Genomic DNA, 230,686 nt, shown 5'->3' with positions numbered 1-230,686 from the left:
TCGTCAAGCTCCGCTATACTGTAGACGAAGATATCGAGGTTTCGTTTCGCTGCAATTTTCGGATCAAGCTGTCTAAGTGATCCTGCCGCGGCATTTCGCGGATTAGCGAACGGTTCTTCTTCATTTTTAATTCGTTCCTCATTGAGTGCTTCAAACGAACGCTTCGGCATATACGCCTCGCCGCGCACTTCGATCGACAGCTCACGGTTCATTTTGAGGGGGATATTGCGAATCGTCTTCAGATTCTCCGTAATGTCCTCTCCCGTCGTTCCGTCACCTCGGGTGGCTCCTCTGACAAAATAGCCGTCTTCATAACGGAGAGAAACAGCAAGACCGTCTATTTTCAGCTCCACATTATACGCCACATCGTCACCGACGGCTTGGCGCACACGGCGGTCGAAATCACGGAGATCATCGGCATTAAAGGCGTTGCCCAGACTGAGCATTGGTGTGCCGTGGGTGACCTTTTGAAACGCTTCAAGCACGGCTCCGCCGACGCGCTGCGTAGGAGAGTCAGGCGTTCTGAGGTCTGGATGCTCCTCCTCGATCGCAATCAGCTCCTGCATCAATCTGTCGTATTCGGCATCAGGGACGCTCGGTTCATCTAGGGTGTAATATTCATAGCTATACTTGTTGATGGTGCGGCGCAGTTCGTCTGCCCGCTGCTTGGCTGTTTCTTTGTCCATCTGCTTCTTCCTTTCCTCTTCAATTACTGCTTTTCAATAGGAGCAAATGCTGCTAACAGGCGTTTCACGCCGACAGGACTCGGGAAGGCAATATCGAGCTCCGTCCCTTCTCCTTCGCCTTTCACACTGACGACAGTTCCTGTTCCCCATTTTTTATGGCCCGCCTTATCTCCGACTGCCCAGTTCAAGGTGTCGCCGCCTGTTTTGCTGGCGTAGGATACCGGACGTGAAACAGGGCCGCGTCTCGGCTGCATTTTTCTTGCAGACGGCGCTCTCGTTTCTTTTTTCTCATTTAGGTTTTCCAATAAATCATCCGGTATTTCAGCAATAAAGCGAGATTCCGGGTTCATATTCGTTCGGCCAAACAAGGTGCGCATTTTGGCGTTGGTCAGATAGAGCTCCTGCTCCGCCCTTGTTATCCCAACGTAAGCAAGGCGGCGTTCTTCTTCCATTTCCGCTTCCTCCATTAATGAACGGCTGTGCGGGAAGACGCCTTCTTCAAGCCCCATCAAGAAAACAACCGGGAACTCCAGCCCTTTTGCGGCGTGCAGTGTCATCAAGGTGATTGCATCCTTGCCGCCTGACTCTTCCTCCTTCTGGTCGAGCTGATCGATATCTGCAATCAGCGCCAAGTCTGTCAGGAACGCAACGAGTGTCTTGTCCTCACTTTTCTGTTCAAAGTTTTTCGTAACAGACAGGAACTCGTCGATGTTTTCTAAACGGCTTTGGGCTTCGATCGATTTCTCAGCCTTCAGCATTTCTCTGTATTCGGTCTTATCAAGAATTTCTTCTGTCAGCTCCGTAATGGATAAGTAATCCTGCATATTGGTCAGGTTCTCAATCATCTGTCTGAAGCTGTCAAGCGCGTTGGCTGCTTTGGCACTGACGCCGATAAAATCAACCTGCTGAATCGCTTGGAAAAATGACAAACCGTTTATGGCCGCATACGAAGCGATTTTCTCAAGTGATGTCGCGCCAACTCCGCGCTTTGGCACATTGACAATGCGCGTGAAACTGATATCGTCATCCGGATTGGATACGAGGCGCAGGTACGCAAGAATGTCTTTAATTTCTTTTCTGTCATAGAACTTTGTGCCGCCGACAATGTTATAGTTCAAGCCCGCTTTGAGAAGCGTTTCCTCAATCACACGGGACTGCGCGTTTGTCCGGTATAAAATGGCAATATCCGACAGCTTCCGCTTGCCTGAACTGTGAAGCTGATGAATTTTGCCGGCCACAAACTGTCCTTCACCGAACTCATTATCACCGCGATAATAAGAAATCTTGATGCCTTCATCGTTTTCCGTCCACAAATTTTTCGGTTTGCGGTTAGAGTTATTTTTGATGACCTCGTTAGCCGCGCGCAAAATCCGTTTCGTTGAACGATAGTTTTGTTCTAGCAAAATCACGCTTGCATTCGGATAATCTTTTTCAAATGAAAGAATGTTGGTGATATCCGCGCCGCGCCATCTGTAGATCGACTGATCAGAGTCCCCGACAACGCAAAGGTTCTGGAAACGCTCGGCAAGCTGCTTAACGAGCATGTATTGCGCCCTGTTCGTATCCTGATACTCATCAACGTGGATGTACTGGAATTTGCGCTGATAAAATTCAAGCACTTCAGGCACTCTGTCAAACAGTTTAATCGTCGTCATAATTAAATCGTCGAAATCGAGCGACTGGTTTTTCAAAAGCTTCTTCTGATAATCAGCATATACGTCGCTGACCACCTGATCGTAGTAGCCGCCGGCAACCTTAGAGAATTCCTCCGGTTCGGTTAATTCGTTTTTCGCACTGCTGATCGTGCCAAGGATGCTTCTCGGGTCAAATTTCTTCGGATCAAGATTGCGCTCCTTCAAAATCCCCTTGATCACTGAAAGCTGGTCCGCCGTATCAAGGATGGAGAAATTTCGGTTAATCCCAATCCGGTCGATATCTCTGCGCAAGATCCGCACGCACATGCTGTGGAATGTGGAAATCCAGATATCGTCCGCGCCGGGCCCGAGGATGCTTTCCACACGTTCTTTCATTTCGCGTGCCGCTTTATTGGTAAATGTGATCGCCAGAATGTTCCACGGCGCCACATGTTTTTCTGCCATTAAATAAGCAATTCTGTGTGTCAGGACACGCGTCTTTCCGCTTCCCGCTCCCGCCATCAGCAAAAGAGGCCCGTCCGTTGTTTTGACTGCTTCCTGCTGAACGGGATTTAAACCGCTTAGTAATTGATTGCTAATATAATTCAAAATTTGTTCACCCGCCTATACAAAACATATGTTCTATCATAAACCAAATCCGTACAATTTACTACTCGCCTTTCACAGCCGCTACTGTTTTCAAAGCCCTGTCGAAATCTTCATACACCGCATTACCTACAACGATCACGTCCGCATGCTCTGCATACTGTTTGGCCGTTTCTGCATCCTTGATGCCGCCGCCATAAAACAAGGTGGACGTTTCCAATACAGCCTTCGTTTTCTTGACAGCTTCTATGTCTCCAAGCATGCCGCTGTATTCTAAATAAAAAATCGGCAGCTGCAGCAGCTCTGACACACGCGCATAAGCGACAATATCGTCAGTACTCATTTCGGCATCCGCTTCAGTCAGTGCCGCCGCTTTGCAATCTGGATTTGCGATGCAGTAGCCTTCCGCCACGATTTCTTCCATAGACATCAGTTCTCCATATTCCTTCATGGCTTTCTGGTGCATTCCGACAATCCAATCCGTGTTTTTGCTGTTTAATACACTCGGAATAAAATATAAGTCAAAGCCGGGAACGATCGCTTCAATCGCTGACACCTCAAGCACACACGGCACTAAAAACCGTCTGACCTTAGACATCATCCGCAGGACATTATCCTCTGTCACACCATCGCTTCCTCCGATAATGACCGCATCCGTTCCTGATTCGCAAAGGATCTCCAGCTGTTCGTCAGGCAAATCTTTATTTGGATCGAGTTTAAAGACATGCTTCCACTCTGTTACATCGTACACGTCATACGTTCCTCCATTCGTTTGTTACCATTTAAACATTATAACAAATTCACATAGCGCGGAAAAACGGAAAAAGCCGTTAATCTCGTTATTCACTGAAAAAGGTGTTTTGATTCTTTTTTCATAAAAAAAGAGAGCAGGCGGACGTACCTGCGCAGTGAGTCTTGTTTCTGCAAAAACGCACATTTTTCACCAGATTCCCTCTGCTATTGTTTGGAAAGTGTTCAACTGTGGAAATGGTTACATAAAAAAGGGAGGCTGAGAGATGGAAACCATTATTATTGCACTCATCGCATTTATCATCGGGATCATCGCTATCCCGATCGTCTTATTTGCCTGGATCTACATAAAGGATGAAAAACAGCAGGAGCACTCAATTCTTCGCAACTACCCCGTCATCGGAAGGTTTCGGTATATCCTTGAAAAAATCGGGCCGGAGCTCAGACAGTATTTATATAGCAATGACAATGAAGAGCAGCCTTTTTCACGAAAGGAATATGAGCAAACGGTTATCTCTGGCAAATACAAAAGCAGAATGATGGGCTTTGGATCTGTAAGAGATTTTGATAAACCCGGCTATTATATCCGTAACGCTATGTTTCCAAAACAAAGGGAAGAAATGCACGTAAATCAAACGCCAAAAATTGAAACCCAAATCTATAAAATGGATGCTAACAATCTCTTCAAACGCAAGGAACACGCCGAACGCATCAAGGCAGATCCGTATTTTCTTCATCCTGATGATGTGCAGGTGATTGGCGAGCATACATGCGAGAAGCCATTTCACGTCAAGGGATTAGTCGGCCAGTCTGCAATGAGCTACGGCTCCCTCGGAGAACGGGCAATTACGGCGCTCTCAAAAGGGCTCCATCAGGCAGGCGGCACTTGGATGAATACAGGTGAGGGAGGATTGTCTGAGTATCACTTAAAGGGCGGCGCCGATATCATTTGCCAAATCGGACCGGGCCTATTCGGCGTGCGCAAAAGAAATGGGGAATTTTCGTGGGAGGAATTTAAAAGAAAAAGCAGAATTGACCAGATTAAAGCGTTTGAGCTAAAGCTGGCACAAGGAGCAAAAACCCGGGGCGGCCACGTGGACGGCGCCAAAGTATCAGAGGAAGTGGCAGACATTCGGAATGTCGAGCCAGGAAAGTCGATTGACAGCCCCAACCGCTTTTATGAATTCTCAAACCCTCCTGAAATGCTCGACTTTATTGAAAAACTTAGGGATGTCGGGCAAAAGCCAGTCGGCATCAAACTGGTCGCAGGGCATCCTGAAGAATTGCATGAGCTTTTCTCTTATATGCAGAAAAGCGGAAAGCATCCGGATTTTATCACGATCGACGGAAGTGAAGGCGGTACCGGAGCTTCCTTTTACGAGCTCGCGGATACAGTCGGCCTTCCGATTATGACAGCGCTCCCTATTGTTGACACGCTTCTTAGACAGTACGGGTTGCGCAGACAGCTGAAAATCTTTGCTTCCGGAAAGCTCCTGACTCCTGATAAAATCGCGGTCGCCTTAGCTCTCGGCGCTGACTTTGTCAACATCGCACGCGGCATGATGTTTTCGGTTGGCTGCATCCGTGCTCTCGTCTGCCACAACAACACCTGTCCAGCAGGCGTGGCGACAACAGATCCAAAATTGCAAAAAGCATTGAGCATTGAGGAAAAACAGCACCGTGTCTGCAACTATGTTATTTCACTGCGCGAGGGGCTGTTTAACCTTGCAGCCGCAGCAGGAATCAATTCGCCGATTCACTTTTCCAAGGAGCATGTTGTCTATCGAAAAGAGGATGGCAGCATTGTCGATATCGACAACCTGATCCATCAATTTGTTTCATAAAGAAACCGCCCTTGCCAAACGGCAGGGCGGTTTTTTGTTATTTAGAAGAAGACTCAGTTTCCGTCTCCTTCACACGGTCAAGCGCCATTTCATAAGCGTCATTTCCGTAATTTAAGCAGCGTTTCACACGGGAAATCGTAGCTGTGGAAGCGCCTGTTTCTGTTTCAATCTTATGATACGTGTTTCCTTCGCGAAGCATGCGCGCCACTTCAAGGCGCTGAGCCAGCGATTGAATTTCGTTAATTGTGCATAGATCATCGAAGAACCGGTAACATTCCTCCAGGTCTTTCAGCGATAAGATCGAGTTAAATAACTGGTCCAGCTCTTTGCCGCGTAATTTATCGATTTGCATCGTTACACACCTTCTCCTTTACTAATGGAAGCCGCATCAAGATCAGGTACGATATTGATCCAAGTCTTTCCTGGCACAAACGGAAGCCATTTGCCGTCTTTTATCGGCACAATTCTGCCATTCACTTGTTTCCAGTCTGTTTCAATGACGTTTCCGTGCTGAAACAACAGACCTTTCCCCCCTGATTCCAAGTCGATGTCCCGCCTTCCATCTTGATCAATAATATGATGGCTGGCTTCAACAATGAAAATATTTTGCATTGCAACCGGCTTTCCGGTTTCCCGGTCTGTCGTTATGACACCATCAGAGCTTCTTGTATAAGATTCAGCTTTTTTATCATAGTTGTATTCGACAAGATTTGTAACGTTTTTTGTTCCATAATCTACCCGAACATTGTAAGATTCATTTGCAGGTTTTGCTTCTGATGTTTGAAACAGCAGCGGATTTGTTTCCCGCTTAAGCTCATATCCCTTTTGTTCCGCCGCCTTTTTTATGTAATCATAAGACGTGTAGGAATTATGGGGCGGTTTGCTGAAATCAGCTCTCCAAAATAAGCTTCCGTCAAAATCCAATCCGTTTATATAATCGGCAGCTCCGGATTCTAGCTGCTCTTTGGCGCCGGGACTCCAGCCGTGATGGACAAATATGCTGTCAAAGCCATTGCTGAGAGTGACGAAATATTCCCGCGCGCTCCGCACAGGTCCGACAGTTTCAGGCATCTGGCTTTGGAAAATAGCCAGAAATCGTGTGATCTGCCCTTCTGCAAGCGCTTCTATGACAATGTCGGCTTTAGACAGTCCAGACTGCGGCCTCGCCTTCGGATGATTGTTCACCACAACAGCAACAGGCCGGCGTTCAGTCACCTTCTGTTCAATCTCCAGTCCAGTCAAAGGAGCTTTCGGCTTCTTTGCGGAATCCGGGACAGCGTCCTTCTGCTGGCAGGATACAAGCAGAAAAAACACGAAACACAGCACGCAAACTGTCATCCATTTTTTCATATGTCGGCTCCCCGCTCTTTTATATTTTAACGCATTATCGATGGAAAGAGTACAGTTTTTTTCATGACGTCGAAGATTCCTCTCGGCGTAATGCGTATATACGGAAGGTGCGTACTTTGCAAAAAGAGCAGCGTATAGACGGGATCACTAAATTTGTAGCCTCTTTCTGTCAAAAGATCTCTCAGCTTCTGTTCCTTCTCAAGCACGACTTCATATGCTTCTGAAGAGGCGCAGCCGCACAGCGAAAGCGGAATTTCATACAGAATGTTCCCGTTTTCCGCCAGAACGATTCCTCCCCCGATCTCTTTCATGCGGGCGAAAGCGAGCAGCATATCCGCTTTATTTTTACCAATCGCGACAATATCGCCAGTCGTCGTAAAGGAGCTAACAAATCCCTGCACGTTTGAGGCAAAGCCTTTTATCATTGTGTTGACGCGCCATTTTCCATGTTTATCAAGCATTGTCAAATAACTTTCATCATGGTCAAATGAGAGCTGTTCCACCGAATTGTCGATCTCAATCATATACGGCTCCATAATGACCGCATTCCGCATTTTCACGCCCATCGGCATGGAAAACTGCAAATCATCCATCGTCATATCATATGAAAGCTCAAGCGGGACAAGACCGCCTTTGTTCCAGTCCATATTTGTAAACGCCTTCAAATCACAGCCGTCTTCTCTCAGGATGGTCCCTTTTGACAGAACAGTCACGGGATTTGGATTTAGCGGGTCTTCCAGTATGTTCAGCGAAGCCAGTCTGCCAGGCCCGACAACTCCTAAATAATCATCCATTTGGTAATACTTCGCAATATTAAATGATGCCATATTGTAGGCGTCAATTGCAGGTACGCCTTCTTCTAACGCAATGCGGATCAGCTCGTTTGTCATGCCGCCTTTATAGAAATTCGGCGTCGCGCCGTCTGTCGTGTAAAAGAAGTGGTCATAATAGCAGAAGCCCTTTCCATGCAGCTCCTGCAAGATTTTTCTTACATCAGGGCGAATGGAAGAGTTCCGAAGGGAAACATAATAGCCCAGTTCCAGCCTTCTCATCACTTCATCACCTGTCATCGCTTCATGATCGCAATCCGCTCCGAACAGCTTCATTTTTGTAAGCGTTTTATCAGAAGCGCCGGGAAAATGCCCTTCAATGCGTTTTCTTTGTTTCTTTGTAGCTTGCATGCAGTGGAGCATTAAATCATCACCATCTACAAGGCGAGGCCATCCGGTCATTTCTCCGCCTTGAATCACATCCGGATGTTCAATCCACTGTTTTCTGACATCAAACGGAAGAACGTGGTCCTCGTTCAAAACCTCTGTCTGGAGGTCATAGCGTGACCACCAGAAATACTGGACAGGCTGCTTTTTGAGTTCATTCAAAATCGTAAGCGCTTTCTTTTTTCCGCTTTGCAAAAGCAAAAATAAATTATCATTCACAAATGTAGTGGTTCCGTATTGAGACACATATTCCGCCAGTGTTTGGGGATTATATATTTGAAAAGGATGTGCGTGCGGTTCAATATAACCTGGCACAATGTATTTTCCTTCACAATCAATCGTATGAATTTTTTCGGCTCTATTCGGAAGTTCATGACCCACATAAACAATGCGGTCCTGATAAATCCAAATGTTTTTTTTCAGCCATTGTTTTACATATGGATTTAAGACGAGAGCATTCCGTAAAAGGAGCGTTGGAAGCAGCTTTGAGTCTACAACATCAACCTGTGCCCTGATGTCTTTGTTTTTCCAGTTAAAGGTGCGTTCGGACATTCACATACTCTCCTTTATATGTATTAGACTCATGGTATCACATCCTTCCTCATCACGCACGATAAAAACGTTACAAATTTTTGAAGGTTCAATTAAAAAACTTTTTCAAGTAAAAAGGAGCGGATTTCCATGAAGCCAAACATCAGTCTCATCAATGCCGTCTTCAGAATCGCCTGCGGATTGACGATTATGTCAGCCGCGAGCGCAAAGTTTACGAAAAAACCTTGGTGCAGAATGCATCTCTTTTACATCTTTATGGGGGCCATGAAAGCGGGTTCGGGAATCCTGCGATTCTGTCCTGTGACCTACATGTTTCAAAACAGCGATTCTGGAAATAACGGCCAGCAAAACGGATAAAGAAAAAGCTTGATCACGAAACGTGATCGAGCTTTTTTTTATGCCCACCCTTTGTTTTCATATAGAAATATCCGGCAGCTGCCAGCACTGCCGGATAAAGAAGCGCCCAGCCGCTGAATGAGTAAATCACTGCGCACGCCACAAACGCCCCGAGCGCCATCCACCAGCCCGAATCTCTCCAGCTCAGGAGTTTCAGTGCTGCCGCCAATGTACATATGTAAGATGCGATGAAAGCCGCGCTCGGCCCTTTCAACAGAGTCGTCAAATCGATTTGAAACAGGCCATGGGTTGCAAGCACTAAGCCAAACACCGCGGCCATCGCGGTCAAAACACGGATAGGCGTACGTTTTGTCGCACTTAGTTTTCCAAAAAATACGGGTATGTGCCCCTCTCTCGCCAATGCGTACACCATTCTTGAAAAACCAGCAATATTGGCGTGTATGGTGGCGAATGTAATAAAGAGCGCTAAACATACCGTGACATATACACCGCTTTCTCCTGCTCCTTTTGAGATGAGCATGGCAAGCGATGCAATTTCTCCATTCTGTCCATATGAATGAGTCCCCACCGTCACAAATGACAGCATGATATACAGCCCTGCCACACAAGACGCTGCCAAAAACAAGCTAAGCGGGACATCTTTTTCAGGGCGATGAAATTCCTCAGCCAACGGGGTAATCATTTCCCAGCCTACAAAAGAGAAAAAAATCATAACTGAAACAGATCCCGCGGCAGACCAGCCATGCGGAAGAAACGGCTTGAATTCTGCTATCGTGACGTGTGGCAATGACACAGCAATAGAAGTGACAAGCAGAAATACGATGACACATATAACGAGTGTACTGATGTTTGCGGATAGTTGAATCCCTCTCATATGAAGCAAAATAGATATAGCCAGCATACAACCAGCAATCGATGTAACCTGCCAATCCGCCGCCTCTGTGACGTAACTGACGTAATGCGCTCCAGTCAAAGCGATGATGGGAACGCCGATCGGAACGGACCCTAACATGATCCAGCCCAAAATAGCCCCGGCTTTTTTCTGAAAGGCCAGCTGCACATAAGCCGTGATTCCTCCCGCGCTGGGCGCTATTTTCACAAGCCGGGCCAGCGTGCCGACAAGAAGAAAAGATAAGAAGGACATTAACACCCAAACAAATAAAGAAGCGGGACCGGCTGCGTCAGCTGTTACAGACGGCAGAATTAATATCCCGCAGCCTAAAACGGCTCCAATCGTTAACGCTGTCCCTTGTATCCAAGTAATAGAACGCTGTAATTCTGGCAACATGATGCCTCCTCTCTGATTGATGGCTTTATTATAGAAAAAATAAGACGGCATCCATATGCTACAATGAAGCTAAATCAACAGCATTACCTTATGATCAAAGGAATTTTCATTCATTCGCCTAAATATGTAAAGGAGCCAGACAAATGGACGATACAGACCTTCAGATTCTCTCGCATTTGCAGCGAAATGGCAGATTAACGATGGTTGAGCTGGGAAAGCTTGTCGGACTCAGCTCGCCAAGCGCGGCGGAGCGTGTCAGGAAGCTTGAAGACAAAGGAGTGATTACCGGCTACAGCGCGAATATCTGTTACGAAAAACTAAACAAGCATGTCACCGCTTTTATTCTCATGGAGCCGAAAAGCTGCAAGCACTACGCCGCCTTTGCAACATCGCATCCTGATGTAGCAGAAAACCACCGTATCACGGGTATGTACAGCTATGTGACAAAGGTCGTGACAGAATCGGTACATACGCTTGAGGATTTTATTGACGCCTCGATGGCCCATGGAAAACCAACCACGCTTGTTGTGCTTTCTTCTTCCAGCTGCCATCCCGCTTTTCTATAACAAAAAACCCGCAGCTTAATCTGCGGGTTTTCCTCACTTATTTTTGGGCAGCCTTTAAAGCGCGTGCCCCAATATCTTTTCTGAAAAAGAGTCCCGGTTTGAATATTTCATCAACCGCTTTGTACACTCGTTCTCTAGCCGCTTCAAACGTTTCATCAAAAGCCGTCACATTGGCGACGCGGCCCCCGTTTGTAACGAACTCTCCGCCCTCTGCTTTCGTTCCGGCATGGAAGACCACGACCTGCTCGGTTTCCGCTGCAAGGCTGCCGATCGGCGTGCCTTTTGCGTAGCTTTCCGGATACCCTTCTGATGCAAGCACAACACTTACAGCCGCGGTATCCTTCCATCTTAAATCAACTTCCTTATCATCTAAAAGATCAAGAAGCACCTGTACCAGATCAGATTCCATGCGCGGAAGCACGACCTGTGTTTCCGGATCGCCGAAGCGGGCATTAAATTCGATAACCTTCGAGCCGTTTTCAGTAAGCATCAATCCAGCGTACAAAACGCCAGTAAAGGAACGGCCTTCTTGTACCATTGCTTTGGCGGCCGGCTTGACGATAGTTTCTACAGCATGGCGGACCGTTTCCTCCGAAATTTGCGGAACTGGAGAGTAAGCACCCATTCCGCCCGTATTCGGGCCTTTGTCTCCGTCAAACGCACGCTTGTGATCCTGGGCAATCACCATCGGATACACATTTTCCCCTTTGACAAAGGCCATCAGAGAAAATTCTTCACCAGAAAGATATTCTTCAATGACAACAGACGCGCTCGCATCACCGAACTTTTCATCCTCAAGAAAATCATGCAGGCATGCGATTGCTTCTTCCTCTGTCATAGCAACAGTAACGCCTTTTCCAGCTGCAAGCCCATCTGCTTTTATCACAATCGGAGCGCCTTTTTCCTGCACATATGCCTTCGCCTCTTCAAAGGATGTAAATGTGTCGTATTCTGCGGTCGGAATGTCGTATTTCTTCATTAAATCCTTAGCGAACTGTTTGCTTCCTTCGATGATCGCCGCGGCTTTTGACGGGCCGAACACACGTAAGCCCGCTTTTTCGAATTCATCCACCAGACCTTCAATTAAAGGAACCTCAGGGCCTACAATGGTCAGGGCGACCTGATTTTCTTTTGCAAATGAGACAAGCCCTGCGTGGTCGCTTTCCTCAATGTTTACAAGCTGTGCGGAAGCTGCCATGCCGTCATTTCCGGGAGCGGCAAATACATTCTCGACGAGGCTGCTTTGCGCTGCCTTCCATGCCAGCGTATGCTCTCTTCCGCCTTTACCGATAATTAATACATTCACGTCGTTTTCATCCCCTTAATGTTTGAAGTGTCTGATGCCGGTGAAGACCATGGCAATGCCGTATTCATCCGCTTTTTTGATGGAATCCTCATCACGGATCGATCCGCCTGGCTGAATGATGGCTGTAATGCCCGCTTTTGCCGCTTCTTCGACAGTATCCGGCATTGGGAAATATGCATCAGAGCCGAGCGCGCTGCCCTTCGCTTTTTCTCCTGCTTGCTCGATGGCGATTTTCGCTGATCCAACACGGTTCATTTGGCCTGCTCCCACGCCGACTGTCATGTTGTCCTTCGCGAGAACGATCGCATTTGATTTCACATGCTTCACGACTTTCCAAGCAAGCTTCAAGTCCTCCCACTCTTGCTCGTTCGGCTCTCTTTTTGTCGGAATGCTGATCTCCGCATCATCGAAGCCGTGCATATCTAAATCTTGAATCAGCAGCCCGCCTTGAACGGATGTCAGCTGTTTTTCCTTTTGAACAGCAGCAGATACGTCAAGCGTCAGCAGACGAAGATTTTTCTTCGCAGTCAGGACGTCAAGCGCTTCTTGGCTGAATGAAGGCGCAATGATGATTTCTAAGAAAATGTTGTGAAGCGCTTCTGCAGTTACCTTGTCTACTTCACGGTTCAGCGCGATAATGCCGCCGAAGATAGATGTTTTATCCGCTTCAAACGCTCTGTCAAACGCTTCGGCGATCGTTTTTCCCGTTCCTACGCCGCACGGATTCATATGCTTCACAGCAACCGCAGCCGGCTCAGTGAATTCACGAACGATTTGAACTGCCGCGTCCGCGTCTTTAATATTATTGTAAGAAAGCTCTTTTCCGTGAAGCTGTTCTGCTTGCGCAATAGAACCTTTAACAGGAAGAGCTGTTTGATAGAATGTCGCTTCCTGATGCGGGTTTTCTCCGTAGCGAAGCGATTGTTTTTTCTCAAATGTTACAGTGAATTGCTCTGGTTCTTTTTCACCGACAACGTCTGTCAGATAGTCAGCGATCAGTGCATCATATGCCGCAGTATGACGGAATACTTTTGCCGCCAGTTCGCGTTTTTTCTGAAGAGATACGCTGCCTTCTTCTTTGATTTGCTTCAGCACTGGGCTGTAATCGGCCGGATCGACGATAACCGTCACATCCTGATGGTTTTTTGATGCCGCACGCAGCATGCCAGGTCCGCCGATGTCAATATTTTCAATCGCTTCTTCATACGTGACGTCTTCTTTAGAAATCGTTTCTTTAAATGGATAGAGGTTGACGACAACGAGGTCAATCGGCTGTATCCCGTGTTCATTGATCTGCGCCATATGCTCTTCATTGCCGCGAACCGCCAGAAGACCGCCGTGAATATTCGGGTGAAGGGTTTTTAACCGACCGTCCATAATTTCAGGAAAGCCTGTCACTTCAGAAATTCCGATCACATCCACGCCGTTTTCTTGAAGAAGCTTTTTCGTTCCGCCTGTGGAGATGACTTCAACGCCAAGCTCTGTCAGTTCTTTTACGAAAGGAACGAGATTTGTTTTATCTGAAACACTGATTAATGCACGTTTAATGGTCATGCCTTTTCACCTCTGTTATTTAATCCTAATAGCTGTTTAATCACACTCGGATACCATTTATGCTCAAGCTTGTGAATTCGCTGTTCGATTGTTTCCAATGTATCATGTTCATCAATTTCGATTGCCTTTTGAGCGATGATCGGACCTGTATCCATTCCTTCATCGACATAATGCACGGTGATTCCGGCCACCTTCACACCCGCTCGGAACGCCTGTCCGACTGCGTCGATTCCAGGAAACGCGGGAAGAAGCGACGGGTGAATATTAATGATTTTTCCTCCATATGCTTGAAGGAGCGTATCACCGATCAGCCTCATATAGCCGGCAAGAACAATCAATTCAACCTCGTGAAGACGAAGCTGTTCAATAATGGCTTGTTCAAATGCAGCCTTGTTTTCATAAGACTTCGGCTCAAATGCAAAGGATGGAATGTGGAATGCTTCCGCCCGTTCGATGACTTTCGCCTGCGGTTTGTCGCAAACGAGGAGCGCTACTGACGCATCCCAGTTCTCCTCCTTCAAACGCGTGACGATGGCTTCGAAGTTTGAACCGTTTCCTGATGCAAATACCGCTATCTTTTTCATGAAAGTGCCGCACCGCCAAATGTGACGCCTTGGCCTTTTTTCACACGCCCGATCAAATAGGCTTTTTCGCCATGGCTTTCAAGCGTTCCGATCACATCTGTCAGATACTCTTCTTTGACAGCCAAAACAAAACCGATACCCATATTAAAGACGTTGAACATGTCTTCTTCCTTCAGCTTGCCGTACTCTTGCAGGAAAGAGAAAATCGGCGGGATCGGCCATGAACCGTGATCGATTTCCGCACTTAAGCCTTCTGGAAGCATGCGCGGGATATTTTCGATAAATCCTCCGCCTGTGACGTGCGCCATGCCGTCAATTTTTCCGCTTTTGACTGCGGCAAGCACAGGCTTCACGTAAATTCTTGTCGGTTCAAGCAACTCCTCGCCAAGCGGGCGTTCAAACGGTTCATATGTTGTATCAAGATCCAGCTCCGCATCATCCAGAAGCACTTTTCTGACAAGGGAAAATCCGTTGCTGTGAAGGCCGCTGGAGCTGAGGCCGATCAAGAGATGGCCCTCTTGGATGTTTTCTCCAGTCACGATTTCGTCCTTTTCTGCCACTCCGACTGAGAAACCGGCAATATCGTATTCATCAGCTGTATAGAGCCCCGGCATTTCAGCCGTCTCGCCGCCGACTAAGGCTGAACCTGACTGCTCACAGCCGTCCGCCACACCTTGTACAATCTGTTCAATTTTCACAGGGTCCGCTTTGCCAACCGCTAAATAATCAAGGAAAAACAGCGGCTCTGCACCTTGTGCCAGCACGTCATTGACACACATCGCAACAGCGTCCACGCCAATCGTGTCATGCTTATCCATGGAAAAAGCGAGCTTTAATTTTGTGCCGACACCGTCCGTTCCCGAAATGAGAACTGGCTTTTGATAAGAAAGCTCAGACAGGTCAAACATGCCGCCAAAACCGCCAAGGCTGCCCATAACGCCAAGCCGTTTCGTGCGCTCCACGTGTTTTTTCATTCGTTTTACAGCTTCATATCCGGCTTCGATGTCAACCCCTGCGTTTTTATATGCTTCAGACATCCTATTCACTCCTTTAAGGCGCTTTTCAAAATATCTCCCCTAAAGAGGGCAGAAAGAGAAAGGCAGCCGAACTGCGCTGCCTTTATGTCATTTTCAAGTTTTATTTGGTTAATACTGCTTCTTTCACATGAGGAAGCACTGTATCCTGGTAAATTTCAGTCGGATATTTTCCTGTAAAGCAAGCGAGACACTGTCCGCAATTCGAGTCATCGTATTTTCTGCCGATGCCTTTCAGCAGCCCTTCCACACTCAAAAATGAGAGGGTATCGGCTCCGATTTCCTGACGGATTTCTTCAACAGAATGCGAAGACGCGATCAGTTCTTCATGTGTGGAAGTGTCAATGCCATAAAAGCACGGATGAGCGATCGGCGGTGAACTGATTTTCACATGCACCTCTGTCGCACCCGCTTCTCTCAGCATCGTGACAATCCGGCGGCTAGTTGTTCCGCGTACGATCGAATCATCCACCATCACGACGCGTTTGCCTTCTACAACCCCGCGCACCGCAGACAGCTTCATTCTGACGCCTTGCTCACGCAGAGCCTGGGACGGCTGAATAAACGTTCTGCCAACATACCGGTTTTTGATTAAGCCGAGCTCATACGGAATGCCTGTTGCCTCTGCATAGCCGATTGCCGCTGAAATACTGGAATCTGGAACCCCGGTTACGACGTCAGCTTCAACTGCGGATTCCTGAGCCAGCATTTTCCCAAGGTTTTTACGGGCACTGTGCACATTAATACCGTCAATATTGCTGTCTGGTCTGGAGAAATAAATGTACTCCATGCTGCAAATAGAACGGTTGATATTCATGGAAAAACGCTCTGATTTCATGCCTTCATCATTGATGATCAGCATCTCACCCGGTTCTACCTCACGAAGGTACGTTGCGCCGACAACATCAAATGCGCATGTTTCCGATGCGACCACATAAGCGTCGCCCATCATGCCGATCGACAGCGGTCTAAGCCCGTTCGGGTCAAGCGCGACAATCATTTCGGTCTCTGTCATGATCAGAAACGCGTAGGCGCCTTTCAGCATGGAAAGCGAGTTTTTAATTTGATCCTTCAGTGTGAAGTGGCCGCTTCTTTTGATCAGATGGGCCAAAACCTCTGTATCCGAAGAGGTTTGAAAAATGCTCCCTTGATTTTCGAGCTGCTGCTTCAGCTGAGTGGCGTTGACAAGGTTTCCGTTATGAGCAAGCGCCAGGCTGCCGTTGTTTTGGGAACGGAAGAGGAGCGGCTGTACATTTTCGTATCCGCCGCCTCCAGCCGTTGCGTACCGAACGTGCCCGATAGCGCCTTTTCCCTTTACTTTGCTGAGTTCGCCATTTTGAAATACTTCAGTGATCAGCCCTTGGCCTTTGTGCGCCGTCAGTTTTTCACCATCAGTCGCTACGATGCCCGCACCTTCCTGTCCTCGGTGCTGAAGGCTATGGAGACCGTAATATGTGATCTGCGGGGCTTCTTCATGCCCCCAAATCCCAAATACGCCGCATTCTTCATTTAAGCCTTTGATTTCAGCAAGCATGGGATAGCTCCTTTCCATGCGCGTTCAAGCTCTTTCGTTTGCGCATGAATCATTTGTTGTCCGTCTTGGTTTTGAATCGCCAGAATTCCGTCAGCCGTTACCTCACCAATATGAACCGCATCTTTTACAGCTGCTTCAAACGCTGCTTGGTGTTCTTTTTTCACTGAAACAACGAAACGGGATTGAGATTCAGAGAATAATAACGCTGCTTCCCCTTCTACAGTTACGTTAGCGCCAAGGTTTTCCGTCGTCATGACACTTTCCGCAATCGCTACGCCTAGGCCGCCTTCAGACACATCATGCGCAGATTGAACGAAGCCTTTTTTAATCGCTTCAAGCAGTGCTCTTTGGCGTGACAGTTCGACATCAAGATTGATTTGCGGCGCTTTGCCGTAAATGCGGCCTTCTGTCATTTTTTGCAGCTCGCTTCCGGCAAACTCTGGTTTTGTTTCGCCAATCACGTACACAAGATCGCCCGCTTGTTTGAAATGCTGTGTAGTAATGTGTGCTGTATCTTCAATTAAGCCGACCATGCCAATAACAGGTGTCGGGTAGATCGCTGTACCGTTTGATTCGTTATAAAGTGATACGTTTCCGCCAATAACCGGTGTGCTGAGAACATTGCACGCCTCGCTGATGCCGTCAGCCGCTTTTTCGATCTGCCAGAAGATTTCCGGCTTCTCCGGATTTCCGAAGTTAAGGTTATCCGTGACTGCAAGCGGTTCTGCGCCTGAGCAAATGATATTGCGTGCCGCTTCAGCAACAGCAATTTTCCCGCCGACTTCAGGATCAAGATAGAGATAACGCGCGTTACAGTCTGTCGTCATCGCCAGCGCTTTTTTCGTTCCGCGGATTCTGAGAACACCAGCATCAGACCCGGGAGCGACAACTGTATTCGTGCGCACCATGTAGTCATACTGGTCGTAAACCCACTCTTTGCTCGCAATCGTCGGCTGCTGAAGAAGCGCCTTCAGCGTTTCATTCGCATCTTCAATTTGCGGGGCAGGAACGTCCGTTTCCAAAAACTCGCGATAGTAAGCAGGCTCTTGAGAAGGTTTATGGTAAACCGGTGCTTCTTCTGCCAAGGCATCAACAGGCAGCTCGCACACAACCTCTCCTTTGTGTGTCAGGCGAAGCATTTTATCATCTGTCACACGTCCGACAGAAACCGCTTCAAGATCGTACTTATCAAAAATATCGATGATTTCTTGCTCACGTCCGCGCTCGATGACCAAAAGCATCCGTTCCTGTGATTCAGAAAGCATCATTTCATACGCGCTCATGCCTGTTTCGCGCTGAGGAATCAGGTCAAGGTTCATTTCAATACCAGAGCCGGCTTTACTTGCCATTTCTGCACTTGAGCTTGTTAAACCGGCAGCTCCCATATCCTGAATGCCGACTAAGGCGTCGCATTGGATGACTTCCAGACATGCTTCAAGCAAAAGCTTCTCCATAAACGGATCGCCGACTTGGACAGCAGAACGCTTTTCTTCAGATGAGTCTGACATCTCTTCAGAAGCAAACGTAGCGCCGTGGATTCCGTCACGCCCTGTTTTCGCTCCTACGTACATTACGGTATTGCCGACACCCTTCGCCTGGCCTTTTTTGATGTCTTCATGATTGATTAAACCGACGCACATAGCATTGACAAGCGGATTTCCTTCATAGCTGCTGTCAAACTGCACCTCTCCGCCGACTGTCGGGATGCCGATACAGTTGCCGTATCCGGCGATACCCGCTACTACTTCTTCAAACAAGTACTTCACTCGCGGTGAAGTCAGTTCACCAAATCGAAGAGAGTTCAATACAGCGATTGGACGGGCACCCATCGAGAATACGTCACGGATAATTCCGCCTACGCCAGTCGCAGCGCCTTGGTAAGGCTCTAGAGCTGATGGGTGGTTATGTGATTCAATTTTGAAGACAACCGCTTGGTTATCACCGATATCAACGATTCCGGCGCCTTCCCCCGGCCCCTGCAGCACACGCTCGCCGCTTGTCGGGAATTTACGCAAAATCGGCTTTGAGTTTTTGTAGCTGCAATGCTCAGACCACATGACAGAAAAAATTCCGATTTCAGTGTAGTTCGGCAATCTTCCAAGAATGGATTCTATCAATGCAAACTCATCATCACTGACACCCATTTGCTGATATAGTTTCTCTTCTTTTATTTGTTCTTTACTTGGTTCAAGCAGTAGTGACATGAGTTTCCCTCCAATTTTTCACGATAGACTGGAACAATTTAAGACCGTCGGCGCTTCCAAGCAGTTCATCGACCGCGCGTTCAGGGTGAGGCATCATGCCTAATACATTGCCTTTCTCATTCACGACACCGGCAATGTCGCTGACACTTCCATTAATATTAGAGCCGTATGTGAAAGCAATTTGATTGTTTTCCTTTAATGAAGCAAGCGTCTCGTCATCACAGTAGAAATTCCCTTCACCATGGGCAACCGGGATTGTAATCGATTGTCCCTTTTCGTAGGAAGCTGTGAATAATGTTTCGTCGTTCTGCACAATCAATTCAACCGGACGGCAAATGAACTTCAAATCTTTGTTGCGTCTCATTGCGCCTGGCAGAAGCCCAAGCTCCTGTAAAATCTGGAATCCGTTGCAGACGCCAAGAACGGGTTTTCCTTCAGCCGCCGCCTGTTTGACAGCTGGCATAATATTCGCAAATCGGGCGATGGCGCCGCATCTTAAGTAATCGCCGTAAGAAAATCCTCCCGGAATTAACACGCCGTCGAAGCCGTCAAGACTTGTTTCCTCATGCCAGACGTATTCCACTTCATGGCCGAGCTCATCCTTTACAGCATGATACATATCGATATCACAGTTGGAGCCAGGTAACACAATCACCGCAAATTTCACTGTGCGACTACCTCCTCAACTTCATATCTGTAATCTTCAATCACTGTATTTGCAAGAAGTTTTTCGCACATTTCTTTCACCAGCACGTCAAGATCACGGTCAGATTTTTCAATGGTAAGCTCCATGTATTTCCCGATGCGCACATCTTGAACTTCGTTGTAAGTCATACTGTGCAAAGCATGCTGGACAGCGCTCCCTTGTGGATCTAGTACACTTTCTTTTAAGCTGACATAAACTTTTACTTTATACATGATGAATGCCTCCCAGTCTTTTGAAAATCTCTTCGTATGCGTCGGTTAAGCTTCCCAGATTGCGTCTGAATAAATCTTTGTCCAGCTTTTCGTTCGTTTCTTTATCCCACAAGCGGCATGTGTCAGGAGAAATTTCATCCGCCAAAAGCACTTGCCCTTCTGCATCTAAACCGAATTCAAGCTTGAAATCTATTAATCTGACATGACAATCGTCGAAAATGCTTTGAAGCTCTTCATTTACTGTTTTTGTAATGGACTTAATGGTCTCTACCTGCTCAGGAGTCGCCGCCTTCAAAAGCCAAATATGATCTTCTGTGATGAGCGGATCACCCAGCGCGTCATCCTTGTAGTAAAACTCGATAATCGGCTGTTCAAGTTCCGTGCCTTCTGGAATGCCGAGACGTTTGGACATGCTTCCTGCCACAACATTTCTGACGACGACTTCAAGCGGCACGATCGTTACCTTTTGAATGAGCTGCTCCGTTTCCGAAATGCGCTCGATAAAGTGATTGTTAATGCCCTTTGTATGAAGATGTTTGAAAATCAAGCTTGAAATCTCGTTATTTAAGCGTCCTTTTCCGCTGATTTCTGCTTTTTTCTCGCCGTTAAAGGCAGTGGCGGAGTCTTTATACACAACATACAGCGTGTTTTCGTCATCGGTTTTGTAGATCTTTTTTGCTTTTCCTTCATATAAAAGTTCATTCTTCACAATATTCACGGAAGGCCTCCTAACCCGAATGTTGGGAATTTTCAAACAGCGGCGGCTTAGAAGAAGCCGCTAAAAGCTTCTTCTATGCTAAACCTAAACGTTCAAAGATCAGATCAACATTTTTCAGATGGTAGTTGTAATCAAAGCAGTCAGCAATTTTTTCCGGAGAAAGACGTGACGTGATTTTCTCTTCCGCTTCCACAAGCTCACGGAACGGCACTTGTTTTTCCCACGCTTCCATTGCTTTCGGCTGAACAGTATCATAGGCTTCTTCACGTGTCAGGCCTGTGTCGATCAAAGCAAGCAGCACACGCTGAGAATAGATAAGGCCTAGAGTGCGGTCCATGTTGCGCTTCATGTTTTCCGGGAAGACCGTTAAGTTTTTCACGATGTTGGAGAAGCGGTTCAGCATATAGTTCAGCGCAATTGTCGCATCCGGAAGAATAATCCGTTCTGCTGAAGAATGAGAAATATCGCGCTCATGCCATAATGGAACATTTTCGTAAGCTGTCATCATGTAGCCGCGGATCACGCGCGCCATGCCTGTCATGTTTTCAGAGCCGATCGGATTTCGTTTATGCGGCATTGCAGATGAACCCTTTTGCCCTTTCGCGAAAAATTCCTCAACTTCACGTGTTTCACTCTTTTGCAATCCGCGGATTTCCACAGCGAATTTCTCGATGCTTGTCGCGATTAAAGCAAGTGTTGCCATATAGTCAGCATGACGGTCACGCTGAAGGGTTTGAGTTGAAATTGGTGCTGCTTTCAATCCGAGCTTCTCACAGACATATTGCTCAACAAATGGATCAATGTTCGCATATGTGCCGACAGCGCCGGAAATCTTTCCAACCTCGATGCCTGCTTTGGCTTGTTTAAAACGCTCAAGATTACGTTTCATTTCTTCATGCCAAAGCGCAAGTTTTAAGCCGAATGTTGTAGGCTCAGCGTGTACGCCGTGTGTGCGCCCCATCATGACTGTGTATTTATGTTCTTTTGCTTTTTCTTTAATAATGTCAACAAATCTCTCAAGATCCTTGAGCAGAATATCGTTTGCCTGTTTTAATAAGTAGGAAAGAGCCGTATCAACAACATCAGTTGACGTTAAGCCGTAGTGCACCCATTTTCTTTCTTCGCCCAGTGATTCGGAAACGGCGCGTGTAAAAGCGACAACGTCATGACGCGTGTCCTTTTCGATTTCTAAAATACGGTTGATGTCAAATGACGCGTTCTCACGCATAACTTTTACATCTTCTTTCGGAATGACGCCAAGCTCCGCCCACGCTTCACAGGCAAGAATCTCTACCTCCAGCCATGCTTGAAATCTGTTTTCGTCCGTCCAAATCGCAGACATTTCAGGTCTTGAATAACGTTCGATCATTCTGCTTGTCCTCCGTCTCTATTCATCCATTTATTTGTGATCTCCTGAATCCATTCGTCTTCAGGCTGCTTCATAAATGTAATATGCCCCATTTTGCGGCCTTTTTTGATTTCATGTTTTCCATATATATATAGCTTTGCCTCTTTTAAAAGATCCGGGTCTTCCTCAACAAGCTTTACTTCATTGCCGAGAAGATTCACCATCATGCCCGGCTTCAGCAAATCTGTCTTGCCAAGCGGGAGCCCGCATACCGCTCTGATATGCTGTTCAAACTGGCTCGTCTCGCAAAGGTCCAGCGTATAATGCCCAGAATTGTGCGGTCTTGGCGCCAGTTCATTAACCAAAAGCTCTCCGTCCTCTGTCAGGAACATCTCAACAGCAAGCGGCCCGACAAGATTGAGCTCATCAGCAAGCTTAACGGCCAGCTCAGCAGCCTTCTGCTGAATCCCTTCCCCGGCCCGTGCAGGCACAATGCTTTGGAAAAGAATATTGTTGTGGTGAATGTTTTCAGCCGCCGGAAATGTTGAAACTTCTCCGTTTACCGATCTGACGACAATCACTGACAATTCCATTTTAAAAGAAACCCAGCTTTCAAGAATACAGGTTCCGTGTTCTAAAAGAGCGGCTGCCTGCTCCATTTGCGCCTCTTCTTTTATCACAAATTGGCCTTTGCCGTCGTACCCGCCGCGGCATGTTTTCAGCACTGCGGGTAACCCGAGCTCCTGTACCGCCTGTTTCAATTCATTCTGTGTTTTGACGATGCTGTACGGTGCGACTTCACAGCCCGCGGCTTGGATTGCTTTTTTCTCTGTTTCTCGGTTTTGGGTAATGAGCAGCAGCTCACTTCCTTGCGGGAGATACGCATGGTCTTTCAGCCAATGCAGCGCATCATAGTCAATGTTTTCAAACTCATATGTGATGATATCGCTGATTTCAGCCAATTGTCGAATCGCTTCACGGTCATTATAATGCGCGGTAATTTCGACATCCGCAACCTGCCCGCACGGCGAATCTTTCACAGGATCAACGACCGCGACTTTATACCCCATTTGTTTGGCGGATACAGCCATCATTTTCCCAAGCTGGCCGCCGCCGATTATGCCGATTACAGCTCCCGGATAGATGATTTGTTTAGACAAGCTGATCACTGCTTTCTAACACCGTCTGTTTTGTATTTTCTCTTCTCTCATCCAGCTTACGGGCAAGATCTTCGTCAAAAGCTGACAAAATTTGCGCCGCTAACAGGCCTGCGTTCACTGCGCCGGCTTTGCCTATGGCTGTCGTCGCAACAGGTACTCCTCCAGGCATTTGGACGATGGATAGAAGTGAATCCATGCCGTTCAGCGCCTTGGACTGGACCGGCACTCCAATGACCGGAAGCGTTGTTTTCGCCGCCGTCATCCCCGGCAGATGCGCCGCTCCTCCGGCACCGGCGATAATCACCTTGATGCCTCTTTCTCTGGCGGTTTCAGCGTATTCAAACATGAAATCAGGCGTCCGGTGAGCGGAAACGACCTTTTTTTCGTATGGAACATTAAGTTCGTCAAGTATGTCGCATGCGTGTTTCATTGTCTCCCAATCGGAAGTGCTTCCCATGATGATTCCTACTAGCGGCTGCATTCTGTTCCCACCTTCTAATGCTTTAGTTTTCAGAAAATAAAAAATACCCGAATTTGCATTGCACTTATGAGGAAGCAATACAAACCGGGCATGGTACATGTATCGTCAGTCGTTCGCTTCTGCGATATATCCATGTCAGTTTTATCGATCACTTTCCTGCATAGTCCGGCAATTTACGGTTGCCGGGTAGAAACTTATGGGCCATATTCCCAAGATTATATGAGGTCGTGTTTTGATTTCATGTTTATCTTAACAACGGACATGGATAATGTCAACGATATTATCGAACGATACAAAAATTCATTCTACTAATGTTCGTGTTTTAGATCAATTTCCCTTCAAATACGATTTTTTTCCCGCACGGAACGATCTGAATTGACCCATTTTCCTTTTTTTCCATAAAAATAGGCTCTTCCATTCGCCTTACAGGCAGATAACCTTCTTCTTTCATTTGCTGAAGCACCGCATCAATCGTTTGCTGCTCTGTCACTTCAAACTTTTTCTTCTTCGGCTTTGCCATTATTCTTTAATTCTCCTCTTCTTCACCGCTTTGACCCAGAAGCCCCCGTGGATTGTTTTTGGTTCGTACGCAATAATAAAGGCCTTTGAATCAAGTGTTTTAATCGTATCATATAGCTGGAGTTCATATCTTCTAGGCGTCAGAATCTGAAGGGCTGTACGGTCACCTTCGAGTCCGCCGGCCACCCAGTTTGTCACGCCGTAGCCTTTTTCACGGAGCTGCTTCGGAAGATCAAGATCGAGCTCCTTCGTAATGACGTTGACCATAATATAGCCAAGCGCCAATTTTTCTTCTATTTTCATGCCGACAATCACGCCAAGACCGTAACCGAGCGCGTACGCGATCACGTTTTGAATCTGGTCTAGGTTGTCAAGCACAAGACTCAGCCCTGTCACATAAACCAGTATTTCAATCGTGCTGATGCCGGCCGCTAAATAACGCTGTCCTTTCAGCGTTAATATCATTCTTATCGTAAAAAATGACACATAGACAATATTAATAATGAGAATTATGAGAACCATGGCTATCCCATTTGATAAGATGGTTTGCATCATTTTATTTCATCCCCCTACTCTTCAGCTTGCATAAAGCATTCATATTCTACTAGAGAAATGAGTCGTTTACAATGAGCCGAGGCCCAAAGCCTAAGGAAAATATTTCGACACGCTTTATGAGGTTAAACAGTAGTAGTTTACCCGCTTTCTCACCTTTTCAAAATCAAAAAAAGCCCGCTTTTCAGCAGACTCACCTCTTCTCATCTATTGTCAGATCTCTTTTTTCATTTTCAGAAGGGACTTGTATTCTTTCTCAAGCTCACTAAGCGTGTAGTGAGCCAGCTGTTCCCCTCTTCCCTGATAAAATTCCGAGAGCAGTAATTTGGTTTTTAAAAATTGCTTCTTTTGATTAATTGCGCGGCGAAGTACTTCAGCCATGTCCATCATCCTCCTTCAATATAAAGGTTTTTGCGCTGGACGTTTACAGCATTTTCCCCATCATACACGGGTTAATCCTACAAATCAACTATGTTTTTTAGATATATTTGTAAAAAGTGTGACATGAAAAAACCGGCTGCTTTGAGCCGGTTTTTTCATTAAAGCGGAATAAGCGATGCTGTGAAATATTCAGAAATAAACGGCCAAGTCACTGCCGTAAACAGTAGCGCTATCCCCACCACCGCCAATACACAATAGATATAATCAATCGGCGCATCTTCTGCCGCCTGGTACACCCGCTGTACATACAGCGCGATGATAAAAAAGATGGAAAACAGGATCAGCACCGTAAACAGAACTGTCAGCATCGGGATATTCACGATCGCAAAGATCAGCCATATAATTGAAACAGCTATCACCGGTACAAGCAATGAACCCAATACGGCAGCCGCTTCTCTGAACGTCACCTTCTGCTTCATCATGTAGCGGGAGACAGCCCATATAGCAAAGACCATTACCGCGAAAAAGATCAGCAAATACACTAGAACAACTAAAAACCCGTCATAGAAAGCATGATGGCGTTCTCCGAAACCGAGCGGCCGGTTCCAGCTCGCCTTTAACTGAAACCAGTTCCCAATTGAAAAGATCACACTGAATATAAGCATTGAAATCAGACCGTACTTATAATGAGAAAAACCATCCGCTATGACGGTTTTCGCCGGTGATTTTAAAATCGAGAATGCAAAACCGCAGTATCTGTTGATGGCTGCCCATACAGACGCAAGCTTGTCTTTAACAGCCGATTCACCGCGTCCCTGGCGCGGTTTCTGCTTTTGTTTTTGCTTCTGCTTGCTTTGGCGGCTCGCCTTTCTGGACATTCTCGATAGCGGTTCTTCATCTGCATCTATTCTTTCACTCTGGTTAATTTCTTCTTCAAACGTTTCTTTTCTTTCTTCCGTCATGTCAGCAACTCCTATCAAAAAAATACGGCGGAATACCATTCAGCAAGAAAATAAAACACTTATATAAGGTACCGAAGCCTTCCTGAACAGTCAAGTCATTTCCATTTAAGTAAAGCATGGCTTCACATCTACATGACGGTATATCGTATGAAATGGTTTTATCTTTTGCAACAAAAAAACCAGCTGCACCGGCAGCTGGTTTTTCATTCCTTATTTTAAGAAGATAAAGTACAGGACAAATACAACAAACAGCCCGTACATGATTGGATGAACCTCTTTGGCTTTTCCTTTGCACACCATCGTAATCGGATAGAAAATAAATCCGATGGCAATACCAGTTGCAATGCTGTACGTTAACGGCATCATGATCATGGTAAGGAAAGCAGGAACGGCCACCTCGAACTTATCCCAAGCGATTTTGCCAAGCGGCGCCACCATCAATGCACCAACAATAATAAGCGCCGGCGCTGTTACATTTGACGTGACGACCGATAGGAGCGGCGAGAAAAACGTAGCCAGTAAAAAGAGAATCCCTGTTACAATTGCGGCAAATCCTGAACGGGCACCCGCAGCGACACCTGAGCTTGATTCCACGTAAGAAGTTGTTGTAGACGTACCAAGCACGGCACCGATCACAATAGAAGATGAATCAGCTAAAAGCGCACGCCCCGCACGCGGCAATTTGTTTTCCTTCATTAAACCAGCTTGTGTTGCCACAGCAACAAGTGTACCAGCTGTATCAAAAAATCCGACAAACAAGAATGTTAAAATAACGATCAGCATTTGTACGGAGAAAATATCAGGAAGGTGAATCCACGCTTGTCCGAAAGTCGGCGCAAGGCTCGGCACACTTCCGATGATTTGAGTCGGAACCGGGACCAAACCGAAAATCATGCCGGCAACCGCTGTTAACAGCATCCCGATAAACACGCCTGCGTTCACGCGAAGCACCATTAAAATAACTGTTACAATCACACCGAAAATGGTTAACAGCACAGGACCGCTGTGAATGTTTCCGATCGTGACGAGCGTAGAAGGGTTTGCAGTAATGATTCCTGATCCTTGTAGGCCAACAAATGTAATAAACAGGCCGATCCCCGCACCGACTGCCAATTTCAGCTCAGGCGGAATGGCGTTGATGATTTTTTCACGAAAACCTGTTAAAGAAAGAGCAACGAAAATAAGACCTGAAATAAAAACACCAGACAAAGCTGCCTGCCATGAAATGCCCATACCAAGGACAACAGAAAACGCAAAAAACGCGTTCAGCCCCATACCGGGCGCGATGGCGATCGGATATCTCGCTATTAATCCCATTAAGATACAGCCTGCTGCAGACGCCAGCGCTGTCGCCGTAAAGACCGCACCCTGGTCAATTCTCAGCGCCTCCGGAAAATCTTTCACGCTCTCCAAAGCAAGCGTAATCGGATTGACGAACAAAATATATGCCATAGACAAAAAAGTCGTTAATCCGCCAATGATTTCATTGCGATAGCTGGTGCCCAGCTCATCAAACTGAAAATACTTTTTCAAGCTATTTGACTCCCTTCACTCTTTGCTATTTATCCTGCCCTGAAATCGCCAAATAAAAAACGCCCCAATAATTTTGGGACGCTTGACTACAGACGGATTTCAGTTCGAATAAATAAACGTGTTTTATTTATATCAAACGAAAGAAATGTTTACGTAGTCAAGCCATTTACGGTAGCTTGGTAGAAACTTGCGAGCCATATCCCCGCGATTATACGAATTCATCTTATTTGATTTCTGTGTCTATTGTACCAAGTTCAATTTGAAATGACAATATGAAAAGCGAACAATAGTCACGCAAAATCCGATTTTGTTCGTAATAAACAAATAAAACCATCTTTCTGGCAAAACTGCCAAAAAGATGGTTTCCATTCATTGTTACTTATTCCCACTCAATCGTCGCAGGCGGCTTGCTTGTAATATCGTACACCACGCGGTTAATGTGCTTCACTTCGTTTACGATACGTGTCGAAATGACTTCAAGCACATCCCACGGGATACGCGCCCAGTCAGATGTCATGCCGTCGATTGATGTAACGGCGCGGATTCCGATTGTGTAATCATATGTTCTTGCGTCACCCATAACACCAACGCTGCGGATGTCAGGAAGAACCGTGAAGTATTGCCAGATATCACGCTCTAAGCCGTGATTTGCAATTTCTTCACGCAAGATTGCATCTGATTCACGAACGATTTCTAGTTTTTCTTCTGTTACTTCGCCAAGAACGCGGATTCCGAGTCCCGGTCCTGGGAACGGCTGGCGCCACACGATTTCATCCGGAATGCCGAGCTCTGTGCCAAGCGCGCGCACTTCGTCTTTGAAGAGCGTGTTTAACGGCTCGATCAGCTCAAACTGCATGTCTTCAGGAAGCCCGCCGACATTGTGGTGAGATTTGATCGTTTGCGCCGTTGCGGTACCGCTCTCGATGATATCTGTGTAAAGCGTACCTTGTGCAAGGTAGTCGATGCCTTTGAGCTTGTCCGCTTCATCATCGAATACGTAAATGAATTCATTACCGATGATTTTGCGTTTTTGCTCAGGATCAGAAACGCCTTTTAGTTTATCTAAGAATCGATCTTGTGCGTCTACTTTAATCACGTTCATGTTAAAGCCTTCGCTGAATGTTTTCATAACACCCTCAGCTTCGCCTTTACGGAGAAGACCATGATCTACAAAGATACAAGTCAGCTGGTCGCCGATCGCTTTATGAATCAAAACAGCAACAACAGAGGAATCAACGCCGCCGCTTAGCGCGCAAAGAACCTGTTTGTCTCCGACTGTTTCACGGATTTTTTGCATTTCGATTTCGATAAAGTTCTCCATTGACCATTCGCCTTCGCATTCGCAAACACCGAATACAAAGTTTTTCAGAAGATCATTGCCGTATTCAGAGTGGCGCACTTCCGGGTGGAACTGAACGCCGTACCATTTTTTGTCTGCTTTGCTCATTGCTGAGTTCGGGCAGTGATGGCTTGTCGCGTCAACAGTGAAGCCTTCAGGAACTTCTACAACCAAATCGCCGTGGCTCATCCAAACCACTTGTTCATTCGGAAGATCTCTGAACAAATCAGGTGTGCCTTCGATGTGGATGTTTGCTTTTCCGTATTCACGCTGGCTTGCCGCTTCAACTTTACCGCCAAGGTAATGAGTCATCAGCTGCATGCCGTAGCAAATTCCCAATACAGGAATATCAAGCTCGAAGATTTTCTCGTCACAGCGGAAAGAGTTTTCATCATACACACTGTTTGGACCGCCGGATAAAATAATTCCTTTTGGATTCATTTTTTTAATTTCTTCAGCCGTCAATGTATGTGGATGCAGCTCGCTGTATACACCGAATTCACGGATACGGCGTGTAATCAGCTGGTTATACTGACTGCCGAAATCAAGGACAAGAATCATTTCATTCACTAACTTTGTCATGGTTGTCACCTAATCTCCTCTAAGTTTTTTGACACAGAAAAAAACGAGGACAGATATGAAGCTCGCTCCGCCCTCTTTGGCAAGGCCGTTTGCCGGAGTCAGGCCAACTCGCTCCCAGACTCCGATAATATTCACTAATTCTAACAACACGTCGATAAGTGGTCAAGACCATCTTCTTTTAATTAAATTTTCCCATAACTCTCTCGAATCATTCCATAGCGCCGAAGAATCTTCATTTCTGTAAAGCGCCCTTTCATAGCTTAATATCAGCTTTGACATGTCTTCTATGTCGTATTTTTCATCGATTCGTTTCGCATAATCACGCAGCGTTTCACTGTCTCGTTTCGGCAGTCCTTTTCTCTTCAGTTGTTTCAGCAGTGCGCCATATGCCTCAAAAAACGCGTGCTGATCGCTGCGCCGCTTCAATTTCCTCACAGCGAAAACAGGAATCCATAACGAACGGAAAGCATACAGCAATACCGCTGCCACCAGGAGGACTGCAAGAACCACAAGCGCAGCATACCAGCCTGCACCGGCATTTGTATGCGAAGCGGACGGCTTTTTAGAAACAGCTGGCTCCCGTTTTTCCTTTGGCTTTACCTCTTTTTGCGGCTGTTTTTTCTCTTCTTTCTGTTTCTCTTTTGTTTTCTTCGGCGAGCTGCTGTTATCGCTGCCGGAGTCCTTTGTTTCAGAAGAAGTAAATTGAGCCGGATTTGTAAACCCTTTAGTCGGCTCAAATGTAACCCAGCCCTGTTCCGGGAAATACACCTCTACCCAGGAATGGGCATTGTTATTTGTCACTTCGTAGATGCTGCCATTTTTGTTTCCTGCTTCTTTGTATTCGCCGGACGTATAACCCTTTACCCAGCGGGCCGGAATACCGGCCGAGCGCAAGAGCACCACCATGGCGGAAGAAAAGTTATCACAATAACCCATTTTCGTTTCAAACAGAAATTGATCGACATAATCCTCATCATTCTTAGGAATGGTCACTTTTTCTGTTTCATATGTGAACGCATTTGACCCTAAATAGTCCTCAACCGCTTTCACCTTATCAAACATATTGTCGTGATCCTGAGTCAGTTTGATCGCAAGGGTTCTCACCCGCTCTGGCAGTGAATCTGGAAGCTGCATGTAGCGATCGCTGAATGTGTACTCCTCACTGTTTTTTCTCACTTTTACCTTTCTCAGTTCATCCAGCTTATAGACCGGGGAATTGTACGCTACTTTATAATTCCCCATATTTCTGATTTCACCGGCTTGTTCACTGATCGGAGAAATTTGCTCCGTGTTGCCGTTCATTTCAAGTGAGACAGCCTGCTTTGGCTGAATGGTGACCGCACCAATCGGATACATCAAATGGTTGTACCCATAGTGCTTATCAACCTTTACACGGACTGTGCGGCGCTCTGTTGCCACTTTATGGTCAAACCACAGATTTTCCACTTTTCCTCCGCTAAGCTGATATGACATGCCTGTGTCTGTTTCAACCCAGCCTTTCCCGGTATACGTATCCTTTGTTTCCACACGGAAATACGTCCGCTCTTTTCCCTGCCATGTAAAAACAGGTGTAGCATCCTGCTGGAACGGGCCGCCGAGTGATTCATCATGATTCCCGTATCCGATTTTGCTTTCCCCTGCAGACACGCGGTCTTGATGAGTGATTTTTTTAAGAAAAGGCACCGGATCAGGCCAGGCCGGATCTGATTTTGGAGCGGCGAGTCCGAATCCCACTGCAGCCAAAACCAATAAAGATAAAGGAAGAAACCATTTCAGGACAGATGTTTTTGGCAGTGTGATTCTTTCCATCAGCTTAATGCGTTCTAAGTATAAAAGGCCCAGCATAAAGAAGCCGATCAGCACGATACGGATGACGGCAAAAGTGGCATCATATGGCGTAAAGGTATCAAGAATCGTAATATACGCTACTGTCATCATAAAGAAAAACAAAATTCTTCTCTGGTAAATCACCCAATAATGCAGAAGATAGACCAGCAGCCACAGCAGCACAAAAAACAGCAGGGTCCGAAAAGAAGGAATCATGTCATTCCATTGCCCTGATTGAATCAGCGTGATATTCAGATAGACATCCTGCAAAAAAGAGCTGACCCAGCTCAAGTCGAATATAGATCCTTGATAAAACAGGATGTGTATCGAGAGCAATGTAAATAAGATACAAAAAGGAACGGTGACAAACCACCTCATCCGGAAAAAAGTCAGCAGAAACGTCAAGCCGATAAAGACAATAAAAAAGCCCGTATGTTTCGTTTCAGTAAAACTGTTGAGCGGCCTGAGCCACTCCCACAGCAATAAAAAAGCCAGAAAATAAAATAACAGCAAGCTCAAACGGCTTCCCTTCTGATCATCGTGCGGCATGTGAACCCGTCACCTCTCTTTCTAAACAACACGCGAAACTCGTCCGCCCATCATGACCTGAACTCTGATTTGGCGTTTCATCATGCGTTCAATCACGATATTTTCAGCTTGAGAAAGCTCAGCATCTTTCTCTTTTGCCAGTATCACCGTAACCCGGCCGCCTCCGATTTCTGCGAGGTGCAGCAGATCTTCCGTTACCTGTCCCGTGACGACCACTTGATCGGCTTGGCGAACAGATGGCTTTCCCAGCTCCTCCCGTACATATCGGCTTATCGGGTCAGCCGCATCACAATGAACCACTGCTAAATGCCGAAGCATGTGCTTAAAATGCTGATCCCCTTCCTGAATGGGGAAAATGTTTTTTTCCTTTCCGACGGAAGCCAATCCTGCGCCCGCTCCGTTTTTTAAAACAGAATAAAGGATCGAAGCAGTCGCTGAAACGACCTCTTCGAATGCTTCAGAGGGAAAACGGTCCATCAGAAGAAACAGATTTTTACTTCGGGAAGGTTCAAATTCCTTCGTCATCAGCTGGCTCCGCCGTGCAGAAGTCTTCCAATCTAATGCAGCAAACCGGTCTCCCGGCTGATAATTCCGCACACTTGCTGCGACTGAGGAATGGTGCTGATGAATAGGAGAAGAACCGCTTACACCGTCTTCCTGATGCCTCTCATTCACCTGATAGGAAAAACGCTGAAAGGATGGATAAACAAACAGGATATCCCCCAGCTCAAAAAATGCTGTTTTTTCAATCAATCCAAGAACATCTCCGGTTCGCACCCTGACAGCATGAAAGTGATGCTCTCCGCGCGGTACCCGAGCTAATTCATACGACAGCGTCATACTCCGTTTAAACCAAGGAAAAACGAGCCGTTTGGCCGCGGCTTCGTCTCGCTTCAAGGACTCAATTCCTTCTGGCAGGCAATCTTCAATCACCATATACATCAGGGGAAACGGCAGCTTCCGTCTCAGCGTAATCGTCACGCCCAGCCTGTCCCCCGCATGCAATTGTGTTTTATCCATCTGCCGTGAAGCCTGAAATGAGCGGAGCGGATACAATGCCAGCAGCCCGGCATACAAGACAAAAGGGAAAAACGCGTAAAACAAAAACCAGCTGACAAAGCCGCCCTGAAACATCGCATAAGAAAAAACAGCAGCCGTCAATAAAGTTAATATTATCAGCTTCCAACCATATACAAGCCATTGCCAATTCTTATTCATCAGCGGACCGACGACCTTTGAACCGGCACCTTCACAGCTGACATGATCTCCCCTACGATCGCTTCTGCCTGAATCCCTTCAAATTTCGCCTCAGGATGAAGCATCATCCGGTGCGGCAGCGTGAAAGGAGCTAAATATTGAATATCATCCGGGATGACATAGTCGCGATGATGCAGCAGCGCGTAGGCCTGTGCCGCTTTCATGAGAGCGATTGAGCCGCGCGGACTGACACCTAATTGAACAGAGGGATTCTGTCTCGTTTTCTGCACGATTTCAACGATATATTCTTTAATACTGTCATCGGCACGGACATTTTGCACTTCCCGCTGCAAACGGATGAAATCTTCTCTAGTAATAACCGGCTCAAGCGTCTCAATCGGATGGCTTTTTTCCTGAAGAGATAAGACATCAAGCTCTTCATTAAAGGACGGATAACCCATCCGAAGTTTGAATAAAAAACGGTCAAGCTGGGCTTCCGGCAAAGGATAGGTCCCTTCATATTCGACCGGGTTTTGCGTTGCCATCACAAAAAACGGAGCGGCAAGCGGCATCGTATGGCCATCTACCGTTACGCTTCCCTCTTCCATCGCTTCAAGCAAAGCCGACTGTGTCTTCGGAGAAGTACGGTTGATTTCATCGGCCAGCACGATATTTCCCATAATCGGACCGGGACGATATTCAAATTCCATCGTTTTTGCATTATAGATAGATACCCCTGTTACATCAGATGGCAGCAAATCCGGAGTGAATTGGATTCTTTTGAAATCGGCACTAATTGACTTCGCCAGCGCGCGGACCATCATCGTTTTTCCGACTCCGGGTACATCCTCAAGCAGCACATGCCCTTTGGCAAGAAGGGCTGCCAAGCTGAGTATGGCGATGTCTCGTTTTCCAACCATTACTCTATTAATATGTTCAACTGCTTTCCCCAGCAAAGGATGCAGGTCTTCTTGATATGCCATTCTTTTCCTCCTATTTATCTACAAAATTCATCATATCGTAACCTAACTTTACCACAAAAAGAGATTTGTATAAAAAAACGATTCTAGCAAATTGTTTCCAACCCAAGCAGAAGAAATCACGCAAAAAAGCTTCCTGTGACAGGAAGCTCCATTATTTTTGTTCCAAAGGCTCCATATGAACATGTGAATAGTCAATCGCATGCTCCTCCTTCATCCTCCGCTCAATTTCATTGGCTATATCGTGGCTTTCCGTAATATTTAAATCTGCTGATACCTCAACCACTACATCAACATGAACCGTACTGCCCAAGTATCTTGCTTTTATGTCTTTTAAACGGCTCACACCGGAGATTTTTTCAATCGTCTGTTTATAAGCTGAAATGTCCTTTGTATCGAATCCATCTGTCAAAGAGTGAGATGACTCTTTAAAAATATCCCATGCGGTCTTGCAAATGAGAAGACCGATCACAAACGCAGTGACCGTATCAATCCAAGCCAGATGGAATTGAGCAGACACAATGCCGATAAACGTGCCGATACTGACGAACGCATCTGATTTATTATCAGCAGCCGCAGCAAGGAGCGCCTGGCTCTTTACCTTCTTGGCCAGCCTTTTATTGTACTGGTAAACGATCAGCATCAGTACTGCCCCGCCTGCTGCCGTCCAAGCCGCGATCATATCCGGCGTCTCTTGCTTAGCAGAAAAAATAGATTCTCCGGCATTGAACAGCACTTGCAAACCGACAACCATCATAATAAAGGATGCGATAAGCGATGCAATCGTTTCCGCCCGAAAGTGGCCGTATGGATGATCTTCGTCAGGAGGTTTTTGAGAGATGCGCAGGCCGATCAGAACAGCAACAGAAGCAATAATGTCAGTTGTGTTATTTAACCCGTCTGCCGTAAGTGCTTCCGAGTGAAAAAAATAACCGATGATCAGTTTAATCGCAGAAAGGACAAGATACGCGGCAATACTGACCAGCGCCCCGGATTCGCCTTTTTTCAATTCATCATACCTCTCCATACAAAAACCTCCTCTCCACTCACGTTTTCCTATGATTATCATACAAAGCTGAACCGCAGTGGGTCTACAGAAACATGATTCACCTGCCACAGAAAAATAGTGATGATGGAACACTTTTTCTCTAATCCAATTTATTGTGACTCTAAAAAGCCCTTTAAACCTAATGAAAATCTACACATTAGCGATCCTTAGAATTGGAAATATCAAACAAACTTGCAAAAGTGAATTATAAACGAAATATTCATTCCAATATTTTATGAAAGCGCAAACAAATAACTACAAATTTGAAATAAAACGTTATATTTTCTCACATGAATTTTCGACAAACTGTATATTTATGATAGAGTTTCAATTATCATAATATTCAGTAATGATTTCATTCTTAAAGGAGGTAACTTATGAACCAGTCTCAACCAGGATTAAAAAAAGAATTAAAGACGCGCCATATGACAATGATTTCGATCGCCGGCGTCATCGGTGCCGGGCTATTTGTAGGCAGCGGTTCAGTGATTCACTCGACCGGTCCCGGTGCGATTGTTTCTTACGCGTTGGCCGGATTATTGGTGATTTTTATTATGAGAATGCTCGGTGAGATGTCTGCCGTAAACCCGACGAGCGGATCGTTTTCTCAATACGCTCACGACGCCATCGGACCATGGGCAGGATTTACAATCGGCTGGCTGTACTGGTTTTTCTGGGTGATCGTTATCGCGATCGAAGCCATTGCCGGCGCTGGCATTATTCAATACTGGTTCCATGATATTCCGCTCTGGCTGACAAGTTTGATTTTGACGATTGTGCTCACCCTGACAAACGTCTACTCCGTTAAGTCTTTCGGTGAGTTTGAGTATTGGTTCTCCCTCATTAAAGTTGTGACCATCATTGCTTTTCTAATCGTTGGTTTTGCCTTTATTTTTGGCTTTGCACCGGGCAGTGAGCCAGTCGGCTTTTCGAATATTACAGGCAAAGGCGGGTTTTTCCCGGAAGGCATCAGCACTGTACTGCTCGGCATTGTCGTTGTCATCTTCTCTTTTATGGGAACTGAAATCGTTGCCATTGCAGCAGGAGAAACATCCAACCCGATCGAATCTGTGACAAAAGCAACCAGATCCGTTGTATGGCGCATCATCGTCTTTTACGTGGGCTCAATCGCCGTTGTTGTGGCGCTCTTGCCATGGAATTCAGCAAATATTTTAGAAAGCCCTTTCGTCGCTGTACTTGAGCATATAGGAGTGCCGGCAGCCGCACAGATCATGAACTTTATCGTTCTCACAGCCGTACTCTCTTGCCTGAATTCAGGTTTGTACACCACATCCAGAATGCTATATTCACTTGCAGAAAGAAACGAGGCGCCGCGCCGTTTTATGAAATTGAGCAAAAAAGGCGTTCCCGTACAAGCTATTGTAGCCGGAACATTTTTCTCTTATATCGCGGTCGTAATGAACTATTTCTCACCGGATACTGTCTTTCTATTTTTAGTCAACTCATCAGGCGCAATCGCTTTGCTCGTCTACCTTGTCATCGCTGTTTCCCAGCTGAGAATGCGGAAAAAACTCGAAAAAACAAACCCGGAAGCTTTGAAAATCAAAATGTGGCTTTTCCCTTTCCTCACTTACTTGACCATCATCGCCATCTGCGGGATTTTAGTGTCTATGGCATTTATTGATTCCATGCGAGATGAGCTTCTGCTGACAGGTGTCATCACGGGAATCGTTCTGATTTCTTACCTTGTGTTCAGAAAACGCAAGGTGGGCGAGAAAGTAGCTGCAAAGCCAGTCACACAGCAGCAGCCCGATATCCTGCCTTAACGCTGATCAAATCCTAAACGGCCTGCCGTTTAGGATTTTGTTATTTTCTTCATTAGGCAGTCTTCAGCACGAAGATTTTTTGTAACCATCACGTTCTTATTGTCATTAACTATAATACCAATTTGGAAAATTTAGATAAGGACAGATGAAAATGACACTTGAAAAATTTGTGGATGCTCTCCCAATCCCAGATACACTAAAGCCAGTGCAGCAATCAAAAGAAAAAACATACTACGAAGTCACCATGGAGGAATGCACTCATCAGCTTCACCGCGATCTCCTTCCGACCCGCCTGTGGGGCTACAACGGCTTATTTCCGGGCCCTACCATTGAGGTTAAAAGAAATGAAAATGTATATGTGAAATGGATGAATAATCTTCCTTCCACGCATTTCCTTCCGGTTGATCACACCATTCATCACAGTGACAGCCAGCATGAAGAACCCGAAGTAAAGACTGTTGTTCATTTACATGGCGGCGTCACGCCAGATGACAGCGACGGGTATCCGGAGGCTTGGTTTTCCAAAGACTTTGAACAAACAGGACCTTATTTCAAAAGAGAGGTTTATCATTATCCTAATCAGCAGCGCGGGGCTATATTGTGGTATCACGATCACGCCATGGCGCTCACCAGGCTAAATGTCTATGCCGGACTTGTCGGCGCTTATATCATTCATGATCCAAAGGAAAAACGCTTAAAACTGCCTTCAGGCGAATACGATGTGCCGCTTCTTATCACAGACCGCACGATCAATGAGGACGGTTCTTTGTTTTATCCGAGCGCACCGGAAAACCCTTCTCCGTCACTGCCTAATCCTTCAATCGTTCCGGCTTTTTGCGGAGAAACCATACTCGTCAACGGGAAGGTATGGCCATACTTGGAAGTCGAGCCGAGGAAATACCGATTCCGTGTCATCAACGCCTCCAACACAAGAACCTATAATCTGTCACTCGATAATGGCGGAGAGTTTATTCAGGTCGGTTCAGATGGAGGGCTCCTGCCGCGATCTGTTAAATTGAATTCTTTCAGTCTTGCGCCTGCTGAACGTTACGATATCATCATTGACTTCACAGCGTATGAAGGAGAATCGATCATTTTGGCAAACAGCGCGGGCTGCGGCGGTGACGTCAATCCTGAAACAGATGCGAATATCATGCAATTCAGAGTCACAAAACCATTAGCGCAACAAGACGAAAGCAGAAAGCCGAAGTACCTCGCCTCATACCCTTCCGTACAGCATGAAAGAATACAAAACATCAGAACACTAAAACTGGCAGGAACCCAGGACGAATACGGCAGACCTGTCCTTCTGCTTAATAACAAACGCTGGCACGATCCTGTCACAGAAGCACCAAAAGCCGGCACAACTGAAATATGGTCCATTATCAACCCGACACGCGGAACACATCCGATTCACCTGCATCTGGTCTCCTTCCGTGTATTAGACCGGCGTCCGTTTGATATCGCCCGTTATCAAGAAAGCGGGGAATTGTCCTATACGGGTCCGGCTATCCCGCCGCCGCCAAGTGAAAAGGGATGGAAAGACACCATTCAAGCGCATGCGGGTGAAGTCCTGAGAATCGCGGCGACATTCGGGCCGTACAGCGGACGATACGTATGGCACTGCCATATTCTTGAGCATGAGGACTACGACATGATGAGACCGATGGATATAACTGATCCCAACAAATAACCCGACAAACTTGCCTCTAGCAGGCAAGTTTTTTCTTTATGAAACCTTTTCCTCAATTTATCGTATTACGTAAAAACTGCAAAAGGAGCTACTTTTTTTCTGAACACCATCTACACAAAACATTTCCATTTATGCTGAATGAAAATGAAAAGTTTCACACGATCAGATATTAATACTCATTTCCTCTGCATATATTGTGAATAAAAGAGAGTTTGATTTTCAGCGCTTTTATGATTTGAGCAGCGATATTAAATCAAACATCGGCAGCTTCACAACACTCAATACAAACACCGTTTTACTGTTGTTTCTATTCTGGACAATTCATTTTCAGCATCAGGCAAAACAAACATGTCATACTTTCATTGATGTATACAATGAAATGGTGCAGCCAGTCATACTCATGACGGAAACTAAGGGAGGAGAAATATGCCATACATCACATTAGAAGATCAGACACGCCTTTACTATGAAACACATGGGAGCGGGACACCGATCCTGTTTATACATGGGGTGCTGATGAGCGGACAATTTTTCCACAAACAATTTTCGGCGCTTTCTGCCAATTATCAATGTATTCGTCTTGATCTTAGAGGACACGGCGAATCTGACAAAGTGCTTCATGGACACACCATTTCCCAATACGCCCGTGACGTAAGGGAATTTCTAAACGCAATGGAGCTTGATCATGTCGTTCTTGCCGGCTGGTCAATGGGGGCCTTTGTCGTATGGGATTATCTCCATCAATTTGGGAATGATAACATACAAGCTGCTGTCATCATTGATCAATCTGCTTCCGACTATCAATGGGAGGGCTGGGAACACGGCCCGTTTGATTTTGACGGTTTAAAAACAGCGATGTACGCCATTCAGGCTGACCCGCTGCCATTCTACGAAAGCTTCATCCAGAATATGTTCGCAGAGCCGCCTGCCGAAACAGAAACAGAATGGATGCTGGCAGAAATCCTCAAACAGCCTGCCGCCATTTCAAGCACGATTTTATTTAACCAAACGGCTGCTGATTACCGCGGCACTCTTCAAAACATTAGTGTGCCGACATTGCTGTGCTTCGGGGAAGACCGGAAATTTTTCTCTACCGCAGCTGGGGAACACTTGCACAGCCACATTCCAAACTCGACACTCGTCACCTTTTCTAAAAGCAGCCATTGCCCGTTTTTAGAAGAGCCCGGCGCTTTTAACAGCACACTCCTCTCCTTTTTAGATGGGCTGACTGGAAAGTCATAAAGAAAAAGGAATTAGGAGATTAGGGAAAAGTATGAGACAATAAGAAATGTGCAGTAAAATACATGAGGGAAGAAGTGACTTTATGTCTTACTATAACAAACGTAATCAAGAACCGCTGCCAAAAGAAGATGTGAGTACTTGGGAATGCACAAAAGAAGACTGTAACGGCTGGACCAGAAAGAACTTCGCCAGCAGTGATACGCCATTGTGCCCTTTGTGCGGAAGTAAAATGGTCGACGGCATCCGTTCATTAGTGAATCTCCAAAACAACAGCCAAACAAAAACAAGCTAGTTCTTCCCTATAACAAACGCAGTCTCCTGCAAGCAAACAAACCTCGAACGGAGACAAAATTCTATATTTCAGAATAAAGCCTCTCATGGCAAGAGGCCAAAAGGAAAGAAGCCCAAAACTGTAAACGTTTAGGGCTTTTTTGTTTACCTTGATGGTATAATATGGATACAAAAGGAGTGATAACGTGATCTCAAACCAGCAGCAAAAAGACCTGCAAAAAAGAGCTGCCTTCAAAAAGCTGAACCTTGCAATGAACTCTTATGTTGAACTTCTGTTTTTGTCGATACCTCTAATCCATTTTTTAAAATGGCTCGGATCATTAGCCCTGCACCTCGTCCATTAAAAAACCACTCAGCCTAAGCCGAGTGGTTTTCATTAGTTGATCACAGAAAAGCTGTTAATGATGCCGTTCGGATTTTCCCATACTTTTTTGAAGGTCTTATTTTCAAGGTTATAGGAATAAATCGTCCGCACCTTAGCTTCACGCCCTGTTTCGTCCTTCAGCTTTTTAGCCCCCTTGGCTTCGGCAAGAAAATAAATATTCTTTCCATCCTTAGAGAACTGAGGCTGTGCGTCAATTAACAGCTTAAATGATTTTTGATTTGTGATGATGCTTTCATACTTTTTCGTATCCGCATTGAGCATCTGAATAGCAGCGGTTTGCTCCGTCCCTTTCTGCGTATATGATGTAAATAAAATACGTTTATCATCATCAGAAACAGCAATATCGCTGATAAATTGGTTTAAGCTTTTAAGCTCATTAAATTTATTTTGACGGCCTTCCGCAAAATGAATCGTTGTTGGTTCAGGGTCCATGCCCTTTTCATTTGCTTCATCTGTTTTCTTGTAGTCTTCTTCTACAGAATAATGAAGCAATGCAAATGAATCGTTTTTTGGGTTATAAAAGAAGCTGCTGACGGTGTCATCCTGATCATTAGCGTCAGGATAAATGTTTTTGTACTTCTTCGCTTTCAGATCAAAAGCGGCGATCCGGAAATTGCTTTCGTCCGCTTTTCCTAAACGGAAATAGATGGTTGAACGGTCCTTTGATAAAAACAAACTGTCCGCACTCTCCGCGCCTTTATAAAGCATCGTCTTTTTATTAGACTTTAGATCCAGCCTAAAAAGCCTCATTTCATTCTGATCATTATTGCCCGTATAATAGAGCACCTGCTGTTTTTGATCCAAGGCAAATGCCGGATAGCTGGTCAGCTTCTCCTCATGGATCACCTTGTCATTTTCATAATACTTTGTCAGCAGATCCGTATCTGTAATGGAAACCAGCAGCTCATCACCGCTTTCGGTATTGACTGTCACATCAGCAGCCTTCTGATGGCCTTTATCCTTTGCAACATAAAACGCAACCCCCGCGGCAGCTGCCGCTATTATCACTGCTAACAATAATATGATACTTTTTTTCATCTTTTATCTCCACCAATAGAAAAAGCAAGAATGTGACTTCTTGCTTTACAGATTATATATGTAAATTAATAGCTGTAATGCCCCGCTACCTTACCTTTGCTTAATGGATATCCAAGCGCTTTAAACGCTTTAGGGCTTACATCAAGCACCGCATTAGGCATTCTGCCAACATCATTTTTATAAACCGTAATCACCTTTTTAGGCTTCGCTTTTGCATAAGCTCTGATTTTTGTCCCGTTTCTAGGAACATCAAATCCGATTTTGGTCGCACAATCCCAATGTCCAAGTTTCTTACCTGAAGAGCCTTTTTTCCCGACTCCATTATACCAAGTAATATTTCCGTTCACATGTTTCGCACTGGCATCTGATGAAAAACTAAAAGCTCCCAAAGTACTTCCTACTAAGATAAAAGCGGCTAAAATGACTTTCTTCAACATTTCGTCCCCCTGTTTGTTAACATCTAGGAAGATTATACACGATCAACCAGCTATTTTTTATTTCAATATCCTTACAGTAATGTTACAAAGTCAAAAAAGTTACCTCTGCTAAAATAAACCATGGAAGATTATCCTATTATAATAGCGGTATTAGCGTTATAATTATTAATAGAGTAGTTGTCGCATTCAATATGAACGAACCATTACCGTATTGTTCAAACCAAATTCATAGCTATGTAAACGATTGATGCTCTCATATAAAGAAAAAAGAGTGTGCGAGACTCTTTTTTCTTCAAAGTTTCTTTTTTCAAAAAACGTAGATTATATTATATAAAAATTTCATTTCTTTTTTGGTTTTAAAAATGGCGATTTTGTGAACAGTTCATATTGACCGGTGCGGAATTACTCACATCAAAAGTTATAGGAGTGGTAATCCATGAAGGCAGCAAGATGGCATAACCAAAAGGATATCCGTATTGAAAATATTGAAGAGCCAAAAACGGAGCCGGGAAAAGTAAAGATCAAAGTCAAATGGTGCGGCATCTGCGGGAGTGATTTACACGAATATCTCGGCGGACCGATCTTTATTCCGGTTGACAAACCGCACCCATTAACAAATGAAACAGCACCTGTCACAATGGGGCATGAATTCTCCGGTGAAGTTGTCGAAGTCGGAGAAGGCGTTGAAAATTATAAAGTTGGAGACCGCGTCGTAGTTGAACCGATTTTTGCTACACACGGCCACCAGGGCGCTTACAACCTTGATGAACAAATGGGATTCCTCGGCTTAGCCGGCGGAGGCGGCGGTTTCTCTGAATACGTCTCTGTAGATGAAGAGCTTTTGTTCAAACTTCCTGAGGAATTATCATACGAACAAGGTGCGCTTGTTGAACCTTCAGCAGTCGCTCTATATGCTGTCCGCTCAAGCAAACTCAAAGCCGGCGACAAAGCGGCTGTATTCGGCTGCGGCCCGATCGGACTTCTGGTGATTGAAGCGCTGAAGGCTGCCGGTGCTACTGATATTTATGCTGTTGAGCTTTCACCTGAACGCCAGCAAAAAGCTGAGGAGCTTGGCGCGATCATCGTTGATCCATCTAAAACAGACGATGTAGTCGCTGAGATTGCAGAACGTACAGGAGGCGGAGTTGACGTAGCATTTGAAGTCACTGGTGTTCCGGTGGTGTTGCGACAAGCCATCCAGTCCACTACAATTGCCGGTGAAACAGTCATCGTCAGCATTTGGGAAAAAGGTGCTGAAATCCATCCGAACGATATCGTCATCAAGGAACGTACAGTAAAAGGAATTATCGGATACCGCGACATCTTCCCGGCTGTATTGTCATTAATGAAAGAAGGCTATTTCTCAGCCGACAAACTCGTAACGAAAAAAATCGTGTTAGATGATTTGATCGAGGAAGGCTTCGGGGCTCTTATTAAAGAGAAAAGCCAAGTCAAAATCCTTGTCAGACCTAACTAATCAGCATAAAAAAGAATCCGCGCTCGTATGCGGATTCTTTTTTATTTTATCCAATCACTTCAGCGCCAGAATCTTTATTGGCCCCGCCGTGATCATAAGCGCGGAAGTTTTCTTCCAGCTGCTCAAGCGAAAGTCCTTTCGTTTCCGGTAAAAACTTCTTCACAAACAGAACAGAGCAAATGCCTAATCCAACGAAGATAAAGAACGTTGTGGACAGCCCAATGGCGGCCAGCAATATCGGGAAAGTGAAACTGACTGCAAAATTCACCATCCACAGACAGAATACCGTGACACCCATTCCCAGTCCGCGAAGGCGAAGCGGGAAAATCTCAGAAAGCATCAGCCACGTCACTGGTGAAATGGCCCCCTGCTGAAAAGCAAGGAATGTAACTGTTAGTGACAGAACCACATACGGAAGTGCCGGTGATCCTTGAAGTACAAGTGAAAATATCCCGATCAGCAATAATGCTGTTGTCGTACCGATCAAGCCCGTCATCAGCATCGGCCGGCGCCCCACTCTTCCCAACAGCCAGATTCCGACGAATGTTGCCAATACTGAAATCACGCCATTCGCAATGTTTCCGATTAAAGCGGCTTCCGTTTGGAAACCAGAGTTTCTTAGAATTTCAGTCCCATAATACATAATCGAATTAACACCTGTAATTTGCTGTACAATCGCAATCCCTAATCCAATAAACACAATACGGCGCACCCATGGGACTGAAAGATCTTTAAACGTTGCTTTTTCAAGCTGATCTTCTTTTTTGAAAGCGAATTCAATTTCTTGCAGCTCAGCTGCTGCCCGCTTTTCATCCCTGATTTTTTTCAATACACGCAAAGCATCTTCTTTTCTCCCTTTCGATACAAGCCAGCGGGGACTCTCGGGCATTCTGATCATCCCGAAAAACAGGAACACGGCTGGAAGCGACGCAATGACCAGCATGAACCTCCACACATGGGAGTTGTCTCCCATTGTTGTTCCAAGGATTGCATTAAAAACAAAGGCCAAAAGCTGTCCTGATACAATCATCAATTCGTTCTGCGTCACCATCCGTCCCCTGCTTTCCACAGGAGACATCTCTGCTAAATAGGCAGGCACTGTTACTGATGCACCCCCTACCGCAATACCAAGCACAAAACGGGAAATGATCATGACCGTAACATTCGGAGCAAACGTACACCCGATCGTCGAAATAAAAAATATAACAGCGAGGAATAAAATATTTTTGCGGCGGCCGTTAAAATCAGACATCCTGCCGCCAAACACAGCACCCAGCGCGGCTCCAAAAAGAAGTGAACTGGTGACAAGGCCCTCTGTGAAGGCATTGAGATTAAGCTGATCCGGCTCTCCCATATACGGCAAAGCTCCATTGAGCACACCGGTATCATAGCCAAAAAGAAGCCCGCCGAAAGTAGAGACTAAAATAATCGTGCGTAAAAATGACATTTGATTGCCTTGTTTATTCATACTGTTTCCCCCAGTCTTTTTCAAAATCGATCAATGCGTATTTCAAAAAACTTATTCCAGGGCTGCTGCCTTCCTCACATTTCGTCATCAGGCTTCAGAAAAAAGTTCTTTATGTTTTTATCCAATAACCTTATAACCTTCCCTTCTTATTAGCATTCCAGCCTCCTTGGAAGCGATTTCATTTCTAGCTAAAAAAACAATGAGTATTTCTTTGAGCATAACCTTGCTATTTTGTTATCTTATAGTCACTTCATAGTCCTATTGTAGTAATATGATAGTGACATTTTTGTTACATCTGATATTATCATAATTACAAAAACGTTTTCAGTCAATATAAATTTCTGAAAATTTTTTATTCAACAAAAGGAAAATCACTAATTCAAGGGGAAAACGAACGGAAAATGTGTGAATTAAGTCAAAATATCTGTGATTTTCTGTTCATATCGATAAATGAGTAAGTGTTGGTTAACTTCATCTAAAATCAAACATTCGGTCAATTGTTTCAGACTCAAGATAAAAGGAAATAGAAAAGAAAATAAAAGAAGGCTGGCTTAAGGGAGGCAACCAAAATGAATGAGGGTTATATCATTGCAGGCCTTTTATTATTGACAGCGGGGATGATTGATTTTTTATGGACCACGTTATGGTTAGAGAGCGGCGCAGGCCCGATCACAAGATGCCTGTCTGCTTGGCTGTGGAAAGGCTGCCGCAAAATCAGCGGAGACCACGCAAAGGTTCTGAGTACGGCAGGTCCACTGCTGTTATGCCTGACGTTAGTGATATGGATCAGTCTGTTTTGGAGCGGATGGGTGCTGATTTTCTCGAGCGACCCTCACTCACTTGTGGAAGTTCAATCGAAAGAACCGGCTTCCTGGTCAGACCGAATTTATTTTTCCGGCTATGTCATGTTTACTTTAGGAAATGGCGATCTCGCACCAAACGGAGGCCTATGGAAGCTTGTCACGGTTATTGAAACAGCTCAAGGACTGCTTACCATCACTTTTTCCGTCACGTATTTGATTTCCGTCTTGAGTGCGGTGAATCAAAAGCGTTCCTTTGCCCAAAGTGTATTAAGTCTAGGGCATGACGGAACAGAAATCGTCCATAATGCATGGAATGGCAAAGACTTTCACGACATTGATTTTCTTCTTGTCGCCGTCTCATCAGAGCTGGGAAAGCTGACCGCTCAGCATAACGCCTTCCCCATCCTTCATTTTTACCACAGCACGCAGCATCAGGAATCCTCCATTATAGCTGTTGCTGTATTGGATGAGGCTCTAACCATTTTCAAATACGGTATTCCTGAACAATATCAGCCGAATCAGCTTCATATTAAAGAAGCGCGCTCGAGTATCAAAAACTACCTGGACACCGTTCATACTGCCTATATCCATCCTGCAGAACAAGCGCCGCCGGAACCAGACATCTCAAAGCTTCACCAATCAGGCATACCGGCTTTATCTAAGCAAACATTTCAAATTGCCGTCAATTCAATAAAGGAACGTCGTCAATTGCTGCTGGGAATTGTCCAAGCGGGTGCTCGAAAATGGCCTGTTCAGGAGCAAGCAATAGATAACGCATATTCTCCTAAATAAAAAAGTCCCGAGTGCTGATCACTCGGGACTTTTCACTGTATGATTCTTATACAAGCTTCTGGCCGCAATTCGGACAAAAATTGGCTTCGCCCGTTTTTGTTCCGCAGTTTGGACAGAAATTCGGTTTGCTTCCACTGCCAGTTGACTGTGGGCCTGATGACTGTGCCTGCTGACTCTGATTCATTTGATTCATCATCTGATTGGCCATATTCATTCCCATCATCATTCCTGCCATATCCGAAGCCGCTCCGCCTCCGCTCATCTTTCCGGATGCCATTCCATCCGCCATCGATATTTGCTGGTATCTGTTCACATCCCCAACCATACCGTAGGAAGCGTTCTTTGTTATCATATCCTGAACCTCTTGAGGATAATTAAAGCTCATGATTTGAAAACCAGTGACCGTCATCCCGTCACTTATTAATTGCATATCTAAGTCCTCTTGAATTCCCTTAGCAATATCAAAAGCGTTTGCTTGAAGATTAAACATATCTTTCCCTTCTCTTGTGATCCACTTCATGAGAAGCTGGTCCAGAATAGAAGTGATACGGGTTTTAATATCCTCTACATAATATTGATCCTTCACGCCAGCGATTTTATCAATCAGGCTGATATAGTCCTGCACCTTGAAATTAAATGTGCCGTTTGCGCGAATGGGCATCCCGCCAGGCATTCCCGCTGCCGGAATATTTATCGCCTGTTTTGTTCCCCATCTTACGGTAAATTCCTTCGTATTGACAAACAGCACCTCGGCGCGCATGCCGCTGTTAAAACCAAACTTAAAGCCCTTTAACGTTGAAAGGAATGGAATAATTTCTGATTCAATATCATAATCGCCATCATCTTGAAAAACCCCTTCAACCCGCCCATTGTTCAAAAAGACAGCATCCTGTCCGGGACGAATGATTAAACGGCTCCCTTTTTTGATTTCACGATTGTTCCATTTATAAAAAATCATATCATCTCTAAATTCTTCCCACTCTATTACATTTGCTAATTGGTTTCTGAAAAACGACATGTTACCTCTTCCCTTCTCTATTTTCTACTACTAGAAACTGCCCCGGCTTCCACTGTATGACGTGCCGCCTTTCGTCACACCGCCATCGCTGCCGCTGTCTTTATCATTTGATGGTTTTCTTTCTCTTGTTACAGTCGTTCTGATATAAGTGTCATATTGATCAATCACATCAGACGTACGCTGATCCATATATGTATTCCCATTAACCGTTACTTTGCCGCCCGCCTGATAAAGCATAATTGAAACCGCAATTCCCCCGACTGCGATGGCAGCAATCAGCTGAAACCACCATGTGAAGAATATGTTGTCGGGATTGATTCCCGGTTTTATGCCCATATCTTTATAGGAAAGCTGAATATATGCCTCAAAAGCTTTGAAATAATTTTCATTGGATAAATCAGATGAAATCGTATTTCTGATGCTGTTTAGCCTGCTGTTGTCCAAATACTTTTCAGCTTTTTTGTAGCCCGAGATGAATACTTCTCTATCCGCCATATCAATCGTTAAAATAGCTGTACTGCCTTTTCCGTAACGATCATAAAAATCGCCGGCATAATCGGCAATATCTTCACCATTTGTGCTTTTAGTCGTAATAATAATGAAATCAGTGTCTCTCTTTGCACCTAGCTCTGCCGAGAGAGATTCAAGTTTTTCGATTTCTGTTTTTGATAATAGATGGGCATGGTCATATACATGCTGCTGTGATTCAGAAGCTCTTGCCGCTTCGATCCCCAGTAAAGGCATCATGATGAAAACCGCCAGCACAACAAAGATCGCTTTCCCGAAAAATCCCCGCATCAAAATCCGCCTCCCATCATCAATGAGACGAGCTTCAATGCAAGAAATGTCCCGCCTGCTATTCCGCTAAACCATGCCGCTACTTTTCCTGAACTGATCGGCGGCTTTCCGACGACCTTACCTGTTTGCCCGTTCATCGCAAAGATATGCTCCGCTCTTTCATAATCGTAACTGACCATCCAAACGGGAAGCAAAACGTAAAAGCTGTTCACATTTTTCGTGTGAATATGTTTGTCCCTCACATTGACTGACGTATATCCGGAAAAAGTAGAATGGATGTATGAATCTATATAACTGCTTATTTTCTCTTTTGCCCTTGGAAAAAGCTCCTCATCGGTATAATTGTACTTTTCCGCAATATAGCCGGCCAAATATGCCGTTTGAAAGTCCTTCAGCTGATCGTATGAATATGGCTCCAACTTATCCATTAACTCATCATTCATTTTTTCTGAGGCATCAACAGGAATTTTCAAATAATCGAGATTGATATCACGAAACGCTTCAAAATGCTCTGTTTCTGTGCATATATAATCCCCTTCTTCATACTGGTGGACTCTGGTACAGTTTGCTCTCACCTGTACTTCACTATTTAAATCAAACATCCAAAACGGAATATACATGCCGGTGATGCTTTTAATTCGATCAGCCGACATGAAACCTCTTGGTGTCAGAAGGCCTTTTTTGCACCACTTTCGAAATGCCTGTTCGGCTTCTTGCTTGCTGATTGTAAATGGGATGACTTTCGCCGGTGCCAAATGTCCTGATAAACGATCGGCAAGTATTGCAGCACCCCCGCAGAAGCTGCACGTCGTTGCTGTCGTTTCAGCTTCCGTGATCAAAACGGCGCCGCAGTTTTCACATTGATATTCTTTTGCCTCGTCTTCAGAAAACCGCGCCGCAATGTTTTCTTTCGGAAGGCTTTCAATATTGTCCTGTCTTCCGCAGCTGCCGCAGGATAATGAGCCGGTTTCACTGTCAAATGCCATATCACTGCCGCAGTTCGGACACTTATAAGATATTATCATTACCGTTCCCTCTCACATCTTATGATAAAATGGCGCCGCAGCCGAAAGCTGCGGCCTCCTATGTATTACTTATCGAGCATCATTTTCGCTTTTAACGCAGCAAGCTCATCATCAACCTGGCTTGAACCGCCAGTGTCATACTTTGCAGTCAGATCAGCCATATCATCCTGCGGAGCGCTGTTCAGTTCAGCCATTGCATTGGCCTGATCAAGCGCCTTATTTACTTTGTCCTCCATTCGGCCGAATGCAGACATTGATTGGCTTGTACTCGAAACAGAAGCGCCCAGTTTGTTTATTCTTTCTTGCGTTTTCGCTACTGCCCACTTCGCCTTGATCATATTTTTGCGTGCTTCCAGCTCTCCAATGTCAGATACCAGTTTGTCATGCATCTTTCTCATCTGCGCGGCATTGGTTGCAGCAATTTGATTCGCCGTCTGCAGCTCAGAAAGCTTTGATTCCAAAGATGTTTTTCTTTCAAGGAACTTTCTCGCATCGCCCTCATTCCCGGCTTGCAGTGCCTTCATTGCATAGCTTTCCATCTTTTCCATATCCGCCTGGCACTCGTGATATTCTCTTTTTGCTCTCTGCTCCTCAGCCATAACAGCTGCTGTTTCTGCCTTAACCTTAGCCAAATCGCTATTCATGTTTCTTAAATATTGATCTACCATTTTCTCCGGATTTTCAGCCTTGTCCAATAAAGCATTGATATTCGCAGACATAATATCTTTAAATCTTCCAATTATACTCATGATATCGCTCCTCCTAAAGCTATTCGGTAACCCTTGTTACATATACTATTTATTATCGTTAAAAGTTTCACTTTTTTAATAAAAAATGACATTTCAAACGGAAAATATACAACTTTTTACCTGAACAAAAATGTAAGCAATAAAAAAAGGTGCCCCCAAAAGTCCAAAGACTCTTAAGAAACACCTTCAATGATTTACAAAGAAACTTCAATCTCATCCATGCTTGGCAGTGCATCAATCGCTCCAATTTTAGTGCACACAAGAGCTCCGACCTTATTGGCAAACGCCACAATCTCACGCAGCTTCGCAAAATCTGCTTCTACAGATTGAATATGGCCCGTGTTTGCCAATTGATATAAAGCCGCACCGACAAAAGCATCTCCCGCTCCTGTTGAGTCGATTGATGTCACCGGAATGCTTGGAATGATTTCACGGTCTTTTCCATTGGAAAGAAGCGTACCGCTTTTCCCAAGGGTCACAGCGACAATCTTGGCTCCGATCTCATGAAGGATCGCAACTCCCTTTTCCTGATCCTTCACACCGCTGATAATCTCAAGCTCCTCGTCACTGACTTTCACAAAATCACTTACAGCGATCGCTTTTTTCGCGACACTTACAAACTCTGAGACTCTTCCCTTCCATAAATCTTCACGATAGTTAGGGTCAAACGAGATAAACTGTCCATTATCCTTCGCAATCGACATCAGCCGTAAATAAGCTGAGCAAAATGGATCTGATAACAGCGCCGTTGCAGAGCCGAAATGAAGGATTTTCGCTTCGTTTACTTTTTCCTGGTCAATATCCTCCAGCGTAAACAAAGCGTCCGCGCCTCTATTAAAAACAAAGTCACGTTCTCCATTTTGTTTTAATGAAACAAAAGCAAGCGTTGTAGGCGCTTTCTCATCCATCACCAGCATAGAGGTATCGACATGTACAGCGTCCAATGTGCGCTTCAGAAAATACCCAAATGGATCCTTGCCTACTTTTCCGCTGAAAGCGGCGTCTCCGCCCAGCTTGGCAATCGCTGCTGACACATTCGCCGGTGCACCGCCGGCACTTTTCAAGAATTGGCGCCCGTCCATTAAATCAACGTCAACATCGGTACAAAAGAAATCAATTAACAATTCTCCAATACAAACAACAGATTGACTACGCATATTATCACACTCATTTATAAAGTCTAGATTATAGTCTCAGTATATTACTTTCTGCTATAAATACAACATTGAATATTGAAAATTTTACATATATTTATTTCGCAGACCTTTGCTCCAGCTCAGAGATGATATGCTTATATCTTTTTTCCGTTAAAGGATAGAAGGCGATGAGAATAATAGAAAGAAAAATGAAAAATCCCGGAATCAAAGCATTCATGTTTTTAATCGCATTCAATGACGTAACTGTCTGGTCTGCATTCGCCACATACCCCGCGATTCCTAAATAAATGGCCGAAAATGAACCGGCTAACGCCACACCCAGCTTATTAATAAAGCTCATGCTCGAAATCACCACACCATCCGCGCGAATTCCGGTTTTCCATTCCGCATAATCGACACAATCCGCAACCATTCCCCAAGCAAGCGTATTTAAAGGCGTTGTGAAAAATCCCGATGCAAAAAGCCAAATGAAAATGAGTGTAATGGAAGAATACGGCGTAAAATGCAGGCCGGCATAAGAAATAAGCGATAGAGCCGCCGTGATGATCATGACTTGTTTTCTTCCCCACTTCTCAGAAAAGAAAGGAATAAACAAATTGCTGATCAGCGCTGCTCCGAAAAATAAAATGGTTCCCATAAACACAAATTCTTTATGGTTTACGTTATACGTAAAATAATACACCATCGTGCTGAGCTTAATATTAAACCCGATTGCAAAAGCTAAAAATGATGAAATTAGCATAAGCAAAGGTTTGTTTCGGAATAAAACGGATAATGTCTTTTTGATCCCTTGTTTGTTTCTCTTTTTAGGCTGAATCCGCTCCCGTACAGTAAAGAAACTGAATAGATTCAAAACAATGCTGACCGCCGCGTAGATGAGCGCAGTCATTTGAAATCCAAACGCCTGATCCTCTCCCCCGATAGCAGTTGCAAGCGGTGTCGCACAGGAAATGGATAAAAGAATTCCGATATACACCAAAATCATCCGGGTTGTGGTCAGAACCGTCCGTTCCTCCACAGAATTCGTCATCCGCCCCGTTAGGCTGTTCACCGGGATTGTTTGCATACTAAAGGACATCCCAAGCAGAATATAGGTGACGTACGCATATACCATATTCCCGGTCTCACCGAAATGAGGCGTCGTGAAACATAAGAATGTGAATAGCGCAAAAGGAAATGCCACCCACAGCAAATATGGCCTTGCTTTTCCCCACCTTGTATTCGTTTTATCTAAAATCAATCCCATGATCGGGTCAAAAATAGCATCCAGCACACGCACAACAAGAAACAAAGTTGCGATCACCGCAGGCTGAATGCCGCCGACGTCTGTATAATAAAATAATAAGTATGCGTTTACAAACTGAAAGATAATATTATACGACATATCGCCGAATCCATAGCCGATTCGTTCAAACCAGGACAGTCCGGTGCTGGATTTTGACTGGTGCTTCACTTTCATTGCCGTTACTTTTTCCGTTTCAATCATCATTTCCCACCCCAAGAATCCGTTTTCATTTCCAGTACACAAGAGGGAGAATACAAAGATCCTCCCTGTTCACTCAGCGATTTGGATACACCATCACTTTTAAACATTCATTCTTAAATTGAAGCGCCCGCTCCATCGCCTCTTGTGTCTGCTCCAGTGAATATTGGTCCGTTATAAGATGCTTCGTGTCCACAATGCCGGAAGCGAGAAATTCGATTCCCTTCGGATACGTATTGGCATAACGGAAGATCCCGTAAATATCAATCTCGTTATCCGCAATAAACGGCACATTGAGCGGAATCTCGTTTTGTGAAGGCAAACCGACAATCGCCAATTTTCCGCCCCGGCGCACAGAAGCCAGTGCAGTTTGCAGTGCCGCTGGATTCCCCGCTGTTTCCCAAGCAACATCAACGCCTTTTTCATTCGTGATCGTCTTAATCTCTTCAAGCGCATCCTGTTCACGGATATTAATGGCATGAGTCGCTCCCATTTTTTTCGCAGCCTCTAACCGCAGTGGCTCTAAGTCAGTGACGATAATTCTGCCTGCCCCAAATGCTTTAGCTGCGGCAACGGCCATTAACCCAACAGGTCCCATCCCCATAATCGCAATTGTTGATCCGGGCTGCAGCTTCGTTCTTGCCGCTGCATGAATGCCGACAGAAAACGGCTCAATCAACGCAGCATCTTCATAAGAAAGTGAGTCTGGGATAGAGAAAACAAAGTCCTGCCGCATTTTGATATATTGGACAAACGCGCCGTCTACCGGCGGTGTAGCCAAAAACTGTACATCCGGGCAAAGATTATAGCGTCCTTCTTTGCACGCCTCACAGCGTCCGCACGTAACACCCGGCTCTACAGCGACGCGGTCTCCCACCTTGAATTGATCGACGGATGATCCGACAGCGGCAATTTCACCTGCACATTCATGGCCTAGGATAAATGGTTTTTCCACTACATAGTTGCCGATTCGGCCATTTGTATAGTAATGCAGATCTGATCCGCAAATTCCGACAGCCATCACCTTAATCAACACTTCATCATGATTGATGTCAGGCACAGGCACTGTTTCGATTTTGATTTCTCTTGTGCTGTGCATAACAGCCGCTTTCATGTTCTGAGGTACTGTGTGAGTCATTTGGCAAATTCCTTTCTTTAGAAAATAAAATGTAAGTGCATACATTTTTGTTTTCTCTGTACTGCCCCCATTTTATCTGCTTTTCAAGACGTTCAACAGCCTTTTCTGCTGTATAAAAGGACAGCCGCACTGTACTTTTATTTTTTCATATACAAAAAACGCTGAATTGATAAAATAGTACTAATAGGAGGTGCAGGCTTATGGCTGAACTTGAAAACCGAAAACAATTTGCACAACTGCTGGCACCTGGCGTCAAAACGCTAAAACTTCATCCTGATTATAAAGTCAGAAGGAAAAAGAACGAAAAAACAGGACAGTCTTACATAGATAAAATCGCACTCCAACTGGGAGTCTCCTCAAACACGATCAAAAGCTGGATCGGACAGATGGGGGTAAACTATATTCCCGGGAGAATTGAGGACGGAAAACTGTTCGGGATGATCTGGATCATTCTCGAAAAGACCGACTTCGATATCGAGTGGTTGACCAACCTGTTGGAAACCACCACCATCCCAGTCATCAAACCCGCATTGCCTGTATGGGCAGCGTCTTGTTTGAAAAAAGCAAAAACGCTGCGAAAAGACGGGTCATTCGGAGCTCCCCATGATGACGATATAGAAAAAGCAGTAAAGCGGCTTTTTCATGACAGACCTAACCAAGAAACGAATGCGCTTACAGAGCAGCCTATCACGCATAACCTACCGTCACGCTGGTCCGGACACTTTATCGGACGCAGCTTTGATATGGAAGCAATACGGCAATGGATGCTTTCTCCGTCACCAGTTTGTTTAATTACCGGCTGGGCCGGTATGGGTAAAACCACAGTCGCTCTTGAAGCCGCCTATTCCTGTGTCGACGATACTTCAGATTGGCCCGCATTCAACAGCCTCATCTGGGTCAGCGCTGATTGGAAAGGATTGAGCTTTAGCGATTTTTTAAATACGATCGCCTATCAGCTCGGGCGCACAGAACAAATCGATAAGTCAATCAATGAAAAACGGTTTGTCGTCCGCAATGTGTTAGCCAATTACACTAGAGAAAAACCGATCCTGCTGATCGTTGACAGCATCGATACCGCAGAACGTGACATTCACGAATTTATCACAAGCCTTCCGCAAGGCGTAAAAGTTCTCCTCACTGCACGGGAAAACGTAAAACAAACCTATCGGGAAAGCTTCGGAGAAATGACAGCCATTCAGCTGAGCGGCCTTGAACAAACAGATGCCCACGAATTTTTCCAGCAAGAAGTGCACCGCTGCTTACAAACATGCAACATTCAAAATAAACGGGAAAAGCTGGAGCAGCTGTTACACCTATCGTCTGACCTAAAGAACGAATTCATTTCAGCAACTGCCGGCAACCCGAAAGCCATGGCACTCAGCATCGCCTATATGTCAGACGATGACATACCCGCTCAGCAGCTGATTCATGAGCTTGGAAAAGCGGGCTACTCACTGCTGGAATTGTTTGAGTTCCTCTTCGGGCGCACCTGGGATAGATGCAATGAAGATACGCGAAAGCTATGGCAGACGCTTTGCTTTTTCAGCAAGCCGCCTGATGAAAAAAGCCTGGCAGCAGCAGCCGGATTAGACGCCCGCCGTTTTCATTACGCGATTGAACAAATGCGGTCAAATGCGCTGATTCAGCCGGAACGAAGCCAAGGCAGGACACAATACTTAGCGCACCAAACCGTTGTCGCTTACGGAGAACAGCACTTGTCCGAACAGCACGAATATGAAAAAGAAGCCCGCAATCGCTGGGCGCACTATTATATTGATTATGCCGAAACCCATTTAAAGCGTGAACAGCCCAACTCTATCTATTGGAGCTACCTGCTGGGACGGAACTTAGATCAAATGAAACAAGAATTGCCAAACATCTTAAAGGTCATCAAATGGGCAAGCGAAACCGATCAAAAAGAAATCCTAATCGAACTCATCACCCGCTTCAGCCATTTTCTAAGCAGAATCAACCTGCCCTTGCGAATCGAATACGGACGCAAAGCCGCCGACGCCGCCCATCAAATAGGCCAACACACACGAGAAGCGTTCTTCCGAATCGACACAGCAGGCTGGGCCCTGATGGAAGTCAATGATTTAGACGGGGCCTTACAGCAAATAGAGGCCGGACTGAAGACTCTGGAACAATCAGACGCTCACGATGCCCATGATTTAAAGGTTTGGGGACACGCACTCAAAGCAAGGCTGTTTTTAAAAGCCGGGCAACAGAAAAAAGCAGAGACTATTTTAAACGAAATCGAAGATCAATCAATTTCCCCTACCATTCAACATAGGGTTCTGCTGGTTCGCGGAGACCTAAGCTTTTTGAGAGATCATCATGAAGAAGCCATTCAATTATACGAAGCCGCAAATGAAATCAGCTCCACGTACGGCGGTGAAAAAACGATAGAAGCCTATTTCAATCTGGGTGTCGCTTACGTGAAATGTGGTCAATTTGAAAAAGCGGAAGAAGCCTTTGAGCAAATGCTCTATGACAAACATAACGCCAATCAGGTTGAGTTGATCTATTATTTTTACGGGATGGCGCAGCTGTTGAACCGTAAAGGAGAGAAAACGAAAGCGATGGAATCTAATCAGAGAGCGATTCGTTTGATTGATTCTTGGGAGCCTGGGATTGGGATTCGGAGTGAGGTAGAGCAAATGGATATTCTCATTTAAAAGACAACTACATTGCGGCTAGCGGTACGAGCTTTGAAAAACACTCATGACCTTGTTGTTTTTAAAGATAAAAAGGTATCTTTATCAGTACAGTAAATTGATTAAGATACCTTTATTTAAAAATTAATATCTCACAGAATGACAAATTTCTAAAGTTAAACTTTTAACAACAAGAGGTTAATACTTATACAGCCGTATTAATGCTGTACTGTAATATAATGTTTTAGTTCACCTGACCAATATCTTCCTCCCCAATCCTGTCCAACTTGCACATCATACTTACCTGCAGGAAGATTTTTCGTTGAAAAACTCACACGAAAATTACGTGAACCAATACTATGCAAAATATCTTTTCTGGCAATTACTTTACCTTTGTTATTTAATAGAATTACTGAAAAGCCATTATCTAAATCCCTAGCCAAAGTACCCGTAACCACAATGGAAGTAGCTCTTTTCGTATATGTATTAGCATCTGTTTTAAATTTGATTGTACCTTTCGAATCCATAGCTAATGCTTCTGACCCGCCTGCGAAAATGGCAACTCCCAAAAGTACTGCTGTAAACATGGTCATTACTAACTTTTTCATCTTTAGAATTCCTCTTTTCTTTTTAATATTTTAAATCCTCAATTATAATAACATATTTGCCTAAAAAATAGGGATTTTTCCATATATTCCTTCTAAAAAATGAATAAGTATGATAGAAATTTAATAATATTAATGCAAATTAAGATTCTTTTGAAAAATTTCTTGTTTTAATCTATTTGAAATGAAGCTTAAAATTTGAAGTATCATCTATAAAACCTCTGCCAAGGTGTCTAATAAAACCATATACACGAATAAAAGATTACAAAGTGCTAGACAAATACAATTTTAAAAAAATTTTAATTTTCTCTCATTACTCCCCAAGTCTCTATTGAAAAAATTAAAATTTATAAGTTCTTATATTACATGAACCTAATATAGAGTGTTTTCTGAGTTGTAATAATATATTTATACCTGCTTTCAAAATAAAATTGCAAATACCTGTTAAAAAATAGTTGCGAAGAATTCCCGGAACGTATCAAAATATCATGCATAAATGTCTCTTAGCATTCGGAGGAAATCAACAGCCATACTTTCGATATATCTAGAGTCATTCAATTAAATGGAACTTAAAACAATAAAATCCCATCTTTAGTAAACCCAACTTGTATAGAACAATTTCTCCACAAGCCTTTTTGTTTTATTAAGATTCCTTTAATTATTATATTCAGCTTTTAGAAACAGAAAAGAGCTCCCATATACCTAGCTCTGCTTGTTTAGGGAATGTGAGTAATCTTCTTTACATTCTAGTAGGCGGATGTGAGGAGAATTTGTAAGTTGGTTGTATTTTCATAAAGCTAGTGCATTTCTTCCAGTTTATAGTGAGTGATGCAGAATATTTTATCGTTGATATTCAATCCAAGAAACCATCTGTTACGCCCTATTATAATAAATTTATCTTTAGAACTGTCTATCTAAACGGATACCATGAAGATATCCGTGAATATCATTTAATGAAATCAGCAGATTCCTTCATTTCACCATATTAGGGTTTAACTTATTTATGATGAAAAAGATTTATGTATTAATCAATTTTTTAAAACAGTGAACCTCTTTGTACGATTCGCTTAGGCAAATCAAATTCTGCTTATGCCGAAAAGAATTTCTTGTAAAAAAGAAACCGGCCTTTGAAGTCTACTATTTTCAAAATGGATATTCCATTGAGAAATAAAAGGGCTTTTGAGTTTTTGAAAGCTTAGTCTTACTTTTAGTAATCTTTTATAGCATACATCTTAAATAATTTTAGTTTTGACCAAATGTAGGATGGTTATACATAATCGTTACTTCCCGACTAAACCCGCCATCAAAAGGCCTGCTACGATCAATAATAAGAGTAAAAGAATACAGAGTGCTAGGATAAAAATAGAAAGATACTTAGCAATCCCTTTAGGTGCTTTAAATGCTATAATCCCCCCCAAAACTATCCCTAGAATTCCAAGCGCCCAATGGATATAGGGTAGAAAACACAATGTGAATAACAGCATGATAAGTGACACTATCCCTAAATATTTCCTCATGTCTTCCCCTTTCTTTCCTTCCATTAAATCAAAAAGAAAATTGAACTTATAATTTGTTGTATATTCTTAAGATCTTAAAATATAGAGTACCATATTTTTCGAAATGTATGGTACTCCACTCTAAATTATCTATTCACTTGCTACAAGGTCTAGTATTTTATCAGCAAAAGCATTTGCAATAATTTCTCCCTCTTCTTCCGTATAATAAGGGACTTCCATTTGCATTGAACCCCTTAGGGCTACCCTTGCCGCTGTAATATCAGGATTATCTCCAATCATAATATTACTCGCATTCAGTCTCAAATTATTTTCATTACTATTAAATTTATTTTTATAAAATAGCTTATATCTTGAGAAAACAAGACTATTATAATACTCTTGAACTGCATTTAAAATTGGCTTAGTTTTATTATTTAATAAGATCTGTGCGATGTTAATAGCATCGATATCTCCAAGGAAATCCGAATTATCAAAGTTGCCAGCCGATGTTTTTGTACCGATCAAGTCGTAAGCAGCTTTATATGTTCTTGTTTCATTGTCGCCACTATACTTATCTCTATTTTTATATACATCTGCAGCCACAGTAAATAAATCACCACCCCACCCTGCTAAATCTTGCTGTGTAGTTCCAACTAACGGAAGATTCGCATACAATAGAGCAGATAATGTAGCCATAAGATGAGGAAAATCAATAACTTCAGTTTTTGAAACGGGATCAGTTGCATAGACAAAACTATTTTCTCCTACAGCACTAATAACATATTCCTCAAACCCTTTATCAAATTGTCCAGAAGTTAATGTCCATATTAATGATTCATATCTTTTGCGACGATAATAGTTGGTTGTAAGCTTATTCGCTTCATTGATATCATTGTTTGTATATTGAAGGCCTAAAAGTTGAATTTCATATAATTGCTTGTATAGCTCTTGATTGAGATCAGTTGAGAAATCAAGACCTGAAGCCCCGTTATCAAGTCCCGACTTAATATTATTGTCTATTTCAATTTTACTGTCTCCTGAACCAACACTAATAGTTGAAATTTGATCGAATGCCCAATTTTTTGGCAATGGATAGCCTAAATTTGCACTAAATCCCGTGGACATATCACTTACAAAACTGGTTGTTGCCCAGCCTTTCTGCGATACTTGACTGCAAACATTCCGGGCACCATATATTCCAACTTTATAACGATTCCCCAGATATTTCATTTGTTCATTAATGCCCTTAAAGTGTGGAAGAATTTTGTTAGTTATATCATCTCCTAAAGCGTCAAAATCCACGGCAAAATATATTGTTGTTCCATTTTTAAATCCATAATTTTTGGCAGCTGTAAAAGCATCTTGAGCATCTCTTTTTCCTTGAGCCTCACTGAAATGTCTTGAATTATTCCCATAAGTTTGATATATAGGAAAAACAGTTAAACCAGCATTAAAAATAGTTTTTAATTCGCCAGGTTTTATTTTTTTCTCCAATCCTCCTGGAATATCTACAAGATAACGACCAATAGTTTCATAGCCTGCATTTTTTAAAGCTTTAGCTCTAGCAGACGTAACTTCTGTTATACAATCACAAGCTTTTCCTTTACGATTAGGATCTCCTTTACTCTGCAACAAAGAAAGCCAAGTTTGTTTTCCTGTAACTCCATCAGCTGGCAACTTAACAAATTTTTGGAATTCAGCAACTGCATTTTTTAATAGTGTACTGTACTGTCCATTGAATTCTCCTGGATTGAAATCATTTACATATAATGCATATTGAAGGAGCTTAACAAAGTTTGCATTAGTATTTCCTATGCTCAGAGTTGGTAAAAGGTTGGTCGTAGAAGGCCCTATTGATCCCGTTTGTAGAGAGGGAGCAATTCCCTCTTCTGTTTGAATACCGTAAATTAAAGCTTTATTAGTCCCTCTTTGGTAGTAACCATCACATGGTTGGACTCCAGATGTTTTGTAATATTTTGAATTAAGATCTCTTTGCATCTCTCTAATTCTAGAATTACCACCAGATGTGAGCACATAAGCATCCATAGTTAAAAATGCTTTAAATATATAGGAATAAACTTTCCCGTCACGAATAGGCAGTCCCGCATCAGTTTGCAATTTAATTACTGCAGCTTTAGTCCCTTCTCCAAAAGTTCCTGTAAATCCAGTTGGATTGTAACCTTTACAATACATTGCTCCTTGAAGAATTAGTACAATTCTTTTTCCTTTGTCATCAGTAGGAATACGCCCAATTTCCATTTCTCCCCATGATTTGTACGCTACTTCAGTTCCTGGTCCAAAATTATCAGCAGGTGTAGAGATTCCAAGTTCAATTTGCAAAGCCCTAGTTAAAGCATACATCGTGGACCAACCAGTTTTCCCATTTTCAGGGGCTGGAACGAAGCCAGGCTTTCCAGAGTAAGCAGCATTTACCCATAGTTGTACTTTCTGAATCATTTCATCCATTATAGTCACCTCTTTTATAGTATTCATGTCTAGGTGGCAAGCGTATGACAAGAAAACCCTTCTCAGTTGAGAAGGGTTTCATCATAATATGGCAAACTTCATCAATAGGTTTTTTATGCATTAAAATACTTATAAATGAAAAAGGATGCTTCTTCTAAAGTCCAGTAGACTTTTGGAAGCATCCTCAATGAATGTTATTTTTTTGTTATTTTTTCAGCTGCACGGGTGATGAAAAACGGTCAAACCCTTGGTATATCAAAGGTTTTCGCCGTTTGATTACATCATACCGCCCATACCGCCCATGCCGCCCATATCAGGCATTCCTGCGCCGCCAGCGTTTTCTTCTGGCTTGTCAGCAACAACGGCTTCAGTTGTTAACAACATAGCCGCTACAGACGCAGCGTTTTGCAGTGCAGAACGTGTCACTTTGGTTGGGTCAACGATACCTTTGTCGATCATGTTTACCCATTCGCCAGTTGCAGCGTTGAAGCCTACGCCGATTTCTTCGTTTTTGAGGCGTTCAACGATGACAGATCCTTCAAGACCAGCGTTGTGTGCGATTTGACGGATTGGCTCTTCAAGCGCGCGAAGCACGATGTTGATACCTGTTTGAGCATCGCCTTCAGCTTCAACTGCAGCGACTTTGTTATATACGTTTACAAGCGCTGTACCACCACCGGATACGATGCCTTCTTCAACAGCTGCGCGAGTTGAGTTCAGGGCGTCTTCGATGCGAAGTTTACGCTCTTTCAGCTCAGTTTCAGTCGCAGCGCCGACTTTGATGACAGCTACGCCGCCAGCAAGTTTAGCAAGACGCTCTTGTAATTTTTCTCTGTCGAATTCAGAAGTTGTTTCTTCCACTTGAGCGCGGATTTGAGTCACGCGGGCAGAAATTTTGTCTGTTTCGCCAGCGCCTTCAACGATTGTTGTGTTTTCTTTAGTAACGACAACTTTAGAAGCGCGTCCCAATTGAGCGATTTGAGTAGATTTCAGGTCAAGGCCAAGATCTTCTGTGATGACTTCTCCGCCAGTAAGGACAGCGATGTCTTCAAGCATTGCTTTACGGCGGTCACCGAAGCCAGGAGCTTTAACAGCCACTGCGTTGAATGTGCCGCGAAGTTTGTTCACAACAAGTGTTGCAAGTGCTTCGCCTTCAACGTCTTCTGCGATCAGAAGCAATGGTTTGCCTTGCTGAACAACCTGCTCAAGCACAGGAAGGATTTCTTGAATGTTTGTGATTTTTTTGTCTGTGATTAAGATGTAAGGATTGTCAAGAACCGCTTCCATCTTATCAGAGTCAGTTACCATGTAAGGAGACGCATATCCGCGGTCGAACTGCATACCTTCAACAACTTCAAGCTCAGTTGTGAAGCCTTTAGACTCTTCGATTGTGATAACGCCGTCGTTTCCTACGCGCTCCATTGCTTCAGCGATAAGGCTTCCGACTTCCTCATCAGCAGCAGAGATCGCAGCAACCTGAGCGATAGACTCTTTGCCTTCGATTGGCTTAGAAATTTCTTTTAAGTTTTCGATCGCAACCGCTACAGCTTGTTCCATACCTTTACGCACGCCTACAGGGTTAGCGCCTGCTGTTACGTTTTTAAGGCCTTCACGGATCATTGCTTGCGCAAGAACTGTCGCAGTTGTTGTACCGTCACCGGCAACGTCGTTTGTTTTGCTGGCTACTTCAGCAACAAGCTTCGCACCCATGTTTTCAAACGCGTCTTCGAGTTCGATTTCTTTAGCAATTGTTACACCGTCATTTGTGATTAACGGAGAACCGAATTTTTTCTCTAGAACCACGTTGCGTCCTTTTGGTCCTAAAGTTACTTTAACAGCATCAGCAAGTGCATCGACACCGCGAAGCATTGCGCGGCGGGCTTCTTCACTAAACTTAATATCTTTTGCCATGTTTACAGTACCTCCTCGAATTTTTAAATGTTTTTATTTAAGAATTAGCCAATAACAGCTAAAATGTCGCTTTCACGTAAGATTAAGTATTCAGTACCTTCGTATTTCACTTCAGTACCTGCGTATTTTGAGAAGATAATGCGGTCGCCCTCTTTTACTTCTAAAGCAACGCGCTCTCCGCTTTCTAACACGCGACCTGAACCAGCTGCCACGATTTTGCCTTCTTGCGGTTTTTCTTTTGCAGAATCCGGCAACACAATTCCGCTGGCAGTTTTTTCTTCAGATTCTACGAGTTCAATGACAACGCGATCACCTAATGGCTTTAACAATGTAATAACCTCCTCAATAGTATGAATATGTAATTTTAGCACTCAGCACTAAAGAGTGCTAACACAATTCTTATAATAAAGAATCTCCCTTCCAATTTCAAGTGATAAGATAAAAAATTTTTCACGCTTACATCATTCTTTTCAGCTCCCTTTTCCGTTAGCTTTTTTCACCCCCGTACCGATTATGTTACAATAGCTGTAGATGAACGAAACCCACTTAACAAAGGAGTACATACCATTTGAGAAAACAGTATTGGTTTATTATTTTGACATATATCATCATGCAGTTTTCCGCATTAATCGCGATTCCCTTGTTATTTAAATTCGGTTATGCCGGAGGACAGCCTACAGATGAAAATATGCTGCATGCACAAGGATTATGGTCCGTTATCAGCTTTATCGCCTGTCTCGTTGTTGTTCTGCTCATTCTGAGAACCGTTCCGAAAGAAACACTGCGAAACGGACAGAAGGACTCAATCGGACTTTCTATCCTTTGGGCGATAACCGGTTTTTTCATTGCCCTTTTCTCTCAAGGAATAGCAGGCTCTATTGAATACTATGTATTTGGCATCGGAAGAGAATCAGAAAATACACAAGCGATTCTGGATGTCATTCAGGCAGTCCCGCTCATGATTATCGTTTCTTCAATCATCGGGCCTATATTGGAAGAAATCATCTTCAGAAAAATCATTTTCGGGACGCTGTACGAAAAAACGAATTTCTTCTTCGCCGGACTGATTAGCTCGGTTATTTTCGGTATTGTTCACGCTGATTTGAAGCATCTTCTTCTATATACAGCAATGGGCTTCACCTTTGCCTTTTTATATGCGAGAACAAAACGGATATGGGTACCGATTTTCGCCCATTTAATGATGAATACATTCGTCGTCATCATGCAGCTTGAGCCTGTTCAGAAATACCTTGAACAGCAGAGTACACAAATGCAACTGATTATTGGAGGATTATTTTTATGAGAAACCCGGTAGTTTGGGGAATGATCTACTTTGCCGTAGGGTGCATCTTTACTTATCTTGCCGCAAGCTCGCCAGGCAGCATGTGGTCATTTTACTCCATCCTGCTGATGGTGTTCGCCGCTTACAACATCAGCATTTCTTTTAAGATGTTCGCCTTTTCATTTAAAATCAAAAAGAACCAGAAATAAAGAAAATCCATTTCTCGCATGAGAAATGGATTTTTTATTATTGCCCGGAAGACACGTCCTGATCGGCAGCACTGCTTTTCTGCGCTTTCCGATAAGCGGTCTTCGATATCAGAATACTGATTTCATATAAAATTAAAAGCGGGACCGTCACCATCATATGGGACAGTAGCTCAGGCGGTGTAATCAGGGCAGCGATCACCAAGAGCGTAAAATACGCATACTTTCTGATTTTCGCTAAAAACATCGGTGTCACAATTCCGAGCCTGGTCAAAAACATGAGAATGACCGGCATTTGGAACAGCAATCCAAACGGAATCGTCAGCTGCAGAAGAAAATGAAAATATTCATTAATTCCGATCACCTGATTGACATTCAAGTCCTGAGAGATCCGCTTCATAAAATCAACAACAAAAGGAAATAAAATATAATATGAAAAAGATAAGCCCGCTAAAAACAGCAATATAGAGATCGGAATGTAGCTGAGCGTTACTTTGCGCTCCTTCTCATAGAGGCCCGGGCTCACAAATGCCCAAAGCTGATAAAGAATAACCGGCGAGGTCAGGACGATGCCGATGATAAACGCAAACTGCATAAACACATAAAGCGGGTCTGTCAGGTTAAACGCGTTAAGCGTAAGCTGCTTCGCTTCATCTGTTTCTTGCAGATACACAATAATCGGCTTCGCTAAAAAAAATCCAGCAATAAAGAAAACGACAAACGCCAGCGCTACAATCAGCAACCGTTTTCGAAGCTCAGCAATATGCTCCAGCAGCGACATTTGATTCACTTTCATTCGTGTCATCCTAACTTACTGATCTTCTTTCTTTTTTTCCTCTTCATCACTCGTTAATCCTTTAGTAGCGTTTTTGAATTCACGAAGTGTGTCTCCGGCTGCTTTGCCCAATTCAGGCAGCTTTTTGGGACCGAAGATAATCAGAGCAACGATTGCGATAACAGCAAGGCTTCCAGGGCCGATCGGCATATTTGGGCTCCTCCTTTCCCTCTATTCGATTTCCTCTAAAACTGAATAATGCTTCAAGAAATAAACCAGTGACTGAAGCTCAACTGCTAAATCTATATGATGAATTCGAATGTGTTCCGGCACATTCAAACGGGCCGGCGTAAAATTAAGGATTCCCTTGATTCCTAACGCAACCAATCTGTCTGTAATGGATTGAGCGGCAACTGCTGGCACTGTAAGAATGGCAACTGATTCATCTTTTACGTGTTGTTCAAGGTCATCAAGGTTATAGACGGGCACGCCGCCTACCTCAGTTCCTATTTTACTCTCATTTATATCAAAAGCCATAGAAATTTTTGTGTTATTATTTTTTGTGAAATTATAGTGAAGAAATGCCGTTCCCAAGTTCCCGACACCAATCAAAATGACATCAGTCATCTCATCCTGATCAAGCGTTTTTCGAAAAAAAGACAGCAAATAATCCACATTATATCCGTATCCTTTTTTGCCAAGAGCTCCAAAATAGGAAAAATCCCTCCGAATCGTGGCAGAATCAACCTTTACGGCATCACTGAGTTCAGCGGATGATACACGCTGTTTTCCTGACGCATGCAGATTCTTTAAAAAGCGATAGTAAAGCGGCAGCCGTTTCGCCGTCGCCTGCGGAATTTTTGATTGATCCTTATTCATTTTTGGTCCTCCAAATTATACTCGGATAGTTCTCTTTTAAAGTCACCGTTTTTCCCGCCTGTCTTCTCAAGCAAGAAAGTAGGACCGATGACCATTCCCTTATCAAGGGCCTTGCACATATCGTAAACGGTAAGAGCGCACACCGATGCAGAAGTGAGCGCTTCCATTTCCACACCTGTACTCCCTTTCGTTTTGACCTGTGCTTTTATATGAAGTATAACTTCTGCTTCTTTTATTTTCCAGTCAAACGATATATCTACCCCGCTCAATGAAAGCGGATGGCACATTGGAATGATATTCGACGTTTGCTTTGCGGCCATAATGCCTGCCACCTGTGCGACAGCCAGTACATCTCCTTTGCCGATATCGTGACTCTGTATTTTCTCGTACACCTCATTCTTCATGTGTACGCTTGAAACAGCCGCCGCAGTACGGACAGTCGAAGATTTTTCGCTGATATCCACCATCTGGGCTCTGCCTTGTTCATTAAAATGAGAAAATCCATTCATATTAAAACGCTCCTTAAACAGATCATACACTATTTTCTTCTCTATGTCTTATATGGCCAATGTATTGTTTGCTGACTTCTGGTTCATAAGCTACACTTAACTTATTATAACAGAGGTGAAATAATATGATGATCTTACAAGTTAATCAGCTGTCCAAATCGTTTGGTGCTGATACTATTTTAAACAATATAAAGCTGGAAGTCAGAAATCGTGATCGTATCGCCATTGTAGGAAGAAATGGCGCCGGAAAATCCACGCTCCTTAAAATTATCGCAGGCCAGCTTTCGTATGAAAAGGGCGAAATTATTAAACCGAAAGATACTACAATGGGATATCTCGCCCAGCATACTGGCTTGGATTCTAAGCTTACCATAAAAGAAGAGCTGCTGACTGTTTTTGACCACTTAAAAGCAATGGAAAAGGAAATGCGGGCTATAGAAGAAAAAATGGCGGCAGCTGACCCGGGTAAATTAGAAAGCATCATGAAAACCTACGACCGCCTTCAGCAGGAATTCAAAGATAAAGGCGGCTATCAATATGAAGCGGATGTCAGATCTGTGCTGCATGGCCTCGGCTTCAGCCATTTTGACGATTCTACACAGGTTCAAAGCCTCAGCGGAGGCCAAAAAACAAGACTGGCTTTAGGTAAGCTTCTGTTAACACAGCCTGATTTACTCATTCTCGATGAGCCGACAAACCATCTGGATATTGATACGCTTACGTGGCTTGAGCATTATTTACAAGGCTATTCAGGCGCCATTCTCATCGTTTCGCATGACCGCTACTTTTTGGACAAAGTGGTAAACCAGGTATACGAGGTATCAAGAGCCGAAAGCAAAAAGTATCACGGCAACTACAGCGCTTATCTCGACCAAAAAGCCGTGCAGTATGAAAAGGATCTTAAACTGTATGAAAAGCAGCAGGACGAAATCGCAAAGCTGCAAGACTTCGTAGACCGAAATCTGGCGAGAGCCTCTACCACCAAAAGGGCGCAAAGCCGCAGAAAGCAGCTTGATCGAATGGAAGTCATGTCAAAACCGCTTGGCGATGAAAAATCCGCAAACTTTCATTTTGATATTACAAAACAGAGCGGAAATGAAGTCCTCCGTGTTCAGGATCTCACAATCAGCTATGAAAACCAGCCGCCGCTTTTAACAGAAGTGTCATTCATGCTGACAAGAGGAGAAAGCGCCGCGCTTGTCGGCCCTAACGGAATTGGTAAATCGACATTGTTGAAAACATTAATAGACACCCTAAAACCAGATCAAGGAACGATCTCATTCGGCTCAAATGTCAGTGTCGGCTATTATGATCAGGAACAGGCTGAACTGACTTCCTCTAAACGTGTCCTTGATGAGCTGTGGGACGAGTACCCCGGGCTCCCAGAAAAAGAAATCAGAACGTGTCTCGGGAATTTCTTATTCTCCGGAGATGACGTGCTGAAACCCGTCCATTCACTGAGCGGGGGCGAAAAAGCAAGATTGGCTCTAGCTAAGCTGATGCTTCAAAAAGCTAACTTTCTCATCCTTGATGAACCGACAAACCATCTGGACTTAGACAGCAAAGAAGTTCTCGAAAACGCGCTGATTGATTATCCAGGCACACTGTTATTTGTCTCACATGACAGATATTTTATTAACAGAATCGCCACAAGAGTGCTGGAGCTTTCTTCAAGCCATATAGAGGAGTATCTGGGAGATTACGATTATTATACAGAGAAGAAAACAGAGCAGCTTGAATTGGAGAAAATGAATCAGCAAGAGGAAACTGAAACAACGCCAGCTGCAGTGAAGTCTGACTCCAAACGTTCCTACGAGGAAGAAAAAGAATGGAAAAAGAAAGAGCGCCAACGACTTCGTCGAATTGAAGAAATTGAAGCCACTGTTCAGAGCATTGAAGAAAACATCAGCCGCAATGATGAATTGCTATGTGATCCTGAAGTCTATCAGGATCATGAAAAAGTACAAGCTATCCATGCAGACAATGAGAAACTCAATCAGGAGCTGGAATCCCTTTTGTCCGAATGGGAAGAACTATCCACAGAAGAAGATTAAAAAAGTCAAGCACCTCTTTTCAGGGGTGCTTTTTATCCACAGAAAATAACCTTATAAACAGATGAAGTAAGCGCTTTATACACATTATCCACAAAATATTCTGAATTTATCCACTTGATTAACAGTAACTTCAGCCCTTTATCCATCTATATCTCTATAATTGCTCACAGATATGTGGATAAATTGTGAATTATCTGTTAATAACAAATAAAAAGTCTCACGCTATTATCTCGTGAGACTTTGATAAGAAGTCAATTCAAGGCCAGGCTGCCCATTCATATCGTATGCACCGCGAATACCCTTTTCAAAAGCAATTGTGCCAGCGGCAGCAATCATCGCCGCATTATCTGTGCATAACGCTAACGGAGGAATGACAAGCGAAACCCCTTCGTGCTGGGCAAATTCCTTTTCTAATGCAGCTCTGAGACCTCTATTTGCAGCTACTCCACCAGCTAAAAGAACCTGTTTGACACCATATTCCTTTGCTGCGCGTGCCGTTTTGGTCACCAAGACATCGATCACACTATTTTGGAAGCTGGCAGACAAATCTTCCGGAGCAATCTCTTGCCCTTTTTGGGACGCATTATGAAGCGTATTGATCACTGCAGACTTCAATCCGCTAAAGCTGAAGTTGTAAGAGCCTTCTTCAAGCCATGCGCGAGGAAGCGGAATATTGTCATTCCCTTTTTCAGCTAGCTTGTCAATTTGCGGTCCACCTGGATATGGCAGACCCATCGTCCGCGCCACTTTATCGTAAGCTTCTCCTGCCGCATCATCAAGGGTTTCCCCAATGACTTCAAATGATCCATGTTCCTTCATATAAACCAGTTCTGTATGGCCTCCAGAAACGACCAATGCCAGTGCCGGGAACACGATGTCTTCTACAAGACGGTTCGCGTATATATGACCAGCTATATGATGAACGCCTACTAACGGAATGTTATGTGCAAAGCTCAATGCTTTAGCGGCATTCACTCCAATAAGAAGCGCTCCCACCAGTCCCGGACCTTCCGTGACTGCAATCGCATCAATATCCCTATACGTCATGCCAGCTTTGCGAAATGCCTCTTCTATAACCAAAGTGATTTGTTCAACATGATGTCTTGAAGCTATTTCCGGAACGACGCCTCCAAAACGCTTATGACTTTCAATTTGAGAGGCTACTACGTTTGAAATGATCTCTTTTCCATTTTTCACAATAGCTGCCGCAGTCTCGTCACAGCTTGTTTCAATTCCTAATACGTACATGTCTTTTTGCTCACTCATTTATCGTCACCCACATAATTAACGCATCTTCCCCGTTATCAGTATAATAGTTCTTTCTTATTCCGCCGGGCTGCATCCCGAATTTCTTATATAAGCCTTGAGCAGGATGATTCGAAACCCTCACTTCAAGCGAAAGCCGTCTTGCGTCTTTTTCTTTGCACAGTTCAACAGCTGAGCGAAAAAGCGTTTTTCCTAAAGACTGGCCGCGATACTCTGGTTTTATCGCTATATTTGTAATTTGGGCATCGTCCATCACAATCCAAATCCCGCAATACCCAGCTAGATGGCCGTCCTTTTCAATCACGAGATAATGAGCATACGGGTTTTCCAGCAGCTCATGATAAAACGAATCCTTCGTCCAAGGAGACGTAAAGGAGGATGCTTCGATTTCGTATACGTGATCTATATCCTCAAGCCGCATATTTCTGACCGCTGCTTTTGTTTTCATCCTATCACCCTACTTTTGACTTTCAATCCATTTCGCTTCAGCTTCTGCCAGCCGCAAGTAATCAGGGACAAGCCTATGAACATCAGCTGCTTCCTTTTCCTTCCCGAGAAATGCCAATTCTGAAGGACGCGGGTTATGCTGGGCGGCAGTTCCAATGAACCCTTTTGTTCCAAGCACATCCTCGATCATCTGCTTGTGAATAGAAGTATCATGACCTAAAAACAGCACTGGGCGGTCCTTTTCTTTTAGCATCTCCAGCCAATCTGCCAGCAGCACATTTTGATCCGGAGCAACTTGCTCTAAAAGCCCATTTTTGTACTCATACAGACCTGTGTACACCTGTCCCCGTCTAGCATCAAAGATTGGGCAGATCAGACCCTCAAAATGCCGGCCATTTGCCGCAAGTGTCTCAAGACTTGATACAGCAGCAATTGGAATGTCTAAAGACCAGGCAAGTGTTTTGGCCAGCGTCACACCTATTCTTACTCCTGTGTATGAACCAGGGCCTTTTGCAACGACAATTTTAGAAAGGTCCTGCGGTGCCGTATCACAATCACTCAGCAATGAATGAACAGCAGGCATCGCTCTTACAGAATGATTCTTTTTCAAGTATGTAATGTATTCTGCTATAACGGTGTCTCCTCGAAGCAGCGCAATGCCCAATGTATAATTTGATGTATCAATTGCTAATATTGTCATGTCTACTTATCTCCTCACAAAGCATTTCATACCGATTCCCGACAGCAGTAAAGGTGATTTCCCGCTCACTATCACCAGCTCTTTTGATGACAATTTGCAGACGCTCCTGCGGCAGCTGTTCTTCAATTAAATGGGCCCATTCAATGAGACAGACACCTTGTCCGTGAAAATATTCATCGAGTCCCAAATCTTCACTTTCATCTTCCATTCTATATACATCCATATGATAAAGAGGAAGCGAGCCATCGTTATATTCTTTTATAATTGTAAAAGTCGGACTGTTTACAACACGTGTAATTCCCAGCCCTTCCGCAAAACCTTTCGTAAAAGTCGTTTTACCTGCACCTAAATCGCCCTCTAATGTCAGGACGTCTCCCGGTTTAGCAAACGATGCAGCCAGCTTGGCAATTGCTTTTGTTTCTTCAGGATTTACGGTTCTCCACTTTAATTGCTTCACACGAGTCACCTGTCTTATTTAAAATGATTATATCCTTTTTTCTCTAAGATCCTTAATCCGTTATCAGTTTTTAGGATCACGTTGGATTCTGTTTTTTCTCTGACATGGCCAATCTTTGTAATGGGCAGTTGATGCGTTTCACACTTTTGCTTCAACACTTCCCATTCGTCATTTGAAACCGTCCCTGTCAGCTCAAAATCCTCACCGCCAAACAAAGCCCATTCTTTCCAATTACGATGAAGCTTAGGCAAATCAGGATGAATTGGAAGCATGCTTTCATCAATTTCAATTGAAACACAGCTGGCTTCTGCAATCTCGTTCAGTTCACTAGCCAATCCGTCACTAATATCATTTAAAGCCGCCCGATTCATACTTGAGCACAATCTGCCGACACTTACTCTTGGCTGAGGCCGTTTATGCCTGTGGATAAAGTAATCAGTTTCCACAGATGAGTTTTGAAGATTAATCTCTTCCAGCAATAAAGAAAGTCCTGCTGCAGAAGAACCGATTTCACCCGTTACAAACACTATATCATTCGGTCTAGCCAAGCTGCGTAAACAGGCCCTTCCCTTTTCTACTTCACCGATCACAGTGACAGTTACGACTAATTTGTCAGAGATAGAGACTGTATCACCGCCAATCAGATCCATATGATATAGTTTCCCCAGTTCATTCATTCCTTCATACATCGCCTTGATTTCAGCTTTAGTCCATTTTGAAGGTACCGCAATTGATACCAAATAATATTTAGGAATGCCGCCCATCGCGGCAATATCACTTATATTAACGGCTAACGCCTTATACCCGATATCTTCAGGTGAGGAATAGTGTAATTTGAAGTGCACGTCTTCTACCATAGTATCAACACAAACAATTTCCTGAACGCCGTGTTTCGCAGTGTAGAGCGCTGCATCATCACCAATTCCTACATCAACGGAAGAATGGTGAATGGTCCGTGGAGTAATGCTATGTATCAAATCAAATTCATCCATGAAGCAAAACCTCCTTTCAACCCTAGTTATGCCTATATGTGCTCCCCCTAGTTTATCGAATTTTGCTAGAATATCCAAGAAGTTGCCGATATAAAGAAAGCTTGGCTAAGACACCAAGCAGAAGATACAGTAAAAGAAAACACAAAAAAAACGAAAACATGATCGTTTCGTTTACATTAATGGCGGTCCGGACGGGACTCGAACCCGCGACCTCCTGCGTGACAGGCAGGCATTCTAACCAACTGAACTACCGGACCATATTTATATAGTGTATTATTTCGGTTGCACCCTTTGGGCACTCCTTTTTCATTCAAAATAATTTGGTTGCGGGGGCAGGATTTGAACCTGCGACCTTCGGGTTATGAGCCCGACGAGCTACCGAACTGCTCCACCCCGCGATGATGTAATTTAAGATAAAAGCTTGGCGGCGTCCTACTCTCACAGGGGGAAACCCCCGACTACCATCGGCGCTGAAGAGCTTAACTTCCGTGTTCGGTATGGGAACGGGTGTGACCTCTTCGCTATCGCCACCAAACAAATGCCTTCAGGATGAAGGTACTGGGCGTTTCTCACAGGATGTGAGAGCCCTTAGCGGAGTTTCCTTACCTTTCCGCCTTTAGAGAGATGTTCTCTCAAAACTAGATAACAGGTATGACATCATTCAAAATGTGGTTAAGTCCTCGATCGATTAGTATCTGTCAGCTCCATGTGTCGCCACACTTCCACCTCAGACCTATCAACCTGATCATCTTTCAGGGATCTTACTTCCTTGCGGAATGGGAAATCTCATCTTGAGGGGGGCTTCATGCTTAGATGCTTTCAGCACTTATCCCGTCCGCACATAGCTACCCAGCGATGCCCTTGGCAGAACAACTGGTACACCAGCGGTGCGTCCATCCCGGTCCTCTCGTACTAAGGACAGCTCCTCTCAAATTTCCTGCGCCCGCGACGGATAGGGACCGAACTGTCTCACGACGTTCTGAACCCAGCTCGCGTACCGCTTTAATGGGCGAACAGCCCAACCCTTGGGACCGACTACAGCCCCAGGATGCGATGAGCCGACATCGAGGTGCCAAACCTCCCCGTCGATGTGGACTCTTGGGGGAGATAAGCCTGTTATCCCCGGGGTAGCTTTTATCCGTTGAGCGATGGCCCTTCCATGCGGAACCACCGGATCACTAAGCCCGACTTTCGTCCCTGCTCGACTTGTAGGTCTCGCAGTCAAGCTCCCTTGTGCCTTTACACTCTGCGAATGATTTCCAACCATTCTGAGGGAACCTTTGGGCGCCTCCGTTACCTTTTAGGAGGCGACCGCCCCAGTCAAACTGCCCACCTGACACTGTCTCCCCGCCCGATAAGGGCGGCGGGTTAGAAGGTCAATACAGCCAGGGTAGTATCCCACCGATGCCTCCACCGAAGCTGGCGCTCCGGTTTCCAAGGCTCCTACCTATCCTGTACAAGCTGTACCAACATTCAATATCAGGCTGCAGTAAAGCTCCACGGGGTCTTTCCGTCCTGTCGCGGGTAACCTGCATCTTCACAGGTACTATAATTTCACCGAGTCTCTCGTTGAGACAGTGCCCAGATCGTTGCGCCTTTCGTGCGGGTCGGAACTTACCCGACAAGGAATTTCGCTACCTTAGGACCGTTATAGTTACGGCCGCCGTTTACTGGGGCTTCAATTCGCACCTTCGCTTACGCTAAGCGCTCCTCTTAACCTTCCAGCACCGGGCAGGCGTCAGCCCCTATACTTCGCCTTACGGCTTCGCAGAGACCTGTGTTTTTGCTAAACAGTCGCCTGGGCCTATTCACTGCGGCTCTCTCGGGCTTGCACCCTAACAGAGCACCCCTTCTCCCGAAGTTACGGGGTCATTTTGCCGAGTTCCTTAACGAGAGTTCTCTCGATCACCTTAGGATTCTCTCCTCGCCTACCTGTGTCGGTTTGCGGTACGGGCACCTCTCACCTCGCTAGAGGCTTTTCTTGGCAGTGTGGAATCAGGAACTTCGCTACTATATTTCGCTCGCCATCACAGCTCAGCCTTATGGGAAACGGATTTGCCTATTTCCCAGCCTAACTGCTTGGACGCGGATATCCAATACCGCGCTTACCCTATCCTCCTGCGTCCCCCCATTGCTCAAATGGTGAGGAGGTGGTACAGGAATATCAACCTGTTGTCCATCGCCTACGCCTTTCGGCCTCGGCTTAGGTCCCGACTAACCCTGAGCGGACGAGCCTTCCTCAGGAAACCTTAGGCATTCGGTGGAGGGGATTCTCACCCCTCTTTCGCTACTCATACCGGCATTCTCACTTCTAAGCGCTCCACCAGTCCTTCCGGTCTGGCTTCACAGCCCTTAGAACGCTCTCCTACCACTGTTCGAAGAACAGTCCGCAGCTTCGGTGATACGTTTAGCCCCGGTACATTTTCGGCGCAGAGTCACTCGACCAGTGAGCTATTACGCACTCTTTAAATGGTGGCTGCTTCTAAGCCAACATCCTGGTTGTCTAAGCAACTCCACATCCTTTTCCACTTAACGTATACTTTGGGACCTTAGCTGGCGGTCTGGGCTGTTTCCCTTTCGACTACGGATCTTATCACTCGCAGTCTGACTCCCAAGGATAAGTCATTGGCATTCGGAGTTTGACTGAATTCGGTAACCCGGTAGGGGCCCCTAGTCCAATCAGTGCTCTACCTCCAAGACTCTTACCTTGAGGCTAGCCCTAAAGCTATTTCGGAGAGAACCAGCTATCTCCAGGTTCGATTGGCATTTCACCCCTACCCACACCTCATCCCCGCACTTTTCAACGTGCGTGGGTTCGGGCCTCCATTCAGTGTTACCTGAACTTCACCCTGGACATGGGTAGATCACCTGGTTTCGGGTCTACGACCACGTACTCATGCGCCCTATTCAGACTCGCTTTCGCTGCGGCTCCGCATCTTCTGCTTAACCTTGCACGGGATCGTAACTCGCCGGTTCATTCTACAAAAGGCACGCCATCACCCGTTAACGGGCTCTGACTACTTGTAGGCACACGGTTTCAGGATCTCTTTCACTCCCCTTCCGGGGTGCTTTTCACCTTTCCCTCACGGTACTGGTTCACTATCGGTCACTAGGGAGTATTTAGCCTTGGGAGATGGTCCTCCCGGATTCCGACGGAATTTCACGTGTTCCGCCGTACTCAGGATCCACTCAGGAGAGAACGAAGTTTTGACTACAGGGCTGTTACCTTCTATGGCGGGCCTTTCCAGACCTCTTCATCTACCTCGTTCCTTTGTAACTCCGTACAGAGTGTCCTACAACCCCAAGAGGCAAGCCTCTTGGTTTGGGCTAATCCCGTTTCGCTCGCCGCTACTCAGGGAATCGCATTTGCTTTCTCTTCCTCCGGGTACTTAGATGTTTCAGTTCCCCGGGTCTGCCTTCTCATATCCTATGAATTCAGATATGGATACCACTCCATTACGAGTGGTGGGTTTCCCCATTCGGAAATCTCCGGATCAAAGCTTGCTTACAGCTCCCCGAAGCATATCGGTGTTCGTCCCGTCCTTCATCGGCTCCTAGTGCCAAGGCATCCACCGTGCGCCCTTTCTAACTTAACCGTTAAAAAGAATCACTATGTGATATCTTGCATTACTAATTGAATGTGATGTCTACTGTTATCTAGTTTTCAAAGAACACGTTTCGAAGGAATGATCCTTCAAAACTAAACAAGACAGGGAACGTTCTGTTTATAAGACCCAAGGTCTTATATTCCGTATAATATCCTTAGAAAGGAGGTGATCCAGCCGCACCTTCCGATACGGCTACCTTGTTACGACTTCACCCCAATCATCTGTCCCACCTTCGGCGGCTGGCTCCTAAAAGGTTACCTCACCGACTTCGGGTGTTACAAACTCTCGTGGTGTGACGGGCGGTGTGTACAAGGCCCGGGAACGTATTCACCGCGGCATGCTGATCCGCGATTACTAGCGATTCCAGCTTCACGCAGTCGAGTTGCAGACTGCGATCCGAACTGAGAACAGATTTGTGGGATTGGCTTAACCTCGCGGTTTCGCTGCCCTTTGTTCTGTCCATTGTAGCACGTGTGTAGCCCAGGTCATAAGGGGCATGATGATTTGACGTCATCCCCACCTTCCTCCGGTTTGTCACCGGCAGTCACCTTAGAGTGCCCAACTGAATGCTGGCAACTAAGATCAAGGGTTGCGCTCGTTGCGGGACTTAACCCAACATCTCACGACACGAGCTGACGACAACCATGCACCACCTGTCACTCTGCCCCCGAAGGGGACGTCCTATCTCTAGGATTGTCAGAGGATGTCAAGACCTGGTAAGGTTCTTCGCGTTGCTTCGAATTAAACCACATGCTCCACCGCTTGTGCGGGCCCCCGTCAATTCCTTTGAGTTTCAGTCTTGCGACCGTACTCCCCAGGCGGAGTGCTTAATGCGTTAGCTGCAGCACTAAGGGGCGGAAACCCCTAACACTTAGCACTCATCGTTTACGGCGTGGACTACCAGGGTATCTAATCCTGTTCGCTCCCCACGCTTTCGCTCCTCAGCGTCAGTTACAGACCAGAGAGTCGCCTTCGCCACTGGTGTTCCTCCACATCTCTACGCATTTCACCGCTACACGTGGAATTCCACTCTCCTCTTCTGCACTCAAGTTCCCCAGTTTCCAATGACCCTCCCCGGTTGAGCCGGGGGCTTTCACATCAGACTTAAGAAACCGCCTGCGAGCCCTTTACGCCCAATAATTCCGGACAACGCTTGCCACCTACGTATTACCGCGGCTGCTGGCACGTAGTTAGCCGTGGCTTTCTGGTTAGGTACCGTCAAGGTACCGCCCTATTCGAACGATACTTGTTCTTCCCTAACAACAGAGCTTTACGATCCGAAAACCTTCATCACTCACGCGGCGTTGCTCCGTCAGACTTTCGTCCATTGCGGAAGATTCCCTACTGCTGCCTCCCGTAGGAGTCTGGGCCGTGTCTCAGTCCCAGTGTGGCCGATCACCCTCTCAGGTCGGCTACGCATCGTTGCCTTGGTGAGCCATTACCTCACCAACTAGCTAATGCGCCGCAGGTCCATCTGTAAGTGGTAGCCGAAGCCACCTTTTATGTTTGAACCATGCGGTTCAAACAAGCATCCGGTATTAGCCCCGGTTTCCCGGAGTTATCCCAGTCTTACAGGCAGGTTACCCACGTGTTACTCACCCGTCCGCCGCTAACATCAGGGAGCAAGCTCCCATCTGTCCGCTCGACTTGCATGTATTAGGCACGCCGCCAGCGTTCGTCCTGAGCCAGGATCAAACTCTCCGATAAAGTAGTTTGACTGACTACGCACATTGCTGTGCGATTTATAAAAATGAATTAACAGGTACGTTTTGTCTTGTTTAGTTTTCAAAGATCATTCAATAATGGAGCGGGTGATGAGAATCGAACTCACGACATCAGCTTGGAAGGCTGAGGTTTTACCACTAAACTACACCCGCGTGATATCTTATATTGGCGCGCCCGAGAGGAGTCGAACCCCTAACCTTTTGATCCGTAGTCAAACGCTCTATCCAATTGAGCTACGGGCGCTTATCAAGCGACTTAACTATCATACTATCATTCGTTGTTGAAGTCAAGAAGTTTTTTTAAAAATGTTTTTCGAATCTTTTTCAATTCGACTTTTCTTATTATACACATTTTAAAATTCTTGTAAACACCTTAGAAAAACTTTTTTGTTTTTCGTTTTGTTTCACGCTGTTCATCAGCGACGTTTAATAATATACCATGCCTGTTTTATTTGGTCAATACTTTTCCTGTATTTTTTATTTTCTTCTTTCACGCCTTTGTTTTGTATATATTTTATCTCATCTTACAAACAATATTAGATGGGTGTATAACAACGGAAACTTAATTACTGACCTGTTGGATAACTTGCTTCTTGAGTCGACAGGCGTACTGCCAAAAACAAGGATTTATGAAATGAGCTCTAATCAGACGTTTCGGGAAACACTTGCTTTTTTGATTGTACGCAGAATGCATTTGCGAAATCGCTCGAGACATTGGGCGTTGAGTTGGCAAAGCTCTCCCCTGTTCCAAATTATGATATTAACAGTGCAGAGAGTATGTTGAATTACCATGATGCACAGTTTACCTTCAGGTTGGATGAAACGAGAATCGGGGAAATCTATCAAGGGAGATCTCCAGCCGAAATGGCGGATAGTTACAAGTCATAGACCCTCCGGCAGGGTAGTCCGGGGTTAGGCGATATGAATGCCTAATCAAGGCGGAAAGGTGCTCAATGAAACTTCTTGAGCACCTTCTAATTTGTGAAAATCATTCATTCAACGATTGGCGTTAAAGAATCACCATTCCATATTTCTCCCTTATTGAGCGTCCAGCTGTCATGATATAAAGCTAAAGCACCTTTGTTTACTGCTGGGCTCCATTCATCATTCCATGCGAGAAAGTAAATGGTTTTAGGATATTTTTGTTTTATTGCATTGATGAACAGGCTGTAATCGAAGCTGCCGTTTGCTGTTTGCGGGCCCACTTCTGCAAAAGCAAATGGTTTATTAAGCGCAGTTAGTTGGTCATATCCATTTATCGAATAGGCATCTTGGAAATACGCATCTAGTCCGACAATATCCACGTAAGACGCACCAGGGTAAAAATCGGTTTTGAAATCTCGATTGGCGTCGGGGGAGTAAACCCAAAGCAAATGATCAAGTCCTCTTGTGTCGGTCATATAATGATAGATTTTCTTGTAGAGCTGTTTATATAGAGAGATTCTTTCATTATCCTTTTGATTATATAATGTAAGTCCCCACCAAAACCATTCACCGTTCATTTCATGCAGCGGCCTGAACAGAACAGGCACACCTTGGTTCTCCAGCTCTTGAAGTCCGTCAGCAATTTTGCTGAGCATGGCATTTAGCCGCTTCCCTTCTACTGTTGAAGAGTCTAGTATTTTTTTATACTGATCATTTGTAATCGGTGTTTTAAAATGCCCTGACTGAAAAGCAGGGTTCGCCAGGTGCAAACTGATTTGCGGAATTCCGCCATTTTTCCAATACGAAATTAAATCGCTGTTGCAGCTTACATCTATTGAATCTTCAATATTTGCTGTTTCAAGCCACCCTCTGGCATAATCACAGCCGTATATAGCAGGCGATTGCCCGGCGGCGCTTCGGATTCTATCAGCCTCAGCCATAGAAAATGTGTCATGACTGTAACCTCCGAACGCGCCAGAAAGAACTCTGTTTTCCGTACGGTTCGGCAGATGAGCAAGCCAATTCATCACTGCTTTTGTTGTCTGCTGTGCATTAGGATTTACAGGAGACACAGTATGCGCTTGAACTGGTTTTGCTAAAACAGCAGACGCAAGTAAAAATAAAATGAGCAAAGAGATCGTATATTTCTTAACCACATCCAACTCCTCCATTCATTAAGGGTGAGAGATCATGAATTCACATGTTCCTTCTATTGAAAATTCGCCAAAATGCGCAGGCAGAATAAAGTGTGAGCCTGCAGTGCATTTATACTGAATACCATTATTGATGATTCGTCCTGATCCGCTCAGAACACTCCCAAGCAAATAGGTTTGATGAGAAGGAAAAGAAGCTCGGCCGCTAATCTTCCATTTGTACACTGAGAAATAATCTGATTGCACATAAACAGTGATCTCCGCGTTACCAGCATCTTTCACTTCAGGTGTATGCGCTTTATCAATATGCGGTATCGTTATGACTTCCATAGCTTTTTCTATATGAAGAGATCTTTTTTCGCCCTGGTCATTACAGCGGTCATAATCGTATACGCGATACGTTGTATCAGAGTTTTGCTGGATTTCAAGGACGAGGGTTCCCTCACATAAAGCATGGAGTGTACCGCTTGGCACATAAAAGAAATCTCCGGGCTTAATTTTGATTCTCCTCAGCAGCCCGTTCCAATCACCGCTTTCAATTCGCTGTTTGAACTCTTCCCTTGTGCTTGCGTGATGTCCCAAAATCAGTTCGGCGTCATCTTTGCAATCCATGATATACCAGCACTCTGTTTTACCAAGATCACCGTTTTCGTGCAGCTTTGCATAATCATCATCAGGATGGACTTGCACGGAGAGATCCATATTTGCATCAAGCAGCTTTACCAAAAGCGGAAACACCTTACCATCCGGAAACCCGAAGAACTCCGGATGATCTTGCCATACTTGATCAAGTGTCTTTCCTGCCAGCGGACCGCTTTTTACAACCGACGGACCATGAGCATGTGCAGAAACGGCCCAGCATTCACCTGTTTTTTCTGAGGGTATTGCGTAGCCGAAAGCATCGTAAAGCTTTGTTCCCCCCCATATTCTTTCTTTAAAGACAGGCTCTAAAAATATAGGATGCTTCATGATCGCACCTCCCCGGATGCTGATTCTGCTTGCAAGGCCTGTTGCGCTAAAACCAGCGTGCCGATGATTCCTGCGTTACTGCCTAAATGAGGAGGGACAATATAACCACTAATAATTTCTGATAATTCAGAAAAATTAAAGTAGCTGTTCATGATCTTCGGTACATATTGATAGATATAAGGAAACACTTGTTTCTGTTGCATGACGCCGCCGCCAAGAATGATTTTTTTAGGTGCAAGGATCAAAATATACTGAGCCAGCGCTTGGGCAATATAGTACCCTTCCAGTTCCCAGACTTGGGTTAGATCTGATAAATCAGCAGCTTTTTTTCCCCAGCGGGCTTCGATAGCGGGGCCTGAAGCTAAGCCTTCAAAGCAATCTCCATGATAAGGGCACTTCCCTTGGTATATGTCATCCGGGTGCCTCCGGATATAAATATGGCCCATTTCTGGGTGTGACAGCCCCTGAAGGAGCCTCCCCTCTACAATAGCCCCCGCGCCTATGCCAGTTCCAATCGTTATATACAGGCAGCTGTCGAGCCCCTTCGCTTCACCGAAAAGGAATTCACCCAGCGCTGCAGCGTTAACATCCGTACTAAACCCGACTGGGATTTTCAATTCGTTCTTAACGGTTTGCAAAAAGGGATAGTGTCTCCAGCCCGCTTTCGGCGTGGCCGTAATGGTGCCGTATGTTTGACTGGTTTTATCGTTATCAACAGGACCAAAGGAGCCAATGCCGATTGCCTGTAATGAAAATTGGCGAAAATATTGAATCACTTTCTCTATCGTTTCATCCGGCATCTTTGTAGGGAATTCTATCCTGTCAATGATCGTTCCATCTTCTCTGCCGACAGCACAAACAAACTTTGTGCCGCCTGCTTCAATACCGCCAAGCATGCAGATGGCCTCCTTGTTGTCTCCGCAATCAGCGCCGTATGTTTACAGAAGTCACAACAAACTTGTCATGCCGATGACGTGAAAAGGAATATTCAAATGGAATCCCGGTATCTAAGAAGCCCACATGTTCCACTTCAAGAATTGGATCATCCTGTTTGCAGCCCAGATGCTGCTGGTCAATATGATCAGATTTGCAGGCTCTGATTTTCCGATGCGTTCCGGCGATTTTGAGCTGCAGCACATTTGTAATATGATTGTAGATCGAATCATGAAGGACATCGTCATTAATGCCTGGGATTAAATGCGTCGGCATATATGTTTTTTCCAGTACATAGGGTTCACCTTCTACAATCCGCAGCCGAACGACATAATAAACCGGTGTTTTCTGATCAATAGACAAATGGGCGGCCACTTCCTCAGTGGGAAATTGCACTTCAAACTGAATGACCTTGCTTTTGATTTTTTTATCTTTCAGCAAGTTGGTCAATCCGAGAATCTCATTGCTGACTACATGGACATGGTCATCCTGTATTGCAGATTGAATAATAAACGTGCCATGGCCGCGTTTTCTGAACAGCAGACCCTCGGCAACTAAATTATCCAAGGCTCTCTTCATCGTCATACGGCTTGAGTTAAATTCTTTTGCAAGAGATACTTCATCAGGAATGGGCTGATCGATCGGATATACGTTATTTTTAATTCTTTTTCTCATTTCATTTGCAATGATTTCGTATTTATTCATTGGATCCTCCGGCAGCTGTTAGAGTCTGATATCACATAAGCTTTTACGGATATCATAAGTTCTTTTCCCTATTTCATCAATGTTGCGGCTGTTCGTCATCTCTATTCATCATGATGATTACCGGAAGATCTTGACCTTAAGAAAATCTAGAAACCGTTTTGCTCAGCAACCGTTTTGAACCATTTTCCGCTCTTTTTGACGGTTCTTTCTCCGTCTTTCTCGAGATTGACTGATACAAACCCATATCGGTTTTTATAGGCATTTGTCCAAGACCAGTTGTCCATGAACGTCCATAAGTGATAGCCCTTTACGTTCGATCCTTCCTGCATGGCGCGGTGAATCCATTTAAGGTGCTCTTTTATAAATTCAATCCGGTAATCATCCTGAATCATGCCTTGTTCATCTCTGAAGCGCTCTTCGCCTTCAACTCCCATGCCGTTTTCAGAGATAAAACACTCGATGTTCCCGTAGTTTTCTTTTAAATTGACCAAAATATCATAAACGCCTTTTTCATAGATCTCCCAGCCCCGATGCGGATTCATTTTGCGGCCCGGCATGACGTAAGGATCAAAATACCTGTCCGGCAAAAAAGGAGCGTCGGGATTCGGAAGATGTTCTTTTGCTTTCACACGTCTCGGCTGGTAATAATTCACTCCCAACAGGTCAACCGTGTTCTTTTTGATGATGTCAAGATCTTCAGGAGTGTAATCAGGCATAAAGCCTTCATTCTTCAAAATGTCAACCAGCTCTTTCGGAAACTCGCCTTTGACAGATGGGTCTAAAAAGGATCTGTTAAAAAACGCGTCTGCGATTTCCCCGGCTTTCACATCCGCCGGATGGCTGCTTCTCGGGTATGATGGGGTCAAATTTAAAATGATGCCGATTTTTCCGTCCTGTTCCATCTCCCTGTAAGCCTGAATCGCGCGGGCACTTGACAGCATCGTATGAAATCCGACCTGGACAGCCTCTTTAAAGTCGACCTTGTTTGGATAATGAAAATCATATAAGTAGCCGCCTTCTACGGGAACGATTGGTTCATTATGCGTGAACCATTTTTTCACTCTGCCGCCAAACAAACGGAAGCACGTTCTTGCATAGTTTTCATAAGCGTCAACCGTCTCTCTGTTTACCCAGCCGCCGATTTTTTGAAGCGCCATCGGCATATCGAAATGAAACAAATTGACAAAAGGTTCAATTCCGTTAGCGATCAACTCATCAATGACATTGTTATAGAAATTTACGGCTTTATCGTTGATCTCGCCTGTTCCGTCTGGTATGAAACGCGACCAGGAAATCGACATCCGGAACGAGTTGTGGCCAAGCTCCTTCATCAGCCTGATATCTTCTTTATAATTGTCGTAAAATTGGGATGTGGCTGCGGGTCCGACATGGTCAAAAAAACGATGCGGTTCTTTCTCAAACCAATAATCCCATATATTCTGCCCTTTTCCGTCTCTGTCGGCGGCACCCTCCGTTTGTGTTGCTGAAGCGGATGATCCCCACCAAAAATCTTTAGGAAAACGATATTGTTCTGTTTGTGCCAAGTCTCTCTCCCCTTATGTCACATTTTAATGCTGTTATCATTTTGCTGAGCAGCTGTTTCCTGCACAGCCTGTTCTTTTTCTTTTGCAAGATTTAATTTATCCATTGCTTTTAGGAACGGAAACCAAATCACGAAGACAATCAGCAGATTGATAAGCTGCATCACGCCCCCCATAATCGAGTTCGTCGCCATGATGCCATTAATGAATAATGGAACCGTCCACGGCACCGTCACACCAGTCGGAGGCGGAACGAGCCCCGCTGACATGGCCAGATAGGTGACGAGCGTAACAACCATCGGCGCCAGCACCCAAGGCACAATGATGATCGGATTCATGACAATCGGAAGCCCGAAGATAATCGGTTCGTTTACGTTAAAAATACCGGGAGCGAGGCCAAGTTTTGATACTTGCTTCATCTGCCTGCTTTTCATGAAGATGAGAATGGTAAACACAATCGCAAGCGTCATCCCCGTTCCGCCCATCCCTACTGTATAAATCTCCATAAACGGTTTTGAAATAATATGAGGAATTTCTTTTCCCGCCGTGTAAGCAGAAAGGTTTTCTACCTGCAATGTATTCCAAATCGGGTCCATTACGGAGTTGATAATGATCTGTCCATGCAGGCCGAAAAACCAAAGAATTTGAATGAAAAACACGGCAATAAGCGTCGGAATGATACCGCTTCCAAGCCCTACAAGCGGAGCCTGAATCGCGTGATAAATGACGTCGTGCATATTTGTTTTGAAAAACAGAGTCACCATTACGTTAATCAGCAAAAATACGGTCAATGTGATAAAAGCCGGAATAAGTGCGGCAAATGATTTTGCTACAGCAGGCGGAACACCGGCTGGCATTTTGATTGTCAGGTTTTTCTGAACGATTCTTCTGTAGATTTCACCAGAAAGAAATGCCGTAATCATGCCAAGAAACATCCCTTTTGCACCGAGACGGTCGACCGGGATAACCCCTGTAATGGCATCTCCTGTTTCCGGCTGAACGATAAATGGCGTTAAGAGCAAAAAGGAAACCAAAGCGATCGCTCCGCCAAATACAGCTTCGACCTGATAGCTTTTTGACAGGTAATAGCCTATCCCGAACACAACAAAGACAGACATAATGCCCATAGTCGCCGTGGAGGCAATGCCGAAATGAGACTGAAACGATGTAAGCATTGAGGTGTTCATGATTTTGTTTAGAAACGGCAAATTCGTTAACACGACAAAAATGGACCCGAATATCGTCAGCGGGAAAGCCAGCATAAATGCATCACGCAGCACTTGCAAATAACGGTTATTGTTTAACCTACCTGCAATTGGAACAAGGAATTGGCTGATTTTCTCGAACACCCTATCCACCCCGATTATTTATAGATTCTTGGTTTTAAAGAGATCAAGCATCTCTTTCACTAATTCTTTCATGGATAATGTTGACATCAGGTGATCCTCCGCATGCATAAGCAGCAATGAGAAAGCTGCTGCTTCTCCGCCGGATTCCTTCTGTATCATTTGAAAGTGAATGTCATGGGCCGCGGATAAATCCTGCTCCGCCTTGGCAATGAGGGCATCCGCCTCATCCTTGTTCCCTTCTTTATAGGCGCGCAGTGATTGTATGATGCAGCTGCGGGCATTTCCGCTGTGCAGGATTAGCTGAAAACTGATTTGCTCGTCTGTTAAATTCGTGATTTTCATCTGTTCCATTATTGATTCACCATTAAGGACAATGCCTGCTCATACGCTTTTTTCCCATCTGCCATTCCGTAGGCCATCATGTCAATGACTTCAACTCGAATGTTGTATTGATCCGCCTCTTTTTGGAGTTCGCTTTTCAGAAAGCTCATTTGCGGACCAATCAAAACGGCATCCGCTTTTCTCATGTCTTCTTTTGCCTTATCTTGGCCAACAGCCCAAATCTCTGCTTCCTCACCGATAGACTGTGCGTATTCCTTCATTTTTGTCACCAATAAACTGGTAGACATTCCTGAACTGCACGCAAGTAATATTTTTTTCAACTGCTATCCCCCCTGTATTTAAAACGCTTACATGGATTATTATAGTCATTTAATTTTAAATGTCTATACTTTTATAAAATAAATATAATCATATTTTTGTACGGTTCATCGTTTTGTAAATTTTTCTATGGAAGATTCATTCATAATGTGTTACACTCATCAACGGAAACGAATCAATTAAATAGCTATTATCACTTGTATAACCTCAATAATATGGTTTGAGGGTGTCTACCAGGAACCGTAAAATCCTGATTACAAAATTTGTTTATGACATTTTTTGTAATCAGGATTTTTTTTATTTATCAAAACATTTAAGTAAAGGAGTTTGTTATGAATTTCAAAGTTTTCCTGCTTGCAGCTTCTACGATTGCAGTCGGATTGGTTGAGTTAATTGTGGGAGGGATTCTTCCTCAGATCGCAAATGATTTAGACATTTCCATTGTTTCAGCCGGACAGCTGATCAGTGTATTTGCGCTGGGATATGCAGTATCTGGGCCTTTGCTTTTGGCATTGACTGCGAAGGTTGAGCGGAAGCGCTTATATTTAATTGCTTTATTTGTTTTCTTCCTTAGCAATCTTGTCGCCTACTTCAGCCCTAATTTTGCAACACTGATGGTATCCAGGGTATTGGCGGCGATGAGTACAGGGCTGATTGTTGTGCTTTCTTTAACGATTGCCCCGAAAATTGTAGCGCCTGAATACAGAGCCCGCGCAATCGGAATTATTTTTATGGGATTCAGCTCCGCGATCGCATTGGGCGTGCCGCTCGGAATCTTAATCAGCGATTCTTTCGGATGGCGGATTTTGTTCCTTGGCATCGGCCTGTTGGCGCTGGTCTCCATGCTGATTATTTCAATCTTCTTTGAAAGAATACCAGCAGAGAAAATGATTCCTTTCCGGGAACAGCTCAAGACGGTTGGCAATCTGAAAATCGCGAGTTCACATCTCGTCACGATGTTTACATTGGCTGGGCATTATACACTATACGCCTACTTCGCTCCGTTTTTAGAAGAAACTCTTCATCTGAGTTCTTTCTGGGTCAGCATTTGTTATTTCCTTTTCGGGATATCCGCTGTATGCGGAGGCCCTTTCGGAGGAGCGCTTTCAGACCGGCTTGGTTCCTTTAAGAGCATTTTGCTGGTAACCGGTTCCTTTGCCATCATTATGTTCTTACTGCCGCTGTCTACATCGTCTATGATTTTCTTTTTGCCTGTCATGGTCATTTGGGGTCTTCTGAGCTGGAGCCTCGCCCCCGCTCAGCAAAGCTATTTAATTGAAATTGCACCAGATTCCTCTGACATTCAGCAAAGCTTTAACACATCGGCCCTCCAGGTCGGAATTGCCCTTGGCTCAGCCATTGGCGGTGTTGTTTTGGATCAGACGGGTACTGTGGTGTCAACGGCATGGTGCGGCGGATCGATTGTGATCATCGCTGTCCTGTTTGCTTTCATTTCTTTAACAAGACCTGTTCAGACAGCAAAAAAATCCTCCTTGTAAAAGGAGGATTTTTTTATTATTTAGCTGAAAGCTCATCTTCGGTGACCCATTTGTGGTTTTTCACTTTTTCGCCGCTTGTTGTCGATGTATAGTCAACCATGTATACAGTTGTTTTTTCCGCGGAGTCGATCTCAGCTGTTGCTCCTTTCATGCCTTTCATATGAGAAGCCTCTAAAATCGCCTGATCTCCGGGTTGTAACGTTTTATCTCCGGCATCTTTGATTTCTTCTTGGATGACCCATTTGTGATGATCCACGCGCTGTCCTCCGTTTGTCGGAGTATAAGAGACAACATACGCCGTTGTATCGTAGGTGCCTGTCACTGTGGCTTCGGCACCTTTCATGCCTTTCATATGGGAAGCCTTGATGATTACTTGGCTGCCTACTTTGTATTTTGGATTTTTAGATTCCTGTAATCCCTCTGGAACGTCAGCTGATCCGGAATGGTCCATCTCTTCATGTGTTGAGGAATTGTCATGTGTGCTTTGTTTCGTACTGTTATTGTTGCCGCATGCTGATAAAACAAAAACAAGAGATAACATCAGAATTCCCAGTGCATTTTTAGAGATTTTCATGTTCATTCTCCTTTGCTTCATTTTTTTACTGTAACTATTGCCCGCAGACAATGAAAAATAACATGTCCTCTCGATAATACTATACCCCCGAATGGTATGTAAATGCGCTGATGTTCTCATAAAACGTTCCCGCAGTTTGTCCTATTCCCCTCAACTTGTAAAGCCAAACATGAAAAAAAGCCGCTGTCAGGCGGCAATTACTGATTTAAGATTTTGATATACACACCTTTTTTTGCTTTTTGATAGGCGGCCTCACCCATTTTCCTCACCTGTTCAGAAGCATCTGAGGATTTGATCCATTTGTCATCGTGAAAAATGGATGGGTCGATAAGACGCATTTTCTTCTTTTGATGGAAATCGTACTGGATGTCATCTTCTATTACTTGTATGCTGGGATGAATGGATGTAAGCAAGCTCAGAACTTCTTCATTTTTTGATGACCACAGGATGTTCAGTACCTCTTGATCCGTTTTCAGCAGATCCTTTGCGGATATGACATGATGCCGCAGCGCTGCTTTCAACGCTCGCGCTAAATATTCATATCCATATACATTCACGGGATCTAAAAAGAAATCAATCACTTCTTTGTAATACACACCGACAAACCATTCGGCGGCTTCGATACCGTCCGGAAACATCCTTCCGTCTCTCACAATAAGATGATCCAAAAAGGTTTGCGCTTCGTGCAGACTAATGTGCCCATATCGGTACATATCACGCAGCGTATAGTCTATCCGATCAGCACACAGCTCCGGTGCAGGCTGTTCGAGCAACGTCCATCTTGAATCGTCAAATAAAAGTTCTTCGCTTTGATAGCCGTATTTTTGTAAAATGTCCGGGATTTCAGAGTGAACAATCACTTGTTGATAGATGTTTTCATGATAGTCCTCGGCATGATTTTCAAAAACAATGTCGGCCACATGTGAAAAAGCCGTGTGTGATACATCATGGAGCAGGCCTGCAATCTGCTCTTCTATCGTTCCTCCGAGCTTTTTGATGAGGAGCATCACGCCGATGGAGTGCTCATACCTGGTCACATTCCACTTTCGATTGACTAAAAAGCTTGCTCCGCCTTGATAGATTCCTTTTAATCTTTGCATCGGAGCGCTTTTGATAAGTTCTTCCAGCACTCCGTCTATATGGTGTTGCCCGTAAATAACATCGTTGATTTCCATGCCGTCACCTCAACGTCTATTTTCTTAGTGTTCATTTTATTGTATATATTGATCGTATACTTTCAATAGAGGAGTGTTACGATGATCATCATCCCAAACAATGAGATAGCGAAACAGATGTTGACCGATTTTTTTGCCAAGCATTGGGGTACACCCGAGATGGCGATTTCCAGCGGCATTTTTCGGTGTGATGAAATAGATGGATTTGCCGCCGTAAATGAGAGCGGCGAAATCATTGGCTGCATTACATACACAATAGATGGGAAAGACTGTGAAATTATTTCATTAGATAGTATGATTGAAAATAAAGGAATCGGCACAGCTTTACTTCAGCAGGTTGAAGCGACAGCTAAGCATGCACATTGTCAGCGAATAAAGCTTATCACAACAAATGATAATGTACATGCGATGGCGTTTTATCAAAAGAGAGGCTATCAATTCGCTGCAGTGTTTCCAAACGCAGTTGAAAAAGCGCGGCGGCTCAAGCCGGCGATTCCCGTGATAGCTGAAAACGGCATTTTGATTCGGGATGAAATTCTTTTTTTGAAGGTAATAGATTAAACGAATAGGAGTCTTTTATGTCCAGTCATTATAAATACCCTCTCATTTTCACGGCATTTCTCTTCATCGCTTTCTGCCTAATCTTTTTTTCCTATCGCCTGATTCATCATGTGCGTTTGGAGTATCCGAATTGGCAGGGAGAAAGCAAAGATCAGAATTGGGAAGCTGTTTTCAAAAAAAATGAAGATGCACCGAATGAATACAGCGGCGAACTTTATTGGATCGGCGATACAAATGAAACAGCCGACACTTATTTGGAATCACTGATTGTAAAAAAGGATAATGAGGTTCTGCTGAATTCTAACACAGAAATTCCAATGCGTGACTATTCCGGTGGCACTTTTCGTGATGGAAGCGCAAAAGAAAAGTCTGTTTCTTTTTTAGAGCGGTTAGATGAACATGAGCTTGAAGGCCATGATATAACCATTGAAGTGAAATGGAAGCAAGGCGATCATTATTCTGCGAGTCAGCTTACGCTCCATGAAAAGACCTTGTTTGAGTAAAAGCAGCAATAGATGATCAAAATTTTAAAAAAGACAAATGAAAAGGCGTAGCATATTTTAAACAGCTAATATGTTATGCCTTTTCTACTTTTTTCATTTCCGCCAAAAAGTGGAGCAGTCCGCCTTATCCCGAATATTAAACTCAATCATTTTCTCAAGTAGCGTGTAATCAACTGGACCGTTCCAGGGGATACGTATTAGCTGCTCGGTGTGGTCATATCCGGCCTTCACAATATCATCCTTTACGTGCGCTATCGTTACTTTTTCTGGAGCGACAGCTAAATGCTTTTTAGAAACACTAAAACCAATAATAAATGTACCGTGATCCGTAAACATCGGTTGGTTCCATTTTATTTCTGTATGTAAATTTGGATATTTATTTTTTATCCAAGTCAACACCTCATCGGTTCTTTCGCGGTGGAACGGGTCATCGATCCCCGCTATATACTCAGAAAAAACATCCATGTTGTTCCCTCCTAAATAAATGATGCCGTTCAAAGAAGTTCTATGCGACTATAGAAGATTTCAGTTTACCTACCCACGGCCAGTATCTCCAATTTATTCTTTAGTACTATCTCTCTTTCCTTCTAAAACTTCTCATAAAAGAAGAACCATTCTTTTGATAGCAGATTCTTGTAAACCCAATCTTTAAAATCGATTAATACTAGCTTAACAGTTTAAAAATATAATTGGGTTGTCATTGAGATTTAACTATTTTAGGAGGTTATCCAGTTGAAAAAATTCCCGAAGAAATTACTGCCTATCGCAGTTCTATCATCTATTGCGTTCAGCAGCTTAGCCGGCGGCAGTGTGCCTGAAGCCAGCGCCCAGGAAAAGAAAAAGGGGAACCAAGACGAAATTAAGAATGTTATTGTTCTGATTGGTGATGGTATGGGTGTGTCTTATACGTCTGCTTATCGATACTTAAAGGATAATAAAAAGACAAAAGCTGTGGAGCCTACTGCTTTTGATCAGTATCTTGTCGGCCAGCAAACAACTTACCCCGATGATCCAGAACAAAATGTAACGGATTCTGCAGCGGCGGCAACGGCTATGTCTGCGGGAATTAAAACATACAATAATGCCATAGCCGTGGATAATGACGGGTCAGAGGCCAAAACGGTGCTTGAAGCTGCGAAAGAAAAAGGAAAAGCAACAGGACTTGTGGCTACTTCAGAAATTACACACGCCACTCCGGCCTCTTTCGGGTCACACGACCACAGCCGAAAAAATATGAACTCAATTGCGGATGATTATTTTGATGAGATGGTCAACGGCAAGCACAAAATTGATGTCCTTCTAGGCGGAGGAAAGAGCAATTTTGACCGTAAGGACCGTAATTTGATCAAGGAATTCAAAAAAGCGGGATACAGCTACGTGGATAACCGTAAGGACATGCTGAAAAACAAAGACAGCCAAGTTCTCGGTCTATTCGCTGACGGCGGCCTGCCTAAAAAGATTGACCGGACGAAGGATATTCCATCACTTAAAGATATGACAAACACAGCCATTAAAAAATTAAACAAGGATAAAGACGGATTCTTCCTCATGGTGGAAGGCAGCCAAATTGACTGGGCGGGCCATGACAATGATATCGTCGGCGCCATGAGCGAGATGGAAGACTTCGAACAAGCTTATAAGGCGGCTATTGATTTCGCCAAAAAAGACAAGCACACATTGGTTGTGGCAACGGCTGACCACTCAACCGGCGGATATTCCATCGGTGCGGACGGCATCTACAATTGGTTCAGTGAACCCATTAAAGCCGCAAAGCGCACACCTGACTTTATGGCAGAAAAGATCGCTGACGGCGCGAATGTTGAAAAAACGTTAAAAACATATATCGATCAAAAGAAATTGGCTTTAACAAAATCCGAAATTCAATCGGTTGAAAAAGCAGCCAAATCGAAGGAAGTGCTGGATATCGATAACGCCATTGAAAACATCTTCAATAAACGCTCTCACACTGGATGGACAACAGGGGGCCATACCGGTGAAGATGTTCCCGTCTATGCATACGGTCCGTCTAGTGAGACATTTGCCGGCCAAATCGACAATACAGAAATCGCCAAAAATGTCTTCAAGGCTTTACAATACAACATTAAGATTAACGATAAGTAAAAGAATACAAGATATCCCGTTGCTTGTATGAAGTAACGGGATATCTTTTTAATGGAGGAATCATCATGAGAAGAATTCTTTCAATTTTGGTTTTTGCCATCATGCTTGCGGGCTGCTCATCAAACGCCAGTACTGAAAAACAGCATGCAGGCGGGGAGAAAACAGTAAAAGCCGAGCCGCAAAGCACTTCATCCCAGAAGGACAGTACAGATGATTATCAGCCTAATTCCCAGGTAACTGATGACCGGTCATTGCTTAAGGTCGGCCAAACGTTTTCTGATGATAAGGGAAAAGCTGTCTTAAAAGATATCAAACAAGTGAACAAAACCTATAAGATTGGCGACGTGGAGTTAACAGTAAAAGAAATGAAGCTGATCCACTTGCGCCCGGACTACAGCATGATTGATTATTTTCATGAGTTAACACACGATGAAGAGTTCGATTTCGTTAAGGTTTTCGTTGATATTAAGAACACCTCTTCAAAAAAAGTAAATGTTGCGCCGATTGCCTTGATGAAAACAAATACAGGCGAAACCTTTGATTGGAACAAAGATATTTATCTTGAAGAGTTAAACGGCGAATTGGAAGGCGGCGCCGAAAAGTCCGGTAATCTCGGGTTTATTGTGAACGCATCAAGCGGCCATGCTCATGATAAGGCCGCGGATGCTGAGAAGAAAACAAAAGAGATCAAGTGGATCGAAATCACGACAAGTGACGTCTTTGACCATAACCATAAGAAAATCAGCGATGCTCAAAAAATCAAAATCAAGTTTTAAATCAAGAACTCCCGTACAAGGTACGGGAGTTCTTTTTCTTATTTGTATTTTTGGCGAATCAACTCATCAATCCGCTCCATCACTTCTTCCATGTCCATACATTCTTTGAAGCTTTGATTGATTTTTTTAATGCCTGCCATATACTGATCGTTGCGCAAAACCTCATCTACGGCCTGTTTTAATATTTGGGCATTGACTTCATCTTTAGAGATGACATAGCCTGCTTGGAGTTCAGAGAGACGCTGCGCCACCATCGGCTGGTCCTTGTCATGAGGCATGACAACCAGTGGCACGCTGAAATGAATCCCTTCGTTTACGCTGTTCATTCCGCCGTGTGTAATGAAAACATCCGATTGCTCCAGCACTTCCAGCTGAGGGACATACGGAGCAATGATAAAGTTTTCTGGGGCCTGCTTTAAATTGGTCAAGTCTGCTTTTTCTCCAGCAGCGATGACGACTTTTCCGTTAAAGCCGGAAAATGCATCGATACAAAGGTTGAAGAATTCCTCTGTATGATCCAGTACAGTCCCCATTGAAATATAAATGACCTTTTCATCTTTTAACTGTTCTATCGGGAAATCTGTTTTTTCCGCTCTCTTTGGAAAGCTTGGGCCGATAAACAGACACTCGTCCCCGAAACGATCACTTTCCGGCTGAAAATAACGGCTTGTATACACTACGTTCAATTCCCCTTTATTGTTCATGAATTGAACCAGGTTTTTCGGGGCAACACCGTACGTTTCTTTCATTTTTGCCAAAAGGTCTTCGCACTCTTGATCCAATTCAAGCGGCGCTCCAGACTCCGGATGCAGCGGCAGGATTTTCAGATGCTCCTCGCCAAACAGGAAAGACGCCGATGAAGAGACTCCTGGAATATCTAAGTAATCCCTCACCAATTCCCCCGCGCCGAATTTATCATAATAAACAAAATCAAATTGAATGCTCTTAGATAAATCTTTGACAATCTGTAAAATGTCCAATGACGTTTTGATATGGATTTTGACGAATTCAAGAATGCCATTGGGCGAACCGACATGAATAGGTGTTGTTCTCAGCAGATCCCTGTGAAGATGGACAGTTGCTCCCGCTGCTTCTAAACGTTTTTTATATTTTTCAGTGGAGATATAATGGACATCATATCCCTTATCGGAAAACGCTTTTGTAATACCTAAGGTAGGATTCACATGGCCTTCCGCAGGAAAATTCAAAATCAATACTGTCTTCATGTAGACAACTCCCTCTCAAATCGTATTCTGAATCTTTGTTTGATTAGACTACTACTAATCGTAAGATGGGAACACAACTCATGCAAGGGACAAATGAATGAACTAATCTGCTGCTCTGGATGTAATCAAAAAAAGACACCCCAGCTGTGGTGTCTTTTTTACACTTTTCTGATCGTAAAAAATTTCCGCAGAAGCCATGGGCCCGGTGTAAAGCCCAGCGTTAACTGCCAAGCGCCAATAGCCTGCAGTCTGTATTCGCGGACGATCTGCATCTTCCGGCTCATGCTTCTGACATCCTCAAACCATACCTCATGCGTGCGCCCCTGCTGATCACTGTACCGGAAAAATGGTGATTGATATTCGGTAGAATATTGTATCGGGGCTTGGTACCTCATCGCTCTTTCGATTGCGTTTTGATTTGAAATCGCTGAAGCAACTGTACCCGGCTGGTACGGGATGATCCAGTCGTACCCGTAGAGCGGGACTCCGATAATGATTTTTCTGCTCGGCACCTGTGCAATCGTAAACTCAATGGTTCTCCTTATTTCAGTAATCGGCGCTACAGGGCCCGGCTCACTTCCCGCATGATGCCAATCATAAGCCATGATAAACATATAATTGACAACCGATCCTATCCCCCCGTAATCGTAGCCTCTCAGCCATGGAATATTATCGCTTGTTTTTGCCGGAACAGCTATCGTCAGCACATACCCTCCCGCCTGAAGGCGATCTCTCAGCTGGCGCAAAAAGCCAGTGAAAAGATCGCGGTCCGCGGCGCTCACCTGTTCAAAATCAATTGTAACACCCCCATATCCCCTTGTAGAAACTAAGTTATAAATGTTGTTGACCAGATTGGTTCTCGCTGTCGGATTGTTCAGCACTTGGTGAACAATTTCCGTACTGAAGCCTCCTGATGTAAGGTTCGTTATTGTTGCCAGCGGCGTGACTCGCCTTTGCCAAGTTGTCTCGATAGCAGCCGCATCATTTAATTGGTTTGCAATATCGCCGTTAGGTACAATACGATATTCAAAAATCGAAATTGAAGACGAGTATGGCGCATAATCATTGATTAGCTCCCGATCAAGGTCAGGATTTCGGAGCACGTAAAAACTTAATGTTCCCGCAATGTAATTTGAGATCGAAGGAATCGTTATTTTTGATCCCGCTTGTAAAGCATTTGGGCTGATGCCCGGATTGGCTGCCCGCAGGCGCTCTAATGGAACAAGCGCTTTTGCCGCAATGGTTGTAAGCGTGTCTCCCGGCTGGACTGTATATACATAAAGAGGGATAAGCAGAGCCTGCCCCGGCACGATATTCGTTTCATCTAAACCATTCACACCCCTTATTTGATCAACAGAAGCACCGTATCTTCTGCCTATCGAAAACAAAGAATCACCAGGCCCGACGATATGGATAAACATGTTTAACCCCCATTATTCGTTAGTCAAACCATCATAAAATCTTATTAACGGGGCCGCTTAAATATGTGGTGAATGCATAAAAAAATACCAAGGGTTCTGCTTCCCCTTGGTACCGGATCATACAATCAATTCTCTTTTCCTTCTTCAAGCACATGCTTCAAATGCTCACAGTCATGATTAAAATGAGCCAGCACATGCTGTTTGGCTGCTTCTTTGTTTTTCTTTTTCACTTCTTCAAATATCCTGCGGTGCTCACGTAGTATCGTTTCTGCACGATGGTCGCCGGTATAATTAAGGATTCTGCAAAAGTGAATCAGATCATTTACATGCTCAAGCAAATTTTTCAAATGCCGGTTATGGCTGAAATCAACAAGCAGCTCATGAAATTTTTGGTTTAAACGAATGATTTCCGTATCTTCCGTGCCGTTGTGAATCGCTTTCTCTGTTTCTTCAAGCTGCTTTTCAAGTATGGTCAGCTCTTCTTCGTCCGCTTCGTCTATGACCAATTCGACTGCCAGCTGCTCCAGCGGAATTCTGATTTTATAAATCTCATCTACATCTTTTGCCGTTAATGACGTGATCGAAAAGCCATTTCGGTCATCCGCTTTTAACAAACCATCTTTCTCAAGCAATCGCATGGCTTCCCTTATCGGCGAGCGGCTGACGCCAAAGCTTTTGGCCAGCTGTGTTTCGTTTATCCGTTCCCCAGGCTTAAAAGTCCCGTTAAAGATCATTTTTTTCAGCTGATTATAAAATTGCAGGTAGTAGGGAGTCGGCTTATCTAATTTAAAATCGTCCATATATAATACCTCTTTTGAATATATTCAAGGGCTTTTCTTCAACAAAATCATATAACAGATGGTAATGGGAAGCAACAAACTGCCTTGTCAGATCCCAGAATTTGAGGTACGATATATTTGCCAAACGACGGTCGACGGACTACTGACAACTGAAAAACCGGCGTGTTTTTTTCGTCAATAGGACACGATACCTCCGCCAGAATAGCGCACGATTACATTTTTACATCTTTTCAATGGAGGAAAAAATATGCTCATTATTCTTGTTATGTTTCTTCTCGGAATTATTTTAGGCTTTATTGGCGCCGGTGGAGCGGGCTTTGTCATTGCTCTTTTAACGCTTCTTTTCCATATCCCGATTCATACGGCTTTAGGCACTTCTCTCGCAGGCATGGCTTTTACCAGCTTATCAGGGGCATACAGCCACTATCGCGAGGGCAACATTCAAATGAAAATCGGCTTAATAGTCGGAGGCTTTGCTGCGGTTGGCTCATTTTTCGGCGCCAAGCTGACATCTTTTATTCCGGCTGATTTGCTTCATTATTTGACGGCTGGAATGTTATTTTTATCAGCGATTCTTATTTTAATCAGATTATTTATTTTAAAAGAGAAGGCTCAAATGAATCAAAGCACTCTTTCAACGTATACGAGAGCGGTTATCTTAGGAATTGCAGCAGGTGTACTTTCCGGCACATTCGGCATTGGGTCGGCACCTTTTATTCAAATCGGGTTAATGATTATGCTGAATCTGTCCATCCGCCATTCTGTCGGAACGACGATGCTTGTGATCATCCCTCTGGCTGTTGGTGGAGGCATCGGATATATCACCGAAGGTTTCGTCGATTATGTATTGCTGATTAAAGTTCTGGTCGGAACAATGTGCGGTGCCTATGTAGGCGCCAAATTCACCAACCTCATGCCAAAGGTGGTTTTGAAATCAGCCATCTTTTTGACTCCGGCGATTGCGGGTCTGCTCTTGTTATTCTAAATAAAACAAAAAACCTGACGTCATGTCAGGTTTTTTTATGAATTCTGCCCTACTCGTTCTTTCGTCAATCCAAAAAACGCCAGTGAGCCGATGACAGCTGTCACAAACATAATCGCTCCCATCGGAACGGCTGTTGTCTCATTAATGCCAACAAGCGGTGACACAATCGAACCGAGGAGCAGCGGAAGCATTCCAAGCAGTGCACTTGCACTTCCGGCGCGGTGCCCCTGCTTTTCCATGGCCAGGGTGAACGTGCTGGTCAGAACCATGCCGATCGTAATCATGTAAATGAAAATGGATATGACTAATGTGGCAAGAGGACCGTGAATGATGGTCATGGTTAATAGCACAGCCGTCGCAATCATAGCCGTAATGACCGCCATGCGAAGCAGGCTTTTTTCGTGAATGATTCCGCCGAAGCGCCCGATGATAAAGCTGCCTGATATAATGGCCAGGCCGTTAATGCCGAAAAGGATACTAAATACCTGCGGAGACACCCCGTAGATATCCTGGTATACAAAAGGCGTACCGGACACATATGCAAAGCTTCCTCCGTGAATAAACCCGACAGTTAACGCGTACCCCATAAAGGACCGATCCTTCAGCAGGCTGCCCATCGTTTTGACGGATGTTCCGATTGAGCTTGGAATCCGTTTTTTCGGCGGAAGCGTTTCTTTTAACCTCAATGCAATCAGAAGAACCAGCAAAAATCCAATGATCATTAGGACATGAAAAATTGTATGCCACGTTGCGAACGGCAAAAGCAAAATGGCACCGCCTGTCATAGGCGCAACCATCGGCGCCACGGCGGTAATCACCATGAGCAGCGAGAAAAATTTAGAAAGCTCTCTTCCGGTAAACACATCGCGGACGATTGCGCGAGACAGGACAAGCCCTGCGGAAGCAGTGAATCCCTGTAAAAAACGCGCAGCCACTAAAGTTGTAATATTGGGCGACAGTGCACAAAACAGAGAGGATAACGCAAATAAAAAAATACAGTTTAATAGCGGTTTTCGCCTTCCCTGCGCATCACTGACCGGCCCGACAATCAGCTGGCCGATCGTAAGTCCGACCAGACAGGCTGTTAAACTTAACTGAACAAGTGAAGCACTCGCTGATAAATCTTCCGCGATTTCAGGAAAACTTGGCAAATACATATCTATATTAAGCGGGCCCAATATAGCAAGCATGCCGAGCAGAAACGCCAGTGCCAAGCGTTCTTTTCCAGTTGGATTGTGCTGCATGTTATCAAACCTTCCCTTCAACCTAATCCCTTATATAATGGATGTCAGCTCCAATAATGGATTGAAGCTGTGAAACATTTGTATATTGTATCATAACTTTCAACCTATGAAAGCCGCTTGAGTACGGGCTCGGCAAAGCGATATTCCGAACACCTCAAAAGGGAATGGTCCGGGGAATCACCGTGATCAGCACCATCTGAAGAAACGGCTAGCTTTTTTTGCTAAGCTCTAGCCTAGCGATTTTATATACAGGGAAATTTTTCAAAAGCGCAAATGGCTTGCAAGATGAAATCAATCGTTGTATATTAATTGACGTGTCAATCATTGATATATCAATTAATAATTTTGGCAGAAAGAAGGGATGGGTTTTGGCGTCATTTTGTTCAGAGGAAGCCGAGATTTTATATCAGCTGCAAGGCGTGAACAAGGTGATTGGTGTGAAGTTCGAGGCATGCACGGGCATCAGCCAATCTCGTTTGGAATTGCTGACATTGCTTTATCATGCAGATGAGATCAGTCAAAGCGACCTTCAAAAGAAAGTAAATATCGATAGCGCAGCCGTTACCAGACATCTGAAACAGCTGGAAGCCAAAGGCATGGTGTCAAGACGGCGCAAGCCTGAGGACAATCGCATCACCCTTGTTCGGCTTACAGATCAGGGAAGAGAGCGAATCGAGTCTTCTAAGAAAGAAAAGGAGCGTTTCATGAAGGAAATGCTCGCAAATGTAAGCGCAGAAGAGCGCCGCCTGCTCATTGATGTGCTGGGGCGCATGCGGAACAACATAAACAATATTGAAGCATAAGAGGAGTGTATCAACATGATCAAAACAAACGATTTTATGGAAATTATGAAAGGCCGCCGTTCGATTCGCAACTATGATCCGACAGTGAAAATCAGCAAAGAAGAGATGACTGAAATCTTAGAGGAAGCAACAACTGCGCCATCTTCTGTTAACGCGCAGCCATGGCGTTTTCTTGTCATTGACAGCCCGGAAGGAAAAGAAAAGCTCGCACCGCTCGCAAGCTTTAACCAAACACAAGTCACAACATCATCTGCTGTCATCGCTGTATTTGCAGACATGAACAATGATGACTACTTAGAAGAAATCTATTCTAAAGCCGTTGAACTCGGTTATATGCCGCAGGAGGTCAAAGACAGACAAATCGCAGCGCTGACCGCTCATTTTGAAAAGCTTCCGGCACAGGTCAACCGTGAAACGATCCTGATTGACGGAGGCCTCGTTTCTATGCAGCTGATGTTGACTGCACGCGCGCACGGCTACGATACAAACCCGATCGGCGGATACGATAAAGAAAACATCGCGGAAACCTTCGGATTGGATAAAGAACGTTATGTACCGGTCATGCTGCTTTCTATCGGAAAAGCAGCAGACGAAGGCTATGCTTCCTACCGCCTGCCGATTGATACAATTGCAGAATGGAAATAAAAAAAAGAGCCTAGGAATGTTTTCCGGGCTCTTTAATTTTAAGTATAGCCGCCGTTCGATCGCCTGACCTTTTGGTTAACATGTCTGAAGTTAACCCTTGATTTGATTTTGTTGTTTAGTTATGAAAAAAGAGTGATGACCACTCATCACTCTTCTTTCTATTATTCTTTTATTTTCTTCCTGCCGAACGGCCACCAGTTTCCTTCTCCGAAGGTCGCAATGATTGCCGGAATAAAGAGCGGAAGAATGACAAGGCCATATAGCAAGAGCCCGATAATGATAACACTTGCCACCTGCATTAGCGTATTGACGCCTGAAGGCATCATCGCCGCGAACGTACCAGCCAGTATAATGGCAGCTGTAATAATGACAGATCCCATTTTGCTCATTGACCTGACAACGCCTTGCTGAATGCCAAGGTGCACCTCTTCCTTAAATCGGTCCAGCAAGAAGATCGAATAATCTACCCCTAACGCGATTAAGATAACAAAGCTGAAAAATGGTACTGCCCAGCTGACGCCGGCGTTTCCTAAGCCGTTTACAAAAATCAATTCTGTGATAGATATGGACGTATAGTACGTCAGCAGCAGTGACGCGATCATATAAATCGGCATGATCATGGAGCGGAACAAAATGGTTAACACGATAAACAGGCCTATAATCATAATCACCATCGTTCTGGAGAAGTCCGTTGTGGACAGCTCTTTTAAGTCCGCATTCATACTCGTGACCCCGCCGTACACGATCTGGGCATCCTCCAGAGGAGTGCCGTCTACTTCGTTTGCGACAGCTTTTTTGATTTGGTTGATTGTCGTAATAGCTTGTTCTGAGTAAGGATTTGAATCCAGAACGACACTTAATTGAACACCTTTGCCGTCTGCAAAGGAATACTGGTCAATTGACTTCTTAAAGTCTTTGTCCTTCATTACTTGCTCAGGGATGAATATGCCTGTATCTCTTACAGTTGGACTTTTGCTCATGTCCTCTAACATATCACTGGAAGCTGTAATGCCGTCAGAGACTTTCGTCAGGCCTTCATTTGCGCTCTTCACGCCTTCTGACAGCTTCTTCAGGCTTTCTGTCAATGTTCCGGCTTGTGCCTGCTGGCCTGAGAGCTGCTGGTTCGCTTGTTCAAGGCCGGTTTGAATCTGGCCAAGCTGTCCGCTGATTGCTGTAAGCTGCTGCACGGTCTGTGCGGTATTTCCAGTTTGGGAAATCTGTTTGCTCACGAGCTGCAGCTGCTGATTGATTTTGCCCAAACCATCTGCGGCATCGCCCAGTGAACCGCCAGAGCCGCTATTTGAGGCCGAGCCGGTTTGCCCTGCCATTTGATTCAGGCCGTTTTCTATATCTGTTAATCCATTTTGGACATCGGCAATCCCTTTTACCGTTTTATCCAGCCCGTCTGAAACCGATCCTAGCTGGTTATCAATATATAAATCTTTGATTTTTTTACCAGTCGGCTGCGTGATTGTCATGACAGAGTCAACATGATCGACTTTCTCGATCGCTTTGCTGATATTGCCGAGATAAGGGATTGTATCAGCTGTTGTGAGATCTTTGTCTCCTTTTACGACAACGTTGATCGGGAATGCTTTTCCTTCCCCGAATCCGTCCTTGATGGCCTCGAGAGCTTTGATTGATTGATAATCACTGCTGATTTCCGCAGTTGAATCGAATGATATCTGGTCATCATAGGTCAAGATGAACGGAAGCGTAATCACCACCGTGATGGCAATGAACAGAAACGGACGCGCAACGGAGTGTCTGCCAAGAAACGTCCATAATTTGTTGTCACTGTGCGACAGCACTTTCTTTGATGGCCAGAATAATTTTTCACCCAGTGTCACCATAAATAATGGCAGCAGTGTATAGAGAATGATCATTAAGATTCCCACACCGACCGCTACTCCTACGGCGGATTGGAAAATCGCAAACTTCGCAAATCCTAACGCGGAAAATCCGATTAATACCGCGAATCCGCTGATGAATAAGGTTTTTCCCCCTGTGCGGTAAGCGATAAGCGCCGCTTCTTTTTTGTCATGCCCGTTTGCCAATTCTTCCCGGAATCGTGTAAGAAGCAGAATGCAGTAATCTGTTCCAATGCCGAACAGGATCGCGACTAAGAAGGTTTGCGTAAACGTCGAAATAGGAAAATCAACATAGTATACAAGGATGCCAAGTATGGATTGACTGATCAGATAAGAAAAACCCACTGCTACAATCGGTATAAAAGGCGTCACAACAGATCGGAACACGATCAGCAGTAAACCGATGATCAGGCAGACTGTTATCACTTCCGTTTTCTTAAGCCCTTCCTCTGAGCTGTGAGCGAAATCCTGGTTGATAAGGGAAGCTCCCGTAATATATGCCGTCAAATCATCAGGAACGATTTGATAAATCTCGTCCGCAATTTTTTCCGCCTTTTTATCAGAACCTGTAATCGTGACAGGAATGAGAACGGTTTTCTTGTCTTTAGACATCAACTGGTCTTTGACTTCTTTTTCCGCTGACAGAGGAGATGTTACCTCTTCTACACCGTCGATCTTTTTGATTTTATCGATCATTGTCCGGAGCTGATTCTCTGTTTCTTTCTTTAAAGCGTGGTCTAATGTAAAGACAACACTGATCGAATTATTGTCTTCTCCCGCTTGTTTTAAAATGGCATTTGCCCTTTCTGAAACAGCATCAGCGGGAAGCTGGGCCTGCCCCTTTTGATTGGCCAGCTCCGTTAAGTTCGGAGAAAATAAACTCAATACGACGGTAAGCGCTAATATAATGGCTGCAATTGCCCACTTGAATTTAATGATGGCTCTCATTCGGCAGAATCTTCTCCTTTAAATTTGCTTTTTAAAATGGTGAATATCTCTATGATGGAATTTACGTGTTCCTCATCTATATCATCGATCAGCTCTTTGAGCGCGTTAAAGATGGCGGAATCTAATTCTTCGAGAATTTTTTCACCGCTGGTTGTGATGTTAATAAGCTTAGAGCGCTTATCACTTTTTGCCGGACAGTCATCCCATTCAACCCATCCTTTATCGAGCAGCTTTTTCAGCCTGTTAGAGATCGCGCTCTTATGTACATTTTGATACATGGCCAGACTGCCGGGAGAGGTTGGGCCCTTGACCTTTAAAATTTTTAACAGGTCTGCCTGTTCTCTGGAGATATGCTTGAAGACATCCTGATTGATTTCACGATGCACAAACTCTGTCCCTTCAAGCAGGACTTCCACAAACAGGTTTATCGCCTGACATAGCTTTTGTTCATTCAACATCTTCCCCTCCTCATTGTAGTTTACCCTGCTAAACTTTATGATTATTGTTAATTAGTTTATTCCTCTAAACTATATCTGTCAACATATTTTATTTATGAACACCCGGAACACTCGTTCGTGTATAATAGGAGTTATAACCTTGAAAGGGGAAAATTGACATGTCAGATTTTGCACTGAAATTGTATCAATATAACATCTGGGCCAATCAGCAAATCTTCAACCGATTAAAAGAGCTTCCAAAAGAGGTATACCATCAAGACATTCAAAGTGTGTTTCCGTCGATATCCCATGTATTGTCTCATGTTTACCTTTCTGATCTCGGCTGGATTGAAGTGTTTTCCGGCAAAACGATGAGCGATGCTTTGGCGTTAGCTGAACAGCTAAAAGAACAGACAGAGGCAAAAGAAATGGAGGAAATGGAAGACCTGTTTCTGAAGTTATCCGAGCGCTACACACTTTTTTTACAGCTAAAAGAACAGCTCAATCAGCCCCTCCAGATTCAAAATCCCTCAGGCGGAATCATGAAAACAACTGTTTCCGAACTGATTCCCCACGTTGTCAATCACGGAACATACCACCGCGGCAATATCACGGCAATGCTGCGGCAGGCAGGATACGCATCCGCACCGACAGATTATGGGCTTTACCTGTACATGCAAAAAACTGAACAGGCATAGGAAAGCGGCTCCTACATGGAGCTGCTTTCTTTTGCTGAATAGTCCAAATCACATTAAATTTCCTTTCATATACCCTTTATAGTAAAAAAGATAGAAATTTTAGTGTTATAATAATCATTAAAAATAGATTGCTGACTCAATAATCAATTTTTAATGGAGGAACACATAAAGTGACAGACGACATGACGAAAGACAATATAAATCAGCAAACATTGCAGAGAGGCTTGAAAAACAGGCATATCCAGCTTATCGCCATCGGCGGGGCTATCGGGACAGGCTTATTTCTCGGCTCAGGCAAATCGATTCATTTTGCCGGACCGTCGATTTTATTTGCTTATATGATCACAGGAATCATTTGCTTTTTAATTATGAGATCGCTGGGTGAACTGCTGTTATCAAATTTGAACTACCACTCTTTTGTGGATTTTGTACAAGACTATCTAGGCGATATGGCAGCCTTTATCACCGGCTGGACATATTGGTTCTGCTGGATTTCCATTGCGATGGCTGATCTGACAGCCGTCGGGCTTTACACTCAATATTGGCTCCCTGGTGTGCCGCAATGGGTGCCCGGCTTAATCGCTCTTATTATTTTACTGATTATGAACCTGGCGACAGTCAAGCTTTTTGGAGAATTAGAATTTTGGTTTGCTTTGATTAAAGTCATTGCCATCTTGGCGTTAATCGTCATTGGTCTTGTGATGATTTTCAAAGGCTTTTCCACAAGCTCAGGAGTGTCCAGCTTCACAAACCTCTGGAGCCATGGAGGCCTGTTCCCGAATGGCATGCACGGGTTTATCCTCTCGTTCCAGATGGTTGTATTTGCTTTTGTCGGCATTGAGCTTGTCGGGCTTACGGCCGGTGAAACAGAAAACCCTGAAAAAGTAATCCCTAAGGCGATTAACAATATCCCTGTCCGCGTGCTGCTTTTTTATATTGGTGCTCTTCTCGTGATTATGAGCATCTATCCTTGGGATGTCATCAACCCTAGCGAAAGCCCATTCGTACAAGTATTTGTTGCGGTTGGCATCGTCGGGGCTGCAAGTATTATCAACTTTGTTGTGTTGACATCCGCTGCTTCAGCATGCAACAGCGCTGTATTCAGTACAAGCCGTATGGTTTATTCCCTGGCGAAAGATCACAATGCGCCGGAGTCAATGGCGAAACTGACTCAGCGTAAAGTGCCTAGAAATGCTTTATTCTTTTCAGCTATCGTGATTTTAATCGGTGTTACGTTAAACTACATCATGCCAGAAGGTGTATTCACCCTGATCACAAGTATTTCAACCGTATGCTTTATCTATATTTGGGGAATTACGGTCATCTGCCATATGAAATACCGTAAAACAAGACCTGAATTAGCGAAAACAAACAAGTTCAAGCTTCCGCTTTATCCGTTTACAAATTACCTGATTCTTGCGTTCCTGGCGTTTGTTCTGGTTGTGCTGGCACTGGCACAGGATACTCGTGTTTCCTTATTTGTCACACCGGTTTGGTTTATTTTGCTGATTGTGATTTATAAAGTGAGAAAAGCGAAGCATCAATAAGACTCGAAACTCCTGCCTCAAAAATGAGAGCAGGAGTTTTTTTGATGAAAATGACCTTTGCTTTTGAATTTGAAGGTATGCTATAGTGTTTGTAATCAAAACAAGAAGGGATGATGGGTGGACAATGATTAACTAATCTTATTTTTACCGTTTGAAATCAATATTTCAAATCAGAAAAAATAGGATTAGTCTGCCCATTTTCTATATATACGACACCGCTATTTATAAAGAATAGCTTATTTGATCATGCACAGGCACGGCTAATCCTTCCAACACATTTGGGAGGATTTTTTTATTCTCCCTTTAAAGCGAGGGATATGGATGAAAGAGATTATAACATTAACAAACGTGAGCTACGAAGTGAAGGATCTGACTGTTTTTAAAAACGTAAATGCCAGTGTTCAGCAAGGAGAAATCATTGGGATTATCGGCAAAAACGGCGCTGGGAAATCTACGCTGCTGCACCTTATTCACAACGACTTGGCCCCTGCACAAGGACAAATCCTTCGGGCGGATATAAAAATGGCTTTGGTCGAACAGGAAACCGCGGCGTATTCCTTTGCCAATCAGACACCTGCCGAAAAGAAGTTACTGGAGAAATGGCATGTGCCCCTTCGTGAATTTCATCAGTTAAGCGGCGGTGAAAAACTGAAAGCGCGGCTGGCAAAAGGACTCTCAGAGGATGCAGATCTGCTGCTGTTAGATGAACCGACAAACCACCTTGATGAAAAAAGCTTGCAATTTCTCATCCAACAGCTGAAACATTATAACGGCACTGTGATTCTCGTTTCTCACGATCGATATTTTTTAGACGAAGCCGCCACAAAAATATGGTCCCTCGAGGATCAGACGCTGGTTGAATTCAAAGGGAATTACTCCGGGTATATGAAGTTCCGGGAGAAGAGAAGACTCACCGAGCAGCGCGAATATGAAAAGCAGCAAAAAATGGTTGAACGAATTGAAGGACAAATGAATGAGCTCGCTTCTTGGTCGGAAAAAGCCCACGCCCAATCGACGAAAAAGGAGGGGTTTAAAGAATATCACCGGGTAAAAGCGAAGCGTACGGATGCCCAAATAAAATCCAAGCGGAAGCGGCTTGAAAAAGAGCTGGAAAAAGCAAAGGCGGAACCCGTTACCCCAGAATATAAAGTCAGCTTTTCAATCGATACAACCCACAAAACAGGAAAACGTTTTTTGGAGGTTCAGAATGTAACGAAGGCTTTTGGAGAAAGGACTCTCTTTAAAAACGCCAACTTTACGATTCAGCATGGCGAAAAGGTTGCCATCTTAGGCCCCAACGGCAGCGGAAAAACGACATTACTAAACATCATTCTGGGACAGGAAACAGCAGAAGGAAGTGTATGGGTGTCGCCGTCCGCAAACATCGGCTTTTTAACGCAGGAGGTGTTTGATTTGCCTTTAGAACAAACACCGGAAGAGTTATTTGAGAATGAAACATTCAAAGCAAGGGGGCACGTTCAAAATCTGATGAGGCACTTAGGCTTTACAGCCGCCCAATGGACTGAACCGATCAAGGATATGAGTATGGGTGAGCGTGTAAAGATCAAGCTGATGGCATATATTTTGGAGGAAAAAGATGTGCTGATTTTAGATGAGCCGACAAACCACCTCGACCTGCCGTCACGTGAACAGCTGGAAGAAACACTGTCACAATACAGCGGCACATTGCTGGCGGTTTCACATGACCGCTACTTTCTCGAAAAAACAACAAACAGTAAACTCGTCATTTCAAACAACGGCATCGAAAAGCAGTTAAACGACACTCCTTCAGAAAGAAATGAGCGGGAGGAGCTTCGGTTAAAGCTTGAGACAGAAAGACAAGAAGTGCTGGGAAAGCTCAGTTTTATGACGCCAAATGATAAAGGGTATAAGGAGTTTGATCAAGCTTTCAACGAGCTTACGAAACGGATAAAAGAGCTGGATGATCAAGACAAAAAAGACTGATGGGGAAAGTTCAAGCGGCATTGAAAAGGACAACAACTGTTGTCCTTTTTCTTTATATTTTCAAAAAGATGACTTATAGTATCCCCTATCATCGCTTCCAGATAGGCATGCTGTGTTTGGGTAACGTAGCGGCTTTTCAGCTTAGCTGTTTCCGCATACGAATATTGGTCATGGCATAGCCCATCTTCTGATAAAGATAGACGGCTGTCTCGTTGTGCGCAAACACATGAAGGGCCAGCCTTTCCACGCCAAGCTCTCTTGCTCTTTCATCAAGCGTTTGAAGCGCCAATTGAGCCAGCCCTTTTCCGCGAAAGGCTTCATACAATCCAAAGGAATAGATAAACGCTTCCTTTTGCGGATGAAACGGATCAGCATACAGCCAGAGCCAGCCCATTCTTTCCCCTTGTACATTTGTGATGTTCCAAAAATAATGATTGCTGCTGTCTCGCCCATTCGGAATCATGTTCTCATATGCCTGCTCCGATTTCTCAAGCGCCTCTTTTTCCGTCCAAGTTCCCGACGTTATGTTTTGTTTCGCATAATTTTGCACGGACATCCCGCGAAAGGCTTCGAATTCTTTCAAAGTCATGGCTTCTAAAGTTAATGTCATTCTGTACTCCTCCTTTATAAAAAAGGCCCAGCTGATGCCGGACGAATAACGCAGAAATGGAGCTCTATTTCAATTACCCGGTTAAAACCTGGGACTTTCTATTATTCAATAAGAGGAGGAGATCTCCTGCATATAGGTTTGTTACACCATGATTATCATGATAGACACAATCAAACAGATCATCGCAGGTATCGTCATAAGGACCGATTGCCGCGCTCGAAAAATATGCGCATGAATTGCTCCCGCCATGAGAACGACAAACAGCACACCTGCTCCTAACGCTGCATACCGATTCCAAATTCCCGCTGTCATAGCAAGTGCCCCGGCTATTTCAAGGATGCCAGTAATAGTCAGAAACCATAATGGATATTGATAATGCCGCCAATGCTCAACTTGAAAGGGAACGCGGCTTACCTTGATGATGCCTCCCACAAGCATAAAAACTGCCAAACTGACTTTCAAAATAATAGATATCATCTTACGTCACTCCCTTTTGGAAGCATCCCGTATATTAAGAGATTTACAACCTCTGCTGCGAGGCTTGCCGAATCTTTGATTCCGGTTAACAAAAAGGAATCGGTTAAATGTTCAATCATGCCGATCAAACATTCAGCGACCGTTTCCATGTCCAGCTCGGAGTGAAAATAGCCAAGCCGCTGTTCTGCTTCTAGGTTTTCTTTCAAAACCATCGCCAAGTCTTTTTTCATTTGTTTCGCTTCCGGGTTGAGAAAAAAGCCGATCCTGGTTACATCCTTGTCTTCAGCCAGACATTGAAAAACAGTTTCCACAGCAGACAGCACCCGTTTTGTCACACCCTCCGTGTGTAATCCGTTTTCCAGAAGAAGTGACTCTGTCAGCTTTCTTACTCGGGAGTGAAAATCGGTGATTAACTCCTCAAAGATGGCTTCTTTGCTTTGAAAGTACAGATAAAATGAAGGCTGTGTGAACCCAGCTTTTTTTACAATCTCACTTATCTTCGTGTCATGGAATCCCCGAATCGAAAATTCATTAGCGGCAGCTTTGAGTAATCGTTTTCGGCTTTCTTCTCCTTTACGTCCTTTTTTACTTTCCAACGAGGACCACCCCCCAAAAATAATACTCACGAGTAATGTTATTCATGAGTATTATTTCATGTCATTAGCTTCCTTGTCAATGATTTCAAACTGATCTTGTTTGCCAGCTTCCTTTATTAAAGAGCCTCATGTATTTCGAATAACTCAATCAATTCATTGATTCCTATATCAATGGCTTTTCATTCACTGATAAGTATTTGCTGAATAGATTGACATTCAGGCTGTGACAAACTTTATTCTTTTTTTTCTAACGAGCATCACTCCGGGGCCAGATAGAGTTTTGCCAGCAAATGCAAGGAACAATTGGGTGCAGCGGCGCATAATGTACTGTACAGAAAGATGGAAGGGTGTGATGGGATGCCGTCTACAGTAATCAACCTATATTATTTGAAGATCAACAGTATTTCGGGCAATGGTTCAATTACAATAGGCGAAGCTGCTTATAACAGCCCTACCAACAATCAAAAATCTCAAGGGACCAATTCTTCTTTCGGTGATACCTCACCTACAGAATCGGTTATGGAAAACTTCTTAAACGATCCTGATGTAAATGACCAGACATCTATCGGCAACTCTGATACATCCAATGTTAATGCTCCTCCGATTGCACCACCGCCAATTTTAGATTAAAGGGGTTTCGTCTATGCCATATCAAATTAACATCGCAAATATTAAGATCAACGGCGTCACGCAAAACGGAAATATAGATGTCGGTCCGACTGTGCACAACAGCCATACTGCGAACAGCAAATATTTTGGAGCAAACTTTTCCTTAGGGGATCTTTCGCCTACGTCTTCACTTTTGAACACTGGAAATATTGATTCAGACGTTAGTGACCAAGACCAAATCGGAAACCCTTCTGCGCCGATTGCAAATCAAATTTAAGGAGAATCTCATATGGATTTCGAAAAAATTCGAAAGTGGCTTGAGATTACGAATGAATATAAACAAAGTGACTTTTGGACAAATGTGCTCAAGTATAAAGCCCCGGAACATTTTTTTGATTCCGAAGCTTCTACGTTTGTTTACGACTTTTATCAAGATGAAGAATATAATTTTATCATTGTGGAAATGCCCGGTGTGTATGAGGAAGAATTAACAATCCGCTTATTATCTAAAACCCAGCTGTTGATCAAAGGAACGCTCACGCCTGTTTTTCCAGACGAAATGGTGGTGCTGCGTGAACGGTATTACGGAGAAATTGAGCGAACCATTCAGCTTCCTGAAGCCACCGAATCTCATTTATTACAAATTCAGCTGTTAAACGGGCTTCTCCACATTTCGTACCCAAGACAAGTCGAAACCATCCCGTTGCAAAAAGGGCTTTAAGATGGTTCCTTTCATTCCTTATCCACAGGGGCTGATATATGGTCTTTATATTGATCCACATAAATATCCCCATTACCAAGCAGCACTGCGTATACGGTCTCTTTCACCTTTATGTCTCTTTTTCGCAATTCTTCCAAAAGCCAGGATTCTGTCAATCGATTCTGCTGTAAATTATTCTGAATGATTTCTCCGTCCATAATAAGCTCTATCGGAAGCCTGTGTTCTTGGTTTACCGCAATCATTAAATCCTGTTTGGTTACATGCCGGAATTGCGGTTTTCTTAACACAGTCAGCTGACCATTCGTTTCAAGGATTGCAAAAAGTACTTCTTCGATATTAAATATTTCTTTTTCACGTAATTGCTGATTTAAATAATCAAGTGTGTAACGCATTTTCCTCATATTCGATTCAAGTATCTTCCCGTTTTGAATCAGCACTGTAGGATCTCCGGCAAAAAATTTTCTCAGCTTCCTGTTCTTTATCGACAGGAACGAAATCAAAAAAATGGTTAGCACAAAAATACTAAAAGAAATGGCCATATTGTGCGGTTTTATTGAAGTATTGTAAGCTAATCCGGCAGCAATCGCCCCTAATGTGATCGCCGCAATAAAATCAAAAATCGTCATTTGAGAAATTGTCTGTTTGCCTAAAATCCGTTCTGCGATTAACAGCAATCCAAAGCTGGCAATCGTTCTAATGACAACTTCTAGTTCAATCATGTTATGGCGCTCCCCGCTTCCCAGATTGTGTTGGCCAAAAAACTCTTGCCTATATCATTGTTGGGCTTAATATATCCCATCTACCCCAAAAATATTGTTCGGTTTAGAGCAGAATGAACCGGCTGCCTTTCGGATATATTAAATTGCGATTGGCCAGAAGGAAAGCCAATCCCAGGACAAATCTAATTCCTCATTGGTCAGGTGGTAGCATGAAGTTCACTTGGGAATCCCTTGTTCTCATTGTAGCCGGGGTCATTTTGCTGAGAATTTCAGGAAGGAAATCAATTGCACAAATGACGTCAACTCAAACGGTTGTCATGATTTCGATCGGAACGATTATCGTTCAGCCAATCATCGAGTACAGCCTCTTCAAAACATTAATTGCAGCGGCAATTTTCACAAGCACACTCATCGTTATGGAATGGATCCAAATGAAATCGAACATCATTGAAAAGATGTTAACCGGAAAAGCAAAAATCGTCATTGAAAACGGACAGCTTCATATCGAAAACTTAAAGAAGATGAGACTTACAGCTGACCAGCTTGAAATGCAGCTAAGGCTTCACGGCGTTACGGCTATACAAGATGTTAAAATAGCAACATTAGAGGCCAACGGGCAATTAGGAATTGAATTAACTGATGACGCCAAGCCTTTAACAGTCAGGGATTTGAAAAAACTCATTCACCCCGATTTCATAAATAAGGATGGACAAGCCCAGTCTGGCAATCAGAATATTTTTGATGAAGTTGGTAAAAAAAATAAAAAAAACGTCCCTAAAAAGCTGCATTAACAAAAGGCGCTTGTGGCATTTTGCAGGTTTTTGTCTCTTACTGAAAGTTTTTGCCGTTTTGTTTAAGCAACTGCTGCTCACACACCATATTGTATAAACAGTCATAACGGAGAGGAGAGATGAATGATGAAATGCCCAGTTTATATTCATTCGATATCCGGGAACAGCGTTTTTAATAACGGATTTGCAGTTTCCATCAGCCCGTTCTCTGTGTCTAAAACAACGGAGGGTTCCGGTGGGAGTAATACAGGTTTGGTTTTTGAATCCAATACTTTAAGCCAAACAAGCTCCGCCAATCAAGCCCAAAATGTAACATATGCGATCCAAGAGCTGCTTTCCAAGCTTTTAGCGTAAAAATTAAGAAATAAACACTTCATGAGGTGCCATATGGCTTTTCCAATTATTCATACAAACTTTTGGGATGCTGTGATAGCCATTCCAATCATCATAGTGATAACCCAAATCCTCAAAATATTATTGAAAATCCCCAAAACTTTTGTGCCATCGGTTGCTTTAATAATAGGTCTTGTCATTTCTGTTTTCATAAGCCATCGACACAGCCTCTTTTCCGGCGTGTTTATGGGCTGGTTTTATGGCTACGCCGCTATAGGCTCCTACTCATCATTAAAAACGACCATCTTATCCTTCAGGCAAACGAAAAACGATACATCAAATTCATAGATGACATATAACGATCTGCCGCCTCTTTATCAGGCGGCTTTAATTCTGCTGATAGGTTTGAATGCTGGTACGATCATCTTCAAAAGAGCTCCTCATTCACTCGCTTAAAGAAGCACTATTATTTTTACCATTATGTTGATGCAATGAAATAAAAACGAAATATCATAGAAGTAAATAGACTGCCAGCGTCCTCTATGACATCTACTTCTGAATGAAAGGAGCTTTTGAAGCATGCGATCTCAAATCAACATCTCAAATCTCACGATAAATGGGATGACACAAAACGCCAATACAGATATCGGACAAAACTTGCAAAACAGCCATACTGCGAACAGCAAAAACTACGGTGTCAATTTCACATTAGGAGATTACTCTCCTTCTAATTCCATTATTATTTCAGCAAGTTGTGATAATGATACAAGTGATCAAGGGCAGAATGATAACCCTTCTTCACCTAGTGAAGAATAACATGATGCACAAAAAAAGAACTCATATGAGTTCTTTTTTAATCGTTTGTCTCGTTTGATATGATGCTTCTTTTCTGAAAAGCCCAATGATGTTCCACAGGATGAGTGCTGCGGATATGATAAAGTGAGGAATATTCATATGCTATGGGTTCATGACGACCAATAAGAAGCGAAAAGATATAAATGGATAAACCCTTTATTCGCCTTCATATAATCGATAAACCCTATCCAGCTTTTGTTCAAGCTGTTCAAAATGAACAAAGCGGGCTTCTCTCAAATACTCAGTCCCATCATGAACAAAAGAAGCACGGGAACAGTAAAGACTGAAAATTTGCCGGCAACCTCTGCTACATCGTCAGCATTGACATGCCCCAATTTGATGTTTGGAAACTGATCCAATACTATTCTAAGCTGCGGCAGAACTGCGTGACATACTGTACAGCCAGGCCTTGATATATAGATAAAACTGAATTGGTGCTGTTTGATAAAATGATCTATAGAATCTAATGAATGTAATGCTGTCATTTCTTTCATCCATTTACTCCTTCAAATAGGTCTGCCTTTCATGACCAAGCTAATATATACCATTCACTATACAGATTTATATTTAGTATTTCCGCTTTTTTGCTTTGCATATCACCTGCAAGCTTGCCGAAAATGTAAATACAAAAGAACAGTTACTGCATGACAGTAACTGTTCTGATTTACTTTCGTATTAAAAATGCAAAGCGTAAGCTCCTGAACCGATGAGTGCAACTCCTATGGAGACGGCAATGAGCACCACGTTATATTCAAAACCGCCGGCGCCATTCGCAAAGCCTTTCGCTCCATGAACTTTTACGATCGCACCTAGCATAATGATTGTGATGATAGCAGCTCCAAGCGGGAGGAACACACCTAAAATAAATAGAATTCCGCTTACTAACTCCCCAAGGCCTGACAGAGCGGCCGCAGCGTTACCTGGTTTTACCCCAATTGATTCGAACCATTGTCCGGTCCCTTTAATTCCGTATCCCCCAAACCAGCCGAATAATTTTTGTGTGCCATAAAACAGAAACACCACACCAATCATAATCCGAATAAGCAACAGTCCTGCATCTTCCATTTTTATCTCTCCTCATCTTTGATTTCATCTGATTCTTTGCTGACGGTACCATCCATCCAGCAATCATCAATTGAATATATGTTTCTTTATTTTTTTATGTGTCAAATCAATCTAATTCTCTTACTTCAAACGGCAGCAGCCCTTGTTCAATTTGTGCCCGATGCGGTTCATATTGCACAGGCAGCATCAATTTTCCGCCCATTGTTTCGTGTGATTCATCATGGGCAAAGCCCGGTGGATCAGTTGCGATTTCAAACAGGATTTCCCCATGTTCCCTGAAGTAAATGGCATTAAAATAATGTCTATCCCTAACAGGAGTTACACCGTATCCGTGAGAAGCAATATGTCTTTGCCAATCTAATTGATCTTGGTCATCACTAGCCCGCCAAGCAATGTGGTGCACCGTGCCGGCTCCCATTTGACCGCGGCCAATAGGCGTTAACTTAAGGTCAATCACATTTCCGATATCACCGGCAGAACGATAACGAATAAAGTCTCCTTCCCTGCCGACTCGTTCCAGCCCCATAATGTTTTCCAATAGCTCCGCGGTTTTGTCAGGCTGCGCTGATAATAAAGTTGCGCCCCCAAAACCTTTAATGGCAACATCAGGCGTTACATCTCCGAAGGTCCACGTGTTAGCCGCTCCTTCTTCTCTTTCCACGATTTCTAAGTGCAGGCCATGAGGATCATCAAACTCAATATATTGTTCTCCAAAGCGCTCGATTTTGGTGTATGGAATGTTGAACTTTTCTAGTCTCTTTTCCCAAAATGCCATAGCCCCCTTCGGCACGACATATGAAGTCACGCCAACTTGGCCGTCTCCAATGACGCCTTGGCGGGCTCCAGCCCACGGAAAGAAAGTGATGATGGTTCCCGGCTCCCCGCCCTCATTTCCAAAATAAAGATGATACGTACCTGGATCATCAAAATTGACAGTTTGCTTGACCAAACGAAGCCCAAGCACTCCTGCATAGAAATCTGTGTTCTCTTGAGGATGGCCAACAATCGCTGTAATATGATGAATTCCCATTGTTTTTTTAGCCATTTTTATCTGCTCCTTTTACATATACTCAACAAACTCATTCACAGGCTTACGGTAGCCGCGCGGCCTTCTGCTCTCTGTTTTTTCTTTCCCAATTGTAATCATCATGACAACCTCAAACTGGTCATCTATGTTCAAAATCTGTTTTACGGCTTCCGCATCAAAGCCGATCATCGGGCAGGTGTCCCAGCCTTTTTCTTTAGCACTCAGCATAAACATCATCGCAGAAAGTGAAGCGTTCCTTATCGCCTCATCTCTCTTAAATTGCTCTCCCCTGTTTTCATAAAACGAAACGGTGTCTTGAACCATATGGTCATACTCTTGCTTATTTAATACCCCTAACACCTTTAATCCTTCATAGATGTCAGCCGCTTGCTGATATGCCTGTTTATCCCCTAATACCAAAAGAACCGCAGATGAGCTAAACACTTTATATTGTCCGTTTGCGGCCTGTTTCAGCTTTTCTTTTACATCCGGGTCTAGAACCGTCACATATTTTGTATGCTGCAAATTAAAAGCCGATGGTGCCAATGCAACCAATTCAAACATCTCATTGAGGTCTTCTTTTGTGATTGGATGACCTGAAAGAAAATTGCTTGCAGATCTTCTTTCATTAACTAACTGTGTAAATTCAGCCATTACGATACACTCCTTCTTATCTCGAATTCGAGATATTATTCTATAAAAAATCTCATTGAATTTTTAAAAAAGAACTGACTGCGATTGGACCTTGAGCGTTGATCTTATTAACTTAATATCTCGAATTAAAATATCTTGAATATGAGATAATAGTAAAATACAGATCATCTAATGTCAATAGTTTTTTTATAACAGATGGAATTTTTCCGCTGAAGGCAGCATTATTATTGCCACTCCTTGTTACATGAGAACTCATTTGTTTGCAGTGTGAGCTTTTAGCACAGCTCCAACTTTTTTTCTGTTACCTTATTTATTAGTAACCAGGAAACAACGTTGCTATAGACCCACTCGAAATTGAATTGGTATGATAAGCAAAGTGATTACACAGAAAAGGATACGGAGAGCGTCTAAAGAGCACTCCTATTTTTTTTGTGCAGTTTTATAGGAGGAAAAAATGGCAAGTGAAAGAGAACAAATCAGCAGAAAAGTTGCTTTGATTGCATTGATCGCCAATCTGATCCTAATGGCAGGAAAGGTCTTTTTTGGACTGATAGGCGATAGTGAAGCCGTTTTTGCAGACGGAATCCATTCCGCGGCAGATGTCGTTGCTTCGATTGCGGTCTTGGCAGTGATCGGCATTTCCAATAAACCGCCCGATCAGGACCATCCTTTTGGACACGGAAAAGCAGAAGTCATTAGTGAGGCGATTGTAGGAATAATCTTAGTGATCGTATCCGTTTATATCCTCATTGAAGCGATTCTGTCCTTTGTTAAAGGGCCAAGCGTTCCCCAATACAGCGCATTATTTGCGGCTCTTATTTCGTACGTGGCTAAGGAAATCTTATATCGTTATTCTATCAAGCAAGGGGAAAAATGGAACAGCAAAGCGATTATAGCGATTGCATACGATCATAAAGGCGATATCGTTGCCTCCCTTGCCGCTTTTATCGGCGTCTTGTTGGCTATCATCGGAAACACCCGCGGCTGGTCCTATCTGTTGTACGCCGATGCAATTGCCAGTGCAATCGTTGCTTACCTCATTTTTAAGATTTCTATGGAATTAATCAGGCCGTCTGTTGATGTGCTTATGGAAAAGAGCGTTGACCCCAAACTGATAGAGGAATATAAAGCTGTTATTTTTCAATGTGATCAGGTAAAACGAATCGATAGAATCCGCGCGAGAGAACACGGCCACTATAAATTGCTTGATGTCCGTCTATCTTTGGATCATGATTTGACAATTAAGCAGGGACATGACATTGCCCGCGAAATTCGAAATGAAATCAAAAGACAGTTTTCCGATGTTGAAGAAGTGCTCATCCATGTGAATCCTTATTTCGAAGAATGAAAAGCTCCTTTTGAAAAGGAGCTTTTGCTTTATGCTGTTAAACTTTCCCTTTAGAACTCGCTGTACTATATAATATGGATGTATATCAATCATAGGGACAGAAAGGTTGTTAGAATGAAGGAATTTTTTTCGATTGGGGAAGTGTCAAAGTTATTCAATGTGAAAATCTCTGCTCTTAGGTATTATGATGAAATCGGTCTTTTGAAGCCGGAATATAAAGACGAGCAAACGAACTATCGATATTATTCCACCCAACAGTTTGAGCGGCTGGATACCATCAAGTATTTGAGGGCCTTAGGCCTGCCAATCCATAAGCTGCTTGATTTTTATAACTCTCAAAATACAAATACCCTTCTTCATTTACTAAAAAGCCAGCAAGCTGAAATTGACCGCAAGAAGAAAGAATTGGAACGCATTGAACGAAAGATCTCCCGCCGCATCACACATATAGAAGATGCCGTTCACACACCGTTACATCACATTTCAAAAATCAAACTTCCCGCAATTCGTGTGGCTTATTTACAGCATGAATATGTTCTCGGCCATGATATCGAACATTCGTTAGCAGAATTGAGAACCCACCTGAATGTGAACGAAGATATATTTATAGGCAAAATCGGTTTATCCATTTCAGCAGCAAATGTGAAGGCAAAACAGTTTGACAAATATTCCAGTATATTTATGATTCTTGAAGATGAAAATGAAAAAACTTCATCAGAAATCATTTTCCCTTCAAGAGAATATCTGCAAATTAGGTTTAGAGGGTCACACCCAGAAGCCGAACCATACTACAAAACATTACTGGCGTATATGGAAGAGCATCATTATGAGGTAGCAGGAGATTCTATCGAAATCACACTCATTGATTATGGCATTACGAATAACCTAGACAATTATGTGACTGAAATCCTCTTGCCCATCAAATAATCTCATGAATATGTTTTGATCTCCCTTGACTCTCTACTAACTAGAGGGTTTATTTTTTATGCAGGAATCATTATTGGAGGAGAAAGCTTATGTTTGGAACGATTTTTAACACAGTGATGATCATTGCGGGAAGCATAATCGGGGGGATATTCAAAAAAGGCATTAAAGATGAATACCAGGATATTTTGATGCAGGCAATGGGATTCGCTGCAGTCGCGCTGGGAATCAACGCCGTTACACAGCATTTGCCTGATAGTAAATACCCCATTCTTTTCATCGTGAGTTTAGCTATTGGAGGTTTGCTTGGCCAGGTCATTAATCTGGAATTACGATTCAACAAGCTGGTGAACAAATTTTCTAAAAGCAATTTAGCGGAGGGGTTATCAACTGCGATCTTATTATTTTGTATAGGCTCGCTGTCAATATTGGGTCCTGTTGAAGCCGCTTTGCATGGAGATTATACGTACCTTCTGACAAACGGTATGTTAGATGGGATCACCTCCATTGTGCTCGCCTCGACTTTTGGTTTTGGAATAGCGGCAGCTGCCATTGTATTGTTTGCTTGGCAGGGCTCCATCTATTTATTTGCTAAAGTAATGGAGAGCGCAATCAATACAGACCTTATTAACGAAATTACTATTGTGGGAGGCATACTCATCCTCAGTTCAGGTCTAAGCATTCTTGGAATCAAGAAGTTCAAAACACTGAATCTGCTGCCTTCCCTGTTGATCCCTCCTGTTGTGATTTTTGTGATTCAATCATTTGGATTGCATTTTTAACAAATCGGCATCAATTAAGCGAAAATCATGAATGCCGGCCATGTTTTATTACTTGAACAGACGGAGAATGGTCATATGGGCGTCAATTCATTCATCACAATCTTTGCGATCGTCTTTGTACATAAACCGATCGATGGCCGGCAGTTCACAACAAAAATACCAAGGTCGTCAAGATCCTTGGTATCATGCTGAACATGCGCTGTGTTTCTGTCTCTGATCTACATTTGTAATGCTGAGTCTTTGATACCATGCATTCAAATCACAATGTACTGCCCTCTATAAGGCTTTCTCACCTCGGGGTGTGTTTTCATCAAAGTATTCATAAATGATGTCATATTCGAAATGTGTACGCCGGTTTCCTTTTCAATCCTTCTTTTCAAATCGATACTGCTCATTGGCTTATTCTGCTGCTTTAATATGTGTAATGCTGCTTCACGGGAGGCTTTTGATTCAGCTCTGCCCTGCCTTCTTTTTTTCTTTTGGATTGGTTTTGATGTTACGCGATATGTCTTTACAGCATTTGCAGCTTGTGCCATGAACGCAACTTGAGATGGGCTCGTCTTTGACCGTTGTAGCTGAAACTCACGAAGGATCGAGCTTTCATGTTTATCTATGTGTGCTAATCTCATACACAAAGCTTCTCCCCCCAATTAAGCAGGCGAAAAAGAGCTTTATTCCACCGGCAGATCTGAGTCATTGTTTAACTCTTTAGAACACGGATCAGGGAAATCACCATCTATGAAGGTGAGTGGTTCTATCGGCCCTACAGCGCTAAATCATGATTTTTTTGCTCGGTACATACTCAGTATATAGCCGCCTATCCCCCCTGCAATGGCTGGAATAAGCCACCCAAGCCCTATGCTGTACATAGGAAGAACCTGAGTGAAAACGCGATTCACGACTTCAATTTTTATCCCAGCTGCATTCAAACCGTCAAATAGGCTGATGATAAACGTGAACAGTAAGCTCCCCTGATACACTTCAGCCTTCCCTTTAAATACAGAGTGCAAAAACGTTAAAAATATTAAGGAAATCGCGATTGGATACATCGTCATTAAGACAGGCTTGGACACCTTAATGAGCTCTGTTAATCCTATATTTGCAACAAGTGTGCTAAACACCGCTAACATCACAGCTATTTTTTTATAAGAAATGCCCGGAAATAATTCATGAAAAAACGAAGAACACGCTGTGATGAGTCCGACACTTGTCGTCAAACATGCTACCGTAATCATTAAACCCAATAAAATAGAACCATAGGATCCAAAATAATAGGATGAAACCTTAGCCAAAACCTCGGCCCCATTTTCTAAAAGCCCCAGCTTTTCAACGCTGGAGGCCCCCATATATGAAAGGGAAGTATAGATAAGGGCTAAAAGTGTCGCAGCAATCGCGGTGGCTTTTGCACAAATGATGATCAGCTGTTTTTTGGTGGCTGCCCCTTGTTCTTTCATTGCATTCACCACAATGATTCCAAAAACGAATGCTACAAGGGCATCTAGTGTAAGGTATCCCTCCTGAAAGCCTTTAAAAAACACATGCGATGTATACCCTTTTGATGGCGCTTGAATGGTTCCAATTGGATGAACAAGAGCTACCACTACAAGCAAACCGATAAATGTCAATTTAATTGGTGTTAAAACTTTTCCGACCACATCCACTATTTTTGTGGGATTAAGTGATAACAGACATGCAACTGTAAAAAACAATATTGTAAATATGATCAATGAAACAGGGCCTGCATCATCTGATAAAAAAGGTTTCACTCCAATTTCAAACGATACGTTCCCCGATCTTGGGATAGCGAAAAAAGGCCCGATGGCCAGATAGAGAATCGTTGTAAACACAATGCCAAACACCGGATGCACACGGCTGGCTAACGATTGTAAATTATCTTTACCTGAAAAAACAAATGCAGTCATTGCCAGCAGCGGCAAGCCGACTCCTGTCACCAAGAAACCCGCATTGGCAATCCATACATTTTTTCCAGCCATTTGCCCAAGCATAGGCGGAAAAATGAGATTTCCCGCCCCAAAAAACAATGCAAATAGCATTAGTCCTATAATGATGATATAGGAAGCAGACACTTTTTTTGACATGATAAATCCTCCGAATAAAGTAGACACCTCTTGAATGGCAAGGAAACACTACAGATGCTATATACATTGGCACGGTGCTGAGTCCAAAATAAGATTGTGTCAATTTCATTAATTTTTAAAAAGTTCAATAAAAGTTTGATCATTGATCGTTCCCCATACGGTTAAAAAACCAATTGTACCATAGCCATATAAACAACGGTTCCCCCCGCTATAGAAAGTAGCATATTTTTTTTCCAAAAGTGAAGCAGTGCAACTGCAGCTGCTCCAATCAATTCAGGAATACCGTGACTCCCAGAAAGTAGACTCACGTCTTTAAAACAATAAATAACCAGAAGCCCGATTACCGCTGATGGCAGCACCCTGCCCAAAAATTGTATGTATTTCGGCGTCGGTTTCCCAGACGGGAAAATCATGAATGGAAGGAACCGTGTCAGCATTGTGCCAAGCACGACCATAGCAACAGTAATGATTTGCTGCGTTATACTCATCGTCATACAGAAACCTCAGCTTTCTCTAATGGTTTTCTCAGAACAGTAAGTATCCCTAAAATGGCGAGCATAGCAGGAATAATGAAATGGTTTCCGCCAAAAATGATAAGGCTGGCAGCTGAAAGCCCAAGGCCTGCGAGAGCACTGTGATGTTTTTGCTCTTTCATCCACTGCTCAATGAAGATCACAATAAAGAGGGCGGTCATCACAAATTCAAGCCCTTCGGTATTAAATTTCACATACGATCCAAAAATACCGCCTATCGCTGCTCCCGCGACCCAATATAAATGATTAAGCAATGTCACAAAAAACATAAACCAGCCCTTGTCAACATTCGCCGGAACATTAGCGGTATAATTGATAGAAAATGATTCATCGCACATCCCGAAGATCAAATAAAGCTTTTTCTTTCCAGTCCCCCTGTACTTATCCAACATGGAAATTCCATAAAACAAATGCCGGGCATTGATCATCAACGTCAAAAAAAGGGCATTCAACGGATTGAACGCGCTCAGCAAGAAATGGGCGGCAACAAACTCCATTGATCCTGCAAATATAATAAAACTCATGATGATCGGATAAATTGCACTAAACCCTATAGAATGCATAAAGATTCCATAAGCAATTCCTAGAAATAAAAATCCGGCAAAAATCGGAATCGTATACGGGAAGGCCGAACGAAATGCAGCCCCTATTTGATTTCTTTTTGTCATAAGATTCACACCTTGCAACATTTTTATTTTAAAGTACCATATTAAATCCATACAACAAACAAGATAATTGTATGGATTACAATTATCCTTTGTATCATAATAGAGAAAACTTGCTGCACTCCTTTTAAAAACCATTCGTGGGAAATGAAACAATAGAGGTGGATTATGCCGGTCAATTCATTCGACAATTACCCAATGTCTTGGAAGCCAGAAAGAGAGGCATTAAAGCGGCCTTTCTATAAATCAATTGCTGCACTGCTTGAACACGATATCAAAAATGGTTTTTTGGCACCGGGTACAAAGCTCCCGCCCCAGCGAGAATTAGCTGACTTTCTTGACTTAAACTTCACTACAATTACCCGAGCCTATAAAGTGTGTGAGGTAAAGGGACTGATATATGCGGTCACCGGAAAGGGAACCTTTGTTTCTCCTAGCGCCGCTCGTTCAATTACGATTTCTAAAGATAAAATCACCAACTGTATCGATCTTGGTTTAATCGCCTCTTTTGAAGAAACCAATCAAATTGTAACGGAAGTGATTCAACAGGTTGCGAGTAAACATTACGTAAAACAGTTACTCAATTACAATGATCCAACAGGCATTCCGCATCAAAAAACAGCAGGGCTAAACTGGATGAAATCGTTTGGCATTCAAACTGACCAAGACCATATCTCAATTGTTTCCGGTGCCCAAAATGCGCTGGCCATTTCATTGGCCGCGCTGTTTGAGCCAGGGAATCGAATTGCCACTGACTTATACACGTACTCAAATTTTATTGAACTTGCAAAAATGCACCACATTCAGCTAGTGCCGATTCCCGGAGATGAGTATGGAATGCTGCCGGACGAACTAGAAAAGCAATGTACTCAACTCAACATTCATGGCATTTTTTTGATGCCTTCTTGCTGTAACCCAACTACTGTTATGATGTCGAGTGCCAGAAAGAAAGAAATCGCGGCAGTGATCCGCAAGCATCGTTTATTATTGATTGAGGACGATATTCATGCGTTTATGACCGCAGGCTTGATTTCTGATTATCAGGAGCCCATGTTCAACTTGCTCCCAGAACAAAGCGTATATATTTGCAGCACCTCTAAGTCAATCTGTTCAGGATTAAGAGTGGCCTATATGGTCTATGGAGATGCCTTGGGCGAGAAAATCCATCAGGCGATGTTCAACATTAATGTAAAAACGTCTTCTTTTGATGCAGAGGTCATAACAGAACTGATTTTATCAGGAAAAGCGCATGATATTGTTTCTCAAAAAAAACAGCTTGCCCAGTCGGCTAATGATATGTTTGCAGAGTTTTTTCCTGAAACAGAGGTGAATGGACATCCTCTCAGCTTTTATCGATGGCTTTCCATCAATGATGATACCGATGCGTTACAGCTGGAAACGGATTTGAAGAAACATGGAATCCGCGCATTTCATTCTGATCGCTTCCTGAGCGGGTCTGCCACTCCTCATAAGCATTTGCGTGTTGCGCTTTCTTCAACAGAATCATTAGACGAGTTGAGAATAGGATTAGAGAGATTGAAACATTATCTCGGCTAACTTGATCAAACACACCCTATACCGCTTGATATCCTCTACCTGCGTAAAAACAAAATGGCGGCTTCACCTTCTAAATACTGCCACATTGAGTGGCCATAGAATCGCCTACAACATGATCAGGCAATGAACGTGAAGCAAAAAAGCAGATCATAAAAGATCTGCTTTTTAAAAGGGGCTTTTTCATTATGCCGCAAACTTTACCTTTGGAACTCACTGTACTATTTAATGTGAATGTATAAATCATATGAACAGAAAGGTTGTTAAAATGAAAGAATTACGATTCAACATGCTGGTGAACAAAGCAATTTAGCGGGGGGTTTATCAACTGTGATCCTATGATTCTGTATCGGTTCCCTTTCAATTTTAAGCCCTGTTGAAGCCGCTTTGCATGGAGATTATCATACCTCCTGACTAACGGAATATTAGATGGGATCACCTCCATTGTGCTCGCTTCAACTTTTGGTTTTGGAATTGCTATGGCGCTCCCAAAAAGGAGGTTAATATTCTGTTATATTGATTTTCAATAATCTGTCCCAATCATTTTATTTCCTTTTTATCTTGGATTTGACGTCGAATAACCTCTGTATTATATTGTAAATAAATTCTGTTATATCAAAATCAGACTCCCCATCACGAAACGGCACATTCATTTAAACAAAATTGAGAGGGGCACTTGTATGTCAAACCATTCATCTAGTATTCCCGAATTAAGTGACAGCGGTATCCGCTATTATCAAACTTATAATGAAAGCCTTAGTCTTTGGCCGGTCCGCTGCAAATCATTCTACATATCTACTCGTTTTGGTCAAACACATGTGATTGCTAGCGGGCCAGAGGATGCCCCGCCGCTTGTATTACTCCACGGAGCATTATTCAGTTCCACGATGTGGTATCCCAACATCGCCGATTGGAGCAGCAAATACAGAACTTATGCAGTTGATATCATAGGTGATAAAAACAAGAGTATTCCTGAGAATCTAAGCGGTACGAGAACGGATTACGCCAATTGGCTTCTTGATGTGTTTGACAATCTGGGGATCGAAAAGTCCCACATGATCGGACTTTCGCTTGGCGGTCTCCATACGATGAATTTCCTTTTACGTATGCCTGAGAGAGTAAAAAGCGCAGCTATACTGAGTCCGGCAGAAACATTTTTGCCATTTCATCACGATTTCTACAAATACGCTCTTGGCCTTACAGCGCCAAATGGAGTTGAAACATTCTTACATTGGATGATGAATGATCACAGTATGCTGCACCCGATTTTTGTGAAGCAGTTTCAGGCAGGGGTAATGTGGCAGGATGGATCAAGAAATCCAAATCCTAAAGCCGACGGATTTCCGTATGTATTTACCGATGAGGAATTACAATCAGCAAGAGTCCCTATTCTATTATTACTCGGTGAACATGAAGTCATCTATGATCCCCACTCAGCCTTGCACCGAGCCTCTTCATTCGTTCCTGATATTGAGGCGGAAGTCATTAAAAATGCCGGACATGTTTTATCAATGGAGCAACCCGCATACGTAAATGAACGTGTAATGCGTTTTTTTAATGCAGAAAAAGACATTTCACAATAAGTGCTTATTAAGATAGTGATTCGCATTCATAAAGAACTGCAATATGCTTCTAGCCAGCCATTTCAAAAAATAGAGTCTCTCTCATGGACTCTATTTTTTACACATCATTTTGTTTTTGCATTTATATCATGATCGATTGGACAAGACCCAGAACTGGTTTTGTGTGCTTGTTTCATTTGCATTTTTTACAGATCAGTTTTAAATTCCTTAATTTTCAAAAAGGATTCTCAAGATCCTTGGCATCAAGGAGTGAATGCAAGTCAAAAAAATCATTTGATGTGCTTTATCACTTTTCCTAGGATGCCTGCTAGTATGACGCAGCTTCTGCCACATATCGAAAATGAGTGATGGCGCCATAAGTGTCTCCTTCACTTTCCAAATACCACCACAATGTTCGGCTATAAAATCGTTTACAGCTTGATCGGGAATAGTAAACAAAAAAGCAGATCATAAAAGATCTGCTTTTTCTATTACATGATTTGTTTCTTTTGTTCATGATCTATTTCTGGCTGTATTTCCTGTGTGAGTTGATGCCCTTCTATGTCCACATTCGGGATGATCTTGTCCAGCCATTTCGGCAAATACCAGGCTGCATTCCCCATCAGTTTCATCACACTTGGAATCAGTGTCATTCGCACAATAAATGCGTCAAAGAGCACACCAAAGGAAAGGGCCAATCCGTTGGCTTTCACAGTAGCTTCTCCGGCAAAGATAAATCCTGCGAAAACGAAAATCATGATTAAACCAGCCGCGGTGACAACAGGACCGCTGTGTTTTAATCCAGCCTGAATGGCTTGTACTGGATTCTTTGTTTTTACATATTCTTCACGCATTCTGCTGACAAGAAATACTTGATAATCCATAGCTAAACCGAACAGAATCCCAATCGATAAAATCGGCAGGAAGGCGAGTATTGGCCCTTTTTCAGGTATTTTGAAAAAGTCGATGAGATTGCCGTCTTGTAAGATAAATACACAGATCCCAAGAGTGGCTGTCATCGTTAAAATGAAACCTGCAACAGCAACAAGCGGCACAAGCAGCGAACGGAAAACAATGGTCAGCAATACAAATGCAAAGCCGACAATGAGTACAGCAAACACCGGTATCGCATCATTCAGGCGATCTGAAATGTCAATATTCACTGCAGTCGATCCAGTAACAAGCAAATCTACTCCGTTTTTATCTGACAAACTGCGTACATCGTGTACCAAATCTTTCGTTGCCACATCATTTGGACCTGTTTCCGGAACGACCGTAATGATGGCAAAGTTCCCTTCTTTATTAGGCATTGCAGGGGTGACACTTGCTACATGGTCTAAGCCCTTTATTTCTTTCACTGCATCTGCGAAAGCCTCCGCTTTATTTCCTTTGACACTTGCGGCATCCGCTACGATGGTTAATTGGCCATTAAAACCTTCTCCAAACCCATCGGCAAGCAAGTCATAAGCCCGGCGTTCAGGATTATCCTTCGCTTTCATCCCTGCATCAGGCAAGCCCAGTTCCAAATGCATAGATGGAATACTAATGACGATCAAAATGAGAATGCTGCAAACACTTAGCAGAATAGGATGTTTTGTGACAAAACGCCCCCATGCATTTGTGGCAGAGCTTTGTTTTCCTTTTTTCTTGTTTGCTTTCGGAATCATCCGTTTCCCTGCTATTGATAAGACGGCAGGCACCAGCGTGATGGAGGCAAGAACAGCCATCAGTACACTAAGCCCTGCTGTCAGCCCCATTGCAGACATAAAAGGAATGTTAACAACCGTCAATCCGCAAAGTGCGACGATCACAGTAAGTCCGGCAAAAACGACTGCACTCCCAGCTGTTCCGGTGGCTCTTGCAACCGAGTCATTCTTTTGTATGCCTTCACCTAAAAACTGGCGGTGTTTCGTAAAAATAAATAAAGCATAATCAATCCCAACAGCAAGACCAATCATTCCGGCTAATGAAAGACTGACGGAAGCAATATCGAATACTTGTGTCCCAATCAAAACCAGTCCAATGCTTACCCCTAAACCAAGCAGCGCAGTTAAAATCGGCAATCCTGCTATTAATAAAGAACCGAATGTAATAGCTAAAACGACAAAGGCCAAGATAATGCCGACAATTTCAGAGACACCGCCTATCTCCATCTCGGCTCCCGGTACATCTCCGCTTAGCTCAGTTTGCAATCCCTCATCATCAGCCATTTTCAAACTGTCTTTTAAGTGTTTGATAGAGTAATCCTTTATATCATCTGCTGATGATTTATACTTGATATCAGCATAGGCAACTGTGCCATCTTTCGCGATTGTTCCTGTCACAAAAGGACTTGCAATCGAGTCAACAGAATCATCTTTACTGATTTCCTTGAACGTTTTTTCTATAGCTTTTTTCGCTGGCTTTGAAGTCAGTTTCTCCCCATCATCAGCACCGAAAATCACCCGTATGCTCCCTTTATCAGGACCGTGAGGAAATTCTTTTTCAATCACATCCATCGCTTTTTCCGAAGGTGTGTCAGGTATGGACATATCCTCAGAAAAACTTGGCTTTAAGGTGATTGCAAGGCCAATCGAAGCAACTAACACAACGACCCATGCACATATTACTTTTACGCGATGCCGAGCAACCCATCCTCCTAATGTATATAACATTTTTGACATGATAATCTCCTTTCAATACATTGCTTAATCACATTCTTTCTCATTGTAGTTGACCACGAAATAAAAAAAACGTACATTCGGGCATGTACGTTTGGGCAATTTTCAAATATGCAGTTTATTTGTCTAATGTCAGAATACCTTTTTGCATGGCAATCGTTACTGCTTCAGTTCTTGAATTCGCGCCTAATTTATTGTAAATGGACGTTAATCTGGCCTTTACTGTTCGCTCAGAGACGCCCAAATCAAAGGCAATCGCTTTGCTTTTAAGCCCTTTAGCAATTGCTTTTAAAACAATGACTTCCTTTTCTGTCAGCTGCGTCTCACTGCTCTGCTTCTTCATCCGCTCAAATTGGATTTCTTGCAAGCGTTTAAGGATATCAGGCTGCAATAGCACATTTCCTCTTATCGCTGCATCCATTGTGTGAAAAAGGGTTTCTGAACTCGTATCCTTCAACAGATATCCTTTCGCTCCTAATTCAATTCCTTCAATCATTAGGTGATCTTCATTATATGTAGTCAAAATAATGATGGGGATATCGTGTTTTTCATTTATTTGTTTAATGGCTTCTAATCCGCTCATCTCCGGCATATACAAATCCATAAGAATGATATCCGGTTGCAATTCATCTGCTAGACGGACTGCTGCTCTGCCATTTTCCGCCTCTCCTATAATGGTGTATTGATCGTTCGTTTCAATTAAAAGCTTCAGACCTTCCCTCACGACAAGATGGTCATCAACGATTAAAACCTTATTCATCTTGCATCTCTCCCTGAATTGGTACAGTAATCTCAATTTGTGTCCCTTTCAATTTTGTACTCTTTATATTGAATTGGCCATTCATGGATCTGACACGTTCTTGTATGCCAAGAAGCCCATAATGCCCTCTCTTTTTCTTTCCTTTTTCAACATCAAATCCTTTGCCGTTATCCTTAACTGTTAAATGGAGCCTCCCCTTCTCATCATCCCAAATGGAAATCCAGATTGTTTTTGCTTCAGCATGCTTTGCCGCATTCGTCATGCATTCTCCAATGATGAAATAACAGTTTTCAGCTGTACGCACATCCAGCACCTGATGCAATCTGTAATCTAATAAACAAGCCATGCCTGTCGACTCTATAAAATGATCCATCAGTGAGGTAATTCTTTCTTTTAAAACACCGATTTCTTCTGATTTGCTGCGGAGATCATCAATTGCTGAACGTGCATCAGCTAATGTGCTTTTCACTCTTTTCATCGATTGTTGTATGATTTCCTTCGCTCTCTCTGTGTTGCCTTTGGAGAGATGTACATGAATCGCGTCCAGCTGCATATTTAAACTGACCAGCCCTTGAGCAAGCGTATCGTGTAAGTCTCGAGCCATCCGCTGCCTTTCGTTCTGCAGCGTCAGCTGTTCGACCTGCTGATGAGCTAGCTCCAGCCTTTCAAGAGTCAATTGAGCTTTTATTTTTTCATCAACTTGGGCAAAAAATGTTGCGGCATAAGTGATGATGACAATCATGATCGGCGCAGCAATAACAATAAAATGCAAAACTTCACCTTTATGAAGGTGAAACGCCGAATTTATGACCAGCAGCAGCAATAGATAAAGAATGAGAAAAGTCCTTCTTCTGTCTGCCATTCCTATGATTTGGCCAATTAAAAATGCATAAAGGCCGATAATAACAAGTATAAAGAAGCCAGTCATGAGATTAGCAAGTGCAAAGGTGATCAAACCTTGTACCACGAAATACAGAATCACTCTTTTCTTAACCCAGCGATATGAGTGCCAATGAAGCAAAGCAAAAATTCCGATCAATATGGTAAACGCATAAAACAATAAAATGGACCAGCTCCCAGAAACAAATTGCAGCACGATAGAGGCTATATAGATCATAAGAATAAAAGCCAGGCCAGGCACTCTAAGCGCAAGCATGTTTAATGCACGCCTATCATGTGAGTAATATTTATCTTTGAAAGGATTCCTTATAAGCAAACCTTATCCACTTCCTTTACCTGTTTCACCACATCAAAATTCATGAGAATCGAACGCAACATTAGAGTTTCCAACAAAAGATCATTGCCCAAACGTACATGAACGTTCTGCCTTTATGTACGTTTTATCTTTTCAAATTTACCTTTAAAATCATAAGGAACATACTATTCATTGAAGGAATGATCATCATTGAAATCAATTGATCTTACAATTTTATCATTAAAAAGAAAAGGAATCCGGACTGAGAAGGTATTAAAAAATCAATATCCTGATCGATTAAGCCATATGACAGATAAAAATACGCAGCCAAAAATCAGATGCAAGGAAAAAGAGGAATGAACATGTATTGGTTTTTAGGTGCTTTATTATATTTTCTCATCGGTACTTGTGTATTCATTGGAATCATTAGAGACAGCCACTCAGGCTCGTGGACCCTGCTTGCCTTAGCAGCTCCACTCATCATTTTGGGTTACCCTTATTTTTATTCTAAGCAGCTTTTTGCTAAAAAATAGTGAAATAACGCCATACAATTCGCACATTGGTAAAGATATCAATATCGAGATACAATTTAGATATACGACGGAAAGGAGTTTTGCCTGATGAGTCAAAGAGTGTCCTACTATGAGATTGCACCTGAAGGTATGAAAATCATGATGGATATGGAGAAATACACGAAACAATCCTCAATTAACCGAACTACGAGAGAACTAATCAAAATCAGAGTTTCTCAACTAAACGGCTGTGCCTTCTGCATAGATATGCATACTTCCGATGCCCGTAAAATGGGAGAAACTGAACAGCGAATTTACTGTTTACATGCTTGGAATGAATGTGATTTTTACTCCCCTGAAGAGAAAGTTGCTCTCGAACTGTCTGAACACATCACGCTCATTCCATCTAAAAGGGTTCCTGATGAGCTATATCATCGGGTGCGGGAACATTATGATGAAAAACAATATGTTGACCTTGTTCTCATTATTAATCAAATAAACAGCTGGAACCGCATCTCTATTGCAATGGGGAATCGAGCTGCTTCAAAATAAGAAGAAGGAGTAAGATTAAAACGAATCTTACTCCTTCTCCTAGATATCGTGCCGCATCATCATGTGTTTCCGTTTCAAAATCCTAAAGCTTCACGTTTAGGTACTTTTCAAACGCGTTTTTCCCGCTTGGTGTAATCCTGATCGCTCTCGTTTTAGGCATACGAACGATCCATTCTTCTTCTAACATGCGCATCAATAAGGCGTTTCCTAATGCTCCTGCAATATGATGCTGCCGTTCACTCCAATCCAAACAGCAGCGGGCAAAGGCTCTCCTCTTATTCCGTTGTTGCTCTTCATTGATGCCTAACTTCGAAAAGAATAAAGCACCCTCTGAAGTCACCTCAAAGTTTAAATCAACTTTTTTTAACATCCCCTGCTCAACTAATGAATGTGCCATTTGTACGCCCACATAACCTGCCAAATGATCATAACAGGTACGGGCGAAATGCAAGTCCTTTTTCTCTTTTGACTCTTTTAAAGATTTGACTTTACCTTCAGGCGCAATATGAAGCAATTGTTCGATCACGTTAGCAGCATCTGAGTTAGACAATCTGTAATACCGATGTCTTCCATGCTTTTCTACGCTAATCAGCTTCGCGTCAAGCAATTTATTCAGGTGAAAACTTGCGGTTTGAGGTTTAATGTTAGCGAGATATGCAAGCTCTCCCGCAGGGTGTATCCTTCCATCCATTAGACTCAAAAGTATGGAAGAACGCGAGGGATCTGATAGCAACGAAGAGATTTTTGCAATATTAGGATTCATGATTTTCCTCCTTACATTCATATTTCGATGATAGTTGAAATGTTAATCCTTTACAATATAAATGTAAGCGTGACAAGGAGGAAAAAACATTGGACATCAAAAAACGAGACACTCGTCGATTTAAAGAAATAAAACCCAAGATCATGTATTATGGTACCTCGACATTTCTTCTAACCACATTGAATGAGGATGGAACCACTAATATTAGTCCTATGTCTTCTTCTTGGGCTCTTGGACATTATATAATCCTTGGAGTAGGACTGGGCGGAAAAGCCATCGACAATTTGGAAAGACACAAAGAGTGTGTCATAAACTTGCCTGGCCCGGATTTATGGGAAAACGTTGAAAGAATTTCATCTTATAGCGGAAAAAAAAGTATACCGCCTTTAAAGAAACAGCTCGGATTTACATATAAAAAAGAAAAATACGAGGCAGCAGGGTTAACGCCTTTACAATCAAAAACAGTATCACCAACACGAATTAAAGAATGTCCTATCCAAATCGAAGCCGAAGTGAAACATATTCGGATTCCAGAATATGATCAGTCATTTGCCATTGTAGAGACGCAGGCACTGCACTTTCATGCCGATGAAAGTATTATACTGGACGAAAGCCATATTAACCCCTCCAAATGGAGCCCACTGATCTATAATTTCAGACATTACTTTGGTTTAGGAAGAGAAGTCGGAAAGACCTTTCGTTCAGAGACATGATTATTTTGAGACCGAACCATGGTCTATTCTAGTAACCCTTGTTATTATCAGATCAAGCGATCATTAGGCTTGATCTCTTTTTTAGTGAAACATCCATTTAAGGATATAAAAGTTACTTACTTGCCAATTCTTTTATCATCAAACCCAACTCATAAATCCCCTTTTGAAGGTCTTTAAGAGATGCATAAGCATATGATAAGCGAATATAATTCCCTTTTTCCTGAGCATAGATACTGCCCAGATTGAGCAGAATCCCTTTTGATAAGGCTTTAGTATAAAGTAATTTCATTGATATGGAAGGCAATATTTTTATCCAGACAAAAAACCCTCCTTTTGGGATATTCCATGTCGCCACATCTTTCAAATGAGTTTCTAAAGCACTCAAGGCCAATTCTCTTCTCACCTTTAAATGCTGCCTAACCTTTTCTACATGCTGCTGGTATTGGCCGGAAGTAAACCACTCCGCCGCTACTCTTTGGGATAGCGAACTGGATCCGTAATCTGTTTGCATTTTAATGTCAGATAAACGTTCAATCACCGGTTCCGGTCCGACGATCCATCCAATCCTCAAACCTGGGCTTAAAGTTTTCGATAAACTTCCTATATACAGTACATGTCCATTTTTATCAATTGTTTTAATAGGATATGGCGGGATTTCATCGATCCATAACTCACGATAAATGTCATCTTCAATAATAGGAAGCTGTGTATTCTCACTTACTGCTAGGATTTCTTCCCGCCGCTTTTTAGACATAAGAATACCAGTCGGATTGTGAAAACATGGATTTGTATATAAGATAGCCCTTCCACGCTCTCCTCTTGTTAAATGAACATTTTCAGGCAAAAGTCCTTCATTATCCATAGGAAGTCCAGTCAGCTTCATACCAGCTGATTGAAATACGTGTAATGAATAAAGGTAGGAGGGCTGATCAAGATATACGGTTGATCCTCTTTGTAACAGCCCCATTGATATCAGCTGCAAGGCTTGCAGCGCTCCTGAGACAATCAGAATGGAAGAAGATGAGACGTTGATTCCAATGGTTTTTAAATAGTTGCTTAATGCCTCCCTCAAAGGTAAGTAACCTTTTGGTTCTTCATATCCGAATGCCTCCATGTGTTGAGATACCTTCCCCATCATCTCTTTCATAACAGCCAAAGGAAAAATCTCAGCTGAAAGTTCACCTTTACTGAGCTGTATAAGGTCTGTATTTGATTCTGATTGATTGATCTCTTGAACGATTTTTCGGCTTGGCATCTGAATGCCAGAGGTGACATATCGATCCCAATCGGGAGCAGAATTCTTAGCCATCAGTGTCCATGTGTTGTTCATAACAACTGTGCCTTTCCCCATTGTGCCTTCTATTAACCCATCAGCCATCAATTCCTCTAAGGCTGTAATCACTGTGCTCCGATTCACCTGAAAATCTTTTGCAAGCGTGCGCTGGCTTGGAATCTTGCTTCCAATCGGCCACTCACCATTTCCTATTTTCTCTTTAATAAAATGAACGATTTGTCTGTACTTAGGGAGCTTTTTCATCTTTTTTTCTTCTTGAAAGCTCATAAAATCGGTCTCCTTAAACTAAATTGGTTGGGTCAAAATCCGTTTAACTGGTTGAAGCCATATCACCAAATCTTTATTAATATAAAAACACATTAAATAACTGGTTGGTTTTTGTAAAGAGGAGAGGGAAATATGCAAAAGAAAACAGTTCAATTGATCACCTCAAACAGTCTGATGATCTGTTTATGGGCATCTGCTTTTCCGGGAATTCGCGCAGGACTAGAAGGGTACACACCAGAACACCTTGCTTTATTTCGCTTGTTAATCGGCTCTATGGCATTATTGCTTTTTGCTGTTTTGACTCGGATGCGCCTACCCGACTTGAAAGACATTCCTGCCATTTTTCTTTTAGGGTTTTTAGGTTTTGCACTCTATCACATTTTGCTGAACATTGGTGAAAAAACAGTTAGTGCCGGAGTTGCAAGCTTACTCGTTACTACAGCACCGATCTTCTCAGCCATGCTATCCCGCCTGTTTTTTAGAGAGCATTTTGGATTTGCGAAATGGATTGGCTCTATGATCAGTTTATTGGGTGTGTCATTGATTGCATTTGGGTCTGGAGACTATACTTATTCAATGAAAGGTATTTTGTTCATCCTGCTGGCCGCTTTTTCGGAGAGTATTTATTTCGTTTTTCAACCCCGCTATATAAAAAAATATGGATTTATCCGATTCGTTACATTTTCAATTTGGGGCGGAACAATACCTATGTTTATGTTTCTGCCAGGCTTAGGCGGAGAGATGATAAACGCCTCTACGAACGCAACATTGTCAATTGTTTATTTAGGTTTATTGCCAACAGTTGTGCCATACTTTGCCCTTGCATATGTCACTTCACTCGTCGGGGCTTCAGAAGCAACCCTTTCACTTTATGTTACACCCGCTTTAGCCTTCGTCATTTCATGGGGATGGATAGGTGAAATACCCGCATTCATTTCTCTGCTAGGCGGAGTGGTAACCGTTGGCGGGGTGTGTTTTACCTACCTAAAAGTAAATAAAATGAATAAGTTTTTCATCACCCATTTTTCTGCTAAAAGGATTAAAAAACTCTAAAACAAAAAAGATACCAACATCGTTTGGTATCTCCTTAAAGGTTCTTTCTTAAGATTATCCAGAAAAGTAAATAGAGTATTCAGTTACCGGCTTAAAACCCAATTTAGCTGCTAATGCAATGGACGATTTGTTGCAAACATCACAATCCCACCCAGGAACAATCCCATTTTCCATACAAAACGCTATAAACCTATTTGCTACGCAATAAGCTAAGCCCAGTCCTCTGTATTCTTCAAGTGTATAGATATCCATTTCCGCTAATCCATGCCCTACAAATATAGAAGTACACTCACTTACTACATGATTGCCATGTAATACGGCAAATCCAAAACCTTTTGAAGAAAACTGTGAGACAGAATCCCAATACTCCTCATAATAAGCTCTGTTAAAAGCTGTGCTGTTTGTCATGATATCTTCATCTATTCTTTTCAATACAAGCCCCTTTGGAAGTTCAAAAGGCGGTTTAGAGGGTTTTTGCCGAAAAGAAAATGCCATTCTCCTCATTTGGTTCATGTCATCTTTCAATATGGTTTTCAGTACGCTATCCCATCTATCACTGGAAGAAAACAGGGTAAATCGTTTTGTTGATTTCGCTTGTTTTTCATAATATTCAGCAATGAAATCATTAAAAACTTGATTCTCCGGGTCTCCCGCAATAAAATAAATGCCTGATTTCGTTCCTATAAAAAACGATTTAGGGCAAGTTTGGTCATCTACATAAACAGCTCCCGGAATGGCTTGGTCTAATATTGAATAGACAAATGTGGGACAATATTTGTCAGCAAACGTTGTTTTTAAGCTGCTATATTTTTCTTTCGTTAATTCCTTCAAACAAACAACCCCTTTACAACTCTTCTCCTTCATGATTCTGTTAACAAAATCAATTTTCCTCCGTCACAAGCTAAATAACTTCTCTGTTACGGATCTCAGACAAATGAAAGCAAAAAACAGGTCTCTGCACTCAGCTCGCAGACACCTGTTGAACAGCACATTTATTCCCCAGTTTCAGCAAACGGTTTTAAACGGTCACCAATATCAGCACGGATTCTTTGGAAAAACGTCTTCTGTTCCGTGTGCTTTTGCCGGATCATCAAATCCCCAATTTATCTGCTGCACCCCGCAGAGTGTAACAACGAAATCAGCATTGTTTATAATATTCGGATCAGATATCCGATGCTTGATTTGAAATATCAATCCCTGCTTCTTTCAATGGCTTTGACAGCATTCGGGTGTCATCTATGAGCTTCGATTCCTGCGCTGTACACATTCCACTTGTCTCCAAGGTATTTCCCCCCCACCCTTCAGCCATTTGGCTGCGGCAAGAGTTACCTGTGCAATGTTTTCCTTGATATATTGACTTGTCCTTTTAGAAACAAGAATGGATGATCAGCAGCCAAATATACAGGCCGACAAGTGTGATCAATAAAGTGGGTATCGTGAGGATAATTCCTGTTTTAAAATACGTGCCCCAGGAAATCTTCATACCTTTTTGCGAAAGGACATGAAGCCATAATAATGTCGCCAAGGAACCAATCGGCGTTATTTTAGGCCCTAAATCTGAACCGATCACATTTGCATAAATAAGCGCTTCTCTCATCATCCCATGTGTATCTGTACCGGCAATAGCCAATGCGTCAATCATAACAGTCGGCAAGTTATTCATAATGGAAGAAAGAATGGCCGCAATAAAGCCCATTCCAATTGTCCCGGCAAACATCCCGTGATCAGCTGCGGCTTGAATGACATCTGAAAGGACATCAGTTAATCCGGCATTTCGGACACCATATACAACAACATACATGCCAATTGAAAAGAATACGATAGCCCATGGCGCTTCTTTCACCACTTTCTTTGTATGGACGGCCGGACTCTTTTTCGCAGCGATTAAAAAAATGATTGCAATACTGCCAGCTACCATTGATACAGGGATAGATAAAAATTCACTTACAAAATATCCAATTACCAAAAGCCCTAATATATACCATGACAGTTTGAACATGTTTTGATCTTTAATCGCTTCAATAGGTTTCTTCACCTCAGACAGATCATAACGTTTTGGTATGCTTTTTCTAAAGAAAAGGTAAAGCACAATGATGCTCGCCAAGAGCGAAAACAAGTTCGGGACAATCATTCTGGATGCATATTCAATAAATGTAATATGAAAATAATCCGCTGAAACGATGTTGACCAAATTGCTCACTACTAATGGAAGCGAGGTCGTATCTGCAATAAATCCGCTGGCAATGATAAACGGAAAAACTAATTTTTCATTGAAATGTAATGCTCTGACCATTGCTAATACAATTGGTGTCAATATAAGAGCGGCACCGTCATTTGCAAATAACGCAGCGACGATAGCTCCTAATATAGATACATAAACGAACATCCGCACACCGTTTCCTTTTGCAGCCTTAGCCATATGAAGCGCTGCCCATTCAAAGAAACCGATATTATCAAGAATTAACGATATCAGTATGATAGCCACAAAAGCCAATGTCGCATTCCAAACAATCCCTGTCACAGTTAACACATCATGAAAATTGACAACACCTGCTATTAGAGCTAAAGCTGCGCCTCCACAGGCTGACCATCCTATAGATACATTTTTCGGCTGCCATATGACCAATACTAGAGTTAATAAAAAGATGAATACCGCCAAAATCATTGATGTCAATCTAATGCCTCCTTACTGGCAACACGCTTGAGTTTCCTTTTGTTTGATGTGGTTTAACAATTCATCCTCCTGATCGATTTGATGTAAGATCAATTGCAATGTATCAAACTCAGGACATGAACCATTTATTGAATAATAACGCCATTGGCCTCTTCTGTCCTCACAAACTCTGCGTTTTTTAATTTTCGCAATGCTGGCTTATTTCGAACATATCAACCAATTGACAGACACAATATTCTTGTTCAAGAAATCATTTCATCATTTGTTTGATCACTAAGTGTTTTTAAACAGCGAGTCATCGCCGCAACATCAAAAGTCATATGCACTCGTCCTTCACAACTCGTTTTATAAGCAACAAATGTCTATACATTCCCCTTTACGTTTCATTATACAGCGCTCTGTTTGTCTAAACGAAAGCATGAGTCTCTCCCCGCGTTTTTTTAGCGCCTCCGCCATTATATAAACTATTATTTATATAAACAATCCCTTATATTTGGAACATCAAGGCTTTTTGATTCCTTAACACCAACCTCCTTCTGAAAACCCTTTGCATTGCTTCATTACACATTAGATTTGATTATTTTGACATTGAAGAATGCCATTTTATTTGTATGGGACCGGCTGTTTTCAATCATGATCCAGATCATGATAAAAATGAGACGATTTCAAGTTGCAGGGAGTGGTCATTCAGCCAATGCTGAATATAGACGGAGCATCCGGTCATAAAAAAAACAGGCCTCTTTAGAGGCCTGTTTTATACTGCAAGTATTTTCTCCATTGCCATGACATCTACAAAATGGCCGTTAATTTCTCCCTGTTCTTTGAAGGCTTTCTGTACCAAATCTTTCACGTAGCTTGAACTCCTTCAAACGCATTCATCACCAAATCATGCACATAGGAGTCATTCACATCGTCCCCTGTTATAAGCAGACGATAGAAAATCGGTCCGTATATGAGATCTATACTTACTTCAATATCAAGATTCTCTCTCAATTCACCTTTTTGAATTCCCTTTTCTAGAAGGCCTTTCGCTTGGAGGCGGCGAGGCTGGAAAAATCGTGTGCGATATTCTTCTGCCAATTTTTCATCCAACTGCCCTGCACCTATTAATTCCTTAATAACGGTTCCTTCCCTGCTTGTCAAAAACCTTGCTAAATTCGTGGCGTGGGTTACTATATCATGTACTGACGACCCTGTATCAGGCACAGGCAGCCTGTCCGTCGCGGTCGAAAGAAAGCTGTCCATGATAACCGCAGCCTTGTTAGACCACCATTTATAAATTGTTGCTTTACTCACTTTCGCACGCTCGGCAATTTTATCAACTGTCACCGCATCGAAGCCTTTTTCCAGCAATAGGTCATAGGCTGCAGAGAGAATCGCCTTATGCGTTCCTTCATCACGCGGCCGCCCTCGTTTACTCTGCACATAAATCATTCCTTCCCGAAATATAAACGATACGTTCAGTATACTTAACCGGAATAAAAAAAGAAAACAGAAACCTATTTACAAAACTGAACGTTTAGTATATCATTTTCCTTAATAAACAAAACTAAACGTTCAGTTTAGAAATTAACATGAGAGAAGTCATGATTTTACTCAAAAATCCACTTAAAAAGGAGTTCATTCTTATGGCTAATGGAAACAAACAAGCAGATCAGAGGATCTCACCCAGTTTAACCCTTCTTCTCGCAACGGCATGCGGTATCATTGTTGCTAATCTTTACTATGCACAACCCTTGGTCGGATTAATTAGTAAGGCAATTGGACTTTCTCCAAGCAGTGCTGGATTGATTGTCACACTAACCCAAATCGGATACGTTGCCGGCTTACTATTTCTTGTCCCTTTAGGAGATATTATCGAAAACAAAAAACTTGTCGTTGCATCGCTCCTGCTAAGCGCAGCGGCTTTGACACTAACAGCATTTGTGAAGCATGGAGCACTGTTTTTAGCAGCTTCATTTTTCATCGGATTGGGGTCAATCGCAGCCCAGGTGCTTGTTCCATTTGCATCATACCTTGCATCAGACGCTGCACGAGGCCGGGTTGTTGGCAATGTCATGAGCGGCTTATTACTCGGTATTATGCTTTCTCGGCCGATATCCAGTCTAGTCGCTGATATTTGGGGGTGGAATGCAATATTTGCTTTGTCCGCCGTGGTAAGTGTTGCCCTGGCCATCGTATTATCAAAAGTGCTTCCTGCCAGAAAACCAACAGCCAATACAAACTATACGGCATTACTCGGTTCAATGTGGAAGCTGCTGCGCACGACTCCAGTCTTACGCCGCCGTGCCATCTATCATGGATTTGTATTTGGAGCTTTCAGCTTGTTTTGGACGACTGTTCCTTTATTATTGTCCGGTCCTGCTTTTCATTTTTCTCAGAAGGCAATAGCACTCTACGCATTGGTAGGTATTGCGGGTGCAGTCGCTGCACCAATAGGCGGCCGTCTGGCTGATCGCGGCTTGACCCGGATTGCCACTGGAATCGCTCTCGGTGTTGTCATTGTCTCTTTATTACTGCCGCTCCTGATTCAGAGCAGCTCCCCCGTCGGCATAACAGTTCTAGTGGCTGCCGCTATTCTGTTAGATATGGGCGTATCTGCAAACCTTGTGCTCAGTCAACGTGCCATTTTTTCGTTGGCGCCTGAAATTCGCAGTCGATTAAACGGATTATTCATGGCAATCTTCTTTCTAGGCGGTGCTATAGGGTCATCTATTGGAGGATGGGCATATGCCTCAGGCGGGTGGAGTACAGCATTATGGATTGGTATCGCTTTTCCGGTCATCGCTTCGCTTTATTTCGCCACAGAGAAATAATCTTTCACCAAAATGGCTTATTTTTGGCAGAAAAAATACCAAGGGTTTTGACACCCTTGGTATTTCTATAATTCAGACCTTTACGGTTACACCCTCAAGCCCTCAAAAAGTGTTTTTGATTATATTTATCGGCGGCATGTCAGTTACCGCTTTTTTCTAATGATGATTGAGATTTCTAAAATTGCTGCCCTTCACTTCAGCTACATCATACACGGTAACAAAGGCAGTTTTATCAATATCATTAATAATTTCCTTTAGTTTGGTCTCTTCTAAGCGGTTGATGACACATGTGATTTCTTTAAATTTCTCGTGGGAAAAACCCCCGTAAGCTTCTTTATATGTGGCGCTTCGGCCTAATTGTTCACGTATTGTCTCTACCATTAATGCGGGTTCTGTTGTAATGATTTGGAAGGTTTTGGACCCGCTTAAACCTTCCTCAACAACATGAATCACTTTGGATGCAATGTAGTAAGCAATGACTGAAAGCAACGCCCCTTGTAAGCCAAATACTGTGGAAACAAAAATAAACACAAAAAGGTTTAAGAATAGGATGAGATCGCTCGTTCCAAACGGCAGTTTTCGGGATAGCAACACAGCAAGCATGTCAATGCCATCTAATGCGCCGCCATTACGCAGCGCCAGCCCCATTCCGAATCCAAGGATAATCCCGCCGACAACGGTAATTAACAGGGTATCTCCTTCTATGATAGCGGGTGTGTGGTGGAAAAAGCTTGTCCCCGCGGCAAGCGATATGATTCCGATAATTGATAATAATGCAAAGCTTTTCCCAATTTGCTTATATCCTAACCAGACAAATGGAATATTGATAACCGCAATCAAAATCCCCAGCGGCAAGTTGAAGAGCTGTGAACCAACGATGCTAAGACCCGTCACCCCTCCATCGGATACACTGTTTGGAATGAGTACTGTTTCTAGTCCATATGCCGCTATGATTCCTCCAATGATAACCATGATGATTTGGAAAATCATTTTCGCTTTAAATTTCTTATGTTTTTTGGGTGTATTCATACCATTCCTCATTTCTCTTATATTTCGTTATATTTAAATATACCATAATAGTTATTTTCAGCTAAAAACATGCGTTTTTTTAAATAAAGTAATTAACAGTAAGGTAACCCTCTTTGAATGAGAACATTCATGTACGCGGCCGAGAGAACTTGCCCCCTCAGATTTACCCGCCAGGCCCTTCAAACCTCAACACCGAAAATCCTGGTTTATTCTGATATGATACTTAAAAAAGGAGGGTTAATGACAATGAATAATCTTTGCCGCAGTAAACAAGCCCCGTTTGAATACACCTTATCTCTTATAGGGGGAAAATGGAAAATGAGAATTCTCTATGAGTTAGGATGTGAAAAAACGATGAGATACGGCGAGCTGAAAAGGGCTATGCCCTCCATTACCCATAAAATGTTAAGCGCACAGCTTAAAGAGTTGCAAACTGACGGCCTTATTCATCGGTCTGAGGTTTCTCAAACACCTCTGAAGGTAGAGTATTCGTTATCTGACAGAGGGCTGTCTTTGTATCCCCTTATAGATGAAATGTGTAAGTGGGGAATGGCACAAGGAATGCCTCATACGTAAAAGCTACTTACAAAAAAGTGCGTACTTGTTTCCCAATGAGAGGAATTTTATACTGAATGAAAATATTTCTTAGGAGGAAAAAATGACAAAACAAGTCTATATCATTCATGGCTACAGAGCCTCCTCAACAAATCATTGGTTCCCTTGGCTGAAAAAACGTCTGCTCGCGGATGGGGTCCAAGCAGACATTTTAAACATGCCTAATCCGCTCCAGCCAAAACTTGAGGATTGGCTGGATACACTCTCTTTATATCAGCACACTTTACACGAAAATACGTATTTGGTTGCGCACAGCTTAGGGTGCCCCGCCATTTTGAGATTTTTAGAACATATTCAATTACGAAAACAGCTTGGCGGAATCATCCTTGTTTCCGGCTTTGCTAAATCGTTGCCCACTTTACAGATGCTAGATGAATTTACACAGGGATCGTTTGATCATCAAAAAATCATCGAGTCCGCGAAGCACCGTGCTGTCATTGCTTCTAAGGACGACCAAATTGTGCCTTTTTCATTCAGCAAGGATCTGGCACAACACATTGACGCTGCGTTATATGAAGTTCAGCACGGAGGTCATTTTCTAGAAGATGAGGGATTTACTTCTTTGCCTATTGTTTATGATGTTTTAACCTCTTATTTTTCAAAAGAAACTTGCTAAAATCTTTCGCCTGCTTTAGGAAAGCGGGCTTTCTGAGTTATCGTTTTATCAATACGGATAATTCACCTTCAAATACTTTTTCTTCTTTTTGATTATAAGTAGATAACAATACAGTGAGTATTCCCAATTCATTTCTCTTTGGCTGCTTATCAATAACTTCAACAATTGTAAACAATTCATCATCCGGATATACGGGTTTTATGAATGTCATATGATTCATCTCTGTTCCGGCTATAATATCGTCTCCATAGAAGCCTTCTTCAATCCAAAGTTTAAAAGATATGGCCAGTGTTTGTATGCCCGAAGCGATAATTCCATTAAATCTGCCTTTATTCGCTTTTTCTTCATCTACATGCATATACTGAGGGTCAAATTCACCCGCAAACCGCATAATATCATCTTTTGTTACTTTTAATGATTTCGTTTTGAAAATCTGGCCAATTGTAAACTCATCTAACTTCATTCTTACACCTCTATTTTTTCATTATCTATGTTTAGTTTAGCACTGTGATGAGCAAATCAAAAACTCTGGTTTTCGTTTAAGAGAATGGAATGACGCAAGGCTTATCATAGACTGGAAACTGAACAGCTCTCAACACTTAATCGTCACTTGGGTTTTTCGCAAAACTGAAAGCTCCCTCATATCTCCCAAGCGGCTTTGAGTTTTTTTATGCCTTCTCTTATGTCTGATTCAGACACCCCTGCAAATCCAAGTGAGATCCTTTTTACAGGAGGATGATGTTGATAAGAAGGAGAAACAGGATAAACTTTTACGCCATGTTTTTTCGCCTTCTCAATTAACTCTTTTTCACCAAACGGCAAATAAACGTCAAGTAAGATACGAAGTCCAGAGTTTTCTCCGCGAATCCTGACATGCTCTCCTAACTCCCTTTGCACTGCCTCTAATACAATGGCTCTTTTTTTACGGTAAAGTTTTCTCATTCTGTTGATGTGTTTTTGCCACTCTCCATTTTTTATAAATTCAGCTAGCGTTAGCTGACTGTGGCAGGACACCGTTTGCTTATATAAGGACGTGATTTCATGGCCTTTTTTTAAAAGAGGCGAAGGAAGAATCATATAACTGATACGCAGCGAGGGTAAAAGAGACTTAGAAAAAGTGCCCATATAAATGACGCGGTTATGCTGATCAAGCCCCTGCAGAGAAGGAACCGGCTGTCCTGTGTACCTAAATTCCCCGTCATAGTCATCCTCTATGATAAAGGATTGATTTTCAGCCGCCCATTTGAGGAGCTGAATTCTTCTATTGATCGTCATGATTGTTCCCAGCGTAAATTGATGGGAAGGTGTGACATATACAAGATTTGGCTGCTGTTCTTTGATCTTCTTTATACAGATTCCTTCATCATCGACTGGTATTGGAACAATCTTCATGCGATTGGCTTCAAAAATCTTGCGTGCTCTTGGATAACCAGGGTCCTCATATCCTATAGAAATATTCGGCTCAAAAACTTGGCACAAGATTTGCAGAAGAATAGGGTTCCCGGCACCTATAATCACTTGTTCAGGGGCACAATGAACTCCCCGAGATTGATACAAGTACTCTGCAATGAGTGTTCTCAACTCAAACTCTCCTAACACATGTCCCGGCCGATAAAGCTCGTGTCCATATCGGTCCAAACTATTGACCATGCTTTTTCTCCATGCGGAAAAAGGGAAGTAAGAAGAATCTACATTTCCATAGTGGAAATCAATCCATTGTTTGCTTTCTTCTGTTTCTTGTTGAATGGGTGCTGTGCTTGGCATTCTGCCATAGGCAAAATCAGAATTATGATAATCAGCAAACCACCCGCTTCTTGGCTTGCTCACTATATAACCCTCAGCAGCAAGCTGTTCATAGGCACGTTCTACAGTCGTTTGACTGATGGAAAGCTGATTCGCCAGGAGCCTTTTTGAAGGAAGCTTCATTCCTTTTTGAATACGGCCCTGATGCATATTTTCTTTAAAATACCGATAAAGCTGTTGATAAAGCGGACGATCCAGATTTCTATTCAAAAAAGGCGTGATATCCATTTGCACGTTGTTCTCCTAACTGGTATGCATTTTTTTATGAAAACTGGCCGTTTAAAAAAGGCCAATTCCAGTTTATAGTCATTGTAATCCTTAGCTACCGGCTTTGTTAAGAAAATACAGACAATGAACAAGAAACATATGTGGAGTGATTATAATGAACAAAACAACAAATGGCTGGATAAATGGTTTTATAGGCGTACTCATTTTCAGCGGCTCGCTGCCTGCGACCCGTATGGCTGTGTTAGACTTCGATCCGTTATTTCTCACCGTTTGCCGTGCTGCGATAGCTGGTGTACTGGCGGGAGGTCTCCTTCTCATCTTCCGGCAGCAGCATCCTGCCAAAAGAGACCTCATTTCATTGTTAGTAGTCGCGTTCGGCGTAGTGATTGGTTTCCCGTTGCTGACAGCTTTAGCGCTTCAGCATGTCACATCCGCACACGCCATTGTCTTCATTGGACTCCTTCCACTCGCAACGGCGGTCTTCGGCGTACTACGCGGGGGTGAACGCCCTCGGCCCGTCTTCTGGATTTTCTCAGCTGCCGGCAGCTTGCTGGTAGCAGGTTTCGCCCTGATTCAAGGGGGAGGTTCATCTCCGCTAGGCGATGTGTACATGCTGGCTTCCATCGTTGTATGCGGTCTTGGTTATGCAGAAGGGGCCAAGCTTTCACGGCGTCTTGGGAATTGGCAGGTGATCTCATGGGCACTCGTCCTGTCGCTTCCTCTTATGCTGCCATTGTCGTTCTTTTTTACACCGGACTCCTGGTCGGGCATCGGCGTTCCCGCGCTGCTCAGTCTTGCATATGTATCCTTATTCAGCATGCTGATCGGCTTCGTGTTCTGGTATCGAGGTCTTGCACAAGGGGGAATTGCGGCGGTTGGGCAGCTCCAGCTTCTCCAGCCTTTTTTTGGATTGCTGCTTGCCTCAGTGATTCTGCACGAGAAAGTGGGCTGGACACTCGTAGCAGTAAATATCGCCGTTATCATGTGCGTTGCTGCTGCTCGGCGATTTGCAAAGTAAGGCAGACCTTTAGCGTAAACCTCAATAATACATGAAGGCATAAAAATACCAGGGGCCAGCAACCCTTGGTATTTTGTATGCAGTCGAGGCGGATAAGGCATATCGTATTTGTTTTGCATTTATATCCCACTCTACATTCAAAACCTGAAGAAAAAGGGGCAAAACTTCTTAAGAATTCTTAAGTTTTGGCGATGCTATTTAAGATTGTTCCCTCTTCTTAAGCCGTTTTCAATAACATCCTATCTACTCCATGGTAATATTTAGATACATCAATTTATATAGGAATCTGGCCTGAGTTAATGGAGAGGAATGAATGAAAGAATGAAGAAACACAGAAAGATTTGTTATTGCAATACTGCCCTGCTGCTCATGATTTTACTTGCTGGATGTACGGACAGTAAGGATGAAGAAGCACATCAACCTTCAAATCAAGCTTCTGCTGTACAATCTGACGAAAAACACACTGAGACTGAAGACAGCACCAAAATACGCAAGGATGAATCCGAGCTAAAAACAGGATCAGAAGAACCCGCAACAAAAGCTTCAAATGAGACCACTTCAGAAGAAGAGAAAAGCAAAGAAGACAATGTATTGGCAGCATACTCTTCTGAGAAAATCGAATATGCCAGAGTTTGGCTTCAACTTGGACCCAATCAAGAGATAGATGAATTAAATGTTCGGCATATTTCAGCTGGTGAGCCAATTAACCCTAATGATGATACAAGTGCCAGCTATCCAGAAGATGTGACCCAGTTAGCAGGTTCTCGTTTAGTGGATGGATCAGTCACTTATCATGGCAATGGGGATGGCACGATTCATGTATACAATGTGCCTTTACGCTGGGATTCCGCTGATAATCTCGAAAAAGGCGTCATGCGGGAAGTGACTGAGAGTATCATAAAAGACACAAAAAAAGTGTACGTTGATACAGGCGATGATGAAAAAATCAAGCGGCTCATTACTATCATGATGATTCATTAAACAGTTTACGTTTGCCTGCACCTGACTAATTCATAATAGGCAGATAAGAAAAAACAAGCATCTTACTATGCTTGTTTTTCTTCTATAGAAACTATCCTATTAAGCTGCGTTTGCCTATATAGGCACTGTTTATCGTCGTTCGAATAGATCATTCCTAATCCTTTAATCCCTTTCCATCGAGAATTTTTTGCACATATTTTTCAACTCTTGATTCTCGGGTTTTGGATTGTTTGGCTTGAGAAAAATAAAGAGTGTATGCTCTTTGCCGTCCCGGGGTCAATGCTTCAAAAGCAGTTTTCAATTCAGGGATTTCATCGAATTTATTTTGAAGTTCTTCAGGAATGCACAATTCAATATTGTTGTTAACTTCCACCTTCAAACCCGCTTTTTCAACTTCAATGGCTTCTTGAATATAGGCTTTCAAAATGGTTTCCATCTCATTTATTTCCTGAACATTAGTAAACCGAATCTGGCGCGCCGCCTGTACATTCTCCGTTTGTCGAATGAGAATTCCGTGGGCATCCTGTAATAAGGCACCTTTGTGAAACAGAAGCGCACAATATTCTTTAAAACCGTGTATTAAAACGACATTTTTATTATTGTATGTGTAACAAGGATGCATCCACTTAAAATCTTCAGTCAGCTCACAGTCAAGAATGATGGCTCTCAACTTCTCAAATTCTTCCTTCCACTTTTTCGTTTTATTTAAAAAATCATCAACCTTCGGATTCGTTCTGCTATTTGTCATGAAGGAATTCCCCTCTTTCCAGGCATTTTTAGTTAAGGCTAATTGGTCCCTCGTGTTTTTGACATCTCGGTGTTTATTTTATTCTTCTATATGTTCCTGCTCTTATTATGTAATAGATTAAGCTGAAAGTGGAGATGATGCAACAACATAAAAAGAGAAGGCCCATATAGCCTTCTCACCTTGTTTTGTTCCCAATACATAAAGTCACTGCAACACTAGCTATACTGACTAAAGTGCCAGCAATAGAAACCATAATTGTCAAAAAGCCATTGGGAATAAGAAATCCAATCGGAATGAGCCCCAGAAAAGTGAAAACGATAAAACATTGGTATACCCCTGATATGATTCTTACAACCCCGTTATCGAAAAAAGACATGGCTAATGGCGGGATAAATAAAAATACAACGATCCCAATTGAGATTAATAAGATAATAGGCTGATCAAATGAAATGACGTGATCTCCAGGGGAGTCTTTGGCAGCCACTAAAACAGCAACGATGGACATCATTAATGTAACAAAAACAAGAGAAATTCTTTTTAACAACGTTATGACTCCTTCACCTAAAGCGAGTATTCCGGCCTTTTTTTAACGCCGATTACCATTTTATGTTACCTAATGAAAGATATGCATTCATATGTCACAGCGATAAGTCATATTTAGCAAAATGGCTTATTTAACTAGATTTAAAGAAAAAACTCATATTTGGTTAGAATATTAAACGACTCACAAACCTTTATCTAACAATATAACAAATTAATGGAATCTAAACAATCCTACACCTTAGCCGCCCTAGACCATACCACTACTGGAATAAGTAATAAGGACAAAATCCCTCCAGTAAGTGATAATGCGAGGAAACTTGAACCTGCCACAATCATTCCAGATAATGCTCCGCCAGCAGCTCCTGACAAGGCAATCAGAACATCCACTGTCCCCTGCGTTTTAGCTCGTGTGGCAGTATCAGTTGAATCTACAATAAGGGCAGTCCCGCTTATCAAGCCAAAATTCCACCCTAATCCAAGTAAAGAAAGAGCAATGATAAGAAAAACCATAGAATCACCTGGAGCAAATGCTGCTATTACACCTGACAGAAGAAGTGTCGTTCCAGAAGCAATCGCCATCGCAGTACGTCCCAGCTTATCAACAAGGGCACCTGTAACCAGTGAAGGGAGATACATAGCACCTATATGAAAACCAATAACAAGACCGACAGCACCCAAGCTATGCCCATGATGACTCATATGAACCGGTGTCATTGTCATAATAGCCACCATTACAATTTGAGTAAGAATCATAACGGTTGCCCCAACGATGATGCCTTTTTTGTTTTCTGTATGCTCAGCAGCCGCCACATGTCCTTTATTACCAGGCTCTACATTTGCCGCTTCTATTGTTCTTGCTATAACTAAAGGATCTGGACGAAGCATGATGAAAAGGACTGCACCTGCTAACATATATGCTGCTGCGGCTAAAATGAACGGACCAGCAAGTGAAGGAACACCAATAGAAAGAGCAAAATCACCCATCACATTCACTAAACTTGGACCCGCCACTGCACCAAATGTAGTAAAAACCATTGTCATACTAACAGCTGTCGCTCGCTGCTTATGATTTGCTAAGTCTGTACCTGCATAACGGGCTTGTAAATTTGTGGCTGTTCCTGCACCGTAAATAAGCAATGAAGCAAATAACAAGAAAATACTATTTAAAATTGCTGCCATCAACACTCCTATTGCTCCAAGTCCGCCAATCATAAAGCCAGCTGAAAGACCTGTGCGACGGCCGTAACGTTGAGAAAGCCTGCCAACAATGAATGCGGATCCTGCTGACCCTAAAGTAAATAAAGCAGAAGGCAGACCCGCAAACGCATCGGTGCCTAGCATTTGCTGTGCAATAAGCGCACCGACAGTCACCCCTGCCGCCAGCCCTGCACCGCCAAAAATTTGTGAGATACTCACAACGAATAATGTACGCTTGTATAACGATTTTTGTTTTTCTGGGGAATTGATGTAGCTTTGTAACGAAGCTGTATGGACGTCTATTGCTTTTACGCTGTCCTTGTCTGCCATATTCTGACCTTCCTTTCTAAAAGCCTAAATTTGTATAAACCTTCCTCTAGATGTGGATCATCATAACATGCACAAAAAAGCCATACAATGTCATAATTGTATGGCAAACAATATTAGGTAAGGCCGTCTAGCAAACGTTTTAAGATCATTAATCCTTGCTCAAGCTCTTCAAGTGTTTTCGGTGCACAGACAGAAACCCTTACAGCTCTTTCAGGACAACTATTTCCCACTACAAAACGTTCAGCCGCATACACTTGCACGCCATGTCGCGCAGCCAACTCTTCAAATTCGGCACCAGTCATTTTACCCGGTAACAACAACCAACGAAAAATGCCTGTTTCAATGCCTAAACATGTATATCCCGCAACATATCGGTTTACGAGTTGATTTCTGCGAATGGTTTGTTCACGATGACGCTCAATTAAGACTTCAAATTGATTTGATACAATCGTGCGAGCAGTAAGTTCAGCTAATAGCGGGGAAACGGTTATATTAAAATTATAAAGCGCCTTTGATATTGGCTCCTTATATTGCCTTGGCACTGCTACATAAGCCAAACGCAGGCCTGGCGCTAACGATTTTGATAAGCTTGCAATATGGATAACCTGTTGCGGTGCGAACGAGGCGAGTGCCGGAAGCGGATGTTTGTTAAGAAGATGGTACGATGCATCTTCAATAACAAACAGATTATATTTCTTTGCAATATCTGCAACCATTCTTCGATTCTCAACAGACATAAAGGAAGTCGTCGGATTATGATAATCCGGGATTAAATACAAGCCTTTAATATTTTCGTTTTTACACGCATATTCAAGTGACTCTGGACTCATTTCATCATTTTCTGATTTTATCGGTACGATTTGCACACTAAGCAATGATGCAACAGTTTTTAAGCCAGGGTACGTATGATGGTCAACACCGATGCGATCTCCAGGCTTACAAAGACTCGCCAATGTTGCAGCAATCGCATTTTGTCCTCCATTTGCAAATAAAATGTGCTCAACAGTTGTTTCAAACCCGCCTCTTTGGATGAGCTTTACAGCTGCATCCTTTTGCCAAAGGCTTTCACCTGCCCGGCCGTAGCTAAACCATTTTTCATAATCCTCCTCCTGAACCATGTTTTTCAGCTGGTGTAACAAGGGCTCATATGAAGCGTGATCTGGAAGTATTGCTCCCATTTCAATTAAATGTGTCGGCTTTGTATCCTCAAGTAAATACGCATTCGATAACGCATCATACGATACAAATGTGCCGCTCCCTACAGTCGCACTCAGCAGCCCCTTTAACTCACACACTTTAAACGCTTTGGAAATCGTACTCACATTTAAATCTAAATAATCGGCCAATTCTCGCTGCGGAGGAAGTTTTGTTCCAGGTAATAATACTCCGTTTATAATATCCTGTTCCAATTGCCCTGCAATTGCTTTATAAATAGGCTTTTCAGCTTTATCAATCGATGGCTTCCAGCTCATCGGATAGTTTTCAAAAGAATTGATAGGCATGATTCGCATCCTTTTTCCCTCAATTATAGGAATGTGCTGCTTATAAGACAATTATAACTTTCTTTTATTGATGCCTTTTGTGAACAGCATGCTTCAATAAAACCTGTACAAATACAAGTGAATCACTTACTTTATTTCATATAAGTCATCCTGCAAAACTGTGCACAGAATGTCGGATAGATACATTTCACTCCTGTTATTCTTTGGTTAAAGGAGGCCAAATAAATGGATTTGCTTAAAAGTATGAACAGGGCATTACAGTATATTGAAGAAAACCTCACTCATGATATTGATTTTAAAGAAGCAGCAAAGCTTGCTTTCTGCTCTGAATATCATTTTAAAAGGATGTTTTCCTTCCTTGCAGGTATTTCATTATCGGAATATATTCGTCGCAGACGACTTACTCTTGCAGCTTTTGAACTGAAAGACAGCCATGCAAAAGTGATTGATATCGCAATCAAGTACGGTTATAACTCACCAGATTCTTTTACACGGGCATTCCAAAACTTACATGGCGTAAACCCATCAAAAGCCAGGCTTAATGGCCATTCCCTTAAAGCTTATCCAAAAATGACCTTCCAATTATCAATCAAAGGAGGAAGTGAAATGAACTATCGCATTGAAGAAAAAGAGGTATTTCGCATTGTTGGGATTACAAAAAGAGTTCCTATTATTTTCAAAGGGATTCATCCGGAAATTGCAGCTATGTGGGAAAGTTTAGATGAAGAAGCAATAAGTGAACTAAAAGCGATTTCTAATGTAGCACCATTAGGGCTCATTAGCGCATCCACAAATTTTTCTGAAGGTCGGGCAGAGGAAAAAGGAGAACTTGATCATTATATTGGTGCAGCTACAACAAAGCAGTGTCCAAATCACCTCTCACAGCTAGAAGTTCCTGCCTCAACATGGGCGGTATTCGAAGCTATCGGATCATTTCCGGATACACTGCAAGAAGTGTGGGGACGCATTTATTCCGAATGGTTTCCATCGTCAAATTACGAACAAATAGAAGGCCCGGAAATACTGTGGAATGAGCATAAGGATGTAACATCACCATCATTTAAAAGTGAAATTTGGATACCAATTGCAAAAAAGTAATACTGTTTTCGATCAGGGAAGAGGCATTGAAGGTTCTTGAAGAAATCATACCAAGGGCGGCAATCCCCTTGGTATCCCTGATGCAGCCGAGAGGGCTCAAACTCCACCAGTGTTTTTCATTGCTGGACCGTTCAAGCCCTTATATATCCCGATTTGCATGATTCCTAATCTTTCATATCGACTTTTTACTCTGCATAGAAGTCTCTTTATTTAAAGCTAATATTAAGGTTATCCCAATAATACAGAAAGCACCGACCCATTGAAAAAAACCAAATGGCGCTTTTAACCAAACGACAGTTGTTACAACTGCTGATAGAGGCTCTAGACTGCCAAGCAGGCTTGTTTCTTTGGGAGAAAGGCTTTCCAAGCTTTTTATGAAGAACCAAAACGCAATCATTGTTCCAAATAATATCACGAATAAGATATATGCATACGCTTCAACGGGTAAACGCTGAAAATCCAGCTGCCATGGCGGGTGGATAAAGCTCAATGCAACACCGCCGATCATCATTGCCCACCCCACTACAACAAGAGAATCAAATTTATGTAATAAACCAACGGCATATAAAGTATAAAAAGCTGCCGCGAACCCTGATAAAACTCCCCATACTACTGCAGCTGCCGGCACTGAAAGTTGAGACGTTGACCCATTTGTTAACAAAAAGAAGCAACCCGCTAAAGCAAGTACAACAGTAATGCTATCTTGTTTAGTAAGAACAGTTTGTTTTCGCACAAGCGAGTAGATAATAACGATTACTGGGGATAAATATTGCAATAATGTAGCAACGGCAGCATTCCCGTGTTGAATGGATGCCATATATGTGTACTGCACAGCAAGCATTCCCAATAAGCCGAAAATAAGAAGCTGACCAGCTGACGCTTTGTTTTTCCAAACCCCAATAACCTGAGACCGGTCCTTTCTGAACAATTGAAGCATTAAAAGTAGCATTCCAGCCGTAAGCAAACGTGTCGTTACAAGCCAATTGACATCAATTTGATAGTCTTGAAAAAGTTTTTTAGCTACCGTGCCTCCAATTCCCCAACATGTAGCCCCTGTTATAACATAGAACAATCCCATTCCTCTTTTGGAAGTATCCATACATGACTCCTCACTAATAAATATAATAATAGTGTTATGATAAATGCATACCTTTATAAAAAATACTCAAATATAATAAAAAAATATAAATATATTGAGGTGGGGATGTCCGAATGAAGAATTTTGTGATCGATCAAAATTTAAAAGAATTAACAGAGCACCGGACGGTAGAATTACCAGTTGCCTGTTACCAGACAAGGATCAATCAAAATATAAATGGCTATATTCCGCTTCATTGGCATGATGAAATTCAATTTGTTTTGATACTAAAAGGGATAGCTGTCTTTCAAATAAATGAAGAAAAAATAGTGGTTAAAGAAGGGGATGGATTATTTATCAATAGTGGCTGCCTGCACATGGCAGAAGAAAAGGATGGCTCGGATTGTACGTATATTTGCTTAAATGTGTCACCCCATTTCGTTTTATCTCAAGAACTTTATTCAAGCTATGTTCAGCCCTATATGTTTTCAACCAATTTATCCTATTTATATTTGGACGGAAATCAACATTGGGCAAAAAACATTCTAGAAGCTGTAAAAAAATAAATCAATTGATTCAACAAAAGACATCACTTTATGAGATTGACATTACCATGCAATTAACGTTAATGTGGAAAAACCTGGTCATTAATGGCTTTCAATTGGAGTACGATCAATCTGAAATGATAAAAAGCCATCGAATGAAACAAATGTTAAATTGGATCCATCTCCATTTTGCTGAAAAAATCACATTAGAGGACATTGCAAAAGCTGGCCAACTGAGCCGTTCTGAATGCTGCCGTTATTTTAAACGAATGCTGAATCAAACGCCATTACGTTATGTAATGAATTATCGAATTCAAAAAAGCTTATTATTACTGCAGCACCCTGACTCCAATGTGACAGAAGTGTCTTATCAAGTTGGATTTAACAGTACCAGTTATTTTATAAGTAAATTTCAACAAGCGATGAAAATGACACCATTAACATACAAAAAAATTCATACGAAGCATTAATTTATAAAGTTTAGAAATGGGGTTCCTGTTAATGGTACCCTTTAAAGTGTTTACGGTTTTAAAAACGGCATTGTATAATGAGAAACAACTTAAAAATCGAGGTGATATCAACATGTTTTTAGCTCCACTATTTGAAAATGATGTTCCAGTAGCACTTCTCCGCCCTTAATGGAGTAAAGTGACTACTTCTCTCCGTTAGGGCATGTAATGACCTAATTTTAAATACGGAGGGAACAAAAAAATGAAAAATACCTTGTTAGGTTCTATATATTTAGCTTTAGCCGCTAGTATCTGGGGTGGCATGTATGTTGTGGTTAAGGTTGTTGTCGCAGTGATTCCGCCTTTTGAATTGGTTTGGATGAGGTACGTCATCGCCATCCTTGCACTTCTAATCATTGGTTTCATAAAGAGACAATCTTGGAAAATTCATAAACGCGACCTTTTATTAATAATTGCCATTGGAATTGTTGGCAACACGATTTCAATTGTTACACAAGAATATGGAACGATGTTGTCTTCAGCACAAATGGGAGCAATTATTACGTCTTCAACACCAGCGTTTATGGTTATATTCGCTCGTCTATTACTCAAGGAACCATTGACTATCAAAAAAGGAATCTCAATTATTTTAGCGACCATAGGTGTATTATGTATTGTGGGAAACGGACATATTGATACATCTCATCAGCTTGGCGGTATTTCTCTGCTTGTTGCAGCACTTACATGGGCACTTATGTCAGTGCTGATCAAACGCGTTCCAAGCAGTTATTCACCTATACTTGTTACAACGTATTCAACTTTTGTTGCCATTGTGGCGCTAACTCCTTTTGTAAAACCTAGCACCATGTTTACGTCACAACTGCTTGACCCTAAAATTCTAGGTGGTCTTCTGTATTTGGGAATTGTTTCAACAGCTTGTGCCTTTTTATTGTGGAATCTCGGGTTACAGCTATTAAACGCTTCAAGTGGAGGCCTCTTTTTCTTTTTTCAGCCTCTGGTTGGAACATTACTTGGGTGGCTTCTGCTGGGAGAACAAATAGGCGGGACATTTTGGATAGGTTCGTTTTTAATTCTTAGCGGTGTTTTATTAGTGATTAAAGAGAAAGAAAAACAAGTGAATTCATAACCAAAAAAAGCAGACTATTTTATATAGTTTGCTTTTGGTTTCTTTCCCCCTATTTCTTCAACTTTGAAGTTTTACCTCTTCTATTACCTTGTACCATCTCCCTACTCGAACGTTGAGCAAGTTTTTTATTGATTATTTTACAGAGAACATAAAAAAAAACAGGCCCTCTATAAAGAGCCTGTTTGTATAAACGATTGAAGATTAAGCTTTTTGAACGTTAGCAGCTTGAGCTCCACGAGCACCTTGCTCAACGTCAAAAGTTACTTTTTGACCTTCGTCTAAAGATTTGAATCCGTCACTTTGGATTGCAGAAAAGTGTACGAATACGTCGTCTCCATTATCGCGTTCGATAAAGCCAAAACCTTTTTCTGCATTAAACCATTTAACTGTACCTTGTTCCATTTTTGTTGCCTCCTAGTGTGTAACCACACATTGTGTTACTATCCTTGCCCAAGTAACATCAAGACGAAAAGTCAATCTTCATACTATCCTTTACACCGAACAAAAATAATTCTTCTTTATTATATCAAGAGTCGGAAATAACTGCAAATTAATATTGACAGCATTATTTGTTAAACTTGACTCAAATCATCTTTCTTGGCTTTATTAGGACATTCACCCCATGCGCAATATGGTGTTCTAGCCCTCTTTATTTTTGGCACTCAAAAATCATTCCATATGTTACATTAGTTCGTTGCGACAGGCTTTTGTCTTCATTTATCGGAGAGACTTTTGCTATACACTGCCTAATGATAAAAAGGCTGACGAACAATTTTCGTCAGCCTAATCTTTGATATTCCAGATTTTCTCAAATCTGTTTTCCATAAATAATATATCGTTTCGGTGCATTGCCGATATACGAAAATGGATAACACGTAGTTAGAATGAGCTCCTCTTTGTTATGCTGCAGCGTAATAATGGAAGTATCATTTTTATCGACAATTTTCATGTTCTCAATCTTATACTGAAAACTTCCATATGGCAGCAGAATCTTTAATTGATCACCTTTTTTTAGTTCCCCTGTCCGGCGAAAGACGGTATCCCGATGTCCCGATAACACAATTTGTCCGTTTTCATTTGGATAATAACTTTCCTTGTAGTGCCCGACGCCCTTTTCCAAATCATCTGCGTCTGTACCCTCTACAATCGGAAGTTCTGCGTTTATTTTAGGAATCTCAAGAACACCGACAGCTTCCCCGACCTTGGGTTTAAAAGTGTCCTTCTCCTTGCTTTTTTTGGTTTCAGGATGCCCTGCTTCCAGCTTGGCTTCTTCTAAAGCTTCAGCTGTCTTTTGATTGGTATCCACCACTTTCCAGCCCCCATACCCTATGAAAATGAGTCCGGCAGCTATGATGAACAAAGGAAACGCTTTTTTTATGATTTGCATTTAGGCATTTCTTTTCCTTCTAAAATACCAGAGGGCAGATCCAATTAACAATAATCCAAAACCAAAAAGAAGAATATTATAATGATTTGTCGCCGTATCTGGAAGCTCTTTTCCGGCATTGGTCTTTTCACCTGTTTTTTCTGGCGTTGGTTTGCTTGGCTTAGCAGGTTCATTTGGTTTCTCAGAGCCTTTCGATACAACATTCATTTCTGCTTTTGGCTTATCAGGATTATCAATACCGCTGCCATTTACAGTTGCCACGTTTGTAATCGTTTTGCCTGCAAATCCCGACTCGATTTTTGCTTGGAATGTTACAGTCCGCCACTCAGTGTCAGTGACATCGCCAAAGTTAGCAGTAACCTTGCCATCCTTGAACGTTGCTTCTCCGCCGTTGCTCGCTTTCAAGCTGCCCTCGACATACTTCAATCCGGCTGGAAGATCATCTAAAATCACCAGATTTTCCACTTTACCGTCGGATACTGTATTTCGGGTTTTAATGGTGTAGACTACCGTATCCCCTGCTTCATACTTTTCCTTATCTGCATCCAAGTTCTTCACTGTTTTTTCAGATTCTAAAACAGGATTTCGCGGATATACCTTCACTTCATGGCTCGGTTTGTCAGGGGTCTTGATATTGTCACTGCTGATGTTTGCAGTGTTAACGATATCTTTACCTGCTTGACCAGACTTCACTTTTGCTTCAAATGTTACAGAGTGCCATTTCGTATCGGTCACATTGCCAAACTCTCCTGACGTCTTACCGTCGGCATAATATCCATGATCATCGTCTTGATCATCACTTACTGCTGTACCATCCACTTTCAATGTTCCTGCAACATATTCTAATCCTTCCGGAAGAGAATCCGAGATGACAAGATTTTTGACAAGGCTGTCATCAAACGTGTTCCGGGTTTGAATTGTGTAAAGAAGCGTGTCGCCAGATTCCGGATGGTCCTCATCTTTATTTCCATCAGCTTTTTCCTTAATGGAGGCTGTTTTCTTTGATTCCAGCTTAGGATCTTTCGGATCCACTTTGATGTCTGTTCCTGGTTTATCTGGTGTGTCGATGTTGCCGCCGTCAACGGTTGCCACGTTTTTAATCGTTTTTTCCGCATATCCGGACTCAATTTTCGCTTGGAATGTCACAGTACGCCACTCAGTATCAGTCACGTCACCAAAGTTAGCTGTGATTTTGCCGTCCTTGATGGTTGCTTCTCCACCGTTACTCGCTTTCAAGCTGCCTTCGACATACTTCAATCCGGCTGGAAGTTTATCTGAGATAACAAGATCAGTTACTTTACTGTCTGCTACTGTATTTCTTGTTTTGATCGTGTAAACAACCGTATCTCCCGCTTCATATTTACCTTTGTCTGAATCGAAATTTTTTACTGACTTTTCTGATTTCAAAACTGGATCTTTCGGAGAAACCTTGACCTCTTGGCTTGGTGTATCCGGTTTATCAGTATTGTCACCGCTAATGCTAGCCGTATTGACAATATTTTTGTCTGCTTGACCTGATTTTACTTTCGCTTCAAAGGTAACAGTATGCCATTCCGTATCAGTCACATCGCCAAACTGGCCTGATACTTTGTCGTCTGTCACGTCACCTTTATCATCATCACGGGCATCACTGACTTCTTTATTATCTACTTTTAGTGTGCCAGGAACATATTCTAAGCCTGCCGGCAGTTTATCTGTGATGACAAGATCAGTTACTTTACTGTCCTTAACTGTATTTCTTGTTTTGATCGTGTAAACAACCGTATCTCCTACTTCATACTTCTCTTTATCGGAATCCAGATTCTTTGCTGTCTTTTCTGACTCTAACACTGGATTTCTTGGAGAAACTTTAACTTCATGGCTTGGTTTGTCTGGTTTATCAACATTGTCACCTGTGACGCTGGCAGTATTCACAATTTTCTGATCAGTTTGCCCAGCTTTCACTTTCACTTCAAAGGTAACAGTATGCCATTCTGTATCAGTCACATCACCAATTTGACCCGACACTTTGCCGTCTGTCATATTACCTTTATCATCATCTTGGGCGTCGCTGACGGCTTTATTGTCTACTTTTAGAGTTCCAGAAACATATTCTAGTCCCTCTGGAAGTTCATCTGAGATGACAAGGTTTTTCACCAGACTATCCTCAACTATGTTTCTTGTCTGGATTGTATAAAGAAGGGTATCTCCCACTTGTATCTGATTCTCTTCTTTATTGCCCTCTGCTTTTGCTTGAATACTCGATGTTTTCTTTGACTCTAAGTCAGGGTTCCTAGGGTAAATTGCGACTTCATGATTCGGCTTATCCGGAGTCTCGAGATTACTGCCGGTAACACTAGCCGTATTTTGAATTGTTTCGCCAGCTTGGCCAGCTTTCACTTTCGCTTCAAATGTAACTGTATGCCATTCTGTATCAGTCACATCACCAATTTGACCTGACACTTTGCCGTCTGTCATATCGCCTTTATCATCATCTTGGGCGTCGCTGACTGCTGTGCCGTCTACTTTTAAAGAACCCGAAACGTATTCTAATCCATCCGGAAGTTTATCTGAAATGACGAGATCTTTCAGCAGACTGTCCTCGATTGTGTTTCTCGTTTCGATTGTATAAAGAAGGGTATCTCCTACTTCTGGATGTTTCTCATCTTTATTGCCCTCTGCTTTTTCCTGAAGACTTGCGGTTTTCTTCGATTCTACATCCGGCTTTCTTGGATAAATCTCAGTATCATTGCTTGGCTTATCTGGTGTCTCGATGTTACTGCCAGAAACGGTAGCCGTGTTCTTAATCGTTTCACCAGCTTGACCAGCTTTTACTTTCACCTCAAAGGTAACGTTATGCCATTCTGTATCAGTCACATCGCCAATTTGGCCTGACACTTTGCCATCTGTTACGTCACCTTTGTCATCGTCTTGGTCATCGCTGACTGCTGTACCGTCTACTTTCAGAGTGCCTGGAACATATTCCAATCCATCTGGTATCGCATCTGAGATTGTAAGAGCTTTTACCTCACTGTCTTCTTCTGTATTTCGTGTTTGTATTGTGTAAAGAAGCGTGTCTCCTACTTCTGGGTGATCAGGATATTTGTTTCCTTCCACTTTTTCCTTAATTGCTGCTGTTTTCTTTGATTCTAAAGCAGGGTTCCTAGGATAAACTTTAACTTCATTATTTGGCTTATCCGGTGTTTGGATATTATCTCCTGAAATGCTTGCCGTATTGATAATATCCTTTCCTGCCTGACCAGGCTTCACTTTCACTTCAAAGGTCACATTGTGCCACTCAGTATCGGTTACATTACCAATCTGTCCTGACACTTTGCCATCAGTATATTGTCCTTTGTCGTTATCCTGATCATCACTGACAGAGGCACCGTCTACTTTTAGTGAGCCCGGAACATAGTCTAAGCCTTCCGGCACCGTATCCGAAATGGCAAGGTTTTTCACTTGACTGTCTTCAACAGTATTTCGGGTTTGAATCGTGTAAAGAAGGGTATCTCCCACTTCTGGGTGATCTGCATCTTGGTTTCCTTCCGCTTTTGCCTTAATAGCAGAGGTTTTCTTTGATTCAAGTACAGGATCTTTAAAAACAACCGGAGTTGTTACTTCGTTTGATTCGGTTTTTTTGCTTGTATTCGTTAATAAACTGTCATAGTTTATTTGCGCTTTGTTAGAAATTTCCTTACCGACATAACCTGTCTTGGCTTTCACTTTAAACTGTACAGTCATCCCATTAGGCAAGTTGTTCGTGTTAGGTAAATCTCCTAATGTAATATTTACTTTATTGCCATCGAAATTGCCTCCATCACCATCGGATGCATCAGTTAAATTCTTTGTTGTCGAACCGTTAATTAATTTTAATGATCCAGGAACATATTCAGTTCCCTCTGGAATTGCATCGGAAAAGCTTGCATCAGCAGCAACGTCTCCGCCTTCGTTTTTGATTTGAACCGCGTATGTAAGCTCATCCCCGGGTTGTACCTCTCCCTGTGGTGAAACTGTCTTATTTGCAGTCACACATGGTTCTGTTCCAAGGAAAATATCATCCAAAAAGTTGCCGGCTCCTATATTTCCAGACGCTGTACTTACAGCTTCAAAACCGAATCGTGTTGTCGTTTGGCCTGCTGGGACAGTATAAGAACCTGTATGAGTTCCCCATGCAGTTCTTCCATCAGAAAATTGTTTTTGAACCACCGTACTGTATGGATTGCTAGTAGCTGCCCCAATACGAACCTGCATGGTGTCAACACCTTGTCGTCCCATATGGGATAAACGCCAATAAATCGTTTGTCCAGGCGTTGTTTTCACGTCTTGATACAACATGCCATTTTCAAAAGCGTTTAATTCAGCCCAGCGATTGCCATCCGGAGGTGCTGGCCAATTTTTCACAACAGCCGGAATATTCTGTGCATAGTTCCATATTTCAATTGCCTTATCAGTAGTTTTCCAACCAGGAACTTCAGACTCATAGTAATAAAGACCCGAACCATCATATGCAGATCCTCTTGCAGCACCTTGTTCAAAGCTTCCGTTAATCAACGCAACAGGAGCTGGGCAAGTAGTATCTGCACTTTGAGTTACCTCTGTATTATCTTCAGCATGAATATGATTCGGCAAAACAGTCAACACATTGCCAGCAACCAATAACAAGATTGCAAAAATCATTAGGGTTTTCCTAAGATTCAGTATGTAAGATTTAGGCACAAAGCCCTTTCTCATAAACTCTCACTCCCAATATTTAATTTTTTTATGAAACTACCTCCCGATAAATTTGCATTAATCGGAATATTCGTTCTTTATATGACCTCCTCTCGAATTAAATATATATAACAAATACACCTTTTACAAGGTGACAAAATATTCATATATTTGACACAAAATAAGGTTACATTACAAAAAACATCAAGTATTTGTCGTAATTTGCAAAGGGTATTTAGTACTTTTTTGTTTTAATTTTCTTGAATTCCTAGTTATAAGCGTTTTGTGCATATAACTCTCATATGTGCCAAATCGTGCTTGTTAAAAAGCAGGGGTAAGAAGAAGAACATGCCATTGCTTCAACATCATCAATATAGAGAAATTTGATTACTCTGATGCAAAAACCAAAAAAAGATACCATATAGTTTGGTATCTTTTTTAGTAGTTCAAGTCCCTCAATATTGTAAAAGAATCATACCTTTTCCAAAAAATTATTTATGACTAACCATCAACTTACAGCCAAGAGCAATAAATACTGTTCCAGATACTTTATTGAGAATATGATTGAATCTTTTGTTGTCTTTAAGTGTTTTTGTAGCAATCGTTGAAAAATACGTTACTAAGATGTACCACACTAAGGCTATAACGGCGAAGATGCTTCCTAAAATAAGAAATGACAATGACACAGTCGACCCTGATGTTGATGCAAACTGAGGCAAAAACGATAAATAGAACAGAATGTTTTTAGGGTTAGCGATATTTGTAATAACCCCCTGGATATAATGTTTTTTAAGCGTCTCATTAGCTGTATCCTTTAAAGTTATTCCGTCACTTTTCTTAAGAAGTGCTTTCATTCCAATGTAGATCAAATATAGCCCACCTACTATTTTTATAGCAGTAAACAGAACAACCGACTTCGCTAAGATAATGGATAATCCGACAGTAGCAAGTATTGTGTGAACAAAAGCGCCGGAAGCAATTCCAGCAGATGCAGCAAAACCACTAGCTCTGCCGTTCGAGATGCTTCTGCTTAATACAAACACAGCGTCTATGCCAGGAGCAGCTATAAAAACAAATGATGACAATACAAACAAAAAAAGATCATGAATTCCAAACATAAATTTCAACTCCTAAAATTCCACATTTTATCTAGCAAATTTCAATAACTAAATGTCAATGAACCAACTTTTTTGCACAACTCCATGCTAAAAACTCACAACAGTTTTAAAAATCGTTTCCGCCAATCCTCTGCGAGAGCATCGATTTTCAATATTTGTTCAACTGATTTTTTATCCTCTTTTTGATGAAACAGAACTTGCGTGGCAGAAAGTACAGATATGTCACATGGGTCCTTTTCAACAAGCTCTATGTCTGAATGAGACTCAATCGTCCCTTCTTGTAGCACCCGAAAAAAAATAACCGGTTAGACATGTTTCAACCACTTTCTTCAGAAAATCTCTCTCTTCATTGTATTTCGATATAGTTGCACATGGCACTCTTCCTTGTGTTACTTGAATGACGGTACCACCTATTCTATACACATCACCTATACAAACCTGTTCTTCCAACATGCCTATTGCAGTAATGTTTTCTCCAAAAATAGGCGGAGTCATTTTTTTGTTAAACATTCGTTCCCAATACGCATAATGCTCAAATGGATATAAACATACTGCTCGATCAACGCCGCCGTGAAATTTGTGGTTTGAAACATCATCACCAACAATGCCGGCTTTTTTCAGCTCAATAGATGATACAGTCGACTTACCTATCGCGGACATTTCTTTTCGATGATTCCAATCATATTCCTTAGGTTTTCCAACAGCTAAATGAATGATTTGTCTATTCATGATACCCCTTCAATCGCCATGAGTTAGTTTGTCCAGTATTCAATCAAGGTTTCCACTAATTATTTGACTTACATACAGTCTCTTTAAGGGCACTAATAAAAGCATGGGTTGCAGCACTCAAATATTTATCTTTTCTATAAACAACTCCAATTTCACGAGAAAGATTAGGTTTTAAAATTGGAATGATTCTTGTATGAGGGTGATTAAGGTACTCTAAATAAGGTTTAGGAAGGATTGTTACTCCTACCCCTTTCAAAACCATATTGATTAAAGACTGCATGGTTGTAATTTCAAAAATCGGCTTCGGAAGGAATCCTAAGTCTTTACAAGCTTCATCTATAAGATTCCTAATAAAATACTGTTGAGGGAGTAAAATTGAGGGTGTTGTCTTTAACACCTCTACATCTAACATATCCTGATTCTCTAACGGGTGACCTTCAGGCACTGCAAAAGCCATTTCTTCTGTGGATAAAGAAATTGATTCTAATTCATCGCCTTTCATGGGCAAGAATACAATTCCCAAATCCAACTTATTTTCTATGAGTTGTTTGTGAATGTCCCCAGTTCGCAGCCCAAAAACGGATACCTTCACACCAGGGTATTTTTGATGAAAACTCAGTAAAGTAGGCGTGATCAGGTAATCCTCGACTGTCAGCAAAGTGCCAACCAAAATTGTCCCTCTTTGAAGTCCATTTAATTCATCTATTGAGGTCTTAGCCTGTTCTACCTCATAAAAAATTTTGCGAGTATACTGTAAGAGAAGCTTTCCTGATTCAGTAAGTGCTGTTTTTTTACCAATACGATCAAATAAAGGAGTGCCAATTTCATGTTCTAATAGCTTAATTTGTTGACTTAAAGAAGGCTGAGAAATTCCTACTTTTTCAGCTGCTCTTGTAAAATGAAGTTCTTGGCATACTGCATAGAAATATTCAAGTTGTTTTAATTCCATCTCGCGCCTCCTTTAGGAAATGAATAGTACTTTATAGTCTGTCTCTATTAGATTGACTTTAAACTCGAGCCCTTGATTGGCACATATTCGTTTTTCGCTGCCCCTATTCCCGAGATCAAAACAATAGCTGAAGTAAAAACTAACATACATAAAGGAGCCGTCCAACTATGTGTAACGTCATGTAACCAACCAAATAAAACAGGCCCTATTGCAGACAGAAGATAACCTAAAGATTGAGCCATACCTGAAAGTTCAGCTGCCTCGTTCGCATTTTGAGTACGCAGGCTAAAGAACATCATAGCTAAACTAAATGCACATCCAATTCCGATTCCAATTATGATCATCCATAAAGGCATAAGAAGTGTATCCCCATACATGATGGCAACAAACCCAAAAATTAACAGAGAAGCAGCTGCAGCTACTAATAACCGCTGGCTTTTTAAACGTCCAGCTAAAATAGAAACGAGAAATGTTACAGGAAGCATAGCAAGTTGCATTAAAGACAACGTCCAGCCAGCTTCATGAGTGTTCACCCCTTTTTCTTCAAGAATTTCAGGTATCCATGTAATCACTGTGTAGAAAATGAAAGATTGAAAACCCATAAATAACGTCACATTCCACGCTAGCCTAGAACGCCATAAGCTGATGGATTTCACTTCCTCTCCAGTATTTTCAACCTGAACAGACTTTTGTTGATATTGCAGTTGTGGCAGCCAAATAAAAATGGTGAGCAGAGATAAAAGTCCCCAACATCCAAGGGCCCCTGACCATCCCAAACCTAAAGATGACGAAATCGGAATACTTATACCGGAGCCAACAGCTCCAAATAAATTCATAGATACTGCATAAAGTCCTGTCATCATACCTATTTGTTTCATAAAATGATATTTGATAAGACTGGGTAATAAAACATTGCCAATGGCAATTGATGATCCGATTAAAATCGTTCCTATAAATAATGTTTCTTTTCCAACAAACGAACGTATTCCAATCCCAATTGTTAATATCACTAAGGACATCAATAGGGTTAACTCCATACCAAAACGCCGAGCTAAATGAGAAGCAAAAGGGGATAAAAATGCAAAAGCAAGTAAAGGTATTGTGGTTATGACTCCTGCCAGTGCATTAGAAATCCCCAAGTCATCACGAATTGCAGCTATTAGCGGACCAACCGATGTTAGTGAGGCTCTGAGATTTGCGCCAATTAGGATGATACCTATGATAAGCCATCCTATTCTAGGCTTTAAATCCAATCGCGATTGTCCTCCGTAATTTGTTAATTGTGAATTACCCATGATCAATATTGCCCCTCCGTATCACGCAATGACACCATTAAGTTTCAGAATGTTTACTGTTTCAACAGCATTTGTGTTTATCTGTAATTACGGCAGTGAAATCGTCACTGGTTTGATTCTTACAATTAATTGATCGGAGAACGACATGGCCCTACTTTTATTCCCAACGAGTTATAGTGGTTCTTTATATTCATTATTGCTTGACCGCTTGTAACTTCAATAATGATATCGTTTAATTTCCTAAGATCAACTGGTTGATTCAACATTAATTGATGAAATAGTTGTTTAATCTCCTTTGGATATACATTCCCAACCATACTGGACAGCCCATTACAGCCATTAAATATTTTTTCCGGAAGATTGACATCACCACCAGCAAACATCACAAAGTCATCCGGTAGTTTTGTACTTGAATGACGTTTGGCATCGCTCTCTTCTTTAAGTCCTACAAGATTTGAATGTTTTTGATTGATAAGCGTTTCAAATGATTCAGCACTTAGCTCAAATCCTGTTCTAAAAGGATTATTGTAAAGCACTACATGTTTAGTTGTGTGTTGCAGCAACTCATTCATATAGCTAATAGCCTGTTTTTGAGTTGGTTGAATATAAGGTGGGAACTGAATCAAAATGGCGTCAAAGACAGAGTCTTCAAGCTCCTTAATGAGTGTTATTGCATCTTTGGTTCTTGTTGCTGATACACCAAACATAAGCTCAACATTTTTGAATTGTTTTTGATTAAAATAATGAATAATCTGGATTCGCTCTTCAATGCTCATTGAATTTTGTTCACCAGTAGTAGCAGATACAAGAACAGAATCAATCCCATTTTCTTTTAAATAGTCCAGAATGTCATTAAAACCTTCTACAAATAAACTCTCGTCATTATGAAATGGAGTTGGAATAGCAACATTAAAATTTTTCATACAATACCTCCGTGGTTTTATTCGGAATTAGCATTTAACAATTGTCTTATACCTTGATGCTTTCTCACAAAGTCAATTTTCAATAAAAGTATAGGTCAGCCTAACTTATAATACAATTCAATTATTTATATAGAAATGATAGGTACGGCCTATCGTTTATAATCAAAAAAATAAAGTTAAACCGACTAAATTGTTAAAAACCGCATTGAATTCACAGGACATCATTTTATAGACAGAAAAAAAAGAGGAGCAAACACATGGTTTACTCCTCTCATTACATTTGGCTTCTTCTTATGGTGTTTTCTTTCATAAGCTAAGACGATCCCATTCAAAAACTGCAAAAGACACCGGTGTAAGACCAATTAACATGATTTCCAACAACACATGCCGTCCTTTTAATAATCATTTATAAATAAAATGGAAACCCCTATTGTCTAGGAGCTCCCTTATTATATTAAAGCCCCTATTCAGGAAAATCATTTCCCGCAGATGAATCAACAAATGGATTTCCATATTTATCACAAAAATTATAAAAACCATAACGATTCATATACATCATTTTCTCTATGTTCTCAGGAGTATCAAAATCAATCATCTCTAAAATCAAACTAGTAAATTCAATAGGGGCGGTTCCATTTGCGGTAACCAAATTTTTATCTCTTACTGCTTGTTTCTCTACAAAACTGCTAATCGGTTTATATTGTTCATAATCCTTCCATAAGAAAACTAAATTACCTGTATGGCTATGATTATTCAGCAAACCATTCTTCGCCAAAAAATCCACTGCACCGCATATCGCTGCTATTGGAATGTCTTTTTGAAATGCAGTTTTTACGAAATGTAAAAGTTTTTTATTATCATTACTCCAAGAATCTCCGCCAATCATAACTAGTAAATGAAAATTCGCAGGTTCTAACCCAATTATGTAATCGACAGATGTTTTAAAACCACCTATAGAACTGACAATAGGGTCTAAAGAAACAGTATGAACCGACCAATCTTCTCTTTGATTTAATGCTGATGCTAAGTAAGCACCTTCCCAATCTGCATACTTGTCTAATATAAGAAATAACGCCTTTTTCATAACTATGTACCGCCTTAGATTATAAGTTTTTATGATCCAATCTTTTCGATTTCCGTACTTCCAGTCTCCCACAATTTGAGACGGGCGAGTGCGATAAAGAGGAGTGTTTATCACATCCCTTTAATCTTTACGTAACGTTTCATCTTACTTCAATACTCATACGATAATATTCATCAGAAAGCATTAAATCTCCTTGTTCATGAAAATAATCAGCGACTTCAATTGATTATATAATCTGTAATCTCCAATTTGTTTCGTTTTTCAAGGAATAATAAAGAAGGATACTACATAATGTAACACCCTTCTTTCCCAACTTTATGACTTTTAATTTGCTTGCTGTGTTTGTTTTACTGGATCTTTGCTAAAAAGCCCAACAATGTTCCACAAGACAATTGCAGAAGCTATTATTAAACGAGTGGTACTGACTTCTTGGTTAGTTAATAATTTATAACAATATATTGATCCTAATGCAACTATGCAAAAAATATTGAACCATTTACTCCAACGCAATTAAAAAACTCCTTTTTAATAATTACATCTCCATACAATCTATCTACATTTATAATAGTACCAGTATTTTATTGAAAATATATAAAATTTTCCAATATCTAATCTTAAATCTTTCTTAACTCATTCTACAACTTTCACACTTGTTTCGTTGGCAAAATAAAAAGAAGACTACACGTTGTAACACCCTTTTTATGCTTTGACTTCCATATAAACTTTTGAGCTTGACATTCAACCGCCCGGCTAATATCTTGTTTTTTAGAATGTGCAGCGATACATAGAAAAACTAAATTAGCAAGAAAAAACATGTTATATCCAAGATTCCTCAGACCAGGGATTTTACTTCTGTATAATAAAAAATCACTTTGTCCTTTATAAAGACAAAGTGATTTTAAAATTAACTATTAGGTAAATCTACTTTTGCAGGAGTACTAGTCCAAGGTTTGCCCATTTTCTTTTTATGAGCTTTATCTTCAAAAAATTGAACTGTAGCATACTGATACCAGCTATCAGTCATTGCCCCTTTTTCATATAAATCATATTTATAATACGCATCAGGGATTTGTTCCTTAGCCCAATAAGAGAATAAAATTGTGGCAGCCTTACTTCCCCACCCTAAGCCAGGGACAATACCGACTAATGACATTGTAACTGATAACGCATTTTTAGCTGCTTTTGTATGCCCAGATAAAGTCCCCACATAATGGTATCCCTTTTTAGGTTTTGCAGCCTGTGTTGTGAATTCATTAGATTTGAAATTATTGTTTTCATAATTTGTTCTGTTAGCAACATTTTCATCATACTCAAAGTTTAAGCCTTTTTGTTCTATGCCATCGACTTTTACAGTGTGATCATTTCCGTTCATCTGACCTTTTTGTGAGATTCATTTCCACTCACATACTCAATTTCAACTAATTTCCCCTTCGATGAAATCTTTTCACTTTTCATTTTGTAATGTTGTGCTAGTTCTTTGTAAGAAGGGGTTGTCTTAGAGTCCTCCTTAGCAGAAGCGTAACCTGCAGGTAAAAGTGAGCCTAAAGTCAATGATGCAGCCATAACACAAGTAATAACTCTTTTCTTTCTCAATTAAAATCCTCCTTGTGTTACACCTTAAGAATCTGAATTACTAAATACTTGCTTAATTTTATAAGCAATTACAGCGAGGTATAAAATTGCAACAAACACTAAAACTCCAGTGCCATAATCAGTTTTTGCAACTAGAAAAAGACTTAACACACCGAAAATAATGTACATTACAATATCAAATATATTTTTCTTGTTGTTCATTTAAACTCCCCCGTTTAGCAATTGATTCCAGATGCATATTTGATTGCAGCACCAGTGTATTAAATACTTACAATTTTGTCCAATCCGAACTCTCTGGCAATATTACTTTAATCATATCGCAAAATAATTTTTTAAATTATTTTCAGCACACCTACTCTAACATGATTCTTTTTTGATTTACATAAAAAATCGAAAAATTGAGTCATTTTTACTTGGAGAATGACTGTGTGTAAATCTTAAAAAGGACTATTCATTCATTTTGAGAATTAGAGATACATACGCCAATCATTCAATTTCCATTAAAAACCTTTTCGAATTTATTAATAATATAAAGAGGTAATGAAAATGTTCAAAAAGAAAACAGTTAGACCAAAATTAACTGAACTTAATGCCAAAGGAACACCTTTCAATAATAAAAGTGATAAATTTATATCTTCCGTTCAATTACATGCTCTCTAAACCTGTTCTATGTAGGATATTGTTTTTTGAATTATTTGGTTTGGGGATACAGGGGAGTATCAAATATAATAAGTGGTTTTAAATAACTGGTGAGTATTGGTTTGCATGCGATCTTCCATAGTCGTTTTTCTGCATAAAAAAATAACACCAAAGATGGTTAAACCCTTGGTATTATAGGGGTGCGGCCGAGAGAACTTGAACCTTTAGAGGTTATTCACCCACTGGGCCCTCAACATAGTAAAAATATATCAAGTTACAAAAGCTTTTATTCAAAGCATCTGTTTATTTTATTTATACTTATCTTCATCATTTTCATGAATTTTGGCCACATAGAGAGCAAGGAGCTCTACATTTCATCAAGAAATATGTAGATTGCCCTGCTTTAATTAATTTTAAGTCCTCGCTCTATGCTCCCCTGAAATTAGTATTCGATGTAACTTTGAAATTAAGTTTATTAAAATCTATCACAAACCCTTATTTTCACAACACATCATTTGTTTCAGCTTCCCTCGCGAATATCGGATCAATGCTCAGCTTTAAGATAGTCAACCAATTTCTCCGCACTGTTCTTAACATCTGCTTCCGAAAGGTAAAGTGTCCCATATTGTGTAAATGCAGGAAGAAAACGCATTCCTACATAGTTAGCAGTGACTTGAAACGGTCTAGTAAGCTCGCTGATCGTGATATTATATTCTCCGCCTGCTTGATAATCAGATTCCTGTGCACCTAAGGAGATAGCTAAGAGTAGTTCTTTTCCATGCAATTTAGTTCCTCCAGTTCCATAAGCCCAGCCATGTGTTAACACATCATCTTCCCATTGTTTTAGTAATGCGGGACTGCTGTACCAATACATTGGGAACTGGAACACGATACGCTCATGATCTACCAGGAGCTGCTGCTCTTTTTCCACATCAATGATAAAATTAGGATATTCACCGTATAGGTCATGAACCGTAATGTCTTTCTCTTGCTTTAAACGATTCATCCAGGTCTTGTTAACAACAGACGTTTCCAAATTAGGGTGTATAACGATAACTAATGTTTTCATTTGACTGATTATCCTTTCTTCGCCGATTAGTTATTGCTTTTACGATAATGAATTGATTCTCATTTTAAAATAGCAACTTTATTTACAGCTATTTTATCCCTTTTTATGAATTCAGGGCAACTAATTGGTCACCAAAATCAATGATGACTTAAGACATTGTTTTGTAGAAATCCGATATAACAGAATAATCCTCTGAATAATCCCAGTAATATTCCCCATCTTTTTGGCTTTTTATCTGAACGAGAAGGGAATCCATAATCAAACCCTTTTTCGATTGTATGCTTCTTACTGTTTCATATCGCTATCTATGTCCGAGTAATTAAAAATGCTTTATTTTCCGAAGCGCTTGTTGTTGATTCTATATGGTTTAATTCCTTGATTTTTTTCTGTCAGAACTCCATTTTTATCCTTTAACTTTTCAATCTTATACGTTTGCTATCCATTCGTAAAAAATCCGGTCAGCAATATCAAGCCCATGTAATATATGTTTTCATATTTTCACTCCTAGTACATGAATTCATTTAAAAATATAATGAACCTACTTCAAATTAAGATTAACTGAGAACTTTATCTTTTTTCTTTCATAATGAAAAAAAGAACCTTTTTAGGCTCTTTTATTAGATATCATTCATTCTTTTTCTCACTTTCTTACTAAGCTTAAAGCCGAATCTATTTATATACTCTTCGTTTTTCACCATTATTTGATATGCCTCTATGATTGGCAAGGTACGAATCAAGATATAGACACCTACAGTTATCAAAACTACACAAACTGGATAGTAGGCAATTAAACCTGAGGCTATATGTTTTCTTTCAAGAAGAAACAAACTTTACTGCACTTTATTAAGAAACACTCTTGAATTCTCCGTATGAAAAAAAGCTAATTCACTTCATTATGAATTAGCTTTTTTGTACAATCAGGTCAGCAACATCAGCCATAAACACATCTAACATTTTTTTAGATGGCTTACTTTAGGTAAGTGGGCAGTTTGTGGGCAGTAGATTATTTAAAAATAAACACAAAAAAATACCAAGGTCGTCAAAACCCTTGGTATCATTGAGATGCGGCCGAGAGGACTTGAACCTCCACGGGTTATTCACCCACTAGGCCCTCAACATAGTAAATCCATAGCACTGGTTATGAAAGCTTGTTTTCATTACACTCTGTATATTCACTTTGCATCATTTCTATACGTTTATATGAAATATGGTTAAAAAATGGTGAGCTAAAACGATAAAGATACCAACCTATTGATTTAGTATCTTCATTCTTCACAGTACCTCAATAAAATGAGCACTGTTTTTAGGTTACTAAACCACTGAATATTTTTATGGTATTGCACGTGTTACTGGTGTCAAGTCGTATAGCTACACATTAATAAAAAAAGGACACATATAAATATGCATCCTTTAACAAAAGAGTTTATTTCCCTGTTTCTGCAAATTCCTTCAACCTATCCCCTATTTCATCACGAACTCTTTGGAAAAACGCCCATTTTTCTTCTTCTGTCCCTTGTGCTTTTGCTGGATCATCAAACCCCCAATGCTCACGTTTTACATGTGGAGGCGTGATCGGGCATTTATCAGCAGCATCACCACAAAGCGTAATAACTAAATCAGCATTGTTCAGAATATCAGAGTCGATGATATCTGACGTTTGATTAGAGATATCTATACCAACTTCTTTCATCGCTTTAACTGCATTCGGATTTAATCCATGTGCCTCTATCCCCGCGCTATATACTTTCCACTCATCACCTAAATATTGTTTAGCCCATCCTTCAGCCATTTGGCTTCGGCAAGAGTTCCCTGTACATAAAAAGTAAATAATTTTATTCTCCATATATTCCACCTCTACATCGAGTGACTTCGAAAGTATTTTCGTTGAAACCATAAAGCAACCTTAACAAGTGCTATCATGACCGGCACTTCTACAAGCGGACCAATTACGGCGGCAAATGCTGCACCCGAATGAATTCCAAACACACCAACAGCTACAGCAATCGCTAATTCAAAGTTATTGCTTCCTGCTGTAAAAGCTAAAGTAGTGGTTACAGCGTAGTTTGCCCCGATTTTCTTTCCTAAAAAGAAGGAAACAAAGAACATTAAAACAAAGTAAATCAATAATGGAATCGCAACTCGAACAACATCTAACGGCAAGCTAACAATTACATCACCTTTTAAGGAAAACATGACGATAATTGTAAATAGCAAAGCAATTAACGTAATTGGACTAATTTTAGGAATGAACACTTTTTCATACCATTCTTTCCCCTTCACTTTTACAAAAATATAACGTGTCACCATTCCTGCAATAAAAGGAACTCCAAGGTAAATGAATACTGATTTTGCGACTTCTGCCATCGTAATATTCACTACTGCTCCTTCCATCCCTAACCATTGCGGAATAACTGTTACAAAAATGTAAGCATAAACCGAGAAAAAAAGCATTTGGAAAATTGAGTTGAAAGCAACTAATCCTGCCGCGTATTCTGTATCACCTTTTGATAAGTCATTCCACACAATAACCATCGCAATACAGCGAGCCAATCCAATCATAATAAGTCCAATCATATACTCCGGTTTATCTGGCAAAAAGATGATAGCCAAAATAAACATGAGAGTCGGACCAATGATCCAGTTTTGCACTAAAGACAAAATTAATACTTTAATATCTTTAAATACCCGGCCGATTTCTTCATAGCGAACCTTTGCTAGTGGAGGATACATCATTAATATTAATCCAATTGCTAAAGGGATAGATGTAGTTCCAACTTGTAATTTGTTTAATCCGCCAACAAAGCCCGGAAATATAAAACCTAATCCTATCCCCAATGCCATCGCAAGAAAAATCCAGATGGTTAAATAACGGTCTAAAAATGATAAACGTTTCATTACTTATCCTCACCTTTTTATTAACAGCAAGAGTTCGTTTTACTATCGCTTGAAGGTGTTACACAACAAGAGGAGGAATCTTGTTTTTGAATCTCGCTGTTCGATTTGGTATAGAAAAACTCCCACTCGTTTCCATCTGGATCAGTAATCCAAAATTTATCTTGGACTGCATAACAACAAGTCGTGTCCATTTCTTCACGTGCAAAAAAACCTTCTTTTTCAAGCCTTTCCTTGTGTTTCAAAACTTCTTCCAAACTATCTACTTGGAATCCAAAATGATTCACTTGATTTCCCTTCACCTCATCTACGACATTTAAAGTGAAGTTCAGTCCAGGAGTCTCTAATAAAAACTTTGCATAGTCTGTTTTTACTTTTACAGCCTTTACTCCAAAAACTTTTTCATAAAAATTGATCGATTTCTCCAAACTTACAACATTTACCCCTACATGAACATATTTCATTTTAATTCCCCCTCTTATATATTAATCAAAAAAATTTGATTTAATGACTAAAAATTTTTTAACAGCAATCTCCTTCACCTTTTTTTCTAAATACACAACAAAGCTCTTCTGATAATAAACTATTTACTTCCTCATCATTTAAATCATAATAGCTCCATGTTCCCTTTGTCTCTTTCGTTATTAAGTTGGCATCTAATAAAATTTTAAGATGATAAGAAAGTTTAGATTGTGTCACCTCAAAAATCTCAGTCAGATCACAAACACAGGTTTTTCCCCTTTGACAAAGTTCATACATGATCTCTAATCGTTTCTGATCAGCAAGAGCCTTAAATTTTTGTTCATATTTCCGAAGTAGTTCTGATTTCGTCTCATCCATTCATATCGCCTACTTTAATCAACTTTTTTTGATGTATTTATTATACTCATGATTTTCAAATAAATGCAAGCAAATAAAATCAATTTTTTTGATTAATTATGAAACCCGCTAAAAGCTTGTGTAACCAGATAGAGGTTTTCTATTTTTAATATTTTCCTCCATCGCTACTACAACAAGGTTACAACTTGCTTTTGGTGCCATGTCATGAACTCCTAAAGGAGATAGTAATTCCAACAACAAAAAAAGATACCAATATGTTTTGGTATCTTCATCTAAATCGAGTCCCTCAACATAGTAAATCCGTATCACTGATTATGAAAGCTTGTTTTCATTACATTTCCTATTTTCATTTTCCATCATTTATATACGTTTATATGAATTATGGTTAAAAAATGGTGAGCTAAAACGATAAAGATACCAACCTGTTCATTTGGTATCCTCATTCTTCAAGTACCCTCAATAAATGTAAACCACTGAATATTTTTATGACATTGCATGTGTCAATGATGCTTCTTAATTAAGGGACATTTTCTGTTTTTAGATTCGTTATGTCTTTTTCTGTTACGTAAAGAATGGAGATAAACTAATAGAATTAAGTGAGCTTTAAATACTTCAAAAAGCTCTGATAACAAATCTCTTTATAATATTCATGTGAATTTATATCTTCACTCATTAGCCATTGAATGAGCAATCCATCTACAATAGATCGCATTGTTTTTGAAGCTTTTTCAACATCTATACTTTGGTCAAATACTCCTGTTTCCTGTCCAAAAATAATAATGTTAGATGTGATGCCCCAGCACTGTTGATAAAAGCTATGGTTAATTTTCCTGTACGTTTCATTTCGGGTTGCCTGAGACAAGAAATCTAAATAAACCTTGTAAAACTTTTCATTTTCCTCGGGAGAGACAAATATTGAATTTACATAAGCTTTCAACTTATCCAGTGGCGTAGATTCCGAATCCACTGCTTTCAATTCATGTTTATAAATTTTATTTGTAATCCACTCAAGTAGTTGAGAAAGGGTATCTTCCTTATTATCAAAGTAATAATGCACGACGCCCTTACTAACTCCTGCGTGATCAGCAATACTTTGTAGTGTAACTGAATTATAACCTTGTGTTGACACAGCTTGGAAAGCTGCCCTTAATATTTGATTCTTTCTTTCTTCTGCTTTTTTCTTCATAATAAACCTCCAGAAAGCTAACCTTCAATTAGTATACAACAGTTCATGAAATCCACACAAAATTATTCTGACCAGACAAAATAGTTTGACCGGTCAGAATAATTGTGTATACTTAAAGTGGTTTCACATCAAGATAGCATATTGGAGGATTTATAAAATGAAAGACGAATTCAAGGCTCTAGTTGTAAACAAAGTTGATGATGAATTTTCAATTAAAGTAAAGAATGTTTCTCCAGCGTTTTTACCAGAAAGTGATGTCCACATCCAAGTACACTACTCTGGAATTAACTACAAAGATGGACTTGCAGGGAACCCCAATGGGAAAATCGTAAGAAAATACCCATTTATACCGGGTATAGATTTAGCAGGTGTAGTCATTTCTTCTAATGATCCTCGCTTTAAAGAGGGGGATAAGGTGATTGCCACAAGTTATGATATAGGTGTTTCTCATTTTGGCGGTTTTAGCGAATATGCAAGTCTCCCTGGAGACTGGATTGTACCTTTACCTGATAATTTGACCCTCAAAGAAGCAATGATAGTAGGAACAGCTGGCTTCACAGCGGCACTATCTATTCAACGTCTAGAAGAAAATAACCTATCTCCCGAAAAAGGAAAAGTTCTGGTAACAGGAGCAACAGGTGGCGTTGGTAGTTTTGCTGTTTCATTCCTTAACTCTCTCGGGTATCAAGTAGAAGCTAGTACAGGTAAAGAATCAGAATATGATTACTTACGAAAACTTGGAGCTAGTACAATTATTTCACGGGATATGACCTATGGAGGGAAGGTTAAAGCCTTAGGATCACAAAAATGGGCGGCAGCTGTTGATCCTGTAGGCGGGGAACCTCTTGCCTCTATCTTAAGCCAAATTCAATATGGAGGTTCCGTTGCTGTTAGTGGATTAACAGCTGGAACAAAACTGCCAACTACTGTTTTTCCATTCATCTTAAGAGGTGTTAATTTACTTGGGATTGATTCTGTATATTGTCCAATGGAAACACGGTTAAAAACATGGCATCGTGTAGCAACAGATTTTAAACCATCTAGTTTAGAGGAATTTATTTCACAAGAAATTACTTTAGATCAACTTCCTAACGTTCTTCCTGAAATATTGGAAGGACAAGTAAGAGGGAGAACGGTTGTAAAAATAATTTGATTATTCATCAGTACTCATCAGTGGCTAAGGATAAAAATGTCTTAAAGGGATAGTAAAGAGATTTTTTCAACAGGAATTTCTTTACTTCTTATAACTCACTTTATGTTATTAGCAAAATACAAGGAGTTATTCCGCTATACCCGCACCAATTTTCCCAAACTGTCTTTCCTTACTACATCTATATTATTCTGTACCCTAAAATATGATTATATACACAGAAAAAACTCCCGGTTCCCAAGCCAGGAGTTTTTCTGTGGAGATAACAAAATTAAACTATTCGCGAAAAATTTAATCGAGGAGCCACCGAAAACACTTAAATTCCCGTTTAAATGCTTTACTCCTCTGAGCTCTGAGTATTTGTTCGCTATCAAAAACAAACACCCAACACAAGAATTAGGCAAAGATATTAAAAACCCGAAAGCTAGCTTAATACTTTTGCGAAACTTACATCTTTTTTTCGAATATGTGATAGCACTTTTAATATACATAAGGAAAACTTTTTTCCATAAGTTTGATCCAGTTTTTTTAGAGCAAATTATGCACCCACTCTATCCGCCGCAACTTGAATTGGCTCTTTCACAAAATCGTTGGTATGATTAACAAAAGATAAAACACTACTTAATATGACCACTGTAAAGAGAATCCGGCTGATTTTCATTTATAATCTCTCCTTTTTTTATTTCTTTTCTTGCCTTAATACTTATTCGATAATATTCATTCGAAAGATCAAGGTTCCCTCTTTCATGAAAAAATTCTGCAATTTCAATAGCATAGTTCTCAATATCTGCGTACATTTTTCTGGATTCAAGATACGCAAAAGCATCATTAATCAAATCATATTCACCATTTGTGAAGTAAAGTCCTTCTAAAATTTTAAACTTTGCACAGTATTCTTCATCTTGATTATTTTTTGCCACTAAACAACCTTTATCAAAATATACTGATGCTAAGTCATACTTCCCTTGTTTCGCCTTAATGTGTGTAAGATTAAACAATGTTTTAGTTATAAAGCTGTGACCGACATTTTCAAAAAGTTTCAACGCAGCTTTCAAATGAAAAACAGCTTGATCATACTTCTTCAGCTCATCATAACAAATGCCAATATTCATATGGGACATGGCAATTAAATGATCTATTCCAACTGATTCAGCAATTCTTAATGAATTATTAAATTCCTCCAATGCCCTTTCATAATCTAAAGAATCAATTAAATTTCCAGCAACAATATACTGACATCTTAAAGTTTGGACAGCATAAGAATCATATTGTCTAAAAATTTTCAAAGCCCTAGATGCATAATTTAATGAAAAATATGTTTGCTTCATATAGTAATAAACATGCGCTACCTTAAAAAAGAACTCAGCTCTTTCAATTTCATCCTCTACCTCGTACAATTTTGTTTCCGCAACTCTATAAGCACTTATTGCTGTTGTCAGGTTTTTTCTTCTGAATTCATACATTCCCATGAAAAAGTAATAGTAATACTCCAGCATTCCTGTCAATTGGCCTTGTAACTCTATCTCTTTAAGTGTTTCAAAAGAATTTTCTAAATTGTACAAATTTTTAGGTTTCATATAACTAAGCATTATTTCATGCCTAAACTCTAACAATTGATAATACAACAACGCATCCTGATTTTCTTCCATTATTTCGAGTTCTTTCTCTACTTCCTGCTTTATATTTTCAGCTTGTTCAACACGATCATTTTTAATCGCTGTATACCAAGCATTAAGTTTCCTTGTAACAAGATCATATGGAATTTTCCCCTTCGTCAAGAAAACCGGATTCACTAGTAAATTCCTCCATCCTTACTTAAAATTGTGCGAATATTTACATTAATTGTATTATGTCAGAACCACCTTAATTTTACAAAGATGAATTGCAAAAAGGTACATTATATCTACTCCTTTGCGGTTTTTTTGCGGTTACAGCAAGACTTTTGCGACTTGACGCCACATCACAGCAAAACTTTTATAAACAGAAAAAAAGAGGAGCAAACACAGTGTGTCTACTCCTCTAACTTTGTCTCTTCGCCTTTTGCTTCTTCATAGTCTGGTGTTTTCTTTGACAATCCCAATCTATCATTCTCTCCGTTTCCAGGCATGCTATCCATTTCTTCATATTTATCACCTAGTTTTTCAAAGTAATCATATGGTGAAAGTTCACGGGAATGATCTTCTGGAAGATAAAAAGCAACTTGAATATACTTTCCCCCATCATACACACGTATTAAAGCATTTTCTCTTGTATATATACTGGTATCAGCGCCCGATTCTTTTGCGCTTTTTTTGTCTAGATCAATAACTTCATTAATCGCATCATCATACTTATTGCCACCACATGCAGTTAAAACGAACATCATCATCAAACTAAGGAAAATAAAAAGGTTTTTCAAAATAAACATTCCCTCCTTTTTCAATTTTTAGTATAAACAAACAATTTAACCTTTTCCACCTTTTATCCATTTCCCTTGACCTGTACATTATCGACTAACCAACCATCTTTATCTTTTTTCATAGTCGTTTGAACAATCAACACTTGATTCGTAGTAACTGAATTCGCAGTAGTGGCAATTTCAACAACGTTTAAAAACAATTCATGGGATTCATCTAATGGTTTTGAATAACTCTCTAGTGAATGTAATTCACTTTGCACGCTGACTGTGTGCTTTTGATCTGAACGTGAAGGGAATGCATAATCAAACCCTTTTTCGGTTGTATAGTTCTTAACTGTTTCATATCGCTTATCTATGTCCGAGTAATTAAAAAATGCTTCAAAAAATGCTTTATTTTCCGAAGCGCTGCTTGTGGATTCTATATGGTTCAATTCCTTGATTTTTTCTGTCAGAACTTCATTTTTATCCTTCAACCTTTCAATCTTATACGTTTGCTGTCCATTCGTAAAAAATCCGGTCAGTAATATTAAACAAGCTGAAGCCCATACAATATGTGTTTTCATGTTTCCACTCCTAGTTATTTAATTCGTCCAAAAGATACAAGGTGATCTCTCCAATAACCAGATTTCAGATCAGAATATTGGATTCCACTGTCATTTGAATTAAACATTCTGCCATTGCCTACATAGATGCCAACGTGAGTAATGGCTTTTCCTTCGTATGTGCCGCCAAAGAACACCAAGTCACCCGCAGTCGCTTCTTTTTCACTTATTTTCTTTGTTGCCCCATGTTGTTCTTGTGCTGTTCTAGGAAGAGTGATTCCAGCTTTTGCAAAAGACCACTGAACAAGGCCAGAACAATCAAATCCAGTTTTCGGGTTTGAACCACCCCAGGCATACGGTTGCCCTTCATATTTCAGAGCTTCTTTCATGACCGTTTCATAGAAATCCATAGAACCATTCACAGGCTTTACATTTTTATCAGAGCCTTTTACATACCTCATGACATGGTCAACATAACTAGGGTCACCGTAGCTTTTCCAGCCCATTTTAAATGCTTGCAATCGGCTAAAATCAAGTGCCAATTTCTTTGTGTATTTCCCGCCATTCTTTTTGACATAGTCTATAAATCCAGAACCGAAGTTGTAAGCCTGTAAGGTTAAACGAACATCACCGCCAGCCTGTTTAAAAACCTTCTTAAAATGTTTAATACCGACTTCAATCGAGTATTCTGGGTCAGTTATGGAGTTGGGAGGTAAGCCGATACTTTCGGAACTTTGCATGATATCTAAAGAACGCCCACCACTTTCTTGCATGGTGAGCGCCATAATAATATTCACTTGGTCAAAAACACCTTCCTGACGGGCATACTTTTCAAATACAGCTCTAAATCGTTCGACTTCCGGTGCAATGCCAACCGTTTCATATTCGCCATCACCGCCGCCTATAAAATCGTCTCCAACTTGATATTCCCTTGAAATCGTCATAACCACTACGATACATAAAACAAAAAAGAAGATAAAAGGAGCCGAGAACACCAAAGGAAGAACTACCTTTTTACTTATCATCTTGTTCTTTCATCCCTTCTCAGTCGATCTTCAACTTTTGACGAGGTGCGCCTTCCAATATCATTTAAAGACACTTGTTCAAATGTATTTACGTTTTGTTCGGTTCGCTTAATCGTTTGTGATGAAGGCTGATTTTCTCTTAAAACAGTCTTACTTTCAGCAGGTGCATCCGTCTGTTTTTTCTCAGCACGAATACCATCTGAATGAACTTTTGCGGGTTCAGATGGTCTGGTTTTTCGTTCATTATTGACAACAGGTTGATTCTCTACTTTTGTAGGTTGAGAGCTTTCAAAGCCACTCTGTGGTTCAGATTGACTCATTATGACTTTTTGGTCTGAACGTTTGATGTCTGCTAATCTCTCTTGTGCTACAGGTTCACTTTTTGAAACAGAATCATCTTTCTGGACTTCAAAATCTTTTTGCATATCTGTTTCAGGATTCTGATTTTGTTTTTCATAAACATACGCTTTTTGATCAGTACGTTCTGTGTCTTTATCACTCTCTTGTAAGACTGGTGCTCGATTAGAAGCAATTTCTTCTTCATGTTGTAATGATGCATCGTCAGTTTGTTGCTGATTATCTGGCTGTTTAAGAAGCTGTTCAACATATTCTTTTTGATCTGTTCTAGCTGATTCATCCTTTTTATCCTGCAAGATAGGTGCTCGTTTGGATAAATCCTCATATCCTTCATTCAAAACATCTTTCAGCATAGGAGAGTTTATTCCGTCTTTTCTCAATCTGTCTAAATGGGATTGGTGTTTATTTTCTTTTGCATTTGCAAAGGGTTCTTTTTGTTTTTGTTGTTCTTTCAATAGAGTTTGAGGATTTCGCTTCAAGTTACGGTTGTTATGGCTAGCTATTCCGTTAGCAGTCTCTTTTTGCGGTGTTCTGGAAATAGCATGAGTATTATCATATCCCATAGCAGTCCCATTCGGTGAATTACCGCCGCCACTTGGAGCACCAGTTACGCCATCAGCATTCGAACCGTCTTTTCTTCCCCCAAAATGCTTTGTAAAGTCAGTAAATACGCCGCCTCCGTTCCCCCATACTCCACCTATTTTCTTTGCTTGTTCCCAAGCAGGCTGAACTATGTTTTGTCTCATGTTTTCCATCATATTATTATCAACTGAAACCACTTTTCCAGCAGTCACAAACTTGATAATGGCATCCCTCTTGTAAAAAGCAATCCACAAGATTGAGGCAAGGACAGCAACATTTAAAAGATACATTCCAAAACCATTTGGCGGTATTAACTTGTCAACGATAAAACAAGTCACGTACACAAACAAAACGATTACCCCTAACATTGCTTTCAGCAGGTAAACACTCCCTAAGCGTCCAAGCGTAACAAATCCCGAATAAGCTAATTGAGGAACGTACGCTAAGATGAAAGCAAATGGCACAAAGAATACAATCACTAAAGCGATAATTTGAAGCAAGAAATTAAAGAACGCTAATGCTAAAAATGGTATCCCAATGACAATAGAAGCGACTACAGCGATAAAAGACTCTCCAAGTTGAGTAAAAGCACTTCCAGCAGTCATAGGCTCATTATCATATTTTTCAATTTCAGTGTCCTTTATATATTTCTGTTTTGCTTTTTCTCCGTCTTCTGACAGCTTGTATGAAAGCAATTTATCGACCCTTGATAATTTCTCTTTCGAATCACCTTTTTCATTAATTTTTGCTTCACTTGTTTCTCCAAAATTCACGATTAAAAAAGGTTTCATTAAAGCCATGTCAAAGTAAAGGTTACGCATAACCGCAACTGTACCTTCCATTTCCTTACCTTTTTCAATCGCAGAACCGTCTGCAAAACTCCCTTCATTCTGAACAATACCAACCAATCCATTTCCCGCACTCAAAAGCTTTCCTTGTGCTTCTACAGACAAAGCGTTCAACGCTTTCATGTAATAACCAGCGTTTGACATCCAAAGCCCGCCGATCACCATGACACAAATAAATAGAATACTCCGCCGCATTGCTTCTTTTACGCTACCTCTCACACAGAACAGGTAGACAACATAGGCGCACGTAAAAATAAATAAAGCTTCACCGAAATTATTTTTCAGTGTTTTATAAACTGTTTTTGAGACGTTTGTAATAGAGTTTGCGAACTCATCAATTGGTTGCAAGTTATACAAAATATCCATTCCCGCATCAACCACACGGACAATGTTTCCTGCAAAAGAAAAAGTGACGTTTGTCAGTCCAACAAACGCCCCCTTGATTAAATCGTCAGATGCTTCATTATTCGCTTGATAGCGTGAGATAGGAAACCTTTTTACCTTCAATTCCACGCCGCCAGCTTTTTCAATTTTTGGCTGTGTCGTTGTATCTCCATCAGCCGAAATAACAGTGACACCTGAAGCAACAGTTAGAAACAACAACATGATAGCCGACACAATCAGTATCCTTTTCTTTTTCATTACAGCCACCTCCTAATCTAATCGAGTTAATAAATAAAATTGGTATCTGGCTTTCTCTAAGTCTCTTTGCGTTAACAGCACGTTTTCGGGATATCGTTCATACAGAGAGAAACAGATTGCTTTTTGATATTTCATATGTCTGAAAATCTTTCGGTTTTGTTCAATCTTGATGCCTAATAATTTTTGAAGAAACTGTGCCGTTGATTTATGCCCAATAAAACTTTTGTATCGTCCGTCATAATGTCTCAACCATTGTTTAACTTCGTCCAATGTGATTTTTTCTGCTTTATAAAAGCCTGGACTCGTGACAACAAGAGAGTTTAAGAAAGCAATTTCCATGTACGATTCAACCCCTTTTACAAATATTTTTCTTCCGCATATGCGACAGCTTTTTTCTCAACTGTTTTCAGAGCACCTTGCCATTCTTCGAATAGGCATTCAATTGAAATTTTGGAGGTACGGCCATAGTAATCTTTAAATAAGCATTGACCTTGGAACATGGATTCCATCATTTTTTTGTTTTCTTTTGTGACCTCCATATTCATCCACTTCAACACTTCTTCACGTTCGTTTGGTTCGTCAAAGGCGAAGGCAACACCAAAGTTTCCGGAATCTTCTTCTTTCAAAGCGTCTTTTGTGGATTGGGAAATGAAGTATTCCGCATTATTGTATGAACGACCAATCCGGCGCATTTGTCTTTCTACTTTTTTTCCTTGTTGTGACGTGGTAAATATCCACGCTTCGTCTATAAATTCAACTGTCTGTTCGTCTGGATTCATGCCGAATAGTTCACAGAACTTACCGAGTGCAAACATGACAGCACTAGACTTTAATTGTGATATGGTGTAGTTTTCAAGTCGCTCAGCATGATCCGGCAAATCCATATTTTCAACTTCTAAAATGGTGATTCGTTTTTCAAGAGACAATGCAGGGTTTGAACCATCATGAATACAAAGTTTCAAAATAGAGTCTGACACAACCTCATTTAAGTAGTCGCCAGCCTTTTGTACAGGTTCTTCCGGATGGTTCTGCATCTTACGAATAATATCAAGCGAGCCGACCTGTTCACCTTTTTGTTTTCCATCAATTACTTCTGACGTAGCACGAAGGAAAGCTGTGTTCACATCGTCTTTCCCTTTAAAGTCATATACTTGTTCAAAAATGACTTGAACTAGCTCTTTCGCTTTCATAGGAGGGAGAAAGGAGATAGGGTCAAGCGCTCCCCAGTTGTGCGTGTTTTCATGATCTAGTGTGATATAGTTGTATTTCTCTAAATGTGCAATATATAAGGGAAAGTTCTCTCGAATGTATTCATCATTCAAGACTCTTTGAATCCACTTTCTCATTTCCTTTTTAGGGTCTATATACAGAGATTTGATGTTTAACATGCTGATATAGTTAAAGATCAATTTTGCCAAATACGACTTGCCGTTTCCTGTATCCCCTGTGATCAAACAGTGGGGAGAACGTGTCTTTGAACCCTTTAACTGCTGATTCGCTAAGAAAGGGTGGAATAAGACAAAATCACGGCTGGACATAATGGCGCTTTCTAAATCGGTATGCTCTTGAAAACGATCAACCCAACCAAGGAAGAACCCGATTTTTGAACCAATATCAGAGTTAACAGCAAACAGACCTTCTGCCACGCCGTCTTGCGTTGTTTTTTGAATCCAGTTCTTATCGGTTATGTCTAACTTTTCACCAGGGAGCATCTTATAAAAAAGGTTCAGTTGATCAGCCACCGGAAGCCGACATGTAATGCCAGCGCCTTTTAAATGCCTTTTGACAATCGTTGCTTTCCCCACACATTCTTTTTTTGTCTTTCCATGAACGACTATCACAGAGAGCCAGTTCATGACGTGCACATCTTCTTTCTTTATTTCATCTTGTAAATGCCTTATCATTGTGGCACTTGTGACAGTGGAAACATCACTTCGATCACCTGTGCTTTGTTGTTCTTTTTGTTCTTCTTTCAATTGCTGTCTTTTGAGGTTGAGGGCAGGCTTGGTAATGGACTTTGATTCCGTTTGAATTTTCATCTGAACTTCAACAGGGAAGGGAAGAGACTGTGCTTCATAAAACAAATCACTTTCCGACATATTGTGAAGAAATTCGTCAATCACGACAAAAGCTGAATAGCCTTCATCTTGATCACTATGCAAATGCAATACTGATGGGTCAGTGGGGTCTATGATCGTGTTTGTAATAGAGCGAACATCCTTTATCTCACTTTCTTCATTCGTTTGGTGCTTTAACCCACGTACAAAGTGATAACGGTTAATGTATGTCATTTCTGTTTCTAAAAGCCGATCTCCGCGAACAGAAGCCATGATATTCGCTAGTGTTTCTTCGACTTCCTCATATTTTTCAAAAAAAGAGGTGGAAACATTTTGTTCCCACCCGAGCATTTTCACGACTGTATCAGTCGCTGTATTGAAAAAAGATAATATATTGTCTTTAAGTTCGACACTAATATTTACAAGACTGCTTTTCAGTTTCACACCTAAAATGAAGTCATACTTTGTCAGCCTTCCTAATCGCTGTTCTAACAGCCTTACCGTTTCTTCATTGTAGTAACGTGCCACATCCATTGCATCTGCCGCAATATCTGTTTCTAAATCCTTAAATCGTTTTTCTAATTCATACTCACTTGGATACATCATCAAGTGAAAATCCTCATAAGATGTAATTTCTTCAAAAAGATGCTGCCACTTCTTTTTATACGATTCAACTTTTTCTTTATTTTGCATAGGAATCGAATTGCTTTTTATTCGGTAGTACGCCCACACGTCGCCCGTTCTTGTTAACAGCAAATTCTTGTGTATTGCCTTCATAGGCGTTTTTAGTTTCATTCGAATAATCCACCACCTTCACAAGTTTTCGAAACTCAATTTGTTTTTCATTACTTAAATCAACCTTTCGGTCATTGCAAAACTTCTTTTGTGGAAGCTTGATGAAAAAGTAATACTTTGCAAAATCAATGAAGTATAAATAGATGTTTTTGCCTTCCGGCTTTATTTTCGTAACAAGCATTGTTAAAAAAATCGGTATTCCAAAAATCACGATGATGAAACTGTTATCAAAAGCGTGAGGAAAAATCATCCTCACGCCGTACCAGAACCCAAAGCATAGGCCAACAAAAATGAAATAGTTAATAGCCGGTATTAACTCAACTGCAAAGGGTAACGAATAATTTTCGGTTAATTGCTGAATTTTTTTCGGCTCTCTCATTGCCTTCCGATAGTTGAACACCAGACGCCCCATTCAGATGCCCCCTTACAATTTTTCCATTAGCGCATTGATCCAGCCGGAGAATTCTGACCAGTGTTTAATAACCCACGTTACCGCACTGCCAATACAGCAAACAAAGATAATGCCGCCCATTTTTAATCTCATAAGATTCTTTGCGGCTATGAACATGACCACAATCGTAATGAATTGGATAACAACATCTGACGCCCAACCTTTTACCCCTCCAAGTGTTGGAAGGTCTGCACCAAGAATAAAGAAATTCATGAAATCCATATTTAAACCTCCTATTGATGTTTGAGTTTATTTACATAAAACTGACCGCTGTTTTCCGTAATCTCTAGACTGAATTTTTCATTTACCGGAATGTCATTTTCTTTTTCCTTAAATCGAACAGCACAAAAAACCTCGAAACCTTTTTTCGTCTCGAAGATTTTTACTGACTGTACTTCCCCAAATAACAAGTTTCCTTCCAATGCTTCCGGCTTTTTCATCATATAAACCATTTCTTCTTTCTTTTCAGAAGCGTATTTCTCAAAGAAATTTTGAAGAAATGATTCGATAGATTCTTTTTTCTCGCCTGCATATTCGTCTCTAGTTTCTTCTTTGCCCTTAAAAGCAATATCGCCTTTCAAATCATAAATCTGGGTAAAGTAAGGGACGGCAGACAACGCAAAGGAATCATCTTTATTTGTGACTGGAATATTCAGCAACATTTGTTTTTCAGATTTCTCATTTGTTTTAACCTTTTCTTTCACCTTCTTTTTCTTCTTTCCGTCTTTGACTTCTTTTTCAACTTCCTTTTCTACAGGGTATAGATTTTCATATGTGACCTTATATTGAAAAAGGCTGTTTTTATCACCTTCTTTCACGTTATATAAGCTGTAATCTTTCAACTCTCGATCACCTTTTAAACCATCCACATTGAAGCGTTCTTCATCTTCAAAGTGGTTATCCTCCTGTTTCACCATGTAGCTTTCAAGGCTCTGTATACGTTTTTCAATAGATTCTTGATTGTTCTTCACATTCACATATTCATTGATGAACCCTGATAGAAAGTTTTCAGCAGCAGTCACCGAAATTTTTTGTTTATCGTCATTTGTTGGCTTATTGGCTTCATCTTTCATGTCATTAAGTTGAGAGCGAGTATTAATTGACAGAAGCACAGCAAGCAAGCAGATAAACAGCAAGCCACCGACACAAGACCACAATGTGACGGCTATCAGTTTCGACCTGTCACGAGGGACTTTCTGTTTGTCTTTTTCCGGTCTTTCAATTCGTTTCAGTTTTTGAAAGGCAGACCGAAAAAATGACTCTTCTTTTTTATCAGAGCCGATTTCTTTATTGAGCAACTTTTTCACACTCCTTCTGTTCAATTTGTTTCGTTCTTTCCAAGAAAGATAAAAAGGATGCTACACGATGTAACACCCTTTTTATGCTTTGATTCTCCATATAAACTTTTAAACTAGTCATTCGACCATCTGGCAAGTGTCTTGTCTTATAAAAGGTATAACGATACTCAGCAAAACCTTTAACTCGTTCGCCTTCGACAACCAACATACAGTCTCTGCTTAAACTTCTTACAAAGACTAAAGAGGGAATACCAACATTAAAGCCCAGTCTTTTGAAGTGATTATCAACCACAGACACTTGATCACCTCGTTATATTTGTCCTCCGTTTTTAAGATGGGTTTCTTCGTAATCTTTTCTTATAACATGAGGGTCATACATTACAAATTCGACAAGAACTCCTCCGTCATCTGATTCCGTTTCATTTTCTTCAAGGACTCTAAAGTGAAAATACAAGTTCGCAACCATATCCCCGCCGTTATCTTTTCTGACATGAATAATGATCATTTGATCATATCCCGATGACATTTCATCCCTTAATCTTTCGAGTACGTCATCCAACAAGTGTATATTAAGATGCCTTTCTAATGTGTTTATAAGGGAGGACTCATTTATAATCCTGTAATCCATATTTTCACCCCTCAGTGATAGTAGGATATTCCTTCAAATTCAACACTTCGTTCATCTGTCTCAGCGTCTTCACCCTCCAATATGTTGAAGGTGGCTTGAAGTTTAGCATTCACGTTATCTATAACCGCAAGAGTTTGGACTATGACTCTTTGAGCAACATCACTGTAAAAGACATCTTCCATCATTTTTTCAATTAATTCCTCAGCAATATCCAAACAGCCAAGAGACTCCAAGTCACTTTCCAATCGCGCCTGATTGAGAAGGTTAACGTATACCATCAAACCAACCTCCTTTGATTTTTAAGCAATAAAAAAACGCACTTTGATTTAGATAAATCAAAATACGAAATAATTAGTGATTATAGCTATTGATTTTTTTCACAGATAGTAACCGTTTCAAATTTTAATTCATATTGTTCCTTGATTGTTATACAGTGCATTTCCTTTCATAAGATTATTAATCCCTTCGGTGTAATAAGGCATCCGTTGACTTGCTTGTTCTATATCAACCCATTCTATTTTCAATATTTCTTCAGCATTTTTAATTAGCTCTGTTCCTCCTACAACGTTTGCTTCAAATGTAAAAAATATAGCGTGATGATTTCTCTTTAAAAATTTCGCTTCATTAACGGCTAGTATATTCCCTATTTCAACTTCTAGCCCTGTTTCTTCATATACTTCACGCATAGCAGCTTCTATTAGATTTTCATCAAGTTCAACTCTTCCACCTGGAAGTGACCAATGCCCCTCATGATTATCTACCATTAATATCTGATTAAGCTCATTTTTAATCAATGCATATACAACTTTGACTTCTTCCATGATAATCTCCTTTATAAATAAATTATAATTGTATGCCAAGTTTCTATATATTTACTATAAAGGATATAAGTATATCTAACAGCTATTTCTTTATCATCAAACTTAAATTCCCCCAAACAAAACTCATTAATCAAATCTAACCCCCTATTCCCCCGAATCATCGGGGGACTCCCTCGCCGGCAGGCAGGAACAAACGGTTGTTTGTTCAATGCCAAGAGGGTTTTGGTAGCGCTGAATATGTCAACTCCTTATCCTCACTTCGTTCCGGTACCGTTGACACATACGTTTAATCGCATCACCTGTGTTTATAAAGGTTTAGCAGCTTGTTTTTAAACGACCATATCATCAACATCAGCCATATACACATTTAACATTTTTTTATGTTTGTCTGCCAGTTCAGCTTCTGCAATCATATCTGACAGATCGGTTTTCCCTAAATGTTCATCAGCTTCAAGCACCATTTTCATAGTAGGAGCACAAGAGTTACGAAGCCAGTTTCTTGATTTCTGATAGAAGTCTTTTTGTGGTTTGACGTACAAAGGTAGTCTCCCAACATCACCTATAAAATCATACCAAAAAAGGCTCGTTTTCCAATGCTCTCTAGTGATGTTTTCATCAGCATCAACGAACCTTACATAGTTATTAATGATCTGCATAGCGATTAAGGTTAAATCCTTTGTTTTCAATAAAGCATCTATAGCCACTTGTGCACGTTCATTTTTAAGCCGCAATTCATAACGATTCCAATCGCCTAGTTCTTCTAACGGAATGTTATACTTTTCTGCTTGTTCATAGTTTTTCTCATAAAAGCAAAGGTACGCTTCTGACTTTTTAGAACCGAAATATATTGTCGTTCCGCCTGTAATTCCATCAGATAGATCAAAGGAGCCGTTGAAATCGGATTTTCTAAAACGTGAAATACATTCGCCCTTTTGGGCTTTCTTTAATAATTCCGGTATAGAAAAGTACGTCTTTTTATCATCAATCGCCAAATCAAAGCGAGTAAATGAACCGCCTTGTGCCATGCAATCTTGAAAGAAGTCGTACCATGTTTTCCTCCGGCATTCCAAGAAGGATTCAAATTGACGGCAACCTTGACCGGACATTTCTATCAAAACACCTCTGTTATCATCTGGCGCAGAATAAAAAACTTTGATATAGTCCAGTTCGTACGTGCCAACGTAGCCATAGAAACCAGATTGTTTCTCAGTCATAAAGTCTTTGCTAAGGTGAAGAACCTCTTCAATAATTCGGTCAACATCATGAGTTTTAAAAGAGACTCGAATATAGTCAACCATTGATACCAAAGGACTTTCAACGGTTTTATTTTCTTCTTTTACGATTACTACCCCCCTGTTAGCGTGGGGGGGTTGTTTTAGCTCATCCATTCGCTTCGCTCACTCCTTCGCCGCTGGCCGTCTGGTCGCTTACGCTGCCGCTGGCGACTGCCGTCGCCTGCGCTCCCTCGACTCCAACCAGCGCATTTTTAATAGATGACATAAAATCATATCCTTTCGGCACAATTGGACTGTAAAACTCTAATATTGAACCTGTGCCGACATAGGCATACCCTCGACCTTTCACGTCTTTTTCCATAAATGTTTTATCAACGTCACCGAACATCATCCCATAACCAGTATCAGACATATTGCCGAGGGCAACACGAAAACTAAATTGATCTCGTATCCCATCAGCTAGATATTTTGCATCTGGTCGCTGTGCCCCTAAAACAAGAAAATAACCAGCTTGACGACCCAACAAAACCAATTGTTTCATGTAGGATAAGGCTTCATTCCTTTCTTTCATATCCAGCAAATCCATAAATGCCACATATTCATCAAAGAAGATAAAGACAGGTTTTAGCCCTAAATAGGCATAGTTTTCACCAGTCTTGTAATTAGGCATTTTCTTCATTTCATCCATTCGTTCCATCATGCCATCAACCGACTTTCTCAGACACATAAGGATGCCATTTTTCTGCGAATAGACTCTTTTCGGGAGCACCTCTTCCAAGTCGGCTAAATCAGCATTTTTCGGGTCTAAGATTTTCACATCTGCCCCAAGTCCTACACACGCTTTTATGACGGTCAACATGAAATAGGTTTTCCCTCCGCCTGTGCTACCGGATATGAGCATGTGAGGTAATCTATCAAACTTCCATGAGACGTGTTTCATTAATGGCAGAACACCGTCTTTAGCGACTGCTTCATCTATAGATATACGATTCTTACTTACGTCATACAGTAACTTGAAACAGACAAATCCCTCTTCCATTTGCTTATCAACCAAGTCACAAAACAAGCCGTTTTCTAAATCCTTTCCTAAGTCTAGGAAGCGATTCTGAAAACGGCTCATATCCATAGCAATCCGTATATAGATGTGATTATTTTTAACTTGGTAATACATCCTCGGAAAATAAGTGATTTTTTCCCTTGTGCCTGTTTCATTAGAGAATAATTTTCTAACCTTCATCTGATCTTTTTCATAAAACTTGTTAGAGAAAATCATTCTTGCAAGCATCTGCCTGTGCTTTAACCTTTTAAAGGGTCCATTAAATGTTAAACAGGCAACATACACACTACCAATACCAATAGCCAATGAGCAGACCAAACTTTTAACGATCAAAGGTACATTCCATTCAAAGTGATGAATCACTTGAAATACATCAAAGTGAAGAAGTTGATATTTCCAAAAGAGAAACATAGATAACAAAAAAACAGGCACAAATATCATTGCGCCTGCTATTATTAAGTTATTCCTCATATACGGACGAATTCGTTTTCCTCTATACTTCCAAATCCTTTTCTGCAAGAAATCACTCATATTGATCATCAAAATTCATACCCCGATGATTTTTCTCTACAAGAGTGACAAAACATTTCCCACACATATCCTCTCGGTACTTCTTCTTGATAATACTCTACAGCATTGTCTTCATCAAAAGAATGACATTCGCCGAGTTCATTTGTAGGGATAACGACATTTTCAAAGTACACAGATTTAACGGTCTTCACTTCGTCATTACCTCCGTTTCCTTCAACATTAATATATCAACAAATTATTTCTTATCATTCCCGCCAGTTGCAACCGCAGGTTTCACAGAAGAACCGCCTTTTACAACAATATCATCAGCTTCAAGTTTCCACATCACATTGGCAAAGGTTGAATCCCTTTGACTAGTTGCCATAGCGCTAATTTTTGGGTTTTTCAACTCAATGTCAGCAAAAGGAGGGATTTCTTTTGCTCCAGCATACTCAGGAATAGTTACCTCAATTTGACCACCTTGCACAGCACTAGCAATGTTATAAACCCTAGATTCAAGCACGTCAGTACGCTTATTGTTTTCCCGATCATAAACATATCTTTCTTTGTTAAGTCCCATAAATTTCATATCTCCAAAAGTCATATTAATATCCGGTACAATAAAGTTTAAGTTCATTTTTCATATCCCCATTTCATTTTTTATTATTTTCAAAAGATCGTTAAATTTCGATTTTATATTTTGGATTCGCTCCGGTTCTGTATCCATCTTGGCGCTTATCAGTTGCTAACGACTTTACGCCCTCATGGCAACCTAGTAGGCTAATTATAGCCATCAAGCTGACTACAGCTATTCCGCACGCTTATTCTAGCCTGCTACAGCATTTAAAGTGATTGCTGTTCATCACTCAAATACTCACGCATGACTTTTCAGCAAGAATGCCGTATAATAAAAGTGTCTAGTTTTTATTGCCGGCGTTCTTGATGATTATTCGTCAAGGCGCTTTTTTTGTCTGTATGTAGTTTTCAAAGAACAAACACTCCTAGCGACATAAGTTATACAGATCGTCGTTATACAAAGTAAACACTTGGTTATCCTTCTTACTCAATGGACGAGTAGACCAGATACACCACCAATCCCAGCCTTTTAACAACTCAGATATTTCTTTATTAGCCTCCAAATAATTATCAGCTTCAACAACGAATGTTTCACAAGTGACATAGTCTTTAAAATGGTTCAAATCCTTATCAGCCTTTAAAGCTTCAACATCAGTAATGATTGTTGCATTCACCCTTATTTTCATCGCATCCCCCCTTTCAAAGGATTCTTAACGACTCCCTATAGTGGTATATAACGTCACACTATGGATGATTGCCGCAGCTTTTCAATGTCTTTTCTTCCAATGCCGTAATGCTTACATATCCTGCGATATGAAACGCCTTTTCGCAGTAATTCATTAACATTTTCATTTGTTAACGGAAGGTTTAAATAATGATTTATGATGACCGAATTAAGAGCAATTTTCATTCGTGCCATCCAATCACCTTCCATTTGTTTGGCCAAAGGAATTGCTTTACGCATAAATGAATGAGTTTGGCTTAGATTCATAATGATCATCCTGTTCCTGTCTTCTGCTTTTATAACAATAACGTTCTTCAAATTTTGCACGATTGACTTTACCTTGAATGACCATATAGCCGTCATTCTCCATTTCTTTATTAAGTGATCGAATTATTTCATATGCCTTTGCTTGCTTTACACCTAAAATATTTTGAATATCCTTTGCAGTCAAAAACTCATTCAAATTATCACCCCCGAAAAAATGCGTATAATCATTAACTACTTATATAATAAATGACTATACGCATAATGTCAACACAAAAAATGCAAAATACGCATATTTTCTTTTAAAAAAATATGACTAGTTGTAATATAAAAATAAAAATGAGGTCTTAAAAATGAGTTTTGGTCATAAATTAAAAACTTTGAGAAAACAAAGAGGATTAACCCAAAAAGAATTAGCTGAAAAATTATTTTTAAGTCAAAGTTCTATAACAAGGTTTGAGAAAGACGAAATCCTACCTACAAGTGAAACATTAAGTAAGATTGCAAATTATTTTGATGTATCTATTGATTTCTTATTAGATAGACCTCAACCTCCTCAAAAGAAAAACTCTAATCTAGAAAAAGCATTTAATGAAGCAATTGAGGAACTTAAAGACGAAGAAACACTTCTCTTTATGAAAAATGGTGATATTGACGAAGAAACAGCTGAATTAATAAAAAAAGCATTAAAGAATGGAGTCCGGTTTGTTAACGAAATGAAGCGTAAAGACAAATAATAAACATTGAAAGAGTGATGAACATTTACACTTCAAAAAGTATAAAACACAAGGCACAAGAAATTATTAAAAAAAATAACACAAACAATGTAAGTATCATTTGTAACAATTTAAGAATTTTTCATTTAGAAAGTAACTTAGGCAATGTAAATGGCTTCCTTCAATACTGTGAAGAGGAAGATGAGTACATTATTCACATCAATAAAAATGCCAGTTACAGAAATTTTGTTATTGCCCATGAACTTGGGCACTTTTTCCTCCACAAGAAATTGAATTCTTTTAAATTATCAAATTGTTCACTCATCTTGGAAGAAAAGTTAGAACATCAGGCCAACATATTCGCTTCTGAACTTTTGGTGACTGATAAAATGATTCAAGATGCAAATATCAATTTCAATGAATATACGTTAAACGACATTGCAACTTATTTTAAAGTCCCTACTTTTGTAATCAAACATAAAATTGAGCAACTGAAATTTTCTTCTTCAAGAGGTTTCAACGTTTTCGATAATAAACTAATAGCACAATTCTAAGGAGCAAAATAATGTCTATAAGGAAAACTAAAGATGGGAGATATAGAATCGACGTTAGTCTTGGTTTTGATCCAGTAACAGGAAAACGCAAAAGAAAAACAATGACCTTAAAAACGAAAAAGCATGCTGAAGAAATGTATCATGCAATAAAAAAAGCACACAGTGATGGTTTGCTAACAAGCCATAAGGAAGTCAGTTTCTCTACACTAGTAAGTATTTATTTGGAGCAATGTAAGCTTCACCATAAGCCTAATTATTATAATATTGAAAAATATACAATAGAAAAACATATCATACCTCATTTTGAAAATTGTATTGTCAAAAAAGTTACTCATAATGAAATTCAAGACTTTCAAAAGTCACTTATTGATAAAGGACTTGAAAACAAAACAATTAACAACACAATGATTATTCTCAGTAAAATTTTTGATATAGGTATCGTTGAGGATGTTTTAATCAAAAATCCATGTGCAAAGGTAAAAAATTTAAGTGTTGTCAAAAAACAGATGAAATTTTGGACTCCAGATCAGTTCAAAGAATTTATTAGTCTCATAGAAAAAGACGAATTTATTTTTAAAGTATTCTATACTACTGATTATCTGACAGGAATGCGCTTAGGAGAAATTTTAGCGCTTCAATGGAAAGATTTAGATAAGTTTAGAAGAGAAATTAATGTATACAAAGCTTTAACATATATAAATCAAGAATATATAATTACAGCTCCAAAAACTAAAAATTCTATTCGCCGTATAAGTATCAATTCAAAACTTATAACATTGCTCGATGAATGGAGACGACATCAGAAGGAAATCTTTGATGAATTAGGAATTCACCAATCAGAAGAAACTTATATGTTTCAATACAAAGACAGACCACCTACCAAAGATATTTTCAGCAGAAAAATAAAACAGATTTGTCAAAGAGGAAATGTGGAGCCTATCCGTTTCCATGATTTGAGACATTCACATGTAGCCTTGCTTATCCATCAAGGGGAAGATTATTTAGTAATAAAAGAACGATTAGGGCATAGTTCCGTTTCTTTTACAATGAATACTTACGGACATCTTTTTCCTAATAAACAAAAGGAAACTGCCGACCGTTTGGACGACTTACTTTAAGTAACTGGTGAGTTTTGGTGAGCAAGACTTCTTCCATAGCTGTATTTTCCGCATAAAAAAATAATACCAAAGGTGGTTAAACCCTTGGTATTATTGGGATGCGGCCGAGAGGACTTGAACCTCCACGGGTTATTCACCCACTAGGCCCTCAACCTAGCGCGTCTGCCATTCCGCCACGACCGCGTGATGATGAAATTGTGTTTGTGCTGGTTTATTAGGCTCTTAACCTAGTAAAACCAATTTGCGTGCACTTTGTAAATAAAGTGCGGGTGAAGGGACTCGAACCCCCACGTCGTAAGACACTAGATCCTAAGTCTAGCGCGTCTGCCAATTCCGCCACACCCGCAAAAAGATAAGTGGTGAGCCATGAAGGACTCGAACCTTCGACCCTCTGATTAAAAGTCAGATGCTCTACCAACTGAGCTAATGGCTCTTACTATTCGATTTCAAAAAAATAAAAATGGCTGGGCTAGCTGGATTCGAACCAACGCATGACGGAGTCAAAGTCCGTTGCCTTACCGCTTGGCTATAGCCCAACGAAATGGAATGACCCGTACGGGATTCGAACCCGTGTTACCGCCGTGAAAGGGCGGTGTCTTAACCGCTTGACCAACGGGCCGATGGTTGAGAACTTATATCGAAATCTTATGGCGGAGAAGGAGGGATTTGAACCCTCGCGCCGCTTACGCGACCTACACCCTTAGCAGGGGCGCCTCTTCAGCCACTTGAGTACTTCTCCAATATGGCTCCACAGGCAGGATTCGAACCTGCGACCGATCGGTTAACAGCCGATAGCTCTACCACTGAGCTACTGTGGAATAATGAGACAAGACTTATTATATCAGCCTTGATTTTCAGTGTCAAGAGGTAAATGTTTTTATTTATCTCTCGTGACGACTTTTATAATGTAACATAGGCTTGCAATATTCGTCAACCTTTTTCACGAAAAAATTCTTTTTATTTTCCCGCGGCATTTTCCGCATCTGTATCTGTCAGGGTTCATAGCCCGCTTCTTTATATACTGTTGGCCGCAGGCCGTACAGATATACATATAAGTTTTTTTGTTTTCCGCTTTTTTCTTAAGGGGTGTACAGAACCTCGGTGCGTTGACTTGCTGCAAAAGCATTCTAAAATCTCTGTCTCTGTGCTTGTACCCTTTTCCTTCAAGGTGAAGATGATAATGGCAGAGCTCATGCTTGATGATGCCGATCAGCTCCTCCCTGCCGTGTTCAATCAAATATTTTCTGTTCAATTCAATGTTATGGGAGGTTAACAGGTACCTGCCGCCAGTGGTTTTAAGCCTGTCATTAAAAAGCGCCTGATGGCGGAACGGCTTTTTAAAGTACGTTTCAGAAATATCCTCTGTCAGCTTTTGAAGCTCTATATTATCCATAGTGCACCTCACTTAAAAAACATTGAACGGGACAATTCACCGTTCGCATACAATATGGTAATCACTGTCCCTCTTATGATAAAAGCTGAGGAGGAATGAGCCTATGCCAAATTGGCTTAAAAAGCAGATGCAAAAAGCGTTCCTTGAAAAAGATAATTACCAAATTAAACTGCTGAATCAATGCTGGTATTTCTATAGGAAAAAACACTGCTCGTAAGCAGTGCTTTTATTTTACCATAGACAGCGATACTCTGCCTTTTTGTACATCTACGCCGTCAACCCAAACTGTCACGATATCGCCGACAGAGACAACATCAAGAGGATGCTTGACGAATTGATTGCTGAGTTTTGAGATATGCACAAGCCCGTCTTGTTTGACTCCGATATCAACAAACGCTCCAAAGTCCACTACATTGCGCACGGTGCCCTGCAGTTCCATTCCCTCTTTCAAATCTTCCAGCTGAAGGACGTCTGTTTTCAGCAAAGGCTTTGGCACCTCGTCACGGGGATCGCGTTCTGGCCTTGTCAGCTGTTCACAAATATCTTTCAGAGTGATTTCGCCGATTCCCAGCTCTTTTGCCGTTTCAGAAAGTGCCAGCTGATTGATTTTGTCCTTCAATTCCGCCGTGCCGATATGTTCTGTTGAAAGCCCGAGTTTTTTCAATAGCTCTTTTGTTTCTTTATAGCTTTCCGGGTGGATGCCTGTTCTATCCAAAGGCTCTGTTCCTTCCTGCACTCTTAAGAAACCGATACATTGCTCGTAAGTTTTCGCACCGAGCCTTGGGATGTCCTTCAGTTCTTTTCGATTTGAAAACTTTCCGATTTCCTCACGTTTTTTGACAACGTTGCCTGCGACAGACTTCGATAATCCCGCTACATACTGAAGCAGCGCGGCAGATGCTGTGTTGACGTTTACTCCAACCTGGTTTACGACCGTTTCGACGACAAACCGCAGAGATTCATTTAAGCGCTTTTGGCTGACGTCATGCTGATACTGTCCGACACCCACAGACTTCGGATCGATCTTAACGAGCTCCGCGAGCGGGTCTTGAAGTCTTCGCGCAATAGATACGGCACTGCGCTCTTCAACCTTAAGGTCAGGGAATTCTTCTCGGGCAAGCTCAGAAGCCGAATAGACGCTTGCTCCCGCTTCATTGACAATTACATAATAAATTTTGCGCGGCATATCCTTTAGTACATTGACAATGAATTGTTCTGTTTCTCTGGATGCTGTGCCGTTTCCGATCGCCACCATCTCGACTTGATATTGCTCAAGAATCTTTTTCACTTTTTCATGAGCTTCTTTTGTTTTGTTGACTGGCGCATGCGGATAGATTACATCAATTTTCAAGACTTTTCCGGTCTCATCTGACACAGCGAGCTTACAGCCGGTTCGAAAGGCTGGGTCAACACCGAGAACGGTTTTGCCTTTCATTGGCGGCTGAAGCAGAAGCTTTCTCAAGTTTTCTGAGAAAATATGAATCGCCTGTTCATCGGCTTTTTCTGAGAGCTCTTTCCTGATTTCACGCTCGATTGCCGGCTGGATCAGTCTTTTATAGCTGTCCTCAATTGTCTCCTGCAAAATCTCTTTTACGGTTGTTGAGCGGTTTTTGATGATTTGTTTTTCTAAATACGCTTTAATGTGATCCGCAGGCGGTTCGATCGATACCTTTAAAATGTCTTCTTTTTCGCCGCGGTTCATTGCCAGCACCCTATGCGGAACGACCTTTGCGATTGGCTCTTCATATTCATAATACATTTCATAAACATTTTTTTCGTCCGTGTCTGCCGACTTTCCGGCAACAGACTTAATGGTTCCTTTTTTGAAGGTTTCCTGGCGAATCCACTTTCTGAAAGACGGCTCGTCTGAGATTTGTTCCGCAATAATGTGCTTGGCGCCTTCAATCGCTTCTTCTCGTGTAAACACTTCTTTTTCTTCGCTGATGTACTGTTCTGCTGTTTTTGCCAGACGATCATCTTGGGGGAGTGTCAGGATATAGTCGGCAAGCGGCTCCAGGCCTTTGCTTTTAGCGACTGTCGCCTTTGTTTTGCGTTTTTGTTTATAAGGGCGGTAAAGGTCTTCCACTTCCTGAAGCTTCACCGATTGCTCGATTTTACGTCTTAGATCATCCGTCAGTTTATCCTGCTCTGCAATCAGCCTGATGACTTCTTCTTTTCGCTGATTCAGGTTTTGTATGTATTGCCAGCGTTCAGAAATCGTTTGAATCTGAACCTCATCCATTGAACCCGTCTGCTCTTTTCGATACCGGGCAATAAACGGGACTGTGTTGCCGTCCTCAAGCAGACGGATAACACTTTCAACATGTTTTTGTGATAAACCTATTTCTTTCGCAATTTGCTGTTTTAAAAGGGCTGACGTTTCCATGTAACCAAAGCCTCCAATTTTGTCGTTCTTTCTCTAGTGTATCAAAAACCGAAAAAAACACATAAAAAAAGACAGCTGGCGCTGCCCGTATCTTTACTCATGTTTCAATAGTTCCTGTAAGCCGCTCAGAAAATTCTCTTTTTTCATCGCAGCTGCAAAGAAGGCTTGATCAATCTTCTCAACAATTGGCAAAGCCGCTGTTACTTTTTCTCCTCCTGTTTCTGTAAGAGACAGGAGGACCTCTCTTTTATCCTGGGGATTTTTGCTTCTTTGGATAAATCCTTTTTTCTCAAGCGTCCGCACAACCTCCGAAACCATCATGATATTGGTCTGGCTGAAGCTTGCAAGTTTTTTTTGCGTGACGGTTTCTCCGTGAGCAATCATATACTTGCACGAGGTCAGCAGAACAAATTGAACGTGGGTCAGGTCAAACTCAGCCAACGCTTTTCCCACTTTCCGCTGCCAGCTTTGCGTGGCCTGCCATAATAAAAAGCCCGGGCTTGTGTTCGGACCGCTAAATTTAGAGTGCCATTCCACTTATGTTAACTCCCATCGCTTGTGCTATTGTCAAAAAATCATTTTTGCTGATTTCAAAGTGTCCTCTGCGAAATAAAAAGCCAAGATGCTTGGTTTCCTGAACAAATTCAAGCTTTGGTTTAATGTCGTAAAAACCGATTTTATGGCATGGATAATAGTCTATATCTAATCGGTATGGAATAAAATTCGGAGCCATTTGATACGGATAGATATTTCCGCTTTTCACTTTGCCGATCGCAGTAAAGCTTCGCAGCAGTTTGCCATCTGGATATGCGTCTCTTGGAGAATAATAAATCAGCCAATCTCCCTCATTCATTTTGGCGAGCGGGGCTTTTTTTCCATGGCACAGCTGTGCAAAACCACCGGCAGCACCTTTTAATACATGCTGCTCTGACACAACGCCGATCCAATAATTTGTGTTCATTTTATCACTCCTCCGCATAGGTGAACAAGCCTGCTGACAGCCGCCGGGATGTCTTTAGACAGTTCAGTCCCAATGATTTCTCCACATTTTTTTGCTTCAGCACCATCTAATACAATTCCATGTGTGATACGCAAACCTTCTTTTTGCTTTTGAAGCACGTGAGAAAATTCCATTTTTACATTGTTATGCGGCATGTTGGCCATGATAGAAAATGACCGATGTTTCTCCACATGCTCAAGCCAAAAAGGAACTGTTTTTCCTTGCAGATGCAATGTTCCTTCCGTTCCCTTTTGAAATGGTCCTTTCAAAGAAGCTGATGCAACACCCGTATCCCATTGATCCCATGTTTCTGTTTGCTGATAACGGCTCCAGATTTTGTCTATATCCGCATCAGCTATCGCAGTGTATTCATAATTCCACATCCCATAAGCCCCCCAAAATGATAAGTTCACTTATTAATTATAATAAGCGCACTTATTAATAGTCAACCAAAAAAAAAGAAGCCGGATGTTCAGCTTCTTTTTTCTGGTTTCCTAGGACAGATGTCCAAGAATATAGGTCAGATCATCTTTTCTCGATGTCGTATACATTTTCAGCGAATTCGATATGTCTTCTACCGATTGGCCCTTTTTCAAATGGGAGCGGATATCGGGTACGTTGAGTCCATCTGTATGTATAATGAACTTTGAACCCTTTTCATAAGTGGCGGTGTGCGTTTTGTATTTTTGCGGCTTGCCTGATAAATAGCCCGAAATCGGCAGAGGATAAAAGCTTTCACCAGACGGAGAATGCAGAATAAACCGTACATTGCCGACAGCGCAGTACGTAAACTGCCTTTGTTCAAAATTAATTTTCAGGATAGATGCTGTGGCGCCTCTTTTGTTTTTCATCGCCTGATTACAGCGTTCGATAATGCTTTGTACGTCTTCATTCGCATAGTTTTCCACTAAGTCTTTGATGGCTGCAGAGGATTCGTTTGCAAGCGATCCACTTCCAAGTCCGTCAGCAACCGCACAAATTAATTCCTTGTCATCAGCTTTCATAAAAAAGCTGTCTCCGCAAATCGATTTTCCTTCTTTATTCAGTTGATATACTAGAGTTTGAATATGCTCGTTTTCTTCAACCTGGATCATTACATTAACTCCATCGAGGGATCTTCAATCAAGGCCTCTCTGAGCTTCTTCACAGCTTTGCGCTGCAGACGCGAGACGTGCATTTGAGATATACCGAGAATGTCCCCAGTTTCTTTTTGGCTTTTGTTTTGAATATACGTAAGGTCTATGATTTGTTTTTCACGGTCTGAAAGGACATGAAGCACGCTTTGCAGCATCATTTGCTGGTTGACTCGCTCATATCCATCCTCCTGTGATCCGACGATATCAAGGATCGTGACGGTGCTTCCGTCCGAATCCGCTTCAATGCTGTGGTCAACGGATAAGGCTTGATAGCTTTTGCCCATTTCCATCGTTTCAAGAACCTCTTCTTCAGAAACATCGAGGAATTCGGCAATCTCTTCAACTTTCGGCGATCTTTGTGTTTCAGTCGTCAGCTGATCAACCGCCATTTTGATTCTTGGCCCCAGTTCTTTAATCCGTCTCGGCACGTGAACGCTCCATGTTTTATCTCTGAGGAAACGTTTAATTTCACCGATGATTGTCGGAATTGCAAAAGCTTCAAACGATTTCCCGACAACAGGATCGTATCGCTTAATCGCGCCGAGCAGCCCGATCATGCCGACCTGGCGGAGATCCTCGTGGAAGCTTTTTCCTTTTGAATATTTTTTCGCAAGCATGTCAACCAGATTTGTATACACCCGCACAAGCGTTTCCTGCGCCTGTTCATCTTGCTTTGTTTGGTAATCGCTTATGAGCCGATCGACTTCATCTTTAGTTAGTTTCGTAGTTTTTGATGGTTGTGTCATGATCAACTCGCTCCCCATTTAAATACTTTGTCATCGCTACAGTGACGCCGGAGTGATTTTGCACTCTAACTTCATCCATGAGCGTTTCCATTAAATATAGACCGAGCCCTCCTTCTGATAATTGATCAACTGTGTGCGAAGGTGTGTACGGCCCTAGATCCTGCTGCTTTTGATCAAAGTCAAAGCTGTCTCCTTCATCCGCCACAATAACCTCTAAACGGTCTTCAAACACACCGAATCGTATTGACACTTCCCCATTTTTATCTTCTTTGTAAGCATGCTGAACCGCATTTGTGCACGCTTCACTGACTGCGATTTTCAAATCTTCAATTTCATCATACGTATAGCCCATTCTGCTTGCGACGCCTGACAGCGTCAGTCTTATAATTCCCACATACTCAGGTTGGGCCGGCACTTTCATTTCGATGTAATCAGCTTTATTCTTCATTGCACTCCACCTTCTGACTTTGCAGAAATATCAATGATGTCCTTCAGGCCTGTAATGTCAAACAGGCGGATCAGGCGGTCAGAAAGATTTTCAAGTTTTAACGAACCGCCTTGTTTTTTTACTGTTTTAAAGATCCCTACAAAAACGCCCAATCCGGTACTGTCCATGTAGCTGACATCTTTCAGGCAAATTCTTAAGTCCGCACCTTGTTCTGCCAGAGGCACAAGCTTCTCTCTGAGCACCGGCGCTGAGTATACATCAATTTCTCCTGCAATGTTTACTTGTATATCATTCTCGTTTTGCTTCACATCAACATTTATATTCATCCGTATCACCTCAAATTTTCCTTCAAATCACTAGTTGCTTTATACCCTCGTCTGGCAGACGTTAAACCTTTCTCCGCAAAACAATTAACGTAAAATCATCGTGAAGCTGAAAGTCCTGTAATTTGAGGAGGCTGTCATAAATGTTTTTGACCATTTCCTGCGCGGAGGAACACATATGTTCCTCAATGAGCTTCTGCAAATCAGGACGCTCCAAGAAACCGTTTTCTGTTCTGCATTCTGTGACGCCGTCAGAAAATAAAACGATCATATCACCCTTTTCCAGATGCTGATCGAATTGTCTGTAGTCATAATCCTGCGAGATGCCGAGAACGAGTCCTTTAGCCTCTAAATCATAAAACGCGTTGTCTTTTTGAGAATAATAGAATCCCGGTTCATGTCCCGCCGAAGCATATGTAAATCGATGCTTGTCCATATTGTAATTGGCATAAAACATCGTAATAAACATACTAGCGTCAACGTTTTGTTCAACAACACGATTTAAATTTTTCAGCACCTGAGAAGGGTGTATGCCTGTTTCCGGCAATGAGTCCATTGCGTATTTAATCATGGACATACAAAGAGCTGCTGGAATGCCTTTTCCGATCACGTCCGCGATTGCAATATTAATGGATTCCTTGTCTTTGACGAAGTGGTAGTAGTCACCGCTCATCTGTTTGGCAGGCACACTGATGGCGCCGATATCCAGCGCGTCCTCCTGCGGAATTTTTGTTCCGAGCAGCGTCTGCTGGACATTAGCTGCGATTTCAATTTCTGATTTGATTTCCTGCTGTATCCCTCTAAGGGTTTGATGCTCCTGATAAGCCATTCCATAACCAATCATGACTTCTATTAAAAAATCCAGCGAATGAAACACATCTTCCGGGAGACTTGGATACAGCTCCTTCAGCACTTTTCTATGAATACTGATGATTTCTTCCGGAGGAATTTGGTGCTCGATTGTTTTTCGGCTGAATTTTTGGGCTTGATATAAAGATGTTTCTGTTAATTCGGCTATATATCGGCTAAGCAGCTGATGATACCGCTGCTCAATAACCTCCCTAAAATCCACGTTCTTACCTCCTACCGAAGCCATTTGATGGCTTGTATCTCTGTTCCTTCCCCCGATACGGAATTTAAGCTGAATTCATCCATCAGCCTTTTGACCCCGGGAAGCCCCGCACCAAGTCCTCCAGACGTTGAAAACCCGTCTTCCATGACTTTTCGGATATCAGGAATTCCCGGCCCTTGGTCTTCCGCTATGATTTTCAGGCCCTTTTTTCCTCTGTCTGCGACCTGTTCAATCCCAATCTGCCCTTTGCCGGCATATAAATAAATATTCCTGGCTAATTCTGAAATAGCCGTTGTAATTCTAGCCTGGTCTACAGTGCCGAAACCCAGTTCTTTCGCAACGTTTCGCCCCAGCTGTCTGGCGGCTACAATATCCCATTCTGTCATGATTTTTACACAGGATTGGTCGTTCATTCGCTATTCCCCCAATTCCCGCTTCAATGTCTCAAGCCCCTGCTCTAAGTCGAGCGCAGTTTCGATTTCCTCAAGCGCGATTCCAAGTTCGATCAGCGTCACTGCCACAGCGGGCTGAATGCCGGTCAAGACAACTTTTGCCCCCATTAACTTGGACATTGTTATGACGTCGCCCAGCACTTTTGCGATAAATGAATCAATCATATCCACAGATGTCAGGTCAATGACAACGCCGTTAGCACCTGTTTCATATATTTTATTTAATAAGTCTTCTTGAAAGGTTAATGCAGTTTGGTCATCAAGTTCCCATTGAATGGACACTAATAAGCAATTATACAGTTTCAAGATCGGGATTTTTGGATGTCTCACAATGTTATTCCCCCAATGAAACGATTTTTCGATCCGTCATTTCCAACGCTGTTTGAATTCCTTTTTGCAGGGTATTCTTAGTTATAACTTGGGATAAATCAATCCCCAGGTTAACGATGGTTTGAGCAATTTCCGGGCGGATTCCGGCCAGCAGGCATTTTGCTCCGACAAGCCTTACCGCTTCTGATGCCTGAATAATATGATGGGCAACCATCGTATCGACGACAGGGACACCGGTAATGTCAATCAGCACGACCTGGGAACGGTGTTTGACAACGCCATTAAGAAGGTTTTCCATAATTCGTTTCGCGCGTTCTGTATCAATTGTTCCAACTAGCGGCATCACGGTGATATTTTCAAACACCGGAATAAGCGGTGCAGACAGCTCCTGCAGCGCGATCTTTTGCAGGGATACTGTTTTTTCCCATGAGATTGAGTATTGATTAAAAATTTCTGTGTTAATCGGGCTGAAAAATCGGTCAATCTGCCAGATTAACTCCGTGCTCTCTTGATCTGGCAATCTCTTATCATTCATTTTCGTGTAGAGACGTTTCCAGAATTCAGCAAGCGCAGTAGCCAAAAACTTCAAAGAAATTCCGATTTGGACCGCCCGAAGCGCCAGTTCACTGATTTGGCTTTCAGCAGCGTTTTCGTCCTTAACAGACAGCAGCAGAATGTCGATATACTCTTTAGATATATTTTCATACACTTGGTCAGTCAGCTGATAGGATTCTTGATCGCTTAATTCTTTTAGTGTGTCAGTCCACAGTTGGAGCAGTTCATTTTGATTTTCGGCAATGAACTGGTATACAGTCTGGTTCGACATCAAATTCGCTTACCTCCCAATAAAAAACAACATATTTTTTCGTTATTTCATTATTATATCGTTTATGTTTTTTGAAAACAAAAAAAGTTGCTCTTTGTGAGCAACCTGCAAATATGTCTAAAAATCAATGAGTGCCAAACTGATTTGCAAGGCTTCATCAACCTTATCCATCATTTCATCATCCAGATGAGTAATCTTATCCGTTAACCTTTGCTTGTCAATCGTCCGAATTTGCTCCAGCAAAATAACGGAATCTCTTTCAAAACCGTAGCGTTTTGCATCGATTTCGACGTGGGTTGGTAATTTCGCTTTCTGTATTTGTGCTGTTATGGCTGCAACAATAGCAGTTGGGCTGAAGCGATTTCCGATGTCATTTTGGATCACTAAAACCGGGCGCACCCCGCCTTGCTCTGAGCCAACAACAGGAGATAAATCAGCAAAATAAACATCGCCGCGTTTCACAATCAAATGATTATCCTCCGCTGACTAAGCGCTCAACTGTCGTTTCAGCCTCGCACTCCGCAAAGTGAGCCTCAGAAGAAATATTCAGGTTGATTTTCGCCATTTCCATATAGCCGCGTCTCATCAAATCACGGTTGTGACGAGTTGTTCGTTCGCTGACATACGCTCTCACTGCTTGTGATATCAGTTCGTTTCTGCTTCGTTTCTCCCGCATCGCTACACCATCCAATTCAGCTACTAGGTTTTCGGGCAAGCTGATTTTCATTTCGGTTCTTGCGCTGGATTCAGACAAAAAACATACACCTCCACCAAACTTACGGATACGACTCTTTTATCCATCCAGTGATAATGATACCATTATTCACTCTTCAAGCAAAGCTGTTTTATAAATTCGCCATATAAGTAAGCTAATTGCTTATATTGACCTGCAACAAAGGATTTCTTACTTCCATTATACTCCCATTTTCCAAAAACATACGGGGAACGCGGGAACTTATTGTACAGGCCACTTCATAGTTAATGGTTTCGAGCCTTCCTGCAATCTCATCCATGGAAATATATTCATCTCCCTGCCGGCCTATTAATGTGACTTTTGTGCCCGGCGGATATTCCTGATCCAGCTCCACCATAAATTGGTCCATGCAAATTCGGCCGGCAATTTTTAGGCGTTTTCCCTTCACAAGGATGTCGGTCCCCTTCAATTTTCGGAGCCAGCCATCCGCATAGCCTACAGGCACCGTCCCGATCCATGTGTCTTTTTCTGCTGTGTACTCGGCTCCGTAGCTGACGCTCTCGCCTTTTCTGATCAGTTTGACATGCGACAGCGTCGAATGCAGGGTGAATGCCGGACGCAGCTGAAACGGTATCTCGTCCGAAATGTCAGCAGACGGGCGAAGGCCATACATGCCGATGCCGAATCTGACTGCATTAAAAAAGCCTTTTTTCAGCCGAAGTCCGGCGGCGCTGTTCGCGCAGTGGACCATCAAATTCTTTAACGGCAGCGGAGCAATCAGCTCTTTAAAACGCTCAAACTGCTTTAAGAAATAGCCTCTTTCTTTTTCATCTGCTGTCGCAAAATGGGTAAATACCCCTTTGCACTTTAAACGGGGGTTGCGGTCAAGAATGGCCATCACATTCTGAACTTCTTCCTCTGTTTTGACACCAAGCCTGTTCATCCCCGTATCGACCTTCAGATGAAAATGAAGAGAACCTTTTTTCGTGTGGCGGGCTGCCTCCTGAAGCCATTCAACGGAATAACCTGTTAAGGTCACGTCATACTCCGCAGCGATTGCCACATACTCCGGGGGAACCGCGCCGAGCACCAATATAGGCGCCTTCAAGCCCTTTTTACGCAGTGAAATCGCTTCATCCAAAATGGCTACGGCCAAGCATGAAGCACCTGCGTCAAGAGCAGCCTTTGCTGTTTCTGCATCACCATGCCCGTAGGCGTTTGCTTTCACAACTGCCATTAGCTGGACATGTTCACCGATATGTTCTTTCATATTGCTGACATTTTCCTTTATCGCGGACAAGTCAATTTCCGCCCACGTATCCCTGTAAAAAGGTTTTGTGCTCATTACGACACTTCCTAGCTTTTATTCAATATCATTTACATATCATACTAAAATTAAAGGCCAAAGGGAAACGATGTCTAACGAAAAAAAGGCCAAATCATGTTTGGCCTTTGGCGGTTATTTCGATGATTGTCCCTGCATGCTTTTCGCTACTGTCACCATTTCCTCTTTAGAAAGATCTTTAGAAGAGAGAAGGTAATCAACGCCGTCATATGTCCATGATAATGATGCATCCGACAAAGCGCCGATGGTGTAGCCGAGATTTACCGGTTCGCCGTTCAGGGTAACGGAGGAGGAGGCCTTGGCAATTTGGGCTTTTTCCTGAATTAACGTAAATGATTTTTCTCCTCCGTACGTCATGATGATGCGCTTCCCGTCTTCAGTAGAGATATCTTTTTCTTCAAGCAGCTTTACGCCAAGCGGCAGTTCCAGCGGCGTTTTGACCGCGAATGTATCGGAAGGCTTCGCGCTTGTGGCAACATCCATTTGAGAAAGGGTCATATTTTTCTTTTCGTCAAATGATTCTTTATCAAATTGTTTATTAAATTCAAAGTTGCTGAATTCTACTTTGACCATCACTTTCCGGTCAGTATCCATCACTTTGACAGATGACGGGCTCATATCCTTTTTGTTAAATGTGATTTCTTGCGTCGGCAGCATTTTGTTATGCTGATAGTTTGTTTTTGTTTCGAATACGTATTTCTTTTCTTTCGCTGTGAAAACTGCATCCGAATCGTTTTGAACATCCTTTACGAGCGATTCAAACAGATAGACCTGACTGCTGTTGTTCGGCCAGTCGCTTTGAAATCTGAAGCTCTTATTTAAAGACGGCGTGAGAACGAATACTCCGTTTTCATTTCGTAAAATGACTTGGTTTTGGTCCTTTTTCGGATTTTCTAAATAAACCCTGTACAGAGACGGCTTTTTGTGCCAGATTTCCACATTGTATACTTGAGGCTCACTCCCTGTCTCGATGGTCATTTTCGCTTTTGCTTTGTACGAGGTGTATTCTTTCGCCTTTTCATCTAACCCGGCCACAATATCTTGCTGTGTTTTTTGCCCGCAGGCAGAAAGAATAAGAACAGCAAGCAGTCCCGTTAAAAGCAAAACAAAGCTTTTTCTCACCTTTTTCAACCCCTTTTTCTCAATTGATGTAAAAGGAAGAAATCGCTTGTTTGACTTTAACGGTACGCTCGGTACACGTTTAGGCAGAACAGATGCGTACCATAAAAGCCTCAAACAACTTGTCTCCCTTAATGCACTATCAAATATATGAGTGGGGTTTCCCTAATATGCAGACTAGCTTGACAACCTTTCAATCACAACCTGCGCGGCAGCATATTCTTTTGTGTGAGTGATTGATACGTGAACGGCGGCCTGGCTCAGTTTGGTACAAATGATGTAAGGCTTGCCATTTTGGTCTTTCCTAATTTCAATGTCCTGAAAGCTGAGCTGCCTCCCTATACCGGTGCCAAATGCTTTCGAGAACGCTTCTTTTGCCGCGAATCTGCCTGCGAGAAATTCGATTTTTCTTTTCTCTGAAAGCTCATGGTATTGATCAAGCTCGCTTCGCGTCAAAATCCGCTCGGCAAACCTTTTCTGGCGTCCAGCCATAGAGGCGATCCGTTTAAGCTCGGTAATATCAAGTCCAATGCCGTAAATCATGCATGATTACCTCCTTTGCGCACGTACTATTTAAATGGTTTGTCTCATAAACGTGTTACTATAGATATACCAAAATGAAGAAAAGGGGCTCGGAATGTTTATACGGACTGAAAATTTTCAAACGTTTATCAGGCTTTATCCCGTTGTCACCTTTATATTGGCTTTACAAGCTGTTCTCTGGCTGTTTTTTTCACTCCCTGTCCATTCAGTCGTTTTATGGAGGGATACTGTCGCAGGCTATAATCTAGGTGTGGCTAACGGTGAATGGTGGCGGCTAATCACACCGATTTTGCTGCACGCCGGTTTCACACATCTGCTGTTTAATTCCATGTCCATCTTTTTATTTGCCCCCGCTTTAGAACGCATGCTGGGAAAAGCGCGTTTCCTTCTTGTGTACGCCGGCTCCGGCATCATCGGCAATATCGGCACGTATGTTACAGAGCCGCTTGATTACGTGCATGTCGGGGCTTCAGGCGCCATTTTCGGGCTATTCGGCGTGTACCTGTTTATGGTTCTTTTTCGCAACGAGCTAATTGGGCAGGAGCATTCCAAAATGATCATCACACTGCTCGCATTTGCCGTTCTCATGTCGTTTATCAACTCCAATATTAACATGATGGCTCATCTGTTTGGACTATGCGGCGGGTTTCTTCTATCGTTTTTGTGTGTGCAAAAAAAAGAGCGGCGGTATTAACCGTCGCTTCAGATTGTTGACAAAACCCTAAAATGGTTTTCATTTTAGGATTTTGTCATCTTTTCAGCGTGATTGAAAACCCTTGAAGTCTAGGAAGGACATGCATAGGAGCGGACATTCACAGGATGTGATGACGACGGCGTTTAGGCAGGACGCCTGAGAATTTAGCCGTTGATCCACTTCGCATTGAGCACCGAAGCGCAGTCCTGACAACGAATGCGAGGGTTTGCCGACACGCTGGAGCGGCGGTATTAACCGTCCGCTTTTTCATATGAGTACCAGTTTAAAATGAAGGCTGCATCCTCTTCACCTACATCCCTCACCGTTAATTCTTCCATGTGGCTCGATGATTTCACTGAAGTAGAAATGGTATACAGGCGGCCTTTCTTTTGGAAATAGGATTGGCTGAACTTGCAAACCTGCATTCGTTTTTTGAGTACAATGGCGGTTGTTCTGCCTATAAATCTAGACGTCAGCTGCAGACGGTTCCCGTTGATTGTCCACGCAGCGTCTTTATACGCGAGATAGCCGTAAAACAATTCAATCGGCAGCAGAATGACCGACAGGTAGCCCCAGGGCTGAAAGAAAATACATAACGGAATGATCAAAAAGAGCGAAAAAATGACAGAACGGAACAAATAGCGTTTCAACGCGCGCCGCGGCAGGCGGCGGCTGTTTTCTTCCAGCGTGTATTCCGGCGTAAATGTTCGAAGCATGTGCGGAAGCTTTTTTTTATGAATCATTGGAAAGAGAATGGTCAACGCACCTTCTTCTTTTTCCCAGTCGCCGCCGCCCGCACTGACGATGGACACCGTTACAAAGCCGAAAAGCTGCCGGATGATGTTTTCTTTTATTTTAATGGCTTGTATTTTTCGCAACGGAATCGTGACTTGATGTTTTTCAATAATTCCTCTTGAAATCACCAGTTCCTGCTCTTTTTTTATGATTTGAAAGTTCGCGTATCTAAACATCATGCCCGCAATGCTGAAAATCCAGGCAATAAATAAACCGATAAAAATGAGTACCGCGTAAATACCGATGCTGGCGTGCTGAAGAAAGGAAAATTTATCGAATAACCAATCCATCGGCAATACTTCATCGAGCTGGGAAATAAGCGCAAATACAGCCGAGATAATGACTCCGATTCCGCCGGAGGTAGAAGCGGCCATGAGCAATTCTTTCGCGTTCATGCGATAGTGCTCTTGCACCTCAACGGCAGGATCTAACTCCTCCTCAGCTTCAAGCTGTTCATCATCAAGTTCATTTTCTCGTCTTTGCGCTTTTTTCTTAAAGACAGCTTCTTTGATGCGTTCAGCCTCTTCCACAGAAATAGCAGAAAGAACGGCTTCTGCCTCCTTGCCTCCGCCCGCTGTTTCAATTTGCAGCTTCACAAGCTTAAAGATTTGCTGGACAAGGCCCGCGCTCGTATTCATCGTTTGAATTCGATCAATCGATATGTATCGCTTTTTCGTCACAAATAAGCCTTCTTCGATTCTAAATTCATCATCTTCAATTCGATAGGTAAACCTTCTCCATTTGATGATGCTTGCCGCTACAAGCCAGATGAACAGCACACCGAGCGCAATGGCTCCGTAAAAACGGACAGTATGGTTTGAATTGACGATATACACAAAAAAGAATGGCAGAATGATATTTTTTATTGTTTGAATAATGGTATGGCATAAATTCAAAATGACTGCTGCCGGGTGCAGGCGTTTCGGTTCAGACATCATCGTCAGTCACCCTTGCCAGACGGGAAATGGAGTCTCTCAGCCGGTCCGCTTCCTCCATCTCTAAAGCGGGGATCGAATGAACGGTCGCAGCCGTGGAAATTTTCACTGTTGCCAGATTGTATTTTTTCAATAATGGCCCTTGCGACGTATCAACGTGCTGAACCCTGACCATCGGGACAATCACACGTGTCACCACAAAAATACCTGACTGAATATCTATTTCATGTTCATGGACTTCATATCGCCACACCTTATGACGGACCTTCGGAATGAGAAAGACCGTCACAATCGATCCCAGCAGCCAAACTGCGCCGAGCACGCCGCTGATCCAGTACGGCCAATGAAAATAATAGCTTAACACTGCAACTGCTATGACGATAAGCAAGCAAACAGCGGATATGATGATCTCTTGAAGTCGCCAAACCTTTAATCCGTCTGGACTGATTTGGTTTTTTGGCTGCTCTCTCAAAAATACCTACCTCCCTTTTTTTCGTCGTTACTTATACGTCTCTTGTACGGAAAGGTTTCATTCTTAAGCATACATAGAAAAATGGCTTCCGTCAGCTGAAAGTTTGCTGAATCACAAATCGTGAATATAAAAAAGCCCAAAACATCATGTTTTGGGCTCTGAATCGATCGATTTAGTAAGATTTTTTCTGGCGTCTGTCACCTGACGAACGGCGATCGTTTGAACGCTTTTTGTCGTAGGAAGAACGGTTGTTGCTTTTCCCTTTTCCGCCGCGGTAGCCGCCGCCTTGGCCGTCTCTGCGTTTAGAAGAGCGCTGGTTTTTGTAGCGTTTGCTGACCATCGGTGCTTCGTCTGTTAAGCGAACCGGTGTGTCGTCTGGCTCTTTTGTAGCCATTTTGATAGCCGCCGCAACCACTGTTACTGCATCATGATCTTCAAGCAGCTCAGCTGCCGCTGTCATGTAGAAGTTCAGGTTGTTTTCACTGATTGTTGTGCGAAGACGTTCAACAGTAACCTGTTGCTGGCCTTCTAACGCTTCATCAAGTGTAGGCTCCTTCATGCGGTCCATTTTGCGTTTTGTTGTTTGTTCAATTGCGCGAAGCATGCTTTTCTCACGCGGTGTAATAAACGTCATTGCCATACCTGTTTTTCCTGCACGGCCCGTTCTTCCGATACGGTGAACGTAGCTTTCAGGATCTTGCGGCACATCAAAGTTGTACACGTGTGTTACGCCTGAAATATCAAGTCCGCGAGCGGCAACATCAGTTGCGACAAGAACTTCGATTGCGCCTTCTTTGAATTTACGAAGCGCAACCATACGTTTCGCCTGCGTTAAGTCACCGTGAATTCCTTCAGCTGCATACCCGCGAAGGTTCAGGGCTTCAGCCAGCTCATCGACACGGCGTTTTGTACGTCCGAATACGATCGCAAGCTCAGGAGACTGAATGTCAAGAAGTCGAGTCAGTGTATCGAATTTTTTGCGTTCTTGCACTTCCAAATAGAACTGCTGAATGTTAGAAACCGTCATTTCTTTCGCTTTTACTTTTACGTGTTCCGGCTCAGTCATAAAGCGCTCTGCAATGCGTTTGATCGGCGCAGGCATCGTAGCAGAGAACAGAAGTGTCTGATGCTCGCTCGGCACGTTTGAAAGGATAGATTCAATGTCGTCAATGAATCCCATGTTCAGCATTTCATCCGCTTCATCCATTACAACAGTATTTACATTGTTTAAACGAATTGTGCGGCGGTTGATGTGGTCAAGAAGACGGCCAGGTGTTCCGACAATAATATTCGGATTCTTCTTTAACGCCCGGATTTGTCGTCCAATATCCTGTCCGCCGTAAATAGGAAGAACCTTCGCACGTTTATCTTGTCCGATTTTATATAATTCTTCAGATACTTGAATGGCTAATTCACGGGTTGGCGCGATAACGATTGCTTGAATATTAGGAGACTCGGGGTTAATTTTTTCAACAAGGGGTATACCAAACGCAGCTGTTTTACCTGTACCTGTTTGCGCTTGTCCAATGACGTCTTTATTTGAAAGTCCGAGCGGTATTGTTTGTGCCTGAATCGGTGTTGCTTCTTCAAATCCCATACGATTAATTGCTTTCATGAGATCAGAACTTAAATTAAAATCTTGAAACGTTATAGTCAAATTATTCAAACTCCTTCTAATTGCTGTTTCAGTAATGTCGTGATTTACCACTTATAAAACTGCCCTTTAGACAAAAAGGACAGGATCCATCCGTATACAAAGCCCGAATTACTTTAAGTTTTATCTTACCATTACACTATTTGTTTTTCAATAAGATGAGAAGCAGATCGGCTTCTCGAATATGCCGGCTGTTGCTCCATCCGCTCCCATTTGTCCGGCGGAGAACTTTGGGCAGCGGATGAAAAGGCCGGACGAATATGTTCGTATCGCGAAATAACCTATATATATTGTATCATAGCCGCAGCCGGCCAGATATACATAATTTCCGGCCGGCATACATTAGTGTTTGCACATCGTATGATTTTATGATGTAATATGATTTTTTTCACAAATTATTTTCTTAAGAAAGCGGGCTCTCTATTAAATCTTTAACGATTTCTTCAAGCTTCATACCTCTGGACGCTTTGAATAAAATCAAATCGCCTTTTGATGCGTTTTCCTTCACAGCTTGGAGGAGATCTTTTTTCTCAGTGTAGTGGCTGACACGGTCTTTCTCAAAGTGTTTCAGTGCGCCTTCCGCGATAAAAGCTCCCAGTTTTCCGTACGTAAAAACGCGGTCAATTTTTTCAGGGCTGATCACAGCGCCGCACTCTTGATGGAACGTTTCTTCAAGATCGCCGAGTTCAAGCATATCGCCGAGCACGAGCATTTTTTTGCCATAGCCTTCAAGACTTTCTGTCAATTGAATCGCAGCTTTCATGGAGGTCGGACTCGCATTATAAGCGTCATTGATTATCGAAAGGCCGCTGTCTGTTTTAATGAGTTCAAGTCTCATGCCGGTTACCCTTAGGCCGCTCAGTCCTGTTGCCGCATCCTCAGGCGTGATGCCAAAATTAGCCCCAGCAGCAATTGCAGCCATGGCGTTCATCACATTGTGCTTGCCGAGTATCGGAATAAAAAACGATGTTTCCATCCCTTTGATTGTAAAATGGGTGCCTTCCTCACTCTGGCTGACATCCTGAAGCTGATAATCATTATGCGCTCCCGTTCCGTACGTTTTCGTCCGGCAGCTGTATGCATTTTGAAGGAGCGGTTCGTCCCCGATATAAATCAGCACTCCATCTTCTTTAAGCCCGTTAATGATTTCAAGCTTCGCCTCCGCGATACCCTCTCTAGAGCCAAGGTCTTGCATATGCGATTCGCCGATATTCGTAATCACTGCCGCATCCGGGTTTGCCAGGCGGCTCAAAAGGTCAATTTCTCCTTTGGCGCTCATTCCCATCTCCAATACGGCGATCTCCGTATTTTCAGGCATCGCTAAAACCGTCAGCGGCAGACCGATATGATTATTGAAGTTTCCTCCTGTTTTGTGGACACGGAACCGGGTTCCCAGGACGGCGTGAATCATATCTTTCGTTGTCGTTTTGCCGTTGCTTCCGGTTACTCCGATGACACGCGTGCCAAGCTCCTGCAAATAGGCTTTTGCAAGCTGCTGAAGTGCGGTAAGGGTATCATCCACTAAAATGACGGCGTGATTCTCAGGCGGATTTGGTTCTGACCGATCCCAAAGAACGGCCGCTACACCGGCTTCAAAAGCCTTTTCCACAAAAGCGTGGCCGTCAAAACGTTCCCCTTTCAGCGGAATGAAAAGCTGATGTTGTTCCAGTTTTCTTGTATCGGTTGCCACTCCATGAATGACTGTTTGTTCATATTTCGGATTTGTCAATGTGCCATTGACCATTTCAGCAATGTTTTTTACTGTTCGCTTAATCAAGTGAGGTCCCTCTCTTTCTTTTGTATATACGGGAAAAAACACTGCCCTTTTACCGGCAGTGTCCTTCTTCATTAGAATGTATGCTTGATCAATTGTTTTTCAGCGTGGCGTTCTTTTGCAAGCTCCACAAGCTGTTCAATCAGGTCAGCGTATTCCACACCAGCTTCTTTCCAGAGCAGCGGGAACATGCTGAAAGGTGTAAAGCCAGGCATTGTGTTGACTTCATTGATCAGAACTTCGCCGTCAGCTGTCAGGAAAAAGTCCGCTCTGACGAGTCCTGAACCATCGATCGCTTTAAACGCTTTGATCGCCATATCACTGATTGTTGCGTATTCCTCTTCGGTGACAATCGCCGGAATCATCAGATCAGTATCTCCATCCTCATATTTCGCTTTGTAATCGTAGAAATCCGTCTTCGGTGCGATTTCTCCCACAACAGAGCATTTAGGATCGTCATTTCCAAGAACGCCGATTTCGATCTCGCGGCCGTTGATGCCTTCTTCGACGACGACTTTGCGGTCATATTGGAAAGCAAGCTCAAACGCTTTTTGCAGTTCTTCACGGTTTCGGCATTTGCTGATTCCGACACTTGAACCAAGGTTTGCCGGTTTTACGAAGCAAGGGTAGCCTAGTTCCTGTTCAACCTGCTCACAGCATTCTTTCGGAGAACGAGTCCAATCCTTCTTAAGGAAAGCTGCGTATTTAGCTTGAGCAAGGCCGGCCTGCGCGAATAAATGTTTCATGACGACTTTGTCCATGCCTGCTGAGGAAGCAAGTACTCCGTTGCCGACATAAGGAATGTTCAAGAGCTCTAGCATCCCTTGGATCGTACCGTCTTCTCCGTTCGGTCCGTGGAGGAGCGGGAATACGACGTCGATTGCTTCATTTTGCTGTGACGCTTCCTGCGGAAACATCTCCTGGTTCAGGGCAGCTGGAGAAAAAGCACTGCCTCCTTGCTCAAATTGAAGCATTTTCACGTTTGAAACAGGCTCAGTTAAACGGGCGCCTCTAACCCATTCGCCTTTTTCTGTTATATAAATCGGATGTATATCAAACTTCTCAGTATTTAGCGCTTTGATTACAGCCAGAGCTGTCTGCAGGGAAACATTATGTTCTGCCGACTTTCCTCCGTACACTAATCCTAGACTTGTTTTCAATGGATACTCCCCCCACTACAATTCATCTTTACTATCTTATCACTTTCACAAGAAAATGATCTAATTATTTTTGGGCATGCTGATGTTGAATGCATTTGTATGTAATTCCTTTTTATTTTATATTAAAATGACATTGAAAAGGAGATGTGACATATGAAAAAAATCACAACGAACGAACAATTTAATGAACTGATTCAATCTGATAAAGAAATCATTGTAAAGTTTTATGCTGATTGGTGCCCAGACTGCACACGCATGAATATGTTCATCGGCGATATTTTGGAAGAATATAATCAAAACGACTGGTATGAGCTGAATAAGGACGAGCTTCCTGACTTGGCTGAAAAATACCAAGTGATGGGCATTCCCAGCCTGCTTATCTTCAAAAACGGTGAAAAAACAGCTCACCTTCACAGCGCCAATGCCAAAACGCCTGAAGAAGTGACTGAATTTTTATCTGAACATATAAGCTAATTCGTTAAACAGCCTTATTTTATGTCGTCGGGCTCTACATGAACATGAACATGAGTGACATCGTGTTCATGTTTTATTTTGTCTTCTACTTCATCAGCCACTCCATGACCTTCTTCTACTGTAAGCTTCGGATCAACCGTAATGACCATTTCGATATGAACTGTGCTGCCTAAATACCTCGCTTTCACATCCTTTAAGCGATGCACATTTCCGATCCTCGCGACGGTCTGTCTGTAAGGCTCAAGATCTTTTAAATGGAAGCCGTCTGTTAAAGAATGTGAAGCGTCTTTAAAGATATCCCACGCCGTTTTGCAAATGATGATGCCGATGATAAAAGCCGTTACCGGATCAATCCACGGCAGCTGCAGCTGGGACGAAAAAACACCGATAAACGCGCCGGCACTTACAAAAGCGTCTGACCTGCTGTCCTTTGCCGCTGCCATCAGGGCAGAGCTTTTAATGGACGCTGCCAGCCTTTTGTTATATACATAGATGCCATACATAAACACAGCACTGCCTAACGCCGTCCATGCCGCGATAAGATTGGGCGTTTCCGTTGTGCCTCCCGCAATCGCTTTTCCTCCGCCGATTAACACTTCAATGCCGACTGCCATCATAATAAAAGACGCAATAAGAGACGAAATTGTTTCAGCCCGATAATGGCCGTACGGATGATCGCTGTCAGCTGGCCTTTGGGAAATCCGCAATCCTATGAACACCGCTAAGGACGCAACAATATCTGTTCCATTATTTAACCCGTCTGCTCTCAGCGCTTCAGAATGATATAGAATCCCAATGACTAGCTTCACAACAGCAAGGATGACATATGCAAAAATATTGAGGAGCGCCCCTTTTTCTCCCTTTTTCAGATTTTCTGTCCGCTCCATTGTATACCAGCCTCCATTCTATTACATAGTATGGTTCAAAACATGAAAAATAGCAGAACTGCGTTCAATGAAGCGGGACATTTCGACAGTAAATATTGCCCGGGAAACTTTTTGTCGATTTGTTGAATGTTTGTAAATTGGCAAAGAATAGGACTGTTTTCACCTTTACAGGCTATTGCGGGCATTGTATACTGAAGTTAATTGATAATGATTATCAATATCGTTCGATTGGAGGTTGGTGACACAATGACACCTCAGTCTGCAGAAATCAGAAAAAAACAGCTCATTCATCTGTTAATACAGAATGGTATATACAAAAAGTCAAAGCGTCATCTGTATGAATTGTCGCTGACGGAGTTAGAAAGTGAATACAAACATGTCAGGAGGGCGCCGGAGCATGCCGAAGCGTAAAATAAAAACTTACCAACAGCTGATCCAGGAAAACAAAGAGGCGATTATGGGCAATCCAAAGCTGATGAATGTTATTTATGACAGGATCGACCGCAAGCATCAAAAAAATCTGCAAGAGCAAAACAATACATAAAAAGAGCCGGAAAGGCTCTTTTTTTATGACTCAAACGCTTCTGCTGCCAGGGTGTGTATCACGGCGTCATCCATCGGCGGGTTATGGAGACCGGCGCGTACATCACGGTAATAGCGCTGAAGCGGGTTGGTTCGTTCAAGGCTTTTGGCTCCGACAATTCTCATCGCTTTATCAACAACAGACAACGCAGCGTTTGTGACGATATGTTTCGCTACACCGAGCTCGCTTGTCAAGTGTGGACGCCGTTCCGGATCGTCATATAATTGAGCGATATGGAAAAGAAAGTGTCTGGCATTAAGCAGTTCAAGCTCCATTTCACCTGTCCTTTGCTGTACGGCCGGGACATTCTTGATCGGTCCCTTCAAACTGTTTGGAGAATACTCAGAGGCAAATTGCACTGCATAGTCACGCGCAGCTTGTGCCACACCAAGATAAATCGCCGGAATGTGAAGCAGCCAGCCATTCGGCTTAGCTCCACGAGGCCCTTGAAGCAATTCAACCAGCTTATTCTCTTCAAGCATGACTTCGTTCAGTACAAGATCATGGCTCCCTGTCGCCCGCATCGCCATCATATCCCACGTTTCTTCAATCGACAAACCGGGATCATCTTTATGAATGAGAAACACGCCTGTTGTTTGTTTGTCTTCAATCCATGCGGTTACTAAAAAATAATCCAGTGCTTGTGACATCGTCGTAAAGGTTTTTCTTCCATTCACTGCCCATTTGCCATCCTTTTTGACGGCGTTTGTACCCGGACGCCCTCCTCTCGTCGGGCTTCCGGTTTTCGCTTCAGTCGCCGCCCTGTTAATGACGGCTCCGTTTTGGACTTCCTTGGCAACAAATGCAAATACGTCTTCATCCCAGCTGTTTCCTTCTCCAAGCTCCCCGATTACGCTCAAATGCCAGCCGATGCTAAGAGCCGCAGGAGCATCTCCCCGTGCAAGCCGTTCTTGAAACAAGAGCATTTCGTAAACAGAAATGCCCCCTCCGCCATGAGAAGCTGGCAATGTTAATGCCGTATAGCCAGCATCACGCAGTTTTTGTATTTTCTCCACAGGAAAACGTCCCTGTTCGTCATCTTCAGCAGCTGTTTGCTGAAATTCATCCGCAATCCGTCCGATTTTCTCCATCCATTGCCGCTGTTGATCGTTTTGTATAAATAATGACATCCGGCAGCCCCCCAAATTTTAATTCCGATAAATTTAATATGTATTATAGATTTCCTGTCTTTTTTCCGCAACTGTTAATCTTTTTGTCCAGTATAGAAAAACACGCCGTTCCCCTAGGGAACAGCGCGATTACACAGGATTTGCATCCCGGTCTTGTTTCATGCCGAGATAAATCAGCATATATGTCAGGTAACCCATTGTCATCACCAGGCCGCCAAAGAAAAAGCTTGAGAAAATCGGCTCTTCAAAAGCGGTCACTGCAGCCAACACAATCCAGCTGGCATACAGATAGATGATAAAATAGCGAATGCCCGTCTTCATTTTATATATCATGTACAGCCCCACGAGAGAAAACAACCCTAGCGCGAGCCTGAAATAAACAAGATGTTCAAACTGAAACATGAATGACACAAATGAGAATCCAAGCAGCAATACGATCGGTAAAGCGGTAATAAAGTTCCTCAATCGAGACACCTCCGTCAGTACCTTTAGTATAAACCAAAATATCAAATGATATTGATTTACGTGAGCTTTTTCACAAAAATGTCATTCCTTGCCTTTAGACCCGAACATCCCGTTTACAGAAGCACCACCAGCCAACGACGATGAAGAATATCGCGTGTATGATGAGAATCCCAATTGAAAACAATGGCGTCATGCCTGAAAACAACGCTGTCTCTCCGCTTCTGTATTGTGTAAAGTCAGTGTTCGCAAAAAGCAAAAAGCTTCCCCACTTGTTTTCAAACAACTTCATGAGCTGAACAAGTGTACTCGCTCCGTATAAAACGACAAAGGAAACAACAACTGCTACCGCGCTATTTCGGAACAGCGAAGAACAAAGCAGGCCGAATAATCCCATCATCACGGCTTCAAGCCAGTTTGATCCGATCAGCGCCAAGGTGTTGATCAGCAATGTCTGTGATTCAGAGGTCACGGATGTGCCAAAAAACACGAGACCGAATAATAAAGCCAAAATGTAGTATGCCACATACAAATAAAAGCTGACCATTACGACTGTGATTAATTTTGACCAAAAAACCTTTTGGCGTTTAACCGGCCGAATGAGCAGGAATTTGATCGTCTTTTTATCAAATTCCATCGAAATAATTGTCGCTGCAATCACGATCGTTAAGGCCTGCAGCAAAATGTTCAGGCTCGGTGTATACGATAAATAACCGATGAAGTTTTCATCTGTCCCGGCACTGACGACAATCCGTTTAATGATCAATGCCATGAAGAATTGGAAGACAGCCATCAGGATCAGAGAAACCAAAGTGACCTTCCGATTAAAAAGTTTCATATGTTCATTCCAAATTAATTTAGACAAGCTCTTCTCCCTCCTCTTGATGAGCAGTCGTCGCTTTTATAAATTCGTCTTCCAGTGATTGCGTGTAAGGCGTAATGGAGAATACATTCAGACCTTGTCCGACAAGTGATCGGTTCAGCTCCGGAATGTTTTCTTTTGCTACCTCAACTACAATCGTCCCAGCTTGGCGCTCAGCTTGATATTGATTACCTGTCAGCCAATTGAGCGCTTTTTCTTGCGGCTGCACTTCTATAATCGCTTTTTCTGTGGTTTGACCAGTTCCTTGTAAGCTGACTTCCGCTTTGATCTCACCCTTTTGAATGATGATGACACGGTCGCACAGATCTTCAACCTCGCGCAATAAATGAGTGGCGAACAGGACTGCTGTTCCTTCCACTTCTGCGAGCTCCTTAATATGATCTCGAAAATCCTTCATCCCCGCAGGATCGAGGCCATTTGTCGGTTCATCTAGAATGAGAAGCTTCGGTCGGTGAAGAATTGCCTGAGCTATTCCCAGACGCTGCCGCATTCCAAGAGAATAGGTTTTCACTTTATCATGAATGGCTGACGTCAGCCCGACACGTTCCACCACTTCATCAAGCCGTTCATCCGTTATTTTCCTGTGCATATTCGCAAAGTGCTTGAGGTTTTCCCAGCCTGTCAGGTACGGATAGAACTCAGGGTTCTCGACGATCGCTCCAACCGCTTCCATCGCTTTTTCAAACTCTGTATCATGCTGGAATCCGCTGATTGTCACGCTTCCGCTGTTTTGTTTTAGCAGCCCGACGATGATACGGATAAGTGTTGTTTTTCCGGAACCATTCGGACCAAGCAGACCGATGATTTCACCCTCCATGACGTCCATGCTGATCTGTTTTAAAATCGCTTTAGACCCAATCTTTTTATCGAGGCCTTCAATATGTAAAATCGGCTCAGCCATAAAGCCTTCCTCCTTTTTCAACCAAAAATAAACAGTGCCCAAAATTAGGCACTGTTTGTATTATAGCATTTGTTGCTTCCAAATGTTTGGTTAAACCGATAGAGTCGGCGCTTGCTCAGTCTGCTTATTCTTTTCGGTTTCTGTAATGATGACAGCGCAGGCCGCGTCACCTGTTGTGTTCACCACTGTACGGAGCATATCAAGCAAGCGGTCAATTCCAAGAATCAATCCGATTCCCTCGACAGGCAGGCCGACAGATTGAAGCACCATGGCTAGCATAATCAAACCGACTCCCGGAACACCAGCGGTTCCGACACTTGCCAGCACAGCCGTCAGTATTACCATCAGCAGCTGCGTAAATGTCAGATCATGCCCGAACACCTGCGCGATGAAGACAGTGGCTACCCCTTGCATGATGGCTGTTCCGTCCATATTAATTGTTGCACCGAGCGGCTGGACGAAGCTGCTGATCGGCTCAGGCACTTTTAATTTTTTCTGAGCCACATCCATAGATACCGGGAGTGTCGCATTGCTGCTGGAAGTACTGAACGCCACAACCATAACCTCTGAGAAATCTTTAAAGAACGTGATCGGATTTCTTCTGGCTAAAAGCGCTACTGTAGATCCGTAGGTAACGACTGCATGTATCAGCAATGCAACGGTTACCACAACCATGTACAATCCCATCGCTTTCATTGCACTGAATCCTTGGCTTCCGATAGCTGTCGCAATCAGACCGAATGTACCATACGGAGCGAACTTCATGACAAGATTCACCAAGTACATCATCAATTCATTTCCTTGTTCAACGACTTTGAGAAGCATATCCGCTTTTTTTCCGAGCATTGTAATCCCTAGTCCGACAAAAATGGCAAAAGCAATAATTTGCAGCATATTTCCTTCCGTCATCGCTTGAACAGGGTTGGTCGGAATAATGTTTAACAGAGTGTCTGCAATGCTTGGGGCTTTTTCAGCAGTGAATTCGGCAGATGAAGTATCATACGTTCCGAACTCTCCCGGTTTGATGACAAGAGCTAAAATGATGGCAATCGTAATCGCGACTGCAGTCGTGATGAGAAAATAAGAAATGGCTTTCACGCCGATTCTGCCAAGCTTCTTAGGATCGCCCAGCCCGGCTACTCCCAGCGTCAGTGAGAAAAAGACAATCGGAACGACAAGCATTTTAATGAGGTTTAAAAAGATGGTGCCTAGAGGACCAAATACAAACTTATTTAAATTTTCAAATAATTCAGGTGATGTTACGTTAAGAATAATCCCCGTCACAGCACCCAGCACCAATGCAATGATAATCTTTGTAGCCAGCTTCATCCGCATTCCTCCCTCTTTTGAAAAAAGCCCGCGAGAGACTCCCGCGGGCTTTGGCTATACAATCAAACCACAGGACTCTCTCTTCACGCTGATGAGGTTAGCTGACGGGTTCGGACGAAGAGATGTCCGTTTTTCAGATGAAAAATTAACCCCAAAAGATTGGGTCCCCCACTCCTTGTTATAGGATTAAGCGTGTGGCTTACTATTATATGATCTATTTTATTTATACAGAAAAGATCCAATTTTGTAAACTATTTTTTGTTACTTTTTTCTCTGGATCTTTTAGGTCGATCCTCCTTGTTGGTGACATCAAGAATATCAAGGAGAAATACAAAGATCGGAATCCCGATAATTAAGCCCCAAATGCCGAAAAAATGTTCAGAGAAAATGAGTACTGTGAAGGTGAAAAAGATTGGCAGCTCTGTTTTCGCAGACATCAGCTTTGGATTTAAGAAATAGGTTTCGATCGCATGAATGGCGAATATGACAAGCACAATGTAAAGCACATACATTCCGCCGCCAGTGCTGTAGGCGATAATGCTGAGCGGAATCAGGGAAATGACGACGCCTGCCACAGGGATCAATCCAAGGAAGAACACCATAATAGACAGCCCAAACAGCTGCGGGAAGTGCATAATCCAAAGCGCGATAAACGTCAGAATACAATTGACGAGCGCAATGATAAATTGTGCCTCAAGCACTTTGCCGAACGTTCTGGCAAATTTGCTTCCGAAAAAAGCAATTTCCTCATAAAAGACCCTCAGTTTGCTCGTTTTAAATTTCGCCATGAATTCAGAAAGGCGTTTTTTCTCAAATAAGAAAAACATGCTGAGGATAAGCGCCATCACGACCTGCAAACCGAATGTGCTGATATCGGCCAGATACGTATACACTACATTGAAGCCCTCTTTGACATATGAACTGATGTTGATATCTCCGAAAACACTGGTGATCTCATCAAAGAAAGGGATGCTGTCAGGGTGATACGCAATATGTTTAATCTGCTTGACCAGCTGCTGGATCTGCGCGGCGACGACCGGATAAAATACAAAACCTCCGACTGTTAGCAGCACAGCAAGCAGCATGTAAAGAAACGTAATGACAACCCGCTGGCTTACGCGGAAGAACTGGCTTACAAACTGCCGCACGACAAGCTCCAAACGATCCATTAAAAACGTGAAAATGAAGGTAAGCAATATTAAGTTGATCATGCTCTTAAATAGATATAACACACCAGTTAACACGACAAAGATGGAAAAACGCCTTACTCCCGGGTGCTGAAAAAATTTAACTAAAGCGGCCATTTATACACTCCTGTTAGGACAAACGTCCTTCATTCAATATAGTATCCATTTGTAAATTATATAACAAAAAAATGCTGAGGTCTCTGTCCTTACCTTAATAATTCTTAAACAATTAAAAAAACGGCCCATGAATGGGCCGTTCTTTTTTCAAACTGCTGTTTTCATTTTTTTCATGCCTTCAACAGCCTCTACGCTTTTTGCTTCATCAAATTCATTTTCGCTTTTTGCAACAATGATCGTAGCGATTCCATTTCCGATCAGGTTCACAATGGCTCTTCCTTCACTCATGAAACGGTCTACACCAAGCAGGAGTGCAAGACCCTCCAGCGGAATGACCTGAAGCGCTGACAGCGTTGATGCAAGGACGATAAATCCGCTCCCCGTCACACCTGCCGCTCCCTTCGATGTCAGCATCAGAACGAGGATAATCGTAATTTGCTGGCCGATGCTGAGATCTACTCCAAACACCTGTGCCAAAAAGACCGTCGCCATTGATAAATAAATGGATGTGCCGTCGAGGTTAAACGAATAGCCCGTCGGAATCACAAGCCCGACAACGGATTTGGAACAGCCGTAGCGCTCCATTTTATCCATCATACGCGGAAGCACCGATTCGGAAGAGCTTGTGCCAAGCACGATCAGAAGCTCATCTTTAATGAAGCGCAGGTAATTCCACAGGCTGAATCCGTAAAGCTTGCAGATGATATTTAAAGCAACAAATACGAACAGGAACATCGTAATATAAACAGACATCATTAAGCTTGCCAGCGGTTTGATGGAATCGAGCCCGAAGTGCCCGATCGTATACGCCATCGCCCCGAATGCCCCGATTGGCGCGGCTCGCATAATGTAGCCGATAATTTTGAAAAAGACGTGAGAAACCTTGTCGAAGAAATCAATGACGCTTTTCCCTTTTTCACCTAATGCCGCAAGACCGACTCCGAAAAGAATAGAAAAGAATAAGACCTGCAAAATGTCCCCTTTTGCGAAGGCATCAACCATGTTGGACGGAACAATGTGTGTCACAAATTCAATCCAGTCGATTCCCTGACCGCCATTTTGCGTGTATTGTGATACATCTCCCTTTTCAAGCTTGCTGTAATCAAGACCCGCACCCGGCTTCATGATGTTGACGACAAATAAACCGATAATGAGTGCGAGGGTGGTGACAACCTCGAAATAGATAAACGCTTTTCCCCCTACTTTTCCAACCTTCTTCATATCGCCCATTTTTGCAATCCCGAGAACGATTGTGAAGAAAATGATTGGTGCGATCACCATTTTAACAGCGTTGATAAATGTATCGCCAAGCGGTTTCATTTCTTTGCCGACATCCGGCCAGACCAGCCCGACAATGACCCCGATGATGACCGCGGTTATGACCTGAACTGTTAAATTTTTAAACAGTTTCATATCCTTCATCCCCCTGTCCTATTCGCCTTTGTGTCTTTCTTACTAGAATGATAGCGTTTTCATATAGTCTGGGGAAGTTTATGATCATAACGGACATTTTGGTCTTTTTGGTCTCAGGTTTATCCTTTTAACACGTAGCGGTTGACCGGCCGGCCGACTCCGCCATATTGAACGTCCAATTTGATGATCCCGGTTTTTTCTAAGTAATCAAGATATCGTCTGGCTGTCACTCTGGCGATGCCGAGCGCCTTGGCGACCTCTTCCGCAGAAAGGGATGCGGTTTGCCGTTTCAAAAAAGCAGTGACTTCATTCATCGTGAAGTGATTCAACCCTTTCGGCAGATCCTGTACGGCCTGCTGCGGAATATTCAGGATCGCATCGAGCTGTTCCTGGGACAGCGTATCATTCGCTTCGATTTTTTGTTTATATTGCTTGTACTTTTCGAGCGCCTGTCTCATTCGCTCAAGCTTAAACGGCTTTAAGATATAGTCAACCGCCCCGTTTTGCAGCATAAGAGAGATCGTTTCCTTGTCTTTTGCAGCGGAGACGACAATGACATCCACTTCAAGCTTTTGCTTTCTAATCTCCTGCAAAGTCTTGATGCCGTCTTTTTTCGGCATGTACACATCGAGAATGACGAGATCAGGCTGTTCTTCTTTAATCAGCTTAATGCCTTCCTCTCCGTTTCCTGCTGTTGCACAGATAGTAAAGCCTTTAACAGTTGTAATAAAATCCTTATTGACCTCTTGAACCATCGGATCGTCTTCAATGAGCAGAACCTTCCATTCTTTACGAGCCATGCTGTGCTTCCTCCCCCTTCATTGGAAAAACGATAGAAAAAGATGTCCCCTGCCCCGCATGTGAATCAACTTCTATCGTACCCGATCCTTTGTCTATGATTTGTTTCACTAAATACAGGCCATAGCCTGTGCCGCCTGTTTTATTGACCGTAAAACCTTTGTCATAAAGGTGCGGCATATGTGCCTGTTCAATCCCGCAGCCGTTATCTTCTATTAAAATAGCAAGGATATCATCCGTTTGTTCGATGCTAATGTCAATTCGTTTGTCATCTGATTGAACGGTTTCAAAAGAACCGAAGGCATTTTCAATCAGATTCCCCAAAAGCACGACGATATCATGCTGATCAACATGCTCGGGAAATTGCTGAAGACTGCTGTTTTCATCTATATGAACAGCAATGCCGAGCTCCCTTCCCCTTCTGATTTTACTTAATAGAAGGCCGGCCGCAGCGTCATTTTGAATCGAGCGGTGCAAAAATTCAGTCACATTTTCCTGCTCAGTTGATGCCTGGAATGCAAGCTGCAAGGCTTTTTCAGATTTCCCCAGCTGGATGAGACCGGCGATCGTGTGCAGCTTATTCATATGCTCATGATTTTGGACACGGAGCGCCTCCACAAAGTTTCTGACACCAGTCAATTCCTCTGCCATCTTGGCTGCTTCCGTTCTGTCCTGAAAAATCGCGACGGCGCCGATCACTTTTTTCTTCATGACGATCGGAATTCTGCTGCTCATGATGACCTTACCGCTGACACGAATTTCTTCATTATAAACCGCTTTGTTTCGCTCCACGATTTCGGGCAGGCGCGAATCCTTGAGAACCTCCCAGATCACCTTGCCGATCAGATCCCCCTGCACTTCAAAGATCTGTTTCGCTTTTTCATTGAAAATCGTAATGATGAGACGGTTGTCAATGGCGATCACCCCTTCATTCATCGAGTGAAACGTCGCCGTCCGCTCTTCATACATTCGGACAATCTCATGTGGCTCAAGCTGAAACATTTGTTTTTTGATATGACGGGCAAGCAAAAAGGAACCCGCAAGCCCGAAGCCGAGTGTCAGCACAACAATGAATGCGATATCACGCTTTAAATGAAGCAGGATGTCAGCAATCCCCGGCAGCGTTTTTCCGACAAGCACCACGCCAATTTGGTTGAGGTCGTGATCCTTAACCGGATAAAAAGCGCGAACCGCCGTGCCGATCTCACCCTTTGCTTCAGAGAAATAAATGTGCTCCGCAAACGCCGCCTCCTCGTCTGCTCCCTCTGATTTCTTGCCAATGCTAGTGCTGACAGGATGCGTATATCGAATGTGATTCATATCCATGACGACAATATAGTCTGCTTCATTAATCATCCTGATTTCTTCAACCGCATGGCGAACCGCTTCTGTTCGTTTTTTTTGCGTCAAAGCTTCTTTCACTTCTGTCATCTCTGACACCGTCCGGGCCGTATTCATCAGCCGCTTTTTCAGCTCCCGCTCCTCTGTATGCTGAATGTTGCCGATGAGCACAATGCCGCCGATCAAAAAGGAGAAAATGACGAGGATATAGGATAAGATCGTGATTTTCCAACGGATTGAGAGCTTCTTTTTGTTCATCAGCTTCTCCTTTCAGGTCTTTACGAATGTCATTGCCCCCATTATCCTTAACATAGGGGAGGGCTTTTCATGAAGAGTTTGCTTGCATGTCTCGCGCTGATGATCGCTGGAATTGCAACCGCTTTATTTATCGGATTCCATGATCATACCGGCAATAAAGAGATTGTTTATGATGACGACCAGGAAGGCTTGCAGGATCAAATCGTCTTTAAATTCAGCCACGTGGTTGCTGAAAATACGCCAAAAGGGCTGGCCGCCAATAAATTCGCTGATTTGGTGAACGAAAAATCAGGCGGGAAAATAAAAATTGAAGTATTTCCGAATGGAAGCCTGTACTCGGACATTGAAGAAATCGAAGCATTGCAAAACGGCGATGTTCAATTTATCGCCCCCTCCACATCGAAGCTCGGCATGCTCTCGCCTGAATGGGGAGTGCTGGATCTGCCGTATGCATTTACAGATTACGATGCCGCCAAAAAAGGGCTGAACGGAAGCATCGGCACACAGCTGTTTGATTCTCTAAAGAAAAACCAATTAAAAGGACTGGCCTATTGGACAAACGGCTTTAAACAAATCACGACAAATCAAGGGCCGGTCAGAACCCCGGATGATTTAAAAGGGCAGGATCTCCGGATTATGCAAAGCGATGTGATTGAAGATCAGTTCAAGCTGCTTGGCGCAATACCCCATCAGGAATCCTTCAATTCTACCTTTCAGCTGCTAGAAAACAATGTAGTTGATGGTGAAGAAAATACAATCTCAA

At 42.2% G+C, this 230,686-nt stretch carries 226 protein-coding genes, 11 tRNA genes, 3 rRNA genes, 11 pseudogenes and 4 riboswitches (2 of these 255 cut by a window edge); of the genes and pseudogenes, 63 read left to right on the top strand and 188 right to left on the bottom strand.

The features are described 5' to 3' along the window. From ligA to pcrB, 3 genes are all read right to left on the bottom strand, one after another. Positions 1-686 carry the start of an NAD-dependent DNA ligase LigA gene (gene ligA, locus JQX68_RS03725; protein WP_147772998.1) on the bottom strand. Its footprint begins 1,321 nt before the window's first position, so the window shows 686 of its 2,007 coding nt (coding positions 1-686); its start codon is at positions 684-686; its stop codon lies off the left edge, out of view. A 23-nt stretch (positions 687-709) separates the two neighbouring features. Further along, the gene (gene pcrA / locus JQX68_RS03720) at positions 710-2,929 is read right to left on the bottom strand and encodes a DNA helicase PcrA (protein ID WP_040083947.1); all 2,220 of its coding nucleotides are present in this window, start codon (positions 2,927-2,929) and stop codon (positions 710-712) included. Between the two features lie 61 nt (positions 2,930-2,990). Beyond that, positions 2,991-3,677, bottom strand: coding sequence for a heptaprenylglyceryl phosphate synthase (gene pcrB / locus JQX68_RS03715; RefSeq protein ID WP_134975869.1), 687 nt, complete (start codon positions 3,675-3,677; stop codon positions 2,991-2,993). A gap of 265 nt (positions 3,678-3,942) precedes the next feature. Here pcrB and JQX68_RS03710 point away from each other — a divergent pair, with 265 nt between their 5' ends. Continuing rightward, complete coding sequence (locus JQX68_RS03710; RefSeq protein WP_147772997.1) at positions 3,943-5,520, top strand: FMN-binding glutamate synthase family protein; 1,578 nt, start codon at positions 3,943-3,945, stop codon at positions 5,518-5,520. A gap of 37 nt (positions 5,521-5,557) precedes the next feature. Here JQX68_RS03710 and JQX68_RS03705 read toward each other — a convergent pair whose 3' ends face one another. From JQX68_RS03705 to JQX68_RS03695, 3 genes are read right to left on the bottom strand one after another with little or no spacing between them, the layout of a single operon-like run. Further along, positions 5,558-5,872, bottom strand: a complete 315-nt coding sequence (locus JQX68_RS03705) for a YerC/YecD family TrpR-related protein (protein WP_003219429.1) — start codon at positions 5,870-5,872, stop codon at positions 5,558-5,560. A 2-nt stretch (positions 5,873-5,874) separates the two neighbouring features. Beyond that, on the bottom strand, positions 5,875-6,870 hold the full coding sequence (locus JQX68_RS03700; RefSeq protein ID WP_014663071.1) for a DUF3048 domain-containing protein: 996 nt from the start codon (positions 6,868-6,870) through the stop codon (positions 5,875-5,877). A gap of 26 nt (positions 6,871-6,896) precedes the next feature. After that, positions 6,897-8,639 (bottom strand): adenine deaminase, encoded by a 1,743-nt coding sequence (locus JQX68_RS03695; RefSeq protein WP_147772996.1) that lies wholly within the window; start codon positions 8,637-8,639, stop codon positions 6,897-6,899. A gap of 129 nt (positions 8,640-8,768) precedes the next feature. On the opposite strand from JQX68_RS03695, the gene JQX68_RS03690 reads away from it, so the two are divergent. Further along, entirely contained in the window at positions 8,769-8,996 is a 228-nt protein-coding gene (locus JQX68_RS03690) for a YgaP family membrane protein (RefSeq protein WP_040083954.1), read from the top strand. Positions 8,997-9,009: 13 nt separating this feature from the next. On the opposite strand, the gene JQX68_RS03685 is transcribed toward JQX68_RS03690, so the two are convergent. Beyond that, on the bottom strand, positions 9,010-10,284 hold the full coding sequence (locus JQX68_RS03685; protein ID WP_147772995.1) for an APC family permease: 1,275 nt from the start codon (positions 10,282-10,284) through the stop codon (positions 9,010-9,012). A 143-nt stretch (positions 10,285-10,427) separates the two neighbouring features. Here JQX68_RS03685 and JQX68_RS03680 point away from each other — a divergent pair, with 143 nt between their 5' ends. Continuing rightward, the gene (locus JQX68_RS03680; protein WP_014479065.1) at positions 10,428-10,850 is read left to right on the top strand and encodes an Lrp/AsnC family transcriptional regulator; all 423 of its coding nucleotides are present in this window, start codon (positions 10,428-10,430) and stop codon (positions 10,848-10,850) included. A gap of 37 nt (positions 10,851-10,887) precedes the next feature. Here the strand turns inward: JQX68_RS03680 and purD are convergent, their stop codons facing one another. From purD to mneS, 22 genes are all read right to left on the bottom strand, one after another. Continuing rightward, positions 10,888-12,156 carry a phosphoribosylamine--glycine ligase gene (purD, locus tag JQX68_RS03675; protein ID WP_147772994.1) on the bottom strand — a complete coding sequence of 423 codons (1,269 nt, stop codon included), beginning with the start codon at positions 12,154-12,156 and terminating at the stop codon, positions 10,888-10,890. Positions 12,157-12,171: 15 nt separating this feature from the next. Next, a complete protein-coding gene (gene purH, locus JQX68_RS03670; protein WP_147772993.1) occupies positions 12,172-13,710 on the bottom strand; it encodes a bifunctional phosphoribosylaminoimidazolecarboxamide formyltransferase/IMP cyclohydrolase in 1,539 nt (512 codons plus the stop codon). Then, positions 13,707-14,294, bottom strand: coding sequence for a phosphoribosylglycinamide formyltransferase (purN, locus tag JQX68_RS03665; RefSeq protein WP_014663065.1), 588 nt, complete (start codon positions 14,292-14,294; stop codon positions 13,707-13,709). The genes purH and purN overlap by 4 nt, the downstream gene beginning before the upstream one ends. Continuing rightward, positions 14,291-15,331: a phosphoribosylformylglycinamidine cyclo-ligase gene (purM, locus tag JQX68_RS03660; RefSeq protein WP_014663064.1), complete on the bottom strand. Its 1,041-nt coding sequence runs from the start codon at positions 15,329-15,331 to the stop codon at positions 14,291-14,293. The genes purN and purM overlap by 4 nt, the downstream gene beginning before the upstream one ends. A gap of 100 nt (positions 15,332-15,431) precedes the next feature. Continuing rightward, the gene (gene purF / locus JQX68_RS03655) at positions 15,432-16,862 is read right to left on the bottom strand and encodes an amidophosphoribosyltransferase (RefSeq protein WP_003233947.1); all 1,431 of its coding nucleotides are present in this window, start codon (positions 16,860-16,862) and stop codon (positions 15,432-15,434) included. Beyond that, complete coding sequence (gene purL / locus JQX68_RS03650; protein ID WP_014663063.1) at positions 16,838-19,066, bottom strand: phosphoribosylformylglycinamidine synthase subunit PurL; 2,229 nt, start codon at positions 19,064-19,066, stop codon at positions 16,838-16,840. The genes purF and purL overlap by 25 nt, the downstream gene beginning before the upstream one ends. Further along, a complete protein-coding gene (gene purQ / locus JQX68_RS03645) occupies positions 19,050-19,733 on the bottom strand; it encodes a phosphoribosylformylglycinamidine synthase subunit PurQ (RefSeq protein ID WP_014663062.1) in 684 nt (227 codons plus the stop codon). The genes purL and purQ overlap by 17 nt, the downstream gene beginning before the upstream one ends. After that, a complete protein-coding gene (purS, locus tag JQX68_RS03640) occupies positions 19,730-19,984 on the bottom strand; it encodes a phosphoribosylformylglycinamidine synthase subunit PurS (RefSeq protein ID WP_003219409.1) in 255 nt (84 codons plus the stop codon). The genes purQ and purS overlap by 4 nt, the downstream gene beginning before the upstream one ends. Beyond that, on the bottom strand, positions 19,977-20,702 hold the full coding sequence (gene purC, locus JQX68_RS03635; RefSeq protein WP_014663061.1) for a phosphoribosylaminoimidazolesuccinocarboxamide synthase: 726 nt from the start codon (positions 20,700-20,702) through the stop codon (positions 19,977-19,979). The genes purS and purC overlap by 8 nt, the downstream gene beginning before the upstream one ends. A gap of 73 nt (positions 20,703-20,775) precedes the next feature. Then, complete coding sequence (gene purB / locus JQX68_RS03630) at positions 20,776-22,071, bottom strand: adenylosuccinate lyase (protein WP_003233955.1); 1,296 nt, start codon at positions 22,069-22,071, stop codon at positions 20,776-20,778. Then, the gene (purK, locus tag JQX68_RS03625) at positions 22,068-23,210 is read right to left on the bottom strand and encodes a 5-(carboxyamino)imidazole ribonucleotide synthase (protein WP_134975876.1); all 1,143 of its coding nucleotides are present in this window, start codon (positions 23,208-23,210) and stop codon (positions 22,068-22,070) included. The genes purB and purK overlap by 4 nt, the downstream gene beginning before the upstream one ends. After that, positions 23,203-23,691: a 5-(carboxyamino)imidazole ribonucleotide mutase gene (gene purE, locus JQX68_RS03620; RefSeq protein WP_014663058.1), complete on the bottom strand. Its 489-nt coding sequence runs from the start codon at positions 23,689-23,691 to the stop codon at positions 23,203-23,205. The genes purK and purE overlap by 8 nt, the downstream gene beginning before the upstream one ends. Before the next feature lie 141 nt (positions 23,692-23,832). Then, positions 23,833-23,934: riboswitch (purine riboswitch) on the bottom strand. Between the two features lie 79 nt (positions 23,935-24,013). Next, positions 24,014-24,211: an NETI motif-containing protein gene (locus tag JQX68_RS03615; protein ID WP_003219403.1), complete on the bottom strand. Its 198-nt coding sequence runs from the start codon at positions 24,209-24,211 to the stop codon at positions 24,014-24,016. After that, positions 24,211-24,765: a DUF2179 domain-containing protein gene (locus JQX68_RS03610; RefSeq protein ID WP_009966729.1), complete on the bottom strand. Its 555-nt coding sequence runs from the start codon at positions 24,763-24,765 to the stop codon at positions 24,211-24,213. Before JQX68_RS03610 ends, JQX68_RS03615 begins: the two co-directional genes overlap by 1 nt. Positions 24,766-24,975: 210 nt before the next feature. Further along, positions 24,976-25,143, bottom strand: a complete 168-nt coding sequence (locus JQX68_RS03605) for a Fur-regulated basic protein FbpA (protein ID WP_014663056.1) — start codon at positions 25,141-25,143, stop codon at positions 24,976-24,978. A gap of 158 nt (positions 25,144-25,301) precedes the next feature. Then, positions 25,302-26,105, bottom strand: coding sequence for a DUF6574 domain-containing protein (locus JQX68_RS03600; RefSeq protein ID WP_134975877.1), 804 nt, complete (start codon positions 26,103-26,105; stop codon positions 25,302-25,304). A 210-nt stretch (positions 26,106-26,315) separates the two neighbouring features. Then, entirely contained in the window at positions 26,316-27,638 is a 1,323-nt protein-coding gene (pbuG, locus tag JQX68_RS03595; protein WP_147772992.1) for a hypoxanthine/guanine permease PbuG, read from the bottom strand. Positions 27,639-27,772: 134 nt separating this feature from the next. Beyond that, positions 27,773-27,874: riboswitch (purine riboswitch) on the bottom strand. Between the two features lie 143 nt (positions 27,875-28,017). Next, complete coding sequence (gene guaA / locus JQX68_RS03590) at positions 28,018-29,559, bottom strand: glutamine-hydrolyzing GMP synthase (protein ID WP_024571783.1); 1,542 nt, start codon at positions 29,557-29,559, stop codon at positions 28,018-28,020. Between the two features lie 162 nt (positions 29,560-29,721). Next, positions 29,722-31,935: a transglutaminase TgpA family protein gene (locus JQX68_RS03585; RefSeq protein ID WP_147772991.1), complete on the bottom strand. Its 2,214-nt coding sequence runs from the start codon at positions 31,933-31,935 to the stop codon at positions 29,722-29,724. A 21-nt stretch (positions 31,936-31,956) separates the two neighbouring features. Continuing rightward, positions 31,957-33,153, bottom strand: coding sequence for a DUF58 domain-containing protein (locus JQX68_RS03580; protein ID WP_147772990.1), 1,197 nt, complete (start codon positions 33,151-33,153; stop codon positions 31,957-31,959). Continuing rightward, entirely contained in the window at positions 33,153-34,115 is a 963-nt protein-coding gene (locus tag JQX68_RS03575; RefSeq protein WP_205440533.1) for an AAA family ATPase, read from the bottom strand. Before JQX68_RS03575 ends, JQX68_RS03580 begins: the two co-directional genes overlap by 1 nt. Positions 34,116-34,266: 151 nt before the next feature. Next, positions 34,267-35,139, bottom strand: a complete 873-nt coding sequence (gene mneS, locus JQX68_RS03570) for a manganese transporter MneS (RefSeq protein ID WP_134975878.1) — start codon at positions 35,137-35,139, stop codon at positions 34,267-34,269. 398 nt (positions 35,140-35,537) lie between these two features. Between mneS and gabP the strand changes: the two genes are divergently transcribed. From gabP to JQX68_RS03540, 6 genes are all read left to right on the top strand, one after another. Next, positions 35,538-36,947 (top strand): GABA permease, encoded by a 1,410-nt coding sequence (gene gabP / locus JQX68_RS03565; RefSeq protein WP_014663046.1) that lies wholly within the window; start codon positions 35,538-35,540, stop codon positions 36,945-36,947. Positions 36,948-37,098: 151 nt separating this feature from the next. Further along, entirely contained in the window at positions 37,099-38,640 is a 1,542-nt protein-coding gene (cotA, locus tag JQX68_RS03560) for an outer spore coat copper-dependent laccase CotA (protein WP_147772989.1), read from the top strand. A gap of 196 nt (positions 38,641-38,836) precedes the next feature. Next, entirely contained in the window at positions 38,837-39,085 is a 249-nt protein-coding gene (locus JQX68_RS03555; protein ID WP_433997292.1) for a DUF4003 family protein, read from the top strand. After that, entirely contained in the window at positions 39,067-39,882 is an 816-nt protein-coding gene (locus tag JQX68_RS03550) for an alpha/beta fold hydrolase (protein WP_014663043.1), read from the top strand. The genes JQX68_RS03555 and JQX68_RS03550 overlap by 19 nt, the downstream gene beginning before the upstream one ends. Positions 39,883-39,964: 82 nt before the next feature. Further along, positions 39,965-40,174: a cold-shock protein gene (locus JQX68_RS03545; protein ID WP_003234008.1), complete on the top strand. Its 210-nt coding sequence runs from the start codon at positions 39,965-39,967 to the stop codon at positions 40,172-40,174. A 184-nt stretch (positions 40,175-40,358) separates the two neighbouring features. Beyond that, on the top strand, positions 40,359-40,517 hold the full coding sequence (locus tag JQX68_RS03540) for a hypothetical protein (protein ID WP_134975879.1): 159 nt from the start codon (positions 40,359-40,361) through the stop codon (positions 40,515-40,517). A gap of 32 nt (positions 40,518-40,549) precedes the next feature. On the opposite strand, the gene JQX68_RS03535 is transcribed toward JQX68_RS03540, so the two are convergent. Next, entirely contained in the window at positions 40,550-41,596 is a 1,047-nt protein-coding gene (locus tag JQX68_RS03535; RefSeq protein WP_147772988.1) for a PD40 domain-containing protein, read from the bottom strand. A gap of 65 nt (positions 41,597-41,661) precedes the next feature. Continuing rightward, on the bottom strand, positions 41,662-42,033 hold the full coding sequence (gene walM, locus JQX68_RS03530) for a cell wall metabolism protein WalM (RefSeq protein WP_003234013.1): 372 nt from the start codon (positions 42,031-42,033) through the stop codon (positions 41,662-41,664). 436 nt (positions 42,034-42,469) lie between these two features. Here walM and bdhA point away from each other — a divergent pair, with 436 nt between their 5' ends. Further along, on the top strand, positions 42,470-43,510 hold the full coding sequence (bdhA, locus tag JQX68_RS03525; RefSeq protein ID WP_014663040.1) for a (R,R)-butanediol dehydrogenase: 1,041 nt from the start codon (positions 42,470-42,472) through the stop codon (positions 43,508-43,510). Between the two features lie 46 nt (positions 43,511-43,556). Here bdhA and iolT read toward each other — a convergent pair whose 3' ends face one another. Next, positions 43,557-44,978, bottom strand: a complete 1,422-nt coding sequence (iolT, locus tag JQX68_RS03520; RefSeq protein ID WP_147772987.1) for a myo-inositol transporter IolT — start codon at positions 44,976-44,978, stop codon at positions 43,557-43,559. Between the two features lie 569 nt (positions 44,979-45,547). Here iolT and JQX68_RS03515 point away from each other — a divergent pair. Next, positions 45,548-46,573, top strand: a complete 1,026-nt coding sequence (locus JQX68_RS03515) for a potassium channel family protein (protein ID WP_014663037.1) — start codon at positions 45,548-45,550, stop codon at positions 46,571-46,573. A 46-nt stretch (positions 46,574-46,619) separates the two neighbouring features. Here JQX68_RS03515 and JQX68_RS03510 read toward each other — a convergent pair whose 3' ends face one another. From JQX68_RS03510 to gutB, 7 genes are all read right to left on the bottom strand, one after another. Next, entirely contained in the window at positions 46,620-47,591 is a 972-nt protein-coding gene (locus JQX68_RS03510; RefSeq protein WP_147772986.1) for an SPFH domain-containing protein, read from the bottom strand. 30 nt (positions 47,592-47,621) lie between these two features. After that, a complete protein-coding gene (locus tag JQX68_RS03505) occupies positions 47,622-48,389 on the bottom strand; it encodes a TPM domain-containing protein (protein WP_147772985.1) in 768 nt (255 codons plus the stop codon). Then, positions 48,389-49,414, bottom strand: a complete 1,026-nt coding sequence (locus JQX68_RS03500; RefSeq protein ID WP_014663034.1) for a TFIIB-type zinc ribbon-containing protein — start codon at positions 49,412-49,414, stop codon at positions 48,389-48,391. Before JQX68_RS03500 ends, JQX68_RS03505 begins: the two co-directional genes overlap by 1 nt. 65 nt (positions 49,415-49,479) lie before the next feature. Beyond that, complete coding sequence (locus tag JQX68_RS03495; RefSeq protein ID WP_147772984.1) at positions 49,480-50,163, bottom strand: PspA/IM30 family protein; 684 nt, start codon at positions 50,161-50,163, stop codon at positions 49,480-49,482. A gap of 194 nt (positions 50,164-50,357) precedes the next feature. Continuing rightward, the gene (locus JQX68_RS03490; RefSeq protein WP_014663032.1) at positions 50,358-51,320 is read right to left on the bottom strand and encodes a carbohydrate kinase family protein; all 963 of its coding nucleotides are present in this window, start codon (positions 51,318-51,320) and stop codon (positions 50,358-50,360) included. 94 nt (positions 51,321-51,414) lie between these two features. Then, on the bottom strand, positions 51,415-52,806 hold the full coding sequence (locus JQX68_RS03485; RefSeq protein ID WP_147773079.1) for an MFS transporter: 1,392 nt from the start codon (positions 52,804-52,806) through the stop codon (positions 51,415-51,417). A gap of 73 nt (positions 52,807-52,879) precedes the next feature. Next, positions 52,880-53,941 (bottom strand): sorbitol dehydrogenase, encoded by a 1,062-nt coding sequence (gutB, locus tag JQX68_RS03480; RefSeq protein WP_103031663.1) that lies wholly within the window; start codon positions 53,939-53,941, stop codon positions 52,880-52,882. 200 nt (positions 53,942-54,141) lie between these two features. On the opposite strand from gutB, the gene JQX68_RS03475 reads away from it, so the two are divergent. Beyond that, positions 54,142-56,619 carry a tetratricopeptide repeat protein gene (locus JQX68_RS03475; RefSeq protein ID WP_147772983.1) on the top strand — a complete coding sequence of 826 codons (2,478 nt, stop codon included), beginning with the start codon at positions 54,142-54,144 and terminating at the stop codon, positions 56,617-56,619. Positions 56,620-56,816: 197 nt separating this feature from the next. Here JQX68_RS03475 and JQX68_RS03470 read toward each other — a convergent pair whose 3' ends face one another. From JQX68_RS03470 to groES, 4 genes are all read right to left on the bottom strand, one after another. Further along, complete coding sequence (locus tag JQX68_RS03470) at positions 56,817-57,206, bottom strand: hypothetical protein (RefSeq protein ID WP_040083983.1); 390 nt, start codon at positions 57,204-57,206, stop codon at positions 56,817-56,819. Positions 57,207-58,849: 1,643 nt separating this feature from the next. Continuing rightward, positions 58,850-61,165 carry a glycoside hydrolase domain-containing protein gene (locus JQX68_RS03465; RefSeq protein ID WP_147772982.1) on the bottom strand — a complete coding sequence of 772 codons (2,316 nt, stop codon included), beginning with the start codon at positions 61,163-61,165 and terminating at the stop codon, positions 58,850-58,852. A gap of 276 nt (positions 61,166-61,441) precedes the next feature. Beyond that, entirely contained in the window at positions 61,442-63,076 is a 1,635-nt protein-coding gene (groL, locus tag JQX68_RS03460; RefSeq protein ID WP_069840090.1) for a chaperonin GroEL, read from the bottom strand. Between the two features lie 44 nt (positions 63,077-63,120). After that, positions 63,121-63,405 (bottom strand): co-chaperone GroES, encoded by a 285-nt coding sequence (gene groES, locus JQX68_RS03455; protein ID WP_003155970.1) that lies wholly within the window; start codon positions 63,403-63,405, stop codon positions 63,121-63,123. A gap of 239 nt (positions 63,406-63,644) precedes the next feature. Between groES and JQX68_RS03450 the strand changes: the two genes are divergently transcribed. Both JQX68_RS03450 and JQX68_RS03445 read left to right on the top strand, forming a co-directional pair. Further along, on the top strand, positions 63,645-64,379 hold the full coding sequence (locus JQX68_RS03450; RefSeq protein ID WP_040083987.1) for a CPBP family intramembrane glutamic endopeptidase: 735 nt from the start codon (positions 63,645-63,647) through the stop codon (positions 64,377-64,379). After that, entirely contained in the window at positions 64,376-64,567 is a 192-nt protein-coding gene (locus tag JQX68_RS03445; protein WP_003225680.1) for a YdiK family protein, read from the top strand. The genes JQX68_RS03450 and JQX68_RS03445 overlap by 4 nt, the downstream gene beginning before the upstream one ends. 37 nt (positions 64,568-64,604) lie before the next feature. On the opposite strand, the gene tatC is transcribed toward JQX68_RS03445, so the two are convergent. The 4 genes from tatC to moaC are packed head-to-tail and all read right to left on the bottom strand — an operon-like array spanning position 64,605 to position 66,727. Continuing rightward, positions 64,605-65,369: a twin-arginine translocase subunit TatC gene (tatC, locus tag JQX68_RS03440; protein WP_080478173.1), complete on the bottom strand. Its 765-nt coding sequence runs from the start codon at positions 65,367-65,369 to the stop codon at positions 64,605-64,607. Between the two features lie 6 nt (positions 65,370-65,375). Then, positions 65,376-65,549, bottom strand: a complete 174-nt coding sequence (gene tatAY, locus JQX68_RS03435) for a sec-independent protein translocase protein TatAY (protein WP_003234072.1) — start codon at positions 65,547-65,549, stop codon at positions 65,376-65,378. A 21-nt stretch (positions 65,550-65,570) separates the two neighbouring features. Continuing rightward, on the bottom strand, positions 65,571-66,218 hold the full coding sequence (locus tag JQX68_RS03430; RefSeq protein ID WP_003234073.1) for a redox-sensing transcriptional repressor Rex: 648 nt from the start codon (positions 66,216-66,218) through the stop codon (positions 65,571-65,573). Continuing rightward, positions 66,215-66,727, bottom strand: coding sequence for a cyclic pyranopterin monophosphate synthase MoaC (gene moaC / locus JQX68_RS03425; RefSeq protein WP_003243499.1), 513 nt, complete (start codon positions 66,725-66,727; stop codon positions 66,215-66,217). Before moaC ends, JQX68_RS03430 begins: the two co-directional genes overlap by 4 nt. A 125-nt stretch (positions 66,728-66,852) precedes the next feature. Between moaC and JQX68_RS03420 the strand changes: the two genes are divergently transcribed. After that, the gene (locus JQX68_RS03420) at positions 66,853-68,781 is read left to right on the top strand and encodes an ABC-F family ATP-binding cassette domain-containing protein (RefSeq protein ID WP_147772981.1); all 1,929 of its coding nucleotides are present in this window, start codon (positions 66,853-66,855) and stop codon (positions 68,779-68,781) included. 225 nt (positions 68,782-69,006) lie between these two features. On the opposite strand, the gene tsaD is transcribed toward JQX68_RS03420, so the two are convergent. The 12 genes from tsaD to JQX68_RS03360 all read right to left on the bottom strand — a co-directional run bounded on the left by tsaD (position 69,007) and on the right by JQX68_RS03360 (position 78,219). Beyond that, positions 69,007-70,047 carry a tRNA (adenosine(37)-N6)-threonylcarbamoyltransferase complex transferase subunit TsaD gene (gene tsaD / locus JQX68_RS03415; protein WP_014663007.1) on the bottom strand — a complete coding sequence of 347 codons (1,041 nt, stop codon included), beginning with the start codon at positions 70,045-70,047 and terminating at the stop codon, positions 69,007-69,009. Beyond that, on the bottom strand, positions 70,040-70,495 hold the full coding sequence (gene rimI, locus JQX68_RS03410) for a ribosomal protein S18-alanine N-acetyltransferase (RefSeq protein WP_147772980.1): 456 nt from the start codon (positions 70,493-70,495) through the stop codon (positions 70,040-70,042). Before rimI ends, tsaD begins: the two co-directional genes overlap by 8 nt. Before the next feature lie 9 nt (positions 70,496-70,504). Further along, the gene (gene tsaB, locus JQX68_RS03405) at positions 70,505-71,194 is read right to left on the bottom strand and encodes a tRNA (adenosine(37)-N6)-threonylcarbamoyltransferase complex dimerization subunit type 1 TsaB (protein WP_069149069.1); all 690 of its coding nucleotides are present in this window, start codon (positions 71,192-71,194) and stop codon (positions 70,505-70,507) included. After that, positions 71,175-71,651: a tRNA (adenosine(37)-N6)-threonylcarbamoyltransferase complex ATPase subunit type 1 TsaE gene (gene tsaE, locus JQX68_RS03400; RefSeq protein ID WP_069149068.1), complete on the bottom strand. Its 477-nt coding sequence runs from the start codon at positions 71,649-71,651 to the stop codon at positions 71,175-71,177. Before tsaE ends, tsaB begins: the two co-directional genes overlap by 20 nt. Before the next feature lie 14 nt (positions 71,652-71,665). Beyond that, complete coding sequence (gene thiL / locus JQX68_RS03395) at positions 71,666-72,643, bottom strand: thiamine-phosphate kinase (protein WP_134975894.1); 978 nt, start codon at positions 72,641-72,643, stop codon at positions 71,666-71,668. Between the two features lie 180 nt (positions 72,644-72,823). Continuing rightward, positions 72,824-72,900: transfer RNA gene (locus JQX68_RS03390), tRNA-Asp, on the bottom strand. Between the two features lie 64 nt (positions 72,901-72,964). Beyond that, a tRNA-Met gene (locus tag JQX68_RS03385) sits at positions 72,965-73,041 on the bottom strand. Between the two features lie 21 nt (positions 73,042-73,062). Further along, positions 73,063-73,178 (bottom strand): 5S ribosomal RNA (gene rrf / locus JQX68_RS03380). 133 nt (positions 73,179-73,311) lie between these two features. Then, positions 73,312-76,239, bottom strand: a 23S ribosomal RNA gene (locus tag JQX68_RS03375). A gap of 170 nt (positions 76,240-76,409) precedes the next feature. Next, a 16S ribosomal RNA gene (locus JQX68_RS03370) occupies positions 76,410-77,958 on the bottom strand. Together the 16S, 23S and 5S rRNA genes with 4 tRNA genes alongside form the textbook arrangement of a ribosomal RNA operon. A gap of 96 nt (positions 77,959-78,054) precedes the next feature. Then, positions 78,055-78,128, bottom strand: a tRNA-Gly gene (locus JQX68_RS03365). Between the two features lie 14 nt (positions 78,129-78,142). Continuing rightward, positions 78,143-78,219 (bottom strand) — tRNA-Arg (locus tag JQX68_RS03360). Between the two features lie 288 nt (positions 78,220-78,507). Between JQX68_RS03360 and JQX68_RS03355 the strand changes: the two are divergent. Then, positions 78,508-78,877: pseudogene (locus tag JQX68_RS03355) on the top strand (manganese catalase family protein); the annotation flags it as partial. Between the two features lie 90 nt (positions 78,878-78,967). Here the strand turns inward: JQX68_RS03355 and gmuG are convergent. From gmuG to JQX68_RS03315, 8 genes are all read right to left on the bottom strand, one after another. Next, the gene (gene gmuG, locus JQX68_RS03350) at positions 78,968-80,056 is read right to left on the bottom strand and encodes a mannan endo-1,4-beta-mannosidase (RefSeq protein ID WP_134976448.1); all 1,089 of its coding nucleotides are present in this window, start codon (positions 80,054-80,056) and stop codon (positions 78,968-78,970) included. 18 nt (positions 80,057-80,074) lie between these two features. Continuing rightward, on the bottom strand, positions 80,075-81,022 hold the full coding sequence (manA, locus tag JQX68_RS03345; protein WP_069149065.1) for a mannose-6-phosphate isomerase, class I: 948 nt from the start codon (positions 81,020-81,022) through the stop codon (positions 80,075-80,077). After that, complete coding sequence (locus JQX68_RS03340) at positions 81,019-81,918, bottom strand: ROK family protein (protein ID WP_147772968.1); 900 nt, start codon at positions 81,916-81,918, stop codon at positions 81,019-81,021. The genes manA and JQX68_RS03340 overlap by 4 nt, the downstream gene beginning before the upstream one ends. Before the next feature lie 28 nt (positions 81,919-81,946). Further along, positions 81,947-82,660 carry a transcriptional regulator GmuR gene (gene gmuR / locus JQX68_RS03335; protein WP_014662999.1) on the bottom strand — a complete coding sequence of 238 codons (714 nt, stop codon included), beginning with the start codon at positions 82,658-82,660 and terminating at the stop codon, positions 81,947-81,949. A gap of 146 nt (positions 82,661-82,806) precedes the next feature. Further along, positions 82,807-84,204 (bottom strand): 6-phospho-beta-glucosidase GmuD, encoded by a 1,398-nt coding sequence (gene gmuD, locus JQX68_RS03330; RefSeq protein ID WP_147772967.1) that lies wholly within the window; start codon positions 84,202-84,204, stop codon positions 82,807-82,809. Between the two features lie 17 nt (positions 84,205-84,221). Further along, the gene (gene celB, locus JQX68_RS03325; protein WP_040084020.1) at positions 84,222-85,550 is read right to left on the bottom strand and encodes a PTS cellobiose transporter subunit IIC; all 1,329 of its coding nucleotides are present in this window, start codon (positions 85,548-85,550) and stop codon (positions 84,222-84,224) included. Positions 85,551-85,568: 18 nt separating this feature from the next. Next, positions 85,569-85,901, bottom strand: a complete 333-nt coding sequence (locus JQX68_RS03320; protein WP_040084022.1) for a PTS sugar transporter subunit IIA — start codon at positions 85,899-85,901, stop codon at positions 85,569-85,571. Beyond that, the gene (locus tag JQX68_RS03315) at positions 85,901-86,212 is read right to left on the bottom strand and encodes a PTS sugar transporter subunit IIB (protein WP_014475989.1); all 312 of its coding nucleotides are present in this window, start codon (positions 86,210-86,212) and stop codon (positions 85,901-85,903) included. Before JQX68_RS03315 ends, JQX68_RS03320 begins: the two co-directional genes overlap by 1 nt. Positions 86,213-86,387: 175 nt before the next feature. After that, positions 86,388-86,487, top strand: a riboswitch (purine riboswitch). Positions 86,488-86,542: 55 nt separating this feature from the next. Between JQX68_RS03315 and pbuE the strand changes: the two genes are divergently transcribed. After that, on the top strand, positions 86,543-87,709 hold the full coding sequence (gene pbuE / locus JQX68_RS03310; RefSeq protein ID WP_014662995.1) for a purine transporter PbuE: 1,167 nt from the start codon (positions 86,543-86,545) through the stop codon (positions 87,707-87,709). 16 nt (positions 87,710-87,725) lie between these two features. Here the strand turns inward: pbuE and JQX68_RS03305 are convergent, their stop codons facing one another. Beyond that, positions 87,726-88,334 carry a YdhK family protein gene (locus JQX68_RS03305; RefSeq protein ID WP_147772966.1) on the bottom strand — a complete coding sequence of 203 codons (609 nt, stop codon included), beginning with the start codon at positions 88,332-88,334 and terminating at the stop codon, positions 87,726-87,728. Between the two features lie 146 nt (positions 88,335-88,480). Beyond that, complete coding sequence (locus JQX68_RS03300; RefSeq protein ID WP_147772965.1) at positions 88,481-89,458, bottom strand: HD domain-containing protein; 978 nt, start codon at positions 89,456-89,458, stop codon at positions 88,481-88,483. 81 nt (positions 89,459-89,539) lie between these two features. Between JQX68_RS03300 and JQX68_RS03295 the strand changes: the two genes are divergently transcribed. Continuing rightward, on the top strand, positions 89,540-90,019 hold the full coding sequence (locus JQX68_RS03295) for a GNAT family N-acetyltransferase (protein WP_069149059.1): 480 nt from the start codon (positions 89,540-89,542) through the stop codon (positions 90,017-90,019). Positions 90,020-90,036: 17 nt separating this feature from the next. Further along, complete coding sequence (locus JQX68_RS03290) at positions 90,037-90,522, top strand: YdhH/YoaO family protein (RefSeq protein ID WP_095432034.1); 486 nt, start codon at positions 90,037-90,039, stop codon at positions 90,520-90,522. Positions 90,523-90,615: 93 nt separating this feature from the next. Here the strand turns inward: JQX68_RS03290 and fra are convergent, their stop codons facing one another. Then, positions 90,616-90,987 (bottom strand): iron chaperone frataxin, encoded by a 372-nt coding sequence (gene fra / locus JQX68_RS03285; protein ID WP_147772964.1) that lies wholly within the window; start codon positions 90,985-90,987, stop codon positions 90,616-90,618. A gap of 267 nt (positions 90,988-91,254) precedes the next feature. Between fra and phoB the strand changes: the two genes are divergently transcribed. Both phoB and JQX68_RS03275 read left to right on the top strand, forming a co-directional pair. Then, positions 91,255-92,643, top strand: coding sequence for an alkaline phosphatase family protein (gene phoB / locus JQX68_RS03280; RefSeq protein WP_080478171.1), 1,389 nt, complete (start codon positions 91,255-91,257; stop codon positions 92,641-92,643). A 65-nt stretch (positions 92,644-92,708) separates the two neighbouring features. Further along, the gene (locus JQX68_RS03275; RefSeq protein ID WP_147772963.1) at positions 92,709-93,419 is read left to right on the top strand and encodes a membrane lipoprotein lipid attachment site-containing protein; all 711 of its coding nucleotides are present in this window, start codon (positions 92,709-92,711) and stop codon (positions 93,417-93,419) included. Positions 93,420-93,457: 38 nt separating this feature from the next. Here JQX68_RS03275 and JQX68_RS03270 read toward each other — a convergent pair whose 3' ends face one another. The 3 genes from JQX68_RS03270 to JQX68_RS03260 all read right to left on the bottom strand — a co-directional run bounded on the left by JQX68_RS03270 (position 93,458) and on the right by JQX68_RS03260 (position 96,866). Beyond that, the gene (locus JQX68_RS03270; protein ID WP_147772962.1) at positions 93,458-94,645 is read right to left on the bottom strand and encodes a macrolide family glycosyltransferase; all 1,188 of its coding nucleotides are present in this window, start codon (positions 94,643-94,645) and stop codon (positions 93,458-93,460) included. A gap of 158 nt (positions 94,646-94,803) precedes the next feature. Continuing rightward, positions 94,804-96,066 carry a glycoside hydrolase family 18 protein gene (locus tag JQX68_RS03265; protein ID WP_147772961.1) on the bottom strand — a complete coding sequence of 421 codons (1,263 nt, stop codon included), beginning with the start codon at positions 96,064-96,066 and terminating at the stop codon, positions 94,804-94,806. Positions 96,067-96,191: 125 nt separating this feature from the next. Then, a complete protein-coding gene (locus JQX68_RS03260; protein ID WP_003234129.1) occupies positions 96,192-96,866 on the bottom strand; it encodes a GntR family transcriptional regulator in 675 nt (224 codons plus the stop codon). Between the two features lie 247 nt (positions 96,867-97,113). On the opposite strand from JQX68_RS03260, the gene JQX68_RS03255 reads away from it, so the two are divergent. Then, positions 97,114-97,851 carry a sulfite exporter TauE/SafE family protein gene (locus JQX68_RS03255; protein ID WP_040084037.1) on the top strand — a complete coding sequence of 246 codons (738 nt, stop codon included), beginning with the start codon at positions 97,114-97,116 and terminating at the stop codon, positions 97,849-97,851. 35 nt (positions 97,852-97,886) lie between these two features. Here the strand turns inward: JQX68_RS03255 and JQX68_RS03250 are convergent, their stop codons facing one another. After that, positions 97,887-99,095, bottom strand: a complete 1,209-nt coding sequence (locus JQX68_RS03250) for a Bcr/CflA family efflux MFS transporter (protein WP_147772960.1) — start codon at positions 99,093-99,095, stop codon at positions 97,887-97,889. A 309-nt stretch (positions 99,096-99,404) separates the two neighbouring features. On the opposite strand from JQX68_RS03250, the pseudogene JQX68_RS03245 reads away from it, so the two are divergent. Together JQX68_RS03245 and JQX68_RS03240 are read left to right on the top strand one after the other, a co-directional pair. Next, positions 99,405-99,898 (top strand): annotated as a pseudogene (locus JQX68_RS03245) (MarR family transcriptional regulator). A gap of 15 nt (positions 99,899-99,913) precedes the next feature. Next, complete coding sequence (locus JQX68_RS03240) at positions 99,914-100,543, top strand: nitroreductase family protein (protein ID WP_014662981.1); 630 nt, start codon at positions 99,914-99,916, stop codon at positions 100,541-100,543. Positions 100,544-100,704: 161 nt separating this feature from the next. Here the strand turns inward: JQX68_RS03240 and JQX68_RS03235 are convergent, their stop codons facing one another. Together JQX68_RS03235 and JQX68_RS03230 are read right to left on the bottom strand one after the other, a co-directional pair. Continuing rightward, the gene (locus JQX68_RS03235; protein ID WP_134976430.1) at positions 100,705-103,362 is read right to left on the bottom strand and encodes an MMPL family transporter; all 2,658 of its coding nucleotides are present in this window, start codon (positions 103,360-103,362) and stop codon (positions 100,705-100,707) included. Then, on the bottom strand, positions 103,359-103,817 hold the full coding sequence (locus JQX68_RS03230) for a MarR family transcriptional regulator (RefSeq protein ID WP_147772979.1): 459 nt from the start codon (positions 103,815-103,817) through the stop codon (positions 103,359-103,361). The genes JQX68_RS03235 and JQX68_RS03230 overlap by 4 nt, the downstream gene beginning before the upstream one ends. A gap of 161 nt (positions 103,818-103,978) precedes the next feature. Between JQX68_RS03230 and dinB the strand changes: the two genes are divergently transcribed. From dinB to vmlR, 3 genes are all read left to right on the top strand, one after another. Next, complete coding sequence (gene dinB / locus JQX68_RS03225) at positions 103,979-104,497, top strand: damage-inducible protein DinB (RefSeq protein ID WP_147772959.1); 519 nt, start codon at positions 103,979-103,981, stop codon at positions 104,495-104,497. 170 nt (positions 104,498-104,667) lie between these two features. Beyond that, positions 104,668-106,044 (top strand): amino acid permease, encoded by a 1,377-nt coding sequence (locus JQX68_RS03220; protein WP_014475969.1) that lies wholly within the window; start codon positions 104,668-104,670, stop codon positions 106,042-106,044. Positions 106,045-106,365: 321 nt separating this feature from the next. Next, positions 106,366-108,009, top strand: coding sequence for an ABC-F type ribosomal protection protein VmlR (gene vmlR, locus JQX68_RS03215; RefSeq protein ID WP_147772958.1), 1,644 nt, complete (start codon positions 106,366-106,368; stop codon positions 108,007-108,009). A 136-nt stretch (positions 108,010-108,145) separates the two neighbouring features. Here vmlR and JQX68_RS03210 read toward each other — a convergent pair whose 3' ends face one another. From JQX68_RS03210 to JQX68_RS03200, 3 genes are all read right to left on the bottom strand, one after another. Beyond that, a complete protein-coding gene (locus JQX68_RS03210) occupies positions 108,146-108,619 on the bottom strand; it encodes a GNAT family N-acetyltransferase (RefSeq protein ID WP_040084044.1) in 474 nt (157 codons plus the stop codon). Positions 108,620-108,760: 141 nt separating this feature from the next. After that, positions 108,761-109,096 (bottom strand): DoxX family protein, encoded by a 336-nt coding sequence (locus tag JQX68_RS03205; RefSeq protein WP_040084045.1) that lies wholly within the window; start codon positions 109,094-109,096, stop codon positions 108,761-108,763. Beyond that, positions 109,093-109,692: a TetR/AcrR family transcriptional regulator gene (locus JQX68_RS03200; RefSeq protein WP_040084046.1), complete on the bottom strand. Its 600-nt coding sequence runs from the start codon at positions 109,690-109,692 to the stop codon at positions 109,093-109,095. Before JQX68_RS03200 ends, JQX68_RS03205 begins: the two co-directional genes overlap by 4 nt. Before the next feature lie 357 nt (positions 109,693-110,049). On the opposite strand from JQX68_RS03200, the gene JQX68_RS03195 reads away from it, so the two are divergent. The 3 genes from JQX68_RS03195 to cotP are packed head-to-tail and all read left to right on the top strand — an operon-like array spanning position 110,050 to position 111,022. After that, positions 110,050-110,322 (top strand): spore germination protein, encoded by a 273-nt coding sequence (locus JQX68_RS03195; RefSeq protein WP_003243854.1) that lies wholly within the window; start codon positions 110,050-110,052, stop codon positions 110,320-110,322. Positions 110,323-110,335: 13 nt separating this feature from the next. Continuing rightward, the gene (locus tag JQX68_RS03190; protein ID WP_014478992.1) at positions 110,336-110,578 is read left to right on the top strand and encodes a spore germination protein; all 243 of its coding nucleotides are present in this window, start codon (positions 110,336-110,338) and stop codon (positions 110,576-110,578) included. Between the two features lie 12 nt (positions 110,579-110,590). Further along, positions 110,591-111,022: a spore coat protein CotP gene (gene cotP, locus JQX68_RS03185; RefSeq protein WP_014662972.1), complete on the top strand. Its 432-nt coding sequence runs from the start codon at positions 110,591-110,593 to the stop codon at positions 111,020-111,022. Between the two features lie 11 nt (positions 111,023-111,033). On the opposite strand, the gene JQX68_RS03180 is transcribed toward cotP, so the two are convergent. Further along, positions 111,034-111,741: a DUF421 domain-containing protein gene (locus JQX68_RS03180; protein ID WP_014662971.1), complete on the bottom strand. Its 708-nt coding sequence runs from the start codon at positions 111,739-111,741 to the stop codon at positions 111,034-111,036. A 209-nt stretch (positions 111,742-111,950) separates the two neighbouring features. Between JQX68_RS03180 and JQX68_RS03175 the strand changes: the two genes are divergently transcribed. The 4 genes from JQX68_RS03175 (at position 111,951) to JQX68_RS03160 (ending at position 113,681) form a co-directional block, all read left to right on the top strand. Further along, entirely contained in the window at positions 111,951-112,532 is a 582-nt protein-coding gene (locus JQX68_RS03175; RefSeq protein ID WP_014662970.1) for a DUF421 domain-containing protein, read from the top strand. Positions 112,533-112,655: 123 nt separating this feature from the next. Further along, on the top strand, positions 112,656-112,886 hold the full coding sequence (locus JQX68_RS03170; protein ID WP_014662969.1) for a spore germination protein: 231 nt from the start codon (positions 112,656-112,658) through the stop codon (positions 112,884-112,886). A gap of 33 nt (positions 112,887-112,919) precedes the next feature. Then, positions 112,920-113,213 (top strand): hypothetical protein, encoded by a 294-nt coding sequence (locus tag JQX68_RS03165; protein WP_014662968.1) that lies wholly within the window; start codon positions 112,920-112,922, stop codon positions 113,211-113,213. Positions 113,214-113,444: 231 nt separating this feature from the next. Next, entirely contained in the window at positions 113,445-113,681 is a 237-nt protein-coding gene (locus JQX68_RS03160) for a spore germination protein (protein WP_014662967.1), read from the top strand. A gap of 195 nt (positions 113,682-113,876) precedes the next feature. Here the strand turns inward: JQX68_RS03160 and JQX68_RS03155 are convergent. From JQX68_RS03155 to JQX68_RS03140, 4 genes and pseudogenes are all read right to left on the bottom strand, one after another. Beyond that, positions 113,877-114,214, bottom strand: a pseudogene (locus JQX68_RS03155) (thioredoxin family protein). Between the two features lie 181 nt (positions 114,215-114,395). After that, positions 114,396-114,785, bottom strand: coding sequence for a DoxX family protein (locus JQX68_RS03150; RefSeq protein WP_014662965.1), 390 nt, complete (start codon positions 114,783-114,785; stop codon positions 114,396-114,398). A 106-nt stretch (positions 114,786-114,891) separates the two neighbouring features. Further along, entirely contained in the window at positions 114,892-115,830 is a 939-nt protein-coding gene (locus JQX68_RS03145) for a ring-cleaving dioxygenase (protein WP_136654802.1), read from the bottom strand. Between the two features lie 15 nt (positions 115,831-115,845). Continuing rightward, positions 115,846-116,466, bottom strand: a complete 621-nt coding sequence (locus JQX68_RS03140; RefSeq protein WP_040084051.1) for a nitroreductase family protein — start codon at positions 116,464-116,466, stop codon at positions 115,846-115,848. A gap of 454 nt (positions 116,467-116,920) precedes the next feature. Between JQX68_RS03140 and mneP the strand changes: the two genes are divergently transcribed. From mneP to JQX68_RS03125, 3 genes are all read left to right on the top strand, one after another. Next, a complete protein-coding gene (gene mneP / locus JQX68_RS03135; RefSeq protein WP_014662962.1) occupies positions 116,921-117,814 on the top strand; it encodes a manganese transporter MneP in 894 nt (297 codons plus the stop codon). Between the two features lie 114 nt (positions 117,815-117,928). Beyond that, positions 117,929-118,741: a MerR family transcriptional regulator gene (locus tag JQX68_RS03130; protein ID WP_069149037.1), complete on the top strand. Its 813-nt coding sequence runs from the start codon at positions 117,929-117,931 to the stop codon at positions 118,739-118,741. An 89-nt stretch (positions 118,742-118,830) separates the two neighbouring features. Next, positions 118,831-119,520, top strand: a complete 690-nt coding sequence (locus tag JQX68_RS03125; RefSeq protein ID WP_040084053.1) for a DUF554 domain-containing protein — start codon at positions 118,831-118,833, stop codon at positions 119,518-119,520. Positions 119,521-119,774: 254 nt separating this feature from the next. Here the strand turns inward: JQX68_RS03125 and JQX68_RS03120 are convergent, their stop codons facing one another. The 4 genes from JQX68_RS03120 to azlC all read right to left on the bottom strand — a co-directional run bounded on the left by JQX68_RS03120 (position 119,775) and on the right by azlC (position 122,871). Then, positions 119,775-120,149, bottom strand: coding sequence for a Rok-like winged helix domain-containing protein (locus tag JQX68_RS03120; protein ID WP_147772957.1), 375 nt, complete (start codon positions 120,147-120,149; stop codon positions 119,775-119,777). A 147-nt stretch (positions 120,150-120,296) separates the two neighbouring features. Next, a complete protein-coding gene (brnQ, locus tag JQX68_RS03115; protein WP_147772956.1) occupies positions 120,297-121,619 on the bottom strand; it encodes a branched-chain amino acid transport system II carrier protein in 1,323 nt (440 codons plus the stop codon). A gap of 161 nt (positions 121,620-121,780) precedes the next feature. Then, positions 121,781-122,113, bottom strand: a complete 333-nt coding sequence (locus tag JQX68_RS03110) for a branched-chain amino acid transporter permease (protein WP_040084057.1) — start codon at positions 122,111-122,113, stop codon at positions 121,781-121,783. Further along, positions 122,110-122,871, bottom strand: a complete 762-nt coding sequence (gene azlC, locus JQX68_RS03105) for an azaleucine resistance protein AzlC (RefSeq protein ID WP_147772955.1) — start codon at positions 122,869-122,871, stop codon at positions 122,110-122,112. The genes JQX68_RS03110 and azlC overlap by 4 nt, the downstream gene beginning before the upstream one ends. 114 nt (positions 122,872-122,985) lie before the next feature. Here azlC and JQX68_RS03100 point away from each other — a divergent pair, with 114 nt between their 5' ends. The 3 genes and pseudogenes from JQX68_RS03100 (at position 122,986) to JQX68_RS03090 (ending at position 125,954) form a co-directional block, all read left to right on the top strand. After that, positions 122,986-124,374, top strand: a complete 1,389-nt coding sequence (locus JQX68_RS03100; RefSeq protein ID WP_069149033.1) for an aminotransferase-like domain-containing protein — start codon at positions 122,986-122,988, stop codon at positions 124,372-124,374. Between the two features lie 271 nt (positions 124,375-124,645). Then, a pseudogene (locus tag JQX68_RS03095) lies at positions 124,646-124,856 on the top strand (DUF554 family protein); the annotation flags it as partial. Between the two features lie 195 nt (positions 124,857-125,051). Continuing rightward, positions 125,052-125,954, top strand: coding sequence for a carboxylesterase (locus JQX68_RS03090; protein WP_147772954.1), 903 nt, complete (start codon positions 125,052-125,054; stop codon positions 125,952-125,954). Between the two features lie 470 nt (positions 125,955-126,424). On the opposite strand, the gene JQX68_RS03085 is transcribed toward JQX68_RS03090, so the two are convergent. The 3 genes from JQX68_RS03085 to ydfH form a co-directional block, all read right to left on the bottom strand. Further along, positions 126,425-128,596, bottom strand: a complete 2,172-nt coding sequence (locus JQX68_RS03085; protein ID WP_040084062.1) for an MMPL family transporter — start codon at positions 128,594-128,596, stop codon at positions 126,425-126,427. 115 nt (positions 128,597-128,711) lie between these two features. Beyond that, the gene (gene ydfI, locus JQX68_RS03080; protein WP_040084064.1) at positions 128,712-129,353 is read right to left on the bottom strand and encodes a two-component system response regulator YdfI; all 642 of its coding nucleotides are present in this window, start codon (positions 129,351-129,353) and stop codon (positions 128,712-128,714) included. Further along, positions 129,346-130,569 (bottom strand): two-component system sensor histidine kinase YdfH, encoded by a 1,224-nt coding sequence (gene ydfH / locus JQX68_RS03075; protein WP_205440532.1) that lies wholly within the window; start codon positions 130,567-130,569, stop codon positions 129,346-129,348. The genes ydfI and ydfH overlap by 8 nt, the downstream gene beginning before the upstream one ends. A gap of 189 nt (positions 130,570-130,758) precedes the next feature. Here ydfH and JQX68_RS03070 point away from each other — a divergent pair, with 189 nt between their 5' ends. From JQX68_RS03070 to JQX68_RS03060, 3 genes are all read left to right on the top strand, one after another. Beyond that, positions 130,759-130,908 carry a hypothetical protein gene (locus tag JQX68_RS03070; protein ID WP_014662946.1) on the top strand — a complete coding sequence of 50 codons (150 nt, stop codon included), beginning with the start codon at positions 130,759-130,761 and terminating at the stop codon, positions 130,906-130,908. Next, positions 130,905-131,081, top strand: coding sequence for a hypothetical protein (locus JQX68_RS03065; RefSeq protein ID WP_080478167.1), 177 nt, complete (start codon positions 130,905-130,907; stop codon positions 131,079-131,081). Before JQX68_RS03070 ends, JQX68_RS03065 begins: the two co-directional genes overlap by 4 nt. 87 nt (positions 131,082-131,168) lie before the next feature. Beyond that, positions 131,169-131,612: a carboxymuconolactone decarboxylase family protein gene (locus tag JQX68_RS03060; RefSeq protein ID WP_069840375.1), complete on the top strand. Its 444-nt coding sequence runs from the start codon at positions 131,169-131,171 to the stop codon at positions 131,610-131,612. 82 nt (positions 131,613-131,694) lie between these two features. On the opposite strand, the gene JQX68_RS03055 is transcribed toward JQX68_RS03060, so the two are convergent. Then, entirely contained in the window at positions 131,695-132,375 is a 681-nt protein-coding gene (locus JQX68_RS03055) for an ArsR/SmtB family transcription factor (protein WP_147772952.1), read from the bottom strand. A gap of 89 nt (positions 132,376-132,464) precedes the next feature. Between JQX68_RS03055 and JQX68_RS03050 the strand changes: the two genes are divergently transcribed. After that, on the top strand, positions 132,465-133,088 hold the full coding sequence (locus JQX68_RS03050) for a flavin reductase family protein (RefSeq protein ID WP_147772951.1): 624 nt from the start codon (positions 132,465-132,467) through the stop codon (positions 133,086-133,088). A 112-nt stretch (positions 133,089-133,200) separates the two neighbouring features. On the opposite strand, the gene JQX68_RS03045 is transcribed toward JQX68_RS03050, so the two are convergent. Next, positions 133,201-134,649: an aminotransferase-like domain-containing protein gene (locus tag JQX68_RS03045; RefSeq protein ID WP_147772950.1), complete on the bottom strand. Its 1,449-nt coding sequence runs from the start codon at positions 134,647-134,649 to the stop codon at positions 133,201-133,203. A gap of 132 nt (positions 134,650-134,781) precedes the next feature. Here JQX68_RS03045 and JQX68_RS03040 point away from each other — a divergent pair, with 132 nt between their 5' ends. Beyond that, positions 134,782-135,702, top strand: coding sequence for a DMT family transporter (locus JQX68_RS03040; protein ID WP_147772949.1), 921 nt, complete (start codon positions 134,782-134,784; stop codon positions 135,700-135,702). 54 nt (positions 135,703-135,756) lie between these two features. Here JQX68_RS03040 and JQX68_RS03035 read toward each other — a convergent pair whose 3' ends face one another. The 5 genes and pseudogenes from JQX68_RS03035 to JQX68_RS03015 all read right to left on the bottom strand — a co-directional run bounded on the left by JQX68_RS03035 (position 135,757) and on the right by JQX68_RS03015 (position 139,801). Beyond that, on the bottom strand, positions 135,757-136,566 hold the full coding sequence (locus JQX68_RS03035; RefSeq protein ID WP_147772948.1) for a GNAT family N-acetyltransferase: 810 nt from the start codon (positions 136,564-136,566) through the stop codon (positions 135,757-135,759). 128 nt (positions 136,567-136,694) lie between these two features. After that, a pseudogene (locus JQX68_RS03030) lies at positions 136,695-137,011 on the bottom strand (arsenate reductase/protein-tyrosine-phosphatase family protein). Positions 137,012-137,068: 57 nt separating this feature from the next. After that, positions 137,069-138,376 (bottom strand): arsenic transporter, encoded by a 1,308-nt coding sequence (locus tag JQX68_RS03025; protein ID WP_147772947.1) that lies wholly within the window; start codon positions 138,374-138,376, stop codon positions 137,069-137,071. A gap of 12 nt (positions 138,377-138,388) precedes the next feature. Beyond that, positions 138,389-138,696, bottom strand: a pseudogene (locus tag JQX68_RS03020) (ArsR family transcriptional regulator). 526 nt (positions 138,697-139,222) lie between these two features. Further along, complete coding sequence (locus JQX68_RS03015; protein WP_147772946.1) at positions 139,223-139,801, bottom strand: TetR/AcrR family transcriptional regulator; 579 nt, start codon at positions 139,799-139,801, stop codon at positions 139,223-139,225. A gap of 203 nt (positions 139,802-140,004) precedes the next feature. On the opposite strand from JQX68_RS03015, the gene JQX68_RS03010 reads away from it, so the two are divergent. After that, positions 140,005-141,192 carry an MFS transporter gene (locus JQX68_RS03010; protein ID WP_147772945.1) on the top strand — a complete coding sequence of 396 codons (1,188 nt, stop codon included), beginning with the start codon at positions 140,005-140,007 and terminating at the stop codon, positions 141,190-141,192. Between the two features lie 156 nt (positions 141,193-141,348). Here the strand turns inward: JQX68_RS03010 and JQX68_RS03005 are convergent, their stop codons facing one another. Continuing rightward, positions 141,349-142,221 carry a YitT family protein gene (locus JQX68_RS03005; protein WP_014662926.1) on the bottom strand — a complete coding sequence of 291 codons (873 nt, stop codon included), beginning with the start codon at positions 142,219-142,221 and terminating at the stop codon, positions 141,349-141,351. 246 nt (positions 142,222-142,467) lie between these two features. On the opposite strand from JQX68_RS03005, the gene JQX68_RS03000 reads away from it, so the two are divergent. Together JQX68_RS03000 and JQX68_RS02995 are read left to right on the top strand one after the other, a co-directional pair. Next, complete coding sequence (locus tag JQX68_RS03000; protein ID WP_040084077.1) at positions 142,468-142,797, top strand: winged helix-turn-helix transcriptional regulator; 330 nt, start codon at positions 142,468-142,470, stop codon at positions 142,795-142,797. Positions 142,798-142,879: 82 nt separating this feature from the next. Beyond that, the gene (locus JQX68_RS02995; RefSeq protein WP_040084078.1) at positions 142,880-143,452 is read left to right on the top strand and encodes an alpha/beta hydrolase; all 573 of its coding nucleotides are present in this window, start codon (positions 142,880-142,882) and stop codon (positions 143,450-143,452) included. A 37-nt stretch (positions 143,453-143,489) separates the two neighbouring features. On the opposite strand, the gene JQX68_RS02990 is transcribed toward JQX68_RS02995, so the two are convergent. Together JQX68_RS02990 and pdxR are read right to left on the bottom strand one after the other, a co-directional pair. Continuing rightward, complete coding sequence (locus JQX68_RS02990) at positions 143,490-143,915, bottom strand: MaoC family dehydratase (protein ID WP_014662923.1); 426 nt, start codon at positions 143,913-143,915, stop codon at positions 143,490-143,492. 176 nt (positions 143,916-144,091) lie between these two features. Beyond that, positions 144,092-145,483, bottom strand: a complete 1,392-nt coding sequence (pdxR, locus tag JQX68_RS02985) for a MocR-like pyridoxine biosynthesis transcription factor PdxR (RefSeq protein WP_103031620.1) — start codon at positions 145,481-145,483, stop codon at positions 144,092-144,094. A 154-nt stretch (positions 145,484-145,637) separates the two neighbouring features. Here pdxR and JQX68_RS02980 point away from each other — a divergent pair, with 154 nt between their 5' ends. Both JQX68_RS02980 and JQX68_RS02975 read left to right on the top strand, forming a co-directional pair. Further along, positions 145,638-146,501 carry a DMT family transporter gene (locus JQX68_RS02980; RefSeq protein WP_014662921.1) on the top strand — a complete coding sequence of 288 codons (864 nt, stop codon included), beginning with the start codon at positions 145,638-145,640 and terminating at the stop codon, positions 146,499-146,501. Between the two features lie 321 nt (positions 146,502-146,822). Further along, positions 146,823-147,482, top strand: coding sequence for a hypothetical protein (locus JQX68_RS02975; RefSeq protein WP_147772978.1), 660 nt, complete (start codon positions 146,823-146,825; stop codon positions 147,480-147,482). A 154-nt stretch (positions 147,483-147,636) separates the two neighbouring features. On the opposite strand, the gene JQX68_RS02970 is transcribed toward JQX68_RS02975, so the two are convergent. The 4 genes from JQX68_RS02970 to JQX68_RS02955 form a co-directional block, all read right to left on the bottom strand. Continuing rightward, entirely contained in the window at positions 147,637-148,230 is a 594-nt protein-coding gene (locus JQX68_RS02970) for a YdeI/OmpD-associated family protein (RefSeq protein WP_134976390.1), read from the bottom strand. 175 nt (positions 148,231-148,405) lie between these two features. Then, the gene (locus tag JQX68_RS02965) at positions 148,406-148,774 is read right to left on the bottom strand and encodes a hypothetical protein (RefSeq protein ID WP_069149014.1); all 369 of its coding nucleotides are present in this window, start codon (positions 148,772-148,774) and stop codon (positions 148,406-148,408) included. A 230-nt stretch (positions 148,775-149,004) separates the two neighbouring features. Continuing rightward, entirely contained in the window at positions 149,005-150,300 is a 1,296-nt protein-coding gene (locus JQX68_RS02960; RefSeq protein ID WP_134976388.1) for an MFS transporter, read from the bottom strand. A gap of 113 nt (positions 150,301-150,413) precedes the next feature. Then, positions 150,414-151,802, bottom strand: a complete 1,389-nt coding sequence (locus JQX68_RS02955; protein WP_147772944.1) for an aminotransferase-like domain-containing protein — start codon at positions 151,800-151,802, stop codon at positions 150,414-150,416. A gap of 225 nt (positions 151,803-152,027) precedes the next feature. Between JQX68_RS02955 and JQX68_RS02950 the strand changes: the two genes are divergently transcribed. Next, the gene (locus JQX68_RS02950; protein ID WP_147772943.1) at positions 152,028-152,900 is read left to right on the top strand and encodes an AraC family transcriptional regulator; all 873 of its coding nucleotides are present in this window, start codon (positions 152,028-152,030) and stop codon (positions 152,898-152,900) included. Between the two features lie 172 nt (positions 152,901-153,072). Here the strand turns inward: JQX68_RS02950 and JQX68_RS02945 are convergent, their stop codons facing one another. Then, a complete protein-coding gene (locus JQX68_RS02945) occupies positions 153,073-153,999 on the bottom strand; it encodes a DMT family transporter (RefSeq protein ID WP_147772942.1) in 927 nt (308 codons plus the stop codon). Positions 154,000-154,112: 113 nt separating this feature from the next. On the opposite strand from JQX68_RS02945, the pseudogene JQX68_RS02940 reads away from it, so the two are divergent. Both JQX68_RS02940 and JQX68_RS02935 read left to right on the top strand, forming a co-directional pair. Further along, positions 154,113-154,993: pseudogene (locus JQX68_RS02940) on the top strand (AraC family transcriptional regulator). A gap of 241 nt (positions 154,994-155,234) precedes the next feature. Continuing rightward, a complete protein-coding gene (locus JQX68_RS02935) occupies positions 155,235-156,119 on the top strand; it encodes a DMT family transporter (protein WP_147772940.1) in 885 nt (294 codons plus the stop codon). A 201-nt stretch (positions 156,120-156,320) separates the two neighbouring features. Here JQX68_RS02935 and cspC read toward each other — a convergent pair whose 3' ends face one another. From cspC to JQX68_RS02845, 21 genes and pseudogenes are all read right to left on the bottom strand, one after another. Next, positions 156,321-156,521, bottom strand: a complete 201-nt coding sequence (gene cspC, locus JQX68_RS02930; protein ID WP_014662910.1) for a cold shock protein CspC — start codon at positions 156,519-156,521, stop codon at positions 156,321-156,323. 406 nt (positions 156,522-156,927) lie between these two features. Next, positions 156,928-157,497 carry a class D sortase gene (locus tag JQX68_RS02925; RefSeq protein ID WP_147772977.1) on the bottom strand — a complete coding sequence of 190 codons (570 nt, stop codon included), beginning with the start codon at positions 157,495-157,497 and terminating at the stop codon, positions 156,928-156,930. 9 nt (positions 157,498-157,506) lie between these two features. Further along, positions 157,507-162,165 (bottom strand): isopeptide-forming domain-containing fimbrial protein, encoded by a 4,659-nt coding sequence (locus tag JQX68_RS02920; RefSeq protein WP_187248803.1) that lies wholly within the window; start codon positions 162,163-162,165, stop codon positions 157,507-157,509. Positions 162,166-162,689: 524 nt separating this feature from the next. Then, the gene (locus JQX68_RS02915) at positions 162,690-163,316 is read right to left on the bottom strand and encodes a LysE family translocator (protein ID WP_134976382.1); all 627 of its coding nucleotides are present in this window, start codon (positions 163,314-163,316) and stop codon (positions 162,690-162,692) included. 95 nt (positions 163,317-163,411) lie between these two features. Then, entirely contained in the window at positions 163,412-163,603 is a 192-nt protein-coding gene (locus JQX68_RS21670; protein WP_240345556.1) for a 3-alpha domain-containing protein, read from the bottom strand. After that, the gene (locus JQX68_RS02910) at positions 163,581-164,045 is read right to left on the bottom strand and encodes an MOSC domain-containing protein (protein WP_240345555.1); all 465 of its coding nucleotides are present in this window, start codon (positions 164,043-164,045) and stop codon (positions 163,581-163,583) included. The genes JQX68_RS21670 and JQX68_RS02910 overlap by 23 nt, the downstream gene beginning before the upstream one ends. A gap of 55 nt (positions 164,046-164,100) precedes the next feature. After that, complete coding sequence (locus JQX68_RS02905) at positions 164,101-164,994, bottom strand: LysR family transcriptional regulator (protein ID WP_014662904.1); 894 nt, start codon at positions 164,992-164,994, stop codon at positions 164,101-164,103. Between the two features lie 47 nt (positions 164,995-165,041). Beyond that, the gene (locus tag JQX68_RS02900) at positions 165,042-166,289 is read right to left on the bottom strand and encodes a CynX/NimT family MFS transporter (protein ID WP_205440531.1); all 1,248 of its coding nucleotides are present in this window, start codon (positions 166,287-166,289) and stop codon (positions 165,042-165,044) included. A gap of 125 nt (positions 166,290-166,414) precedes the next feature. Next, positions 166,415-167,212, bottom strand: a complete 798-nt coding sequence (locus JQX68_RS02895) for a dihydrodipicolinate synthase family protein (RefSeq protein WP_014662902.1) — start codon at positions 167,210-167,212, stop codon at positions 166,415-166,417. Between the two features lie 463 nt (positions 167,213-167,675). After that, positions 167,676-168,296: a type 1 glutamine amidotransferase family protein gene (locus JQX68_RS02890; protein WP_014662901.1), complete on the bottom strand. Its 621-nt coding sequence runs from the start codon at positions 168,294-168,296 to the stop codon at positions 167,676-167,678. 142 nt (positions 168,297-168,438) lie between these two features. Beyond that, positions 168,439-168,522, bottom strand: a pseudogene (locus JQX68_RS21925) (hypothetical protein); the annotation flags it as partial. A gap of 98 nt (positions 168,523-168,620) precedes the next feature. Next, positions 168,621-168,806, bottom strand: coding sequence for a hypothetical protein (locus JQX68_RS02885; RefSeq protein ID WP_041521247.1), 186 nt, complete (start codon positions 168,804-168,806; stop codon positions 168,621-168,623). A 394-nt stretch (positions 168,807-169,200) separates the two neighbouring features. Further along, positions 169,201-169,889, bottom strand: a pseudogene (locus JQX68_RS02880) (hypothetical protein). Positions 169,890-169,913: 24 nt separating this feature from the next. Next, a complete protein-coding gene (locus JQX68_RS02875; protein WP_009966645.1) occupies positions 169,914-170,090 on the bottom strand; it encodes a hypothetical protein in 177 nt (58 codons plus the stop codon). Between the two features lie 982 nt (positions 170,091-171,072). Further along, positions 171,073-171,597, bottom strand: coding sequence for an NAD(P)H-dependent oxidoreductase (locus JQX68_RS02870; protein WP_136654830.1), 525 nt, complete (start codon positions 171,595-171,597; stop codon positions 171,073-171,075). Between the two features lie 227 nt (positions 171,598-171,824). After that, positions 171,825-172,074 (bottom strand): annotated as a pseudogene (locus tag JQX68_RS21920) (hypothetical protein); the annotation flags it as partial. A 946-nt stretch (positions 172,075-173,020) separates the two neighbouring features. Next, positions 173,021-173,440 carry an arsenate reductase (thioredoxin) gene (arsC, locus tag JQX68_RS02865; protein WP_205440530.1) on the bottom strand — a complete coding sequence of 140 codons (420 nt, stop codon included), beginning with the start codon at positions 173,438-173,440 and terminating at the stop codon, positions 173,021-173,023. An 11-nt stretch (positions 173,441-173,451) separates the two neighbouring features. After that, positions 173,452-174,492 (bottom strand): arsenite efflux transporter Acr3, encoded by a 1,041-nt coding sequence (acr3, locus tag JQX68_RS02860; RefSeq protein ID WP_088679301.1) that lies wholly within the window; start codon positions 174,490-174,492, stop codon positions 173,452-173,454. A gap of 20 nt (positions 174,493-174,512) precedes the next feature. Then, positions 174,513-174,953: an ArsI/CadI family heavy metal resistance metalloenzyme gene (locus tag JQX68_RS02855; protein WP_088679302.1), complete on the bottom strand. Its 441-nt coding sequence runs from the start codon at positions 174,951-174,953 to the stop codon at positions 174,513-174,515. Between the two features lie 58 nt (positions 174,954-175,011). Then, positions 175,012-175,329 (bottom strand): arsenical resistance operon transcriptional regulator ArsR, encoded by a 318-nt coding sequence (gene arsR, locus JQX68_RS02850; protein ID WP_141949618.1) that lies wholly within the window; start codon positions 175,327-175,329, stop codon positions 175,012-175,014. 592 nt (positions 175,330-175,921) lie between these two features. Further along, positions 175,922-176,515: a TetR/AcrR family transcriptional regulator gene (locus JQX68_RS02845; protein WP_205440529.1), complete on the bottom strand. Its 594-nt coding sequence runs from the start codon at positions 176,513-176,515 to the stop codon at positions 175,922-175,924. A 157-nt stretch (positions 176,516-176,672) separates the two neighbouring features. Between JQX68_RS02845 and JQX68_RS02840 the strand changes: the two genes are divergently transcribed. Then, a complete protein-coding gene (locus JQX68_RS02840) occupies positions 176,673-177,668 on the top strand; it encodes an NADPH:quinone oxidoreductase family protein (RefSeq protein ID WP_205440528.1) in 996 nt (331 codons plus the stop codon). 614 nt (positions 177,669-178,282) lie between these two features. Here JQX68_RS02840 and JQX68_RS02835 read toward each other — a convergent pair. The 21 genes from JQX68_RS02835 to xis form a co-directional block, all read right to left on the bottom strand. Further along, positions 178,283-179,458, bottom strand: coding sequence for a Rap family tetratricopeptide repeat protein (locus JQX68_RS02835; RefSeq protein ID WP_205440527.1), 1,176 nt, complete (start codon positions 179,456-179,458; stop codon positions 178,283-178,285). 218 nt (positions 179,459-179,676) lie between these two features. Beyond that, positions 179,677-180,063, bottom strand: a complete 387-nt coding sequence (locus JQX68_RS02830) for a cystatin-like fold lipoprotein (RefSeq protein WP_369888457.1) — start codon at positions 180,061-180,063, stop codon at positions 179,677-179,679. Positions 180,064-180,125: 62 nt separating this feature from the next. Continuing rightward, entirely contained in the window at positions 180,126-180,626 is a 501-nt protein-coding gene (locus JQX68_RS02825; RefSeq protein ID WP_205440526.1) for a hypothetical protein, read from the bottom strand. Between the two features lie 14 nt (positions 180,627-180,640). Then, positions 180,641-181,630: a bifunctional lytic transglycosylase/C40 family peptidase gene (locus JQX68_RS02820; protein WP_205440525.1), complete on the bottom strand. Its 990-nt coding sequence runs from the start codon at positions 181,628-181,630 to the stop codon at positions 180,641-180,643. Continuing rightward, positions 181,627-184,068, bottom strand: a complete 2,442-nt coding sequence (locus JQX68_RS02815) for a CD3337/EF1877 family mobilome membrane protein (protein ID WP_205440524.1) — start codon at positions 184,066-184,068, stop codon at positions 181,627-181,629. The genes JQX68_RS02820 and JQX68_RS02815 overlap by 4 nt, the downstream gene beginning before the upstream one ends. A 3-nt stretch (positions 184,069-184,071) precedes the next feature. Beyond that, positions 184,072-184,398, bottom strand: coding sequence for a YddF family protein (locus JQX68_RS02810; protein ID WP_205440523.1), 327 nt, complete (start codon positions 184,396-184,398; stop codon positions 184,072-184,074). A 17-nt stretch (positions 184,399-184,415) separates the two neighbouring features. Then, the gene (gene conE / locus JQX68_RS02805; protein ID WP_205440522.1) at positions 184,416-186,911 is read right to left on the bottom strand and encodes a VirB4-like ATPase ConE; all 2,496 of its coding nucleotides are present in this window, start codon (positions 186,909-186,911) and stop codon (positions 184,416-184,418) included. Further along, entirely contained in the window at positions 186,799-187,323 is a 525-nt protein-coding gene (locus JQX68_RS02800) for a conjugal transfer protein (RefSeq protein WP_205440521.1), read from the bottom strand. Before JQX68_RS02800 ends, conE begins: the two co-directional genes overlap by 113 nt. A gap of 12 nt (positions 187,324-187,335) precedes the next feature. Further along, positions 187,336-187,584 (bottom strand): transposon conjugation system subunit ConC, encoded by a 249-nt coding sequence (gene conC, locus JQX68_RS02795; RefSeq protein WP_014478915.1) that lies wholly within the window; start codon positions 187,582-187,584, stop codon positions 187,336-187,338. 11 nt (positions 187,585-187,595) lie between these two features. Further along, positions 187,596-188,660 (bottom strand): conjugal transfer protein, encoded by a 1,065-nt coding sequence (locus JQX68_RS02790; RefSeq protein ID WP_205440520.1) that lies wholly within the window; start codon positions 188,658-188,660, stop codon positions 187,596-187,598. Continuing rightward, the gene (locus tag JQX68_RS02785; protein ID WP_033882198.1) at positions 188,650-188,958 is read right to left on the bottom strand and encodes a hypothetical protein; all 309 of its coding nucleotides are present in this window, start codon (positions 188,956-188,958) and stop codon (positions 188,650-188,652) included. Before JQX68_RS02785 ends, JQX68_RS02790 begins: the two co-directional genes overlap by 11 nt. 12 nt (positions 188,959-188,970) lie before the next feature. Continuing rightward, positions 188,971-189,288, bottom strand: a complete 318-nt coding sequence (locus JQX68_RS02780; RefSeq protein WP_134991888.1) for a hypothetical protein — start codon at positions 189,286-189,288, stop codon at positions 188,971-188,973. Between the two features lie 11 nt (positions 189,289-189,299). Further along, the gene (locus tag JQX68_RS02775) at positions 189,300-189,566 is read right to left on the bottom strand and encodes a hypothetical protein (RefSeq protein ID WP_205440519.1); all 267 of its coding nucleotides are present in this window, start codon (positions 189,564-189,566) and stop codon (positions 189,300-189,302) included. Positions 189,567-189,695: 129 nt separating this feature from the next. Further along, positions 189,696-190,109: an NUDIX hydrolase gene (locus JQX68_RS02770; RefSeq protein WP_205440518.1), complete on the bottom strand. Its 414-nt coding sequence runs from the start codon at positions 190,107-190,109 to the stop codon at positions 189,696-189,698. A 329-nt stretch (positions 190,110-190,438) separates the two neighbouring features. Beyond that, on the bottom strand, positions 190,439-191,497 hold the full coding sequence (gene nicK, locus JQX68_RS02765; RefSeq protein ID WP_205440517.1) for a DNA relaxase NicK: 1,059 nt from the start codon (positions 191,495-191,497) through the stop codon (positions 190,439-190,441). Beyond that, positions 191,490-192,932 carry a DNA translocase FtsK gene (locus JQX68_RS02760; RefSeq protein WP_205440642.1) on the bottom strand — a complete coding sequence of 481 codons (1,443 nt, stop codon included), beginning with the start codon at positions 192,930-192,932 and terminating at the stop codon, positions 191,490-191,492. The genes nicK and JQX68_RS02760 overlap by 8 nt, the downstream gene beginning before the upstream one ends. Before the next feature lie 235 nt (positions 192,933-193,167). Then, a complete protein-coding gene (gene helP / locus JQX68_RS02755) occupies positions 193,168-193,548 on the bottom strand; it encodes a helicase processivity factor HelP (protein WP_167568834.1) in 381 nt (126 codons plus the stop codon). A gap of 43 nt (positions 193,549-193,591) precedes the next feature. Then, positions 193,592-193,708 (bottom strand): hypothetical protein, encoded by a 117-nt coding sequence (locus JQX68_RS02750; protein ID WP_205440516.1) that lies wholly within the window; start codon positions 193,706-193,708, stop codon positions 193,592-193,594. A gap of 204 nt (positions 193,709-193,912) precedes the next feature. Then, positions 193,913-194,173: a hypothetical protein gene (locus JQX68_RS02745; RefSeq protein WP_205440515.1), complete on the bottom strand. Its 261-nt coding sequence runs from the start codon at positions 194,171-194,173 to the stop codon at positions 193,913-193,915. Between the two features lie 53 nt (positions 194,174-194,226). Continuing rightward, a complete protein-coding gene (locus JQX68_RS02740; protein ID WP_481748473.1) occupies positions 194,227-194,478 on the bottom strand; it encodes a hypothetical protein in 252 nt (83 codons plus the stop codon). Next, positions 194,444-194,674, bottom strand: a complete 231-nt coding sequence (gene xis, locus JQX68_RS02735; protein ID WP_003328157.1) for an ICEBs1 excisionase — start codon at positions 194,672-194,674, stop codon at positions 194,444-194,446. The genes JQX68_RS02740 and xis overlap by 35 nt, the downstream gene beginning before the upstream one ends. Positions 194,675-194,828: 154 nt before the next feature. Between xis and JQX68_RS02730 the strand changes: the two genes are divergently transcribed. Genes JQX68_RS02730 through JQX68_RS02720 form a run of 3 tightly spaced genes read left to right on the top strand, consistent with a single transcriptional unit; the run spans position 194,829 to position 196,863 of the window. Then, positions 194,829-195,212, top strand: coding sequence for a helix-turn-helix domain-containing protein (locus JQX68_RS02730; RefSeq protein ID WP_003328156.1), 384 nt, complete (start codon positions 194,829-194,831; stop codon positions 195,210-195,212). 17 nt (positions 195,213-195,229) lie between these two features. After that, complete coding sequence (locus JQX68_RS02725; protein ID WP_205440514.1) at positions 195,230-195,745, top strand: ImmA/IrrE family metallo-endopeptidase; 516 nt, start codon at positions 195,230-195,232, stop codon at positions 195,743-195,745. A gap of 11 nt (positions 195,746-195,756) precedes the next feature. Further along, complete coding sequence (locus JQX68_RS02720; RefSeq protein WP_106610921.1) at positions 195,757-196,863, top strand: tyrosine-type recombinase/integrase; 1,107 nt, start codon at positions 195,757-195,759, stop codon at positions 196,861-196,863. Positions 196,864-196,962: 99 nt separating this feature from the next. On the opposite strand, the gene JQX68_RS02715 is transcribed toward JQX68_RS02720, so the two are convergent. From JQX68_RS02715 to JQX68_RS02680, 8 genes are all read right to left on the bottom strand, one after another. After that, positions 196,963-197,046 (bottom strand) — tRNA-Leu (locus JQX68_RS02715). An 81-nt stretch (positions 197,047-197,127) separates the two neighbouring features. Then, positions 197,128-197,209 (bottom strand) — tRNA-Leu (locus JQX68_RS02710). Between the two features lie 11 nt (positions 197,210-197,220). Next, positions 197,221-197,296 (bottom strand) — tRNA-Lys (locus JQX68_RS02705). 28 nt (positions 197,297-197,324) lie between these two features. Further along, a tRNA-Gln gene (locus JQX68_RS02700) sits at positions 197,325-197,399 on the bottom strand. An 11-nt stretch (positions 197,400-197,410) separates the two neighbouring features. After that, positions 197,411-197,482: transfer RNA gene (locus JQX68_RS02695), tRNA-Glu, on the bottom strand. Between the two features lie 29 nt (positions 197,483-197,511). Next, positions 197,512-197,602, bottom strand: a tRNA-Ser gene (locus JQX68_RS02690). Between the two features lie 4 nt (positions 197,603-197,606). Beyond that, a tRNA-Asn gene (locus tag JQX68_RS02685) sits at positions 197,607-197,681 on the bottom strand. A gap of 122 nt (positions 197,682-197,803) precedes the next feature. Beyond that, on the bottom strand, positions 197,804-198,256 hold the full coding sequence (locus JQX68_RS02680; RefSeq protein WP_071581000.1) for a SprT family protein: 453 nt from the start codon (positions 198,254-198,256) through the stop codon (positions 197,804-197,806). Positions 198,257-198,359: 103 nt separating this feature from the next. Here JQX68_RS02680 and cmpA point away from each other — a divergent pair, with 103 nt between their 5' ends. Beyond that, a complete protein-coding gene (gene cmpA, locus JQX68_RS02675; protein WP_003225207.1) occupies positions 198,360-198,473 on the top strand; it encodes a cortex morphogenetic protein CmpA in 114 nt (37 codons plus the stop codon). 9 nt (positions 198,474-198,482) lie between these two features. Here cmpA and JQX68_RS02670 read toward each other — a convergent pair whose 3' ends face one another. From JQX68_RS02670 to acpS, 17 genes and pseudogenes are all read right to left on the bottom strand, one after another. Further along, entirely contained in the window at positions 198,483-200,642 is a 2,160-nt protein-coding gene (locus JQX68_RS02670) for a Tex family protein (RefSeq protein WP_147772931.1), read from the bottom strand. Between the two features lie 93 nt (positions 200,643-200,735). Next, positions 200,736-201,179, bottom strand: a complete 444-nt coding sequence (locus JQX68_RS02665; protein ID WP_103031598.1) for a MarR family winged helix-turn-helix transcriptional regulator — start codon at positions 201,177-201,179, stop codon at positions 200,736-200,738. Then, positions 201,163-201,603: an EVE domain-containing protein gene (locus JQX68_RS02660; protein WP_147772930.1), complete on the bottom strand. Its 441-nt coding sequence runs from the start codon at positions 201,601-201,603 to the stop codon at positions 201,163-201,165. The genes JQX68_RS02665 and JQX68_RS02660 overlap by 17 nt, the downstream gene beginning before the upstream one ends. Beyond that, a pseudogene (locus tag JQX68_RS21660) lies at positions 201,600-201,835 on the bottom strand (hypothetical protein). Before JQX68_RS21660 ends, JQX68_RS02660 begins: the two are co-directional and overlap by 4 nt. A 301-nt stretch (positions 201,836-202,136) precedes the next feature. Beyond that, positions 202,137-202,736 carry a phosphoserine phosphatase RsbX gene (rsbX, locus tag JQX68_RS02650; protein ID WP_014662858.1) on the bottom strand — a complete coding sequence of 200 codons (600 nt, stop codon included), beginning with the start codon at positions 202,734-202,736 and terminating at the stop codon, positions 202,137-202,139. Further along, positions 202,736-203,524, bottom strand: a complete 789-nt coding sequence (sigB, locus tag JQX68_RS02645) for an RNA polymerase sigma factor SigB (RefSeq protein ID WP_014662857.1) — start codon at positions 203,522-203,524, stop codon at positions 202,736-202,738. Before sigB ends, rsbX begins: the two co-directional genes overlap by 1 nt. Then, positions 203,490-203,972, bottom strand: a complete 483-nt coding sequence (gene rsbW / locus JQX68_RS02640; protein ID WP_014662856.1) for an anti-sigma B factor RsbW — start codon at positions 203,970-203,972, stop codon at positions 203,490-203,492. The genes sigB and rsbW overlap by 35 nt, the downstream gene beginning before the upstream one ends. Next, positions 203,969-204,298 carry an anti-sigma factor antagonist RsbV gene (gene rsbV, locus JQX68_RS02635; RefSeq protein WP_014662855.1) on the bottom strand — a complete coding sequence of 110 codons (330 nt, stop codon included), beginning with the start codon at positions 204,296-204,298 and terminating at the stop codon, positions 203,969-203,971. Before rsbV ends, rsbW begins: the two co-directional genes overlap by 4 nt. A 61-nt stretch (positions 204,299-204,359) precedes the next feature. Continuing rightward, positions 204,360-205,367 carry a phosphoserine phosphatase RsbU gene (rsbU, locus tag JQX68_RS02630; RefSeq protein WP_014662854.1) on the bottom strand — a complete coding sequence of 336 codons (1,008 nt, stop codon included), beginning with the start codon at positions 205,365-205,367 and terminating at the stop codon, positions 204,360-204,362. A gap of 11 nt (positions 205,368-205,378) precedes the next feature. Continuing rightward, positions 205,379-205,780: a serine/threonine-protein kinase RsbT gene (gene rsbT / locus JQX68_RS02625; protein ID WP_003240352.1), complete on the bottom strand. Its 402-nt coding sequence runs from the start codon at positions 205,778-205,780 to the stop codon at positions 205,379-205,381. A 3-nt stretch (positions 205,781-205,783) separates the two neighbouring features. After that, a complete protein-coding gene (gene rsbS / locus JQX68_RS02620; RefSeq protein WP_003225190.1) occupies positions 205,784-206,149 on the bottom strand; it encodes an RsbT antagonist protein RsbS in 366 nt (121 codons plus the stop codon). Between the two features lie 4 nt (positions 206,150-206,153). Beyond that, entirely contained in the window at positions 206,154-206,978 is an 825-nt protein-coding gene (rsbRA, locus tag JQX68_RS02615; protein ID WP_014662853.1) for an RsbT co-antagonist protein RsbRA, read from the bottom strand. Positions 206,979-207,092: 114 nt separating this feature from the next. Continuing rightward, positions 207,093-207,443 carry a type II toxin-antitoxin system endoribonuclease NdoA gene (gene ndoA, locus JQX68_RS02610; RefSeq protein ID WP_003156187.1) on the bottom strand — a complete coding sequence of 117 codons (351 nt, stop codon included), beginning with the start codon at positions 207,441-207,443 and terminating at the stop codon, positions 207,093-207,095. 4 nt (positions 207,444-207,447) lie between these two features. Beyond that, a complete protein-coding gene (gene endB, locus JQX68_RS02605) occupies positions 207,448-207,729 on the bottom strand; it encodes a type II toxin-antitoxin system antitoxin EndoAI (protein WP_003225183.1) in 282 nt (93 codons plus the stop codon). Positions 207,730-207,844: 115 nt separating this feature from the next. Continuing rightward, the gene (alr, locus tag JQX68_RS02600) at positions 207,845-209,014 is read right to left on the bottom strand and encodes an alanine racemase (protein WP_147772929.1); all 1,170 of its coding nucleotides are present in this window, start codon (positions 209,012-209,014) and stop codon (positions 207,845-207,847) included. A gap of 114 nt (positions 209,015-209,128) precedes the next feature. Beyond that, positions 209,129-210,145 (bottom strand): LolA family protein, encoded by a 1,017-nt coding sequence (locus JQX68_RS02595; protein ID WP_080478309.1) that lies wholly within the window; start codon positions 210,143-210,145, stop codon positions 209,129-209,131. A gap of 165 nt (positions 210,146-210,310) precedes the next feature. Further along, a complete protein-coding gene (acpS, locus tag JQX68_RS02590; RefSeq protein ID WP_014475874.1) occupies positions 210,311-210,676 on the bottom strand; it encodes a holo-ACP synthase in 366 nt (121 codons plus the stop codon). A 94-nt stretch (positions 210,677-210,770) separates the two neighbouring features. Between acpS and JQX68_RS02585 the strand changes: the two genes are divergently transcribed. Next, positions 210,771-211,370: a rhomboid family intramembrane serine protease gene (locus JQX68_RS02585; RefSeq protein ID WP_040084115.1), complete on the top strand. Its 600-nt coding sequence runs from the start codon at positions 210,771-210,773 to the stop codon at positions 211,368-211,370. 251 nt (positions 211,371-211,621) lie between these two features. Here JQX68_RS02585 and JQX68_RS02580 read toward each other — a convergent pair whose 3' ends face one another. From JQX68_RS02580 to JQX68_RS02560, 5 genes are all read right to left on the bottom strand, one after another. Then, entirely contained in the window at positions 211,622-213,103 is a 1,482-nt protein-coding gene (locus JQX68_RS02580) for a PH domain-containing protein (protein WP_147772928.1), read from the bottom strand. Beyond that, entirely contained in the window at positions 213,093-213,572 is a 480-nt protein-coding gene (locus JQX68_RS02575; RefSeq protein ID WP_014662848.1) for a PH domain-containing protein, read from the bottom strand. Before JQX68_RS02575 ends, JQX68_RS02580 begins: the two co-directional genes overlap by 11 nt. 172 nt (positions 213,573-213,744) lie before the next feature. Continuing rightward, positions 213,745-215,229, bottom strand: a complete 1,485-nt coding sequence (cshA, locus tag JQX68_RS02570; RefSeq protein ID WP_003246685.1) for a degradosome RNA helicase CshA — start codon at positions 215,227-215,229, stop codon at positions 213,745-213,747. 400 nt (positions 215,230-215,629) lie between these two features. Beyond that, a complete protein-coding gene (locus JQX68_RS02565; RefSeq protein ID WP_147772927.1) occupies positions 215,630-217,003 on the bottom strand; it encodes a UDP-N-acetylmuramoyl-tripeptide--D-alanyl-D-alanine ligase in 1,374 nt (457 codons plus the stop codon). A gap of 71 nt (positions 217,004-217,074) precedes the next feature. Then, positions 217,075-218,160: a D-alanine--D-alanine ligase gene (locus JQX68_RS02560; protein WP_014662845.1), complete on the bottom strand. Its 1,086-nt coding sequence runs from the start codon at positions 218,158-218,160 to the stop codon at positions 217,075-217,077. A gap of 153 nt (positions 218,161-218,313) precedes the next feature. Here JQX68_RS02560 and JQX68_RS02555 point away from each other — a divergent pair, with 153 nt between their 5' ends. Then, positions 218,314-218,634, top strand: coding sequence for a thioredoxin family protein (locus JQX68_RS02555; RefSeq protein WP_003234326.1), 321 nt, complete (start codon positions 218,314-218,316; stop codon positions 218,632-218,634). 14 nt (positions 218,635-218,648) lie between these two features. Here JQX68_RS02555 and JQX68_RS02550 read toward each other — a convergent pair whose 3' ends face one another. Continuing rightward, entirely contained in the window at positions 218,649-219,521 is an 873-nt protein-coding gene (locus JQX68_RS02550; RefSeq protein ID WP_014662844.1) for a cation diffusion facilitator family transporter, read from the bottom strand. 246 nt (positions 219,522-219,767) lie between these two features. Between JQX68_RS02550 and JQX68_RS02545 the strand changes: the two genes are divergently transcribed. After that, positions 219,768-219,932, top strand: coding sequence for a Fur-regulated basic protein FbpA (locus tag JQX68_RS02545; protein ID WP_003225157.1), 165 nt, complete (start codon positions 219,768-219,770; stop codon positions 219,930-219,932). Then, positions 219,886-220,065, top strand: a complete 180-nt coding sequence (gene fbpB / locus JQX68_RS02540) for a Fur-regulated basic protein FbpB (RefSeq protein WP_080478162.1) — start codon at positions 219,886-219,888, stop codon at positions 220,063-220,065. The genes JQX68_RS02545 and fbpB overlap by 47 nt, the downstream gene beginning before the upstream one ends. Positions 220,066-220,088: 23 nt before the next feature. Here the strand turns inward: fbpB and JQX68_RS02535 are convergent, their stop codons facing one another. The 9 genes from JQX68_RS02535 to dctS form a co-directional block, all read right to left on the bottom strand. After that, on the bottom strand, positions 220,089-221,234 hold the full coding sequence (locus JQX68_RS02535; RefSeq protein WP_147772926.1) for an acyl-CoA dehydrogenase family protein: 1,146 nt from the start codon (positions 221,232-221,234) through the stop codon (positions 220,089-220,091). A gap of 129 nt (positions 221,235-221,363) precedes the next feature. Next, positions 221,364-221,699: a hypothetical protein gene (locus JQX68_RS02530; RefSeq protein ID WP_003225151.1), complete on the bottom strand. Its 336-nt coding sequence runs from the start codon at positions 221,697-221,699 to the stop codon at positions 221,364-221,366. 94 nt (positions 221,700-221,793) lie between these two features. Then, positions 221,794-222,561 (bottom strand): DUF2705 family protein, encoded by a 768-nt coding sequence (locus tag JQX68_RS02525; protein ID WP_014662842.1) that lies wholly within the window; start codon positions 222,559-222,561, stop codon positions 221,794-221,796. Next, positions 222,554-223,480 carry an ABC transporter ATP-binding protein gene (locus JQX68_RS02520; RefSeq protein WP_040084122.1) on the bottom strand — a complete coding sequence of 309 codons (927 nt, stop codon included), beginning with the start codon at positions 223,478-223,480 and terminating at the stop codon, positions 222,554-222,556. Before JQX68_RS02520 ends, JQX68_RS02525 begins: the two co-directional genes overlap by 8 nt. A 90-nt stretch (positions 223,481-223,570) precedes the next feature. Further along, positions 223,571-224,809, bottom strand: coding sequence for a dicarboxylate/amino acid:cation symporter (locus JQX68_RS02515; RefSeq protein WP_041521244.1), 1,239 nt, complete (start codon positions 224,807-224,809; stop codon positions 223,571-223,573). 72 nt (positions 224,810-224,881) lie between these two features. Further along, positions 224,882-225,012, bottom strand: a riboswitch (cyclic di-AMP (ydaO/yuaA leader). A gap of 48 nt (positions 225,013-225,060) precedes the next feature. Further along, positions 225,061-226,113 carry an AI-2E family transporter gene (locus JQX68_RS02510; protein WP_014662839.1) on the bottom strand — a complete coding sequence of 351 codons (1,053 nt, stop codon included), beginning with the start codon at positions 226,111-226,113 and terminating at the stop codon, positions 225,061-225,063. A 147-nt stretch (positions 226,114-226,260) separates the two neighbouring features. Further along, positions 226,261-227,526 carry a C4-dicarboxylate transporter DctP gene (dctP, locus tag JQX68_RS02505; RefSeq protein ID WP_014475862.1) on the bottom strand — a complete coding sequence of 422 codons (1,266 nt, stop codon included), beginning with the start codon at positions 227,524-227,526 and terminating at the stop codon, positions 226,261-226,263. Positions 227,527-227,645: 119 nt separating this feature from the next. Beyond that, positions 227,646-228,326: a two-component system response regulator DctR gene (dctR, locus tag JQX68_RS02500; protein WP_205440513.1), complete on the bottom strand. Its 681-nt coding sequence runs from the start codon at positions 228,324-228,326 to the stop codon at positions 227,646-227,648. Further along, positions 228,316-229,923, bottom strand: a complete 1,608-nt coding sequence (dctS, locus tag JQX68_RS02495; RefSeq protein WP_014662837.1) for a two-component system sensor histidine kinase DctS — start codon at positions 229,921-229,923, stop codon at positions 228,316-228,318. Before dctS ends, dctR begins: the two co-directional genes overlap by 11 nt. A 69-nt stretch (positions 229,924-229,992) precedes the next feature. Here dctS and dctB point away from each other — a divergent pair, with 69 nt between their 5' ends. Next, positions 229,993-230,686, top strand: partial view of a C4-dicarboxylate TRAP transporter substrate-binding protein DctB gene (gene dctB / locus JQX68_RS02490; protein ID WP_148343887.1) — the 5' portion only. It continues 359 nt past the right edge of the window; only the first 694 of its 1,053 coding nucleotides appear in the window; its start codon is at positions 229,993-229,995; the stop codon falls past the right edge of the window.

It is taken from the genome of Bacillus sp. LJBS06, assembly GCF_016924995.1.
In the GTDB taxonomy this organism is placed as follows: Bacteria; Bacillota; Bacilli; order Bacillales; family Bacillaceae; genus Bacillus; species Bacillus stercoris.
This window is presented reverse-complemented; position numbering and strand designations above follow the sequence as displayed.

Excerpts from the sequence above, each read along its gene's own strand:
- pdxR (WP_103031620.1), bottom strand. The coding sequence starts at position 145,483 with ATGGATATCACGCCTTTTTTGAATAGAAATCTGGATCGTCCGCTTTAT.
- JQX68_RS02660 (WP_147772930.1), bottom strand. The coding sequence starts at position 201,603 with ATGAACACAAATTATTGGATCGGCGTTGTGTCAGAGCAGCATGTATTA.
- JQX68_RS02585 (WP_040084115.1), top strand. The coding sequence starts at position 210,771 with ATGTTTATACGGACTGAAAATTTTCAAACGTTTATCAGGCTTTATCCC.
- JQX68_RS02960 (WP_134976388.1), bottom strand. The coding sequence starts at position 150,300 with ATGGCAGACAAGGACAGCGTAAAAGCAATAGACGTCCATACAGCTTCG.
- gmuR (WP_014662999.1), bottom strand. The coding sequence starts at position 82,660 with ATGAATAAATACGAAATCATTGCAAATGAAATGAGAAAAAGAATTAAA.
- JQX68_RS03585 (WP_147772991.1), bottom strand. The coding sequence starts at position 31,935 with ATGCCGCACGATGATCAGAAGGGAAGCCGTTTGAGCTTGCTGTTATTT.
- JQX68_RS02935 (WP_147772940.1), top strand. The coding sequence starts at position 155,235 with ATGAAAAATACCTTGTTAGGTTCTATATATTTAGCTTTAGCCGCTAGT.
- JQX68_RS03490 (WP_014663032.1), bottom strand. The coding sequence starts at position 51,320 with ATGCGTAGTCAATCTGTTGTTTGTATTGGAGAATTGTTAATTGATTTC.
- JQX68_RS02520 (WP_040084122.1), bottom strand. The coding sequence starts at position 223,480 with ATGGCTGAGCCGATTTTACATATTGAAGGCCTCGATAAAAAGATTGGG.
- JQX68_RS03510 (WP_147772986.1), bottom strand. The coding sequence starts at position 47,591 with ATGTCGTTTTTCAGAAACCAATTAGCAAATGTAATAGAGTGGGAAGAA.
- JQX68_RS03545 (WP_003234008.1), top strand. The coding sequence starts at position 39,965 with ATGTCTTACTATAACAAACGTAATCAAGAACCGCTGCCAAAAGAAGAT.
- JQX68_RS02670 (WP_147772931.1), bottom strand. The coding sequence starts at position 200,642 with ATGGAAACGTCAGCCCTTTTAAAACAGCAAATTGCGAAAGAAATAGGT.
- JQX68_RS03610 (WP_009966729.1), bottom strand. The coding sequence starts at position 24,765 with ATGATGCAAACCATCTTATCAAATGGGATAGCCATGGTTCTCATAATT.
- JQX68_RS02890 (WP_014662901.1), bottom strand. The coding sequence starts at position 168,296 with ATGAAAAAGGCGTTATTTCTTATATTAGACAAGTATGCAGATTGGGAA.
- JQX68_RS02760 (WP_205440642.1), bottom strand. The coding sequence starts at position 192,932 with ATGAGTGATTTCTTGCAGAAAAGGATTTGGAAGTATAGAGGAAAACGA.
- JQX68_RS03710 (WP_147772997.1), top strand. The coding sequence starts at position 3,943 with ATGGAAACCATTATTATTGCACTCATCGCATTTATCATCGGGATCATC.
- JQX68_RS03550 (WP_014663043.1), top strand. The coding sequence starts at position 39,067 with ATGCCATACATCACATTAGAAGATCAGACACGCCTTTACTATGAAACA.
- rsbT (WP_003240352.1), bottom strand. The coding sequence starts at position 205,780 with ATGAACGACCAATCCTGTGTAAAAATCATGACAGAATGGGATATTGTA.
- JQX68_RS03575 (WP_205440533.1), bottom strand. The coding sequence starts at position 34,115 with ATGGCATATCAAGAAGACCTGCATCCTTTGCTGGGGAAAGCAGTTGAA.
- JQX68_RS02845 (WP_205440529.1), bottom strand. The coding sequence starts at position 176,515 with ATGAAGAAAAAAGCAGAAGAAAGAAAGAATCAAATATTAAGGGCAGCT.
- JQX68_RS02825 (WP_205440526.1), bottom strand. The coding sequence starts at position 180,626 with ATGAAAACACATATTGTATGGGCTTCAGCTTGTTTAATATTACTGACC.
- JQX68_RS03085 (WP_040084062.1), bottom strand. The coding sequence starts at position 128,596 with ATGTCAAAAATGTTATATACATTAGGAGGATGGGTTGCTCGGCATCGC.
- arsR (WP_141949618.1), bottom strand. The coding sequence starts at position 175,329 with ATGGATGAGACGAAATCAGAACTACTTCGGAAATATGAACAAAAATTT.
- JQX68_RS02550 (WP_014662844.1), bottom strand. The coding sequence starts at position 219,521 with ATGGAGCGGACAGAAAATCTGAAAAAGGGAGAAAAAGGGGCGCTCCTC.
- JQX68_RS02775 (WP_205440519.1), bottom strand. The coding sequence starts at position 189,566 with ATGGTATACGTTAACCTTCTCAATCAGGCGCGATTGGAAAGTGACTTG.
- purF (WP_003233947.1), bottom strand. The coding sequence starts at position 16,862 with ATGCTTGCTGAAATCAAAGGCTTAAATGAAGAATGCGGCGTATTTGGG.
- JQX68_RS02730 (WP_003328156.1), top strand. The coding sequence starts at position 194,829 with ATGAGTTTTGGTCATAAATTAAAAACTTTGAGAAAACAAAGAGGATTA.
- JQX68_RS03210 (WP_040084044.1), bottom strand. The coding sequence starts at position 108,619 with ATGACATTAACTTTAGAAGCCATGACTTTGAAAGAATTCGAAGCCTTT.
- JQX68_RS02955 (WP_147772944.1), bottom strand. The coding sequence starts at position 151,802 with ATGCCTATCAATTCTTTTGAAAACTATCCGATGAGCTGGAAGCCATCG.
- JQX68_RS02800 (WP_205440521.1), bottom strand. The coding sequence starts at position 187,323 with ATGGGGCGTCTGGTGTTCAACTATCGGAAGGCAATGAGAGAGCCGAAA.
- JQX68_RS03500 (WP_014663034.1), bottom strand. The coding sequence starts at position 49,414 with ATGATAATATCTTATAAGTGTCCGAACTGCGGCAGTGATATGGCATTT.
- purS (WP_003219409.1), bottom strand. The coding sequence starts at position 19,984 with ATGTATAAAGTAAAAGTTTATGTCAGCTTAAAAGAAAGTGTACTAGAT.
- brnQ (WP_147772956.1), bottom strand. The coding sequence starts at position 121,619 with ATGTCAAAAAAAGTGTCTGCTTCCTATATCATCATTATAGGACTAATG.
- JQX68_RS03110 (WP_040084057.1), bottom strand. The coding sequence starts at position 122,113 with ATGACGATGAGTATAACGCAGCAAATCATTACTGTTGCTATGGTCGTG.
- gutB (WP_103031663.1), bottom strand. The coding sequence starts at position 53,941 with ATGACTCACACAGTACCTCAGAACATGAAAGCGGCTGTTATGCACAGC.
- JQX68_RS03035 (WP_147772948.1), bottom strand. The coding sequence starts at position 136,566 with ATGAAGGAGAAGAGTTGTAAAGGGGTTGTTTGTTTGAAGGAATTAACG.
- JQX68_RS03615 (WP_003219403.1), bottom strand. The coding sequence starts at position 24,211 with ATGGCAAAGCCGAAGAAGAAAAAGTTTGAAGTGACAGAGCAGCAAACG.
- cotP (WP_014662972.1), top strand. The coding sequence starts at position 110,591 with ATGGATTTCGAAAAAATTCGAAAGTGGCTTGAGATTACGAATGAATAT.
- purL (WP_014663063.1), bottom strand. The coding sequence starts at position 19,066 with ATGTCACTACTGCTTGAACCAAGTAAAGAACAAATAAAAGAAGAGAAA.
- JQX68_RS03340 (WP_147772968.1), bottom strand. The coding sequence starts at position 81,918 with ATGCTTGGCGGTATTGAAGCAGGCGGCACAAAGTTTGTTTGTGCTGTC.
- JQX68_RS03240 (WP_014662981.1), top strand. The coding sequence starts at position 99,914 with ATGATCAAAACAAACGATTTTATGGAAATTATGAAAGGCCGCCGTTCG.
- JQX68_RS02895 (WP_014662902.1), bottom strand. The coding sequence starts at position 167,212 with ATGAAAAATTTTAATGTTGCTATTCCAACTCCATTTCATAATGACGAG.
- JQX68_RS03700 (WP_014663071.1), bottom strand. The coding sequence starts at position 6,870 with ATGAAAAAATGGATGACAGTTTGCGTGCTGTGTTTCGTGTTTTTTCTG.
- JQX68_RS03475 (WP_147772983.1), top strand. The coding sequence starts at position 54,142 with ATGGCTGAACTTGAAAACCGAAAACAATTTGCACAACTGCTGGCACCT.
- JQX68_RS02770 (WP_205440518.1), bottom strand. The coding sequence starts at position 190,109 with ATGGAAGAAGTCAAAGTTGTATATGCATTGATTAAAAATGAGCTTAAT.
- JQX68_RS02915 (WP_134976382.1), bottom strand. The coding sequence starts at position 163,316 with ATGTTTGGAATTCATGATCTTTTTTTGTTTGTATTGTCATCATTTGTT.
- JQX68_RS03190 (WP_014478992.1), top strand. The coding sequence starts at position 110,336 with ATGCCATATCAAATTAACATCGCAAATATTAAGATCAACGGCGTCACG.
- purE (WP_014663058.1), bottom strand. The coding sequence starts at position 23,691 with ATGCAGCCGCTAGTAGGAATCATCATGGGAAGCACTTCCGATTGGGAG.
- JQX68_RS03180 (WP_014662971.1), bottom strand. The coding sequence starts at position 111,741 with ATGATTGAACTAGAAGTTGTCATTAGAACGATTGCCAGCTTTGGATTG.
- rsbV (WP_014662855.1), bottom strand. The coding sequence starts at position 204,298 with ATGAATATAAATGTTGATGTGAAGCAAAACGAGAATGATATACAAGTA.
- JQX68_RS03260 (WP_003234129.1), bottom strand. The coding sequence starts at position 96,866 with ATGGACGATTTTAAATTAGATAAGCCGACTCCCTACTACCTGCAATTT.
- tsaD (WP_014663007.1), bottom strand. The coding sequence starts at position 70,047 with ATGAGTGAGCAAAAAGACATGTACGTATTAGGAATTGAAACAAGCTGT.
- JQX68_RS02680 (WP_071581000.1), bottom strand. The coding sequence starts at position 198,256 with ATGGATAATATAGAGCTTCAAAAGCTGACAGAGGATATTTCTGAAACG.
- moaC (WP_003243499.1), bottom strand. The coding sequence starts at position 66,727 with ATGAATGGATTTTCTCATTTTAATGAACAAGGCAGAGCCCAGATGGTG.
- JQX68_RS03040 (WP_147772949.1), top strand. The coding sequence starts at position 134,782 with ATGCAAAAGAAAACAGTTCAATTGATCACCTCAAACAGTCTGATGATC.
- JQX68_RS03100 (WP_069149033.1), top strand. The coding sequence starts at position 122,986 with ATGCCGGTCAATTCATTCGACAATTACCCAATGTCTTGGAAGCCAGAA.
- JQX68_RS03195 (WP_003243854.1), top strand. The coding sequence starts at position 110,050 with ATGCCGTCTACAGTAATCAACCTATATTATTTGAAGATCAACAGTATT.
- JQX68_RS03010 (WP_147772945.1), top strand. The coding sequence starts at position 140,005 with ATGGCTAATGGAAACAAACAAGCAGATCAGAGGATCTCACCCAGTTTA.
- tatAY (WP_003234072.1), bottom strand. The coding sequence starts at position 65,549 with ATGCCGATCGGCCCTGGAAGCCTTGCTGTTATCGCAATCGTTGCTCTG.
- JQX68_RS03290 (WP_095432034.1), top strand. The coding sequence starts at position 90,037 with ATGTCCAGTCATTATAAATACCCTCTCATTTTCACGGCATTTCTCTTC.
- mneS (WP_134975878.1), bottom strand. The coding sequence starts at position 35,139 with ATGGAGAGGTATGATGAATTGAAAAAAGGCGAATCCGGGGCGCTGGTC.
- iolT (WP_147772987.1), bottom strand. The coding sequence starts at position 44,978 with ATGAATAAACAAGGCAATCAAATGTCATTTTTACGCACGATTATTTTA.
- JQX68_RS03145 (WP_136654802.1), bottom strand. The coding sequence starts at position 115,830 with ATGGCTAAAAAAACAATGGGAATTCATCATATTACAGCGATTGTTGGC.
- JQX68_RS02580 (WP_147772928.1), bottom strand. The coding sequence starts at position 213,103 with ATGATGTCTGAACCGAAACGCCTGCACCCGGCAGCAGTCATTTTGAAT.
- JQX68_RS03685 (WP_147772995.1), bottom strand. The coding sequence starts at position 10,284 with ATGTTGCCAGAATTACAGCGTTCTATTACTTGGATACAAGGGACAGCG.
- JQX68_RS02875 (WP_009966645.1), bottom strand. The coding sequence starts at position 170,090 with ATGAACAACAAGAAAAATATATTTGATATTGTAATGTACATTATTTTC.
- alr (WP_147772929.1), bottom strand. The coding sequence starts at position 209,014 with ATGAGCACAAAACCTTTTTACAGGGATACGTGGGCGGAAATTGACTTG.
- JQX68_RS03265 (WP_147772961.1), bottom strand. The coding sequence starts at position 96,066 with ATGTTTATCCATATCGTCGGGCCTGGTGATTCTTTGTTTTCGATAGGC.
- JQX68_RS03495 (WP_147772984.1), bottom strand. The coding sequence starts at position 50,163 with ATGAGTATAATTGGAAGATTTAAAGATATTATGTCTGCGAATATCAAT.
- ydfI (WP_040084064.1), bottom strand. The coding sequence starts at position 129,353 with ATGAATAAGGTTTTAATCGTTGATGACCATCTTGTCGTGAGGGAAGGT.
- JQX68_RS03045 (WP_147772950.1), bottom strand. The coding sequence starts at position 134,649 with ATGAGCTTTCAAGAAGAAAAAAAGATGAAAAAGCTCCCTAAGTACAGA.
- manA (WP_069149065.1), bottom strand. The coding sequence starts at position 81,022 with ATGAAGCATCCTATATTTTTAGAGCCTGTCTTTAAAGAAAGAATATGG.
- JQX68_RS03485 (WP_147773079.1), bottom strand. The coding sequence starts at position 52,806 with ATGATTGAAACGGAAAAAGTAACGGCAATGAAAGTGAAGCACCAGTCA.
- arsC (WP_205440530.1), bottom strand. The coding sequence starts at position 173,440 with ATGGAGAATAAAATTATTTACTTTTTATGTACAGGGAACTCTTGCCGA.
- JQX68_RS03295 (WP_069149059.1), top strand. The coding sequence starts at position 89,540 with ATGATCATCATCCCAAACAATGAGATAGCGAAACAGATGTTGACCGAT.
- JQX68_RS02840 (WP_205440528.1), top strand. The coding sequence starts at position 176,673 with ATGAAAGACGAATTCAAGGCTCTAGTTGTAAACAAAGTTGATGATGAA.
- JQX68_RS02990 (WP_014662923.1), bottom strand. The coding sequence starts at position 143,915 with ATGAAGTTAGATGAGTTTACAATTGGCCAGATTTTCAAAACGAAATCA.
- JQX68_RS02950 (WP_147772943.1), top strand. The coding sequence starts at position 152,028 with ATGGATTTGCTTAAAAGTATGAACAGGGCATTACAGTATATTGAAGAA.
- conE (WP_205440522.1), bottom strand. The coding sequence starts at position 186,911 with ATGAAACTAAAAACGCCTATGAAGGCAATACACAAGAATTTGCTGTTA.
- JQX68_RS03275 (WP_147772963.1), top strand. The coding sequence starts at position 92,709 with ATGAGAAGAATTCTTTCAATTTTGGTTTTTGCCATCATGCTTGCGGGC.
- JQX68_RS02910 (WP_240345555.1), bottom strand. The coding sequence starts at position 164,045 with ATGAATAGACAAATCATTCATTTAGCTGTTGGAAAACCTAAGGAATAT.
- rimI (WP_147772980.1), bottom strand. The coding sequence starts at position 70,495 with ATGAAAACAAAAGCAGCGGTCAGAAATATGCGGCTTGAGGATATAGAT.
- JQX68_RS02720 (WP_106610921.1), top strand. The coding sequence starts at position 195,757 with ATGTCTATAAGGAAAACTAAAGATGGGAGATATAGAATCGACGTTAGT.
- cotA (WP_147772989.1), top strand. The coding sequence starts at position 37,099 with ATGACACTTGAAAAATTTGTGGATGCTCTCCCAATCCCAGATACACTA.
- mneP (WP_014662962.1), top strand. The coding sequence starts at position 116,921 with ATGGCAAGTGAAAGAGAACAAATCAGCAGAAAAGTTGCTTTGATTGCA.
- gabP (WP_014663046.1), top strand. The coding sequence starts at position 35,538 with ATGAACCAGTCTCAACCAGGATTAAAAAAAGAATTAAAGACGCGCCAT.
- JQX68_RS02515 (WP_041521244.1), bottom strand. The coding sequence starts at position 224,809 with ATGAAGCTGGCTACAAAGATTATCATTGCATTGGTGCTGGGTGCTGTG.
- JQX68_RS03705 (WP_003219429.1), bottom strand. The coding sequence starts at position 5,872 with ATGCAAATCGATAAATTACGCGGCAAAGAGCTGGACCAGTTATTTAAC.
- JQX68_RS03140 (WP_040084051.1), bottom strand. The coding sequence starts at position 116,466 with ATGGCTGAATTTACACAGTTAGTTAATGAAAGAAGATCTGCAAGCAAT.
- acpS (WP_014475874.1), bottom strand. The coding sequence starts at position 210,676 with ATGATTTACGGCATTGGACTTGATATTACCGAGCTTAAACGGATCGCC.
- sigB (WP_014662857.1), bottom strand. The coding sequence starts at position 203,524 with ATGACACAACCATCAAAAACTACGAAACTAACTAAAGATGAAGTCGAT.
- JQX68_RS03420 (WP_147772981.1), top strand. The coding sequence starts at position 66,853 with ATGATGATCTTACAAGTTAATCAGCTGTCCAAATCGTTTGGTGCTGAT.
- guaA (WP_024571783.1), bottom strand. The coding sequence starts at position 29,559 with ATGACAAAGTTAGTGAATGAAATGATTCTTGTCCTTGATTTCGGCAGT.
- dctP (WP_014475862.1), bottom strand. The coding sequence starts at position 227,526 with ATGAAACTGTTTAAAAATTTAACAGTTCAGGTCATAACCGCGGTCATC.
- JQX68_RS03680 (WP_014479065.1), top strand. The coding sequence starts at position 10,428 with ATGGACGATACAGACCTTCAGATTCTCTCGCATTTGCAGCGAAATGGC.
- dinB (WP_147772959.1), top strand. The coding sequence starts at position 103,979 with ATGTCAGATTTTGCACTGAAATTGTATCAATATAACATCTGGGCCAAT.
- JQX68_RS02995 (WP_040084078.1), top strand. The coding sequence starts at position 142,880 with ATGACAAAACAAGTCTATATCATTCATGGCTACAGAGCCTCCTCAACA.
- JQX68_RS03150 (WP_014662965.1), bottom strand. The coding sequence starts at position 114,785 with ATGGAAGATGCAGGACTGTTGCTTATTCGGATTATGATTGGTGTGGTG.
- JQX68_RS03430 (WP_003234073.1), bottom strand. The coding sequence starts at position 66,218 with ATGAATAAGGATCAATCAAAAATTCCGCAGGCGACGGCGAAACGGCTG.
- JQX68_RS02780 (WP_134991888.1), bottom strand. The coding sequence starts at position 189,288 with ATGGATTACAGGATTATAAATGAGTCCTCCCTTATAAACACATTAGAA.
- JQX68_RS02920 (WP_187248803.1), bottom strand. The coding sequence starts at position 162,165 with ATGATTTTTGCAATCTTGTTATTGGTTGCTGGCAATGTGTTGACTGTT.
- groL (WP_069840090.1), bottom strand. The coding sequence starts at position 63,076 with ATGGCAAAAGATATTAAGTTTAGTGAAGAAGCCCGCCGCGCAATGCTT.
- JQX68_RS03165 (WP_014662968.1), top strand. The coding sequence starts at position 112,920 with ATGGCTTTTCCAATTATTCATACAAACTTTTGGGATGCTGTGATAGCC.
- JQX68_RS02545 (WP_003225157.1), top strand. The coding sequence starts at position 219,768 with ATGACACCTCAGTCTGCAGAAATCAGAAAAAAACAGCTCATTCATCTG.
- JQX68_RS03005 (WP_014662926.1), bottom strand. The coding sequence starts at position 142,221 with ATGAATACACCCAAAAAACATAAGAAATTTAAAGCGAAAATGATTTTC.
- JQX68_RS02855 (WP_088679302.1), bottom strand. The coding sequence starts at position 174,953 with ATGAAATATGTTCATGTAGGGGTAAATGTTGTAAGTTTGGAGAAATCG.
- JQX68_RS02745 (WP_205440515.1), bottom strand. The coding sequence starts at position 194,173 with ATGAAAATAAGGGTGAATGCAACAATCATTACTGATGTTGAAGCTTTA.
- dctR (WP_205440513.1), bottom strand. The coding sequence starts at position 228,326 with ATGGCTCGTAAAGAATGGAAGGTTCTGCTCATTGAAGACGATCCGATG.
- JQX68_RS03445 (WP_003225680.1), top strand. The coding sequence starts at position 64,376 with ATGAGAAACCCGGTAGTTTGGGGAATGATCTACTTTGCCGTAGGGTGC.
- tatC (WP_080478173.1), bottom strand. The coding sequence starts at position 65,369 with ATGACACGAATGAAAGTGAATCAAATGTCGCTGCTGGAGCATATTGCT.
- walM (WP_003234013.1), bottom strand. The coding sequence starts at position 42,033 with ATGTTGAAGAAAGTCATTTTAGCCGCTTTTATCTTAGTAGGAAGTACT.
- purN (WP_014663065.1), bottom strand. The coding sequence starts at position 14,294 with ATGAAAAAGATAGCGGTATTTGCATCAGGAAACGGTTCAAACTTCGAA.
- JQX68_RS03695 (WP_147772996.1), bottom strand. The coding sequence starts at position 8,639 with ATGTCCGAACGCACCTTTAACTGGAAAAACAAAGACATCAGGGCACAG.
- JQX68_RS03175 (WP_014662970.1), top strand. The coding sequence starts at position 111,951 with ATGAAGTTCACTTGGGAATCCCTTGTTCTCATTGTAGCCGGGGTCATT.
- thiL (WP_134975894.1), bottom strand. The coding sequence starts at position 72,643 with ATGGATGAATTTGATTTGATACATAGCATTACTCCACGGACCATTCAC.
- cmpA (WP_003225207.1), top strand. The coding sequence starts at position 198,360 with ATGCCAAATTGGCTTAAAAAGCAGATGCAAAAAGCGTTCCTTGAAAAA.
- JQX68_RS03170 (WP_014662969.1), top strand. The coding sequence starts at position 112,656 with ATGATGAAATGCCCAGTTTATATTCATTCGATATCCGGGAACAGCGTT.
- purB (WP_003233955.1), bottom strand. The coding sequence starts at position 22,071 with ATGATCGAACGTTATTCAAGACCTGAAATGTCTGCGATTTGGACGGAC.
- JQX68_RS02945 (WP_147772942.1), bottom strand. The coding sequence starts at position 153,999 with ATGGATACTTCCAAAAGAGGAATGGGATTGTTCTATGTTATAACAGGG.
- JQX68_RS03300 (WP_147772965.1), bottom strand. The coding sequence starts at position 89,458 with ATGGAAATCAACGATGTTATTTACGGGCAACACCATATAGACGGAGTG.
- JQX68_RS03120 (WP_147772957.1), bottom strand. The coding sequence starts at position 120,149 with ATGAGATTAGCACACATAGATAAACATGAAAGCTCGATCCTTCGTGAG.
- JQX68_RS02820 (WP_205440525.1), bottom strand. The coding sequence starts at position 181,630 with ATGATAAGTAAAAAGGTAGTTCTTCCTTTGGTGTTCTCGGCTCCTTTT.
- JQX68_RS03535 (WP_147772988.1), bottom strand. The coding sequence starts at position 41,596 with ATGAAAAAAAGTATCATATTATTGTTAGCAGTGATAATAGCGGCAGCT.
- JQX68_RS03270 (WP_147772962.1), bottom strand. The coding sequence starts at position 94,645 with ATGAAGACAGTATTGATTTTGAATTTTCCTGCGGAAGGCCATGTGAAT.
- JQX68_RS03600 (WP_134975877.1), bottom strand. The coding sequence starts at position 26,105 with ATGACGGAAGAAAGAAAAGAAACGTTTGAAGAAGAAATTAACCAGAGT.
- JQX68_RS02810 (WP_205440523.1), bottom strand. The coding sequence starts at position 184,398 with ATGGAAATTGCTTTCTTAAACTCTCTTGTTGTCACGAGTCCAGGCTTT.
- JQX68_RS03090 (WP_147772954.1), top strand. The coding sequence starts at position 125,052 with ATGTCAAACCATTCATCTAGTATTCCCGAATTAAGTGACAGCGGTATC.
- JQX68_RS02980 (WP_014662921.1), top strand. The coding sequence starts at position 145,638 with ATGAACAAAACAACAAATGGCTGGATAAATGGTTTTATAGGCGTACTC.
- helP (WP_167568834.1), bottom strand. The coding sequence starts at position 193,548 with ATGAACTTAAACTTTATTGTACCGGATATTAATATGACTTTTGGAGAT.
- JQX68_RS03125 (WP_040084053.1), top strand. The coding sequence starts at position 118,831 with ATGTTTGGAACGATTTTTAACACAGTGATGATCATTGCGGGAAGCATA.
- JQX68_RS03000 (WP_040084077.1), top strand. The coding sequence starts at position 142,468 with ATGAATAATCTTTGCCGCAGTAAACAAGCCCCGTTTGAATACACCTTA.
- JQX68_RS03130 (WP_069149037.1), top strand. The coding sequence starts at position 117,929 with ATGAAGGAATTTTTTTCGATTGGGGAAGTGTCAAAGTTATTCAATGTG.
- azlC (WP_147772955.1), bottom strand. The coding sequence starts at position 122,871 with ATGGATTTAATATGGTACTTTAAAATAAAAATGTTGCAAGGTGTGAAT.
- JQX68_RS02740 (WP_481748473.1), bottom strand. The coding sequence starts at position 194,478 with ATGAATCTAAGCCAAACTCATTCATTTATGCGTAAAGCAATTCCTTTG.
- purM (WP_014663064.1), bottom strand. The coding sequence starts at position 15,331 with ATGTCTGAAGCATATAAAAACGCAGGGGTTGACATCGAAGCCGGATAT.
- nicK (WP_205440517.1), bottom strand. The coding sequence starts at position 191,497 with ATGGATGAGCTAAAACAACCCCCCCACGCTAACAGGGGGGTAGTAATC.
- rsbX (WP_014662858.1), bottom strand. The coding sequence starts at position 202,736 with ATGATCCAGGTTGAAGAAAACGAGCATATTCAAACTCTAGTATATCAA.
- JQX68_RS03465 (WP_147772982.1), bottom strand. The coding sequence starts at position 61,165 with ATGGATGAAATGATTCAGAAAGTACAACTATGGGTAAATGCTGCTTAC.
- JQX68_RS03605 (WP_014663056.1), bottom strand. The coding sequence starts at position 25,143 with ATGGCTGAAGTACTTCGCCGCGCAATTAATCAAAAGAAGCAATTTTTA.
- dctS (WP_014662837.1), bottom strand. The coding sequence starts at position 229,923 with ATGAACAAAAAGAAGCTCTCAATCCGTTGGAAAATCACGATCTTATCC.
- JQX68_RS02975 (WP_147772978.1), top strand. The coding sequence starts at position 146,823 with ATGAAGAAACACAGAAAGATTTGTTATTGCAATACTGCCCTGCTGCTC.
- JQX68_RS03205 (WP_040084045.1), bottom strand. The coding sequence starts at position 109,096 with ATGATATCTATTATTTTGAAAGTCAGTTTGGCAGTTTTTATGCTTGTG.
- JQX68_RS03320 (WP_040084022.1), bottom strand. The coding sequence starts at position 85,901 with ATGGAACAGATGAAAATCACGAATTTAACAGACGAGCAAATCAGTTTT.
- JQX68_RS03250 (WP_147772960.1), bottom strand. The coding sequence starts at position 99,095 with ATGCAGCACAATCCAACTGGAAAAGAACGCTTGGCACTGGCGTTTCTG.
- JQX68_RS03235 (WP_134976430.1), bottom strand. The coding sequence starts at position 103,362 with ATGAGAGCCATCATTAAATTCAAGTGGGCAATTGCAGCCATTATATTA.
- JQX68_RS03515 (WP_014663037.1), top strand. The coding sequence starts at position 45,548 with ATGAATGAGGGTTATATCATTGCAGGCCTTTTATTATTGACAGCGGGG.
- JQX68_RS03470 (WP_040083983.1), bottom strand. The coding sequence starts at position 57,206 with ATGAAAAAGTTAGTAATGACCATGTTTACAGCAGTACTTTTGGGAGTT.
- acr3 (WP_088679301.1), bottom strand. The coding sequence starts at position 174,492 with ATGAAACGTTTATCATTTTTAGACCGTTATTTAACCATCTGGATTTTT.
- JQX68_RS02725 (WP_205440514.1), top strand. The coding sequence starts at position 195,230 with ATGAACATTTACACTTCAAAAAGTATAAAACACAAGGCACAAGAAATT.
- JQX68_RS02900 (WP_205440531.1), bottom strand. The coding sequence starts at position 166,289 with ATGGGTAATTCACAATTAACAAATTACGGAGGACAATCGCGATTGGAT.
- JQX68_RS03160 (WP_014662967.1), top strand. The coding sequence starts at position 113,445 with ATGCGATCTCAAATCAACATCTCAAATCTCACGATAAATGGGATGACA.
- conC (WP_014478915.1), bottom strand. The coding sequence starts at position 187,584 with ATGGATTTCATGAATTTCTTTATTCTTGGTGCAGACCTTCCAACACTT.
- bdhA (WP_014663040.1), top strand. The coding sequence starts at position 42,470 with ATGAAGGCAGCAAGATGGCATAACCAAAAGGATATCCGTATTGAAAAT.
- JQX68_RS03055 (WP_147772952.1), bottom strand. The coding sequence starts at position 132,375 with ATGAATCCTAATATTGCAAAAATCTCTTCGTTGCTATCAGATCCCTCG.
- JQX68_RS02870 (WP_136654830.1), bottom strand. The coding sequence starts at position 171,597 with ATGAAAACATTAGTTATCGTTATACACCCTAATTTGGAAACGTCTGTT.
- vmlR (WP_147772958.1), top strand. The coding sequence starts at position 106,366 with ATGAAAGAGATTATAACATTAACAAACGTGAGCTACGAAGTGAAGGAT.
- JQX68_RS03690 (WP_040083954.1), top strand. The coding sequence starts at position 8,769 with ATGAAGCCAAACATCAGTCTCATCAATGCCGTCTTCAGAATCGCCTGC.
- JQX68_RS02510 (WP_014662839.1), bottom strand. The coding sequence starts at position 226,113 with ATGGCCGCTTTAGTTAAATTTTTTCAGCACCCGGGAGTAAGGCGTTTT.
- cspC (WP_014662910.1), bottom strand. The coding sequence starts at position 156,521 with ATGGAACAAGGTACAGTTAAATGGTTTAATGCAGAAAAAGGTTTTGGC.
- tsaB (WP_069149069.1), bottom strand. The coding sequence starts at position 71,194 with ATGACAATATTAGCAATTGATACATCAAATTATACATTGGGCATTGCG.
- fra (WP_147772964.1), bottom strand. The coding sequence starts at position 90,987 with ATGGATGTTTTTTCTGAGTATATAGCGGGGATCGATGACCCGTTCCAC.
- JQX68_RS03505 (WP_147772985.1), bottom strand. The coding sequence starts at position 48,389 with ATGCGGGGATTTTTCGGGAAAGCGATCTTTGTTGTGCTGGCGGTTTTC.
- JQX68_RS02970 (WP_134976390.1), bottom strand. The coding sequence starts at position 148,230 with ATGACAAATAGCAGAACGAATCCGAAGGTTGATGATTTTTTAAATAAA.
- rsbW (WP_014662856.1), bottom strand. The coding sequence starts at position 203,972 with ATGAAGAATAAAGCTGATTACATCGAAATGAAAGTGCCGGCCCAACCT.
- JQX68_RS03065 (WP_080478167.1), top strand. The coding sequence starts at position 130,905 with ATGAACATGTATTGGTTTTTAGGTGCTTTATTATATTTTCTCATCGGT.
- JQX68_RS02905 (WP_014662904.1), bottom strand. The coding sequence starts at position 164,994 with ATGGAATTAAAACAACTTGAATATTTCTATGCAGTATGCCAAGAACTT.
- JQX68_RS03255 (WP_040084037.1), top strand. The coding sequence starts at position 97,114 with ATGCTCATTATTCTTGTTATGTTTCTTCTCGGAATTATTTTAGGCTTT.
- JQX68_RS03580 (WP_147772990.1), bottom strand. The coding sequence starts at position 33,153 with ATGAATAAGAATTGGCAATGGCTTGTATATGGTTGGAAGCTGATAATA.
- JQX68_RS02535 (WP_147772926.1), bottom strand. The coding sequence starts at position 221,234 with ATGTCATTATTTATACAAAACGATCAACAGCGGCAATGGATGGAGAAA.
- purH (WP_147772993.1), bottom strand. The coding sequence starts at position 13,710 with ATGACCATTAAACGTGCATTAATCAGTGTTTCAGATAAAACAAATCTC.
- pbuE (WP_014662995.1), top strand. The coding sequence starts at position 86,543 with ATGAATTTCAAAGTTTTCCTGCTTGCAGCTTCTACGATTGCAGTCGGA.
- JQX68_RS03060 (WP_069840375.1), top strand. The coding sequence starts at position 131,169 with ATGAGTCAAAGAGTGTCCTACTATGAGATTGCACCTGAAGGTATGAAA.
- JQX68_RS02555 (WP_003234326.1), top strand. The coding sequence starts at position 218,314 with ATGAAAAAAATCACAACGAACGAACAATTTAATGAACTGATTCAATCT.